We start from the raw sequence: 227185 nt of genomic DNA, 5'->3' as shown, positions 1-227185 counted from the left end.
CTTTCGGCGGCAGATCAGACGCGACCGCGGCGAGCGGCGCGCGCGGTGAGCGAGGGCGGCAGCACCCGCGTCAGCGCCACCACGAGCTTGTAGCGGAGCGACGGGACGGAAACGGCCTTGCCGCGTGCGGCATCCCGCAGGCCCTCTCGCACGACGTCCGGCGCGTTCAGCCAGCCGATCGCGGGGATTCCCTCGCGTCCTGGCTCGAGGCCCATCCGCTCATGGAAGGTAGTGTGGGTGAAGCCGGGGCACACGGCGGTGACGCTGACGCCGTCGGCCGCGTATTCGGCGTTCGCCCAGCGGCTGAAGCCGATCAGCCACTGCTTGCACGCGGAGTACGTCGAGCGGAAGATGAACCCGGCGACGGATGCCACGTTGATGATCCGTCCGCCGCGGCCGCGCATGGCGCCAAGTGCCGCGTGCATGAGCCGCATCGGCGCCTCGACGTGGATGCGAAGGTGCCGCACCTCGTCGTCGATGTCGTTCTCGGCGAAGTGCAGCGGCAGTCCGAACCCGGCGTTGTTGATGAGGAGGTCGATCGGATGACCGTGGTCGGCGATCCGGGCGACGACACGCGCCACGCCTTCTTCCGCCACGAGGTCGGCGACCATCACCTCGACCGAGATGCCGTGCGCGTCACGCAGCGCGGCGGCCAGGGCGTCGAGGGGTCCGGCCGATCGCGCGACCAGCACCAGGTCGGCGCCCCGCGCGGCGAGCTGGCGGGCGAACTCCTCGCCGAGGCCCGCGCTCGCACCCGTGATCAGCGCGGTCGGCATCAGCGCTCGTACCCGAGGAACCGGTATCGGATGCCGGTGCGGGAGGTCTGCCACTCCCCCTCGTCGACGAGCCGCCAGCCCTCCTTCGACGGAGCGTAGGCGTCGCCGGCGACGTCGAGGTCGAGCTCGGTGACCTCGAGCCGATCGGCCTCTCCGATCACCTGTGCGAAGATCTCGGCACCGCCGATGATCCACACCTTCTCGAGTCCGCGGACAGCGCCGGTCAGGTCGGCGGCGCGCCGCGCGCCATCGGCCTGCCAGTCCTGCTGTCGCGTGATGACGATGTTCTCGCGACCCGGCAGCGGGCGGAAGCGCTCCGGCAGTGAGTCCCAGGTCTTCCGCCCCATCACGACGGGAGCCGTGAGCGTGATCTCCTTGAAGTGCGCGAGATCCTCAGGCACGTGCCACGGCATCCCGCCCTCGGCGCCGATGACGCCCCCGGCGGCCTCCGCCCAGATCAGGCCCACCCAGGTCATACCGCCACCGCCGCCCGGATCGCCGGGTGATGCTGATAGTCCTCGACGACGAAGTCCGAGAATTCGTAGTCGAAGATCGACTCCGGCTTCCTCGCGAAACGCAGCGTGGGGTACGGGTACGGCTCGCGGGTGAGCTGCTCGCGCACTTGCTCGACGTGGTTGTCGTACACGTGGCAGTCGCCGCCGGTCCAGACGAAGTCGCCGGGTTCGAGTCCTGCCTGCTGCGCGATCATCATCGTCAGCAGCGCGTAGCTGGCGATGTTGAACGGCACACCGAGGAACATGTCGGCGCTGCGCTGGTAGAGCTGGCAGGAGAGCCGGCCGTCGGCGACGTAGAACTGGAACAGGGCGTGGCAGGGCGCGAGCGCCATGTCGGGGATGTCCGCGGGGTTCCAGGCCGAGACGATCAGACGTCGCGAATCGGGGGTCGCCCTGATCTGCTCGATGACCTGCGCGAGCTGATCGATGTGACCGCCGTCCGGCGTCGGCCATGACCGCCACTGCACGCCGTAGACCGGGCCGAGGTCGCCGTCCGCGTCGGCCCACTCGTCCCAGATCGTGACGCCGTTGTCCTGCAGCCACGCGACGTTGGAATCGCCGCGCAGGAACCAGAGCAGCTCATACGCGATCGACTTGAAGTGCACGCGCTTGGTGGTGATGAGCGGGAAGCCCTGTGACAGGTCGAACCGGATCTGACGGCCGAAGACGCTGGTGGTCCCCGTACCGGTGCGGTCATCCTTGTGGGTGCCGTGCTCCAGCACGTCGCGGAGCAGATCTTCGTACGGCGTGGGGACGGCTTCGCTCATGCCTGACACGATACCCGGCGCCCCGTCATGTGCGGTCATATCGGCTCCGCTCGGTGCGGCCTCGCCCTATCCTCTGAGTGTGCCCGTCTCCACCGCTCTGCTGATCGCCGGCGGAATCGTGCTGCTCGCGGTCGTTGCGGGATTCGTGCTCCGCGCGCAGGATGGCCGCCGACGCTCCGGCGGCGCGGTGCGCGTCCGACCGGCAGATGTGCCGGGCGGGGAGCTCGCAACCGCCGCGCTGGTGCAGTTCAGCACCGAGCTCTGCGCGCGGTGTCCTCAGGTGCGGCGACTTCTGGGCGACATCGCGACCGCCCGCGGCATCCCGCACGTCGAGATCGATCTCACCAACCGCAGTGATCTCGCGACCCGCTATCACGTGCTCCAGACCCCGACGACGTTCCTCGTCGACGCCTCCGGCGCCGTCCTGTCCCGGTGGGGAGGCGTGCCCGATCGGCGTTCGATCGAGGATGCCGTCGCCGCAGCCTCGACCTTCCAGGAGCAGTCATGACACCTCCCGCAGGCATCGATCCCCGCGGCCCCCGCTTCGCGGCGACCATCACCTCCGTGCTGCTGCTCGCCGCCCTCGTGCTCAGCCTCACCGGGCTGTCGACCGCGCAGGCCGACGTCGCGACATTCGGCTGGTTCGCGTATCAGCCGCTCGCCGATGCCGCCTTCGTTCCCGGCGGCGGATGGGCGATCGCTTCGGCATCGCCCGCCCAGCGCGCCCTCGACCCCGGCTTCCTGCTGCTCCTCGTGATCGCGCTGCTGTTCCTGTGGGGCGTCGCCTGGCCGCGGACTGCCCCGTGGGGCGTCGTCTTCCGCCGATTCGTGCGTCCGCGGCTGTCTGCTCCGGCCGAGCTGGAGGATCCCCGTCCGCCGCGCTTCGCGCAGGGTGTCGGTCTCGCGGTCGTGACGATCGGCCTGGTCCTGCACCTCGCCGGCGTGCCGTTGGCCCTGCCGATCGCTGCCGGGGCGGCCTTCGTCGCGGCGTTCCTGAACGCGACGTTCGCGTTCTGCCTGGGCTGCCAGATCTACCTGCTCCTGCAGCGCGCCGGCCTCATCGGCAGAGCAGCGCCTGCCTGAGCGACGGTTCCCCGCACGCACACGGGTCGATAGGCTGGCCGCACACCACGCCACGACTCTGGAGGAATCATGCCCGTCACCAGTGAAGCCACGACCACCTGGAATGGTTCTCTCATGGAGGGGTCGGGCAACGTCGCCTTCTCCTCGTCGAACCTCGGCACGTTCCCGATCAACTGGAAGGCGCGCAGCGAGGGCTCCGACACGACCACCACGCCGGAAGAGCTCATCGCCGCCGCGCACTCGTCCTGCTTCAGCATGGCTCTCTCGAACGCGCTGGCCGACAACGGCACCCCGCCGGAGCGCGTCAACACGACAGCGTCGGTGACCTTCAAGCCCGGCGTCGGCATCACCGGCAGTCACCTCAACGTGAACGCCAGCGTGCCCGGCCTCACGCCGGAGCAGTTCCAGGAGATCGCCGAGGGCGCGAAGACGGGCTGCCCGGTCTCACAGGCGCTGGCCGGAATCGACATCACCCTCGAGGCCACTCTGGCCTGACCCTTCGACAGGCTCAGGGACCGGGAGCATCCTTCGCGAGCCGGATCGCGTCACGGATGCTGGCGCGGGCGTCCTTGCGGCGCCCCGCCGCGTCCTGCACCACACCGAGCCGGTAGCGTGCCCGCCAGTCGTCCGCTGCGGCCTCGGCCTCGGCCGCATAGCGCTGCACGATCGGCTCGGCATCCGCCTTGGCGATCCGCCCGCTCGGGGTGAGTTCGGTCTCGGCGGGCGGCATCCCGCCCTCGGCATCCAGTTTCGTCCCGAGCCGCTCGGCCTGGATCCCGAACTGGACTTCGCGCAGGATCGCCCAGGCCCCGATCAGCGGGAGCACGATGAGGGCCGCCCCCATGGCGATGCCGATCGGCTCTCCGCTCGTGAGGTAGAGGAATGCCCACTGTCCGGTGAGGACGAAGTACAGGACCAGGCAGAGTCCGACGACGATCACGCCGGCGCGAGCCATCACGAGCGCGCCTTGATTCCGATGTCGATCATGTTCTCCAGACCGACGACGATCCCCTGCGCCTCGGCGGCGTACGGCACGGCGAGGCGGATGCCCGGCGCGTAGGCCTGAGCAGGCTCGACCGTGTCGTGCGTGACGGTGAGCGTCTCACCCGGGCCGGACAGGATCACGTCCTGGCGGGCGACCACACCCGGGCGGCGCAGCGAGTGCACCGGAACGCTCGCGACCTGCTGACCTCGCGCGCGCTGATCGGTGTGCGGCGCACTGACAGGGCCCTGCTCGGAACGAGCGGCGGCGACGAGCTCGGCGGTCCGCACGGCCGTGCCGCTCGGCGAATCGATCTTGGTGTCGCGGTGCGCCTCGACGATCTCCACAGAAGAGAAGAACGGGGCGGCGGCGGCGGACAGCGCCGACCCCAGCACGGAGCCCAGCGAGAAGTTCGGGATGAAGACAGCGCCGGTGCCGGCGGCCTCGACCAGAGGACGCATCAGCGCGATCCGCTCGGCGGACCAGCCGGAGGTGCCGACCAGCACGTTGATGCCGCGCTCGACGGCGGCGCGCACCACATCGACGCTCACCTGCGGCGTCGACGCGTCCACGACGAGATCCACGCCGTCCAGTTCGCTCAGTGCGCTCGAGGATGTCAGCACCCGAGTGACTTCGAAGCCTTCGAGCTCGTCGATCACCTGCCTGATGATCGTCCCGAGCTTGCCGGACCCGCCGACGAGTGCCACCTGCTTGGTCATACGACCAGTCTATTTCCGGTCAGACCGGCATCGCGTCCGGCAGGCCGGTCCGCAGCTCCATCGGCAGATGGCTGAGCTCGTTGTGGTTCACCAGAGTCCATGGCCGGCCCTGCTTCTGCGCGATGACCGTCAGGCCGCAGTGCGCCTGGTTCAGCGTCATCCAGCGCCACTCGGGAGCACCCAGCACCTCGCGCACGAACCAGGCGATCACGAAGTTGTGCGTGATGAGCACTTCGTGCACGTCGCCCTGCTTGCGGACCAGGAACTCGTTGACCGCGTCGGCCATCTGCGCGCTGCCTGCCTCGATCTCGGCATCCGTCACCGACCCGAAGAACGACTCGTACACGGCGGGCGTGTCTTCGCTGATGCCGGTGGGCACGCAGTCGAACAGCAGCGCCGACGGTTCCGGCGTCACTGAGGGGAGCCGTTCGGCGATCGCCCGCGCTGTCTCGGTCGCCCGCAGCAGCGGGGAATGCCAGATCGCGTCGAGCGGAAGCCCTGAGAGTCGATCGGCGATCAGTTCCGCCTGACGCTGCCCCCTGGGAGAGAGTGGTCCGTCGTCGACGCCGTGCTCGGCATCCTGATGTTCGCCATGTCTGACCAGATATATGTAGTGCGTCACAACCCGCTCGCTTCGTCGCCAGCCTTCACAGGGGCGATTCCACCCTACAAGGATTGCAGGCGCCGAGCGCCGATCATCGGCCGATTCAGCCGCGGGTTCGGTTCTCAGGCTCCGGCGCGGGTGAGTTCCAGGACCTGGGCGCGCGAGAGCGACACGCCGGCGCCCTGCATGAGCTCGTCGACGTGCTGGGTGGCGAAGCTGTTCACGATCGGGGCGACCACAGTGCGCTGTGCGAGCAGCCACGCCATCGCCACTGCGGCGACCGGTGCGGCGACCTCTGAGGCGACCTGGTCGAGCGCGCGGAGGATGCGGGTGCCTCGACGGTTCAGGTGACCGCGCAGCTGATCGCCGCGCACGCCGCGGGACATGAGCGCCTTGCTGCGGTGGCGGCCGGAAAGGAATCCGTGCTCGAGCGCGTGCGAGGGCGTGACCGCCAGGTTCTGGGCACCGGCGACCAGACGCAGGTCGCCCTCGAACCGGTCACGCCGGATCAGGTTGTACGGCTCGTCGAGCACTTCGATGCGGGGATAGCCGGCGGATGCGAGGATCCGCGCCTCGACGAGGCGCTCCGGCGCGAAGCCGAAGGCACCGACGGCGCCGATCTTGCCGGCGTCACGCAGCCACTCGACAGTGGCGAGTGTGTCCTCGAGGTTGGTCGCCCTGTCCAGCGTGGCATCCAGGTAGAGCACATCGATGCGCTCGACGTCCAGCCGCCTGAGCGACCCTTCGACAGCGCGAACGAGGTTGACCGAGCCGAGGCCCGGGTTGTCGGCGTGCGATCCGATCCGTGCACTGAGGATCGTGCCTTCGCGAAGTCCGCGCGATCGCAGCCACTGGCCGATGATGTGCTCGCTGCGGCCGCCGGAGAAGCCGTCTGCAGTGTGGATCGCGTTGCCGCCGAACTCGACGTATCGGTCGAGGATCGCGTGGCTGGTCTCGAGATCGACGTTCCAGCCGAACTCTGCGGCGCCCAGCATCAGCGGGAAGCTGGAGAACCCCGTCTCGCCGAGCGGGACCCGGATGTGCTCCCCCACGCCTGGGCCGACGACAGGAATCGGTGCCGACGGGTGCTCGGCCCCTTCTTGGGCGTGGGCGGGCTGATCAGCTGCTCCTGTGCTGAACAATCGCATCCTTCACCACCCCCCGCGCGCACCCTGGGTGCGTACTTCGAGGGTAAGCGACGTCCGCGAACTCGCCGACCATTGCCGGTGACGTGAAGTGAACTTCCCATAACGTTTCGATCACGGCGGGTACGACGAAGGCCCGGATCCTGCTCGTGCGGAGCAGAATCCGGGCCGACGTTGCTTGGCTTACGCCTCGGTGGTCTCCGCCTGCGCGGCCTCTTCGGCAGGAGCGTCGTCGAGCACGGGCTCGAGCGACAGCTTGCCGCGGTCGTCGATCTTCGTGATCTTCACGAGGAGCTTCTGACCGACAGAGAGGACGTCATCGACGTTCTCCACGCGCTTGCCACCGGCGAGCTTGCGCACCTCGGTGACGTGCAGCAGGCCGTCCTTGCCGGGCAGCAGCGAGATGAAGGCGCCGAACGAGGCGATCTTCACGACGGTGCCGAGGAACTGCTCGCCGACCTCAGGGTTGGTGGGGTTGGCGATCGCGTTCACCTGGGCACGGGCAGCCTCGGCCGAGGGGCCGTCGGTCGCGCCGATGTAGACGGTGCCGTCCTCCTCGATGGAGATCTGCGCGCCGGTCTCGTCCTGGATCGCGTTGATCGTCTTGCCCTTCGGGCCGATCAGCTCACCGATCTTGTCGACCGGGATCTGCACGCTGATGACGCGCGGCGCGGTGGGCGCCATCTCGTCAGGAGCGTCGATCGCCGAGTTCAGGACGTTCAGGATCGTCAGACGTGCGTCCTTGGCCTGGGTCAGCGCTCCGGCGAGCACGTCGGACGGGATGCCGTCGAGCTTCGTGTCGAGCTGGATCGCGGTGATGAACTCGCTGGTGCCTGCGACCTTGAAGTCCATGTCGCCCAGCGCGTCTTCCGCACCGAGGATGTCGGTCAGCGCCGCGTAGCGGGTCTCACCGTCGACCTGGTCGGAGACCAGGCCCATCGCGATGCCGGCGACGGCTGCGCGCAGCGGCACACCGGCGTTCAGCAGCGACAGGGTCGACGCGCAGACGGAGCCCATCGAGGTCGAGCCGTTGGAGCCGAGAGCCTCGGACACCTGACGGATCGCGTAGGGGAACTCCTCGCGGCTGGGCAGCACCGGCACGAGGGCGCGCTCGGCGAGGAAGCCGTGCCCGATCTCGCGACGCTTCGGCGAACCCACGCGGCCGGTCTCACCGGTCGAGTAGGGCGGGAAGTTGTAGTGGTGCATGTAGCGCTTGCTTGTCGTGGGCGACAGCGAGTCGATCTGCTGCTCCATCTTCAGCATGTTCAGCGTGGTGACGCCCATGATCTGGGTCTCGCCGCGCTGGAAGATCGCCGAGCCGTGCACGCGCGGGATGACCTGCACCTCTGCGTCGAGCGGACGGATGTCGGCCAGGCCGCGACCGTCCATGCGAACACCCTCGGAGAGGATGCGACCGCGGACGATGTTCTTCGTGACGGACTTGTAGGCACCGGACACCTCGCCGGCTGCGGACTCGGGCAGCGTGCCGGCCTCGACGGCCGCAGCCACCTCGGCCTTGACGCGGTCCTTGACCTCGTCGTCGGCGCTCTGACGCTCCTGCTTGTCTGCGATCTGGTAGACCTTCTCGAGGTCGGCCGTCGCGGAGGCTGCGATGAAGTCGTACGTGGCCTGCTCGTACGCGGGGAAGACCGGGTAGACGCCCGGCTCCTTCGACGAGTGCGCAGCCATCTCGGCCTGCGCCTCGACGAGCTGCTTCAGGAACGGCTTGGCGGCCTCGAGGCCACCGGCGACGATGTCCTCGCTCGGCTTGACTGCGCCGCCCTTGATGAGGTTCCAGCTGTTCTCGGTGGCCTCGGCCTCGACCATCATGATCGCGACGTCTTCGGTGCCGTCGGCCTTCTTGACCACGCGGCCGGCGACCATCAGGTCGAACACGGCCTCGGAGACCTGAGCCTCGTTCGGGAACGCGACCCACTGGTCGGCGTTCTCGCCCTGGCCGGGGATGAGCGCGAGGCGCACACCGGCGATGGGGCCGGAGAACGGCAGACCCGAGATCTGCGTCGACGCGGATGCCGCGTTGATCGCCAGAGCGTCGTAGTACTCGCCGGGAGCGATCGAGAGGACCGTGATGACGATCTGGACCTCGTTGCGCAGGCCGTCGACGAACGACGGGCGCAGCGGACGGTCGATCAGACGGCAGACCAGGATCGCCTCGGTCGAGGGACGACCCTCACGACGGAAGAACGATCCGGGGATCTTTCCTGCTGCGTACGAACGCTCTTCGACGTCGACGGTCAGCGGGAAGAAGTCGAAGCCTTCGCGCGGGTGCTTGCCTGCGCTGGTCGCGGAGAGGATCATCGTCTCTCCGTCGAGGTAGGCCGCAACCGAACCCTGCGCCTGCTGAGCGAGGCGACCGGTTTCGAAGCGGACAGTGCGGGTGCCGAAGCGGCCGTTGTCGAGAACGGCCTCGGCGGCAGTGATTTCAGGACCTTCCAAGAGGTCTCTCCTTCTTTGTTTAGACTCGTCCGTCCGTGTGACGACCGAGATCATACGTACCCGTGCGCATTCGCGCACGCGGACTGCGCACAGCAATCCAGTTTCAGCTTATCAGCGCGGGCGTGCACTTCCGCGGTCTCAGCCGACTTCGACACCGCGCATGCTGGACGAGCGGCCGATGTAGACGTAGCCATCGTGCTTGGCGACTCGGCCGTCGCCTGCGACTCGACCGCGCATCCGACGCCACACCCAGGGAAGGGCGTGCTCGCGCCACCAGCGGGCCTTGGTGGTGGCATCCACATCGTGCAGCACCTGATCGAGCGCGCCGAGCGTCTCAGCGTGCGGTACTCCGAGCAGCTCGCCGGCACGGTACGCGAGGAAGCGGTGCCCCCTGCTGCCGAGGTGCACGAGGTCTTCGCCCCAGTTCGGCCGCGACGCCAGCGCGGGATGCAGGTCGGTGTCGAGGAAGATCGCGCCGTGCCGCTCGGCGATACCGGCGAGATGGACGGCGAACGCCGAGAACCGAGCTGCGAACAGCCCCGCTGCCCTGCGATCGGGCAGGAACGGCGTCACCAGCAGCACGTCTGCGCCGTCATCGCGCAGTACCCGAACGACCTCCTCGACCTCCGCGGCGAGCGCGGGCACGTCTGCGTGCGACCTCACGAGATCGTTCGCGCCGATCAGGATCGACACCAGGTCGGGCCGCAGCTGCCTGGCGCGTGCGAGTTGCTCGCCGCGCACGTCCCGCACGCGACGCGACCGGACGGCGAGGTTCGCATAGTGGATGCCGCCACCAGCCGAGAGCAGCAGGGCGAGCCGGTCCGCCCAACCGCGCAGTGTCCCGTCCGGCGCGGGGTCGCAGAGCCCCTCCGTGAGCGAGTCGCCGAGGGCGACGACACGCTGCCACCGCCTGGCAGTGCCGACCTGTGAGGGTTCCGGCCGGAGCACGCGTCGGGCACGCAGTGCGCGATCCACCCGCTGAAGCTCGCGCGCCTCTTCGAAGTGGCCGAGCAGCTGATCGCAGACGGCCTGCCAACTGCGCCCCTCGACCGCAGTGCGCCCCGCCGCGCCGAACGCGCGACGCTTACGTCCGTCGCCGGCGAGATCCATGACGCGCATGCGCAGGTCCGCCAGGTCCCCTGGCCGATACAGCCAGCCGTCGACGCCCATCCGGATCAGATCCAGCGGGCCGCCGCGGCCGGTCGCCACGATCGGGACTCCGCTGGCATGCGCCTCCTGGAGCGTCTGCCCGAACGTCTCACTCTCCCCCGGATGCACGAAGACATCGAAGGATGCCATCGCCGTGGCGAGCTCGTGCCCGTCGAGGTGTCCGAGGAACACGGCATCCGGCATGAGGGCCGTCAGCCGCGGACGCGCCGGACCGTCGCCGACGACCACGAGACGGACGCCGGGAACCCCGTGCAGCACACGAAGATCCTCGACCTGCTTCTCGGCGGCGAGGCGCCCGACGTAGCCGACCACGACCTCATCCAACGAGCGACGCTGCCACTGCTCGACGCGGGCGCCGGGGTGGAAGCGCTCCGCATCGACCCCACGACCCCATCGACGGAGCCGGTCCACCCCGAGCGCACGTAGCTGCTGGGTGGACTCCGAGGACGGCGCGAGAGTGAGAGTGGCACGCCGGTGCAGGCGCAGGATGTGGTTCTGAGCGAAGTTCGTGGTGGCTGCGACGCGGTACCGCTCGGCATAGGCGGCGACGTCCGTCTGGTACGCCGCCACGGCGGGAAGGTCCAGGCGAGCGGCAGCGAGCACGCCGCGCCAGCCCAGCGCGAACGGGGATGCGAGATGCACGACGTCGGGGCAGAACCTCGACAGCGACTCCGCGATGCGGCCAGTCGTGGCCGTGCCGACGCGCACGTTGCGGTAGCCGGGAAGCGCCAGGCTCTTCACCGGCTCGATGGACGCGCCGTGCATCGAGGTCGGGATGCCGACGGCATCCGGTGCGATCACGTGAGCGTCGTGACCGGTGCGCTCGAGGTGGCGCATGATCTGCAGCACAGATCCGGTGACGCCGTTCATGTGCGGCAGGAAGGACTCGGTCACGATCGCGACTCTCACGATGTCAGGATGCCCCGCGATCACGACCCCGCTGAGCCTCAACCGGCCCTGGAACCGAGAGTTCACCCGTTGCACGACTTTCCTTCACCGGCTGTCCCCGATTCGGTTTCCGTTCACCTACGGAGCACAACGTGAAGGAGTGATTCCCGACGCACTCCTCGACGCGGTCGACGGACCATGGGCTCTGGTCGTCATGACGGCCCTCGTCGTCGGCGACGCATTCTTCGTGATCGTCCCCGGCGAGATCGCCGTCACCGCACTCGGTGCCCTGTCGATCTCATCCGGCGCTCCCCCGCTGTGGGCCGTGATCGTCTGCGCCACCGCAGCAGCCGCCTCGGGCGACATGCTCTGCTATGCGATCGGTCGCTGGGCGGGCGTCGAGCGCTGGCGATGGATGCGTGCGCAGCGCGTGCGGCGGGCGCGCCGTTGGGCGCACGACCGCCTGCAGTCGGGCACGGCGGTCGTGTTGTTCACCGCACGATTCATCCCGTTCGCCCGACTCGCCGTCAACCTCGTCGCAGGCGCCACCCGCATCCCGATCCCTCGCTACACCGGCCTGGTCGTGCTCGCCGCGGCCGGCTGGGCGACCTACCAGGCCGCCGTCGGCGCCCTGTTCGCCGTGATCCTGCCGGGCGGCCCGGTGGTGGCGATCGTGGTGTCGGTGGTCGTGGCCGTCGTGATCGGAGCCGTCATCGACCTGCTGATCCGTCGACGCAGCCGGAGGCCCACGACCTTTCCGCCATCCGCCGGGCGCGACTAGGCTGACCGCATGAGCACCGAAGAAGGCGCAGCGTCCCCCTCGGACGACATGAAGCGCAAGTTCAAGGAAGCGCTCGAGAAGAAGAACGCTCACCATCGCGACGGTGAGTCGCACATGGACGGCGACTCCGCCGTTCACGCGGTGAACGCCCCGCAGACGCGGCGCGAGTTCCGACGCAAGAGCGGTTGACCGACCAGAAGGCGCCGGCCCATGCGGGCTCGGCGCCTTCGTGCTCGGTGCGTATCACTCGCCGGCGAGACCGCCCAGCAGATGACCGAAGGACCGGCCTTCACCCAGGTAGTTGGCCGGGTCGAAGGGGTCGCTCGAGGTGACGGCGTCCTTGCGAGCGACGGCCTCTGCGAGTTCGCGCGCCCCCTTCTCGACGCGCTTGCTGAGCGGAGCGACCTCGTCGCCCGTCCCGCCCCAGTCCGCGGATGCCGCGAACACGCCCGTCGAGACAGCCTCAGCGTGCAGATATGCGAACAACGGGCGGATCGCGTAGTCGATCGCCAGCGAGTGCCGTGCGGTTCCGGCGTTCGCACCGATGAGGACCGGCTTGCCGGTGAGCCCGTCGGGGTCGAGCACGTCGATGAACGACTTGAACAGCCCGGAGTAGCTCGTCGAGAAGATCGGGGTGACCGCGATCAGGGCGTCGGCCGAGTAGACGGTGTTGAGCGCCGACTCCAGCTCCGCCGGCGCGAAGCCGGTGAGCAGGTTGTTGGTGATGTCGTGTGCGAGGTCACGCAGCTCGATCACGTCGACGGTCGCCTGGATGTCCCGCTCCGCGAGCTCCTTCACGGTCTCGGCCGCCAGCTTGTCTGCCAGCATCCTGGTCGACGACGGGTTCGAGAGCCCGGCGGAGATTACGGCGATGCGTCGCTCCGACATGGTCACGCCTCCTTCCGGCCGAGGCCGAACGCGGCACCCGCGGGCGCCGGAGTGTCCTGGTACGGGGAACCGGCGGTGAGGTTGTCGCCGCGGTTCACACCGGGCCGCGCTTGGCGGGAGGGTCCGTCTCCGTATACGGCCTTGACGCGCGCGGCGTGGGTCGGAGCATCCGGAACGCTCGCCGGACGGTTCTTCGCCAGTTCGCGGCGCAGGGCGGGCACGACCTCGCCGCCGAGGATGTCGAGCTGCTCGAGCACGACCTTCAGCGGAAGCCCGGCGTGATCGATGAGGAACAGCTGACGCTGGTAGTCGCCGAAGGTGTCGCGCATCGCGGCGTAGCGGTCGATGACCTGCTGCGGCGAGCCGACCGTCAGAGGCGTCATCTCGGTGAAGTCCTCCATGCTCGGGCCGTGGCCGTAGACGGGCGCGTTGTCGAAGTACGGACGGAACTCGTTCACGGCATCCTGCGACTTGGCGCGCATGAACACCTGGCCGCCGATGCCGACGATGGCCTGCTCGGGCGTGCCGTGGCCATAGTGCGCGAAGCGCTGGCGGTACAGCTCGATCAGGCGCTGGTAGTGCTCCTTGGGCCAGAAGATGTTGTTCGCGAAGAAGCCGTCTCCGTAGTACGCGGCCTGCTCGGCGATCTCCGGGGTGCGGATCGAGCCGTGCCACACGAATGGAGCCACACCGTCCAGCGGACGCGGGGTCGAGGTGAACCCCTGCAGGGGCGTGCGGAACTTGCCCTCCCAGTCGACGACGTCCTCATCCCAGAGCTTGCGCAGCAGCGCATAGTTCTCGATCGCGAGCGGCAGGCCCTGTCGGATGTCCTGTCCGAACCACGGGTACACGGGCCCGGTGTTGCCGCGGCCGAGCATGAGGTCGGTGCGGCCGTCCGAGATGTGCTGCAACATGGCGAAGTCCTCGGCGATCTTCACCGGGTCATTCGTGGTGATGAGCGTCGTCGAGGTCGAGAGGATGATGCGCTCGGTCTGCGCGGCGATGGCGGCGAGGGTCGTGGTCGGCGACGAGGACCAGAACGGCGGGTTGTGGTGCTCGCCGACGGCGTAGACGTCGAGGCCGACCTCTTCGGCGTGCTTCGCGATCGTGATCGCGTCCTTGATCTTCTGCCGTTCGCTGGGCGTCTCACCCGTGAGGGGGTTCTGGGTGACGTCGCTGACAGTGAAGAGTCCGAACTGGATGCCTGAGGTTTCGGCCTGGTCGCTCATATTGGTGCTCCGGGTTCTCGAGGCGGATGCGGTGGCATCCGTATCTATGCAACTGAATGTATCTGGTAGAACGCCACCCGTTCAACTTTATTCCCGGACGGTAGCCTTCAATGATGAGCAGTACCCCGCAGACCCCGGCCGACGTTCTGACAGGCCCGGTCGCACGACCGCGCAGGCGGGTCCCCTTCTGGGATAACGCGCGCTACGCCTGTATCGTCCTGGTCGTCCTCGGCCACGCGATCCAGCGCCTGACTTACGACTCCGACATCGCGATGGCGCTGTACCTGTCGTTCTACGCCTTCCACATGCCGGCGTTCGCGATCATCGCCGGGTATTTCTCGAAGTCAGCCCCGCCGAACAAGAAGCAGATGGCACGGGTGATCACCGACATCCTCGTTCCGTACATCATCTTCGAGCTGCTCTGGACCCTGACGAAGTGGGCGTTCGAGGGCGAGGCGAATCCGAACCTGACACAGCCGTCCTGGACGCTGTGGTTCCTGCTCGCTCTCGGGATCTTCCGCCTGGTGCTGCCGTACCTGGCGCTGCTGCGCTGGCCGCTGCTGTGGGCGCTGCTCATCTCCGTCGGCGCGGGATACCTGCCGAACGTCGATAGCACGTTCTCGCTGTCGCGCACCCTCGGGTTCCTGCCGTTCTTCGTGCTGGGCTGGTGGGTCCGCGAGCACGATCTCGTGAACCGGCTGCGGCTGATCGACTTCCGCCCGTGGTGGCTGCGCGCCCTCGCGGTGCTCGTCTTCGCGGTCAACGGGTTCATCGCGTGGAACTGGATAGGCGTCTGGAAGAGCGTCGATCTGAACACCTGGTTCTTCTACAACGACTCCTACGCCGCCCTCGGCGCGCAGGCGTGGTGGTCCGGCGGCATCCGCCTGCTGCTCATCGTGATCGGACTGCTGCTCAGCGTCGCCTTCTTCATCCTTATCCCGCGGGGCACGCACTGGTGGACGAAGTTCGGCCAGTACACGATGTACGTCTACCTGCTGCACTCGTTCGTGCTGTACCCGTTCCGCGAATCCGGCATCCTGCGCAATGCGGAGCCGACCTGGATCTGGCTGCCGACCGTCATCCTGCTGTCGGTCGTGATCGCGCTGGCGCTGGCCACGAAGCCGGTGCGCTGGGTGTTCCGACCGCTCGTCGAGCCGCGCGCGCGGTGGTTGTTCTCGGATGCCAGGCTCACGGAGGGTCCGCGGCGCGACGACCCGACGGGGTCACGGCGCCCGCGCGAGCGCTGACCGTGCGTCAGGCGGCCGGCTGACCGATGCGGATGCTGCGCGATGCGTGCGCGACGTACCAGACCAGGACCGCCAGCAGCAGGAGCTCGGCGGCGATGTAGCCGTAGTGCAACCAGGACTCGCCCGGATCTCCCCCGGCGATGATGACGTCGCTGCGCGCAGCGAGCGCAGGTCGGATCAGGAACGACTCGACCGCCATGATCAGCCACATCGCGCCGATCAGCAGCCAGCCGCTCTTGGTCTCGCGCGGACGCGCCTGTCCGATGAGCGTGAGTGCCACCAGGATGATCCAGCCGGCGATCGACAGCGAGATGAACACGAGGCGTCCGATGCCCAGGCCGAGCGGTGTCGTGATGCCCGGTGCGAGGAACTTCAGCGGCGTCTCGATGAAACTCAGGCCGACGATCAGGCCGATCCAGACCGCGGGCAGTAACAGACGAAGCGAAATCCACAGTCGAGGCATGGTTCCAGGCTACCGACGGTAAATCTTCGAAACACTCGACTGCCGCCGTGGAATCTCGCCGTACGCTCAGGACATGGCTGATCTGAACCTCCCCGTCCTCGACCTGTCCCGGCTCGACCAGGGGCCGGAGGCCGCCGCGCAGTTCCGCGACGACCTGGCCGCTGCCGCGCACGATGTCGGCTTCTTCTACCTCGTCGGCACGGGCATCGAGCCCGAGCTGTTCCGTCGCCTGCAGCGGGCCGCGCGCGACTTCTTCGCACTGCCGGATGAGGAGAAGCTGGCCATCGAGAACGTGCACAGTCCGCACTTCCGCGGCTACACCCGCATCGGCGGCGAGCTGACGCAGGGCAAGGTCGACTGGCGGGAGCAGATCGACATCGGCCCGGAGCGCGAGCCGGTAGAGGGCGGCCCGGCATTCAACCGCCTGATCGGCCCGAACCTGTGGCCCGCCGCTCAGCCCGAGCTGCGCGAGGTGGCCGAGTCGTGGCGCGAGCACCTGACGGGCATCTCCCGGCGCCTGCTGCGCAGCTGGGCCGAGGCGCTCGGCGCAGAGTCGACGCACTTCGACGCCGATTTCGGCGACCCGGCGAGCCTGCTCAAGATCGTGCGCTACCCCGGCACGGACGCACCAGAACCACAGCAGGGCGTCGGCGCGCACAAGGACTCCGGCGTGCTCACCCTGCTGTGGGTGGAACCCGGCAAGGGCGGCCTGCAGGTCGAGCGAGACGGCGCCTGGGTGGATGCTCCACCCGTCGATGACGCGTTCATCGTGAACATCGGCGAGATGCTCGAGTACGCCACGGGCGGCTACCTCAAGGCGACCAACCACCGGGTGATCTCGCCGAAGGCGCCAGAGGACCGCATCTCGGTGCCGTTCTTCTTCGCCCCCGCGCTCGACGCGAAGCTGCCGCTGATCGAACTCCCCGAGCACCTCCGCGCCGAGGCGACCGGCGTCTCCGGAGACCCGAGTAACCCGATCCACAGCCTGTACGGAGAGAACGCCCTGAAGTCGCGGCTGCGCGCCCATCCGGACGTCTCCGAGATCCACCACGCCGACCTGCTCGCGGCGCCGACAGCCTAGACGAAGGTGAACAGCGGTTAACTTGTTCCGCTAGACGAACGGCCAGAACCTCTTATCCGACAGGGGTTGTGGCCGTTCTTTTTTGCCCATATGTTAACGAGCAATCACATTGGGCCCCGCGGGTTCTCGCGCAAGGACGCGGCATCGAAGTGGATGCCGAGGTTCGGGCTCACGATCTCGGAAACAGGTGTCTTCATGCCAGAAATGACTCGCCGTACCGTCCTCACACTGGGAGCCGCGCTCGGGTTCGCCGGTGTCGTCGCCCCCACCGCCGCGTGGTCGTGGTCGCCATCCCGCTCGATGCTCGGCACCGGCGACGGTACCGATCCGTCATGGGTGTGGGACGACGATCTCGACCGCATCATGGCGAACGTCGTCACGAGCGGTCAGGTGCCGCCGTGAACACGGCGATCGGCAACTGGGTGAACAACAACGATCCTCTGCCGGCGGGACTGCCCGCGGAGCTGACCTCGTTCCTGCAGCAGTCCACCCAGCTGCCGGCATGGGCCGACATGAACAAGCTCCGCCTCGCGGCCGACTTCAACCGTCGCCGCGATCTGTACCGAGACCATCCCGATCAGCAACATGGACATCCTCGTCACCTTCCACAGCACCGGGACCTTCGCCCACAAGAAGATGAAGGAGTGGGGCATCAAGATGTCGGCAGCTGAGGAGGATGCATTCCTGCACCACTGGCAGGTCGCGCTGCACCTGCTCGGCGTGCACGATCAGTACATCCCCGCGACGTGGGCCGATGCGCATGCGCAGTCGGACCAGGTGCTCACCCCGATCCTGTCGCCGACGATGGAGGGCAAGGAACTGGCCGAGGTGCTGCTCGGCCTCACCGCGCAGATCGACCTCGGCGTCACTCGCGGATTCCTCAACGAGTTCGTGCGCTACCAGCTCGGCCATGACATCGGCGACTGGCTGGGCCTGAAGCGCGATTACATCTCAGCCGCGACGATCAAGAACGGCTGGCCGCTGTACATCAAGTTCCGCGAGGGCTTGCTGCCGATCGCGCCGGTGTCGACGAAGCTGTTCGACAAGCTCATCAAGGGCATCGCCATGGCGTTCCTCAACAAGGGAGAATCCGGCAAGACCACGCCGATCACGATCCCGGACGGCAACCGCGCGAGCTGAGTGAGGTTTCGACGATCGGAGCCCGATGGCAGACTGCTGAGCATCGTGATCACCATCTTCACCATCGGGCACTCCGATCGTTCGATCGACGAGTTCCTGTCGCTCCTGCGAGCGGCAGAGATCGAGCGCGTCGTCGACGTGCGCCGGCTACCGGGGTCCCGTCGCAATCCTCAGTTCGACGAGGATGCTCTGCGTGATTCGCTCGAAGCCGTCGGAATCGCGTTCACGCGCATCCCTGAACTGACCGGCCGCCGTCCGGTGTCGAAGGATATCCCGTTCGAGACGAACGCGTTCTGGCAGAACCGCAGTTTTCACAACTACGCGGACCACGCGCTCTCCCCCGACTTCCGGTCGGGTCTCGATGAGCTGATCGGCCTCGGCGGAGGGCTCCGCACGACGGTGATGTGCTCAGAAGCCGTCTGGTGGCGATGCCACCGGCGGATCATCGCGGATCACCTGCTCGCACGCGGTGAAGAGGTGATCCACGTGATGGACAACGACCGCCTGACTCCGGCGGAGCTGACCGGAGGGGCCGTCGTCGACGGCGACACTGTCGTCTACCCGGGGTGAGCGGGAACGACGAAGGCCTCCCCACACCGTGGGGAGGCCTTCCAAGAAGTTTTGCGCGATTGAACGCTGGTCGTTATCGACGGAGTCCGAGGCGCTGGATCAGCGAGCGGTAGCGCTCGATGTCCACACCCTGGAGGTAGCCGAGCAGACGACGGCGCTGACCGACGAGCAGGAACAGGCCACGACGCGAGTGGTGGTCGTGCTTGTGCTCCTTGAGGTGCTCGGTGAGGTCCTTGATGCGCTGCGTCAGCATTGCGGCCTGCACCTCGGGGGATCCGGTGTCACCGGGGTGCGTCGCGTACTCTTCGATGATCGCCTTCTTGACGTCTGCTTCCAGTGCCATAGATTCGATCCCCTCTCACTCATTGCGCGGCGCCCGACGCCTGATGCGTGGGCTCTCTTTATCCGCGGCCGATCAAACGGCAACCTGTAGAGTCTACCAGCCCGCCGCGGGCGGCAGGGACACTGCACAGAGCCGATAGCCTCGACGAGTGAACAGCGCGCTGATCGATCTGCGACCCTTCCGTGCCAGCGCAGCGTTCACCCGGCTGTGGGTCGGATCCACCCTCGGCGGACTCGGCGGCCAGCTCACCCTCGTCACGATCATGCTGCACGTGTTCGAGCTCACCGGCAGCACATTCGCGGTCTCGATGGTGGCCGTAGCCGGCCTCGTCCCGATGATCTTCGCCGGTCTCTACGGCGGGATGCTGGCCGACGCGTTCGATCGCCGCATCGTCGGGCTCACCGCCGCCGTCTTCACCTTCGCGTCGACGTTGCTGCTCGCCGTTCTCACCTGGTCGCACCTGGAGACGATCTGGTGGCTCTACGTCCTCAGCGTCATCAACGCCGCCGCGAGCTCGGTGAGCCTGGCCACCCGCAGCGCCATCATCCCGCGTCTGCTCCCCCGCGAACTCCTCGCCTCGGCATCCGCACTGAACGGCATCACGATCGGCGTGATGGTCATGGTCGGCCCAGCCCTCGCCGGCGTCCTGGTGGCCACCACCGGCTACGGCTGGACCTACACGATCGACGTCATCCTGATGCTCGCGATGTTCATGGGGCTGTGGACGCTGCCGTCGCTGCGCCCGGAGGGGACGATCGTCCGCCCAGGACTGGAATCCCTCGTGGACGGCTGGCAGTTCCTCAAGCGCGCGGGCAACATCCGGATGCAGTACATCCTCGACATCATCGCCATGACGTTCGGACAGCCCGTCGCGCTGTATCCGGCGCTGGGCACCGTGCTCCTCGGCGGCGGGGCCGTGACGACCGGAGCGCTGACCGCTGCGGTCGCCGCCGGCACGTTCCTGTCGAGCCTGTTCTCCGGTCGCGTCGTGCGCTATCGCTGGCACGGTCGCGGCATCCAGCGCGCGATCCAGGCGTACGGCGCATCCATCCTCGCGTTCGGCGTCGTGCTGCTGATCGGGGTCTGGATGCCGCCGGCCAGCGAGACCGCGGTCAATCTGAGCCTCATCATCGCGGCGTGCATCGCCCTGGCCGCCTCCGGTGCCGCCGACAACATCAGCTCGATCTACCGCAGCACCATGATGCAGTCGTCCGTGCCGGACAGCATCCGGGGCCGTCTGCAGGGCATCTTCGTGATCGTCGTGACCGGCGGCCCGCGCCTCGGAGCCCTGTACGCCGGAACACTGGCGACCCTCACGGCGCTGTGGTTCCCGCCGCTGCTCGGCGGGTTCATCGTCATCGTGCTGGTGGCGCTGCTCGTGCGGCTCACGCCGCGGTTCCGCGACTACGACGCAGAGAACCCCGCGCCCTGACGGACACGGGGTTCCCCGAAGAGCGGACTCAGTCCTGCTGGAGCGAGCCCTGGAGGTCGAGCGTGATCGTGACGTCCTTGCCGACGAGCACTCCGCCGGTCTCGAGGGCGGCGTTCCAGGTCAGGCCGAACTCCTCGCGGTTGATCGTGGTGGACGCCGAAGCGCCGGCCTTGTAGTTGCCGTACGGGTCCTGGCCGAAGCCGCCGAACTCGAACTCGAAGCTGACCGGCTTGGTGACGCCGCGGATGGTCAGGTCGCCGTCGACGAAGAAGTCGCCGTCCTGGACGCGGGCCCCGGTGGAGACGAACTCCATGGTCGGGAAGGTCTCGGTGTCGAAGAAGTCTGCCGAACGGAGGTGGCCGTCGCGGCCCTCGTCCTTCGTGTCGATCGAGGTGACGTCGACCGATGCCTGCACCTGGGCCTCGAGCGGGTTCTCGGGTGCGACCAGGGTGGCGCTCTTCATACCGAACGTGCCGCGCACCTTCGAGATCATCATGTGGCGGACACTGAAGGTCACCTCGCTGTGTGCGGGGTCGAGGGTCCAGGTGCCCGAACGGTAGCCGGGGATGTCGATCGTTGTCATGCGGGGTTCTCCTCAAGTTCAGAGCGGCCGCATCTGCGGCATTCACACGGGGATAACTCGTATGCGTTCGCATATATTCCGAGATCGCCCGAAAAAATGGCAGACCCCCGTTCCTCACAGGAGCCGGGGGTCTGCCATACAGTCGATCGGATCAGCCGACGGCCACCAGATCGATGATGAAGATGAGGGTCTTCCCGGAGAGGAAGTGACCGGCGCCGGCAGGACCGTACGCCAGGTGCGGCGGGATGACGAGTTCACGACGACCGCCGACCTTCATGCCGGGGATGCCCTCCTGCCAGCCCTGGATCAGGCCGCGCAGCGGGAACTGGATGGTCTCGCCGCGGCCCCAGGAGGAGTCGAACTCCTCGCCGGAGTCGTACTCGACGCCTGCATAGTGCACGGTCACGGTGTCGCCGGGCTTCGCCTCGGCGCCGTCGCCCTCGATGATGTCTCGGATGGCGAGCTCTGCAGGAGCAGGGCCGGTAGGGGCGTCGAACTCGGGCTTTGTGCGATCAGTCATGGATCCATACAACCGGAGGCTCGAGGCTCGGTCAATGCGACACCACCAGCCCACAGCGAACACTTCGGAGGTTTCGACTCGCTGCGCTCGCTCAACCTTGCTACGACGAGGGCTCAACGCGGCTTCGCCGCATTGAGCCCTCGCGTAGCAAGACTCAGCGCCCGGTGCTGCGGCGATGCCTGCGAGTCTCCCGGGCGCTGAGTTGATCTGAAACCAGGGTGCACCCGGTCGCGCGCCATGTCAAGAGCTCGGCCCGTCAGTACGCCAGCAGCGCGGCCCTCGTGGCGCGGGTGCGGGTGAGAAGTGCACGCTCGTCGTCCGCGGCGAGCGGGTCGCGTCCGGTGATCGCGCGCTGCCGGACGGCGGCGAGGGAGGTGGCGTCGCGGATGAACTGCTTCATGAGTGGACGCCGGTCGCCCTGCAGCGTCGACGCCCACTGCATCCCGACCTTCCGTCCCGCCGGGGTCGCGAGCATCATCACCTCTTCCGGCGTGAACCAGCCGGCCGCCGAGTACTCCCCCAGCCGCTCGCGCGTGACGCGCGCCTCCTCGCGCCGCAGCGCGACGATCCCCAGGATGAAGCCGATGAACAGCGGCACCTGCAGGGTGATGTAAAGGGCGAAGAAGTCGGCGAAGATCGCCGAGCCGTTCCAGAATCCGTGCAGCAGCATGGCCGCTGCCAGTCCGACGCAGCCCGTGCCGAGCACGGCGCGCTTCGATGCGTGCCGCCGCGCCGCGAGGCCCATCGCGAATCCGGTCAGGGCCGTGAACATGGCGTGCGCGAAGGGTGAGAGCAGTCCGCGCATCACGAAGGTCGCCGTCAACTGGGTTCCGCCGCCCTCGATCACGCTGATGGCGAAGTACTGGATGTTCTCCGTGAACGCGAACCCGCCGCCGATCAGCGCTCCGTAGACGATGCCGTCCACAGGACCGTCGAAGGCGCGCCGCCCGATCAGGAAGATGACGTAGACCCCGAGCCCCTTCGCGATCTCCTCGATGATCGGGGCCTGGATCACGCTGCTGAGGACCTCGGTGCGCAGCCCGATCGCCACGGTGATCGCGAGGTCGACGAGGAGGGTGATGCCGACCGCGGCGATGGCTCCCCAGGCGATCGCGAAGGCGATCATGGTCTTGGGCTCCGGCTCCCATCGGTCGATCAGATACACCCCGAAGAAGACGATCGCCAGCGGGATCACGGCGAGGACGAGCCCGATTCCGGATGCCACTGCGCCCAGCGCGAACACGAAGTAGCCGATCAGCGCGAGCAGAACGAACCCGAGGACGCCGAACAGCCAGATCGACACCGTGCGACCGCGCCTGGCGGGAACCGGGAGCGCGGGAAGCGCCGGGCCCGGGGCGGTGACCGCCGGCGCGGGCGGTGTGTAGACGGTCGGCTGCGCCAGGGCCGATTCGTACGCCGGCGAAGCGCCCGGTCCTCCGAAAGTCATAGCCAAATCCTAGAGGTCACCACCTAAGCCGACGCGGATCCGCGACCGGTAGCGTAGAAGCATGCGTTTCGCCCATCTGCGCGGCTCCGACTCCGCCGACATCCAGCTCGCTGTCGTCGAAGGCTCCGCCGCGATCCTCGTGTCCGACCTGCTCTCGCCCGCTCCGGCAACTCTCCAGGAGGTCATCGAGGGCGGGGATGACACTCTCCGGGCGCTGCGCGCGGCACTCGCCGAGGGCACGTCCCCGCGGCATCCGATCGACGGGTTTGCGTTCGCGTCCGCGGTGCTGGACCCACCCGTCATCCTCGCCGTCGGGCTGAACTACGCCGCCCATTCCAGTGAGCTGGGCCTGAAGACCGACACCGCGCCGACCGTGTTCACCCTCTGGCCGAACTCGCTCACCGGGCACGACACGACCACCGAATGGCCGCGCACCCTCAGCGAGTCCGTCGACTACGAGGCCGAACTCGGTGTGCTCATCGGCCGGCCCGCGAAGGATGTCCCTGCCGAGCAGGCGCTCGATCACGTGTGGGGATACACCGTCGTCAACGACATCACCGCACGCGACATCCAGTTCGCCGAGGCGCAGTGGTCGCGCTGCAAGTCCTTCGACGGCTTCACCCCGACCGGCCCGTTCGCTGTCACGGCCGACGAGGTCGCCGATCCGCAGGACCTGCACATCTGGACCGTCATCGACGGGCACACCGTTCAGGATGCCAGCACCGGGCAGATGGTCCGCTCCGTGGCCACGCTCATCGCGCACCTCTCGCAGTCGATCACGCTGCAGCCCGGCACGTTGATCTCGACCGGTAGCCCCGGCGGCGCCGGATACTCGCGCGACCCGCAGATCTTCCTGCGCGATCACTCCACCGTGACGGTCGGCATCGACGGCATCGGTGAACTCACCACGCACTGCCGCATCCACGGCTGACACCCCTGGAACTTGAGTGGCCCAGGACCGATGAGGTCCTGGGCCACTCGGCATCTCGCGTACGGGACGTCAGATCTGGATCATGTCCTCCGGCGGGATCACGTTGATCGCGGAGGTCACGGCCTCGAGGCCGGAAAGACGCGCCGGCGAGAGCTGCTTGGTGACCTCTTCACGCGACATCAGCTCGGCCTCCACCACGAGGTCGGCGACGTTGCGGTTGGTCAGCAGCGCGGTCTTCGCGAGCGCCGCGGCAGCCGCGTAGCCGATGAACGGGGTCAGCGCCGTGATGACGCCGACGGATGCACCGACCATGGCGCCGAGGCGATCCTCGTTCGCGGTGATGCCGTCGACGCAGTTGACGCGCAGGGTCCACATCGCCTGCCGCATCCAGGTGATCGACTGGAAGATCGAGTGCGCGATGACCGGCTCGAAGGCGTTCAGCTGCAACTGCCCCGCCTCGACGGCCATCGTCACCGTCGTGTCGGCGCCGACGACCGAGAACGCCACCTGGTTCACGACCTCTGGGATGACCGGGTTCACCTTGCCGGGCATGATGCTCGACCCCGCCTGCTTCGCGGGCAGGTTGATCTCGCCGAGCCCCGCCTGCGGTCCTGAGGAGAGCAGACGCAGATCGTTGCAGATCTTCGACAGCTTGATGGCGTTGCGCTTGAGCGACGACGAGAACGACATGAACGCACCGGTGTCGCTGGTCGATTCGACCAGGTCGGTCGCGGTCTCGAGGTCGAGTCCGGAGATCTCGCGCAAGTGCTTGAGGACGGCGCGGGAGTAGTCGACGTGCGTGGTGATGCCGGTGCCGATCGCGGTCGCACCCATGTTGATCTCGAACATGAGCGAAGCGTTCTCGGTGAGACGCGAGTGATCCTCGCCGAGAGTGGTCGCGAAACCGTGGAACTCCTGACCGAGGGTCATCGGCACGGCATCCTGCAGCTGGGTGCGGCCGACCTTGAGCACATCGTGGAATTCGACCGCCTTGCCGAGGAACGAGCGGCGCAGCAGGTCCAGCTCGTCGAGCAGCGAGCGGAGATTCAGCGAGAGGCCGATCTTGATCGCCGTCGGGTAGACGTCGTTCGTGGACTGGCTGCGGTTCGTGTGGTCGATCGGCGACAGAAACGCGTAGTCGCCCTTCTCCCGGCCGGCCATCTCGAGCGCGACGTTGGTGATGACCTCGTTCGCGTTCATGTTCGTCGAGGTGCCTGCGCCGCCCTGGATGACGCCGACGGTGAACTGGTCGTGGAACTCGCCGTCGATGACGCGCTGCGCTGCGGCGTCGATCAGGTCGGCGCGCATCGCGTCGAGGACGCCGATCTGCTTGTTCGCGCGTGCGCTGGCCTGCTTGACCATCGCGAGCCCTCGGATCAGATCCGGATAGACCGAGATCGGACGCTTCGAGATCGGGAAGTTCGCGTCGGCGCGGGCGGTGTGGATGCCCCAATATGCGTCGGCGGGAATCTCCATGCTCCCGAGCGAGTCGGTCTCGGTGCGGGTCGATGCGGGCGCGGCAGAAGCCATGTCACTTCCTTGTGGGTGGTGGCGGATCGATGAACGGGGGATGTCTCCATCCTATGCCGCCTTCGTGACGCGCCTCCCAGGATGTGGCGATGTCAGTGCCCGACGACGATGATCAGGATGCCGGCGATCACGGCCATCGCGCAGAGCACGAAGCAGGCGTAGGCGCCCACGAGTGCGACACGCTTCTGCGCCTCGCTGAGCGGGCTCTTCCTCGCAGCCTTCGCAGCCTGCTTCGCGGCGCGTCTGGCCTGCTTCTCGGTGATCACGGTGATGGCGTCCGTGAACGCCGCCGGCGACACCACAGGCGACCTGCCGGAGCGCACCAGCAGGCGGAGTCCGACGGCGTAGAACGTGACAACGGCGGCCGCACCGATCAACGCGGCAGCGAACACCTGCAGAAAGGCCAGCCAATCGATCGTGACACTCATCGCTTCGCCTCCCGCTGCGCGGCCTCTTCGTCGGACACATCCCATTCGGCGAGTTCCGCGCGCCCGCGACGGCCGGCGCTCAGCGTCTCCCACTCTCGCGCGGCCTTCTGCGCCTCGGCAAGCTTCTGGTTGGCGCGCTCTGCGGCCTTGCGTGCCGCCTTGACCTCGGCCTCGGATCCACCGTTCTTCTTGAGCTTGCGCGCCCTGCGGCCCGCTTTCTCGGCCTCCTCGGCCTTGCGCTCAGCACGATCGAGAGCACGGAGGAGTTCGATGCGCGTCTGACGGCGCGTCGGCGGGGGCGTCTCGGGAAGCTCGACCGCGTGGCCGGACTCGGCGACGTCGCTCATCGCGTTCTCGGAGGTGACGGCGTTCTTGCGCGAGCGGAGATAGAGCCCGACGATGATGGCCAGGGCGAGGGCTGCGTCGATCGCCACGCCCCAGCCGCCGAGCCACACGACCAGGAGTGCGGCCAGCGCGCCGACGCCACCCGCGGCCGGAAGTGTCAGCAGCCAGCCGATCGCGATCCGTCCTGCTGTGCGCCACCGCACCGTGGATCCGCGGCGGCCGAGACCGGAGCCGATCACCGATCCGGAGGCCACCTGGGTGGTGGACAGCGCGAAGCCGAGCGCGCTCGAGGCGAGGATCGTGGCCGCGGTCGAGCTCTCCGCGGAGAATCCCTGGGCGGGCTTCACATCCGTGAGCCCCTTGCCGAGCGTGCGGATGATCCGCCAGCCGCCGAGATAGGTGCCCAGCGCGATCGTGACAGCACAGGCGATGATCACCCAGAGGTAGGGGTCGGCGTGATCGGAACTCTGCCACCCGATGGTGATCAGGGCGAGGGTGATGACGCCCATGGTCTTCTGAGCGTCGTTGGTGCCGTGAGCGAGGGCGACGAGGGAAGACGTGAAGATCTGTCCCCAGCGGAAGCCGTCTCGTCCGTCGGGCTTGTTGTCGTATCGCCTGGTGATCGAATACGCGAGCTTGGTCGCGACGAACGCGATGATGCCCGCCGTGAGCGGAGCGATCAGCGCCGGCAGCACGATCTTGGACAGGACCATGCCGAAGTCGATGCCGCCGAGCCCCACGCCGACGAGCGTCGCGCCGATCAGGCCGCCGAACAGCGCATGCGAGGAGCTGGAGGGCAGGCCGAGCAGCCAGGTGAGCATGTTCCAGGTGATCGCGCCGATGAGTCCGGCGAAGATCACGGACAGGAACAATTCGGCGCCGGATTCGAGGATCGCGCTCTCGTTGATGATGCCGTGGGAGACGGTCTTGGAGACCTCTGTGGAGAGGAACGCACCGATCAGGTTCAGCGCCGCCGCGAGCAGAACCGCGGTCTTGGGCTTGAGCGCACCCGTGGCGATCGGAGTCGCCATCGCGTTTGCGGTGTCGTGGAACCCGTTGGTGAAATCGAAGAAGAGCGCCAGCAGAATCACCAGCACGACAATGAGGACTGCGGTTTCCACCGTTAGCTTTCGGTTGTCTGAAGAAGGGGATGTGCCGACGTGATCGGCGTGGTGAACGAAGAGTTCACCGTGGGTTTGACTTCCGTTAACCGGCCCCGACAAATCCTCGCATCGTCCTCGGCGTCGGTCAACTCGACACGGGATAGCGTGGGATGGTGACCAACGCTCCCATCGCCGCCCGCCGTTCACACGTTCGCAGCCACCACGGCGACAGTTTCGACGACCCGTACGAGTGGCTGCGCTCCAAGGACTCCCCCGAGGTGATCGCACACCTCGAGGCGGAGAACGCCCACACCGACGAGGCGACTGCGCACCTGGAGGGCCTGCGCGAGCAGCTCTTCCAGGAGATCAAGGGGCGCGTGCAGGAGACCGACCTGTCAGTGCCGTCGCGGCGAGGCGACTGGTGGTACTACAGCCGCAGCGAGGAGGGTTCGCAGTACGGCATCCACTGCCGCGCGGCCGCGGAACCGGGCGACTGGACTCCCCCGGTCCTCGAACCGGGCGTCCCCGTGCCCGGCGAGGAGATCCTGCTGGACGGCAACGTCGAGGCCGAGGGGCACGAATTCTTCTCGCTCGGTTCATTCGATGTCTCGGATGACGCGACGAAGCTGCTCTGGGCGCCGGACTACGAGGGCGATGAGCTGTACACGATCCGGGTGCGCGACCTCATCACGGGTGAGACTCTCGCCGATGAGATCCCGCGGACCGGCGGAGGCTTCTTCACGCCCGACGGCGCCGCGATCGTCTACACGACCCGTGATGAGGCATGGCGCCCCGACACCCTGTGGCTGCACCGCCTCGGCACTGCCGTGTCCGACGACGTGAAGCTGTTCCATGAGCCGGACGAGCGGTTCTGGCTCGGCGCGGGCATCACGCGCAGCCGCCGGTACCTCGTCATCGCCGTGGGATCCAGCATCACGAGCGAGGAGTACCTGGTCGATCTGCAGGGCGACGTCACGGCCGAGCCGCAGCTGGTGTGGCCGCGCAACGAGGGCGTGGAGTACGAGATCGACCACGCCGTGGTCGACGGCGAGGATCGGTTGCTGATCCTCCACAACGACAAGGCTCTGGACTTCGAGCTGGTCTCCGTCGCGGCATCCGACCCGCAGGGTGAACGCCACGTGGTCATCGCGCACGAACCCGGTCGGCGGCTTCTCGGCGTGGACTGCTTCCGCGATTTCGGTGTTGTCGGATATCGCAGCGAGGGATTGGAGCGGGTCGGGCTGCTCGACTACCGGACGGATGCCGTCGACGAGCTGCGCTTCGATGAACCGCTGTTCTCGGCGGGCCCTGCCGGGAACCCCGAGTGGCACTCGCCGTTCCTCCGCCTGTCGTACACCTCGTTCGTGACGCCCGCCACCGTCTTCGATCTGGACCTCGCGACGCGCGAGCTCGTACTGCGCAAACAGCAGGCGGTGCTGGGCGGGTACGAGCCGTCCGAGTACGGGCAGGAGCGCCGTTGGGCGACTGCGCCTGACGGCACCAAGGTGCCGCTCTCGCTGGTGTGGAAGAAGTCCTTCGGCGATCCGGGCGCGGAGGTGCGCCCGCTGCACCTTTACGGCTACGGCTCGTATGAGCACTCGATCGACCCCGGCTTCTCCGTCGCCCGGCTGTCGGAGCTCGACCGCGGCGTGATCTTCGCGGTCGCGCACGTCCGCGGCGGCGGAGAGATGGGGCGCAACTGGTACGAGGACGGCAAGCTGCGCAACAAGCGCAACAGCTTCACCGACTTCGTCGCCTGCGCCGAGCACCTGATCGACACCGGAGTCACCGCCCCGGAGCGGATGGTCGCCGAGGGCGGCAGCGCGGGCGGACTGCTGATGGGGGCAGTCGCGAACCTCGCCCCGTCGAAGTTCGCCGGCATCCTGGCATCCGTCCCCTTCGTCGACGCGCTCACGTCGATCCTCGATCCCTCGCTGCCGCTCACGGTCATCGAATGGGATGAGTGGGGCGACCCGCTGCACGACGCCGATGTGTACGCGTACATGAAGTCGTATACGCCGTACGAGAACGTGCAGGACGGCGTCGCCTACCCGCGGATCCTCGCGATGACCTCGATCAACGACACGCGCGTGCTCTACGTCGAGCCGGCCAAGTGGGTGCAGGCGCTGCGGCACGCCGGCGCACAGGACGTGCTGCTCAAGTGCGAGATGGCCGCGGGTCACGGCGGCGTCAGTGGCCGGTACAACGCCTGGCGCGAGCGCTCCTTCGAACTGGCCTGGATGCTGGACACGCTCGGCCTCGCCTGAGCCGGCCGCCGGGCGCCGGGCGCCGGGGATAGCGTCCCGCCCGGGTGTGGATCCCGCCCCGCCGCGACGGCCGCGCCGCCGTGTCCAGCTAATTGCGGGTGCGGAAGCCCCACACCCGCAGGTTGTCAGACAGGGTCAGAATCGTGTCCGACAACCTGCGGGTGGGATGCCGGCAGACTCCTCGGACATGACTCTTTCTCCACAACAGACACAAGCAGACAGTTGTCCACCGAACGCGTGATACAGGGGTCGATCCCTCTGGTGCCTGCGCTGTGATGGCCGGATGACTCGTCCCGCGCCCTTGCCCGCATCGCTGCTCCAGACGCCGTTCGCCGTGGCCGATGCACGCGAGCTCGGCGTCTCCCCATCGCGGCTTCGCGCTGATGACCTCGAGATGCCGACCCGAGGCGTGCGCCTTCTGCGCGCACCCGCCGCTGGCGTGCCGCTCCCCGTCGACGAGACGCCCACGGCGCGCATGCAACGGCTGCGTGCAGAGCTGCTCGAGCGTGCACGGCGGTTCGCGCCTGCACTGACCGAAGACCAATTCGTCAGTCACGGCAGCGGGCTCGCGATCATCGGCGCGCCGATCCCCTACACGAGCGCGAATCGGCTCGACTTGCACGTTTCTGCACGCCGGCCGAAACCTCAGCCGGCACGCCGTGGAGTGATCGGTCACCGGCTGCAGGTGCGACCGCCTGATCGGCTTCGCGTGCACGATCTGCCGATCGAGCTTCCGGCACGCATGTGGCGGCAGGCCGCATCCACCTGGAACGTCGACGATCTCATCGCGGCTGGTGACTTCCTCATCCACCCGCGCAACGCGTTCGCGACGATCGAGGATCTGTGGAACGAGGTCGACGAGGCAGGTGATGTGCGTGGGCGGCTGAAACGTGCGCTCCCGGAGATCCGCGAGGGCGCGGAGAGCGCGCAGGAGACCGCCCTCCGTCTGGCGATCACCCGTGCCGGTCTACCGGAGCCCGAGCTCAACTGGTGTCTTTACGACCACTCCGGTCGATTCGTGGCTCGGCTCGATCTCGCGTACCCCGAGTACCGCGTCGCGTCGGAGTACGACGGGCGGCAGCATGCCGAAGCCGAGCAGTTCGCGCGCGACGCTGACCGCTGGGAGTCCATCCGAGTGCTGGACTGGCAGCTCGTGCGCATTCTGAGCCATCATCTGCGGCCTGATCCGCAGATCGCCGTCGACAAGGTGGCATCCGCGCTCATCGCCGCCGGCTGGCGTCCCGGTCGGCGTTGATCGTGTCCGGGTTGTTGTGGGTCGAGGGCCGTGGCACCCACAACAACCTGGACGCGCCGAGTGAGCATGTCCGAGAACATGCGGCTCTGGTCGGCCAGCACCCACAACAACCCGGACACGCGGAACCGGCCGGGCGCGGGCCGAGCGCGGGCCGCGCGCCTGCGGTGCGGCCGGCTCAGCCGAAGAGCGCTGCGGCCTCGTCGTAGCGGTAGCGCGGCACGGTGTTGAGCTCGCCGAGGGCCTCCTCGAACGGCACGCGCACGATGTCGGTGCCCTTCATGGCCACCATCTGTCCCCAGGCGCCGTCGACGATCGCATCCGCCGCGTGCAGTCCGAGGCGGGTGGCGAGCACCCGGTCGAAGCCCGACGGCGAACCGCCGCGCTGAATGTGGCCGAGGATCGTCGCGCGGGTCTCCACGCCGGTGATCCGCTCGATCTCAGGGGCGAGCTGATCGCCGATGCCGCCCAGTCGCGGACGGTTGAAAGCATCCAGCCCCTTGTCGCTGTACGCCTCGTCCATGCCCTTGAGCGTGAAGCCCTCCGACACGACCACGAGCGGTGCACGGCCGCGGTCGTGCGCGCTGGCGACCTGAGCGGCGATCTCGTCGATCGACATCGGCACCTCGGGGATGCAGATGACGTGCGCGCCCGCGGCCATCCCGGCGTGCAGAGCGATCCAGCCGACGTGCCGGCCCATCACCTCGGCGACCATGCAGCGCTGATGCGAGTCGCCGGTGGTGCGGAGGCGGTCCATCGCGTCGGTGGCGATGTTGACCGCGGTGTCGAAACCGAAGGAGTAGTCGGTCGCGCGCAGATCGTTGTCGATCGTCTTCGGCACGCCGAGCACCTTGATGCCGTCCTTCGCGAGACGGTCGGCCGCGGCGAGCGTGCCCTCGCCGCCGATGGCGATGATGCCGTCGATCTTGTGGCCGTACAGCGTCTTGGCGATGTTCTCGGCTCCGCCGCGCTCCCCCTCGTAGGGGTTGGTGCGGCTCGTGCCGAGGATGGTGCCGCCGACCTTCGACAGGCCCTTCACCTCGTGGCGGGTGAGGGGCATGAAGTCGCCCTCAACGACCCCGCGCCATCCATCGCGGATGCCGACAAACTCCAGGTCGTACGACGTGGTGCCCTTGAGGACGATCCCGCGGATGACCGCGTTGAGGCCGGGGCAGTCGCCGCCGCTGGTGAGGATGCCGATCTTCATGCTGATGCCTTCAGACGTTGAGGGAGAGGGACAGGCGACGCTGCCTGTTCTCGACCCTAGTGGGCAACACTGGCGGACGCCATTCGGAGCACGCGAAAACGATCGATCTTGCGCCTGCCGATCGGCGATGTCGCACTTCCTCGCCGATTCCGGAGCGCAAGCCCCGAAATCGGCGACAAGAAATGCGATTCTTACGCGCCTCCGAGCGCCTCGCGCAGCAGGTGCATGAGCGCGCCGAGCTGCACGCTCTCGCTGGCCACCTCATCGACGCTCTCGCCGTCGAGGGCCCGCGCGGCGAGACCCTGCTTCTGGTCGATGAGCTCGGCGATCTTCGTGTCGATCGTGTGCGCGGCGATGATGCGCCACGCGGTGACCGGTTCGTCCTGCCCGATGCGGTGCACGCGGTCGATCGCCTGGGTCTGCTCCGCCGCGGTCCAGCTGAGTTCGGCGAGTACGACGTTCGATGCCGCCTGCAGGTTCAGTCCGACACCCGCAGCGGTGAGCGAGCACACGGCGACGCCGACGCCCTCATCACCGTTGAAGTCGTCGATCGCCTGCTGGCGCGCGGGCGTCGTCTGATCGCCGCGGATCGAGACGTACCGGATGCCGGATGCCGCGAAGTGCGCCTCGGCCTGATCCATGACGTCGATGTGCTTGGCGAAGAACACGACCTTGCCCACGGAGCGCTGCAGCTGCGCCGCGTAGTCGGCAGCGAGCACGGCCTTGGCCTGACCGATCTTGCGCACCATCGTGAAGACGTTGTCGCCGCCGGTGCCTGCCGCACGGGACTCCTCGAGCTCACCGGTCGCCACCAGGCGCACGATGTCGTCGTCGATCTCGCCCTCGGCGAGTCCTCGATCCCCTCGCGCTTCGATGATGCGGCGGTACTTCGCAGCCAACCGCTCCCCCAGCTCGCGCTCGGCCTGACGGATGCCACGGCCGAACTCGTCATCCAGCTGCACGGGCAAGTCGGCGATGAGCTTGTCCGGCAGGTCCGCCGCGACGTCCTTCTTCTTTCGCCGGACGATGCCCATCGAGATGACGGCGTCGCGCGCCTCGCCGTAGAACGCCTTGTCGGCTGGCGTGAAGCCCGTGGCATCCAGCTTCTCCATCAGCTCGGCGCCCGGCTTGTCGCCCGTCGTCCAGCCGAGGAAGCGCCAGATCGCGTCGAAGTCCTCGACGTCGTTGATCAGCGGCGTTCCGGTGAGCGCCATCATCAGCGGGTCGCGGGTGCGCTCCCTGATGCGGGAGGCCAGCGCCAGGACGTTCTGCGAGCGCTGCGACGAGAGGTTCTTGATGAAGTGCGCCTCGTCGACGACCATGCCCTGCAGACCGATCGAACCCAGCCACGACAGGTGCCGGTCGAGGATCTCGTAGTTCACGATGAAGACGTCGGCGAATGCGTCGATGTCGGTGCCGTCACCCTGGATGACCGTCGCGCGACGCTGCGGCGTCCACCGCTCGACCTCGCGGGCCCAGTTCATCTTCACGACGTTCGGGACGACCACCAGCAGCGGGTACGCGTCCGCGATGGATGCTGCGAGGACCGACTGCGCGGTCTTGCCGAGGCCCGGCTCATCCGCGAGCAGGAAGCTGCGGTGACCCGCCCTGACCGCCTCGAGGAAGCGCGACTGGTGCACCATGACCTCGAGACCCTTGGGCGAGATGTGGTCGTACTCCGGCAGCGGCGGGAGCTCCATCGTCGCCGTCGCGCCACCGGCGCCGGTCTCGAACGCCTTGTACAGCGGCCCCATCAGCTCCCAGCCGTCGAGGCGTCGCCGAGGCGTCGTGGTGGGACGCGGCGTGAGGTCGGGTGCGAGGAACGGGTTCGCGAGCTGACGCGACTCAACGGACGGCGGGGTGACCTGCTTCTCGGCCAGCGCCGCGGGCACGACCGGCGCCTGCACCGGCGCGACGTCCGTGATGATGAGCTCGTCGGGCGCGAGCTCTGCGCCGGACTCGAGCAGCCAGTCGCGCCGCATGCGCTTGGCGACCGGGCTGGTGGCCTGGTCGGCCTCGAGCAGCTGGATCAGCGAGGTGTCGCGCGCGGCGGTCTTCGCGAGGATCGTGGCCACTCCGTCGAGCCGCTTGAGCAACTCGGCGCGCGCGGCGTCGCCGAACGCATCATCCGCCTTCACCCTGGCGCGCTCCTCGCGCACCAGGAAGGCGATGACCTGGAACTTGACCCGGTTGGTGGGGCCGAGCTTGCCACGCTGCGCCTTCGCCTCGATCTCGCGCACCTTGCGCGCGAGGATCGGGATCAGCGGGGCCTCGTCATCACGACGAGATGTCTTCTTGCGCCGCGTCGCGGCGGTTGCCGAAGTCGGCATGCTCCTCCTGAGCGTGAATACCGGATCGCCGTGGGAGACGGTCCGTGCCGTACGAGTAATCCGCGTGTGGGGTGAGCCAGGACCGTGCGGACGTCGTTCTCGCGCTCAGCGATGCGCGAAATCCGCACCAGCAACGTCGAGAACCAGACTCATTCTAGGGCATCGGTGGCCAGAAGCGCGCGGGCAGCGTCGACATCCGCCGACATCTGCTTCATCAGCGCGTCGATTCCTTCGAACGCCACCATGCCGCGCAGCCGCCGGGTGAACTCCACCGTGACGTCATGGCCGTACAGATCGAGCGTGTCCTCATCGATCACGTGCGCCTCCACCTGGCGGACGAGCACGTCGTCGAAGGTCGGGTTGGTGCCGACGGAGACGGCGGCGGGATGCCGGATGCCGGTGTCGTGGTCATCGAGCCAGCCGGCGTACACGCCGTCGGCCGGTACGAACGCGTCGACGGTCTCGGACAGGTTCGCGGTCGGGAAACCGAGCTCCCTGCCGCGCTTGTGCCCGTGCACGACCTCGCCTCGCACGTCGACGGGGCGGCCCAGCACCTGCGTCGCCGTGGCGACGTCGCCCTCTGCCAGCAGCTCGCGGATCCAGCTGGACGAGACGCGCCGCTCGGAGCCCTCGACGTACACGTCGTCGACGACGTCCACGGAGAAGCCGTACTTCGGACCCAGCTCACGCAGCAGTTCGGGTGTGCCTGCGCCGCGGTGGCCGAACCGGAAGTCCTGCCCGACCAGCACGGTCGAGACGTGCAGGGCGCCCACGAGGATCTCCTCGACGAACTGCTCGGCCGAGTGCGATGCGAGCTCCTTGTCGAAGGTCAGCACGAGGGTGGCGTCGATCCCGAGCGCGCCGAGGAGCTCGAGCTTGCGATCGGTGGAGACGACGTTCTCGGGGCAGAGCTCGGGGCGGAGCAGCGCGAGCGGGTTCCGGTCGAAAGTGACGGCGACCGAACGGGCTCCGGATGCCGCGGCATCCGCCTTCAGACGCTCGATCACCGCGCGGTGGCCGGCGTGCACGCCGTCGAACTTGCCGATGGCGACCGCGGAGCGGCCGAAGTCGGCGGGAACCTCGCCCGGGTCGCGGAAGACGATCACGCCACGGCCTCGGCGGACGGCACGGCGGCCCGGGCGGCGGGACGGTGCGTGCGGAGCCACCAGATCCCGAACACGGGCAGCACCAGCGGGATGAACAGGTACCCGCGACCGAACACCGACCACACCGAGTCGTGCTGGAACAGCTCGGGCGTCGTGAGACTCAGGGTGCCGACGATGAGGACTCCGGCCAGCTCGAACACGATCGCCACCCACGCGATCGTGTACCACCCGCGTCGGCTCGCGAAGACGAGGCCGAGGGTGGCGACGATGTAGACGACGGCGGCGAGAGCGGAGAGCGTGTAGGCAAGCGGCGCCTCGTCGAACCGGCGAACGATCTGCACGAAGCTGCGTCCGGTGGCGGCGAGGGCCATGACCGCGTAGACGATGACGAGAACGCGGCCGATGCCGGTCATCCGAGAGCGGGTTTCGGTGGTGGTCATAGCGCCTTCCATCCTAATCGCGCCCGTTGCCGCTGGATGCCGTGCGCTATGCGACCTGAATGGTCCAGATGACTTCCATGCGCCACAGCATGATGGCGACCGCGAACGCCAGAAGACCGAGGATGACCGTGCTCCACCGGCTGCGCTCCAGCAGAGCCCAGGTGACGCCGCCGATCGGCAGCAGCGCAGCCGAGACCAGATAGACCCAGAACTCGAGCAGATCGCCGGTGGGCGGGTTGCCCGCGAGCGGGGCGATGATCGCGATGACCACCTGCACGATGAGCAGCAGCTCGACGAGGGCCAGCGCGCCCACCGTGTAGTCGCTCGGGCGCCTGCCCATGAGCCCTGCGATGACGCAGAACAGGCCGACGGCGACCGCGACGACGATCTGGATGCTCGTGAACCACAGGATCATCGGGACTCCTCGGGCATGTTCATGGCGCTCTTCAGATCGCGACCGCGCTTCTCGATGATCCCCACCAGGGCGCCGTTCTGGTCGATCGCCGCTGCGATACTGCCGTCCAGGCGTGCTGCCTGCTCGATGAGCCGCTTGCCGTGGCGCAGGTCGCGCGCATCGTCCGCGGAGACGTCGAGCCGCTGCAGCACCTTCGAGGCGGCATCGCCGGGCGTGAGTGTCGGTGCGCCGTCGAGGGCGTCGATGCCGACGGCATCCGCAACGTCGAACGGGCCGACCTTGGTGCGGCGCAGCGCCGTCAGGTGTCCCCCGACTCCGAGGCTCTCCCCCAGGTCGCGAGCGAGCGCGCGGATGTAGGTGCCGGAGGAGCAGTCGACCACGACGTCGAGGTCGATCAGCCCCTGCTCGCGCCGCTCGGCGACCACGTCGAAGCGGGACACGGTGACGGCTCTGGCCTTCAGCTCGATCTCTTCTCCGGCCCGCACCCTGTCGTAGGCGCGTCGGCCGTCGACCTTGATCGCGGAGACCGAGCTCGGCACCTGCGAGATGTCGCCGGTGAGCGCGGTCACGCCCTCGGCGAGCTGCGCCGACGTGACGGCATCCACGAGGGCGGCGGCCGCTCGGGCCGTCGTCTCTCCCTCGGCATCGTCGGTCGTGGTCGCCTCTCCGAGCCGGATCGTGGCGCGGTAGGTCTTGTCGGCGCCGACGATGTAGGTGAGCAGGCGCGTGGCGCCCTCGATGCCGATCACCAGCAGCCCGGTGGCCATCGGGTCGAGCGTTCCGGCGTGCCCGACCTTGCGGGTTCCGAACGCGAGACGCGTGCGGGCGACGACGTCGTGACTGGTCAGCCCACCGGGCTTGTCCACGAGGAGGATGCCGGGTGCGACCATTCCTCCAGCCTACCGACGCGCGAGGCGCCCCTGCGTCAGCCGCACATCTCGTAGGGCGGCTCATCGAGCGTCGTGACCGTGACGGCGTTGGCCTGATCTCCGGTGTAGTACTCGAAGAAGATCGTCGTGCCGTCCCCGGGGACGCTCAGCCACGTGCCGTCGCCGATCGGCGCCTCGCCCTCGGCGGCATCCGGGTACTGTGCACGCACCTCGTCCCTGGTGGATCCGATGCCGAGGCCCTCCGTCGTCCGCGGCCCGACACCCGGTGTGACGGGATCTGCGGCGGAGGCGGATGCCAGCACGATCGGCGCATCGTCGGACTCCGTGCCGCGCACGAAGTTCATGCTGTAGCTCTGATCCTCTGCGTTCCACCAGGCCGTCCAGGAGCAGTTGTCGTCGTTCATCCAGGACTCCGGGAGTTCGGACAGGGTTGCGGTGAAATCCCCGCCTGCCTCGATCGGGCCGATACCTGTTTCTGTCACAGTCCAGGTCGACGGATCTTCCAGGTCGACAGGCGGCTCCGACGTAGGCGAAGGTGCGCTCGATGTAGGCGATGGTACGGGTTCCGTGGTCGTCGCCTCGGGTACCGGGCTCGCCGTCGCACATCCGGCTAACATCAGCGCCCCGAAAGCTGCGGCCATCATGAAGGCGGTTCGTCTGCGAGACATCTCTGACTCCTCTGCTCTCCGCGGCGCCCGGTGCCGGACGCTCCGCATAGGCTAACGAGGTGCCCGACCGTTCGACACCCCCATCGCGTCTGAGCTCAGAGCTGTCGAACTGGTACCGCGCGAACGCCCGCGATCTGCCGTGGCGGCGCAGGCAGTTCCACGACGAGTACGGCGCGTGGGGCACCCTGGTGAGCGAGTTCATGCTGCAGCAGACGCCGGTGAGCCGCGTCATCCCGCATCTCGAAGCGTGGCTGAGGCGCTGGCCGACGCCGGCGTCGATGTCACGTGCGACCCCGGCGGAGGTCGTTCAGCAGTGGGCGAATCTGGGATACCCCCGACGCGCGCTCTGGCTGCACAGGGCGGCCATCGAGATCACCGACCGTCACCGCGGTGAAGTACCGCGCGACGTCGACGCGCTGCTGGCTCTGTCGGGAATCGGGGACTACACGGCGCGCGCCGTCGCCGCGTTCGCCTACGGCGACCGGCACCCTGTCGTCGACACGAATACTCGGCGCGTTCTCGCTCGCGTGCTCGACGGCAGGTCGCAGCCGGGCCCGGCTTCGCGACGTGATCTGGTGACCATGGCGGCCCTGCTCCCCCAGGCGGATGCCGACTCCGCTGTGTTCAACGCCGCAGCGATGGAGCTCGGCGCCGTCGTGTGCACCGCGCGATCCCCGCGCTGCGAACGCTGCCCGGTCGTCGACGTCTGCGCCTGGGTCGCGGCCGGGCGCCCCGATACCGGCGATGAGCGACGGCGGCAGGCCCGCTATGAGGGCTCGGACCGTCAGGCGCGCGGCGCCGTGCTCAAGGTGCTGCGGGATGCCGCCGGCGGCGATGTGCCTGCGGACGCGGTGATCCCCGACTGGCCGGATGCCGGACAGCGCGACCGTGCGATCGACTCGCTGATCGCCGATGGCCTCGTCGAGGCCGCAGAAGGGTGCCTGCGCCTCCCCCGATGACGGTGGGATCAGAAGACCCGGCCGGTACGATGCGCCAGCACGGCCAGCTCGACGCGGTTTCGGACGCCGAGCTTGTCGAAGAGACGGCCGACGTGCACCTCGACGGTGCGCACCGAGACATCGAGTGCGGTCGCGATCTCACGGTTCTCGCCACCCGATGCCACCCGCATCGCCACTTCGATCTCTCGCTCGGTGAGCAGCGTCTCCCAGGCGACGCGGCTGGCCGCGAGCGGATCGGCGTCGCGGATGACCGCGATCGGCTCGGTCACGGGGTCGCTCTGCGCGGACAGCGCGATCGTCAGCCTGGCCAGCCGCGCCTCGACGGCGTCCTTCCAGGCGAGCGCTCCGGCGTCCTCGAACAGACGGGATGCCGCGCGCAGATGACGCCGCCCCGCCGACGCGTCTCCGCGCGACAGGCAGGTCGACCCCAGCAGCGCCTCCACGCGTGCGCGATCGAACGGAGAGGTCAAGCGCCGGCCGGTCTCGGCGATCTCATCGTGCTCACGTCGCCACGACGATTCGGGGAGCGTGCGGATGCGATGCAGGAGCAACCTGGCCCGGGTGGTCTCTGGCGGCTCGACGCGCGGTCGGCGCGCAACCGGCCCGACCTCGTCGAGTCCCGGAATACCCAGCGCGGGTTCCGGGGCGCCCCGGTCGTGCCACAGCGTCACGTCGATCGCGGCCTGTTCCGCCGCGCCGCCGAGATAGGCGCTGAGGCCGCTGTCCACGAGCCGATCGAGCCGGATGCCGCCGGGGAGCGTCGCGGCGAGCGATCGTGCCAGCGGGCCGGGTGTGCCATGGACGGCAATGTCGAGGCGCTGGACGAGGACGACACCGAGACCGGCGAACGGGATGCCGACGGGCAGTCGGACGGATGCCGTACCGAGCAGTTCGCGTGCAGCCTCGACGTCTCCGCGCCAGAATCGCAGGAGCGCTTCGACGACGGCCAGATAGGCGTCGGCCAGCGGGCTGCGCTCGAAGCCGGGGATCAGCGGATCGGTCTCGCCGGTGGGCCGTGCGTGCGCCAGGGCGAGGATGCGGAGCCCCTCGTCGATGTCACCGCGCACTGCCGCGTGCAGCGCGCGGACCATGGTTCCGGAGAACGGTCCGCCGGAGGAGGGCTCCACAGCCTCGGCCTCGCCGGTCAGCATCCAACACAGCGCGACGGCGGCATCGCGCACCGCGCCGTCCGCTCCTGCGCGTGCGTCCGCCTCGCGGAGCGCGGCCAGCCATGCGCGCATCTCGTGAGGCGCACCCCGCTCCGCACAGGCGACGGCGGCGAGGCTCGCGGTGCGTGCCCAGTCGCGCCACCTTCCGGGATCCGCGGCGCGCGGGCGGTGCTCGGCCGGGTCGATCATCGCGATCATCCCGTGCGTGTTCGTCTCGGCGACGACCGCGATGCCGAGCGCCTTCGCGTGGAGGGCGTGGTCGGCATCCGAGAGAGGACCCAGGCGTTCGGCGGCGTCCTCGAAGCACCCTGCACTCATCGCTGCGGCTCCCGCGACCGCTCGCGCCCACTCGCACGACGCGCCGTCGGCGTGCTCGGCGGCTTCCGTTGCGACGACGAACGCGTGATCCGCGTGACCGGCTTCGGACAGCGCCAGCGCCATCTCGATCAGCGGCGCAGCGACGTCGGGGATGCGCTGCAGCGCTCCGCTGGCGCGATGCCACAGGGCCGCGTCCTCGTCGCCGAGATCGCGGTGTGTTCGCTCGAGCAACTCGTGCGCGTGCGCGATCTCCAGGGCTGACGTGGTGTGCTGCAGCCAGATCGTCGCTCGACGATCGCAGAGCGTGAAGCGCCCGTGCGATACGGCGAGCAGTCCGTTCAGCCGACCGGCGAGAAGCTCGTCGGGTGCCCGGCCGGTCGCGCGCAGCAGCACCTCGACGTTGTCGGTGACGCTGAGCCCCGCCACGAGCAGCGTGAGTCTGTCGTCCGGGTCGAGCAGGAGCCCGTCGAAGCACGCCGAGATCGACGGCACGAGCGGCAGCAGCCGAGGCAGCATCCGCTGACCTGCGCGCTGCGCGGAGCTCAGCGCGCCGCAGGTCTCGCGCACCGTGACCGCATCGCCTTCAAGACGGCGCAGCAGCGAGCCGATCACGTGCGGTGCGGCGTTCAGGTCGCTCGCGAGAAGTTCGGCCGCGATCTCGGCGACGAGTTCGCCCTCCAGGGCAGGACGCGACGCGGTGAGCGGGTCCTGCCGCCAAGCGCTCGTCACAAGCCGTATCCCCCCGAATACCGCGGTCGTGGACCGCCGGCACGCCGACGGTGCCGCTCAGGGTATCAAGGCGGGCGCCCTGCGGCTACTGCTCCTCGTCCTCCGAGGCCTCGGTGCGATACGGGTCGGCGTCGCCCGCGTGCTTCGCGGACGATGCGAGCTTCGCCACCTCGGCGTCGCGCTCCTGAGCCTGGCGCAGCAGTGCGGTGATGTTGTCGGCGTTCTCGGGGAGTGCATCGGGGATGAACTCCAGAGTCGGCACGAGGCGGGTGCTGAGCTGGCGCCCCACCTCACTGCGAAGCATGCCGGTCGCGGACGCGAGAGCGGCACCGCTCGCGATGCGCTCCTCCTCGGTTCCCAGCACGGTGTAGAAGGCGGAGGCGTGCTGCAGGTCGCCGGAGACCCGGACGTCGGTGATGGTGACGAACCCGAGACGCGGATCGCGCAGCCCCTTCTCCAGGCGCTCGGCCAGGATGACGCGGATGCGATCCGCCAGACGTGCCTGTCGTTCTCCAGCCATTTCCTTCTCCTCTGTGACGAATGAGGGGCGCCCGCAGGCGCCCCTCATGATCGATCGGATCAGCCGCGAGGCTTCTCGACCATCTCGGTGGTCTCGATCTCGTCGCCGACCTGGATGTCGTTGTACTTGCCGAGGCCGATACCGGCCTCGTAGTCGGTGCGAACCTCGGTGACGTCATCCTTGAAGCGGCGCAGCGACTCAATGGCGAGGCCATCGGCGAGCACGACGCCGTCACGGATGATGCGAGCCTTGGCGTTGCGTGTGATCGTGCCGGAGCGGACGATGACACCCGCGATGTTGCCGAACTTCGAGGAGCGGAACACCTCGCGGATCTCGGCGACACCCGACTGGACCTCTTCGAACTCCGGCTTGAGCATGCCCTTGAGCGAGCTCTCGATCTCGTCGATCGCGGAGTAGATGACCGAGTAGAACCGGACGTCCACGCCCTCACGGGCAGCGGCCTCGCGGGCCTTCGGGTCGGGGCGGACGTTGAAGCCCACGATGATCGCGTTGTCGATCGTCGCCAGGTTCACGTCCGACTCGGTGACAGCACCCACACCGCGGTGGATGATGCGCAGCTGAACCGAATCGTCGACCTCGATCTTGAGCAGCGACTCCTCCAGCGCCTCGACGGCACCGGAGACGTCACCCTTGATGATGAGGTTGAGCGTCTCGACCTTGCCCTCTTCGAGCGCACGGGTGAAGTCCTCGAGCGAGATGCGCTTGCGCGCCTTGGCGAGCAGAGCGTTGCGCTGGACGGCTTCACGCTTCTCAGCGATCTGACGAGCCATGCGGTCCTCTTCGGTGACGATGAAGACATCGCCGGCACGGGGCACGGAGTTCAGACCCTGAACCTGCACCGGACGCGACGGGGCGGCGAATTCAACAGAATCGCCGTTCTCGTCGAGCATGGCGCGGACGCGGCCGAAGGCAGTGCCTGCCACGATCGAGTCGCCGACGCGCAGCGTTCCGGACTGGATGAGCACCGTGGCGACCGAACCGCGTCCCTTGTCGAGCTTCGCCTCGATGGCGACACCGCGAGCGGACTTGTTCGGGTTCGCGGTCAGGTCGAGTCCTGCATCGGCCACGAGCAGCACCGCGTCCAGAAGCTCCTGGATTCCGGTGCCCTGGCGGGCCGACACGTCGACGAACATGACGTCTCCGCCGTATTCCTCGGCGACCAGTCCGTACTCGGTGAGCTGCTGGCGCACCTTGGCCGGGTTGGCCTCCGGCTTGTCGACCTTGTTGACCGCGACCACGATCGGCACGTTCGCCGCCTGGGCGTGGTTCAGAGCCTCGACCGTCTGCGGCATGATGCCGTCATCTGCGGCGACCACGAGGATCGCGAGGTCGGTGACCTGTGCACCACGGGCACGCATGGCGGTGAACGCCTCGTGACCCGGGGTGTCGATGAACGTGATGGCGCGCTCGATCTCTTCGTGCTCGGTCCAGACCTGGTAGGCACCGATGTGCTGGGTGATGCCTCCGGCCTCACCCTCGATGACGTTGGTCTGACGGATCGCGTCGAGAAGACGGGTCTTACCGTGATCGACGTGACCCATGACGGTGACCACAGGAGGACGGATCTCGAGGTCGTCCTCGCTCTCCGCCTCCAGCTCCTTCTCGAGGTCGAGACCGAAGCCCTCGAGGAGCTCCTTGTCCTCGTCCTCGGGCGAGACCATCTGGATCTTGTAACCGAGCTCCTCGCCGAGGACCTCGAAGGTCGCCTCGTCCAGCGACTCGGTGGCCGTGGCCATCTCGCCGAGGTTGAAGAGGATCGTGACGAGGGTTCCGGGCTGAACCGTGTAGCCCGTCAGGGTCTCGATCTTGTCAGCGAAGTCCGCGATCGATGCGCCGCGGCGCATGCGGATGGTCTCCCCGTTGCCGCGGGTGACGTTGACGCCACCGACGACCGGGGCATCCCGCATCTCGAATTCCTGCCGCTTCGCCCTACGCGACTTGCGCTGCTTGGACTTGCCGCCTCCCTTTCCGAAGGCACCTGCAGTACCGCCACCGGGTCCGCGACCGCGGCCACCGCCGCCACCAGGGCGACCGGCGAAGCCGCCGCCCGGACGTGCGCCGGGGCCACCGGGGCCACCGCCGCCGGGACGACCGGGGCCACCGGAGCGCTGCTGGAACGGTGCACCGGGACGACCGCCCTGACCGCCGCGAGGGGCGCCGGGACGGGGCGAGCCGGGACGAGGTGCACCCGGACGGGGTGCGCCGGGGCGCGGTGCCTGCGGACGCGGGATGTTGCCCGGCGTCGGGCGCTGGCCCATGCCCTGCGCGGAAGCGAAGGGGTTGTTGCCGGGGCGGGGGCCTGCGGGACGCTGGCCCATGCCCTGCGCGGACGAGAACGGGTTGTTGCCGGGACGCGGTGCGCCGGGCTTCGGTGCTCCCTTGTCCGCCGAAGGGGCCTCTGCGCTCGGCGCAGGTGCGGCGGGGGCCGCCGGCGCCTCAGGCGCTGCGGGCGCCTCGGCGGCCGGCTTCTCCTCGGGGGCAGGCTTCGGGCCCGGCTTGGGGCCGGGAGTCGGTGCCTTGGGGCCGGGCTTGGCTGCGGCCGGCTTCGCGGCGGCAGGCTTCTCCTCGGTCTTAGGCTTGATAGCGCCGTCCGCCTCGATGGCGGCACGGAGCTTGCGAGCCACCGGCGGCTCGATCGTCGACGACGGGCTCTTGACGAACTCGCCGAGCTCCTTCAGCTTCGCAAGTGCGATCTTGCTGTCGACGCCGAGTTCAGCGGCGATCTCATGTACGCGTGGTTTGGCAGCCACAATTCTCCTGTCTGGGTCGGTCTGCCCAGACAGGGCAGACCACTAGTCGCGGACGGGTCTCATTTCGAGCCGTTCACTTTGTTTCCATAGCCGTTCAGCCTTTGTTCTTCGGAAAATGCTGTTCGATGGTCTGCATGTCTTCGCCCTCGGGAAACCCGATCGACTGCGACACACGTAATGCTCGTGCGAAGGCCCGGCGCCGGATGGCGTTCTCCAGGCATTCCCGCGTCGGATGCACCCACGCGCCCCTCCCCGGCATCACGGCGCGCTCATCGAAGATGAGGACATCATGGTTTGCCACCACTCTGAGAAGAGCGGATCGGGAAGCACGCATGCGACAGCCGACGCATGTTCGTACTGCATCCATCCTACACCGCGCCGCTGGGTGACAACTCCGCGACCCGGCCGTCAGTCCAGGATGCTGTCGGGCTGGATGTCGATCTTCGCCCCCGTGAGCTTGGCGGCGAGGCGGGCGTTCTGGCCCTCCTTGCCGATCGCGAGGGAGAGCTGGTAGTCCGGCACGAGGGCGCGGACAGCCTTGGTGCCGGCATCCAGCACGAATGCGCTGGTGACCTTTGCGGGCGAGAGCGCGTGCGAGACGAAGGTCGCGAGGTCGGCGTCGTGGTCGACGATGTCGATCTTCTCACCGGCGAGCTCCTCGGTGACTGCGCGCACGCGACGCCCCAGTTCACCGATGCATGCACCCTTGGCGTTGATCGACGGGTCGTTGGCCTTGACCGCGATCTTCGTGCGGTGTCCGGCCTCGCGGGCAAGCGACACGATCTCGACCAGTCCCGCGGCGATCTCGGGGACCTCGAGCGCGAACAGCTTGCGCACGAGCCCCGGGTGGGTGCGCGAGACGGTGATCTGCGGCCCCTTGAGGCCCTTAGCGACGCTGGTGACATAGACGCGCAGACGCGAGCCGTGCGTGTACTCCTCACCGGGGACCTGCTCCTCCGGAGGCAGGATCGCCTCGACGGTGCCGAGATCGACGTGGATCATCCGCGGGTTGGGGCCCTGCTGGACGACGCCGGCGACGATGTCGCCCTCCTTGCCGCGGAACTCGCCGAGCACAGCATCGTCGGCGATGTCACGCAGACGCTGGCTGATGACCTGCTTGGCCGCGAAGGCGGCGATGCGGCCGAAGTCGTCGGGCGTGGCATCCTCTTCGCCGATCACGGCGCCCTCGTCATCGGTGACGGGCTGGAGGACGGCGACGTGCCCCGTCTTGCGGTCGAGTTCGACGCGCACCCCCTGGGGCACCGCGCCATCCGCGGAGACGTGCTTGCCGTAGGCGGTCAGGATGGCCTGCTCGATGATCGCGACGAGTTCGTCGAAGGGGATCGCCTTCTCCTTCTCGATTCCGCGCAGCAGCCCGAGTTCAATGTCCATGACGGTCTCCGTATTCAGCTCTTCGCCGCGGCATCCTGCACGCGCGGCATCCGTACAACGATACCCGCTCCGCGGGACGACTGTCAGCGAGCGGAGCCGAGTTCGTTGATCGCGTCGATCAGGCGATACAGGCCGCCGACCTCGCGCTGGCCGAGTCGGAGCGCGAGCCGCGGCAGCTCGACGCGGTCCTTGTCGGCGAGTTCGACGGCGTGCGCATCCACGAGCTCGATGCGGCCCTCGGCGACGATCGAGGCGAACTCCTCGTTGAGGCGCTCGATCTCGGCGTCTGTCGGCCGGTGCTTCAGGCGCAGGATGAGGACATCGTCCACCCAGCGCAGCGAGTCGTAGTTGATCCAGAACCCGGTGATCTCGGCGACCGCCTCCTCGGCGGAGTCCGTCACGAGCACACGATCGAAGTCATCCGGCGAGATGACCCCGGCCGGGATCAGAGTGTCGACGACGAAGCGCTCCAGGCCGCGCCAGAAGGTGCCGCCTGGCTCGTCGAGCAGGACGATCGGCATGGGTTCGGCCTTGCCGGTCTGCTGCAGCGTGAGCAGCTCGAACATCTCATCGAGCGTGCCGAATCCGCCCGGCAGGCAGATGAAGCCGGTCGATTCCTTCACGAGCATGAGCTTGCGCGTGAAGAAGTACTTCATCTCGACGGAGTGCGTCTCGTCGGCGATGACAGCGCTGGGCTTCTCCTCGAAGGGCAGTCGGATCGACACCCCGAGCGCCATCTTCTCGCCCGCGCCCTCCGCCGCAGCCTGCATGATGCCGGGCCCCGCTCCGGTGACGACCATCCATCCACGCTCCGCCAGCACTTCGGCGACGGAACGAGCCTGGTCGTAGAGCGGGTCGTCCTGCCTGGTGCGAGCGGAGCCGAACACGGTCACCTTCGGCACCTCGGCGTACGGCTGGAACAGGCGGAACGCGTCCCGCATCTCAGCCAGCGCAGACGAGGCGATCTTGAGGTTCAGACGGTCGGTGCCATCCTCGCCGAGCTGGATGCCGGTGCGCAGGATCCTGCGGATCAGTGAGCGGTTCGCCACGATGCCGGCATCGGCGACCAGCTGCTCGATGTCAGTTGTCTGCTCGTCCCGCTCCGCCTCGGTCATGATCAGCGGGTCAGCTTCTCGATCGCCTCGGCCAGCGAGAGGCTGTCGCGCTCACCCGTCCGGCGGTTCCACAACTCGACCTGGCCGTCGGCGGCGCCGCGTCCGACCACGAGCACTCGCGGCACGCCGACGAGCTCGGCGTCGCCGAACTTCACGCCCGGCGAGACCTTGGGGCGGTCGTCGTAGAGCACGTCGAGCCCTGCGGCCTCGAGATCGGCCGATGCCTGCTCCGCGACGTCATAGGCGATCTGGTCGCGTCCTGCCGCGACGACGTGCACGTCGAAAGGCGAGACGGACGCCGGCCAGATGAGGCCCTTGTCGTCGTTGTTGAGCTCGGCGATGATCGCGAGGATGCGGGTGACACCGATGCCGTACGAGCCCATGGTCACGGTGACGAGCTTGCCGTTCTCGTCGAGCACCTTGAGCCCGAGCGCCTCTGCGTACTTGCGACCGAGCTGGAAGACGTGGCCGATCTCCATGCCGCGGGCGAGCGAGACGGGTCCGGAGCCGTCGGGAGCCGGGTCGCCGTCGCGGACATTGGCGATCTCGACGATGCCGTCGGCCTCGAAATCACGGCCGGCGACCACGGAGTACGCGTGCTTCTGGTCGAGGTTCGCTCCGGTGATCCAGCTGGTGCCCTCGGAGACGCGGGGGTCTACGAGGTAGCGGATGCCGGTGGCGGATTCCTCGCCGAGGACGGCGCCGGTGGGCGACCACGGGCCGATGTAGCCCTTGACCAGCAGCGGGTTGGCCTCGAAGTCCTCTGGTGTCGCGGTGGAGACCTCGGCGGGCGCGAAGGCCACCTCGGCGCGCTTGTCGTCGACCTCGCGGTCGCCGGGGATGCCGACGACGACGAGTTCGCGGGTGCCGTCGAGGTGGGTCAGCGCGAGCACGACGTTCTTCAGCGTGTCGGCGGCCGTTACGTCGCGGTCGAGCACGGCGTTCGAGTGCGCGACGAGCGTCTCGATGGTCGGCGTGTCCGGCGAGTCGAAGACGGTCGCCGCGGGGGCGTCGTCGTAGGGCAGAGCGTCGGGGATCGCGGTCGTGAAGGCCTCGACGTTGGCGGCGTAGCCGCCCTCGCTGCGCACGAACGTGTCCTCGCCGACCGGGGTCGGGTGCAGGAACTCCTCCGAGCGCGAACCGCCCATCGCCCCGGCATCCGCCTGCACGATCGCGTACTCGAGGCCCAGGCGCTGGAAGATGCGCTCGTAGGCGTCGCGCTGGGCCATGTAGCTGACATCGAGCCCTGCGTCGGATGCGTCGAACGAGTACGCGTCCTTCATCGTGAACTCACGGCCGCGGAGCAGGCCCGCGCGCGGTCGTGCCTCGTCGCGGTACTTGTCCTGGATCTGGAAGAGGGTCAGCGGCAGGTCCTTGTACGAGGAGTACAGGTCCTTCACGAGCAGCGTGAACGCCTCTTCGTGCGTCGGGGCGAGCAGGTAGTCGCCGCCCTTGCGGTCCTGCAGGCGGAACAGCAGGTCGCCGTACTCGTCCCAGCGGCCGGTCGCCTGATAGGCCTCGCGGGGCATCAGGGCCGGGAAGTGCACCTCCTGCGCACCGGCCGCGGCCATCTCCTCGCGGATGACGGTCTCGATCTTGGCCTTGACCTTGAGTCCCAGCGGCAGCCAGGCGAAGATGCCGGCGGCCTGCGGCCGGATGTACCCGGCGCGGATCAGCAGCCGGTGACTGGCTACCTCGGCACCTGCCGGGTCTTCGCGAAGCGTACGGAGGAAGAATTTCGAGAGACGTGTGACCACGCGTCAAGTCTAGGGACTCTAGTTGAGCCCGCGCGTCCCCTCGGGGATGACGCCGTCGGCGTACAGGCTCTTGGCGACATCCTGCAGTGCCGTGAGGGCGACGCGCTGCGTCATCGGGCCGTACGAGATGCGCGCAACGCCGAGCGCCTCGTACTCGGCTGCGGTGAGCGCGCCGGGGAGGCCGATGACGCTGATCTTCCCTCGTCCGATCCCCTCGACGAGCTGAGTCGTGACGTCGGCGTTCAGGATGCCGGGGACGAAGACGCAGGTGGCCCCCGCGTCGAGGAAGGCACGGCCGCGGTCGATGGCATCCTTGATGCTCTCCTCGATCGGGCGGTCGCCTGCGCGCACGAACGCGTCGGTGCGGGCGTTGAGGGCGAACGGCACGCCCTCGGCTTCACCGGCCTTGACGATCGCCTCGACGACGGCGACGGAATCCGCGAAGGGCTTGAGGCGGTCCTCGACGTTCGCGCCGACGATTCCGGCGCCGATCGCGAGGCGGGTGGTCTCCCCCGCGTCGTCGTATCCGTCGTCGAGGTCGGCGCTTACGGGGAGCTCAGTGGATGCCGCGATCCGCCCGACCATGTCGATCATGAGCTCGCGAGGGATCTGGCCGTCCGCATACCCGAAGGTGGCGGCGATGGAGTGGCCTGCGGTGGCGAGCGCGGTGGTCTCGGGAAGGGCCGCGATGGCCTTGGCTGAGACCACGTCCCAGACGTTGACGACCCGGAGGATCTCGGGAGCGTCGTGGAGCGAACGGAGAGTCTGTGCCTTCTCTGCAACGGTCATGGCTTCACGCTAAACCCTTCGCGGCCGTCCTGGGCCGGAATTAGTGTGGGGGCATGCCTCAGCGTCGATCACATGTCGCCCCGTCCGCCGCGCAGAGCGAGCTCGCCGAGGCTCTCGCCTCACTTCGGGTGTCGCTGGACGCGCCGGTGGAGTTCTCGCCGGAGGCGATCGCCGAGGCATCCGCCGTCACGCCGCCCGCGCCGGGGCTCGACCTGCGCGATGTGCCGTTCGCGACGCTGGATCCGCTGGGATCGAGGGACCTCGATCAGGCGTTCCACCTCGCCCGCAGCGGCGACGGCTTCGAGGTGCGCTACGCGATCGCCGACGTCCCCGCCTTCGTCGCCGCGGGCGGAGCGCTGGATGCCGCTGCACGGGAACGCGGCCAGACGCTCTATGCGGCGGACGGATCCATCCCGCTGCATCCGCGGGAACTGAGCGAGGGGCGCGCGTCGCTGCTGCCCGGCGAGGACCGCCCAGCACTGGTGTGGACTTTCGCGCTGTCCGCGGCGGGGGATGTGGAGGACTTCCGCCTCGAGCGGGCCCTGATCAGGTCGCGTGCGCAACTCGACTACGAGAGTGCACAGCGTGCGCTGGATGCCGGTGAGGAGTCGCCGGCGTCGCTGCTGCCGGTGATCGGGGAGCTGCGACTGGAGAAGGAGCGGGAGCGCGGAGGCGCGAGTCTGAACATGCCGGACGAGGAAGTCGTGCAGCGCGAGGACGGGACGTACGGGATCGTGCGGCGCACGCCGCTTCCGATCGAGGACTGGAACGCGCAGCTCTCCCTGATGACCGGCATGGCGGCGGCCTCGCTGATGCTGGAGGCCAAGGTGGGCGTGCTGCGGACGATGCCCGAGCCTGATGCCGCGGCCTTCGCGGCGTTCCGTCACCAGACCGAGGCACTCGGCCGGCCGTGGACCACCGGCGAGTACGGAGAGTATCTGCGCAGCCTGGATCGCGCGGACCCGCTGACGCTGCCCGTGCTGGAGGCTGCGGCATCCCTGTTCCGCGGGGCGGGGTACGTGACGTTCGACGGGACCGTGCCCGCCGATGTCGAGCAGGCGGCGATCGCGGCGCCGTACGCGCACGCCACCGCTCCCCTGCGTCGGCTCGTCGACAGGTGGGCGCTGGCGATCTGTCTGGGCGTCTCGGATGGCTCCGGCGCACCGGCGTGGGCACGCGATTCCCTCGCCGAGTTGCCGGATCTCATGCAGGCGTCGAACCAGCGCGCATCCCGGTTGAACGCGGACACGATCAACCGGGTGGAGGCCGCGCTCATGCGGCCGCTCGTCGGGTCGACCATCGAAGCGACGGTGATCGAGCTCCGCAACGGCGGCGAGCGCGCCGACGTTCAAGTATCCGATCCGGCCGTGACGGCATCCGCGCCGGTGCCGGCGGGCGTGAAGCCGGGCGAGACCGTGACGCTCCGCGTCGTCACAGCGGACATCGCGAAGGGCGAAGTGGAGTTCGCGCTGACCTGAGTCAGCTGCGACCGGATCGGTCGAGGAGCTTGCGCATGAGAAGTTCGTGTCCTGGTCCGTGGGGAAGCGGATCCCCGGTTTCGTCGACGTGCTCGAACCCGTTGCGCGCATAGGTCGCGATCGCCGTGGCGTTCTCCGGCATGACCGACAGCCATAGTTCGGGGGCTAGAGGGGCGGTCCACGCCTCTACCGCTCGGATGAGAGCATCGGCGACGCCCGCTCCACGAGCTTCCGGCGCGACCCACATCGAGATGAGCTCGATCCGCTCCCCCAGCATCCCGCCGGCCATCGCGACGGGCGTCCCGTCGAGAACGGCGATGAGGTTCAGGATGCGCGGGTTCTGGAACCTCTGACGCCAGCGCTCGTCTGGTGCTTCCTTCCAGTCTTCGTAGCGTGAGCCGAAGGCGGACGAGCGTCCTGCAGCGCGCGCAGGCGCAGCGTCCGCCACTGACGCCAGTCCGCCTCGGTGAGCGTCTTGATCACGAGCATCCGTTCACTCCGCACCGATCTCGTCGTCGTCGAGGATGCGGCGCAGGGTACTCCGACCGAGCGCACTCATCGGCGGATTGGAGTGCTGGTAGTACCAGACGAGTCCCATGGCCTGCTGGAACGCCCAGGCCGCACCTCGACGCCACTCCAGATCGTCCGGACCCAGCCCCTCCCGGAAGACGGCTCGGGCGTCGGCATCCAGAAGATGCCACCCGGCGACGAGATCCAGTGACGGGTCCGTCGGGCCGAAGCCTCCGCCGTCGAGGACTCCGGCCAGGCGGCCTTCGCGGATCAGGAGGTTGCCGGGGATGAGGTCGCCGTGGGTCATAGCCAACGCGCCCGCACCCGGGAGCAGCCGCATCCGCTCCCACAGGGCGCGGAGACGGTCGACCGGGAGCAGATCGGTGCTCTGCCTGAAGCAGGTCGCCATCCACTCGTCGGAGTCCTTGAGGTCGCCACCGCGGCCGATGCCGCCAAAGGCTCTCCCCCTGGTGTCGACGTCCCGCAGCGCTTCGACGAGCTTCACGAGATCGCCGGCGAACTCAGCGGAGTGCGACACGGAAGTGGGCGTCGCGACCGTACCGGGGATCCAGGTCTGGATCGACCACGGGAGCGGGTGGCCCATGTCCGGTGCGCCGAGGGCGACGGGCCGCGGAGCCGGGACCGGGCACGCGTCGGCGAGCTCGGCGAGCGCGACGGCCTCTCGTCGGAGCGTCTCGGCGATCGGGCCCGCCTCGCCCGTGAGCGGAAAGCGCGCCGTGTAGTCCTCACCCATGCGGAAGATAGCGTTGACCGTGCCTGCGCCGGGGACGGGACGGATCGCAAGAGAGCGCCACTCGGGGAACTGATCGTCGACCAGCCGGCGTACGGTCTGCTCGTCGATCTCCAGCTCATCGTCGTGCATCTTCACGCACACGACGCTATCGGCATCAGCGAAGCAGGATGCCGGCGCATACCGGATGGCTCTCGAGCGGATGGGCGCATCGGCCGAGGACGTGCTCTTCATCGACGACAACGAAGCGCCGGCTCGGGGCGCGGAGAGTTGTGGCATCCACGCAGTACTGCATCGCGACAACGCGACGACGATCGCGGCGATCGAGCGCTTCCTGGCGAGCTGACGTCGCGGGCCTCCCGTCACCTGCTCAGGCTGCCGGCACCGCCGTGGTCGTCATCACCAGAGTCTGCGGATCACTCATCTCCAGCACGACCGAGATCGACGCGAACGCGCTCAGCGAGCTCACGTGCGTGCCGCCGCACGGCATCACGGCATCCCCCTCGGGAAGCTCGCAGCGCCAGCGCCGCCGGTCGATGATCGTCGGACCGTCCGTCTCGATGCCGCTCGCAGCTTCCGAGGCCACCCAGCTCACCAACTGCGCGTTGATGCGCGCCTCGCGTTCCGGCAGCGTCGTCGCGAACGTCTCCGTGTCGAAGCCGGCCTTGCGCAGACTCTTCCCGAGTCGGTACTCGTCGACGCTTCCACCCTCGTGGATACGGCTCGTCTGATTCGCCCGCCCCTCGAAGTCCGGGTTCCCGAGGGCGTCGATGCCGGGATCTTTTCGCCACAGGTCGGCGACGGCGAGATCGAGCGCCAGCGACGCCAGGTGACAAGCCGTGTGACCGCGGCTGAGACCGTCGCGACGCTCCTCATCGACCTCGAGCGTGACGGCCGCGCCGGAATCGAGCCACGCTGGCGGCTCCGTGACGTCGAGCCGGTGCCCGACGTGCCACGTCCATCCCTCGGCACCTCGCTTGACCGGGATGTCCGCCCCGACGGCGAACGAACCGTCGTCGCTGACGGCGACCATGACCGCCTCGACGACCCTGGCGGACTCATCACCGGCCCGGATCAGGCCAGCATCCCCCGGCTGATCCGGCCAGGTGTGGTCGACGGGGTGGAACGGCGTCTGCTCGACCACGACGACAGCACCCTCCGGGCGCGCGTGCGCTGCCGAAACGGTGCTCTCCGCGCGGACTTCCTCAGCTGCGAACGTGACGACGGTCGCCGACATCACGCGGTGATGACCTGCGCCGTGCCGGTCGCGGCGTCCGGCCCCATCTCGTCGGCGATGCGGTTCGCCTCTTCAATGAGCGTCTGGACGATGTCGGCCTCCGGCACGGTCTTGATGACCTCGCCCTTGACGAAGATCTGGCCCTTGCCGTTTCCGGATGCCACGCCGAGGTCGGCGTCACGCGCCTCACCGGGACCGTTGACGACGCAGCCCATCACGGCCACGCGCAGCGGGACGGTCATGTCCTTCAGGCCCTCCGTCACGGAGTCGGCAAGCGTGTACACGTCGACCTGGGCGCGACCGCACGACGGGCACGACACGATCTCGAGCTTGCGCTCGCGCAGGTTCAGCGACTGCAGGATCTGGTGACCGACCTTGACCTCCTCGGCCGGCGGCGCCGACAGCGAGACGCGGATGGTGTCGCCGATGCCCTCCGACAGCAGAATGCCGAAGGCCGTGGCCGACTTGATCGTCCCCTGGAACGCCGGGCCCGCCTCGGTGACGCCGAGGTGCAGCGGCCAGTCACCCCGCTCGGCGAGTTGGCGATACGCCTTGACCATCACGATCGGGTCGTTGTGCTTGACCGAGATCTTGAAGTCGTGGAAGTCGTGCTCCTCGAACAGGGAGGCCTCCCACACGGCACTCTCGACGAGCGCCTCGGCGGTCGCCTTGCCGTACTTCGCAAGGATCCGCTTGTCGAGAGAACCGGCGTTCACGCCGATCCGGAGCGAGACGCCGGCAGCCTTCGCCGCCTCGGCGATCTTGCCGACGTTGCCGTCGAACTCGCGGATGTTCCCCGGGTTGACGCGGACCGCGCCGCAGCCGGCATCGATCGCGGTGTAGATGTAGCGGGGCTGGAAGTGGATATCGGCGATCACCGGGATCTGGCTCTTCATCGCGATGATCTTCAATGCGTCGGCGTCGTCCTGGTGCGGCACGGCCACGCGCACGATCTCGCAGCCCGAGGCGGTGAGTTCGGCGATCTGCTGAAGCGTCCCGTTGATGTCGGTCGTCTTGGTCGTCGTCATCGACTGCACGCTGACGGGAGCATTGCCACCCACCAGCACCTTGCCGACGCTGATCTGACGGGACTTGCGACGCGGGCTCAGGACTTCGGGGACGCTCGGCATCCCAAGATTGACTGCAGGCACGCTCTCAAGGTTACGCGGCCCAGATCGACAGGGGCTGGAAGCGCATTCGCGGCATGCCGCACTGTGATAGTTTCGGCCCATGCGCACAACCGCCTGGTGGCCCGCCTTCTAGGCGGTGCGTTCGCATTTCACGAATTCAGACCGCCTCCGGGGCGGTCTTTTCGTTTGCCCGAGCCGGAGCACTGCACAGGAGACATCGATGACCGATACCGCAGCCCTGCTCGCCGAGCTGGTGGAGGATGCCGACGCGTCCTTCGTCCTGATCGCACGAGACGGCGCACAGAGTGTCGAACTGCTCACCGGCCCCACCCGCGATGTCGACCTGCTCGCGGACATCCCGCTCACGATCGACGGAACACCGCGCGAGGTGTTCGCCATGGTCCCCTATCGCCAGGTGCGCGAACGCGGCTTCGCGGCCACCGACGACGGTACCCCGCTGCGCTGCCTGATCGTCGACGAGCACCGTGATTTCCCGCTCGACGACATGCTCGCCGCTCTGCCCGCCGCTCCCGTGCCGCTGGAGGATGCCGGATTCGACATCAGCGATGAGGACTACGCCGAGGTCGTCAGCCGCGTGATCGCCGAGGAGATCGGTCGTGGCGAGGGCGCCAACTTCGTGATCCGCCGCGACTACACCGCCACCGTCGACGCCGAGGAGCGCAGCACCGCCCTCGCCTGGTTCCGCGCGCTGCTCACGCACGAGCGCGGTGCCTACTGGACCTTCGCGGTCATCACCCCGGGACACATCGCGGTCGGCGCCAGCCCCGAGGCCCACGTGGTCGCCCGCGACGGCATCGTCACCATGAACCCGATCTCCGGCACCTTCCGCCACCCGGCTGGCGGCGCCACGAAGGCGACCCTGATCGACTTCCTCTCCTCCACGAAGGAGACCGAGGAGCTGTTCATGGTCGTCGACGAGGAACTCAAGATGATGAGCGCCGTCTGCTCCGACGGCGGGCGCATCACCGGCCCCCACCTCAAGCAGATGTCGCGCCTCACCCACACCGAGTACATGCTGCGCGGCCGCAGCCGCCTCGACCCGCGCGACATCCTGCGCGAGACGATGTTCGCCCCGACCGTCACCGGCTCCCCGATGCAGAACGCCTGCGCCGTGATCCGCCGCCACGAGACGACTCCGCGCGGGTACTACTCCGGCGTCGCCGCCCTCTTCACCCCGAACGGCGAGGGCGGACACGACGTCGACGCACCGATCCTCATCCGCACCGTGTATCTCGAGGACGGGCGGCTGCGCGTGCCCGTCGGCGCGACGCTCGTGCGCCACTCCGACCCGTACGGCGAGGTCAGCGAGACGCACGGCAAGGCCGCCGGCGTCCTCGGCGCGATCGGAGCGATCCCGCGCGACACCGCCGCCGCGGTCAAGGCGGACCCCGATGAGCCCTCGACGGACACTCCCCTCGCCGACGATCCGGAGGTCTCCGCCCTTCTCGCCTCGCGCAATTCCCGCCTGGCCGAGTTCTGGCTGAACCCTCAGGAGGACGGGTCGACCGGTCCGTTCGCCGGCCGCACGGCTCTGGTCGTCGACGCCGAGGACCGGTTCACCACGATGCTGGCGCACCAGCTGCGCCACCTCGGCCTCGATGCGAGGATCATGCCGTGGCACGAGGTTCAGGATGCCGCGATCGACGCGGCCGAGCTGCTCGTCGCCGGCCCAGGGCCCGGAGACCCGCGCGATGCTAGCTCGCCGCGCATCGCCCGCATGCGCGAGCTCGTCGGCCGCCGCCTGGACCAGGGCGCTCCCCTACTGGCGGTGTGCCTGAGCCACCAGATCCTGGCGGATCGGCTCGGCCTCGACCTCGCGCCGCTCGCAGCACCGCATCAGGGACTGCAGAAGACGGTGCCGGTGTTCGGCGAGGAAGCGTCGATCGGGTTCTACAACACGTTCACGGCACAGGTCTCCCCCGGCTCCGAGACGAGCGGCGTGTCCGCCGACCCTGCCACCGGAGACGTCTACGCCCTGCGCGGCGACGGCTACGCCAGTGTGCAGGGACACCTCGAGTCGATCCTGTCTCGCGACGGTATCCGCACGCTCGAGCGCCTCATCGAGCACGCCCTGCGCATCAGCTGATCACTGGAACAGGTTCACCGGGTTCACGACGTCGGCGATCATCAGCAGCGCCCCCATCGCGATCAGAAGCACCGCCACGACCACAGTCAGCGGCACGAGCCTGGTCGCGTCCACCGGTGCCGGCGGCGGACGGCGGAACAGCTTCGCCCACGCGCGTCGGATGCCGTCCCACAGCGCCACCAGGACGTGACCGCCGTCCAGCGGCAGCAGCGGGATCAGGTTGAACACGAACAGCGCGATGTTCAGCGATCCGAGCAGGCTCAGCAGCACGACGAACCGGTTCAGGATCGGAGCATCCGTCGACGCGACCTCACCGGCGAGCCGTCCGACGCCGACCACGCTGAGCGGCCCGTCCGGGTCGCGATCGGCGCCGGTGACCAGCGACGATCCGACGTCCCAGAGCTTGACGGGCAGCTGCACGATCAGCTCCGCCACGCGCGCGACGTTCTCCCCTGCCATGGTGGCGCCCGTGCCGATCGGTTGCGGCACGAAGCCCATCTGAGCCCCCATGCCGACGTAGCCGACCTCTGCGACGACCTGCTCGCCGTCGGCATCCAGCCGCGGTTGACCGCCGGCATCCGTCAGCGCCCGCTCCGCGGTGATCGGCGTGATCGACAGATGCAGGTTCTCGCCGTCACGGGCGACGACCATGTCCAGAGTCTGCCCTGGCGACGCCTGCACGATCGCGGTCGCTTCTGCGAAGTCGTCCAGCGGCGTCCCGTCGATCGAGACGAGCACGTCGCCGGGGAGCACGCCGGCCTCGGCGGCGGGCGATGCCGGATCGCCGGGCTCGCATTCGGACTGCGTCGTGCCGGCCGGGAGCACGCACTCGTTGACGCTCGCGATGGTCGTCGTGCCCTGCTGAAGCCCGATCCCCGACGCCAGCACCGTGAAGATCACGATCGCGAGGATGAGGTTCATCACGGGACCGCCGAGCATGACGATGATCCGCTTCCAGACCGGCAGCCGGTAGAACACGCGCTCCTCGGAGCCCTCTGCGATCGTCTCGTCGTTCGCCGACCTGGCGTCCTGCACGAGAGAGGCGAACAGACCGCGCACCGGCTTGCCGTCGGATGCCGGATACATCCCCGACATCGAGATGAACCCGCCGACCGGCAGCGCCTTGACGCCGTACTCGGTCTCGCCGATGCGCTTGGACCAGACCCGCGGACCGAAGCCGATCATGTACTGCCCCACCCGCACGCCGAACAGCTTCGCCGGGACGAGGTGTCCGATCTCGTGCAGCCCGATCGACAGACCGAGGCCGATCAGCATGAAGACGATGCCGACGGCATAGAGCAGGATTTCCACGAGCCAACGCTACTGCGCGCGGACTAGGAATCAGCCGCATAGGCTGGAGCGGTGACCTCCCGGCAGCTGCGACTCCTTCGTGGATTCGCCGCATCGTCGGTCGCGACCATCATCGCCGCGGTCTCGCACACCATCGGCGGCGGGCCCGCACCGCACCCGTTGCTCGTCGCCGCTCTCAGCGTCTTCCTCACACCCATCGCCGCTCTGCTCGTCGGCAGACGCCTCAGCCTGCCGAGGCTCGCGATGACTGTCCTGCTGTCGCAGAGTGTCTTCCACGTGCTCTTCGTCGCACTGAACGCCACCGCCGCGCCGGGCGCCGCTGCTGCCACGAGCGCCGGACATCAGCACGCCCTCGTGCTCGCCCCGCTCGGCGAGGGCGTCGCCCCGGATGCCGGGATGCTCGCCGCGCACGTCGTCGCCGGCATCCTCACCGTCGCCCTGCTGTGGCGCGGCGAGAGCCTGCTCCGCGCGGTCGCACGGTGGGCGCGTGCGATCCTGCACCGGCACGTGCCGCAGCCGCACACCGGCTGGCCGACGCCGGCATCCATTGCACCGACTGCACGCGTCTTCGTCTCCACGGTCCTCGTGGGCGACGTCACTCTTCGAGGCCCACCCGTTCTCTCCCGCGGCTGACCAGCCGCACACGTGTCACTTAATTCACCCATCGCGGATCCCGCGCGCAACAGTCGCGCCCGCACGCAGAGTCGACTCTGCACACGTACAGGAGAAACCATGCTGAAGACCCCTCGCGGCGCGCTCGTCGCAGCCCTGGCCGCCGGCCTCGTGCTCGCAGCCCCTGCCGCCGCCCAGGCGCATGTCGGCGTCAGCCCCGACGCCATCACCCCCGAAGGATCCGCCGTGCTCGCGTTCTCGTTCACTCACGGGTGCGAGAACTCGCCCACCACGGCGCTGCGCATCACGATGCCGGACGGCCTCACGTCTGTGTCGCCGACGATCGACGCCGCGTGGGATGTGGCCGTCGAACGCGCCGACAACGGCCTCGTGTCGGCGGTCAGCTACACCGCCACCGCGCCGATCCCGCACGACCTGCGCGGCGAGGTGACGATGGCCGTGCGCCTCGGCGAGGACGCACCTGAGACCCTCGCGTTCCCGGTCGAGCAGCAGTGCGAGACAGGAGTGAACGAGTGGGTCGAGATCGCCGAGGAGGGCGAGGACCCGCACGACCTGGACTCCCCCGCCCCGGTCGTCACCGTGGGTGACACCGCGGATGCCGTGAGCGAGACCCACGGCACTCATGCGGGCGAGATCGATGCGGCCGCATCCGCGGCGGACCCCGCACCGACCATCGGGATCGCTCTCGGCTCCGCAGGACTGCTCGCCGGTGTCGTCGCACTGGTGATCGCGATCAGGGCTGCACGCCGCAGCGCACGCTGAGATCGTCCGCCCCGTCGATTCCTGGGGCGCGCCGGGCATCTGCTCGACGCGCCCCAGGGATCGCACGTGAGATCATTGGAAGGCTATGTCGACTCAGCCCAGCCTCCCCCCTGTGCTCCGTCCGGACGCTCCGCCACAGCGGGCCCTGACGGACCTCGCCGCCCGATTCGGCACCGCCACCCGCGGTGCGATCGATGGCGTCACCCTGACCGGAATCACGCTCGCCACTGCAGACCTGCGTCCCGGCGACGTCTTCGTCGCCATCCGCGGGGTGAACCAGCATGGCGCTGCCTTCGCCGCGACAGCGGCCGAGAAGGGCGCCGTCGCGGTCGTGACGGACCAGGATGGCGCAGACATCGCGGCCGAGACCGGACTGCCGATCGTGGTCGTGGACGACCCCCGCGGCGTGCTGGGAGCACTCAGCGCCTGGGTGTACGGAACCGGGGCGGATGACGACCTGCCGCTGCTGTTCGGCACCACCGGGACGAACGGCAAGACCAGCGTCACGCACCTGCTGGAGGGCATCCTCCGCCAGCTCGGCGCAGTGACGGGACTGTCGTCCACCGCCGAGCGGCACATCGCCGGCGACGTCATCATCTCCCGCCTCACCACGCCAGAGGCCTACGAGACCCACGCGCTGCTCGCACTGATGCGGGAACGCCGGGTCGAGGCGGTGGCCGTCGAGGTCAGCGCCCAGGCGCTCTCCCGCCGCCGCGTCGACGGCATCGTCTTCGACGTCGCCGGCTTCACCAACCTCTCGCACGACCACCTCGACGATTACGCCGACATGACGGAGTACTTCGAGGCGAAGTTGCCGCTGTTCCGCCCCGATCGCTCCCGCCGCGCGGTGATCTCGCTCGACTCCGCCTTCGGCAAAGACGTCGTTGCGGCATCCGAGGTGCCCGTGGTGACCGTGGGGACTCCCGCGATCGCCGCCGACGCCGACGAGGCATCCTGCGCCGACTGGGTCGTGACGATCGACGAGGAGCGTCAGCGCGGCACACGGTTCACGATGACCGGCCCTGAGGGGCGCACCCTGACGACCGTCGTCCCCGTGATCGGCCCGCACATGGCCGCAAACGCGGCCCTGGCCATCGTCATGCTGCTCGAGGGCGGCTACGCATGGGAGCGCATCACCGAGGCCCTCACGCGGGACGGCCGCATCGACGCCTACCTGCCGGGACGGACCGAGCTCGTCTCCGGTGAGCAGGGCCCTGCGGTCTACGTCGACTTCGGGCACACTCCCGACGCCTTCGTGAAGACCCTCGCCGCCGTCCGTCGTGTCACGCCCGGACGCACGCTGATGCTGTTCGGCGCCGACGGCGACCGTGATGCCACCAAGCGCCGCGACATGGGGCGCACTGCGGTTGAGGGCAGCGACATCCTCGTCATCACCGATCACCACCCGCGATTCGAGGACCCTACGTCGATCCGCGCGACGCTGATCGCCGGAGCGCGCGAGGCACAGCCGGATGCCGAGATCCACGAGTTCTCGCCCCCGGAGACGGCGATCGTCGCCGCCGTTGGCATGGTCGAAGAGGGCGACGCGATCCTCTGGGCCGGTCCCGGTCACCAGGACTACCGCGACATCCGCGGGGTCCGCACGCCGTACTCGGCGCGGGAGCTCGCGCGTCGCGCGCTCCGGGATGCCGGATGGCCGGTGCCCGAGCCGCACTGGCCTGTGCCCTACGCCGACTGAGCCGTTCGGGATCGGGGAGGCTTCGACTCGTCGCTGCGCTCCTCGCTCACCCCGTTTCGTCTCCGGCGCTTCGCTCCTGCGCTCAACGACCCGCAAAAGGCGGTCCGCTGGACGTTCAGCGTCCACGCGGGACGTTGAGCGGAGGAGGCGAAGGCTCCGCAGACGAAACGTCCCTCGGCCACGTACAGGTGAGGCGAAACGCCTACTGCTGCGCGATGAGGCGGTCCGCCTTCGCACGGGCCCAGGCCTCGGCATCCGCCAGCGTCTCGATCGTTAGCTCATCGGGCGCCTCGTGCGCATCCACGACGCGCGCGACCGTGTCCACGATCCCGAGGAACGACAGCCGCCCCTCATGGAACGCGTCGACCGCCTGCTCATTCGCGGCGTTGAACACGGCGGGGAACGTCCGTCCAGCCCGCCCGACGCTCTTCGCCAGGGCGACCGCCGGGAACGCCTCGTCGTCGAGCGGCTCGAAGTCCCAGCTGGTCGCCTGCGTCCAGTCCAGCGGACGCCCGACACCGCCGATGCGGTGCGGCCAGTCCAGTGCGAGCGAGATCGGCAGCTTCATGTCCGGCGGCGACGCCTGAGCGATCGTCGAGCCGTCGATGAACTCGACCATCGAGTGCACGATCGACTGCGGGTGCACGACGACCTGGATGTCGTCATAGTCCACATCGAACAACAGGTGGGCCTCGATCACCTCGAGCCCCTTGTTCACGAGCGTCGCGGAGTTCGTCGTGACGACCCGCCCCATGTCCCAGGTCGGGTGCGCGAGCGCCTCGCCCGGGGTGACATCGGCCATCTCGTCTCGTGTGCGCCCCCGGAACGGGCCGCCGGATGCCGTCACGACCAGGCGGCGGATCTCATCATGCGTTCCCGACCGCAGTGCCTGTGCGAGCGCCGAGTGCTCGGAGTCGACCGGGACGATCTGTCCCTCTGCAGCCGCCGACTTGACCAGCTGGCCGCCGACGATCAGCGACTCCTTGTTCGCGAGCGCGAGCGTGCGGCCGGCCTTCAGCGCCGCGAGGGTCGACCCGAGCCCGATGGAGCCGGTGATGGCGTTGAGCACCACATCCGCATCGACGTCGCGGACCAGCTGCTCGGCCTCCTCGGCGCCCAGCGCCGTGTGCTCCACCTGGAACTGCTCCGCCTGCTCGGCCACGAGCTCCGCGTTGCGGCCGGCTGCGAGTCCGACGAGTTCGAACCTGCGAGGGTTGGCGCGGATCACCTCCAGCGCCTGGGTGCCGATGGAGCCGGTGGAGCCGAGGAGGATGATGCGACGCATGCCGCCAGCCTATTGCCCGGTGCGAAGCGTTACGCGGCAGCCGGGTGCATCGTGGCGAGGATGTCGATCACGAAGACGAGGGTCTGACCCGTGAGATCCTCGTCGTTGATCTCGCCTTCGCCATAGCCGAGAGCCGGGGGAATCACGACGAGCACCTGCGAGCCGGCCTTCTGTCCGGCGAGCGCCTCCACGAAGCCCGGGACATAGCCGTTGCCCTCGCTCGAGATCGGTGCACCATTGGCCCAGGAGGAGTCGAAGACCTCGCCGGACTCCCAGCCCACGCCGTGGTACTGGAGCAGCGTGGTGTCGCCGTCCTCGACGGCGACGCCGTCACCCTCCTTGAGCACCGAGATCTGCAGCTCGGTCGGGGCGTCGCCCTCGGGGATCTCGACGGAGGGAACGCCCTCGTCGTCGAGAGTGACCGCCGGCATGCCGTCGACGGGAGCCTGCTCCTCGCCCCACGCCGCGGTCGGGACGACATCGAGGACGTCGAGGATGTAGAACTGGGCCGCGGCGTCGTCGGTCGTCGGGAAAACGATCGACAGGCGGGAGCCGACGCTCGCGCAGCCGATGAGCTGGCCGAGCGGGGCATCCGCCGTCAGCTGTGCGGGAAGAAGCTCACCCTCGGTGTACCCGGCGTCCCCGAGACGCTCGCCGGAGTCGCCGTCGAACGCGCTGAGCGCGTAGCTGACGTAGTCACCGTCCGCGATCGGATCGCCGTCGCCCTCGCTCAGTACGCTCCGCTGTGCCTCGTCGACCTGCTGACCGAGCTCGAAGGTGGCAGTGGAAGCGGCGCCGAAGTCGCCTTCGACATCCACCTCTTCCGACGCCGTGCCGGAGTCGACCGCCGCGGAACACAGATCCGCTGCAGTGCCTTCGGCGTCATCGCCTGTCTTTCCATCGGTCCCCGAACAGCCGGCCAGCAGAAGCGTGGCGGCTGTAAGGGTGGACAGGGCGATGAGTGAGCGTGTGCGCACAGTGATACCTCGGATCTTGAGCGGGGACCAGTACATCCTCTCGCACTCGCCTTTGCTCCCGCTGAACGACGCTCATTCCACGGGCGGAATGGATCCGGGAGTAGCCTGATCTGATGACCTCTGCGCAGTCCGGCACCTCTGAGACCCCCACCGTAGAGACCTCGGACCAAGGCGCGACGCCGCGCCGCGCCGGCTTCACCTATGCGCTCGGCCGCGCCGTCATCGGACCGCTGGCACGTCTCATCTACCGGCCGCGCGTCGAGGGCCGCGACCTGGTTCCCACGGACGGCCCGGTCATCTTCGCCAGCAACCACCTGTCGTTCATCGACTCGATCGCGATCCCTGTCGCCGCACCGCGCCCGGTGCACTTCCTGGCCAAGTCCTCCTACTTCGAGGGCACCGGTCTCGGCGGTGCCGCCAAGCGGTCGTTCTTCGAAGCCATCGGAGCGATCCCGGTGCGCCGCGGTGCGGGCCAGGCGGCGCTGGACGCTCTGGACCAGCAGCGTCAGCTGCTCGAAGAGGGTCTCACCGTCGCGCTCTACCCCGAAGGGACGCGTTCGACCGACGGCCGGCTCTACAAGGGCCGCACTGGTGTCGCGTTCCTCGCGCTGCAGACCGGCGCACCCGTTGTTCCTGTGGGTCTGATCGGCACCGACAAGGTGATGCCGAAGGGCGCGAAGCTCCCGTCGATGAAGGAGCGGATCACGGTACGCTTCGGCGCGCCGATCGACGTCTCCGTGCACGGGCCGGCGACCAGCGGCAAGGCGCGTCGCCTGGCGACCGACGAGATCATGGCCGGCATCCACGCCCTCAGCGGTCAGGAACTCGCCGGCGTCTACAACGAGCCGCCAGCGCAGAGCCCGATCGACAAGATCAAGCAGGCGCTCCCCCACGAGCGGCGCTGACTCGGACGCCCCGCTGAGCGCAGCTCATCCGAGCGGTCCCTGAGCCCGTCGAAGGGTCAGCGGGACGTCACCACGGCCTCGTGGCGAACCGGGAAGTTGACCGAGTTCGCGATGAAGCACATCCGATGCGCCTCCTCGTGCGCGTGCTCGGCGCGCTCGATCATCGCAGGCTCCGCAACGACGACCTCGGGCCGCAGCAGCACGTCCGTGAAGGCTCCCCCGCTGCGCCCGTCCTCCGTCATCACGCCGGTGGCGCGATCGCGATAGGACACCACCACGACGCTGGCTGTGACGCAGGCGAGCAGATACGAGAGCAGGTGGCATTCGGACAGCGCCGCCAGGAGCATGTCCTCCGGGTTCCATCGGGTGGCATCGCCGCGGAACGGCTTGTCGGCGGATGCCAGGACATCGGGCTTGCCATCGACCGACAGCGTGACGTCCCTGGCGTACTCGCGGTAGCCGCTCGTCCCGGTGCCGAGGTCTCCCGTCCAGGTCGCGGTCAGCGCGTAGCGGTGTTCTCCCAGAGCCATGGCGCCAGTCTCGCATGCCGCAGACGGCGTCGCACGGCATCCCCGGATAGGCTGGAGCGGTGCTGGAGACTCTTACCGTCGCGGATGCCGTTGAACTCGCCGTCGTCGAACGGAGCGGATTCGTCGAATCCCGCCACGCCGGCGCCGCGATCGTGCTCTCTCCGGATGGCGAGGTCGTCCGGAGGCTCGGTAATCCCGACGCCCTGTTCCTCCCCCGTTCCAGCCTGAAGCCGCTTCAGGCCGTCGCGTGCATCACCGCGGGTGCCGATCTCGAAGGCACGCAGCTCGCACTCGCCACAGCGAGCCACGCCGGCACCGATCGGCACGCCGACGTCGTCAGAGACGTCCTCGCCGGTGGCGGCCTGACCGAGGACGCGCTCGCCTGCCCGCCCGCATGGCCGGGCGACACCGCGACACGCGACGAGCTCGTCCGCGAGCACGGCCAGCAGACCCGCATCCGCATGAACTGCTCCGGCAAGCACGCCGCGATGCTGCGCGCCTGCGTCGCGACGGGCTGGCCGACCGAGGGCTACCTCGCCCCGACCCACCCGCTGCAGGTGCACATCCGCGAGGTGGTCGAGCGGCTGACCGGCGAGAAGATCGCGCACAGCTCGGTCGACGGCTGCGGTGCCCCGGTCCACGCCATCACGCTCACCGGCCTGGCACGCGGCATCCATCGCATCGGCACGGCCTCGGAGCGCTCTCCGTTCGCGCTGCACCGCGTCGCCGGCGCCCTCGTGCGCGCCGTCAAGGAGAACCCCTGGACCATCGACGGCCCCGGCCGACCGGACACGATCGCGATCGAGAAGCTCGGCGTGTTCGCGAAGGGCGGCGCGGAGGGTGTCATGGTCATGGTCGCCCCGAACGGCGCGACCGTCGCCGTGAAGATGCTCGACGGCGCCGGACGCGCAGCGACGATCGTCGCGGCGACGCTCCTGGCGCGTGCCGGAGCCCTCAGCGACGCCGATGTGGCCGCGCTGGCCGAAGAACTTCCCCTCGCCGTCCTCGGTGGTGGGAGCGACGTCGGGATGATCCGTCCCGGCGCCGGCATCTGATGCCCTGACCCGGGGCCGCACAATCCCTCGATGGAGAGGGTGGAGAGGAAATCGCGATGAGGATCAGCGTCCCCACCGAGATCAAGAACAACGAGTACCGCGTCGCTCTGACGCCGTCGGGAGTGCACGACCTCGTCGCCGCAGGTCACGAGGTCTTCGTGCAGTCCGGCGCCGGTGTCGGGTCATCCATGCCGGATGGCGAGTACGCCGACGCGGGCGCGACGCTGCTGGATGACGCAGCCGAGGTCTGGGAGCGCGCCGAACTGCTCCTGAAGGTCAAGGAACCCATCGCCAGCGAGTACGACCATTTCCGCGACGATCTGACGCTGTTCACGTACCTGCACCTGGCCGCCGACCGGCCGCTCACCGACCGGCTCATCGCCGACGGCGTCACGGCGATCGCTTACGAGACCGTCCAGCTCCCGGGCGGCAGCCTTCCCCTGCTCGCCCCCATGAGCGAGGTCGCCGGCCGTCTCGCTCCGCTCGTCGGCGCGAACACTCTCCTGCGCTCGAACGGCGGTCTCGGGCTGCTGATGTCAGGCGTGCCCGGAACGCGCCCGGCGCGAGTGACCGTGATCGGCGGCGGCGTCGCCGGTGCGAACGCGGCTGTGATCGCCAGCGGCATGGGCGCGGATGTCACAGTGTTCGACACGAACATCCCGCGGCTGCGGATGCTCGACGATCATTTCGCCGGCCGGGTGAAGACCGCGGCATCCAACCCGCTGGACCTGCGCAGGGCGGTGCTGGACTCCGATCTCGTGATCGGTTCGGTGCTGATCCCTGGCGCGCGCGCCCCGAAGCTCGTCACTAACGAGATGGTCGCGCAGATGCGCCCGGGAAGCGTGCTCGTGGACATCGCCGTCGACCAGGGCGGATGCTTCGAGGACACCAGACCGACCACGCATGCCGATCCGACCTTCGCCGTGCACGACACGGTGTTCTACTGCGTCGCGAACATGCCGGGGGCGGTGCCCAACACCTCGACCTCTGCGCTGACGAACGCCACGCTGCCGTACGTGCGCAGGATCGCCGCACACGGCTGGCGCAGCGCGCTGGGGGCCGACGCCGCCTTCGCCGCGGGTCTGAACGTGGCCGGGGGCGCTGTGGTCAACGAGGGAGTCGCGGTCGCGCACGGCCTGGAGGCCCGACCGCTGGACACCGTGCTCTGACGCTCACGGCGCGGGCTCGACTCGCCGCGAGACGGAATCGGTGCGCCGCGAGACGGAATCGGTGCGCCGCGAGACGGAATCGGTGCGTCGCGAGGCTGGGTCGAGTTGCGGCACGACCAGGCGACGCGGCGCATGACCGTCCACGATGCTCCACACGCGACCCCTGTGCGTCTCGGCGTAGGGAGGGAGTTCGCGGCACGCGGCGAGAGTGCGCAGCTCGGTCGGGCATTCGGCGAGCACGAGCATCTCCCCCTCCGCGCGGATCCTCTGCCACAGCGCCCACTGCCGCTGCCAGCTCTCCGCGTCGCCGACGATGATCCGCCGCGCCGTCTCGACAGCGGCGGACTCGTCGCCGACCGGGATCACTTCCCGATCCGGATGCGCGGTGCGCAGCCCCTCGACGACACGTCGCACGCCGTGTGCGACGACGCCGACGACGTGCGCCTGAGGCTCCCACACCGCCGGCGCAGAGACGACGATGTCCGGCGAGCGATCGGTCCAGGCGATCTGCACCTCCCTGTCACCGACCCGCGCGCGTCCTGCCGGCCGATCGCGGAGGTAGCCGTCGCTGTCTCCTCCCGCTGCCAGGTGCTCGAGCTTCGTGGTGGTCCTCAGCAGCATCCGCACCGGCAGCGCGTCGATGACGCGGGCGAGCTGCCCCGTCACGCGTGCGGCCGTGACGACCACTGTGCTCTCCCGTGCGGTGGCCGAACGGATCAGCTTCTCGAGACGCTCCAGCACCAGCAGACCGTGCTCGGCGGGGAACTCGGACACGAGCCGATCGATGTCGTCGCACAGCACGAGACGTGGCGAGCCGCCCGATCCTTCGTCGAGATCCGCGATCACGTCCCAGGCTGCTTCCGGCTCGGACGGGATCAGCACAGCGTCGTCGCACTGCGCGGCGAGGAGCCACAGCACCGCCGAACGGCCGGAACCGCCGCCACCGACGACGGCGATCCCCCGGTCGACGCCTGCCCGCAGCGTGAACGGAATCTGCCGCTGCTGTTCGGGCTCGTCGCACAGCCCGAGAATCAGAGTTCGCTGGTCATCATGCGGGTGCGAGAGGTCTTCCAGCGGAAGGCGACGCGGCAGTGGAGGGAGCCACGGGCTTGAGGGCGCGGCAGCACCTGCCCATCGCGTACCGGCCGCGCGCAGATCGCCTGCGCCGGTGAGCGCGATCCGCGTGGCGACGGCGTCGGAGTCCTGCGGCCTGCGCACGAACGCCAGCCCGCGCGATCCCGCACCTCCGGGGAGGCTCGCGGCATCGTCCGAGCCGATCACGAGCCTGCTGTCGGCGGCTTCCGTGACACGCAGGCTCACGCGCAGCGGGCAGTTCGCCGCCAGCGCGTCGCGTATGACCCCCGCCGCTCGTTGCGTGCCGAGGATCAGATGCATTCCGAGCGCGCGCCCTCGTGCCGCGATGTCGGTGAAGACGACAGCGAGGTCGGGATGCTCCTGCAGCAGCGCCGCGAACTCGTCCACGACGATCACGAGCCGGCCGAGCCGACCGTCCGCCTCGGCGATGTTCCGCGCTCCGACGTCGGCTAGCACTGCTTCACGGCGACGGAGCTCGGCGGTCAGGCTCTCCACGCCCCGCCGTGCTCCTTCTTCGTCGAGATCGGTCACGACGGCCGCGACGTGCGGCAGATCCCGCAGCGGGTCGAAGGCCGTCCCGCCCTTGAAGTCGGCGAGCACGAACGACACGGTCTCGGGGCTGTGGGCACGCGCGATCGACGCGATCCAGGTGACGAGGAGCTCGCTCTTGCCCGAGCCCGTCATCCCGGTCACGATCGCGTGCGGCCCGTCCTCGACGAGGTCGAGCAGCAGATCCCCGTTCTCGGTACGGCCGATCGACGCGGCAAGGCCTGTGCTGCCCGGATCGGTCGCGAGATCCAGTTCGCCGAGCGCGACGGCATCCGGCAGCCGAGCCGACTCGCCCTCTCGCACCACGCTCGTCTCGGCGATCGAGACCGCCTGCGGGCGCGAGACGCACTCCACCGTGATCTCCTCGATGCCGGAGGTCGTCCGCAGGCGCGCATGCGCGGGATCCGCGATGTCGACGACCGTGGTAACGCCCTCGGGGACCTCACCGTCCTTCGCGCACAACCTGAGCTGAGCTGACGCATCGGCCGCATCGTCTTCACCGAAGGTGACTGCCAGCCGCCACGCGCCGCGGTGAGCCCGGCCGGCGTGCGGGAAGCCGCTCAACCCCAGCGCCTCGATGCCTGCTCCGCCGATCGCGAGCTGTGAGGGGGAATGGCGCAGGCACAGCTGCACGACAAGTGCGCGTGCCGTTGCCTCTACGACCGGTGCAGGTCCGCGCAGACACGCGCCCCGCCCCATCGGCACCACGAGCGGAGCGTCGGTGAGACGAGCTGCGCGCTCCCGGAACGCCCTCGTCCGATCGCTCTCCTCCCCCGTCACGCGCAGGCCGCTGCGTCGCGATCCGGAACCTATGACGATGGGCGTCGTCTCGTCGACTGGCTGCAGGTCGCGCAGCGGCGGCTCCTGAAGGTTGGCCGCGGCATCCGGGTGCACGCGTCGCAGTTCACCGCGCTCTCGTCGGTGGCGGCTGCGCAGTTCCTGCTCGGCGCGGCTCCATCCCGTGGCCTCATCCTGTGCCGCCCTGCGCCGCGTGCGTCGACGCGTACGCACTCCGTCGAGGAGCGCGGCGACGATCATCAGCGGACCGAGGGCGGCGAAGCACAGCGCGAACACCGAGCCGGTGATTAGCCACAGCACGACGCCACCGGCGATCGGCACGACGGCGGCGAGGACGGGCACGGGCTGCCGCGCCGGTTCTGCGGCGGCAACGGGGAGCGTCAGGGGATCCGGATCCATTCCCCCATTCCAGGGGAACGCGGATCAGCGGATGCCGTTGTCCACAGCTCTGCGCGCTATCGGTCGTCCTCGTCGGATGTGGAGGACGAGTCCTCTACCGTCGTGATCCTCGCCGTGTCGGCATCCGACCCGTCGTCTGTCTCGCCCGTGCGCTCCACCTGCACCACGATCAGCGTCACGTTGTCCCTGCCGCCGTTCTCGAGGGCGGCGGCCAGCATCGCGTCGACCGCTTCGGCGGGTTCTTCGTGCTCGCGAAGGAAATGTTGGATGCCGTAGTCGGTGAGCTCCTTCGTCAGTCCGTCGGAGCAGATCACGAACCGGTCGCCGTCCAGCACCTCGATGCCGAGGTAGTCGGGCGGGGTGAGCTCGCTGGCACCCACAGCGCGGGTGATGACGTTGCTGTACGGGTGCCCCTCCGCCTCCTCAGGGCTGAGGCGGCCCGAGCTGATCAGCTCCTGGACGACCGAGTGATCGGTGGTCACCTGCACCAGACGCTGTTCGCGCAGCAGGTAAACGCGGGAATCGCCGATGTTCAGCGACACCCAGCGCGGCTCATCCTCGACGATGTCGAAGAAGACGCCGGTCAGCGTGGTGCCCGTCCCCTCGTCGGTCGTGTCGGGATGCGATGCGATGTCCTCCACCGCGCGCACGAGCGCGTCTTCGATCGCCCCGGTCGTCACCTCGCCGGATTCCACGACGGACTTCAGCCGCGCGACGGTGCTCTGGCTGGCGATCTCACCACCCGCGTGACCGCCCATGCCGTCGGCGACGACGAACAGGGGGTACTCGGCGAGGAACGCGTCCTGGTTGTTGTCACGGCGCAGGCCGGTGTCGGTGACGCCTGCCCAGGTCAGCGTGATCTCATCACGGTCGGTTACGGCGACGCGGTGGGTATGCGTGGTCGTCTCAGACAAATGGGGCCTCCGTGCGGGAGGCGGCGTGTCGGGCCATACACCTACGTTATCGGAGCGCGGCACGAAAACGGCGCGGGGCCTCGATCAGATCGAGAGCCCCGCGCCGATTCGATGTCACGCAGGCGGCTGGTTGGGATTCGCCGGCGGCTGGTTCGGACCCGCGGGCGGTGCCGGCGGTGCCGGCGGTGCGGCCGGAGGCGGCGTCGTCGGCGGAGTGGTCGGCGCGCCCGGCGGAGTGGTCGGCGCAGCGGGCGGCGTACTCGGAGCCGGCGGCGGTGTCACCGGTGCGGACGGAGGCGCCGGGGGCGTTGCAGGAGCACCGGGCGCCGGCGGCTGGTAGCCGGGCGGCTGGTAACCGGGCTGCTGGTAACCCTGCGGCGGCGCGTAGCCCTGCGGGGCGCCGTAGCCGGGCGCTGCACCGGGCGCCGGTGCTGCAGAAGGCTGGACCGGGATGCCGTCCCAGACCGTGCGGTCACCGAAGAAGGCGTTCCCACCCCACGGTGCCGGCGGGATGTGCGCGTTCCAGCGCGACTTGTCGAAGGCCATGATGCCGAGCCAGACGATCGACAGGAAGATGTAGAGGACGACCCATGCGCCCTCCTTCTGCAGCTTCTGCCCGACGCGGTACGCGGCGAGCACCATCAGCGCGAACGCGGCGAATCCGAGGATCTGTCCGATAACGGGGATCCAGCTGAGCAGGATCGTGGCACCGAGCGCGTACAGGAACAGCCAGGGGCTCAGATCTCCCAGCTTCAGGAAGATCATGCTGTTGTACACCGGGACCCACGCGCGCCACTTGCCCTGGACGCCGGCCTTCTCGAAGATCTTCATCAGGAACAGCGACGTCAGCACGTAGGCGGCGATCGCCAAAATGAAGCTGAAGAGGATCACGATGCCGAGGACTGCCGCCGCACCAGTGTCGTAGTAATAAGAACTCATAAGCCCCTCCGTGGAGTCTGCGACGCATTCCGCATCGCGTGAAACACACTAGCGCGACTGTGAACGACTGCAACAGCCACACGCGGCGGGCGTCAGGACGCGACGACGAGCTCGATCACGCCGTCCTCTTCCGCACGGCGGATCAGGATCCCGCTGGACGCCGCCCAGGTCTCCAGGCCGCGCAATCCGCGTGCCCGGGGGCGGTCCTCGGCCAGTGCCCTGACGAGCTCGCCCTTGGCCTTCTTGTTGAAGTGGTTCAGTGCGCGGCCCTGCTCCGTCACCACGCGGACGTACGCCGATGGAACGGATGCCGGCACGGGCCCGAGCGCCACATACGCTTCGCTGCGCAGGTCGAGGACGAAATCCGGCTCCTCCTGCGCGATGACGGCCCTCACGGCATCCGCCCAATGCCTGCGAAGCGGCGCGACGCCGGGGAGGGACGTGCCCGCCGCGAGGCGATACGACGGGATGCCGTCGAGCGCGCCGACCGGTCCGAACGGCGCGGCATGCACCCAGACGTGCGCCCCCAGCCACCTGCGCGCCGGTGCGCTCAGCGAGGCGGCGTCCAGCGCGTCGTAGAGCACGCCGGTGTAGCGGTCGACGGCGGGCATGGTGGGCGCACTGCGCAGCACGCGATTGTGCGAGATCTCGTCGAGCTGGCGGTCGCTGAGCTTGAGGACGCGCTTCGACTCGGCGGGATCGTGCGCGAGCTGCACGAGCGCGTCGACGACCTCAGCACGCCGGGAGGCGAGGTCGGGAAGTGCCAGTGCTTCGAGCGCCAGCGGGGCGCCGGAACCGCCGGGACGCTTGGTCTCGGAGGGAGGGAGAAGGATCTTCATGGGTTCCCGTACAGGCGAGAACGCGCCCGCCCGCCACCGAGATGGTGACGGACGAGCGCGTCCGCGATGAGTTGGATCAGGCGATGAGCGCCGCGTTGCCCGCGACGATCGTCAGCTGGCTGCCCTCCATCGAGAGGAAGCCGTCCTGGGCGTTGGCGAGCACCTTGGAGCCGTCGGGCTGGGTGATGCGCACCTGACCTTCGGCAAGGATCGCGAGGATCGGCTCGTGGCCGGACATGATGCCGATCTCGCCTTCGACGGTCTTGGCGACGACGAGCGACGCCTCTCCCGTCCAGACCTCCGCGTCGGCGGAGACGAGGCTGACCTGCAATGCCATGATCAGCCGTTCTCCTTCTGGATCTGAGCCCACTTCTCCTCGACGTCGGAGATGCCGCCGACGTTGAAGAAGGCCTGCTCTGCGACGTGGTCGAAGTCGCCCTTGGCGATCGCGTCGAACGACTCGATGGTCTCCTTGAGCGGAACCGTCGAACCCTCGACACCGGTGAACTTCTTCGCCATGTAGGTGTTCTGCGAGAGGAACTGCTGGATGCGACGTGCACGCGACACGACGATCTTGTCCTCTTCGGAGAGCTCGTCGACACCGAGGATCGCGATGATCTCCTGCAGCTCCTTGTTCTTCTGAAGGATCTGCTTGACCGTCGTGGCGACGCGGTAGTGGTCCTCGCCCAAGTAGCGGGGGTCCATGATGCGCGACGTCGAGGTCAGCGGGTCGATGGCCGGGTACAGACCCTTCGACGCGATCTCACGGCTGAGCTCGGTCGTCGCGTCGAGGTGCGCGAAGGTCGTGGCAGGAGCCGGGTCGGTGTAGTCGTCGGCGGGGACGTAGATCGCCTGCAGCGAGGTGATCGAGTGACCGCGGGTCGAGGTGATGCGCTCCTGGAGGACGCCCATCTCGTCGGCGAGGTTCGGCTGGTATCCGACGGCGGAGGGCATGCGGCCCAGCAGCGTGGAGACCTCGGAACCGGCCTGCGTGAAGCGGAAGATGTTGTCGATGAACAGCAGCACGTCCTGCTTCTGCACGTCGCGGAAGTACTCCGCCATCGTCAGAGCCGACAGGGCGACGCGCAGACGCGTTCCCGGCGGCTCGTCCATCTGGCCGAAGACGAGGGCGGTCTTGTCGAAGACACCCGCTTCTTCCATCTCGGCGATCAGGTCGTTGCCCTCACGGGTGCGCTCACCGACACCGGCGAACACCGACACACCGCCGTGGTCCTGCGCGACGCGCTGGATCATCTCCTGGATGAGGACGGTCTTGCCGACGCCGGCACCGCCGAACAGGCCGATCTTTCCACCCAGCACGTACGGCGTGAGGAGGTCGATCGACTTGATGCCGGTCTCGAACATCTGGGTCTTCGACTCGAGCTGGTCGAAGTTCGGCGCGGAACGGTGGATCGGCCAGCGCTCGGTGATCTCGATCTGCTCGCCGGGCTCGGCGTTGAGCACCTCGCCGATGACGTTGAAGACCTTGCCCTTGGTGACGTCGCCGACGGGGACCGAGATGGCCTCGCCGGTGTCGCGCACCTCCTGGCCGCGGACCATGCCGTCGGTCGGCTTGAGGGAGATGGCGCGAACGAGGTCGTCGCCGAGGTGCTGTGCGACCTCGAGGGTGATCTCGGTCGACTCGTCGCCGATCGTGATCGTGGTCTTCAGGGCGTTGTAGATGTCCGGGATCGAGTCGTGCGGGAACTCGATGTCGACGACCGGGCCCGTGACGCGTGCGACGCGCCCGACGACCGCGGTCCCAGCCTCAGCTGTGGCGGTGGGGGTCATATCTTCGTCTCTTTCTTGAGGGTCTATTTGCTCGACGCGAGGGCGTCGGCGCCGCCGACGATCTCAGCGATCTGCTGCGTGATCTCCGCCTGACGCGCGTTGTTGCGCAGACGGGTGTAGTCGGTGATGAGCTTGTCGGCGTTGTCGCTGGCCGACTTCATCGCCTTCTGCGTCGCGGCCTGCTTGGCGGCCGACGACTGCAGCAGGGCGTTGAAGACGCGGCTCTGGATGTACACCGGCAGGATCGCGTCGAGCACGGTTTCTGCATCCGGTTCGAACTCGTAGAGCGGGTAGACCGCCCCGTTGGGCTCGGGGGATGCTTCGTTCTCCACGATCTCGAGCGGAAGCAGGCGCACGGTCTCGGGCGACTGCGTCATCATGCTGACGAACCGGTTGTAGACGAGGTGGAGTTCGTCCACGCCGCCGTCCTCGCCACCGCGGTTGAACGCCTCGAGCAGCGTGGCCGAGATCTCCTCCGCGGTCTTGAAGTGCGGAGTGTCCGTGTCGCCGGTCCACTCGGCGGCCGCCTTGATGCCGCGGAACTGGAAGTACCCGACGGCCTTGCGTCCCACCAAGTAGTACACCGGCTCGCTGCCCTGGGAACGGATCAGCTCACCGAGCTCCATCGCCTCGCGGAGGATCTGCGAGTTGAAGGCGCCGGCGAGACCGCGGTCGGACGAGAACACCACGACCGCGGAGCGGCGGATGGTCTCGGGCTCGCGGGTGAGCGGGTGATCGACGTTGGAGTATGTCGCGACGGCCGAGACCGCCTGCGTCACTGCCCGCGCGAAGGGCGACGACGCGCGCACGCGCGCCATCGCCTTCTGAATGCGCGAAGCCGCGATGAGCTCCATCGCCTTCGTGATCTTCTTGGTCGTCTGAGCAGAAGAGATCTTCTGCTTGTAGACCCTGAGTTGTGCGCCCATTGTTCAGTACCCGCGCGTTACGCGCGACGACCCTTGACGATCTTCTCCTGGTTGACGTCGTCCACATCCTGTGCGGCGTGCTCCTCGTTGCCGACGGCGCCGATGGACTGGCCCTTGCCGCCCTGGAACTCGAGGATGAAGGCGTCGACCTGCTTCTCGAGCTCGGCGACGACGTCATCGCTGAGGACGTTCGTCTCGCGCAGCGTGTCGAGCACCTTGGTGTTGCGACGCAGGTGGTCGAGCAGCTCGCGCTCGAAGCGCAGCACGTCTGCGACCTCGATCGTGTCGAGCTTGCCGTTCGTGCCGGCCCAGATCGAGACGACCTGGTCCTCGACCGGGTACGGCGAGTACTGCGGCTGCTTGAGCAGCTCGGTCAGACGCGCACCGCGGTCGAGCTGACGACGGGATGCCGCGTCGAGGTCGCTCGCGAACATCGCGAACGCCTCGAGCGAGCGGTACTGCGCCAGCTCGAGCTTCAACGTTCCGGAGACCTTCTTGATGCTCTTGACCTGAGCGTCACCGCCGACTCGCGAGACCGAGATACCCACGTCGACCGCAGGACGCTGGTTGGCGTTGAAGAGGTCGGACTGCAGGAAGATCTGGCCGTCGGTGATCGAGATCACGTTGGTGGGGATGTACGCCGAGACGTCGTTCGCCTTGGTCTCGATGATCGGAAGACCCGTCATCGAACCGGCACCGAGCTCGTCGGACAGCTTCGCGCAACGCTCCAGCAGGCGGGAGTGCAGGTAGAAGACGTCGCCGGGGTAAGCCTCGCGGCCCGGCGGACGACGCAGAAGGAGCGAGACGGCACGGTAGGCCTCGGCCTGCTTCGACAGGTCGTCGAAGATGATCAGGACGTGCTTGCCGCCGTACATCCAGTGCTGGCCGATGGCCGAACCCGTGTAGGGGGCGATGTACTTGAAGCCGGCCGGGTCGGAGGCGGGGGCGGCGACGATGGTGGTGTACTCCATCGCACCGGCGTCCTCGAGCGCACCCTTGACGGAGGCGATCGTGGAGCCCTTCTGGCCGATCGCGACGTAGATGCAGCGCACCTGCTTGTCGACATCGCCGGAGGCCCAGTTGTCCTTCTGGTTGATGATCGTGTCGATCGCGATGGCCGTCTTGCCGGTCTGGCGGTCGCCGATGATCAGCTGACGCTGACCGCGGCCGACGGGGATCATGGCGTCGATGGCCTTGATGCCGGTCTGCATCGGCTCGTGCACGCTCTTGCGCTGCATGACGCCGGGCGCCTGCAGCTCGAGCTCGCGACGACCCTCGGATGCGATCTCGCCGAGACCGTCGATCGGGTTGCCGAGCGGGTCGACCACGCGGCCGAGGTAGCCGTCGCCTACGGCGACCGAGAGGACCTCGCCCGTGCGACGGACTTCCTGTCCGGCTTCGATACCGGCGAAGTCGCCGAGGACGACCGTGCCGATCTCGTGCTCGTCGAGGTTCAGTGCGAGGCCCTGCGTGCCGTTGGCGAACGTCAGGAGCTCGTTCGCCATGACGCCGGGCAGGCCCTCGATGTGGGCGATGCCGTCCGCAGCGTCCACGACGGTGCCGACCTCGGTAGCTGCCGCGCCGGTGGGCTCGTACGCAGCGGCGAAGTCCTTCAGCGCGTCACGGATGACGTCGGGGCTGATCGAAAGTTCTGCCATTGTCTTCCCTTTGTATCTGGGTGCACGGTTTCCCGCGCGAAGTCGTATTAGCCCGCGAGCTTCTGTCGAAGATCGGCGAGCCGCGCGGAGATGCTGCCGTCGATAACGTCGTCGGCGACCTGCACACGCAGTCCGCCAACGACCGTGGGGTCGATCACTTCATTAATGGAGACCTGACCGTCGTAGCGTCCGGCCAGTGCGTCGCCGAGTCGGGTGCGCTGAGCAGCCGACAGCGGGGATGCCGTGTGCACCGTGGCGACGATGCGACCGCCCTGAGCCGAGACGATCTTCATCGCTCGGTTCAGCAACTGGCGCACGCGTCGTCCGCGGGGCTGACGCACCAACGAAGAGACGATGAGGAGGGTTGCGGCGCTCGCCTTGCCACCGAGGAGCTTCTCGACGAGAGCGCCCTTCGCGTCGTCGTCGCCCAGTCGGCCGCCGAGCGCGAGCTCGAGTTCCGCGTTGGCTGCGATGATGCGCAGGAACGAGAACAGCTCCCCCTCGATGTCCGACTTGGGTTCGGCGATCGCCGCTGCGCGGATGGCCAGCTCTTCGATGCCGGCGACGAGGCCTTCGGCATCCGACCAGCGCTGCGCGACGGCGATCGAGACGACCTGCCGGGTGGTGCTCGACGTGCCGGCGAACACCGACGCGACGAGCTTCTCCCGCAGGCCCTCCGGGGCGGCAGGATCGGCAAGCGCGCCGCTCAGCTGCCCGGACTCGCCCACCAGACGCGCCACGGTGAACAGCTCACCGGCCGTGTCGAGGGTGACGTCCTTCGCCTGCGCGAGGGTCGCCGTCGAGGCCGCGAGTGCCTGAGTGGTCGCGCTGCCCATTACTTGGCCGCCTTCTCTGAGGCCTCGAGGTCTGCGAGGAAGCGGTCCACGACTGCGGTGGCGCGTGCATCATCCGACAGCGTCTCGCCGACCACGCCGCCGGCGAGGTCGATTGCGAGCGTGCCGACCTCAGAGCGGAGCGCGACGAGAGTCGACTGACGCTCGGCCTCGATCTGGGTCTGCGCTGCAGAGGTGACGCGTGCGGCCTCGGTGGTCGCGGTCTCCTTGGCCTCGGCGATGATCTTCTTGCCGTCCTCACGGGCGGACTCGCGGATCTCACCGGCCTCGGCGCGTGCCTCGGCGAGCTGGCGGGTGTACTCCTCGAGAGCCGCTTCCGCCTGCTTCTGCGCCTCGTCGGCCTTGGCGATGTTGCCCTCGATCGCGGCGGACCGCTCGTCGAGCATCTTCGCCACGTTCGGGAGCGCGACCTTCCACGCTACGAGCAGGATGATGACGAAGCAGACCGCTGACCAGACGATGTCGTACATCGCCGGCAGAAGCGGGTTGTGCTCCGCCTCCTCGGCTGCGAGCGTGACAAGAGCGTTCAGCATCCTGTCTCCTTACGTGTGGTGGGAACGGATCAGTAGCCGAAGAGGAACGCCACGCCGATGCCGACGAACGCGAGGGCCTCGGTGAAGGCGATACCGATCCACATGGTGCCCTGGAGCTTGCCGGACAGCTCAGGCTGGCGGGCGATGCCCTCGATCGTCTTGCCGACGACGATACCCACACCGATGGCCGGGCCGATGGCCGCGAGGCCGTAGCCGACGTTGGCGATCGAGCCGGTGATGTCGACGTTGATCTGGGCGAGAACAGAGATGGGATCCACTGGATCTTCCTTTCATAGTTGGGGAGCCGGAGCGCCCCGCTAGCTGTGTTTAGTGTTCGTCCGCGACTGCGAGCTGGATGTAGACCGCGGTGAGGATGGTGAAGACGTACGCCTGGAGGAAGGCCACCAGGATCTCGAAGGCGGTGAAGGCGAAGCCGAATGCGAGCGTTCCCGCACCCAGCACCGTCCAGAAGCCGCCCATCGAGAAGATGAAGAACTGGGTCGCCGCGAAGAACAGCACCAGCATGAGGTGGCCGACCATCATGTTCATCAGCAGTCGCAGCGTGAGCGTGACCGGACGGACGATGAAGGTCGAGATGAACTCGAGCGGCGCGACGATGATGTACAGCGCCGGCGGAACTCCGGGCGGGAAGAGCGAGTTGCGGATGAAGCCCCAGGGGCTCTTGCGCACACCGGCGTAGATGAACGTCACGTACGAGATGACCGCGAGCAGCAGCGGCACCGCGATGATGCTGGTTCCGGCGATGTTCAGGAACGGGATCACACCGGTGATGTTGAAGAACAGCACCATGAAGAAGATCGTGGTCAGCAGCGGCAGGAACCGGTCGCCATCCTTCTTGCCGATCATGTCGTGCGCGATGTTCACGCGGACGAGATCGAAGCCCATCTCCAGCAGTGCCTGGCCGCGGCCGGGAATGAGCTTGAGCTTGCGAGTGCCGAGCCAGAGGATCAGCACGACGACGAGCGTCGCGAGGAACTGCACCAGGTGGATGCGGTGGACCGAGAGCGGGCCGATGCTGAAGAGGATCTCCGGGAAGAACTCCGCGATGGACGGTGGGTGGAATTCATCCGTTGCGAATCGGACGAGGAGGCTCGCGGCGTGAGTCAACGTTGCTCCAGCTTCTGGGCATCGATCAGGATCGACGCGAAGATTGGGTGAGGGATTCGAGCTGAATCTGAGCTTTTCGCACGACGCAAGAGCCCGTCCAGCGAATCCGGATTCAGACTATCAAGATTTTTTCGGCGTCACGAATCCTCGTGCTCCTCGGGGTTCTTCGTCGGCAGAGCGACGTCGGAGACGTGCGGAACGCGGAGGCGCGTGAAGGCCACGCCGTCGATGACGAGGCTGACCACGATGCCGGCGACGAGCGAGAGGAAGATCACTTCAGGGACGACCCAGCTCTGCCCGCGCAGGATGACGATCGCGACGATGAAGATGACGAGTTTGAGCAGCCAGCCGCCCATCACGATCCCGAAGAAGACCGTCGCGAACATCTCCTTGCCGTACCAGCGGTTGGCGACCAGCACGCTGATGGGTGTCAGCACCAGGAAGATGACGGCGAGGCCCACCCCCGCCAGTCCGCTCCACAGTCCGTCCGCCCCGGCCACGAGGTAGCCGATCCCTCCCCCGAGCACGATGAGCGCGACGGCGGCGATCCCGGTCCAGAGAAGGACGGTGCGCAGCACCGGGTTGATCGCGGGGGCGGCGGATGGTTCGGGTGTATCGCTCATCGGGTCTCCAGGGTCGGCTCGGTGGGCTCGTGGGGAGCTGGGTGGTCTGCGGGTGCGCGCGGCGCACGACGGGTGGGGAGCAGGGTGACGGTCAGGCAGGCGGCGACGCCGACGACGCCGAAGGCGACGCCGGGCAGGTACTGTCCCACCCAGTCCTCGCGCGATCCGACGTACATCAGCAGCACTGCCAGCGAGATCACCGCTGTCCACGCGTAGAAGATGAGGACGGCGTCGCGGTCGCGGTGCCCGAGGTCGAGCATGCGGTGGTGCAGATGCTTGCGGTCCGGCGCGAACGGGGAGCGCCCGGCTCGCATGCGGCGGAACACGGCGAGCCCGAAATCCAGCAACGGCAGCATCACCACCACGATCGGCAGCAGGATCGGAATGAACGCACCCAGCAGCTGGGAGCGACCGAACTCCTCCGAATCCATCGCGGCCGAGGACATCTGCCCGGTGAGGGCGATCGCCGAGGTAGCCATCAGCAGTCCCATCACGAGTGCGCCCGAGTCGCCCATGAACAGCTTCGCCGGGCTCCAGTTCAGGGGCAGGAAGCCCAGGCACGCGCCGATCGCGACGGCGGCGAGGAAGGATGCCAGGTTGAAGTAGCTGCTCGCGCCGGTGTCGCGCGTGAGGATGTAGGAGTACGCGAAGAACACACCGTTCGCGATGAGGCAGACACCGGCGACGAGCCCGTCGAGCCCGTCGATGAAGTTCACCGCGTTCATGACGACGACGATCGCGAACATCGTCACGGCGATGCTGACCCAGCTCGAGACGATCACCATCTCGCCGAGCGGGAGCGACAGGATCTGCAGGCCGCCGACCACCGTGATGATTCCCGCCGCGAGGAACTGCACTCCCAGCTTGATGAACCAGTCCAGGTCCCACAGGTCATCCATCACCCCGATCACAGCGATCAGGAACGCGGCTCCCAGCACCGCCCACATGGTCTGCGGCGGCATCCACATGATGCTGAAGAACGGATTCGCGGCCGAGACGCCGATCGCGGCGGCGATGCCGAGGAACATCGCCACTCCCCCGAGTCGCGGGGTCGGCGTCGTGTGCACGTCGCGTTCCCGGATGCCGGGATAGAGCTTGAAGCGCAGGCTGAGCTGCCAGACGGCCCACGAGCAGACGAATGTGATGGTCGCCGTGAGGATGATCGTGAAGAGGTACTGCTTCACGCCGTGCCGTCCGCCGTGCCCTCCGGCAGTTCCTGCGGCTCGAGGAGGTCGCCGAGGACGCTCTCCAGCCGTCGCCTGGTGACGGCACCCTCGCGAAGGATGCGCACGCGCGGCTCCACCGCCTCGTCGGCGCCACGACGCACAAGCGATGTCGCGTCGATGATCGTGGAGGCGATGCCGGTCTGGCTCGGCCCGCCGTCGAGATACACGGCGACGCTGTCAGCCAGCATCCCCTGTGCCATCTCGGCGGACGTCGCCGCGCTCTTGCCGGTGAGGTTGGCGCTGGACACCGCGAGCGGGCCGGTCTCCTCGAGGAGTTCCAGCGCGACGCGCTGATCCGGCATCCGCACGGCGACCGTGCCGAGTGTGTCCCCGAGATCCCAGGAGAGCGAGGGCTGCGCGGGGAGGACGATGGTCAGCCCGCCGGGCCAGAACTCATCGACCAGTCGCTGCACAGGCTCGGGGATCTCCTCGACGAGCGCTGCCAGTGCGGACTGGCCCGCGACCAGGACGGGCGGCGGCTGGTCGCGGCCGCGGCCCTTCGCGTCGAGCAGTCGCTGCACCGCCGACGGCGTGAACGCGTCGGCAGCGACGCCGTACACGGTGTCGGTGGGCATGACGATGAGCTCGCCGCGTGCGATCGCCTGACGCGCGTGGCGCATTCCGGCGAGCAGCTGCGCCTCGTCGCCGCAGTCGAAGAGTGAGGACATGACCTTGACAGTCTACGGGCACAGCCCTCGTCGAACGTGAGCCGCAGTCGCCCGAGCCTAGGGTCTGAGCGCGGTCGTCGCCCTGTCGCGCTGCGTCAGATCGCGGTGCGTCGTCGGAGCGCGCCAGCCGTCGTCGGTGAGAAGCCCGCGGATCTGCTCTCCCTGCAGCTCGCCGTGCTCGATGACGAGGAGTCCGCCCGGCCGCAGCAGACGCATCGCCCTGTCGCTGAGCACCCGGACCACGTCGAGCCCGTCGGGCCCGCCGTACAGCGCCATCGACGGGTCGTGCAGGCGCACCTCGGGATCCCTCGGGATCGCGTCGTCCGGGACGTACGGCGGATTCGAGATCACCACGGCGGCCGTGCCGTCCAGCTCGCCGAGGGTATCGGCCAGATCGCCCAGCACGAGCGTGAGATTGTCGGCGTCCGCGGTGTTGCGTGCCGCCCAGGCGTGCGCATCGGGCGAGAGTTCCACGGCGAAGACCCGAGCGTGGGGCACCTCGGTCGCCATCGCGAGCGCGATGGCACCGCTGCCGGTGCACAGGTCGATTCCGATCGGCGTGGGGTCGGCATCCGCGAGGAGCGCGTCGATCGCGAACTGCGCGACGGTCTCGGTCTCCGGTCGCGGAACGAAGACACCGGGCCCGACCGCGAGTTCCAGGTGCCGGAACGGAGCAAGTCCCGTGAGGTGCTGCAGCGGCTCGCGCGCGGCACGGCGTGCGATGAGCGCGTCGAGGGCTGCCGCATCCTGTTCGGTCAGCCGATCCCCGCGGATGAGCGCGGCCTGCACCTCGCCGCGTCGCAGCCCGCGCACGTGCCCTGCGAGCAGCTCCGCGTCGACGAGCGGATCCGGCACTCCGGCGGCCGCGAGACGCTCGGCGGCGGCGCGTACGGCGGCGGCGAGGGTCGTTTCCGGCATCCCTTCAGAGTACGTGTTCCGCGACGACCTCTTGTCACATTGGTCCCCGTCCCGCATCCGCTCGAATAGGCTGTGAAGGCACCGTTCCGCGAGTGAAAGGCCAGCCATGCCCGGTATCCACAACGACATCACCACCGCCTTCGGCAACACGCCGCTGGTTCGCCTCAACCGCGTCACGGAGGGTGTCGGGGCCACCGTTCTCGCGAAGCTCGAGTACTACAACCCGGCCTCCAGCGTGAAGGACCGCATCGGCATCGCGATGATCAACGCCGCCGAGGCCGCTGGCGAACTGAAGCCGGGCGGCACGATCGTCGAGTCCACCAGCGGCAACACCGGGATCGCTCTGGCGATGGTCGGCGCCGCGCGCGGCTACAAGGTCATCCTCACGATGCCCGCCTCCATGTCGAAGGAGCGGCGCGTGCTGCTGAAGGCGTTCGGCGCAGAAATCGTCCTCACCGACCCGACCAAGGGCATGAGCGGCGCGATCGAAGAGACCAAGAAGATCGTCGCCGAGACGCCGGGTGCCGTCTGGATCAAGCAGTTCGAGAACGCGGCCAACCCGCAGATCCACCGCGAGACGACGGCGCAGGAGATCCTGCGCGACACCGACGGCGACGTCGACATCTTCATCGCCGGCGTTGGCACCGGCGGAACCGTCACCGGCACCGGCCAGGCACTGAAGGCGGCGAAGCCCGACGTGCAGGTGATCGCCGTCGAGCCGAAGGACTCCCCCGTGCTCACCGAAGGGCACCCCGGCCCGCACAAGATCCAGGGCATCGGGCCCAACTTCGTCCCCGATGTGCTCGACCGCGACGTCCTCGACGAGGTCATCGCCGTCGACTTCGACGAGTCGCTGCGTCTGGCACGCGAACTCGCGGCGACGGAGGGCCTGCTGGTCGGCATGTCGTCCGGTGCAGCCCTCTCGGCCGCGCTGCAGGTCGCCGCACGTCCGGAGAACGACGGGAAGACGATCGTCGTCGTGATGCCCGACACCGGTGAGCGCTACATCTCCACGGCACTGTTCGAGGACCTGCGCGAGAGCTGAACCGCACATGGGACCGATCTCGCGAATGCGCGAGGACATCGCCGCCGCGCGCCTGCGCGACCCTGCCGCGCGCACCGGGCTCGAGGTCGCTGTGCTGTACCCCGGCCTGCACGCGATCTGGGCGCACCGCGCCTCGCACGCGCTGTGGCGCCGCGGGCTGCGCTTCCTCGCGCGGGCGAACTCGCAGCTGGCGCGGGCGGTGACCGGCATCGAGATCCACCCCGGGGCGAAGATCGGCCGGCGCTTCTTCATCGACCACGGCTCCGGCGTCGTGATCGGCGAGACCGCAGAGGTCGGCGACGACGTCATGCTTTACCACGGGGTCACGCTCGGCGGACGCACGCGCGATGACACCGGCAAGCGGCATCCCACCCTCGCCAACGGCGTCGTCGTCGGAGCCGGCGCGAAGATCCTGGGGCCCATCACGGTCGGGCGCAACACCGTGGTGGGCGCCAACGCGGTTGTGACGAAGGATGCGCCCGAGGACAGCATCCTCACCGGTGTGCCCGCGCGTGCGCGCAAGCGGCGCGGACACGACGACTTCAGCGACCTGCGGCTCGCGTCCGACTACTCGATCTGAGTCGTCGGCGTCAGCGGCTGCGCCGCTCCTGTGCCTTGCGCTTGAGGAAGATCATCGGCAGCAGGACCGATCCGATCGCCGTGATGATCCAGACGATCACCGAGCCGAGGATCCAGCCGACGGCATCCGTGATGCGCAGGCCCCCGATCGGGAGAAGCACGACGACGATGAGCGCGATCAGCGTGGAGAAGATCCCGATGCCGCCCAGCAGCACCGGGGCGTAGCGATCGGCGAGCTTGGCGATCCACGGGCTCAGCACGCTCTGCAGGATCGCGAAGATCACGATGCAGATCACGAAGCCCCACCACTGGTCCCACTGGATCCGGAATCCCTCGAGGACGAGGTCGGCGACGATGAGGCCGAGCCCCGCCGAAGCGAGGTACATGATGGTGCGGAACAGGAACGTGATCACGCCCCGAGCCTAGTGCGTCAGGAATCCTGTCCGACAGCGGCCAGACGGGCCTCTTCGTCGGCGGAGATGGCGCTCTCGATGAGCGGATCCAGTGCGCCGTCCATCACCTGGTCGAGGTTGTAGGCCTTGAAGCCGGTGCGGTGGTCGGCGATCCGGTTCTCCGGGAAGTTGTAGGTGCGGATCCGCTCGGAGCGGTCCATGCCGCGGATCTGCGACTTGCGGGCGTCGGATGCAGCGGCATCCCGCTCCTCCTGCTGCTTGGCGAGGATGCGCGCCCGAAGCACGCGCATGGCGGCCTCGCGGTTCTGCAGCTGGGACTTCTCGTTCTGCATCGAGACGACGATGCCGGTGGGAAGGTGGGTGATGCGCACGGCGGAGTCGGTGGTGTTCACCGACTGGCCGCCTGGTCCCGAAGAGCGGTAGACATCGATCTTCAGATCGTTCTGGCTGATCTCGACCTCGTCGGGCTCGTCGACCTCGGGGAAGACGAGTACGCCGGTGGTGGAGGTGTGGATGCGGCCCTGCGACTCGGTCGCCGGCACGCGCTGCACGCGGTGCACACCGCCCTCGTACTTCAGGTGCGCCCAGACGCCCTGGGCGGGGTCGGAGGACGATCCCTTGATCGCGATCTGGACGTCCTTGTAGCCGCCGAGGTCGGACTCGTTGCGATCGAGGAGCTCGGTCTTCCAGCCCTTGTGCGCGGCGTACTGCATGTACATGCGCAGCAGGTCGGCGGCGAACAGCGCGGATTCCGCGCCGCCTTCCCCCGCCTTGATCTCCATGATCACGTCGCGGGCGTCGTCCGGGTCGCGCGGGATCAGCAGCCGCCGAAGTCGCTCCTGCGTCTGCGCCGCGTTCTCCTCGAGTGAGGGGATCTCCTCCGCGAACGCCGCATCGTCCTTGGCGAGCTCGCGTGCGGCCTCGAGATCGTCGATTGCTGCGACCCACGCGTCATGCGCGGCGACGATGCGGCTGAGCTCGGCGTAGCGGCGATTGACGCGCTTCGCGCGGGCGGCGTCGGCGTGCACCGCCGGGTCGGAGAGTTCCTCCTGCACCCGGCGGTGTTCGTCGATCAGCGCCTGGACGGACTCGAACACGCGTCTGCTCCGGTCGGGTCAGCGGATGCTGTTCTCGTGGCTGTGGCTGGAGCCACCGGCCGCGGGAGCGGGCATCGACTTCTGCATCTGCACGAGGAACTCGACGTTGGACTGCGTCTCCTTGAGCTTGCCGAGCACGACCTCAAGGGCCTGCTGGGTGTCCAGGCCCGCGAGGGCGCGACGCAGCTTCCAGGTGATCTTGACCTCGTCCTGCGACAGCAGCATCTCTTCGCGGCGCGTGGACGACGCGTTGACGTCGACGGCCGGGAAGATGCGCTTGTCGGCGAGCGAACGCGACAGGCGCAGCTCGCTGTTACCGGTGCCCTTGAACTCCTCGAAGATGACCTCGTCCATCTTGGAACCGGTCTCGACGAGAGCCGTGGCGAGGATCGTGAGGGATCCGCCGTTCTCGATGTTGCGCGCCGCTCCGAAGAACCGCTTGGGCGGGTAGAGGGCTGCCGCGTCGACACCGCCGGTGAGCACGCGGCCCGAGGTGGGCGTCGCGATGTTGTAGGCACGGCCGAGGCGGGTGATCGAGTCGAGCAGCACGACGACGTCGCGGCCGAGCTCGACCAGGCGCTTGGCGCGCTCGATGGCGAGCTCGGCGACGGTGGTGTGGTCCTCGGCGGGGCGGTCGAAGGTCGAGGCGATGACCTCGCCCTTGACGGTGCGCTCCATGTCGGTGACCTCTTCGGGGCGCTCGTCGACGAGGACGACCATGAGGTGAACCTCGGGGTTGTTCTGCGCGATCGCATTCGCGATCTGCTGCAGGACGATCGTCTTGCCGGCCTTGGGAGGCGCGACGATGAGGCCGCGCTGGCCCTTGCCGATCGGGGCGACCAGATCGATGATGCGCTGGGTCAGCTTCTCGGGAGCGGTCTCCAGGCGCAGGCGCTCCTGCGGGTACAGCGGGGTCAGCTTGCCGAACTCGACGCGGGTGGCGGCATCGTCGACGGACAGGCCGTTGATCGAGTCGACCTTCACGAGGGCGTTGTACTTCTGGCGTCCCTGCTGCTCGCCCTCACGGGGCTGCTTGATGGCGCCGACGATCGCGTCGCCCTTGCGCAGGTTGTACTTCTTGACCTGTCCGAGCGAGACGTAGACGTCGCTGGCGCCGGCGAGGTAGCCGGTGGTGCGAACGAACGCGTAGTTGTCGAGCACGTCGAGGATGCCGGCGATGGGGATGAGAACGTCGTCCTCGCCGATCTCGGTCTCGAACTCGTCGGATGCACCGCCGCTGCTGCGGCGCTTGTTGCGCTGGCGGCCACGTCCGTTGCCGTCGTCGTCCGAGGCGTTCTGCTGGGTGTCCTGACCGTTCTGCGAGCCGTTCTGGCCGCGGCCGCGGTTGCGGCTGCGGTTGCGGCTGCGGCTGCGGCCGGAGCCCTCTTCGCCGTCGCCCGACTCGCCGTTGCCGTCAGACTCGGACTGCGACTGCTCGCCCTTGTCGGACTGCGCACCCTTCTCGGACTGCCCGCCCTTGTCGGACTTGGAGCCCTTGTCGGACTGCCCGCCCTTGTCGGATTTGGCGCCCTTCTCGGACTTCTGCGCGCCCTTCGCGTCGCCGTCGCCGGCGGCCGCGGCGTCAGCGGCGGGCTTCTCGTCGGCGAAAGTCTCGGCGGGCTTCTCGTCGGCCTGGGCCTGGTCGGCCTTCTTGGTGCGACGGCCGCGGCCGGTCGTCTTGGGTGCTGCCCCTGCAGGGGCCTCGGCGGGCGCCTCTGCCGTCTCGGATGCCGTCGCTGCGGTGTCGGTGCCCGCCGGAGCGGCTTCCGCGTCAGCCTTCTTCGCGCGGCTGCGACGCGGAGCCTTCGCCTTCGGCGCGGCCTCCTCCGCAGGTGCCGCGTCCGCGGCGGGTGCTGCGGCGGCAGCCGCTGCGTCAGGGGACGCCTCAGCGGCCTGCGCCTGCTCCGCCTTGGCAGCGGCAGTGGCAGTGGTGGCCCGACGCGGAGCGCGCTTGCGCGGCGCCGTGGTCTCGGTTGCTGCGGCTTCGGCAGCGGGTGCTTCGGCGACGGGCGCCGCCTGATCGTTCTGGGTCTCGGAGAAATTCTCCACGAGTACTCCCTTATATGTCGTGGGAAATGAGCGTTTCTCGCGCACAACGGGTGCTGCGCGCGATCGCACGGACAGACGCTTTGCGCCCGCCAGCCAGAACCTGGAAATCAGTTCTGGGGGTTGCGTGCGGATCTCGCAGAATTGCGATGGGGGCCAGATTCACGAAACTACGTGGAGCCCTCCGCTCGTTCCCTTACTGTACCACCACGCACATCGACGGCCAGCATGAGGCCCTCCCACGGGGTGTCGGTAACGGATTCGGCGAGCTCGACGGCATCCTGACGCGCACCGGGGCCGTCCGCGAGGACGAGAACGCTCGGTCCTGCACCGGAGACGACCGCGGCGAAGCCGGCGGCGCGCAGTGCCTGCACGAGCGTGTGGGTCTCCGGCATGGCCTCGGCCCGGTAGTCCTGGTGGAGCCGGTCCGCAGTCGCATCCAGCAGCAGCTCGGGGCTCTGGGTGAGCGCCGCGATCAGCAGCGCCGAACGCGAGACGTTGAAGACGGCATCCTCACGCGAGACGTGCGGCGGCTGCAGCGAACGAGCGAGCGTCGTCGACATGGTCCGCTCCGGGACCAGCACGAGCGGCGCCACACCGCGATGCACGAGCAGCTTCTTGTGCTGCGGACCGTTCTCGCCAGTCCATGCGATCGTGAGCCCGCCGAACAGCGCGGGTGCGACGTTGTCGGGGTGGCCCTCCAGCTCGGTCGCAAGGCGCAGCAGATCGGCGTCCGAGAACTCGACCTCGCCCGCGAGCAGGCCCTTCGCGGCCAGTACGCCCGCGGTGACGGCGGCACCGGACGAACCGAGCCCCCGCCCGTGGGGAACGCCGTTGCGGGCCGTGATCCGCAGTCCCGGCATCTCGCGGCCGACGTCCTTGTACACGTGGTCGATCGAGCGGACCACGAGGTTCGATTCGTCCCTGGCGATCTCGGACGCGCCCGACCCGGACACCTCGATCTCGAGGCGGTCGTCATCCAAGGCGGTGACAGTGAGCTCGTCGTAGACGCTCAGCGCGAGCCCGAGCGTGTCGAAACCGGGGCCGAGATTCGCGCTCGTGGCCGGCACCTGCACCAGGACGGTGCGCCCTTCCATCACTCGCCTTCCACGCGCAGCACGGAGACGACCCGCTCGACGACGTCGCTCGCGGCGAGCGCCTCGACGGTGTCGCTGAGTGCCTGCTCGGCCGCACGGTGCGTTCCGATGATGAGACGCGCCGTCCCGCTGCCGTCGGCCGGAGCGGACGACTCGGTCCCTGAGCCAGTCGAAGGGTCATCGACCGTCTGCACCACGGTCGCGACGGACACACCGCCCTCGGAGAGGGTGCTCGCGACGGCCGCGAGGACGCCGGGCTGGTCGTCCACTTCGAGCGTGATCTGGTAGCGGGTGATGACGTGCCCGATCGGAACGGTCGGCAGGTTCGCGCGGGTGGACTCCCCCACGCCCACACCACCGGCGATGTGGCGGCGAGCCGCGGAGACCACGTCGCCGAGCACGGCGGAAGCGGTCTGGACGCCACCGGCGCCGGCGCCGTAGAACATCAGGGATCCGGCGGCCTCGGCCTCGACGAACACGGCGTTGTTCGCGCCGTGCACGGATGCGAGCGGGTGCGTGCGCGAGACGAGGGCCGGGTACACCCGCACCGAGATCGACTCGGAGCCGTCGACCGTGATGCGCTCGCACACGGCGAGCAGCTTGATGACGAAGCCAGCGGCGCGCGCCTCTTCGATCATCGACGGCGTGATCGAGGTGATGCCCTCGCGGTGGACGGCATCGAGCGGCACCGTGGTGTGGAAGGCGAGGGATGCCAGGATCGCGGCCTTCTGCGCGGCGTCGTAGCCCTCGACATCCGCGGTGGGGTCGGCTTCCGCGTAGCCCAGACGCTGCGCGTCGGCGAGCACCTCGGCGAAGTCGGCGCCCTCTGTGTCCATGCGGTCGAGGATGTAGTTGGTCGTGCCGTTGACGATTCCCATGATGCGCACGACGCGGTCACCGGCGAGCGAGTCGCGCAGCGGGCGGATGATCGGGATCGCCCCGGCGGCTGCCGCCTCGTAGTACACCGAGGCGCCGACCTGATCGGCCGCCTCGAAGAGCTCGGTGCCGTGGGTCGCGAGCAGCGCCTTGTTGGCCGTGACGACGTCTGCGCCGGAGTTCAGGGCGAGCAGCAGGTTGCCCTTCGCCGGTTCGATGCCGCCCATCAGCTCGATGACGATGTCACTGCCGACGATGAGGCTCTCGGCGTCAGTGGTGAACAGCTCCGCAGGGAGCTCGACGTCGCGCTTGGCATCCACATCGCGCACGGCGATCCCGGCGAGTTCCAGCGATGCGCCGGCGCGGTCGGCGAGCTCGTCGCCGTGGCGCAGCAGCAGGTCGGCCACCTGCGAGCCGACGGCGCCTGCGCCGAGCAGCGCCACCCGCAGTCGTCGGTACTGATCGCTCGATCGGGGCTGGGTCATCGTGCTCCTTCGTTCTGGGTGATCCCGGCATCCCGTGCCAACAGGTCGTCGATGGTCTCGCCGCGAACGATCACGCGCGAGGTGCCACCGGAGACTGCGACGACGGCGGGACGGGGGACGTGGTTGTAGTTGCTCGCAAGCGACGCGCAATACGCGCCGGTGGCGGGAACCGCGAGCAGGTCGCCCGGGGCGACATCGGCCGGGAGGTACTCGTGGTCGACGACGATGTCACCGGACTCGCAGTGCCGTCCGACCACCCGGGCGAGCGCGGGCTCTGCCGTACTCGTGCGCGAGGCGATGCGCGCGGAGAACTGCGCGCCGTACAGGGCGGGCCTGGCGTTGTCGCTCATGCCGCCGTCGACGCTGACGTACAACCGCTCCGCGCCGGAGCCCAGTCGCACGGGTTTGGTCGTGCCGACTTCGTACAGGGTGACGCCGGCGGTGCCGACGATCGCGCGCCCCGGTTCGAAGGCCAAGATCGGCAGCGGGATGCCGCGCTGTGCGCACCCCGCGGCGACGACGTCGACGATCTCGGTGGCGAGCTGCTCGATGGGTGTCGGGTCGTCGACGCTCGTGTAGGCGATGCCGAACCCTCCGCCCAGGTTGAGGATCGGGATCTCGCCGCCTTCACGCAGTTTCTCGTGCAGCTCCAGCACGCGGGAGGCCGACTCCCTGAATCCGGCGACGCCGAAGATCTGCGAGCCGATGTGGCAGTGGATACCGACGAACTCGAGCCAGGACAGCTCTCGGATGCGGGCGACGGCGGTCTCGGCATCCGTGAAAGGCATGCCGAACTTCTGGTCCTCGTGAGCTGTGGCGAGGAAGTCGTGGGTCTCGGCGTGCACCCCGCTGTTGACGCGCACGAGCACCTTCTGCACAGTGCCGAGCCGCTCTGCGGCCGCGGCGACCCGCTCGATCTCGATCGCGCTGTCGACGATGATCGTGCCAACGCCGACAGAGACCGCGCGGTCGATCTCGCTCGGGAGCTTGTTGTTGCCGTGGAACCCGATGCGGGCAGGATCCACGCCGGCGGCGAGCGCGACTTCGAGCTCGCCGCGCGTGCAGACGTCGACGTTCAGGCCCTCCTCGGTCACCCACCGCGCGACCGCAGTGGACAGGAACGCCTTTCCGGCGTAGTACACGCGGGCGGTCGTACCGTGCTGCGCTGCGGCCGATGCGAAGGAATCGTGGAAGGCACGGGCACGGCCGCGCACCTCGTCCTCGTCGAGCACGAGCACCGGTGTGCCGTGCTCGCGCACGATCTGCGCCGCCGGCATCCCCCCGATCACGAGCGCACCCTCTTCGTCACGTGCCGCGGATGCCGGCCACACGCCGTCCGCGAGAGAGTTCACGTCTTCGGGCACGACGAGCCAGTCCGGGGCGAGCGAGTCTGCAGGGGAAAGCACACAGCACCAATCGTCGGAGGGGAGGCCTCGGCGAAGACGGGCCGCGCGAGGTTGCCCCGATTCTATGGCACCTGCCAGGCTCCCCCCGCATCACGCAAGCCCCTCCCGCAGACAGATCACGATTCATTACGGTGAGTGCCATGGAGAGCAAGACCAGCGAGACCAGCAAGGCCGACGAGCACACCAAGAAAGCGGGGGGCATCGCCGGGCTGATCAAGAAGGTGATCGCCTGGGCTCTTGCTCGCAAGCCCGTCCGCGCCTACCTGCTCTACTCGGAGCGGCACGGTCCGATGCTGGCCGACAGCGTCACCTACCGCGCGCTGTTCAGCGTGTTCGCCGGTCTCCTGCTGGGCTTCTCGCTGGCGGCGATCTGGCTCGCCGGTAATCCGGACGTGTTCAAAGCCATCCTCGACGCCATCGACGGGGCCGTCCCCGGCCTGCTGGGCGAGGACGGCGTCGTCAAGGATCCCACCAAGATAGAGGCGCCTCTCGGACTGAACATCGCCGGGATCATCTCGCTCGTCGCTCTCATCGGCGCGGCGCTCGGCGCGGTCGGGTCTCTGCGCACGGCCGTGCGCAGGATCGCGGGTGCGGTGCTGGACGACATGTTCTGGCTCTGGGTAATCCTGCGCAACATCGCTCTCGCGATCGGCATCGCCGCAGCGTTCATCGCGGCGGCCGGGGTCACGTTCATCGCGCGCATCGGCATCGGCTGGGCGGCGGGTCTCTTCGGCCTGCCGGCGGATGCACCGGCGGCGGAGTGGGGGCTCCGGGCCATATCGCTGGTGGTCGTGTTCGCGCTGGACAGCCTCCTGATCTTCGGGGTCTATCGGCTGCTGTCCGGTCAGCCCGCGTCCGCTCGTTCGGTGTGGCCCGGCGCGCTGCTCGGCGGCGCAGGGCTGCTCGTACTGCAGGAGCTGTCCAGCCTCTTCGTCGGCGGTGCCACCTCGAATCCGCTGCTGGCGTCGTTCGCCTCGCTGCTCGCCCTGCTGATCTGGCTGAACCTCAGCTCGCAGGTGATCCTCATCGCGTGCGCCTACATCGTCACGGGCACCGAGGAGGAGCAGGACCGGGTGCTCGCGCGCGGTGCGCAGACCTTCGCGCAGCGGCGGGTGCAGCGGGCCCGGCACGACGTGATGGTCGAGACTCGCGCGCTGCGGAAGGCGGAGGAAGCCGAGGCAGCGGAGCGCGAGGGCTAGAGGGCGTCCTGCGAATGGGTGAGGACGCGGTAGCGAAGGTGGGTTTCGCTCGCGAAGGCTGATGTCTCGACGCGTTCCAGCTCGATGCGCTGTCCTAGCCCTGCGAACAGCGAGATGCCCTCGCCGAGCAGGACCGGCGCGACGTCGAGGTGGAGCTCGTCGACGAGTCCGAGAAGGAGGCACTGTCGCGAGATGCTTCCTCCGAGCAGACTGACCCACTTGTCCCCCGCTGCCGCCTTGGCATCCTCGACCGCCCGTGCGATGTCGTCGACCACGAAGGTGTAGGTGACGCCGTCGCGTTCGATCGGCTCGTGCTCGGTGTGGGTCATGAGATATACCGGCACCTTCAGCATCCCGCCATAAGGGATCTCGCCGTCTTCGATGGTCTGCGTCCTGTTCGCTCCCCCGACGACAGCGCCGATGTTCTGGATGACGTTGTCGACGTGGGTGTCGTCTTCGGGAGCCGAGGGTCGGCCGAACATCCAATCCACCCCGCCGTCCGCATCCGCGATGAGTCCGTCGAGGGTCATCGTCGCGTGGACGATCACTAGAGCCATGATCTGCTCCTTCCATAGGGGTGAGCCGGTCTGCTCACCTGTAGGGAAGATATCGGCCGAGGCAGCGCTAGTTGTGATGTCCAGGCAGGTTGTTGAGTCTGCTGACGGGCGGGGCTCCGATCGCGGAGTGGTGCCTGTGATGATTGTAGAAGTGCAGCCAGCCGGGCAGCGCGTTGCGGCGTTCGTTCTCTGAGGAATAGAAGCGGGCGTAGGCCCAGCCATCGGCGAGGGTGCGGTGGAAACGCTCGATCTTCCCATTCGTCTGCGGCCGGTAGGGGCGGGTTCGCTTGTGCACGATCCCGAGTCCAATGCATGCCTCCCGCCAGGCATGGGAGCGGTAAGCGGACCCGTTGTCAGAGAGCACCCGCTCGACGGCGACGCCGCGATCGGCGAACCAGGCGACAGCGCGTTCGAGCACGCCGATAGCGGTGGCGGCCTTCTCGTCCGAACAGATCTCGGCATAGGCGACGCGGGAGTGGTCATCGATGACGGTGTGCAGAAACGCGGTGCCGATACGAGGCCGGTACTCGCGTCCGCGTTCACCAGTCCGGCGTGCCTGCGCCTGGGCATTGGCTTTGCTCTGCTGTCGACTGAGGAACTTGTGCCCTCCGCCGTCAGGGATGTTGCCGAACTTCGTGACGTCGACATGGATCAGGGATCCAGGATGGTCGTGCTCGTAGCGGCGGATCGGTTCACCGGTGACCCGATCAATGCGGCTGAGCCTGTTGATCCGGCAACGCACGAGGACGGCATGAACCGTCGACGCCGCGACGCCGAGCTCACCGCCGATCTGGACCGGCCCCAGCCGACGACGCCACCGCGCCTTCACGATCCGTTTCACCACCGCGGGCGGCGTCTTCGTCGGCATCGAGTATGGCCGACTGGAACGATCAAACATCCCCGCGGACCCTTCGGTCCGAAACCTCGCCGCCCACTTGCGCGCCGTCGGCGGCGAGGTCATGAACATCTTCGCCGCGACGGCGACCGGCCAATCGTCTTCAACGATGAGCTTGGCCAAGCGCAGACGAGCGCGCGGAGCGAGAGCAGCGTTAGCGTGGGACACGAAGGCCTCCTGTGTGCGAAAAGTGGTTCCTAGACAGCTCCACTCTCGCAACGGGAGGCCTTCACCCGTCAACAGCTCACACGCAATTCACGCAACAACGTCCCTGGACATCACAACTAGTCGCAGGTGCCGTTCTGCTGAAGACTCTCGTCGGTGGCGATCGCGCCGTCGACGTCGACGTCGATCACGGCCTCTGAGCCGTCGATCTGCAGTCCGGTCACGGTGAGCCCGGCCGGCAGCTGATCGGCGATGCAGATGCGCTGCGGCTCGGTGATCTGCGCTGCGGCCCCGCCGAAGCGCTCCGCGATCTCGGCTGCGTTCAGGCTGAGCCCGGCGACCTCGAGCTTCACTGGCGTGAGGAGCACGTCACCGGCATCCGCGCCCGGTGTCACCGTCAGCGCGACCGGAATCGGCATGCCGAAGACGTCGAAGCTGCCCGACGCCGTGACATCCGGCTCGGCGAACGTGATCTCGTCGATCGGCAGATCGGAGGCTGTGATGAGCGAAGTGAACTGCTGCTGATCGATGCGCACCGTGCCGTGGGCCTCGGTGAGGTCGCCTCCGCGCAGCGGTACTCCGGTCGCCGTGACGTCGGCGGCTCCTGTGACGCCCCCGAACGTGACGGAGTCGGTCGACAGGTGCAGCTCGTCGAGCCGTCCGCCGATCAGTTGCGGGAGCAGGATGCCGGCGGCATCCACTTGGAGCTGCTGGTCCTGGGGCAGATCGAGCTGCTCGATCACGATGCCGCGGACGACGCCGGGGAGCACGGCTCGTGCGACGAGCTCCGCAGCGACGACGAGGGCGGCGAGAACCACGACCACGATCAGGAGCACCCACGGCCAGCGGGCACGTCGCTTCGCGGGCGGCGCCGGTGCTGCCTGCTCGTCACCGCCCGGGATCACGAGCGTCGGATGCTCCGCCGACGGCTCCGGGTACGGCAGCGTGGGGTGCTCGTCGCTCATTGGTTCCTCCGTGGGGAGCGTTACATCCGCTCCGGCGCGGAGACGCCGAGCAGGTCGAGACCGTTGCGCAGCACCTGACCGGTGGCGTCGTTCAGCCATAGGCGGGTGCGGTGCACGCTCTCGATCGCGTCGTCGCCGAGCGGAGTGATGCGGCAGTTGTCGTACCAGCGGTGATAGAGGCCTGCGAGCTCCTCGAGGTAGCGGGCGACGCGGTGCGGCTCGCGCACCTCGGCCGCGAAGGCGACGATGCGCGGGAACTCCTGCAGTGCGCCGAGCAGTGCGGACTCCGTCTCGTGCGAGAGCGTCTCGGGGGCGAACTCGGTGCGGTCGACGCCGGAGTCGGCGGCGTTGCGGCTGGCGTTGTGCGTGCGCGCGTGGGCGTACTGCACGTAGAACACCGGGTTGTCGTTGGTGCGCTTCTGCAACAGTTCCGGGTCGAGGTCGAGCGGAGAATCGGCGGGCGAGCGCTCCAGGGCGTAGCGCAGGGCGTCCGTGCCGATCCATGCGCGCAGGTCGTCCATCTCGATGATGTTGCCGGCGCGCTTGCTGAGCCGCGCACCGCGGATCGAGACCAGCTGTCCGATGAGCACCTGGATGTTCTTCTCCGGGTCCTGGCCCGCTGCGCCGGCCACGGCCTTGAGCCGGTGCACGTAGCCGTGGTGATCGGCACCGAGCATGTAGATCTTGTTCTCGAAGCCGCGGTCGCCCTTGTCGAGGTAGTAGGCGGCGTCGGCGGCGAAGTAGGTGTATTCGCCGTTGGAGCGGCGGATCACGCGGTCCTTGTCGTCGCCGAAGTCGGTGGTGCGCACCCAGACGGCGCCGTCGAGGTCGAAGACGTGGCCCTGCTCGCGCAGCCGGTCGACGGCGCGGTCGATGAGGCTGGAGCCGCTGTCGTCCTTGGCGTGCAGGGTGCGCTCCGAGAACCAGACGTCGAAGGGAACGTTGAACTGGTCGAGCGAGTTCTTGATCTCCTCGAGCTGGTACGCGTAGGCGAGATCTTCGGCGACCTGCAGCTGTTCGGCATCCGGAAGGTCGAGCAGGTCGGGGCGCGCCTCGAGCACGCGGCCGGCGAGGGTCGTGATGTACTCCCCCGGGTATCCGCCTTCCGGAGTCGGCTCTCCCTTCGCGGCGGCGAGGACGGATGCCGCGAACCGCTGCATCTGGGCGCCGGCGTCGTTGATGTAGTACTCGCGGACGGCGTTGGCGCCGCTGGCGAGGAGCAGGCGGACGATCGAGTCGCCGAGCGCAGCCCAGCGGGTGTGACCGATGTGCAGCGGTCCGGTCGGATTCGCCGAGACGAACTCGACGTTCACGCTCACGCCCTGCTGCGAGTCGTTGCGGCCGTAGGCGTCGCCGGTTTCGACGATCGTCTTCGCAAGCACGCCGGCTGCTGCGGCATCCAGGCGGATGTTGATGAATCCAGGACCGGCGACCTCGGCGCTGGCCACCCCGTCGATGCCGACGAGCTCATCGGCGATCTGCTGGGCGAGTTCGCGCGGGTTCGTGCCGAGCTTCTTCGCAAGGCGCATCGCGAGGTTCGATGCCCAGTCGCCGTGGTCCCGGTTGCGTGGACGCTCCAGCGGGATGTCGGCGGCGTCGATGTCGAGCGTCTCGTCGGGTCGCAGGGAAGCCGCGATCGGCGTGACGACGGCGAGGATGGCTTCGGCGAGAGTGTCGGGGTTCATAGCCCATCAAGTCTATGGCGCGGAGGATGGGTGTTTTTCCGCGCTGAGTTGGTGTTGCGCGAACGATCGCCTACCCTCATCCCATGGGGTTGGGGAAGATGCGGCGACGCGGCCGCGTGACTGCGCTGAGCATCGTGCTCGCGATGGCTGTTTCCGGCGTGATTCTGGGCGTGTGGCGGCCGTGGGTGCCTGCCGCGATGGATGCTCCGATCCTCGCCTCGGAAGAGGTCCTGACGGTGGCTCCGACGCCGCTCGTCCTGCCCGAGCATCCGCGGGTGCTCGTCTTCGGCGACTCGTGGACGTACGGGTCCGCTGCGAGCGAGCCGACGCTGGGTTACGCGTACGTCCTGGCGGAGCTGCTGGACGGCGAGACGATCGTCGACGGCGTACGCGGCAGCGGGTACCTCAAGCCGGGGCTGGACGGGCCGGCATTCGGCGAGCGCATCGCCGCACTCGACCCGGACCTCGCTCCCGATCTCGTCATCGTCCAGGGATCCATCAACGATCGCGCTCAGGGCGCCGACGGCTACCGCGACGCGGTGACGGCCGCCTGGGATGCTCTGACGTCGAAGTATCCGGAAGCGGCGATCGTCGTGCTGGGGCCCGCCCCGCACGAGCTCCCCGTCGGCGCCGGAACCGCGCGGATCGATCAGGATCTCGCTGCTCTCGCCGGCGCTCGGGGCTGGTGGTACATCTCGGCCGTGCAGGACGAGTGGATCACGGATCTGAACTACCTCGCCGTGATCGACGTCGACCTCGGGAACAAGCATCCCTCCACCGACGGGCACCGTTATCTGGCTGAGAAGGTGGCCGCAGCGCTCGCCGACATCGAAGCGGCGCCGGTGACCGAGGCCGGCGGTGCGGAGAGCACGCCCGACCAGTGATATCGTCGTTCGGTACGCCTCCGTAGCTCAGTGGATAGAGCGCCGGTTTCCGGTACCGTAGGTCGCAGGTTCGACTCCTGTCGGGGGCACAAAGGGTTGTACGAGTAACGAGCAAGCCGCCTGGTTTCAGGCGGCTTTTCTCGTAGGTGCTCGGCGATCTCCGCTGAGAGATCAGCGCATGGGCACGGAAACGTCCGATCCGCCTTCGGCGGTGATGCGCGCGCCCATCTGCACGAGTTGCGGTTCGGGGCTGAATCCGCCTGCGAAGATCGCCTGTCCCTGCGTGAATCGTGGAGATCGATTCAGAAGCTCGGTCGGGATGAACCCGAACGCGTCGGCGAGTGCCGCGAGGTCGGTCGGGGCGTTCATCCGCATCAGGGCGACGTTGTCGCACTGCGACAATGCGTTCGGGTGCACTTTCGACGGACGCTGCGTCGAAAGCACCAGCCACAGACCGTACTTGCGCCCCTCAGCGGCGATCTGGACGATGCGTTCGGTCAGCAGACGCTCTACGGGGGTCGTGGGATCGGGAGTGCACAGATTGTGAGCCTCGTCGATCACGATGAGGCGTGGCTGGCGTGCTTCCCGGTTCTCCCACAGGTGGTCGAGCACCGCCAGGGCCGCCGCCTTCAACTCCCCCGGCTCCCGGAGCGAACCGAGGTCGAGCACGGTCGCGTCGTGGTTCTCGTCGACGACGTCGCATGCGTCGCGGCCACCCCAGGCCCACACGTCCCACTCCGTGATTCCCAGGTTCTCCAGCCGCATGACGAAACGCCGTTGATCCGGGTCCCCGTCGCGCCGTAGCCAATCGATGAGCTCGCCCCGCTGCGGCGGATCGCTCCGCATCTGCTCGCCCACGCGAAGGGATGCGTTGAAGGACTCCGGTTCCGCGACCGGGTCGAGCTGCATGATGGCCGCTCTGCTCCGCGTCGGAAGATCGACGAAACGCACCTGAAGGGGCTCGTCGCCTCCCGGTCCGAGCACGCGGATCCGTCGCTCCGCCCACCGTGCAGCATGGGTGGCGCTTGTCTCGGGTCGTGCCTCTGCCAGGCGAACGAAATCCGAGTTGGGGTCGAAGATGAGCACGGGGAGACGGGTGGCGAGCATCACCTGCTCCAGGACCACGCCCAGCGCATACGTCTTCCCGGAGCCACTCTGCCCGCACCAAAAGGTGTGTCGGTTGAACTTGCCCGGCGCGAGCCCCGCAACGGCTCCGGAATCCACCTGAGTGCCAATGATGAGCTGAGTGTCCACACCCGTACCGTACCGACAAACCGGCACCGAACGGGAGGACCCACTAGTGCACGAAGGCCTTGAGGATGACGAAGACGACTCCGAACGACGCCGTGACCAGCGCACCGCCGATGCGCCGGATCATCCCGCTCCCTCGCCGAAGAAATGCCACGTAGCCCAGGAACGCGAGGATGACCGTCCCCGACCACAGCGCGATCTCATTGGCCAGGTCGTCCGGGATCAATCGGGTCGTACCCGCCAGAAGGATCAACGCCGGTACCCCCGCAGAGCTCAACATGCCCAGAGAGTGCCGTACTGAAAGAGCGACCGCTGTCCCCACCGCGAGACGCGGCCCCGTTTCATCGCCGAGTCGAGCGACCGCTCCCGCGTATACATGTGCGGCCCAGAACACGAGCACGGTGACGCCCACCGTCAGCAGCACCACCGCAGACGTCTCGCCGTGCGCAGAAGACACGGCGATGAGCCCGCTGACCAAGATCGTGCCGTAGACCGCCGCCTCGGTGCCGAAACCGGGGCGAAGCGCCCGATGGGTGCGAAGTACCGGATGACTCTCGGATGGCGGGCTAGGACGCATAGCGCCGAGCATAGAGTGCCCAAGGCGCCGCGTATCACGCGCATTCAGTCAGTCGGCGACCTGTCGTCGCTCCAGAGGAACTCGCGCGACGACGGCGCCGGCGATGAGCGCCCCGAGGCCGCCGGCGGCCATGTCGCCGATCGTGTCGTCGTATGCCACGAAGATCTCGTCGCTGATGAAGGTGTGACCCACCCACTCCACCATCTCCCAGACAGCGCTCACAGCGAGACCGAGCGCGGGCACGATCACCATCGGTGTCCGCGCTCTGAAGCCCGCATCCACAGGAGAACTGACGACTTCCCACCTCACGAGCAAGAGATACAGCATCGCGGCGATGACACCCGTCGCCACAACGTGGATCACCAGATCCCATCCGGCAATCGCCGAGTAGAGACCGAGCACATTGCTCCACGCTGCGATGAGAAGCGTCACGCCATAGACGATGTCGAACGAGGCACGCATCCCGACGAACCTGGGCGCCAGAAGCCCGGGCAGCGCGAACGCGAGGATCCCCGCGTCTGTGGGCGAGAACCAGATCGCTGCCACGACGATGCTGAGCACGCCGATCACACGGATGGTGTCGGCCGCGATCTCGCCGATGCTCTGCGGCCGTCGCAGGAAGTTGTCGATCATCGGGATCCTCTCTCGCCTGAAAGGCGGAGCACGGCCTGTACCGGTAGATGGTCCGAAGCCCACCCGCCGCCGTACGGCCCGCCGTTGATGCCGACGGCGTCGACCTGGACGTCCTCCGACACCATGATCGCGTCTATGCGTCGCCCACCTCGGCGTGGCGCCCGGTAACGGGCATAGGTTCCCCATTCCGGCGTCAGACGTGAGGATGCCGCATTCCAGGCATCCCGGAGCGCACCTGTCTCGAGCATCGCCGCCACAGTGGCGGATTCGGGATCGCTGTTCAGATCCGCTGACACGATGGCGGGAACGCGCTCGCGCATCGCCCACCGCCGGATCTGCTCCGCGGATCGCACACGCGAGCGCGACGAGAACGGGTCGAGGTGCGTGTTGAGAACGACGAACTCCGCGCCGGTCGTCGCATCTCGGAATACGGCACGGACGACGACACGAGGCAGCCAGTTGCCCCAGGAGCTCGAGCCCGCGACGTGTGGCTTGTCGGACAGAGCGAGCTGTGTCCACTCCAGCAGCCGAAGCCGCTCGGCGTCGTACACGATCGGACACCCCTCGCCGGCACCGTCGGCACCGCGTCCGTGGCCGACGTAGCGGTAAGACGGCCCAAGCGCATCGCGCGCCACTTCCACCTGGCTCGGGAGCGCCTCCTGCGCTGCCAGCAGTGATGGTCGCTCCGACGCGAGCAGTGCACGTAGCCGAGGCGCCCTACGCGTCCATCGATCTGCGGGCCGCCACGCGAGCGCCCCCCATTCGCCGCCGGACGTTCAGGCTCATGATGTGAAGGCCCGGGCCGGCGACGTGCCCGATCATCGGAGTGACGCGCGAACTCATCGGAAGCGCCCACGCAGCCCCGACGCCGCACGAAGCATCAGGAGGCGCTGCCAGCGGATGGGCGGGAAGTCCCGCGGCCAGTGCACGAGGACTGTGGCGAACCCTCGACGGATGCGACACGCGAATCTCCGCACGTCGCCGAAAGGACGCATCGACATTCCCATCTCGGCCTTCCTCACGTAGCGGATGCGGTGAGAATCGCCGAGATGGAACGCCAGATCGAAGTCGTCGTGCAGGGTGGCATCCAGGTGCACCGCAGCGCGCACACGCTGCCAAGCCGCACGCCGGAATCCCATGTTGGAGCCGAACACGGGCAGGTGCCCGAGGGCGGCCACCCCGGCGAGGACGTAACTCCCGAGGTATGCGGCGGCGAGCGGTGTGCGCAGCATCCGCGGGCCGTCGACGAAGCGCGCACCGCCGGTGAACACTGCGACATGCGGTTCGGCGGCGAAGGCCTGGCGCATGATCTGCACCCATCCACTGCCGGGAACGCAGTCGGCATCGAGCCTGAGGACGATGTCGGTCGTGGCGCGGTCGTACCCGCACGCGCTTGCGGCAGGGATCCCCGGCGCCTCGCAGCGCACCACTGTGGCGCCCGCGTCCGCCGCCACCTGGGCCGATTCATCCTCCGAACCGTTGTCGACGACGATGACCTCATCAGGTGCCTTGGTCTGCAGGGACAGAGCGCGCAGACAGCACCCCAACGCATCGGCGTCGTCCTTCACCGGGATCACGACGGAGACGGTCAGGGAGCGCGACGGGGCCGCTGATCGCTGTTCGGTCAAGGTAGCCCCCTGAGTTGCCGGCGTTCAGCCTCCCGACGGGTTCTCGAGCGGCCTGCCCTCCTCATCGGTGGTCTCGTCTTCGATGACCTCGTCGGTGTCCTCCGGGGCGCCGCCGGATGCGGTGTCGGCTTCCTCGTCGGCTCCGGGTGTTCCGTGAGTGTTCTTCGGATCGCTCATCATCTCTCCTGTCGGTCGGTTCCCCGAACCGTACGCGCATGGATCGAAGCGGTTCAGGGGGTTGACTTGCGTCACCATGTGGCGAGGCTGCGGGTCGATCGCCGCGTATACCTCAGACGGTGCGCTTCGCCCAACCCCCTCTGACATCACGAAATGATGAAGGAGCCTGGTCGGCAACGACAGGAGGTTCTTCATGACTGACGCAAACGCACCGCAGGGCGAAGGCCAGCTCGCCCACGACGACCCCACCACCCGGCATCCGAAGGTGTCACCGCCGGAGCAGGATCAGCCAGAGCCCGGACTCGACGTCCGCGCCGAGCCGACGCCGGATATCGGCCTGGACTCGTATGTGGGTCGCGACCGACTCCAGGGCCGCCGCGCTCTTGTCACCGGTGGTGACTCCGGTATCGGCGCCGCGGTGGCCATCGCCTTCGCCAGGGAGGGTGCCGACGTGGCGATCGCCTATCTGCCCGCAGAAGAGGAGGACGCCCGTCGCGTGGTCGACGCGATCGAGCAGGCCGGGCGAACCGCGGTGGCGCTGCCGGGCGATCTGATGGACCGCCACTACCGCGCGCGCCTCGTGGATGCTGCCGCCGACGGACTCGGCGGACTCGACATCCTGGTGAACAATGCCGGAAAACAGGTCATCAGCGAGTCACTGGACGAGCTGACCGACGAGCAGATCGACGAAACCTTCCACGTCAACATCACATCCATGTTCACGCTCTCGCGGGCTGCGCTGAAGCACATGGGTCCTGGTTCGACGATCGTCAACACCACATCCATCCAGGCGTACGAACCATCGCCGAATCTGCTCGACTACGCATCCACGAAGGCGGCGATCAACAACTTCACAAAGGGCCTCGCGCAGCAGGTGGCCAGCCGTGGGATCCGCGTGAACGGTGTGGCGCCGGGACCCGTGTGGACAGTGCTCCAGGTGACGGACGGACAGCCCAAGGAGAAGCTGCCGAAGTTCGGCCAGAACACACCACTGGGACGAGCGGGGCAGCCGGTGGAGATGGCACCCGCCTATGTCTTCCTCGCGTCCGGCGAGTCGAGCTACGTGAACGGCGAGACGCTCAACGCCAACGGCGGGACCCCGACTCCCTAGAATCTCTGCGCCTATCGGGGTGCGCTCCTGAGCAGGCGCTGATCCCGGCGTAACCACGTCCGTGCCACGCCCTACGATGGAACCGAGGTTCCCGGCATCCATCTCCAGCACGAACGAGGTTCGAGACTTGCAGTACATCTCCACACGCGGCGGCACACTCGGACAGTTCAGCGATGTCCTCCTCGAGGGGCTCGCCCCCAACGGCGGCCTCGCAGTTCCCGAGGCGCTTCCCCACCTGAGTGCGGCAGAGCTCGAGCGTCTGCGTCCGCTGACCTATCCCGAGCTCGCGACCGAGATCATCGGCCTGTTCGCCACGGACATCCCGCGTGACGATCTCGCCGGGCTGACCTCGCGCGCGTACGGCGACGGCAAGTTCGCCGCTGACGAGATCGTGCCGCTGAGCGAGCTCGGCGACGACATGACGCTCGTGGGCCTGTCGGAAGGACCCACCCTCGCCTTCAAGGACATGGCGATGCAGTTCCTCGGCGAGGCTCTCGAGTACGTGCTCGAGAAGCGCGACCGCGTGCTCAACGTCCTCGGCGCCACCTCGGGCGACACAGGCTCCGCTGCCGAGCACGCCCTCCGCGGCCTCGATCGCGTCTCGGTCTTCATGCTCTCCCCGCAGGGGCGCATGAGCGCCTTCCAGCGCGCCCAGATGTACTCGCTGCAGGACGAGAACGTCCACAACATCGCGGTCGAGGGCGTCTTCGACGACTGCCAGAACCTCGTCAAGCGGCTGAACACCGACCTCGACTTCAAGCGCGCCCACAGCCTCGGCGCCGTGAACTCCATCAACTTCGGTCGCATCTCCGCCCAGATCGTCTACTACGTCTGGGCGTGGCTGCGCACGACCGACGAGGTCGACACCGACGCGCGTTCCACGTTCGAGGTCTCGTTCGCCGTGCCGTCGGGCAACTTCGGCAACATCCTCTCCGGGCACTACGCCCGCAGCATGGGCATCCCGATCCGCAAGCTCGTCCTCGCCACGAACGAGAACAACGTGCTCGACGAGTTCTTCCGCACCGGCCACTACCGCCCGCGCAGCTCCGCGAACACCCTCGCCACCTCGAGCCCCTCGATGGACGTCTCGCGCGCCTCGAACCTCGAGCGCTTCGTGTTCGATCTGCTCGGCCGCGACCCCGAGCGCACCGCCGCCGCGTGGCACGAACTCGAAGAACGCGACGAGATCGACCTGTCCGCCGAGCTGAACCGGTTCGAGGAGGAGTTCGGGCTGCTCAGCGGCACCAGCACGCACGATGACCGGCTCGCCACGATCCGCGACTTCCGCGACAGGACCGGCGTCACGATCGACCCGCACACCGCGGACGGCGCCAAGGTCGCCCGCGAGCACATCGAGACCGGCATCCCGATGCTCGTCCTCGAGACGGCCAAGCCGCAGAAGTTCGCCGATCTGATCTCCGAGGCGCTCGGAGAGACCGTCGAGCCGGATGACGACACCCGCGCGCTGCTGGCAGCGCCGCAGCGCGTGACCGACATGCCCGACGACGAGCAGCAGCTCCGCTCGTACATCTCCGAGCGCGCTCTGCACGCCTGAGCCGACATCCGATATGAACGCCAAGGTCGACTTCAAGAAGACGATCGACGCGTACCGGGCACGCAAAGGCAGATTCGACCTCGTCGAGGTGCCCGCGCTCGGCTACCTCATGATCGACGGCCACGGCGACCCGAACAGCGCCCCTGAGTTCACGACAGCCGTCGAGGCGCTCTACCCGCTCGCCTACACCCTCAAGTTCGCCAGCAAACAGGGCCTCGACCGCGACTACGCCGTCATGCCGCTCGAGGGCCTGTGGTGGGCCGATGACCACGCCTCGTTCACCACGTCGCGCGACAAGGCGCGGTGGCACTGGACCCTGATGATCATGCAGCCCGAGTGGATCGACGAGGCGATGTTCGCGGATGCCGTCGCCAAGGCATCCGCCAAGAACCCCTCGGCGCGGGTGGGCGAGGTGCGCCTCGAGACGCTCCACGAGGGGCTGTGCGCGCAGACGCTGCACGTCGGCTCGTACGACGACGAGGCGCCGGTGCTCGCGAAGATGCACGAGGAGTTCATCCCCGAGCAGGGCATGCGGCTGAGGGGCACGCACCACGAGATCTACTTCAGCGACCCGCGCAAGGGCGACCCAGCGAGGCGCCGGACCCTACTCCGTCAGCCGGTGGCGGTCAGCTGATCCCGACGGCCATGGCGGTCACCACGATCGCCACGAGCGGCAGTCCGCCCTGCATCGCCGCAGACTTCGCCATCCTCGGGTTCGACAGCACCAGCACCAGCGCCGCCGCGAGCATCATCGCCGTGCCGGTGAACACGAGCGTCAGCCCGACGGTCGCAAGTCCCGACAGCACCAGCACGATGCCGAGCAGCGTCGCGATCGCGAGGAACAGGTTGTAGAAGCCCTGGTTGAACGCGAGCGGCTTCGTGGTCTCGGCATCCGCCTCGCTGGCGACGCCGAAGATCCTGCGGGTCTCTGGTTCGGTCCACCGCAGCGACTCGAGCGCGAAGATGAACACGTGGAACGCCGCCGCAAGGGCGGCCAGCAGCAGGCCGATGATGAGCATGAGACCGATTCTGCACCCCGCCGGCAGGTCAGACCAGGAACACCGGCAGCAGCCCGGGGTTGTGCGCGTGCACGAGCACCGCGAACACGACGGCGTCGAAGAGCAGATGCACCGTCACGACGTATGCCAGCGAGTGCGTGCGCAGGAAGATGAATCCCTGCAGCAGCGCGAACGGGATCGTCAGAACCGGCCCCCACTCCCGGTACCCGAGCTCCCACAGGAACGACACGAACACGATCGCCTGCAGCACGTTCGCGACGGCATCCGGAAAGTGCCTGCGCAGCAGCGCGAACACCGTGCAGATGAAGAACAGCTCATCCCAGATGCCGACCGCGCCCACACCGACGAACAGGCGCGCGATCAGCTCGGGAGAGTCCACGACCGGCCAGTTCTGGAACACGCCGCTGGTGATGAAGTAGAACGGCAGGATCAGCCACCCGAGCACCAGCACGGCGATCAGCCATGTCCACTGCAGCCGGCCCCAGCGCTTCCCGGTGCGCCACGGGAAGCTGATCGCCCGCTCGCGGAACACGAACCGCGAGATCAGGTACGGCACGACGACGGCGCCGCCGAGCGCGAGGGTGAACCGGAGCATCGCCAGGTTGTCGAGTTCCGCGGCCAGCGGGATGACGCTGACGATCAGCAGCCCGATCGCGATGAGCGAGAGATCGCGCGTGAGCGAAGGAGCGGATGCCGTGACATCCCTGGCTGTTTCCAGACGTGCACCGGCGCGGACAACGGGCCGATCCACCGTCCGCCACCGCTCGATCAGCCAGGCCGCCCCGATCCCGGCGGCGAGGAGTACCCAGCCGAGCCACGTCCACTCGGCGACGAAGAAGGCCGGAGCGGCGAGGCAGACCAGCAGCGCAGGCGCGAGGCCGGGTGCCCAGCGGACGCCGGCAGCCGTCACGCCCGGGGCTTCCGCCGGTAGACCAGATCCCGGATCTCGCGCCCCTTGGCGATGCCCTTGCGCTCGAACGCCGTCATCACACGACCGTCGAAGCGCTCTGCCCACTCCCCCTCGAACGCGCGCTCGAACAGCGGCTCGGCGTCGAGCACCTCGCGCATCTGCAGCGCGTAGTCCTCCCAGTCCGTCGCCAGGCGCAGCAGCCCGCCGTCGGAGAGGGCACGAGCGGCAGCATCGCCGAAACCGGGCCGGATCAGCCGGCGCTTGGTGTGCCGCTTCTTGTGCCACGGGTCGGAGAAGAAGATCCACACTTCGGTCGCCGCCCCCTCGGGGAGATACGTCGACAGGACCTCCGGTGCGTTCGCCTCCACCAGACGCAGATTGCGCACGCCGGCCTTGTCGGCGTCGAGCATGGTGCGGGCGAGCCCCGCCCGGAACACCTCGACGGCGAGGAAGTCCTCGTCAGGGCGCGAGGATGCCGCCGACACGATGGCGTGCCCCTGGCCGGAGCCGATCTCGACGATCAGCGGCGCCTCACGGCCGTACTCCGCCACCGGATCCATACGCGCCTCCGGATGCACGCTGGTCCAGGCGACATCCCGCGGCACATCGAGCAGGTAGTGCGGAGCCAGCTCGGCGAAAGCGCGCTCCTGGGCCTCCGACATCCGTCCGCTCCGGCGCACGAAGGAGACCGGTTCATCGCGGAAGGTGCGGGGTTCAGGCATGCATCAAGAGTATCCGGAGCGCCCGCGCGTCAGCGGCCGGCAGGCTCGGTGACGAAGTCGATCAGCTCCTCGACCCGGCCGAGCAGTGCGGGCTCGAGGTCGCGGTAGGTGGTGACCTTGCCGAGGATGTGCTGCCACGCACGACCGGTGTCGCCCTGCTCCGTGTGCGGCCAGCCGAACGCCTTGCAGATGCCGGTCTTCCAGTCGGTGCCGCGCGGAATCTCCGGCCAGCGCTGGATGCCGAGCACCTGCGGTTTCACGCACTGCCAGACGTCGATGAACGGGTGACCGACGATCTTCAGGTGCCGGCCGTGCGGACCGCGCATGATCGCGTCCGCGATGCGGGTCTCCTTGGACCCGGGGACGAGGTGGTCGACAAGCACGCCGTACCGGCGCGCGCTGTTCGGGGGTGCGCTCTGGAGCAGTTCATCGAGCTTGTCCACGCCTTCGAGGTACTCGACGACGACGCCTTCGACGCGCAGGTCGGCACCCCAGACCTTTTCGACGAGTTCCGCGTCGTGCTTGCCCTCGACGAGGATGCGGCTGGGCAGCGCGGTACGCGCCCGCTGGTCGCCGACGGCGAAGGATCCGGATGCCGTGCGGCGGACGGCCTGCTTCACCGGGGCCGGTGCGGTCAGGCGCACGGGTTCGCCGTCGATCAGGAATCCCCCGCCGAGCGGGAACACTCGCTTTCGGCCGACACGGTCCTCGAGCTCGACGTTTCCGCCCTGCACCCGCGTGACCGCTCCGCAGTAGCCGTCCCCGGCGACCTCGACGACGAGATCGCGCTCTGCGGGCACGTCGAGAACCTTCTTGGCGCCACGGTCACGCCATCCCGCGGCGAGCACGTCGGAACCGTACATGTCGTCCATGCCTTCAAGGGTATGCGTCGGCGTTCGCTTCTCGGTGGCGACACAGACTGTTTCCCTAGAGTCGCTATCGTCTGTCACCGCCAGTGAATAGACTCGGAGCGCCAGGGCCCAACGATCCCGCGGAGGGAGTGCAATGCGAACTCGGTTGACGATCATGCTGGGGTTGATCGCAGCGATGTTCGTGTCGGGGGCGGCCGTCTCCGCCGCCGTCGCCACGCCGCCGGTGACGCTCGATTCGGGCTTCGTCACCGACGATGCGGGAGTGCTCTCCTCGGGCGAGATCGAGGCCGCGAATGCGCGACTCTCCCAATTGGCCGAGGCGGACGGCGGAGATCTCTACGTCGTGTTCGTCGACCAGTTCACGGACCCTTCCGACAGTGTCGAGTGGACCGACCGGACCGCGGTGGAGAACGGGCTCGGCACCGACCAGTACCTGGTCGCTGTGGCCGTGGATGCCGGTCAGTACGCGATCTCCGCGGACGAGAACGGACCGCTCAGCGATGGCGAGATCGATCGCGTCGTGCAGGCCATGGAGGACGAGCTGCGAGCGAGTGACTGGAGCGGGGCGGTCTTCGCCGCGGCCGGCGCCTTTCCCGGGCAGTCGACGTCCGATGGCAGTGGCTTCGTCTGGGTGATCATCCTGCTGGTGGCACTCGCCGCGCTGATCCTGATCATCGTGCTCGTCGCGCGATCGCGGAAGAAGAAGCAGACCGCGCAGGTCGCGGTTCCCGATCCGAACGATCCGTATGCAGCCATCAGCGACGAGGACCTCGAGAAGCAGGCCGGCAGTGCTCTCGTGCAGGCGGATGACGCGATCACGTCGAGCCGGCAGGAGGTCGGCTTCGCGGTCGCTCAGTACGGCGACGATTCGAGCGAAGTGTTCGTCCAGGTCGTCGAGGCCGCCCGGGCGAAGGTCGCCGAGGCGTTCTCGATGAAGCAGCAGCTCGACGACGAGATCCCCGACACGCCGCAGCAGCGACGCGCATGGCACATTCGGATCATCCAGCTGTGCGACGAGGCCGACGACCTGCTCAATGACAACATCGAGGCCTTCGAAGAGCTGCGCAAGCTCGAAGCCGAAGCGCCCAAGGCCCTGGAGCGCATAAAGGCGCGACGCACGACGGCGGAGCAGACGGTCGTCACAGCCGGCCCCGCTCTCGCGACGCTGCAGCAGACCTACGATCCGGCGGCGCTGGCCCCGGTCGCGGACAACCCCGCCCAGGCGCAACAGCGCCTCTCCCTCGCCGACACGGAGATCGCCGAGGCCGCAGCCGCCATCGCTGCGGGCCGCAACGGAGAGGCCGCGTTCTCCATCCGCACGGCGGAGGAAGCAGTGGAGCAGAGCGAGAACCTCGTCGACGCCGTCACCACCCTGGGTGCGAATCTCGTCGCCGTCGAAGGCGAGGCGCAGGCGATGATCACCGATCTCGAAGCCGACATCGCGGCTGCCGGGGCGATCGCCGATGCGCAGGGGCAGCTGGCCCCGATCGTGGCGAGGACGAGGTCCAACATCGACGCCGCGCAGACCGCCCTCCGGTCCGCCGCGCGCAACCCGCAGCAGGTGCTCGACGACCTCACCTCGGCCAACGCCGAGATCGACGCCGCGCTCGGCCAGGTCCGGCAGGCGTCGGAACAGGCACAGCGCGCGCGGAGGTTGCTCGAGCAGCGACTCACCCAGGCACAGGCGCAGATCGCCACGGCCGGCGATTTCATCACCACTCGCCGCGGAGCAGTCGGAGCCACCGCGCGCACGCGGCTCGCCGAGGCGAACTCCGCGTTTGCCGAAGCCGTCGCCGCGCAGGCCGCGGATCCGGTGCTCGCCACTGAGCGGGCGACTCGCGCCTACAGCCTCGCCTCCGAGGCGCTCTCGTACGCGCGCAGCGAGGTCGACACCTTCAACGCCGGCGGCTGGTCCGGCGGCGGCTACAACCGCGGCAGCGACCTCGGGGGTGCCATTCTCGGCGGCATCATCGGCGGACTGTTCAGCGGCGGCGGCGGAGGCGGCGGTGGCGGCGGCTGGAGCTCCGGCAGCAGCTGGCGCTCGAGCGGAAGCAGCCGCAGCAGCAGGCCCTCGAGCTTCGGCGGTGGTTCCCGCAGCAGCTCACGCGGCGGCGGCCGGTCCAGAGGGGGCCGGTTCTAGTCCGCTCACTGTTCTCACGACCTCGAAAGACTCCGTTCCAACCGAAAGGAAACACCATGGCCAAGCAGTCCATCTTCAGTCGCATCTCGACGCTGGTGAAGGCGAACATCAACTCCCTCATCGACCAGGCCGAAGACCCGCAGAAGATGATCGACCAGCTCGTCCGCGACTACACCAACAACGTCGCCGATGCCGAAGCCGCCATCGCCGAGACCATCGGCAACCTGCGGCTGCTCGAGCGCGACCACGAAGAGGATGTCCAGGCCGCGAAGGACTGGGGCAACAAGGCACTCGCCGCCAGCCGCAAGGCCGACGAGCTGCGCTCGGCGGGAAGCACCGCCGACGCGGACAAGTTCGACAACCTCGCCAAGATCGCCCTGCAGCGTCAGATCAGCGAAGAGCGCGAGGCGAAGGCAGCTGAGCCGACGATCACCTCGCAGACCGAGGTCGTCGACAAGCTCAAGAGCGGCCTGAACGGCATGAAGGAGAAGCTCGGCGAGCTCAAGGCCAAGCGCAGCGAGCTGCTCGCGCGCGCCAAGGTCGCCGAGGCTCAGACCAAGGTGCAGGATGCCGTCTCGTCGATCAACGTGCTCGACCCGACCAGCGAGCTCGGCCGCTTCGAGGACAAGGTCCGCCGCCAGGAGGCACTGGCGCAGGGCAAGGTCGAACTGGCCGCGTCCAGCCTCGACGCCCAGTTCGAGAGCCTCGACGACCTCGGCGAGCTGACCGAGGTCGAGGCGCGCCTGGCCGAGCTGAAGGCCGGCGGCTCTTCGCAGGCGCAGTCGCAGATCGAGTCCTGAGACTCCCGCGTTGATGGAGGGTGAACCCTGATGGCCCGATTCCTGGTCGTTCCCCAGTGGCAGGGCTCACCCTCCACGCGCGCGATGCTCCTCGTCGACGGCGCGTCGGCGATCGCGGGCGACCTTCCCCGCAATGCCACCACGGTGCTCGACGTCCCGCTGGAGGCCGGCGAGTCCCTCGGCACGGGCGTCCACCGTCTGAGTTCACTGCAACGCATCCGCGCGATGGTCGCGGAGGCGATGACACCGGACACCGTGATCATCGGGGGCGACTGCAGTGTGACCGTGGCAGCCCTCGACACCATCGACCGCGAGGATCTCGCCGTGGTCTGGTGCGACGCGCATCCCGACCTGCACACCGATGAGACCTCACCGTCGGGCGCGTTCTCCGGGATGGCACTGCGAGCCGTCCTGGGCGAGGGCGAACCTCAGCTGGCCCTGTCCCCCGGACTCCCTGCGGAACGCGTGATCGTCGTCGGCGCCAGAGTGCTCGACGACGCCGAGCAGGAGCCCCTGTCGCGTCTCACTCGGCTCTCGGTGGCGGATCTGGCCGAGCCCGATGTCCTCGCCGACGCCGTGGCCGCGTCGGACGCCGCTCGTGTGTGGATACACATCGACGTCGACGTTCTCGATCCGGCCGAGATCGCCGGCGTCTCGACGGCCGCGCCGTTCGGTGCGTCCGCCGCGGCGCTGGCAGCGGCGATCCGGGCACTGCGCGCGCGTGTGCCCCTCGCCGGCGCGACGATCTCCGGTTTCGCTCCCCGCACGCCGCTCGACGCCGTGGAGGATCTCGGGGCGATCCTCCGGCTCGTGGGCGCGGTCGCATGATGGCGCGATACCGTGCCACGGCGGACTGGCGACCGACGGCGGAGGCGGCCCTCGCGCGCGGCCGCCGTTTCGATCGCCGCATCCCGTCGTTCCTGCTCCGGTCTCCGATCAGCCGTGCCGGTTACGCGTGGGGAACCATAGTCGGCTGGGTGTGGGGCACGCTGTGGAGCACCGGCCCGGTCGAGCGCCGGAACGGTCTGTGGATCTTCCGCGGCATGCCGAAGTGGACGTTCAATCGCGGCGGCGTCTGCGTCGGCGGATGCTATCTCACCGGCGCGGCCGCGCCGAGCGAGGCGGTGCTGCGGCACGAGGCCGTGCACAAGGCTCAGTGGCTGCGCTACGGGTTCCTGATGCCGGTGCTGTACCTGTTCGCGGGTCGCGATCCGCTGCGCAACAGGTTCGAGATCGAAGCGGGCCTCGAGGACGGGAACTACGTGCGGTCTTAGAGGGCCGGTCCCTGAACCGGCAGCAGACCGAAGCGCTCCGGGGCGCTGATCGTGTCCGCCGGGACGCAGAGTGCGCCGGTCAAGTGCTCGACGATGTCTGCGGTGCCGAGGTAGCCGCCCAGCAGGGTGACGTGCGTCGGAAGTTCGCCGTCGCAGAGCATCTCATCGGCCCATGCGCACGTCGCACGGGAAAGCGCCGTGCCCGGCGTGCAGGAACGGCCGCTGCCCGGGGCACCCGAGCGCGCCGAGCGGGCGAGCCAGGTCACGGTCATACGTGCGGGCGCCTCGATCACTCCGATGTCGCTCGCTTCGGGAACCTCGATGAACACACGACCCGATGCGCACAGCGGGAGCGTGGCCAGGAAGGTCTCGAGCTCCAGCAGCGAGTTCTCGTCAGCCGTCACCAGGTGATGCGAACGCAGGCGCGCGGCCCGACGCTGGGCCCTGCCGCTGCGGATGTCGGTGGAGATCGTCATGATGCGTCCATCGTAACACCGATGAAGGGTTGCCTTACCTTGCTCGCTCGGAGCTCCGTGTCAACGAGTGATCAGTGTGGAGCGGAGCGTCTGCAGATCGTCGTCGCTCAGCCCGTGTGCGATCAGGTAGTCGCCGGCCGATCCCCAGCGTTCGTCGACCTCGTCGAGCAGGCTCTGCATGACCGCCGCGGGAGAGAGCGTGGCGAGCGCTACGGCGTTCTCGGCGTGCGGATGCTGCGCCCGCAGAAAGGCGGTGATCCGGCGATTTCGCTCCTGCGGCAGCAGGGACTCCGTCAGCGCGTAGTCGGCGACCACGGCATCCCTGTCCGCTTCGACGGCGGAAAGAGCGAGGGCGACCGTGACGCCGGTGCGATCCTTGCCGACCGTGCAGTGCACGAGAGTGCGTTCTTCACGGGCGATCACGCGAACGGCATCCGCGAGCCGCTCCCCGCTCTCCTCGAGCAGGTGACGGTACATCTCCTCAAGGCCCATGTCGTCGTCGAAGAACGACGCCACCGAGCCGAGGAAGAGCGGAAGGCTCGTCGTCGTCACCGACCTCACCGCAGACGGAGCCTCGGCGACCTCCTGCCCGTCGCGAAGGTCGATGATGTGTCCGACACGGTGCTCGATCTCGGCGACCCCTGCCGCGGTCGCGGCGACGAGGCTCCCGGAGCGCAGCAGCACGCCGTCTCGGATGCGTCCCCCCGCAACCGGCATCCCGCCGACGTCACGCGCGTTGAAGACGCCGCCGATCTCGAGGACCGTCACGCCGTCGCCCTGTCGCCGCGCGGAGGGACCGGGTAGCGCCCGGCGACCACGACGCGGTTGAACGCGTTGATCGACACGCATGCCCAGCTGAGCGCCGCGTACTCCTTCTCTGTGAACACACTGCCGACGCGGTTGTACACCTCGTCCGAGATTCCGCCATCGTGGATGAAGGTGAAGGCCTCGGCCAGTTCGAGGGCGGCGCGCTCGCGCTCCGAGAAGACCCCGCTCTCGCGCCATGCCGGAATCTGGGTGAGCGTGTCGATGTCGAGCCCGGCCTTCACTGCGCGGTCGAGGTGCACACGGGTGCAGTAGGCGCATCCGTTCAGCTGCGAGCAGTGGATCATCACGATCTCCTTGAGGCGATCGTCGATGCCGTTCGTGCGGCAGATCTCCCCCACCGTGCGCGAGAACTCCTCCAGCGCCTTGTAGGCGCTCGGCTCGGTCTTCGACAGGTGCACTCGCGTCTCACTCATGTCCCCCAGCTTAGGCTCAGACCCCACGGCTAGCGTGGGTGCCGATGGCGAGCTCTCAGCGCATATCGAGTCTTGACGGGGTCCGCGGATGGGCCTCGCTGGTCGTCGTGATCTACCACTGCAGCCTCATCGCGATGCCGCACCTGGACGGCGTTCTGGCCGCATGGCTCACGCAGAGTCCCAGCAAGCTCGCGTTCGCCGGCACCGAGGCTGTGCTCGTCTTCTTCGTCCTGTCCGGGTTCGTCGTCGCGCTGCCGGTGCTGCGCGACGGGTTCTCCTGGCTGCGCTACTACCCGACTCGAGTGCTGAGACTGTACGTGCCCGTGTGGGGTTCCGTGGTGCTCGCCACCGCGCTGATCGCGCTCCTGCCGCGGGATCCGACGAGGATGCCGGATGGATCATGGATGCAGAACGCCCAGGCCACGACCGTGACGTGGGGCACGTTCTTCGAGGAGGCGCTGCTGCTCCCGCAGAGCTACGACATCAACAACGTGCTGTGGTCGCTGCGGTGGGAGCTCATCTTCTCTCTCACGCTTCCGGTCTTCGTGGGGCTGGCGGTGCTGCTGCGCCGCCACGCGCTGCTCGCCGCGTCCGCGGCGTGCGCGCTGACGGTTCTCGGCCGCATCGTGGATGTGGAGGCCCTGGTGTACCTGCCGGTCTTCCTGCTCGGCACGCTGATGGCCGTCCGCCTAGACGACCTGCTCGCGTGGTTGCAGCGCCCCCGAAGCCGCGCGTTCTGGCCGTGGCTGACCGCCCTGGCGCTCGCCCTGATGATCGCCAGCTGGCTCGCACGGCCTGTCGCCGCTCCTGGAACCGTGTTCGGCCGCACGCTCTGGGGACTCGCCGGCGTCGGTGCCGCGCTCGTCATCATCGCCGCCATGGGCTGGCCGCTGCTGCGGAGCCTGCTGGAAGGGCGTGTCTCGCAGTGGCTCGGGCGCACGTCGTACAGCCTCTATCTGGTGCACGTCCCGGTCCTGGGTACCCTCGCCTATCTCTGGGGCAGCGACCGATGGGCGCTGGTGGCAGCGGTCGGCACACCCCTCAGCCTGCTCCTCGCCGCCGCATTCCACAGATTCCTGGAGGCACCGTCGCATCGCCTCGCGCGTTTCGCCGGCACCGTGGCATCCGAGCGGCTGCCGCTCACGCGTCCGAGTGGTCGTATCCGCCGCTCAGACGCGTGATGCGGCGCTTCGCCCTGCCTGCGGCCCGGCGAGACCGCGTGATGAAGGATCCCGAAGCGGATGCGGCGTGCTTCCGTTCGTACGCCTTCTCCATCTCGCGCGCCCAGGCACGGGTCACCGCCTCGTCGCCGAACCGGGATGCCGTCGCCTGCGCACGTCGCCGCATGGCGGCGACATCGTCGTCGGACATGCGCTGCAGCTCGACGATGCGCTGTGCCAGTGCGTCGACGTCGCCGGCAGTCACGAGGAAGCCGTTCCTGCCGTCCACGATCACGTCGGATGGGCCGTAGGGGATGTCGTAGGCGATCGGGATGCAACCCGCGGCCATCGCTTCCACGAGCGCGAGCGGGAGCCCCTCCGCCTTCGACGTGAGCAGCATGAAGTCCGCCGTCGCGAAAGCGGCTCGAGCTGCGGGGTCATGACCACGCAGCCGCACGCGGTCCTGCGCGCCCAGAGACCGGATCGTCTTCTCCAGCAGCGGGCGACGCTCTCCCTCGCCGAACACGTCCAGCGTCGCCGTCACGGACGCCGACGCCCTGTTCACCGCCTTCACTGCGTGCGAGACGCGCTTGCGCGCGATCAACGACGCGAGCATGATGCCGCTGCCGCGGACGCGGTCGCCGACGGGGCCGCCTTCGCCGATCACGGGATTGAAGCCGTTCGGTATGACGGCGAGATGCGCCTGAGGGCCGAGATCGCGCATCAGATCGTCGCGCTGGCCCTCGGTGAGCACGACCACGGAGTCGAAGTCGCCCAGATTCTCGAGCACGTCGCGCCGTGACGAGCTGAGCGCCCTTCCGTCCGCGGTGCGGTGCGATCCGTGCAGCACGTGCATCGTCACGACGTTGCGCCGCCGGTAAGTGCGGGCGAATCGCGCGGCGGTCTTCGAATCGACGATGAGGAAGCTCTCCTCCTGGCCGATCACCTCATCGAGCCAGTACCGGTAGACGCCCCAGACACTGCCCCAGCCGCGCACCGGAGACCCTGCCCCGTCGTAGAGGACGACGCTGCGCTCGCGCGTCTCGGGGTCGCGCCGATCGCTGACCAGCAGACTGCCATCCGCGCGGAACCGGTCTACGGCGAGGATGCGATCGTCTTCGGATGCCCTCCGCTCCCTGAGGAGCACGACGGCACCGCGCCGGTGATCGCGGACGTCCGCGTCCGGGACGATCGGGCTGTGGACGTGCGCCGGCGGTTCGTCGGCCGCCGTCACCTCATGCGCGCGCAGCCACTCCCAGATGTTGATGATCCGGATGCCGTCGATGAGTTCCCCGCTCGCGCGGAGTCGCCGCTCGAGATCCGGGTAGTCCAGCCGGTCGTCGAGAGTGAGCACGTCAACGGGATGGTGCGCCAGACGGACGAAGGCCCTGGAGCGGTGCATGAGCGCTCCCGTCATCCCGCCGAACGAGTCGGGAATGCTCCAGCTCAGCGCGAACTGCTTGCCCGGACGGAAGCGCGGGGAGAGAATCGACTGCCGCATGGAGCACGACAGTAACAACGTCCGCTGTGAGCGACCACAGGAGCGCGAAATACAGAATGCATCGCCCGGTCGCCATCTGTTCAGCATTGTAGCAACCTGTTACGCACATTCGCTGGGCAGATTGCTCTCAAGTTTCGCGCGGCCACGCTGTTCAGAGCAGAATATGGGCGTGATGACTGAGACCAGCGAGTTCAGCTACCTTCCCGGCCAGGCGCAGGCGCTCAGTCTGCCGGTCCCCTCCGCCGAACGCCTCTCCCTCACGCTTCCCGACGGGCGGGAGTTGAGTGCGCTGCATTACGGCGACGGCGTTCCGGCGATCACCCTGCTGCATGGGGCGGGTCTCAACGCGCATACCTGGGACAACACGGCTCTGCTGCTGCAGCAGCCCGTGCTCGTGATCGACCTCGCCGGTCACGGCGACTCCAGCTGGCGCGACGATGCCGACTACACGGCGCACACGCTCGCCCCCGACGTCGCACTCGCGCTCGAGGCATGGACGTCAAAACCTCAGATCCTGGTCGGGCAGTCACTCGGCGGACTCACGGCGGCTGCCGTGGCATCCACCCATCCGGAACTCGTCCGCGAACTGATCGTCGTCGACATCACCCCGGGCATCGACACGAGCGGCGGCCCCGCTGCGCTGCGCGCCTTCTACGAGGGCCCAACGGATTTCGCGACCAGGGACGAGCTCGTCGACCGCGCGATGGCGCTGGGGTTCGGCGGTACCCGGCCCGAGACCGAGCGCGGTGTATTCCTCAATACCCGGGTGCGCACGGACGGACGCGTGGAGTGGAAGCACCACTTCGCCCACCTCGCCGCCAAAGCTCTGTCGGCGCCCACCCCGGAGTCCGGCGTCGGCTGGGCGGATCTCGCCGGTGTCTCCGCTCCGCTCACCCTGGTGCGCGCGACGCGCGGTTTCGTCAGCGAAGCCGATGCCGAGGAGCTGAAGCGCCGCGTGCCGGACGCCCGCATCGTCGCGATCGACGCCACCCACAACGTCCAGGAGACCGCTCCCGCCGAGCTCGCAGAGCTCATCCGCGCGGCTGCCGACGCCGTCGGCTGAGGAATGTGACGTCGCATTCCGTCGTTCAGTTCACTTCGCACCACCACTTCTAGGCTCTACCCGAACCGGCACACAGCATCTGCCGCCCCGAGAGGATCCCGCAACCACATGTTCCGACGAACCAGACGCCTCGCCGTCATCTCCGCGCTCGCCGCGACCGCCGTCATCCTGAGCGCCTGCACCGGGTCGGCCCCCGAGGTCGTGCAGACCTCCGGCGGCGATCCCGACCCGGACGCCACCCTCACCGTCGGACTCGTCCTCGAGCCGACTAACCTCGACATCCGCCACACGAGTGGTGCCGCGCTCGAGCAGATCCTCGTCGACAACATCTACGAGGGCCTCGTGACCCGCACGCAGGAGAACGAGATCGAGCCGCGACTCGCCTCCGACTACGAGGTCTCCGAGGACGGGCTCACCTACACCTTCACTCTCAACGAGGGCGTGACCTTCCACGACGGCGCCGCGCTGACGTCCGCAGATGTGGTGTCCTCGTACGAAGCCGTCCGCACCGACGACACCCTGCAGGGCTTCGCGGAGTTCGCCGGTGTGGCATCCGTCGAGGCGCCGGACGAGAGCACGGTCGTCATCACGCTGACCGAGCCGAACCAGAACTTCCTGTTCTCCCTCACCGGACCTGCGGGCCTCGTCTTCAAGAGCGGTGACGACACCGATCTGCAGAGTGCCGAGAATGGCACCGGCCCGTTCACGCTGCAGAACTGGAGCAAGGGCAGCACGATCACGTTCGACCGCTACGCCGACTACTGGGGCGAGCCCGCCGGCGTCGCCGAGGTCGTCTTCGAGTACATCCCCGACTTCACCGCGGGCGTGAACGCCGCCCTCGACGGAAGCCTGGACGTGCTCACCGCCGTCGATCCGAACCTCACCCCGCAGCTGGAGGATTCCGGCGAGTTCGTCCTGACGAAGGGCCGCACCACCGACAAGGCGACCCTCGCGTTCAACAACGCCAAGGCTCCGCTCGACGACGTGCGCGTGCGCGAAGCTCTCCGCCTCGGCATCGACCACGAGGCGCTCATCGAGGCCGTCGGAGCGGGTGAGCCGCTGTACGGACCGATCCCCGAACTCGACCCCGGCTACGAGGACCTCTCCGAGGTCGCGCCGTACGACCCTGCACGCGCCAAGGAACTCCTCGCGGAGGCAGGTCAGGAGGATCTCGATCTGACCCTCACGATCCCGTCGTTCTACGGCACCACGGTGCCGCAGGTGCTGGTGTCGGACTTCTCGAAGATCGGCGTCACGCTCGAGGTCGACTCGGTCGAATTCCCCACCTGGCTCGAGGACGTCTACACGAACAAGGACTACGAGCTCAGCTTCGTGCTGCACGTCGAGCCGCGCGACTTCGGCAACTTCGCCAACCCGAACTACTACTTCAACTACGACAACCCCGAGGTGCAGAGCCTGTACGCCGAGGCGCTCGCAGAGATCGACCCTGACGCCTCCGCCGACCTCCTGGCCGAGGCCGCGCGTCTGGTCTCCGAGGACCACGCGGCGGACTGGCTGTACACCGGCCAGACCATCACGGCGGTTCGTCCGATCGTCACGGGGTTCCCGCAGGACTCGATCAACTCGCGCATCAACCTCGCGGGCGTGACCGTCGCCGCTGAGTGACGCCGGGTGATCCGCTACACGCTCACACGGGGGGTCCTGCTGATCGCAGGGCTCCTCGTGTCGAGCGTGCTCATCTTCCTCACTCTCCGGGTCTTCCCCGGTGACGTCGCCCAGCTGATCGCCGGCACTCAGGCGTCACCCGCCACGGTCGAGGCGCTGCGCGAGTCCCTCGGGCTCAATCGCCCGCTGCCCGTGCAGTACGGCGAGTGGATCGGCGGCGTGCTGACCGGCGACCTCGGCACCTCGCAACTCAGCGGGGCCTCGGTCGGCGCCGAGCTCGCCGAGAAGGCGCAGGTCACGGTGCCCCTCGGCATCATGTCGCTCGTGGTCGCCCTGCTCATCGCGGTGCCCTTCGGCGTCTTTTCCGCGCTCCTGCGGGGACGGCCCGGCGGCACGGCGCTGAGCGTGACCGCACAGGCCCTCGCCGCAGTGCCGGTCATCTGGGCCGGAATGATGCTCATCGTCGTGTTCGCCGTGTGGCTGGGCTGGCTGCCCGCCCAGGGATTCCCGCGCGGCGGGTGGGATCACCCGTGGCAGGCGTTCCGCGCGCTGATACTGCCGGCGCTGACGATCGGGATCGTCGAGGGGGCCATGCTGTTGCGCTTCGTGCGCAGTGCGACGCTGCAGGCGCGCGGGCAGGACTTCGTCCGCACAGCCGCCGCGAAGGGCCTCACCCGCAACCGCGCGCTCATCCAGCACGGCATCCCGGCCGTCGGTCTGTCGATCGTGACGGTGCTGGGCCTCCAGGTCGCCGGCATCGTCGTGGGTGCGGTGATCATCGAGCAGCTGTTCACCCTGCCCGGCATCGGGCGGATGCTGGTGGCCGACGTCGGAACCCGCGATCTCGTGAAGGTGCAGAGCGAGCTGCTCGTCCTCACCGGTCTCGTGCTCGTCATCGGCTTCATCGTCGACCTCGTCCATCACTTCGTCGACCCACGACAGAGGGAGGCATGATGCCCCGCTGGCTGCGTCGCCTCTGGAGCAGCGCGACAGGACGCTTCGGTCTCATCGCGGTCGCGGTGATCGCCGTCGTCGCCATCATCGCCCAGTTCTGGACGCCGTTCGATCCGCGCGAGGCCGACGTACGGGGTCGCTGGGCAGCGCCGGGGTGGCCGCATCTGCTCGGCACCGACGGAACCGGCCGCGACATCCTCAGCCTCATCATGGCGGGCACCCGCACCACCGCCTTCGTGAGCATCGGCGCCGGCATCGTCGCCACGATCGTGGGCATCGCGCTGGCGGCGCTCGGCGCGCTTACCTTCCGCTGGATGCGCGAGACCGTCGCCGTCCTCGTCGACATCCTGATCGCGTTCCCCGTGCTCATCATCGCGATGATGATCTCCTCGGTGTGGGGCGGGTCGCTGTGGGTCGTCATCTGGGCCGTCGGCATCGGCTTCGGTGTGAACATCGCCCGCGTCACGCGCCCGGAGCTCCGTCGCGTTCAGCGAAGCGACTTCGTCCTCGCCGGGCGCGCCTCCGGGCTCACCGCTGCGCAGAACCTGGTGCGCCACCTGCTGCCCAACGTCGCTCCGGTCTTCATCGTGCAGCTGTCGTGGTCGATGGCCGTCGCGGTGCTCGCCGAGGCCGGCCTATCATACCTGGGCTTCGGCGCCTCCGTCACGGAGCCGTCGTGGGGCATCCTGCTGTCCGATCTGCAGCGGTACATCAGCATCCACCCGCTGTCGGTGATCTGGCCGGGTCTTGCCATCACGATCACGGTGCTCGCTCTCAATCTTCTCGGCGACGCGCTGCGAGAGGCGACCGACCCGACGCTGCAGCACCGTTCGGCCGAGACCCACACACCGGTGGTGGTCGCATGAGCCTCGAAGTGCAGGATCTCGTCGTCGAGGTCGACGGCCGCCGGGTCGTGGACGGAATCTCCTTCGAGGTTCCCGACGGCGCACGCCTCGGCCTGATCGGCGAGTCGGGCTCCGGCAAGTCGATCACGGCCCTCGCCGTGCTCGGCCTGCTGCCCGACGGCGCGCAGGCGCACGGCAGCATCCGCTGGGACGGCACCGAGCTGATCGGGATGCCGGACCGGGAACTCGCCCGCTTCCGCGGCGACGACATCGGCATCGTCTTCCAGGAGCCGCGCACGGCGCTCAACCCGATCCGCACGGTCGGTCGTCAGATCGCGGAGTCCATTCGCATCCACACCGGGGTGGGCAAGCGCGAAGCGCGCGCCCGCGCGATCGAAGAGGCCGCGCGCGTGCGCCTGCCCGACCCGGAGACGATCGTCGACAAGTACCCGCATCAGCTCTCGGGCGGTCAGCGGCAGCGGGTCGCGATCGCGATGGCGCTCGCCTGCCGGCCGCGGCTGCTGATCGCGGATGAGCCGACCACGGCGCTCGACGTCACCATCCAGGCCGAGATCCTCCAGCTGCTGCTCTCGCTCGTCTCGGAGCAGGGCATGTCCCTGATGTTCATCACCCACGACCTCGCCGTCCTCGCGCAGGTCGCCACGCACGGCGTGGTCCTCGAGAACGGCAGGCTCGTCGAAGCCGCGCCGGTGCCGACGCTGCTGTCCGCGCCGGCATCCCCCGTCACCCAGGGGTTGCTGCGCGACGCCACCGCGACGCTGTGGCGACCGGAAGGCGGCGGTGCATGAGCCTCATCGAGACCCACGGGCTGAGCCGGGAGTTCCCGGTGCCGAAGCACACGATGTTCGAGCGCGCCCGTACGCAGTCCGCACTGCATCCGACCGATCTGCGCATCGAGGCCGGCGAGTCGATCGGCGTCATCGGCGAGTCCGGCTCGGGCAAGTCCACTCTCGTGAGGCTCCTGCTCGGTCTGGACCGGCCGACCGCCGGCACCGTGGACGTCGACGGGAAGCGGGTGGATGCCGCGGCATCCGCCCGATCGCTGCACTGGATCCGCCGGGCGACCGGACTCGTGTTCCAGGACCCGTACGCGTCACTGGATCCACGCATGAGCGCGGGGCAGATCATCGCCGAGCCGCTGTGGGCCCTCGGGATCGACGGCGACCGGCGTGCGCGTGTGCGGGAGGTGCTGACGCAGGTCGGTCTGGATCCGGCGATGGCCGAGCGGTACCCGCACGAGTTCTCCGGCGGGCAGCGACAGCGGGTCGCGATCGCCCGTGCCATCGTGCACCGCCCGCGCATCCTGGTCGGCGACGAGCCGCTCTCCGCCCTCGACGTCACCGTGCGCGCGCAGATCCTCGAAGTCCTGCGCGGCCTGCTCGAGACGGAGGACCTCACGCTCATCCTGGTCTCGCACGACATCGGAGTGGTGCAGAACCTCTGCGACACGGTCGCGGTCATGAAGGACGGCCGCATCGTCGAGCGCGGCTCCACCGCCGATGTGCTGCTGCACCCGCAGCAGGACTACACCAGGCGACTGCTCTCCGCGATCCCCGTCATCCCCGGCGGCGACGCGGCTTCGGCTTGAGCGAGCGCTGCAGGTAGACCGTGCCGAGCGACCGGCCGAACTTGAACCCGACGCGCCCCATCCGCCCCACCTCGGCGAAACCGTGCCGCTCGTGCAAGCGGATCGACGCCTCTGCGCCGCTGTCGCTGATCACGGCCACGATCTCGCGCAGGCCGATCTGCTCGCAGGCCTCGATCAGCGCCTGCAGGAGCGCCGAGCCGAGCCCCTTTCCGCCGGCCCCGGGCCCGAGGTATATCGAGTTCTCGACCGTGTAGCGGTACGCGGATTTGCTCGCCCACGGCTGCACGAGCGCGTACCCGATGACCTGGCTCGTGGGAGTCACTGCGACGAGGAACGGCAGCTTCAGCTTCGTCAGCATCGCGAACTTCTCGCGCCAGTAGCGGTGCGTCGACGGTTTCTCGTCGAAGGTGACGACGGAATTCTCCACGTAGTGGTTGTAGATGGCCCTGACATCGGGCAGATCGCCCGCGCGCGCAGGGCGGATCGTGAACGAGAACTCGTCCGGCGCGGGCTCGGGTGCGCGCAGGTGGCGCGGCAGCCGTCGACGCTGGTCGCCGGGCTCGAACTGCATGCGTTCAGCCTATAGTTCGCGCTCGACGCGCCAGTCCACCGGTTTCGCGCCCTGCTGTTCGAGCAGCGCGTTGGCGCGGGAGAACGGCCGGGAGCCGAAGAACCCCCGTCTGGCCGACAGCGGCGAAGGGTGCGGCGAGGCGATCACAGGAGTGTCGCCGAGGAGCGGCTGCAGGTTCGCGGCATCCCTCCCCCACAGGATCGCGACGAGCGGCTGGTCGCGGGCGACGAGCGTGCGGATGGCGAGCTCCGAGACCTGCTCCCAGCCCCAGCCGCGGTGGGATGCGGGTGCGCCCGGCCTGACCGTGAGCACCCTGTTCAGCAGCAGTACACCCTGGTCGCTCCATGCCGTCAGGTCGCCGTGCGGGGCCGGCGGGATGCCGAGATCGCTGTGCAGCTCGGCGTAGATGTTGCCCAGGCTCCTCGGCAGCGGACGCACGTGGCGCTCGACCGCGAACGACAGCCCGATCGGGTGCCCGGGCGTCGGATAGGGGTCCTGGCCGGTGATGAGCACCCGCACATCGGCGAGCGGGCGCTGGAACGCGCGCAGCACGTGCGCGCCGTCCGGGAGGTACCCGGCACCGTTCTCCTGCTCCGCGCGCAACCGGTCGCCGAGGCCGCTGATGACTTCGGCCACCGGCGCGAGCGCCTCCGCCCAGCCGGGATCCAGCAGGCCCTCGTCCGCCAGCTGTGCCAATGACCGAGCCGGCACAGGCGTCAGTCCTCGAGCTCCGGCCGGACCCGCAGCGGGCCGCGGGCCAGCATGTGCTGCGCGGACTGCGCGACGGGACGCATCGTGATGAGGTCGAGGTTCACATGGCCGGGGGCATCCAGCGCGTAGCCGATGACATCCGCCACGTCGTGCGCGGTCAGTGGAGCGTCCACGCCCGCGTACACGGCGTCGGCCGCGACCTGATCGCCGCCGAGCCGGTTCAGGGTGAACTCCTCGGTGTGGACAAGCCCCGGCGCGACCTCGACGACCCGGATCGGCTCGCCGTTCAGCTCCTGACGCAGGGCCTTCACGAGCATCGACTCGGCGGCCTTCGCGGCGTTGTACCCGCCACCGCCCGCGTACGCGGTCTGAGCGGCCGTCGACGTCACGAAGACGAGGTCGCCATGGCCGTCCCCTGCCGCGGCACGCCGCAGCAGGGGCAGGATGCCGGCGACGAGGCGCTGCGTGGCCAGGACGTTCACGTCGTACATCCACTGCCAGTCCGCGGTGGAGCCGTTCTCGACCCGATCGGTGCCGCGGGCGCCTCCGGCGACCTGCACGAGGGCGTGCACGGGGCCGGCCGCATCGATCTCGGCGAGAAGTGCTGTGACGGCATCCTGGTCGGTGAGATCGCAGGCGATCGCGGACGCGCCGGTCTCATCGGCGAGCGCCTGAAGGCGGTCCGCGCGTCTGGCGACGCCCACGACGTCCCAGCCGCGGGCGCGCAGGTCGCGCACCGTCGCCTCGCCGATACCCGAACTCGCCCCAGTCACCACTGCACGTCGTGTCGCCATGCCTCCACCGTACGGCTTCCGCGCGCGATTTCCGCTCTCGCAGGTGTTACGTAACATTTCCCGGGCTTTGTCGACACACGCGGGATTCCGTACGCTCTCTGGAACGGCATCCGCCGGATCATCTCAGCACAGCCCAGGAGGCACACATGTCCGCACCCGAGACCTGGCGTTTCGAGACCAAGCAGATCCACTCCGGCGCCGCTCCCGACCCGGTGACCAAGGCCCGCGCCACGCCGATCTACCAGACCACGTCGTACGTGTTCGACAACGCCGACCACGCGGCGAACCTGTTCGCCCTTGCCGAGTTCGGCAACATCTACACGCGCATCCAGAACCCGACGCAGGACGTGCTCGAGCAGCGGCTCGCGGCGCTCGAAGGGGGCACCGGCGCCCTCGTGCTCTCCAGCGGCCAGGCGGCGTCGACGTTCGCGGTGCTGAACATCGCCAGGGCGGGCGACCACATCGTCTCGTCGAGCTCGATCTACGGCGGCACGTACAACCTGTTCAAGTACACGCTCGCCAAGCTCGGCATCGAGGTCACGTTCGTGGAGAACCAGGACGACCTCGAGGAGTGGCGTGCTGCAGTGCGCCCGAACACGAAGCTGTTCTTCGCCGAGACCATCGGGAACCCGAAGATCAACGTGCTCGACATCCGCGGCATCGCGGACATCGCGCACGACAGCGGCATCCCGCTGATCGTCGACAACACGATCGCCACGCCGTATCTGATCCGTCCGTTCGAGCACGGCGCCGACATCGTCGTGCACTCGGTGACGAAGTTCCTCGGCGGCCACGGCACCACGATCGGCGGCGCGATCATCGACGGCGGCAAGTTCGCCTGGTCGGAGAACGCCGAGAAGTTCCCCGAGCTCACCCAGCCGGACCCGTCGTACCACGGCGCCGTCTACACGGCCGCGGTCGGAGACGCGCTCGCGTACATCATCAAGGCGCGGGTGCAGCTGCTGCGCGACCTCGGTTCGTCGATCGCACCGCAGAGCGCCTGGAATCTGATCCAGGGCATCGAGACGCTGTCGCTGCGCATCGAGCGCCACGTGCAGAACGCGCAGGAGATCGCCGAATGGCTCGACAACCACTCCGACATCGCCACGGTGAACTACTCGGGTCTGCCGTCTTCGCCCTGGTACGCGAAGGCGAACGAGTACGCCCCCAAGGGTGTCGGCGCCGTGCTGTCGTTCGAGTTGAAGGGCGGAGTGGAGGCCGGTCGCGAGTTCGTCAACAGCCTGGCGCTGTTCAGCCACCTCGCCAACATCGGCGACGTGCGCTCGCTCGTCATCCACCCGGCATCCACGACGCACTCGCAGCTCACCCCGGAGCAGCAGCTGACCGCGGGCGTCACGCCGGGTCTGGTGCGGCTGTCGGTGGGTCTGGAGAACATCGACGACCTCAAGGCCGATCTTGAGCAGGCTCTCGCCGCCGCGCGTCGCGTCTCGGAGGCCGCTCGCGCCTGACCCTCGAATGTGGGGATGCCCCGGACTCTGCGGTTCGGGGCATCCGCGTTTCCGGGCATCCGCGTTTCCGGGCATCCGCGCCATCTTGTGACATCCGCGGCATCGATCGATGGCGCCTCTGTCACAAAGTGCCGAGCGAGCCCGCCACGTAACGTTGGCCGCGCTTCCCGCCTGGCAGGCGAGAATGGAGGCATGGACTGGCAGAGCACCTCGGAGGACACCGTGCCGTCGGCGCGCGTGACCGAGGCCGATGCTCGTCTGCTCCGTGCTCGCCCTCCGGTCACCGGCGCGTGGCGTGACGGCGATCCGGCCGGCGCGCGCAGGTTCGCGTCCTTCGGCGCCTTCCGCACCGAGAGCGGGCAGGAGCTGCCCAGCATCCGCATCGCCTACGAATCGTGGGGCGAGCTGAACGCCGCCCGCGACAACGCGATCCTCGTGCTGCACGCGCTCACCGGCGACAGCCACCTGCGCGGCGACGCCGGCCGCGGGCATCCGACGGCCGGCTGGTGGGAGGACATCGTCGGGCCGGGCGCCCCTCTCGACACCGACCGATGGTTCGTCATCGCGCCGAACATGCTCGGCGGATGCCAGGGCTCCACCGGTCCGGCGAGCATCGCCCCGGACGGCTATGAGTGGGCATCTCGCTTCCCGTACTTGACAGTGCGCGACCAGGTCGCCTCGCAGGTGCGCCTCGCCGACGCGCTCGGCATCGACCGCTGGGCGGGCGTCGTGGGCGGCTCCATGGGCGGGATGCACGCGCTGGAGTGGGCGATCACGCACCCGGAGCGCGTCGAGCGTCTGGCCGTCCTGTCCTCTCCGCCGGTGAACACCGCCGACCAGATCGCGCTGAACTCGGTGCAGCTGGAGGCCATCCGCATCGACCCGCGCTTCCAGGGCGGCGAGTACTACGACCAGAGCATCGGCGAGGGCCCGCACCGCGGCCTGGCGCTGGCACGGCGCATGGCGCTGCTGAACTACCGCAGCCCGATCGAGCTGAACCAGCGCTTCCAGCGCTCCTGGCAGTCCGAGGTCTCCCCGCTCGGCCGTGGCGGACGATTCGCCGTCGAGTCGTACCTCGACTTCCACGGCAACAAGTTCACCCGCCGCTTCGACGCGAACAGCTATCTCACCCTCGTCGAGGCGATGAACTCGCACGACGTCGGTCGCGATCGCGGCGGCGTCGAGACGGCGCTGCAGTCCGTCACGGCGACGACTCTCGTTCTCGGCATCGACACCGACCGACTGTTCCCGGTCGACGGGCAGCACCGCATCGCGCGCAGCATCCCGAACACGATCGACGGGGATCAGGCGGTCGTGCTGACGAGCGATTTCGGGCACGACGGCTTCCTCATCGAGACGGATGCTGTCGGCAGGCACCTGCGCCGGTTGCTCGAGGCCTGACGCTCAGTCGCGCGCGTACACCCAGGGCAGCACCGAGGTGTCGATGCGGTGTCGGCCCTCGCCGCCCTCGGGATGCTCCGCATCTCCGCCCCATACGAACACTCCGCCGCCGATGAGGTGCGTCTCGTACAGTTCGGGGACGGATGCCGCCGCCAGCGCCTCGTCGACCGATGACCGCTTCGCGAGCCAGTCCAGCGTCACCCAGGTGGGAGGGAACAGGAGCGCCTCGGCTGCGGCATGACGGCGGAACGCCTCGGACGGCGTGAGCCACTGCGCGTCGATGACCTCGTCGGGCGCAAGCCGCAGTACGTCGCCCTCCGGCGCACCGGCGAGGAAGAACCAGGTGCGCACCCGCTTGGGCGCCTCTGCCGGCGGCACCCAGCAGGACAGCACGTGCAGGCCCTGCGGCCGCAGCCCCACCTCCTCCGCGCACTCACGGGCAGCGGCACGAGCGGCGATCCGCTCCTCGCTCTCCCCCGGAACGACATCGGCGTCTTCGACGACACCGCCGGGGAACACCCATGCGCCGGCGAACGACCCACGATCGGGGCGGCGGATCAGCAGCGTTTCCAGACCATCGGCGCCCTCGCGCAGCAGCACGGCCGTTCCGCCCACGAGCATCGTCGCATCCATGCCCTCACCCTATTGCGACGGCCACCCGCTCGCTGCGGTAGGCGATCGCGGCGATCGCCAGTCCGACCAGGGCGAGCAGCGCCCCGATCCATGCAGGTGCTGTGAACCCCCAGCCGAGTGAGATCACCGTGCCGCCGAGGAAGGCGCCGAGGCTGTTGCCGATGTTCAGCGCGGAGTGGTTCAGCGCGGCGGCGATGGACTGGTTGTCCCCTGCGACGTCCATCAGTCGGGTCTGGATCGCGGGGCTCAGTACCGACGACACCAGCCCGACACCGAATGCGAGAACCGTGAGCAGGATGATCTGCGACGACAGCAGCGCCAGCAGCACGAGCACCAGGGCGAGCCCGCCCATGCCCACCAGCAGCGTGCGACGCAGGTCGCGATCCGCCATGTATCCGCCGAGCAGATTGCCGACCGTCATCCCGAGACCGACGACGACGAGCACGATCGGCACCGCCCAGTCCGGAGAACCGGCGACATCCGTGACGAGCGGGGCGACGTAGCTGTAGACGGCGAAGAAGCCGCCGAAACCGATCGCGCCGACCCCGAGCGTGAGCCAGACCTGCCCGACGCGGAACACGCCGAGCTCCGAGCGCAGCGTGCGTCCCGGTTCTCCCGGACGCTTCGGCACGAAGGCGGCGATGCACGCGGTCGCGGCGGCGAACACGAGCGTGACGACCAGGAAGGCCGTCCGCCAGCCCCACTGCTGCCCGAGAAAGGTGCCCAGCGGCACGCCGATGACGTTGGCGATCGTGAGTCCGGTGAGGATGAACGCCACACCCTGGGCGCGCTTGCCGGGGCCGAGCACGTCGGCGGCGACCAGCGCTCCGATGCCGAAGTACGCGCCGTGCGGCAGTCCCGCGAGCAGGCGCGACGCGCCCACGAGCTCGAAGGTCGGCAGGACCACGGTCAGGGCGTTGAACACGGTGAGCGCAATGGCCAGGCCGATCATGACCCGGTGCCGGGGGAATCGAGCGACCAGCCCCGCGATCGTCGGAGCGCCGATCACGACGCCGAGCGCGTACAGCGAGACGAGGACACCGGTCTGTCCTATCGCCTCTTCAGGTGATGCTGCCCAGAGTTCCGGGCGCAGGTCGCGCGCGATGTCGGGCAGGAGGCCCATGACGACGAACTCGGTCATGCCGATGCCGAAGGAGCCGATGGCGAGGGAGAGGAGCGCCATCATCGCCGCACCCCTCGACCTGGTCGAGGAGTGGTTCACCCGACAATGCTACTGGGCTTCGTCGTCTCCGATCGCCGCTTCGAGGCGGTCGATCTTGGCGTCGAGCTCGCCCGAGTAACCGGGCCTGATGTCGGCCTTGAGGACGAGCGACACCCGGGAGCCGAACGGCATCACCGCCTCAGTGGCGCGCTTCACCACTGACATCACGGTGTCCCAGTCAGGCCCCTCGATCTCGGTGAACATGCTCGTGGTGCGGTGCGGCAGTCCGGATTCACGGACCACCCTGACGGCGGCGGCGACCGCGTCGTGCACCGAGCCGTCGGTGTTTCCTGTGCCGGAGGGTGCGACGGAGAAGGCGATGAGCATGGTGTTCCTCAGTTTCTCTTGGCGGAGCGAGCGATGGGCACGCGGATCAGTGCCCGAACGGCAATGACGAGCAGCACGATCACGAGCGCGTTGCGCGCGGTCAGCAGCAGGACCGGCACGAGCTCGGCGCGCAGCAGCCCGTCGTAGGTCAGCGGGTAGACGAGGCAGGTGAGCCCGGCGAGTATGAGCACGAGAGCCGCCGGAATCCCGGCGCGCGTGCGGTCGAAGATGATCCACAGGATCACCGGTGCGATCAGCCAGGTCTGGAACTGCGGCGAGCCGACCTTGTTCGTCACGATCAGCACGGCCACGAGGGTCAGCGCGAGCGGCGGGAACAGTCGCGGGAAGGACGCGCCGCGGGCCGCTTTCACCGCGCCGAGGAGGAGCACGCCGATCGCGGCGAGTGCCATGAGCGGGGTCAGCAGCGTCGAGAGCACCTCGACTCCCGGGGCGCCGATCTGGAAGGTGAGGATCTCGAAGCTGTAATCGATGGATGCCGCGCCCGCCGCCGCCATCCACATGAACGGTGTTGCGGCGACCGCCTCGATCTGCAATCCGCGACCGGTCTGCTCGAAGATGAAGCCGAACAGGTGCCGGTCGGCGCCGAGCAGGAACAGCACGACGACGATCGCAGCACTGGTCGCGAGGAAGACGAGCAGGATCCGCATTCGCGTGCGCGCAGCGGCAATGGCCGCGACGACGAGCGCGCCCGGCCAGATCTTCACCCACGCGGCGAGCGTGAGAACGGCTGCGGCCACGGTAGGGCGTCTGACGAGCCAGCATCCACCGATCACCGCGAGCGGCACCGTCACCGCGTCGATGCGGTACATCGCGATCGGCCCGAACAGCAGCAGCGCCGCGGTCCAGAACCAGCCGGCCGAACGTCGCGCAGCGGTCCCCACACGGCCCACGAGCACGCCGAAGCCGACGGCATCCAGCGCCGTGATCAGCACGGCCCAGCCGATCAGGTACGCGCCCGTCGTGCCGACCAGGCTGTTCAGCGGCCACGCGAGCAGCTGGGTGAGGAACATCGGCAGCAGGGCGGGCTGCGGGTACACCCAGGATTCGGTGATGCCGACGATCGCTCCGCCGCTGAGCGCGGACGCGGACCACGGCTGATAGACGAGCACGACGTCGCCCATCGGCTGCGTCGGATACACCCATCCCAGCCAGGCGACGAGTACGTGCGCGGCGAGGAAAGCGGCCCACAGGCCGATGACGCGCGGCTTCACGACAGCAGATCCCCGATGGCGGCCGGGATCGCGCGTGCGAGATCGAGGGCGACGATCGGATGCCCCGGGCCGCTGTCCTGCACACCGGACGCGATCGCGGCGGCATGTGCGTGGAGCCACGCGCCGGATGCCACGACATCGGCCAGCGGAGACTCCGGGTTCGCCGCGATCAGCGCGCCCAGCATCCCGGCCAGCACGTCGCCGGTGCCGGCCGTGGCCAGCCAGGACGGCGCGTCGGCGACGCTTCTGGCAGACCCGTCGGGAGCGGCGATGATCGTCGGCGCCCCCTTGAGCAGGACGACCGCGGCGAGCGCTGCCGCCACCTCGACGGCATCCGCGGCGCGGTCTCCGCTGCCCTCGGGCGACAGGCCCATCCTCTCGCGCAGCCTCGCGAACTCGCCGGCGTGCGGGGTGACGACCAGCGGGGCCTCAGCGCGGGGGGCCAGATCGAGGGCGCCGGCGTCGACGACGACGGGTGTGCTTCCGGTGAGGATCTCGCGCAGCGCGCGCTCCTCGTCCCAGGACCGGTGCGATGGGTCCGTGCCCGAGCCGATCACCCAGGCTCCGACGCGCGTGCGTCCGATGTCCGATGCGGCCACGGTCTCCGGGCGGCGGGCGATCACGGCATCCGCTGCTCTGCCCGCGCCCACGTACCGGACGAATCCGGCGCCGGTGCGCCATGCCGCTTCGACGCCGAGCACGGCGGCTCCGGGGTAGGCATCCGATCCGGTGCGGATCGCGACCACGCCGCGCGAGTATTTGTCGTCGGATGCCGTCGGCACGCACAGCAGCGGGACGGTGTCCGCACGGGACCATTCGCGCACCTCGACCATGGGTTCAACGCTAGCGCGCCGACCGTCCGGACGGCGGTACTACGGTCGAAGGGTGAGTCTTCTCTTCTCCCCGCTCAGCCTTCGTTCCGTCACGTTCCCGAACCGCCTGTGGGTCTCGCCGATGTGCATGTACAGCGCCGTGGATGGTCTCGTGCAGGAATGGCACCACGCGCATCTGGCCCAGTTCGCCTCGGGCGGGGCGGGTCTCATCGTGGCGGAGGCCACCAGCGTCGTGTCGGAGGGACGCATCTCCCCGCGAGACACCGGCATCTGGAACGACGAGCAGCGCGACGCCTGGGCGCCGATCGTGCATGCCATCCATCACCGCGGCTCGCTCGCCGGCATCCAGCTCGCGCACGCCGGGCGCAAAGCCTCGACCTGGTGGCCGTGGGCGGATGAGCGCGGGTCAGTTGCGGAGGCGGACGGCGGATGGCAGACGGTCGCGCCGTCGGCGATCGCCTTCGAGGGTTTCGACGAGCCCGTCGCCCTGGATGCCGCGGGCATCGAGCGCGTCGTGGACGGATTCGCCGCCGCGGCACGACGAGCGCTGGACGCCGGCTTCGACGTGCTCGAGCTGCACGGTGCGCACGGCTACCTGCTGCACCAGTTCCTCTCACCGCTGTCGAATCAGCGGACCGACGAGTACGGCGGGACGCTGGCCAACCGTGCCCGCCTGCTGCTGCGCATCATCGACGAGGTGCGCGCCGTCGCGGGCGACGGTGTGCCCGTGTTCGTGCGCATCTCCGCTACCGACCACGCGGACGGCGGGTTCACCCCTGAGGAGGCGGCGCAGGTCGCCGAGTGGGCCATCGAGCACGGTGCCGACCTGATCGACGTCTCCAGCGGCGGCCTGGTGGCCCACCAGCGGATCGACGTACACCCGGGCTATCAGGTGCCGCTCGCCGCGACCGTGCGCAGGTCCGGCCGGGTGCCGGTGAGCGCCGTGGGACTGATCACCGCCGCAGAGCAGGCCGAGCAGGTGCTGTCGGAGGGGGCAGCCGACGCGATCTTCGCGGGGCGGGAGTGGCTGCGCGACCCGCACTTCGGGCTGCGCGCCGCACACGAGTTGGGTGCGGAGACGGACTGGCCGCCGCAGTATCTGCGCGCACGCTGGCGCTGATCCCGCGGCGGCCGCCGTCTACCGTCCGTGCACCCTTCTGGTGGCATCCTGAACCTCGCCGACGAGCTCTTCGAGGATGTCCTCGAGGAACAGCACGGCCGTGGTCTCGCCCTGCGTGTTGCGCACCTTCGCGAGATGGCGGCCGGCGCGTCGCATGAGAGCCAACGCGTCCTCGAGGTCGGTGTCCTCCTGCACGGGCACCATGTGGTGGATGCGCTTGGACGGGATCGGCGCGATCGTCTTCGCGGCCGCGTCCTCCCCCTCCGACGCCCGCAGGATGTCCTTCAGGTGCACGTACCCGAGCGGGGTGCTCTCCTCATCCACGATCACGTAGCGGGAGAATCCGTAGCGGGCCACCGCACGCTCGATGTCGTCCGGGGTCGTGGTCTGCGGCAGGGTGACGAGATCGCTCAGTGACACGGCGACGTCGCGCGCCTTCTTGTCCGTGAACTCGACAGCCTTTGCAACGGCACCCGACGTGTCGGTCAGTACACCCTCACGGCGCGACTGGTCGACGATCGTCGCGACCTCGTCGATCGTGAACGTGGATGCCGCCTCGTTCTTCGGCTCGACGCGGAACAGGCGCAGCACGCCGTTGGCGGCAGCGTTGAGCACCCAGATCACGGGGTGGAACACCTTGGATACCCACACCAGCGGCGGCGCGAGGATCAGTACCGCACGGTCGGGGATCGAGAACGCGAGGTTCTTCGGCACCATCTCGCCGAACACGACGTGCAGGTACGACACCAGCAGCAGCGCGACGACGAATCCGGTGATGTCGACGACCGGTTCGGCCCATCCGAGCGCGTGCATCGGCACGGCGAGGAGGTGATGGATCGCGGGCTCGGAGACGTTCAGGATCAGCAGCGAGCAGATCGTGATGCCCAGCTGAGAGGTCGCGAGCATGAGCGTCGCGTGCTCCATCGCGAACAGTGCGGTCTTGGCCGCCCTGGAGCCCTGCTCCGCCCTCGGTTCGATCTGCGAACGGCGGGCCGAGATCACGGCGAACTCGGCGCCGACGAAGAAGGCGTTCGCGACGAGCAGGATCACGAGCCAGACGATTCCCATCCAATCGCTCATCGGGTCACCTCCTCATTCGCGACGTCGACCGGCACTGGCGTGTAGCGGATGCGGTCGACGCGGCGGCCGTCCATGCGGACCACCTGCAGAACGCCGGAGTCGAGGCTGACCTCGTCGCCGGCGGCGGGCACGCGTTCGAGCACGCTCATGATGTAGCCGCCCACGGTGTCGTACACGTCTCCTTCCGGCACGCGCACCCCGGTGCGGCCCAGCAGTTCGTCGGGTCGCAGCTCGCCCGGGAAAGTGACCGAATCGCGGCCCTGGACGATGCCGGCGCGGCTGCGGTCGTGCTCGTCGGACACTTCGCCGACGATCTCCTCGACGAGGTCTTCCAGAGTGACGATGCCGGCGGTGCCGCCGTACTCGTCGACGACGACCGCGAGCTGGTAGCCCTTGGCGCGCAGCTCGGAGATCAGCACGTCCAGGTGCAGGGTCTCGGGAACGCGCAGCGGTTCGGTCGACAGCGCACCGACGGGCACCTCACTGCGACGCTCACGGGGAACGGAGACGGCGGCCTTGAGATGGACGACGCCGGTGATGTCGTCGAGGTCGTCGTCGTACACCGGGAACCGGCTGTGGCCGGTGCGACGGGCGAGCTGGATGACATCCTCGGCGGAGTCCCCCGCCGCGATCGCATGCATGCTCGGACGCGGCGTCATCACGTCGTCGGCCGACAGCCGGGAGAAGGTGAGGGTGCGATCGAGGAGCGACGCGGTGTCGGCCTCGAGCACGCCGGCGCTCGCCGACCGCCGGACGAGTGAGGAGAGCTCCTCGGCCGTCCGCGCACCGGAGAGCTCTTCCTTCGGCTCGATCCCGACAGAGCGGAGGATGCCGTTGGCGCTGCCGTTGAGCAGCAGGATCGCCGGTTTGAAGACCGTCGTGAACGCGACCTGGAACGGAACGACGAGCTTCGCCGTCTGCCGCGGCAGTGCCAGCGCGAAGTTCTTCGGCACGAGCTCGCCGAGGATCATGGAGAGCACCGTCGCGAGGGTCATCGCCACGACGGTCGCGATCGGGCTGACCGCCGCCTCGGAGATCCCCCAAGCCGTGAGCACAGGGCGCAGCAGGTTCGAGAGAGCCGGCTCCATGGTGTAACCGGTCAGCAGCGTGGTCAGCGTGATGCCGAGCTGCGCGGAAGACAGATGTGTGGAGGTGTGCTTGAGGGCGCTGATCGTCAGCGACAGCCGCGATTCGCCGCGTGCCTGTCGCGCTTCGAGCTCAGCGCGGTCGAGGTTGACGAGCGCGAACTCGCTGGCGACGAACAGGCCCGTCCCCACCGTGAGCAGGAGCCCCACGCCCAACATGACGTAATCCATCAGACGCTCCCCTCCTCGGAGTGGCAGCGCGGGCAGTGGGGCGAGGTACTACAACTGGGAGGGTCGTCCATGGTGCATCGATTCTACAGAATCGGCGGCCGGTGCTCTCTTGTTTTCGCTGTGAGTTCTGCGGCGCCGCCGCGCGGCATCCGCCGTGGTTTCAGAGTCGCGCTGTCCTTTCCTGATTCGCGCTGCTGTTCGCTGTTCACGCTGCAGAAGTTCGAGCAGCGCGAACAGATATGGGCCGCGCGAAGATGCGCACCGTTGTCACGCACGCTTCCGCGGCGGAGGAAACCGCGAGGGCAACCCGTCGGCCACGAGGATGCTGTAAAGGCGGGCGGGATCCCGCTGATCAGGAGTGCGCCACCGGGAGAGTCCGGATACCTGCCTGCGCAGCGCATCGCCCCGGTCCTTCTCTTCGAGAAGAGCCTGCTCCGGGGTGCGGCCGGCGAGGATATCGGGATCGAAGTACTTGCCGACGCCGTCGAACTCGCCGACGTGGTCCTGCTCCGGAAAGTAGAAGTCCGACCGCACCGTGCGCCCGCTGGGAAGCACGAACTCCTTCTGCAGCTCGGGTCGTGGGAACCCCAGGCGGTCAAGCAGAACCCGCGCCTCGCTCTCGCGCACGGAATCCGAGAGCTCGGTGCTGAACTCGAGCACCGCGGGGACGCGCCCGACTCCACGGCGTCGGTTGGTGTCGAAGGCGCCCAGCAATTCGTCATGCCGGGCGAGCGGACCGCCCGAGCGATGCTCCCACAGGACCTGATCGGCCGCCACCACGCCAGCTGTGAACGTCGCCTCGGATGCGAGGTCGACCACCGTCTGCGCTGGCGAGGTCACGAGATGCCCGCGCCACTCGACCAGTTCGACGCCCTCGAATCCCAGTGCACGACGACGCACAGCACCAGATGAACGCCCGCCCCCGCTCTGCGCTATGCGCACATCCACGAGATTCGGCCGTGCACCGATGCGATCGATGGTGTGAATCGCAGCCGCAGCGCTGTGCGTGAGCACGATCGGACCGCGCGCGCGATCGGCGACTTCGAGCACTCGGACCAGGTGCTGCTGAATCGGCTTCAGGTTCTTCCACGCGGTTTCGCGCACGTAGCTGCCTGCGACGACTCTCCGGTACATGCCGCTGAGCACCGACTGCCTGAGCAGGCGGTCGTTGAGCGGAACGCCATCGCGCTCGCGGCGCCGGTGCACGGTGATCGGATGCTCTGTCTGCATTGACATGTCCGAACGCTGGCACAGCGGCGAGAGCATCCGATCAGTTTCTCGTCGTTGTCGAACAACTCGACGGCATCCCGCAATGTGCAGAACGAGTCGCGGCACCCGTGAGCCTCTTCGCGCTGTCCAAAGCTGTTGACGCTGCAGAGACTTCAGCAGCGCGAACAGGAAAGAGCAGCGCGAACCAGGAAAGAGCAGCGCGAGTTGGGAAACAGCCGCAGCGAGCGCTACCAGCTCACCGGGAGCGCCTTGCCCTCTTCGTAGCCGGCGGCGGACTGGCGGCCGACGAGGGCGCGCTCGTGGAACTCCGGTACGGATGCCGCGCCGGCGTAGGTGAAGGACGAACGCACGCCGGAGGTGATCATGTCGAGCAGATCCTCGACGCCTGGGCGCAGCGGGTCCAGGTAGATCTTCGACGAGGAGATGCCCTCGGCGAACAGCTCCTTGCGAGCACGCTCATACGCGTCGAGGCGCCCGAACCTGGCCTGCACGGCCTTGGTCGATGCCATCCCCCACGACTCCTTGAAGATGCGCCCGTCGGCATCCGCCAGCAACTGCCCCGGCGCCTCGATGGTCCCGGCGAACCACGAACCGATCATGACGGATGCCGCCCCCGCCGCGAGCGCGAGCGCGACGTCGCGCGGGTACCGCACTCCCCCGTCGGCCCAGACGTGCGCGCCGACCGCGCGAGCGGCCTCGGCGGTCTCCAGCACGGCGGAGAACTGGGGTCGGCCGACGGCCGTCATCATGCGCGTGGTGCACATCGCCCCCGGGCCCACGCCGACTTTCAGGATCGTCGCCCCGGCATCGACGAGGTCTTCCACGCCGTCGGCCGTCACGATGTTGCCTGCCACGAGCGGGATGCCGAGGTTCAGCGCCGACACCGTGGCGAGAGCGCGCAGCATCCCCTCCTGGTGTCCGTGCGCGGTGTCGAGGACGAGGACGTCGACGCCTGCGCCGGCGAGCGCCCTGGCCTTGGCAGCGACGTCGCCGTTGATGCCGATGGCGGCGCCGACGGCGAGGCGTCCTTCTGCGTCGACGGCCGGCGCATAGAGCGTGGAGCGCAGCGCGCTGCGCGCGCTGAGCGTGCCGACCAGGTGCCCGTGATCGACGACCGTGACAAGCTCGGTCCCAGTCTCGGTGATCACGTCGAAGGCGGCGCGCGCATCCGCGGCATCCTCCGCCTCCAGCGACGGAGTGCCGGAGTGGACGAGGTCGCCCAGTCGCGCATCGGGAAGCGCGTTGGCCAGACGCGTGGCGGGGAGTACGCCGTGCACTGCCGACGCCTCGACCCGGCCGATGCCCTCCGCCACGACGATGCCGTGCCCGCTCATCGGGGGCAGCAGCCGGAGCGCATCCTCGACCGTCGCCGCCGGCGAGAGCACGAGCGGCGTGTCCCACGCCACCGGCTGCGCCTTCACATCGCGGATCGCGCCGTCCAGATCCTGCAGCGGCATGTCCTGCGGAAGGATGCCGAGACCGCCGCGTCGCGCGAGAACCGCAGCGAGCCGCTGGCCGGTCACCGAGTTCATGTTCGAGGCGACCAGCGGGATCGTCGCCGGCGTCCCGTCCTGCGGAGCGAGATCGACCTGAAGGCGACTCGTGACGGCCGATCGGCGGGGCACCAGGAACACGTCGGAGTACGTGAGATCCACGGCTGGCTGTTCGCTGACGAACTTCATGGTTCCACGGTAGCTTTTCGCGCCGCGGTTCGGGCGCGTCACGTCACCTTCCGGGGTGCCTGAACACGTTAGGCTAGAAGGCGGACGCGCGAACCCGGGAGCCTCCCGAACTCGCGCGCGAACAAACTTCAGCGATGAAAGAGGGCGATAACGCGTGGCCAACCAGGTAGCCGGCGTCGGGGGTTCGGACGACGGGGATTTCGGAGCCAATTCCTGGCTCGTCGACGAACTGTACGAACAGTTCAAGGCCGATCGCAACTCCGTCGACAAGGAGTGGTGGCCGATCCTCGAGAACTACACGCCGGATGCCGCACCCGCTGCGAACGCCTCCCCCGCGGCGAGCGCACCGAATGACCAGCATCCCGTCACCGCGCCCGTGCCGGTGATCGGCTCTCAGCCGGTGGCGAAGACCACGGCCAAGCCCGCCAAGCAGGCTCCGATCCCCGCCCAGGCGCCGAAGCCCGCTCCCAAGGCGAAGCCCGCCGAGGAGACCGCGGCCGACGAGGACAAGGTCACGACGCTGCGCGGCATGACCAAGACGCTCGCCGCGAACATGGATCAGTCGCTCACAGTCCCGACCGCGACGAGCGTCCGCACCATCCCGGCGAAGCTGCTGATCGACAACCGCATCGTCATCAACAACCACATGGCCCGCTCGCGCGGCGGCAAGGTCAGCTTCACGCACCTCATCGGCTGGGCGCTGATCCAGACGCTCAAGGAGTTCCCGAGCCAGAACGTCTACTACGCCGAGATCGACGGCAAGCCCTCCGTCGTCGCTCCCGCCCACGTCAACCTCGGCATCGCGATCGACCTGCCCAAGCCCGACGGCACCCGTGCCCTCATGGTGCCGAGCATCAAGCACGCCGACACCCTCACGTTCACCGAATACCTCGCCGCCTACGAGGACCTCGTCACGCGCGCCCGCGGCAACAAGCTGACCGCGGCCGACTTCGCCGGCACCACCGTGTCGCTGACGAACCCCGGCGGCATCGGCACCGTGCACTCGGTGCCGCGCCTGATGAAGGGCCAGGGCTGCATCATCGGCGCCGGCGCCCTCGAGTACCCCGCCGAGTTCCAGGGCGCGAGCCCCAAGACGCTCGCCGAGCTCGGCATCGGCAAGACCATCACCCTCACCAGCACCTACGACCACCGCGTCATCCAGGGTGCAGGCTCCGGCGAGTTCCTCAAGAAGGCGCACGAGCTGCTCATCGGCCAGCGCGACTTCTACGACGAGATCTTCGCGGCCCTGCGCATCCCCTACGCGCCGATCCGCTGGAACGCCGACATCGCGGTCGACCTCGCCGAGCGCGTCGACAAGCAGTCCCGGGTGCAGGAGCTCATCAACTCCTACCGAGTGCGCGGCCACCTCATGGCCGACATCGACCCGCTCGAGTACGTGCAGCGCTCGCACCCCGACCTCGAGATCGAGAGCCACGGCCTCACCTTCTGGGACCTGGACCGCGAGTTCGTCACCGGCGGCTTCGGCGGCAAGCGCGTCATGAAGCTGCGCGACATCCTCGGCGTGCTGCGCGATTCGTACTGCCGCACCCTTGGCATCGAGTACATGCACATCCAGGACCCAGAGCAGCGCCGGTGGTTCCAGGAGAAGGTCGAGGTCAAGTACCAGAAGCCGGGCCACGACGAGCAGCTCCGGGTGCTCCGCAAGCTCAACGAGGCCGAGGCGTTCGAGACCTTCCTGCAGACGAAGTTCGTCGGGCAGAAGCGCTTCTCCCTCGAGGGCGGCGAGTCGCTGATCCCGCTGCTCGACGAGATCCTCCAGGGTGCAGCCACCGCGGGCCTCGACGGCGCCGCGATCGGCATGGCCCACCGCGGCCGCCTCAACGTGCTCACCAACATCGCCGGCAAGACCTACGGACAGGTGTTCCGCGAGTTCGAGGGCACGCAGATGCCCGGCAACCAGCGCGGCTCAGGGGATGTGAAGTACCACCTCGGCACCGCAGGCACCTTCGTCGCCGACGACAAGTCCGAGCTGCCCGTGTACCTCGCAGCCAACCCGTCGCACCTCGAGACCGTCGACGGCGTCCTGGAGGGCATCGTCCGCGCCAAGCAGGACCGCAAGCCCATCGGCACGTTCTCCTGGCTGCCGATCCTCGTGCACGGCGACGCCGCGTTCGCAGGACAGGGTGTGGTCGTCGAGACCATGCAGATGTCCCAGCTGCGCGGCTACCGCACCGGTGGCACGGTCCACGTCGTCGTGAACAACCAGGTCGGTTTCACCACGACGCCGACGGATGCCCGCACCTCCGTATACGCGACCGACGTCGCCAAGACGATCCAGGCGCCGATCTTCCATGTGAACGGCGATGACCCCGAGTCGGTCATCCACGTCGCACAGCTCGCCTTCGAGTACCGCGAGCGCTTCCACCGCGACGTCGTGATCGATCTGGTCTGCTACCGCCGCCGCGGTCACAACGAGGGCGACGACCCGTCGATGACGCAGCCGCTGATGACCGACCTGATCCAGGCCAAGCGCTCGGTCCGCAAGCTGTACACCGAGGCGCTCGTCGGCCGCGGCGACATCACCGAGGAGGAGTACGCCCAGGCGAAGGAAGACTTCCAGAACCGTCTCGAGATCGCCTTCGCCGAGACGCATGCGGCCGAGACCGGCGCCACGCCGATCGCCCCGGACCTTCCCGCCGTCGACGAGACCGTCGGCGAACCGGATATCACCGGTATCTCCTCCGAGGTCGTCTCGCTCATCGGCGAGGCGTTCGCGAACAAGCCCGAGGGCTTCTCGGTGCACCCGAAGATCCAGCAGCTGCTGGACAAGCGCGTCGAGATGACCCGCACGGGCAACATCGACTGGGGCTTCGGCGAGCTGCTCGCATTCGGCTCGTTGCTCGTCGAGGGCACCACGGTGCGCCTGGCCGGCCAGGACTCTCGCCGCGGCACGTTCGTGCAGCGTCACGCCGTGCTGCACGATCGCGCGAACGGCCAGGAATGGCTGCCGCTGTCGAACCTGTCCGATAACCAGGGCCGCTTCTTCATCTACGACTCGCTGCTGAGCGAGTACGCCGCGATGGGCTACGAGTACGGCTACTCGGTCGAGGCTCCTGAGGCGCTGGTGCTGTGGGAGGCGCAGTTCGGCGACTTCGCCAACACCGCGCAGGCCGTGATCGACGAGTACATCTCGTCGGCCGAGCAGAAGTGGGGGCAGCACTCCAGCGTCACGCTCCTGCTCCCCCACGGCTACGAGGGACAGGGACCGGACCACTCGTCGGCCCGCATCGAGCGCTTCCTGCAGCTGTGCGCGCAGGACAACATGATCGTTGCACGGCCGTCCACTCCGGCATCGCACTTCCACCTGCTTCGCCGCCAGGCGTACGCCCGCCCGCGCAAGCCGCTCATCGTCTTCACGCCGAAGGCCATGCTGCGTCTGCGCGGCGCCACCAGCAGCGTCGAGGACTTCACTCGGGGCCGGTTCGAGCCGGCGCTGGACGACGACCGCGGGCTGACCCGGGATGCCGTCAAGCGCGTCCTCGTGCACTCCGGCAAGATCCACTGGGACCTGCGCAGCGAGCTCGACAAGAACCCGAACCCCGAGATCGCCCTCGTGCGCCTCGAGCAGCTCTACCCGACGCCGATGGACGCGTTGAAGAAGATCACGGACTCCTACCCGAACGCCGAGCTGTTCTGGGTACAGGACGAGCCTGAGAACCAGGGCGCCTGGCCGTTCCTGGCCCTCGAGTTCGACAAGGTCCGCGAGCGCGGCTTCCGCGTCGTCGCACGCGCGGCGTCCGCGTCGCCGGCGACGGGCTCGTCGAAGGTCCACGCCATCGAGCAGGCCGACCTCCTGGCGCGCGCACTCACCCTGGGCTGAGCGCCCGGGCGCCCCGTCCTCGGTGTCCGGTAGTGCTCAGTACCAGATGCCGAGGACGGGAGCCTGAGCTGCCCGGAACGCGTCGTCGATGGATGCCGCGACCTCTGCCGTGGCATCCAGCCGTCCTGCGGCGCGCAGCTGAACGGCGCTGACGCCGCCGACGTAGATCGCCGAGAGCGCGCCGATGTCGAGAACGACGTCCGCCGCGCCCGACTCCACCGGCGTGACCGCAGCCGAGCCGTCGGTGACGGTCAGGCGCCACGACCCTGCGGCGAACTCCAGTGCATCGTCCACGCGCAGCACGATGTCCAGCGGCGCGCGGTAGGTGCGCGCCGACAGCGCGGCCTGGATGTCGAGGATGCGCAGCCAGCCGTGATCGTGCACCATGACCTCGACCCCGCGGCGATCAGCGACCAGCCACGGCAGCGGGTCGTCGATGGGACGCAGGTCTGCGGTCACCCTGTCGACGAGATCGTGCTGCAGCGCGAACGCCCACAGGGCCGTCAACGCATCGGCGGTGACCGTCGACAGCAGCGAGATCGCCATCTCCGAGCGGAAGGCGCCCGGGATGTCGTTCAGCGTGTACACCATCACCCCGCGCACGTTCCCGTGCTCGTCGAGATAGCGGACGCCGCGCACCTTCGCCGCGGACGAGTTGCCCGGCGCGACGCCGGTCATCCGGCCCCAGCGCAGGTCCCACCCCGCGATCTGCCCTGCGCGCTGGGTTCGCTCGACCTCGTGCACTGCGGCGAGGGTGGATTTCAGTGCTTCCTTCTCGAGGTACTCGACGCGACCGGCGGGCGACGGCGCCGCCCACCCCGCACGTCGCGTGTCGATCGTCATCTTCGCGACGGGCACGGCGGATGCGAAGCCGTAACGGCCGTAGATCGTGGCCTCCGACACCGTGAGACCTGCGACGGGAACGCCGGCGGATGCAGCGGCCCGCAGCTCGCCCTCGAGCAGGGCACGCGCGATGCCGCGCCTGCGGTGCGTGCCGGACACCGTGACGGAGCTGATCGCCCACATGTCGACCTCGCCGCCGGGAACGGTCAGCGGGGCGACCCAGGAGTTCACGGTCGCGACTGGCCAGGTGCCGACGGCCGCACCGGCCTCGAACACCCCGACGTTGCGCCGGTCCCGTATCCCCGCACGATCGGCCGCGACGACATCGGCCGCCGGCTCCTCGCCGAGGAAGCCGCGCGCGTCCGCACGCAGGAACGCCTCGGTGTCGGCATCCGACCCTGTGTCGATGAGCCGGTAGGTCAGGTCCTGGCCTGCCAGGCGCTCGGCGGATGAGGGGTCGACGGGGGTGCGGCGTGCGTCGGTCATCGTCCCAGCCTATGGGAGCGCGCCGACGCGGGTCAGTGCGCTGCGACCTGCGCGGCCCGGAGCTTGGCGAGCACCTGGTCGCGCAGCTCCTCGGGAGCGGTCTCCTTGCATGCGCGCGCCACGACCTCGGTCAGGGTGCTGGCGACGAGCGCCTCCCCCTGGCAGGACGGGCAGTTCTCGATGTGCTCACGGATCTGCGCGTGCTCGGTCTTGCACACCTCGTTGCGGAGGTACTCCTCCAGATCCTGACGGGCCTTGTCGCAGCCACAATCGGTCATTTCTTGCTCCTCGTGGTGGCCGCGGTGATTCCCCGTTCCGCGGCGTAATCTGCCAGCAGCTCCCGCAGCATCCGCCTGCCACGGTGCAGACGGCTCATCACGGTGCCGATGGGGGTCTTCATGATGTCGGCGATCTCCTGATAGGCGAAGCCCTCGACGTCCGCCAGATAGACGGCGAGCCGGAAGTCCTCAGGAACCTGCTGCAGGGCGTCCTTCACGACGGATGCCGGCATCCGGTCGATCGCCTCGGCCTCCGCCGAGCGGCCGTGCGTGGCCGTGGTCGATTCCGCACCGCCCATCTGCCAGTCCTCGAGCTCGTCGATCGTGCCCTGGAACGGCTCCCGCTGCTTCTTGCGGTAGATGTTGATGTACGTGTTGGTCAGGATGCGGTACAGCCACGCCTTGAGGTTCGTGCCCTGCGTGAATGACGACCATGACGCGAACGCCTTGACGAACGTCTCCTGTACGAGATCGGATGCGTCGGCGGGGTTGCGCGTCATGCGCATGGCCGCCGCGTACAGCTGATCCATGAAGGGGATCGCCTGTTCCTCGAACTCGCGCTGAGCGGCGCCTGTGGCGTCTGCAGGTGTCGTGTCATCCATCATCGGCCAGTCTAGGCCGACGACGTCTTCCAACCGACGTTCCAGCGTCGCGATCATCGCCTCTCCTCCCTCAGCGTTCTCGGGGCCATTCACTAAGGTTGGAACCGATGAGCGACACGACGTATTCCCCTTCTCCTGCCACGGGCGCCTACACAGCGCCCGCAGCCGCCGGCGCTGTGCACTCGACGCTGACCATTCCGGGCTCGAAGTCACTCACCAACCGCGAGCTGATGATCGCTGCGATCGCCGACGGCCCCGGCCGTCTGATCGCTCCGCTGCACTCGGATGACTCCCGCCGCATGATCGAAGCGCTCCGCGCCCTCGGCATCGGAATCGAGGAGTCCGACGGCGACGGCGAGTTCGGTCCCGACCTCGTCGTGACGCCGGCCCCGCTGCGCGGCGACGCCACGATCGACTGCGGCCAGGCCGGCACCGTGATGCGGTTCATCGCGCCACTGGCCGGACTCGCCGCGGAGGACGTGCACCTGACCGCCGACGAGAGTGCGCTGCACCGCCCGATGGGGGCCATGATCACCGCCCTGCGCGACCTCGGCGTCGACATCGACGACGAGGGCACCTGGTCGCTGCCGTTCACGATCCGCGGTCATGGCCGCATCCGCGGCGGGCGCATCGAGATCGACGCATCGGCATCGAGTCAGTTCGTCTCCGGTCTCCTGCTGGCCGCTCCCCGGTTCGACGTCGGCCTGCACCTCGTGCACACCGGCGACCACCTGCCGAGCCTGCCGCACATCGACATGACCATCGAGTCGCTGAGCCGTCGCGGCATCCGCATCGAGCGGCCGGCGACCGGCGAGTGGCTGGTGGAGGGCGGCGTCCCCCGCGCCAAGGAGATCGCGATCGAGCCCGATCTGTCCAACGCCGCACCGTTCCTGGCCGCGGCGATGGTCACCGGCGGCGAGGTCTCGATCACGGGCTGGCCGCTGCACTCCACTCAGCCCGGCGCGCTGCTGCCCGACATCCTCCAGGCGATGGGCGCGCACGTCGGCCGGCACAGCGGCACCATGACCGTGCGCGCAGGCGACGGCATCCGCGGCCTCGACCTTGACCTGTCCGCCGCGAGCGAGCTCTCCCCCACCATCGTGGGGCTCGCCGCCTTCGCCGACGCCCCGACGACGATCCGCGGCATCGGGCACATCCGCATGCACGAGACCGACCGCATCGCCGCGCTGATCGGCAACCTCACCGCTCTCGGCGGCGAGGTCGAGGAGCTCTCCGACGGGCTGCGAGTGATCCCCCGCCCGCTGCACGGCGGGGCCTGGGCGGCGCACCACGACCACCGGATCGCGACCACGGGTGCGCTGATCGGTCTGGGTGTGCCAGGTGTCGTGATCGACGACATCGGCACGACGGCCAAGACCCTGCCCGAGTTCACCCGGCTCTGGGAGCGGATGCTGGACGGCACCGCTGCGTCGGACACCGTGGTGGGAGGCACCGGCGCGTGAGCTGGCTCGACCCGGACGACGACCTCGACGACGAGTTCGAGGAGTTCGACGAGAGCAGCATCCGGGCCCGCCCGAACCCCAAGGCGAACCGCCCCCGCACCAAGCGGCGCCCCGCGCACGAGGACGCCGAGGTCGGCAGGGTGCTCGGCGTCGACCGCGGCCGATACAGCGTGATGCTGGACGAGGGCGCGGACGACGAGCGCATCATCACCACCACGCGTGCGCGCGAGCTGCGCCGCACGCCCATCGTCACCGGCGACCAGGTCAGGGTCGTCGGCGACACCTCGGGCGCCGAGGGCACCCTCGCCAGGATCGTCGGCATCACCCCGCGCACCTCGCTGTTGCGTCGGAGCGCCGATGACACCGACCAGGTGGAACGCGTGATCGTCGCGAACGCCGATCAGATGCTCGTCGTCGTCGCGGCCGCCGATCCTGAGCCGCGCCCCCGCCTCGTCGACCGCTACCTGGTGGCGGCTCTGGATGCCGGCATCCGCCCGCTTCTCGTCGTCACCAAGACCGACCTCGCCGACCCGGCTCCCTTCCTGGCGCACTTCGACGGACTCGACCTGCAGGTGTTCACCAGCGCGCAGGACGAGATGCCCACCGACGAGATCGGCGACGCACTCGTCGGACACTCGACCGTGTTCGTGGGGCACTCCGGCGTCGGCAAGTCGACCCTCGTCAACGAGCTCGTCCCCTCCGCGGGACGGGCGACCGGGCACGTGAACCAGGTGACCGGACGCGGGCGCCACACCTCGTCCTCGACCGTCTCGCTCCGCTACGAGAACGCGCACGGCACCGGCTGGGTCATCGACACCCCAGGGGTGCGCTCCTTCGGCCTGGGGCATGTGGATCCGGCGAACATCCTCGCCGCATTCACAGAGCTCGCAGAGATAGCGGAGAGCTGTCCGCGCGGCTGCACGCATCTGGCCGATGCGCCGGACTGCGCGCTGATCGAGGCGGCTCAGGCCGGTGATCTCAATGCCGCCGAACTCGCGCGTCTGGATTCGCTGCAGCGTCTGCTGCAGACCTTCGCCGACAAGCAGAACTCCGCCGACAGGTAGCGGCAAGTAGGCTGGTGGGGTGACGAACCTGCGACTGGAACCCGGTACCCCCGCCCCTGATTTCTCGCTGCTCGACCAGGATGGAACGCCGGTGACGCTGGCGGATCTGCGAGGGCAGAAGACCGTGCTGTACTTCTACCCAGCGGCGATGACGCCGGGGTGCACCACGCAGGCGTGCGACTTCCGCGACAGCATCGCTTCGCTCGAGGGCGCCGGCTACCGCGTCGTCGGCGTCTCGCGCGACGAGCCGTCGAAGCTCGCGAAGTTCCGCGACCGTGATGGTCTCACCTTCCCGCTGCTCAGCGACCCCGATCACGCCGTGCACAGCGCCTACGGCGTGTGGGGCGAGAAGATGAACTACGGCAAGGTGGTCGAGGGCGTCATCCGCTCCACGTTCGTCCTCGACGAGCAGGGTGTGATCACGGTGGCGCAGTACAACGTGAAGGCCACCGGACACGTCGCCCGGCTCCGCAAGACGCTCGGCGTCGACGCCTGATCAGCTCTCGGCGGGGGCTTCGGGCTCGGTCTCGGCTCTGCCCTCGCGACGCGACGCCGCGATCAGCAGCACGAACCCGGCGAGTCCGGGCAGCCCGACCCCGAGGATGAACATCCACGGCACCGGCTGGACGCCGAAGGATGCCAGTGCGAGCGCGACGGCGAGCACCTGCAGCACCACTCCGCCGGAGCGCGCCCAGGTGTGCCCGCGGCGCGTGCCGAAGGCGAAGGCGAACAGAGCTACGGCTCCGATCAGGGTCAGGACGATCAGCGCGATGGCCGTCGGGAGCACGACCGCCTGTCCCGCTCCCAGCCCGAACAGCTCGATGACGGCGAAGAACGTCAGCGCCGCGCCCTCGATCGCGAGCACCGCGGCCGCCGCTACGGCCAGCCGGGGTGAACCCGCAATGCTGTCTGACACGCTGCCTCCTGAGAAATCAGATTTGTGGGCAGAAAAGCCTTGATTTCGTGCCCTGGCTGTAACACAATGTTAACAGTCATGTGCTCCCACAGCGGCGTGGGGCGAGCATCCGCTCGCACTACTGATGAGCGGCGTACCCGTTATCGCCGCTCGTAATGGAGCCTTCGCATCGCGAACGCTCACCGATCATCCACACCGAGGAGCCCCCATGGATTGGCGCGACAAAGCTGCCTGTTTGACCGTCGACCCCGAGCTGTTCTTCCCCGTCGGGAACACCGGCCCCGCCGTCGACCAGATCGAGAAGGCGAAGACTGTCTGCGCCACCTGCACGGTGACCGAGATCTGCCTGCAGTACGCCCTGGAGACCAGCCAGGACTCCGGCGTCTGGGGCGGCCTCTCCGAGGACGAGCGCCGCGCCCTCAAGCGCCGCGCCGCACGCGCCCGCCGCGCAAGCTGAGAGCCGGAGATCCCGAGTCGGTTGGTTTCGACTCGGCCCGCTTCGCGAGCCTCGCTCAACCATGAGTCGAATCGCGTCAGGTCCGCTTCGCGGACGAGACCCGACTCGACTCATCACCGGTTGAGCCATCGGAGCGGGATGTCGATCGACACCTCCGTGCCCTCGCCCTCGGCTCCGCGCCACTCGATGCTCCCGCCCAGCTCCCCCTGGATCAGGGTTCGGATGATCTGCGTGCCCAGGCCCTGACCGACGCGTCCCTCCGGCAGACCGTGCCCCGAGTCGCGAACCGACACATGCAGTTTGTCCTCGGTGCGCGCGGCGTCGATCGTGACGGTGCCCTCCTTGCCGGCGAGGCCGTGCTCGACAGCGTTGGTGACGACCTCGGTGAGCGCCAGCGCGAGCGGCGTGGCGTATTCGCTGGGCAGCACGCCGAACTGCCCGGTCGACTGCGTACGCGCCCTGGTGTTGGGTGCCGCTGCGACCTCGGCGACGAGCTTGAGCACCCGATGGAAGACCTCGTCGAAATCGACCTTCTGCGTGAGCCCCTGCGCGAGCGTGTCGTGCACCACGGCGATGGCGTCGACCCGTCGCATGGCCTGGGTCAGGGCATCCCGCGCTTCGTCGGAGTGCGTGCGACGCGCCTGGATGCGCAGCAGTGAGGCGACGGTCTGCAGGTTGTTCTTCACCCGGTGATGGATCTCGCGGATCGTCGCATCCTTGGTGATGAGCTCCTGCTCCTGGTGCCGCAGCTCGCTGACGTCGCGGCACAGGATGATCGCGCCGATGCGCGTGCCGTGATCCTTGAGCGGGATCGCGCGCAGCGACACGGTGACGCCGCGCGCCTCGATGTCGGTGCGCCACGGCGCGCGGCCCGTCACCACGACCGGCAGCGACTCGTCGACCTGACGGGTGGCCGGAAGGATGCGCGTGGTCACCTCGGCGAGCGACTCGCCCTCCAGCTCGTCGTCGAAGCCCATCCGGTTGAACGCCGAGAGCGCGTTGGGGCTGGCGAACGTGCTGATGCCGTCGACATCGATCCGGATGAGCCCGTCGGAGGCTCGGGGCGCACCGCGGCGCGGAGAGGTCGGTGCGGCGAGGTCCGGGAACTCGCCGGAGGAGATCATGCGGAACAGGTCGTTCGCGCACTCGTCGAACGTGATCTGCTGACGCGACGGCGTACGCACCTCACCGAGATTCGTGTGCCGGGTGACGACGCCGATCACGGGCGGGGCCTCGCCGTCCTTGCGTCTGGCACGCACGATCGGCACCGCGCGCACCCGGGTCGGGGTCTCCTCGAACCAGTCCGGGGACGACGAGTCGACGATCTCACCGGAGTCGAAGGCGCCCTGCACCTGAGTGCGCCACTGCGGACGCACCCGCTCCCCCACGATGTCGCGGTAGAAGAGTGTCGCCGCGCCGCTCGGCCGGGTGTGCGCCACCGCGACGAACGAGCCGTCCTCGGTCGCGACCCAGATCACGATGTCTGCTGAGGCGAGGTCCGCGAGCAGCTGGCCGTCGCCTGCGAGACGGTGGAGCCATTCGACGTCCTCGTCGTTCAGGCAGCCCTGGGCATGGACGAGATCACTGAGGGTTGACACCCTTCAAGACTAGTCAGCGCGCACGGCTGTCAGAGCACGGCGAACGACGTGGCGCGCCAGCGGTGGTCCAGCCCTTCCAGCCGGATCGCGACCGCCCTGGTGCGACCGGGGCCCGCCACGACGACGACCGCCTCCACGATGCCGTCAGCGGGCGTCGTCTCGTGGATCGACAGCACGTCGAACACGGGTCTCGCCGGGGCCGTGCCCCGCGCGCTGCGGGCACGGGCAGACAGGTTGGCTCGCGCGCCGAGCCTTCGGAACGCCTCTTCGCTGAACCAGCGCGCGAGCTGATCGATCTCGCGCACGCCGGCGAAGACCTCGAGCACTCCCTGAGTGAGACTTCGCAGCAGCGGCTCGGGGTTGGGCAGGTCCGATGCGGGGGTGGGCTGCGGTGCGAAATACTCTTGAAGCGTCATCATCGTCACTCTCGGTACGTGGTGCGTGCCAGTACAGCACGGGCGCACACGCGCTCGCCGGGCTGTTCGCAGAAGATGTGGATAACTCGTACGCGGCCCGCTGCGTGTCCCGTACTCTCATCCGTGTGCACTGGGATCGCCTTTTCGAGGACCTCGAGGGTCAGCTCGCCGCCGAGTGGGAGGCGGAGCGCGCGGCGCTGGATGCGGAGTCCGAGCGACTGCGCATCTCGAAACTAACCCTGCGCACCCGGCTGCTCCTGCTGCAGCAGAACGACGCGCCGGTGACCGTCAGGCTGTCGGGCGGCGAGCATCATTCCGGCCGCCTGCGTGCGGTGGGAGCGGACTGGATCGCCGCCCAGCCGGTCGAGGGCACGAGCGCGCTGATCGCGCCGATGGCGTCGGTGACGGGCGTCGAGACCCACCACGGCGCACTCCTGGACACGCTGGAGGACGTCACGGTCGCCGCGGACGGCCTTCGCGAGCGCATGACGCTGGGATTCCTGATGCGCGACTTCGCGCGGCGCCGGCTGGCCGTGCGGGTGGCCCTGACCGACGGCGACGTGCTGCACGGCACGATCGATCGCGCTGGACAGGATCATCTGGATCTCGCCGTGCACGATGCGGGCGAAGCCCGCCTCGCCGGCGCCGTGCGCGCGTTCCGGATCGTGCCGTTCACGACGCTGCGCTGGCTGCGCACCGCGGGCTCCGCGATCTCTGCGTGACTCCTAGGGATGCTGCGGGCCGCGCCCCTGCGGACCCCACACTTCCGGGAAGCTCGCCTCATCGGCCTGGCGCCACAGCGCCATCCGCCGCGCCTGCTCGGTCTGCTCGGCCAGGTAGTCGGCGATGCTCGTCTCCTCCACCCGCCAACGGGCCGGAGAGCCCAGCTTTGCGCCGCGCAGATGGCCGGACATCACCAGACTGATCACCTCGTCGACGTCGATGCTCAGCAGCTCGGCGACCTGCGCGGGCGCGAGGAAGCGAGGAGCAGACGCGGGCGAATCGGCCATGGCTCCATTCTGGCTGCGCTGCCCACCCACCCCGCACCACTCGCCCGTCCTGTGGATAACTTCCGCCTCGAGTCGGTCGATTCTGTGACGATGAGGGCATGACGACGAAACCGCGTGCCCGGCGCGCATTCTGGGGTGATATCCGGTTCCTCATCGGCATCGCCCTTGTCATCCTCTCCATCGCCGGCGTCTGGCTCATCGTGTCGTCCTCGCGCGAGACGACGCCGGTGCTGCAGGCCAACCGCACGATCACCCAGGGCGAGGCGCTGACCTCCGATGACTTCCAGGTCGTCGAGGTGAGCCTCGGCGCCGTCGCCGACGGCTACCTGGCGCCGCAGGATCTCGTCGCGGGCATGATCGCCGCACGCACGGTCGAGAGCGGCGAGCTGCTTCCGGCAGTCGCCACGGCGGATGCGCAGAGCGGCCGCACCACCAACATCGTGATCGACAGCAGCGTCGGCATCCCGGAAAAGGTCGAGAGCGGCACGCCCGTCGAGCTCTGGTACGCGCCTCGGCTCGAGGACGACGGCGAGTTCGACGTGCCGCGCATCCTCGCCGCCGACGTCGTCGTCGCCTCGATACCGGAGACCGACGGCATGCTCACGCAGCGCAGTGCGGCTGTCGAGATCGTGATCGACCGCGCCGACGTCGCCGACGTGCTCGCCGCGATCACCAGCGGTGCCGCCCTTTCGATCGTCCCGCTCGGAACCGGCTCATGACCTCGGCCCTGATAGCCCTGCCCGAGGAGCGCGGCAGTGTGCTCGGAAGCGAGCTCGAGCGCATCGGCGTCCACGTCGTCGGAGTCGTCGACGTGTCGGAGATCGCGCCCGCCCTGCTTGCAGAAGCCGACGTGCTCATTCTGCCGGCGACACGCGCCGCTCTGAGCGCAGACCTGGTGGCAGCCTGCGACCGCGCCGGGGTGCGCATCGTCACCCTCGGTGTCGGCGAGACGCGCCTGCTCAGCCGATACGGACTGCCCGAGGCGCTGCCCGAAGATGCCGACGTCTGGCGGATCGCCGACGCGCTGTCCGCGGAGACACCGCCAATCGCCGCGCGGCCGGTACCGGCACGCCGCAGGATCGTCGCAGTGTGGGGTCCGCACGGCGCACCCGGCCGCTCTACCATCGCGATCCAGTTGGCGCTGGAACTGGCTCGCACCGGGCGCCGCTGCGCCCTGATCGACGCCGACACCGTCGCCCCGTCGCTCGCCCTGCTGCTCGGCCTCGGCGACGATGCCCCCGGTATCGCCGCAGCCTGCCGACGTGCGGAGCTGGGCGGGCTGGATGCCGCCGAGCTCAGCCGCGTCGCCGTCGCCATCGAGACCAGCGCAGGCGCCGTGGACGTTCTCGCGGGCCTGAACCGTCCGTCTCGCTGGCCGGAGCTCTCCGCCGACCGGTTGAGCACGACGCTCGGCGTGTGCCGCGACTGGGCCGAGGAGACCGTGATCGATGTGTCAGCGGCCTTCGACGCCTACGAAGAGGTTTCGGACGACCTGTCCGGCCCCCGGCGTCATGCCGCCACGACCGCCGTGCTGCGCGAGGCCGATGTCATCGTCGCCGTGACCGGCGCCGACCCCCTCTCGGTCTCGCGCTTCCTCCGTGACCACGCCGAACTCCGAGGACTGGTGGGGCCGGCCGCCCGGATCGCCGTCGTCGCCAATCAGGCGCGGCCCGGTCCGCTGGGAATCGACGCGCGTGGGCAGATCAGACGCGCGCTCGAGCGCTTCGCGGGGATCACGGACGTGACCTTCCTGCCCCACGATCAGCGAGCGGCCGATGCCGCCCTGCTGCACGCGCGCCCGATGGCCGATGTCACACCGCGCTCGGCGCTGGTCGCGGCGGTGCGGCGGCTGGCCGAGCATCTCGAGCCCGCCCGGCCGCGCACCGCGGTCACTGCCGATAGTCGGCGAGGAAGTTCCCGAGCCGTTCGATGGCTTCGCCCAGCACGCGGGGTTCGGGCAACGTCACGACGCGGAAGTGATCCGGAGTGGGCCAGTTGAACCCGGTCCCCTGCACGAGCAGGATCCGCTCGGCGACCAGCAGGTCGTAGACGAACTTCTCGTCGTCGTAGATCTCGTGGACCTCGGGATCCAGACGCGGAAACGCGTACAGCGCGCCCTGAGGCTTCACGCACGATACCCCCGGGATCGACTCGAGTCCCTGCCAGGCGATGTCGCGCTGCTCGTGCAGACGCCCGGACGGCGCGATGAGCGAGTCGATCGACTGCACGCCGCCGAGTGCGGCCTGCACCGCGTGCTGCGCGGGGACGTTCGGGCACAGCCGGGTGGAGGCGAGCAGCGTGATGCCCTCGAGGAACCCCTTCGCGTGCTGCTGCGGGCCCGTGATGACCAGCCAGCCCGACCGGAATCCGGCGACGCGGTACGTCTTGGAGAGCCCGTTGAAGGTCAGGCACAGCAGATCCGGCGCGAGCGTCGCCGTTGGGATGTGCACGGCATCATCGAACAGGATGCGGTCGTAGATCTCGTCGGACAGGATCAGCAGTTCGTTCTCACGGGCGATCTGCACCATCCCCTCCAGCACCTCGCGCGAGTAGACCGCGCCGGTCGGGTTGTTGGGGTTGATGATGACGATCGCCTTGGTGCGCGGTGTGACCTTGGACCGGATGTCCTCGAGGTCGGGCTCCCAGCCGTTCTGCTCGTCGCAGAGGTAGTGCACAGGGGTGCCGTCCGCGAGGCTGGTCATCGCCGTCCACAGCGGGTAGTCGGGAGCCGGGATCAGGACTTCGTCGCCCTCGTCGAGCAGAGCCTGCATGGTCATCGTGATGAGCTCGGATACTCCGTTGCCGAGATACACGTCATCCGGACCGAAGGAGGGGAAGCCCGGGGTCTGCTCGTAGCGGCTCACGACCGCTCGGCGAGCGGAGATGATGCCCTTGCTGTCGCTGTATCCGTGCGCGGTCGGCAGCGCGGCCAGCATGTCGTGCACGATCTGGTGGGGTGCTTCGAACCCGAAGATGGCCGGATTGCCGGTGTTGAGCTTGAGGATGCTGTGACCGTCGGCCTCCAGGCGCGCCGCCTCTGCCGGAACCTTTCCACGGATCTCGTACAGGACGTTCTTGAGCTTCGACGACTGGTCGAAGTGGCGCGACTGGGTCATTGAGAAAGCCTACCGGCATTCACCGGCAGGCTTTCTCAACGTGCCTCAGCGCTTCTTCTTGCCTGCGGCCCGTCGCTGCTCGCGGTTCTGCGGGGTCTGCGCCGGAGCATCCGTGCGCTGGCCGAACGCGCCACGCGGGGCCTGCTCGCCGCTCGCGGCCTCCGCATCCGGCGCCGCCTGCTTGACCTGGCCGCGGTCGTTGCGCACCTCGACCTCGCCCGCATCGTTCGGCGCGGAGTATTCGAGCCGCTGTTCGCCGCCACCGGTGACGAGGCCCTTCGCCTCGACCTCGGTCGCCTCGGAATCGGGGGCACGACGCACCTCGACCTCGAGGTTGTAGAGGTAACCGACCGACTCCTCCTTGATCTGACTCATCATGGACTGGAACATCGCGAAGCCTTCGCGCTGATATTCGATGAGCGGGTCGCGCTGCGCCATCGCCCGAAGGCCGATGCCGTCCTTGAGGTAGTCCATCTCGTAGAGGTGGTCACGCCAGCGGCGGTCGAGGACCTGCAGCACCACGCGGCGCTCCAGCTCACGGGTGGCCGCTTCGCCGAGCGTCTCCTCGCGCTTCTCGTACGCGATCTTCGCGTCCGAGAGCAGCTCGCGGGTCAGCCCGTCGGTCGTGATGCCGCCCTTGCGGCCGCGCCCCTCGGCGACGACCTCGTCGATCGTGACGCTGACCGGGTAGAGGGTCTTCAGCTCAGTCCACAGCGCATCGAAGTCCCAGCTCTCGGTGTGACCCTCGCCGGTGTGGTCGGTGACGACGCCGGTGATGGCGTCCTCGATGAAGTGCTGCACCCGGTCCGCGATGTCGTCGCCGTGCAGGATCTGACGGCGGTCGGCGTAGATCGCCTCGCGCTGGCGGTTGAGGACGTCGTCGTACTTCAGGACGTTCTTGCGCATCTCGGCGTTGCGCGATTCGACCTGCGACTGGGCGCTGCGAATGGCGCGCGAGACCAGGCCCGACTCGATCGGCACATCATCCGGGAAGTTCGTGCGAGCCAGGATCGCCTCGGCGGCGCCGGACTGGAACAGCCTCATCAGGTCGTCAGTGAGGCTGAGGTAGAAGCGGCTCTCTCCGGGGTCGCCCTGTCGGCCCGAGCGCCCGCGCAGCTGATTGTCGATGCGCCGCGACTCATGACGCTCCGTGCCGAGCACGTACAGGCCGCCGGCTTCGGTGACCTTCGCGCTCTCCTCGGCGACGACCTCCTTCATGGCCTCGTACGCCTCGTCCCAGGCGGCCTCGTACTCCTCCGGCGTCTCGGCCGGGTCGAGCCCCTTGGACTTGAGCTCCTGCACGGCGAGGAACTCGGCGTTTCCGCCGAGCATGATGTCGGTTCCGCGGCCGGCCATGTTGGTGGCGACCGTGACGCCGCCGAGGCGGCCGGCGCGGGCGACGATCTCGGCCTCGCGCGCGTGGTTCTTCGCGTTCAGGACCTCGTGCTTGATGCCCTTCTTCGCGAGGAGTCGTGAGAGGTACTCGCTCTTCTCGACGCTCACGGTGCCGACCAGAACAGGCTGACCGGTCTCGTGGCGTGCGGCGATGTCCTCGACGACCTGCGCGAACTTCGCCGTCTCGTTCTTGTAGACGAGGTCGGGGTTGTCCTTGCGGATCATCGGCCTGTTCGTCGGGATCTGCACGACGCCGAGCTTGTACGTCGACATGAACTCGGCCGCCTCGGTCTCGGCTGTACCGGTCATGCCTGCGAGCTTGTCGTAGAGGCGGAAGTAGTTCTGCAGGGTCACCGTGGCGAGGGTCTGGTTCTCGGCCTTGACCGGAACGCCCTCCTTGGCCTCGATGGCCTGGTGGATCCCCTCGTTGTAGCGGCGTCCCACCAGGATGCGGCCGGTGTGCTCATCGACGATCATGACCTCGTCGTTCATGACGACGTAGTCGGTGTTCTTCTTGAACAGCGCGAGCGCCTTGATCGAGTTGTTCAGGAACGAGATCAGCGGCGTGTTCGCCGATTCGTACAGGTTGTCGATGCCGAGGTAGTCCTCGACCTTCTCGATGCCGGGCTCGAGCACGCCGATCGTGCGCTTCTTCTCGTCGACCTCGTAGTCCTCGCCGGCCTCGAGCGTGCGTGCGATCTTCGCGAACTCGGTGAACCAGCGGTTCGCCTCACCGGAGGACGGACCGGAGATGATCAGCGGGGTGCGCGCCTCGTCGATGAGGATCGAGTCGACCTCGTCGACGATGGCGAAGAAGTGCTCGCGCTGGACAAGGTCCTCCTTGCGCCAGGCCATGTTGTCACGCAGGTAGTCGAAGCCGAACTCGTTGTTCGTGCCGTAGGTGATGTCGGCGGCATACTGCTCGCGGCGGACCGCGGGCGTCTGACCCGACACGATGATGCCGGTGGTCATGCCGAGCGCGCGGTAGACGCGTCCCATCAGCTCGGCCTGGTAGGACGCGAGGAAGTCGTTGACGGTGATGACGTGCACGCCCTGACCGGCGATCGCGTTGAGGTAGGCGGGGAAGGTGGCCACCAGGGTCTTTCCCTCACCGGTCTTCATCTCGGCGATGTTCCCGAGGTGGAGCGCCGCGCCGCCCATCAGCTGCACGTCGTACGCACGCATGCCGAGGGTGCGCTTGGCTGCCTCACGCACCGCGGCGAACGCCTCGGGCATGAGCTGATCGAGCGTCTCACCCTTCTCGAAGCGCTCGCGCAGCTCGGTCGTCTCGTTCGCGAGCTCGTCGTCGGTGAGCTTCTCGAAGTCCTCCTCGAGCGCGTTCACGGCCTTCACGACCTGGTTCAGGCGGCGGAGGACGCGGCCTTCGCCCGCGCGCAGCAGCTTCTCAAGAGGATTCGCCACTTAAGTCATCTCCCTTTTGTGGGTCAATCCCAGCCACCCAGATCGGGCTTCGGTGCCGGGCATACCTCGCCATGTTACCGGCCGGTGACCTTTGCGTCGTCTGCGTACGAACACGCCGCAGCGGCCGGATCTGGTGCCGGCTGACCATTTCCGTGTATATATTTACTCAGCAATCATTTCAGGAGGTCGCATTGTCCGTTCGCCAGAGCCTGCTCGCCATCCTCGACCAGGGGCCCTGCTACGGCTACCAGTTGCGGGCGGAGTTCGATCGCCGCACCGGTTCCACGTGGCCACTGAACGTCGGCCAGATCTACAACACCCTCGAACGCCTCGAGCGGGACGGTCTGGTCGAGCGCGGGGAACCTGACGATCAGGGCCACGTGTACTGGCAGATCACGGATGCCGGATCCGCCGAGGTCGCGCAGTGGCTCTCCTCCCCCGTCGTCCGCACGCAGGCGACCCGCGATGAGCTGGCGATCAAGCTCGCCGTGGCCGCCACCCTTCCCGGAGTCGATGTCACGGCGGTCATCCAGGCGCAGCGACGCGCGTCGCTCTCACACCTGCAGAGCATGCAGCGCGCGAAGTACGCCGGCGGCGACCCCGAAGGTTCGGCAGAGCTCGCGTGGTCGCTGGTGGTGGACTCGATGATCTTCGCCGCCGAGGCCGAGGTGCGCTGGCTCGACCACACCGAGCAGCGGCTTGCGCCGCATCCGGATCACGCGATGGGACTCGAACTCGCGACAGAGCGCCCGAAGCGCGGGCGTCCCGCGAACCAGGAGGCGACGGCGAGATGACCGAGACGATTCTGCAGCTGGTCGGCATCACGCAGCAGTACGGACAGGGCGCGACTGCCGTCTCGGCACTGTCGGGCGTAGACCTAGAAGTCCGGCAGGGCGAGCTCGTGGCGATCATGGGCGCGTCCGGCTCGGGCAAGTCGACGCTGCTCTCGGTCGCCGGAGGCCTGGCGACGCCGACCGGCGGTGAGGTGATCATCGAAGGCTCGTACCTCAGCGAGCAGTCCCGCGCCGAGATCGCAAGGCTCCGCCGCCGATCGCTGGGGTTCGTCTTCCAGGACTTCAACCTCATCCCCACTCTCACCGCGCTCGAGAACGTGACGCTCCCGCTGGAACTCGACGGCTTCCGCGGGCGCGTGGCCCGTCGTGCGGGTAAGGACGCTCTCGCATCCGTGGGCCTGGCGGACAAGCTCGCCTCCTACCCCGACGATCTCTCCGGAGGGCAACAGCAGCGCGTCGCGATCGCCCGCGCCGTGGTGGGCGGGCGGCGCCTCATCCTCGCCGACGAGCCGACCGGTGCGCTGGACTCCGTCACCGGCGAGATGGTGCTGCGGATGCTGCGAGCGCGTGTGGACGCCGGCGCCGCGGGGATCCTCGTCACCCACGAGGCTCGGCACGCGGGGTTCGCCGATCGTGTCGTGTTCCTGCGCGACGGGCGCATCGTGGACGAGGCGAGGCATGAAAGTGCCGAAAGCCTCTTGAGCGGCACCGCGCGATGAGTTCGACACTCGAGAAGCGAGGCGGCCGGCCCGGACCGACCGCCACGCCTGCACGCACGAAGCGGAGAACCGGCACGTACCGCGCCCGGTGGCGAGTCGCCTCTCGTCTCGCACGCCGCCAAGTGCGGCGCACGGTTTCATCGAGCATCCTGATCGCTACGCTGATCGCCCTTCCCATCGCCGGGATGGCGGCATTCTCTGTCGTCGTGTGGAGCACAGTCTCGACGCCCGAGGAGTCGGTGCGCGCCGAGCTCGGTCAGATGGAGGCGTGGGTGCAGCCGGTCGGAGTGCCGGATGCTGGATTCTGGCAGTCGCCGACCGAGCCCGGGTGGAACGGTTATCCATTCCAGAACGATCAGATGACCATGCCGGAGGGCGACCCGCTGCCGGATCCCGTCACCGCGCTCCCCTCCGGAACCGAAGCGATCGCGGTGACCGAAGGCCAGGTCCGGGCGGAGACAGCGACAGGCCTGGCGTCGCTGCCGGCGTGGGACGGCGAGGTCTGGGACTCCCGGTTCCAAGGTCGATTCGATCTCGTCGACGGGCGGATACCCGCAGCCGCCGATGAGATCCTTGTCACCCCGGCCGGGCTGGAGCGTTTCGGGATCACGATCGGTGATGACATCGAGCTCGACGCGTCCAGCGCAACCTTCACCGTCGTGGGGACGATGACCGCGGTGTCCACGCCCTCGACGCAGACCGCTCTCTTCCTTCAGTCCGACACCCTGACCGGCGCGACGAAGTGGTTCCTGCCTGACGACGCCCTGAGCTGGGGAGATGTCCAGGCCCTCAACGAACAGGGGGTCGTCGCGTACTCGCGCGAGGTCGTGCTCGATCCGCCGCAGGCGACGGAGTCGGACGATTGGGTGACGTTCAGTTCAGGCGACGGCGCCGTGCAGGGCTACGTCATGATGCTGGGCGCCGCCGGGCTCTTCGCCGCATACGTCGTGGTCATGCTCGCCGGTGCCGCCTTCTCGGTCGCGGCTCGACGTCAACAGCGATCACTCGCGGTCGCCGCGAGCGTCGGAGCAACCGGCGCAGACCTCAGGCGGACCATCGTCCTGCAGGGCACGGTTCTCGGAGCCGCCGGAGGTGTGATCGGGCTCGCCCTCGGCGTCGGCCTCGCGGCGCTCGTGATGTGGCTCACCGACGACGGCTCCGGCACCCGCTACTGGGGCTTCCATGCCCCTTGGGCGGTGCTTGCCTGCATCCTGATCTTCTCGGTCCTTGTGGGAACGGCATCGGCCGCGATCCCGGCACGCTCTGTCGCGCGCTCCGACACGCTGAGCGCACTGCGAGGCGCACGACGACCGCAGACCCCACAGGCTTCGCGGCCGATCTGGGGCTCGATCATCCTCGTCGTGGGCGTGGGGCTCACGATCCTGAGCGCTCTGGCGATGGCATCGATCAATGCGATCGCCTACACGGAGCTGGCGGCCGATTCGCCTCTTCGAGTGATCCCGCCATCCGGAATCGTGATAGGCCCGATCCTCGTGCAGATCGGCATCCTGCTCTCCGGACGCTGGCTGCTCTGGCTCGCCTCGCGCGTGCTCTCGCGCATCGGACTCGCCGCGCGCCTGGCATCGCGGGATGCCGCAGCCAACGCCTCGCGCACGGTTCCCGCGTTCGCGGCGATCGGAGCGACGGTGTTCATCGCGGTCTTCGCGATCTCGCAGTCGGCGATGCAAATGGGCAACTCGAATCGGAACTGGTTCTACCAGGGCCCCGTCGGCTCGCTGTCCGTGGAGTTCTACCCGAACGGGAACGGGATCGTCATGCCAGTGAACGCCGAGCAGGCCGACGACGCGGCTGACGCCGCCCTGGAACTGGTCACGGATGCCGGCGCGACGAGCGTCGGAGTCATCCGGAGCCAGTCGGACACCGGTTACTACTCCTCGCCGCAAGACGTTCCGGCCGAGGATCACTGGATCATCGCAGTGATGCCCGAGGAGTACCTGATCGACCCGACGACGGAGATGTCGTACCGATACACCGGGCAGTGGCCGATGAATCCGATCTCAGTGGTTGAACCCGGCGCACTGTCGACGGTTCTCGGCATCGATCTCTCCCCCGCTCAGCTGAGCGCCTTCCGCTCCGGAAGCGCGCTCGTCGCCGATGAACGCTGGGTCACCGACGACACCATCGACGTCGCGTCATGGACGGCCCGCGAGTCATATGAGGGACGTGTCCCGGACAATGTCTGGCAGCGCCAGCCCGAGCAGCCTCCCGCCGCGGAACCGCAGTGGCAGCAGGCGATCGACGCGATCGTGATCGATGCGTCCGATCAGCCGCTGGCGATCGTCATCTCTCCCGAGACCGCCGACAGGCTCGGGATGGTGATCCAACCGGTCAAGGTCATGGCTGCTCTCGCGCATCCGCTCGAGATCGATGACGTCGACCGCGTCTATTCGCACGCCACGCTCCTGAGCACCTCTGACGTGGCTCTCTCGCCGTCCTATGAGCGCGGCCCGTCCGACGACATGTTCTGGATGTTCCCGATCCTCATCGGCGTTGCGGTCCTCGTCCTGGGCGCATCCGCAGTCGCGCTCGGTCTTGCACGATTCGAGCGGCGCCCCGACGACGCCACGCTCACCGCGGTGGGCGGCACCCCGGGGCTCCGCAGACGGATCGGCTTCTGGCAGGGTCTCATCATCGCCGGGTTCGGCACGATCGCCGGAGCCGCCGCCGGTGTCCTGCCCCCGATCGGCTTCGCGATCCAGTCTCGGGGCGACCTCGTCGTCTCCGACGTGCCGTGGCTTGCCCTGGCTGCCCTGGCGTTCGCCCTGCCGCTGCTCATCGCCGCAGTCTCCTGGCTCATCCCGCCACGCACGCCTGAGCTCACCCGCCGCACGGTGATCGCCTGATCCACAGCGCGCGCATGGCGTACGGAAAGTAGGATCGATCCATGGCTGGTTTCTGGGGTAAGCGCAAACGCGAGCAAGAGGCTGCACAGGCGGCGCAGGACGCCGATCTGGCCCGTCGCGCAGAGCAGGCGCTCGTCGCCGCCGACGAGCGGATCCGCACAGCGGGCGACGAGCTCGCGTTCGCCGAGGCCGAGCTCGGAATCTCGCTCACGAAGGATCTGAAGGCCGCGCTGGACTCGGTCAAGACCCACCTGCGCGAGGCCTTCCAGCTGCACCAGCTCAATCACGACGAGATCCCCGACACCGACGAGGAGCTCCGCACCCGCAACGCCCGCATCGTGCAGCTGTGCGACTGGGCAGAGGACCTTCTCGACGAGAAGACAGCCGCGCTCGCCGATTCGGTCGCCCGCGTGCGGCAGGCTCCGCAGGTCGTCGCGCAGGTGCGCAAGGATGCTGAAGCGCTGACCGCGCGGATCCCGCAGACCCGTGCGACGATCGAACGGCTCACGTCGCGGTACTCAGAGTCGGCGATGCATCAGATCACGGCATCCGCCGATGAGGCCGAGCAGCTGATCGCCTTCGCAACGCATGGCGCAGAGGTGTCCGAGCGGCGCCGAGCGGCACGCCAGAACGAGGAGGCGAACCTCGCGCTGGAGACCGCGACCGAGGCCACTCGACGCGCGAGCGCCCTGCTGGACGCCGTCGAAGACTTCGAGATCGAGGCGCTGCGCGCAGAGTCCACGCTCGCCGAGGTCGTCGCAGACTCGCGCGGAGACATCATCGCGGCACGCACCGCTCCGAAGATCCCCGCTGTGACGGCGGCCGTCACCGATCTCGAACAGGCCCTCGACGCACTCTCGCCCGCAGGAACCCGCAATGACCCGTTCGCCGAGCTCACGCAGCTCCGCACGGCCAACTCCGCCCTGGACGACGCCATTGCCAAGGCGAATTACCGGGCGCAGAACCCGCTGCCTACTGTGGCGCACGTGCAGCACTCGCTGGACGATGCGGACCGTCAGCTGGGCGTCGCCCGCGGACTCATCTCCGGGCACCGCGGCTGGATCGGCGCTGACGCACGCACGCGCTTCGCCGAAGCCGAGCGCCTGCGCATCGACATCCCCGAGATGATCGTCCCCGAAGAGACGCGGGAGCAGGCGATGGCGGCGTCCCGCCGCGTCGCTCAGCTCGCCGCAGAGGCGCTTCAACTCGCACAGCGCGACATCGACTCGGCCCGCCCGCAGCAGCAGGGTTGGGGCGGCGACGGCTGGGGCGGCGGACGCCGCGGCGGCGGCGGCAGCGACATCATGGGCGGCATCATGGGCGGCCTCGTGATCGGCAGCATCCTGGACGGCATCTTCGACTGAAGTCTGGACAGACTCACGGCAGCGAAAAGGCCCGGCACCTCAGTGCCGGGCCTTTTCGCAAGATCAGGACGCCAGGGCTGCCTCCTCGGGCGATGCCTGGGTGGTCAGTGAGATGACGCCGTAGTCCCAGCCCTTGCGGCGGTAGACGACACTCGGGTGATCCGTGCGGGCGTCGACGAACAGGAAGAAGTCGTGGCCGACGAGTTCCATCCGGTCGACCGCCTCCTCGACGGTCATCCACTCTGGGTCGAAATTCTTGGTCCGAATGACGACGGGCGAGTACTCCTCGGCCTCTTCGCTCTGGGTCGGGATGGCTCCGGTGGCGACGGCCTGGAGCACGTCGACGGATGCGGGCTGCACGTCGATGCCCTCGATGGAGCCGCTGCCCTTCTCGTAATGCGCGCCGCGCGGGTGCTGTCGGCCGTCCACGCGCTTCTCCTTGGCGCGCCGGAGCTGTTCGGCCATCTTGTCGACGGCGAGATCGAGGGCGACGAACTTGTCTCCGTCGACGGCCTCCGCGCGGACGACGGGGCCCTTGCCCACAAGGGTGAGCTCGACGGTCTCGTCCGGGACGCGACCTGCGCGGTAGGCGCGATGCGTGACCTTGATATCCAGCCGCTGCGCCCGCGAGGCGAGCTGCTGAACACGGGCGATCTTCTCTTCGACAACGGTTCGGAAGCGATCAGTGATACCCACTCCGACGCCAACGATGCTTGTTTCCATTGCTGCCTCCTTGTCCCGGTCCTCCCGGCCAAGGGCGGACCGTGGTCGCCTTGTGTCCCCCTACCGTAGCCCTCGTTTCCCCGGAAGTCACGAGTCATTCATGATGTGTTTCCCGTGACTCTGTGCGCTTCGGAGTCGCGGCGAGCGCCACCGCCCCGCACACCCGGAATCCCGCCGCCGTGAGCGCGCGGGCTCCCTCATCGAGGGTTGCGCCGGTCGTCACGACGTCGTCGAACAGCACCACGTCGCGGGTGGCCCGGGCGTGTCGCGCGCGCATGCTGCCTTCGACGTTCTGCCTGCGCTGCAGGATGTCGAGTTCCCGCTGGTCTGCGGTGCGCCGCGTCTGCGTCAGCATCCGCACCGTGGCAAGACCCGCTCTGCGCATCAGTAGTTCCGGCACCCGGTAGCCGCGGCGCCGGAACGCCGCCGTGCCCGTCGGCACCGGAACGGTGAGGGCCTCCGGGTGATCGGCGAGCACGAGAGCTGCGGCCTCGGCGAGAGCGGCACCGAGCGGACGGGCCAGCAGGGTCTCGCCGTCCTCCTTCACCCGTCGCAGGCATCGGGCGGCGACGCCTCGGAACGGCAGCGCCGCGAGCACCGGCATCCCGGCGGGGGTCTCGAGGTGCACCGGACGCGCGACGAGCTCCGCTCGGCAGTCGTCGCACAGCAGGGTTCCCGGCGCGTCGCATCCTGCGCAGCATCCGGACAGCACGAAGGCCGCGATCTCGTCCGCCAGGACCGTCCAGTCGACCATGAGCCGATCCTGGCCCTCATCGCGATGTCGCGGTGCCCCACCGGCACCATCTGTGCACGCGGGGCGGCTGTGCAGAACGAGTGCGGCTACTGACCCGCGTGCGTGCCGAGCACGAGCACGTCGGACAGCCCCATCTGCCAGGTCGTGCCGCGCTGGGCGAACAGCACGCCGTCCTCGTCGAGGATGCGTACGGCGGCACTGGTGCGGCCACCGGAGAGCGCCTGCGCGCCGGTCGGCGCCGCAGCATAGGTGCCCGGCCCGCCGACGTCCTGCGTGAGCACCAGCCGGGCCTGCGCATCGTCGACGAGCACGGCGAGAGAGTCCCCGCCGACCCAGGACATCCCGAGCACCGCCCCCTCGACCTGCGCGACCATATGCATCGGGCCGAACTCGACCGGCTCCGCCGCCTCGTCGCGCACGATCGCCGAGAGCACGATCCAGCGCTGGCTGCCGATCGTGACGACCGCCGCGGCACGCACGCCGTCGGCCGCGACGCGGAGCTGTGCGATGGAGGAGGCCTCGGGGAACGCACCGACGACGTCGACGCCGGTGACCTCGGGGCGCCACGCCTTCACAGCATGCGGCGACGCGGAGGGCACCGACCAGGTGTATCCGTAGGGATCCATTGACGGTGCGATCAGTCCGGGCCTGCCGTCGAGCTCGTCGCGCCTGCCGTCCGAGACCGTGTACACCAGGCCGGAGTCGAGTTTCACCGCCGCCCGCGCGTCGTCCGCCGCCACGTCGATGGACGTGACGCTCGGCGCGAGCGCCACGATCTCATCGCTGATCCCGTCCACGGGCACGATCTCGTCGCCGACGTACGCGCCGAACTCGTTCCCGGTCAGCACGACGGGGCTCGTCTCCTGACGCCCTGCGTCGACGACGGTGCGTCCGGCGTCGAGGTCGCGGCCGTTCACGAGGAGCCGCGCCTCGGTGACGCCTGCGGGTCGCAGTGTGGCCTCGAGCTGCGTGCGCATGCGGGACAACTGCGTGGCATCCAGCGTCGCCGCGGCGGCGGTCAGTTCCACCGTCGCCACCTTCTCGGGGCTGATCGGGACCGAGTCACTCGCGAGGGCGACGTCGCCCGGGAACGCGCTGCGCACCGCGGGCGCGAGCCATTCGCTGGGCTCTCCGCTCAACAGCGACTGCGTGAGCGTCGTCGCGATCGTCTGACGGCGCGGATACCACCTGAGGTCCGGCACCAGATGGGTCCAGCTCTGGTCGAAGTACTGCAGCGAGTACCGGCGGAAGACCTGCGGGAACGCCTCGGCATCCAGCACGATGCCGTCGGCGGCCGCCGTGATGCGCCACTCCCCGTCCTCGTTGCGCGCGACCTTGAACGCCGCGACCGAGGCGTCGCCGGGGAGCTCGGCGTAAGCGCCGTCCTCGTCGACGCGCGCCACCTGGTGATCCAGCAGCACCCGCACGTCACCGGAGACCGCGGCATCGCCCTCCTCATCCAGGTCCACGGTGAACTCGCGGGCACCGGCGCCCGAGTCGATCGTGACGCTCTCGCTCGGGCGCCACGTGGCCGCCAGCTCGGGGCTGAGGAACTCCCGCGCGATCGCCCAGCCGTTGTCCGGGGTCAGGGCGGCATCCAGGAAGCCCTCGACGATCTCGCCGGGGCTCGCTCCGGCGAGCGGCCGCGCGGCGATCTGGCTGATGTCCGGATCGAGGTCGGCCTCGTCCAGGGCGAGCCCGACGTTGACCTCGCCCGAGACGGGCAGGCTCGTGCACCCGGTGAGCACCGCCATGAACGCGGCGAGCGCGAGGACGGCGAGACTGCGGTGCCTGCGGCGGGTCATGAGTCGTCTCCGGTGGCTGTGGGAATCGAGTCGGTGAAGTACACCTCGCGCAGCTCGGTCAGCTGAATCGGCTGCGTCATCCCGTTGACGTCGGCGACGTTCTCCTGCGGCTCCAGCGGCACCGGCGACGAGCCGTCCGCGTGGTCGTGGCTGCGTGGGATGGTGAGCACGAAGTTGGTTCCCACCGCCAGCTCGGACCAGACCGCGAGCGTCCCGCCGTGCAGCTTGGCATCGCCGAGTGCGATCGAGAGTCCGAGTCCCGTGCCGCCGATGGTCCGCTGACGTGAAGGGTCCGCGCGCCAGAAGCGGTCGAAGACCCGCTCGGCGTCAGCGGGACTCATGCCGAGCCCGAAGTCGCGCACGCCGACGGCGACGGCGTACTGGTTGCTGTCGACGGTGATGACGATCGGATGCCCCTCGCCGTGCTCGATCGCGTTGCCGATGAGGTTGCGCAGCACCCTGCGCACACGGCGCGCGTCCATGTCCACCGGTGAGTAGCCTCCCGGCGCGACCAGCCGCAGCTCCGACCCTCGCCCCTCCGCCAGCGGCCGCATCTGGTCGATGATGTCCTCCGCGAGCTCTGCGAGGCTGGTCGCCTCCAGCTCGAGCTGCACGGATCCTGCGTCGTAGCGGCTGATCTCGAGAAGATCGCTGAGCAGCGTCTCGAAGCGCTGCACCTGTGTGTGCAGCAGCTCCGTGGTGCGGCTCGTGGTCGCATCGAACTGATCGCGCTGGTCGTTGAGCATGTCGGCGGCGAGCCGAATGGTGGTCAGAGGCGTCCGCAGCTCGTGCGACACATCTGACACGAAGCGCTGCTGCACGAGCGAGAGCTCGCCGAGCTCCTTGATCTGCGACTCGATGCTGTCCGCCATCGCGTTGAACGACTGCGCGAGGGTGGCCAGCTCGTCCTCGCCGTGCACCGGCAGCCGCACCTCGAGATCGCCTGCCGCGAGGCGCGCGCTGGTCTCGGATGCCTCGATGATCGGTTTCGAGACCAGGCGCAGCACGATCCAGGAGATTCCCGCGACGATCGCGATGAGTACGAAGCCGGCCGCCCACAGCGTGCTCTGCACGAACTGCAGCGTCTGCTGCGCGTCGGCGAGGTCGTAGGCGATGTACACCTGGAACGCGCCGATGCCGGGAAGGAACAGCTGCTGGCCGACGACGATGCCGGGCGCGACCGATCCGTCGCCCATGGGGATGGCGATCGACTGCCACGACTGCCGATCGGGGAAGGAGACCACGCGCTCACGGAGGCCCGCGCTGATCGCGTCCTCGCTCAGGCTCGGATCCGTGAGGAATCCGCGGACCCCGCTGCCGACGGGGATCTCGTCGATCTGGAGCGCGATGACGCGCGAGGACGAGGACGCCCGCGGGATCGTCTCCTGCACGTCGCCCCACAGCGCCCGAAGGCCGGAGGGGTTGTCGGTCACCTCGGCGGAGTCGACCCTCTTCTGCGCCTCCGCCACAGCTCGCAGCGCATCGGAGAGCACCTCATCGCGGCGGGATTCGAAGAGGTTGTTCTGGATCACGAGCGCCATGATCACGCTGGTGACGAAGATCGCGAAGGACGTCAGCAGCAGGGTGATGGTGATGGTGCGGAACCGCAGCGAGCGGCGCCAGAGCGTCGTGACCGCCTCCGGCCAGCTTCGCCAGTCGCGCCACAGCGCGGTGGTCGCACTCATCGGCTCTGGTACCTAACTGCTGACGCTGCCGGCCCGGTATCCGACGCCGCGGACCGTCATGACGATCTTCGGCGCGTCCGGGTCGAGCTCCACCTTGGCGCGTAGCCGCTGCACGTGCACGTTGACCAGTCGCGTGTCCGCCTTGTAGTGGTATCCCCACACCTGCTCGAGCAGCATCTCGCGCGAGAACACCTGCTGGGGCTTGGATGCCAGGGCGACGAGCAGCTGGAACTCGAGCGGCGTGAGCGGGATCGGCGTCGTGCCGCGCCGCACCTCGTGCGCGTCGACGTCGACCACGAGATCGCCGATGCGCAGGATCTCGCTGGTCGCCTGGGTTACGGGGCGCAGGCGGGTGCGGATGCGCGCCACGAGCTCCTTCGGGTTGAACGGCTTGACCATGTAGTCGTCCGCGCCGACCTCGAGCCCCCGGACCACGTCGGCGGTGTCGCCGCGTGCTGTGAGCATGATGATCGGGATGCCGGATTCCGCGCGGATCCGCGTGCAGATCTCGATGCCGTCCATGCCAGGGAGCATGAGATCCAGCAGCACCAGATCCGGATGCTGCGTGCGCCACTCCTCGACGGCCTTCGCACCGTCGGCGCAGAAGACGGGCTCGAAGCCCTCGGTGCGCAATACGATTCCGATCATCTCGGCGAGCGCGGTGTCATCATCGACCACGAGGATCCGTGAGGTCATCTGATCCCAGCCCCATCTTTCTACCCAGGCGCGCCGCCGTTCGGGTGAAGGCTGGACGCAGTCATGTTCAGCGTACTTCATGACAACATTTCGATCACGGTAGCGCCTTCGCGCGTTCCCGGTATGCGCCCTCGGGTATGACACGATGGTTCTGCACGTTCGGAGGGAGCTCGATGAGCGCGGGGAGTCAGATGAACACAGCATCCTGGACGCCGGCCGTCAGGCCAGGACTCATCCCGCTTCACCCGCTCACCTTCGGAGCACTGCTGGCGAAGCCCTTCGCCGCTCTCCGCCACAACCCCAAGGTGCTGTTCGGCTTCGCGATCGTCGTGCAGCTGGTCGTCGCCGTGATCACGCTCGTGGTGGTCGGAGGCGTCGCACTCTTCAGCTTCGTGCGGCTGGAGTCGCTCTCCCCGAGCAACCCCGATTTCTATCCGGTGATGTGGGGAACCATCGCGATCAACGGCCTCGTGGTCCTGGTCATGGGTTTCGTGAGCCTCGCTTTCACGGCGGTCATACAGGGCGTGGTCGCCGCAGACATCGGCCACGCCGCCCTCGGCGAGAAGCCGACGCTCGGCCGGCTGTGGCAGATCATGCGGCCCTCGTTCTGGCTTCTGGTCGGATGGAGCGTCCTGCAGGCTCTCGCGGGGATCGTGCTCGTCCTCGTGATCGGCGGCATCATCGTCCTGGGCGTGACCGCCGGTGCCGACGGCTCGGCCGGAGGCGTCGCGCTCTCGGTGGTGATCGGCATCCTCCTCGTGCTCGCCGCGATCCCGCTGTGGGTGTGGCTGAGCACCAAGCTGCTGCTGGTGCCCTCGGTGCTCGTCCTCGAGCGGGCTCGGCTCCGCACGGCGCTGGTGCGGTCGTGGCGTCTGACCCGCGGACGGTTCTGGAACACGTTCGCCGTGATCTTCCTCATCAACATCATCATGAGCGCCGCCGTCAGCATCGTGAGCTTTCCCCTTTCGCTGCTCGGCTCGCTCTTCGTTCCCGTCATCGCCCCCACCAGCGGCAACGATGCCGCCGAGATCGCCGGCATCCTCATCGCCACCGTCGCGCCGCAACTGCTGGTGTACGTGCTCCAGGCCGTCGCCATCGTCGTCCAGTGCGCCGCAGCCGTCTTCATCTACCTCGACTGCCGGATGCGGTACGAGGGACTCGACCACAGCCTGATCCGCCATCTGGAGCGCCGCGAGCTCGGCGCGACGCCGGAGCAGCTCGGCGATCCCTTCGCCGTCGATCCTGCGCGCGCCGTGAGCAGCGCCCCGCCGCCGAAGCCCGCACCGGCGTATGCCGCGCCGCCTGTGGGCTGGGGGCAGTACCCGGCTCCTGCGACACAGGCCGCTCCTCCTCCGCCGCCACCGGCATCCCCGACGTCGCCACCGGCGTCGCCGGCGTCGCCGGCCGACCAGGGTCCGTGGGCAGCGCCCGGATCCGGCGGAGCATGATCCCTCTCACGGCCGATCCCTACGCCCCGGACGGCGACGAAGCACGCCGCTGGGCCGAGGAGGAACTGCAGAATCCACGCTACGCGGACGCGAAGCCGACCTGGTTCGACTACCTCGCGGAGGATGTCGCCGAGTTCATCAACGGACTCTTCTCGCCTGACACCGGGCAGCAGGTGGGCAGCACGGCGCTCGTGATCGTCGCCGTCGTGATCGTCGCGGCACTCATCACCGTGCTGATCCTGTGGGGCCGGCCGCGCGCAGCGCGCCGTGTGAAGCGCCGCGGCGTCGATCTCCTCGGCGAGCGCGACGACCGCACCGCCGCTCAGCTCCGCGCTGAGGCCGAGCGCAGGGCTCGTGACGGCGATTGGGACACTGCCACAGTGCTCCGGTTCCGCGCACTCGCACGCGGTCTGCTCGAGCGCGACATCATCGACCCGGCCCCCGGCGCGACCGCGCAGGCGATCGCGCGCGAGGCCGCCTCGGCCCTCGCCGCCCATCACGTCGAACTGACCGCGGCGGCCGGAACCTTCGACCAGGTGCGCTATCTGCGCCACCCCGCCACCGAACAGAGCTACCGAGACCTCGCCGCGACCGACGACCTGGTCTCGACGACGCGTCCTGTCGCCGGACGCGAGCCCGCGGCGGTGACCTCGTGACGGGCACGGCGGCGACCAGCACGGCAGCGATCGGCACGGCGGTACGCGAGAAGGGGCGGCTGCGCTCCGCCCTCGGCTGGCTGGCGATCGCGGCGGCGGTGATCGTCTTCGCGCTGCTGATCGGCGCGCTGAGCTTCGGCGCACCCGATTCCCGCGGAGCCCTCGACCCGGAGAGCGCCAAGGGTTCCGGAACGCTCGCCCTCGCCGAACTGATGCGCGATCAGGGCGTCGAGATCACCGTCACGCGCACCAGGACGGACGCGATCGCCGCGATCCGCGACGACAGCACTCTGGTGATGGCCGACCCGTTCTCCCTGTCCGACGAGGCCGTAGAGGCACTGATCGAGCCGGCGGACCGCACCGTGTTCCTCTCCAGCGCCTCCCGTCTGCTGCGACTGCTCGACCTCGGCGAGAACGCCGCCCCGCCGACATCCGGCGCGTTGGACGCACGATGCGACCTGTCGGAGTTCGCGAACGTCGGCGCCGTGCAGCCCGATCGCTTCTTCTCCCCCGCCGACGGCGTCACCGGATGCTTCCAGAGCGACGGGGCCGCCGGCCTGCTGGTGGACGATCGCACAGGCGACCTCACGGCGCTGATCGAGGGCGTGCGGCTGTTCGGCAACGAGCATCTCGCCGAGAACGGCAACGCCGCACTGGGCCTCGCGCTGCTCGGTCAGACCGGTCACGTGGTCTGGTACGTGCCGTCGTTGGCCGACAGCGACCTCGAGGCGCAGTCCCCCGACACCCTCGCCACGCTCACGCCGGAGTGGGTGACCCCGGCCATCCTGCTCCTGCTGCTGGCGGGCATCGTCGCGGGCATCTCGCGCGGCCAGCGATTCGGACCGCTCGTGACAGAGACCCTGCCGGTCACGGTGCGAGCCTCCGAGACCATGCACGGCCGGGCCCGTCTCACCGCGAAGGCCGGCGACGCAGCCCATGCCGCCGCCGCTCTGCGCGACGGCTCACTGCGCCGCCTCGCCGCACGCCTGGGGCTGACAGCCCGTTCGACGGCCGCGGAGATCGCGGACGCGGCATCCGACCGGCTGCGCATCCCGCGCGGCTCGCTTCACCAGCTTCTCGACGGCCCGCTGCCGGGGACGGACGCCGAGCTCGTCGACACCGCTCGCCGACTGGCAGAACTCGAGGCGGCCGTCGACACCGCCGTCCACGTGGAAAGGAACACAGAGTGACCGACACAACCACGACCGAAACAGACGAGGCGCAGCTGCGTCAGGCCATGCACCGCGTGCGCGCCGAGGTCGACAAGGCCGTCATCGGACAGGCCGGCACCGTCACCGGGCTCCTGGTCTGCCTGCTCTCGCGCGGCCACGTGCTCCTGGAAGGCGTTCCCGGCGTCGCCAAGACTCTCGTGGTCCGGGCCTTCGCCCGCGCGCTGGGCCTGGACACCAAGCGCGTCCAGTTCACCCCCGACCTCATGCCGGGAGATGTGACCGGCTCGCTCGTGTACGACGCGCGCACCGGCGAGTTCGAGTTCCGTCAGGGACCGGTGTTCACCAACATCCTGCTCGCTGACGAGATCAACCGCACGCCCCCGAAGACCCAGGCGGCGCTGCTGGAGGCCATGGAAGAGCGTCAGGTGTCGGCCGACGGCGCCAGCCGCGACCTGCCCGATCCCTTCCTCGTCGCAGCCACGCAGAACCCGATCGAGCACGAGGGCACCTACTCGCTGCCGGAGGCGCAGCTGGACCGGTTCCTCATGAAGCTGGTCGTCGGGATGCCCGAGCGCGATGCGGAGGTCACCGTGCTGCGGCTGCACGCCGGCGGGTTCTCGCCGCGTGCGCTCACCGGCGTCGAGCCGACCGTCACGGCGGATGAGATCCGCGCCGCTCAGGATGCCGCGGCCCGCGTCGAGGTCACCGACGAGGTGCTCGGGTACGTCGTCGACCTCGCCCGCGCCACCCGCCAGTCGCCGTCCGTGCTGCTGGGCGCGAGCCCGCGCGCGTCGACCGCGCTGCTGGCCGCCGCGAAGGCCTGGGCCTGGCTGAACGGTTCATCGGCGGTCACCCCGGATCACGTGCAGACGATGCTGGTGCCGGTGTGGCGGCACCGGCTGCAGCTGCGTCCGGATGCCGAGATGGAGGGCGTGTCGGCGGATGCTGTGCTCGCCTCGGTGATCCAGCAGACGCGGGTGCCGATCTAAGTGTTCGTCTCCGGTCGCCTCGCCCTGCTCATCGGACTCGGGGTCGTCCCGGTCGTGGCTCTCGCCATGGCCGGTGTCCCGGTGTGGGTCGCGGTCGCGGGCTGGCTGGTGCTGTGCGGCATCCTGCTGGCGATCGACGTTGCGCTCGCGGCGAGCGCGCGGCAGATCACGTTGACCAGGCGGGTGCCGGCGCGTGCGCGCATGGATGAGCCGATCGACGCCTCGGTCGCCCTGCACAATCACGGTGCGCGCACGCTGCACGCGCTGGTCCGCGACGCCTGGCAGCCGACCGCGGGGGCGAGCGCCGAACGGCTGAGCATCGTGGTGCCGCCAGATGAGCGACGCCGCGTGACGATTCCTCTGCTTCCGCGGCGCCGGGGCGAGCTCGTGAGCGAGTTCGTCTTCGTCCGCTCCCGCGGTCCGCTGGGGCTCGGCGGGCGGCAGGCACGGCACGACGTGCGGGGCGCCATCCGGGTACTGCCGGCGTTCGCCTCGCGCAAGCATCTGCCCTCCCGCCTGGCCAGGCTGCGCGAGCTGGACGGCAACACCAGCATCCAGGTGCGCGGCCAGGGCACCGAGTTCGATTCCCTGCGCGAATACGTGCGGGGCGACGACGTGCGCTCGATCGACTGGCGCGCGACGGCACGCGCCGGCACCACGATGCTGCGCACCTGGCGTCCGGAGCGCGACAGGCACGTCGTCATCGTCATCGACACGGGACGGACCGCGGCCGCTCGCGTCGGCGACGGCACACGACTGGATGCCGCGCTCGAGGCGTCGTTGCTGCTGGCTGCTCTCGCGTCACGCGCCGGCGACCACGTGCACCTGCTGATGTACGACCGGGTCGTGCGGGGACGGGTGACCGGTGTCGACGGGCCGGGACTGCTGCAAGCGATCACCGATGCGATGGCGCCGGTGCACGCGCGCCTGGTCGACACGGACTGGGGCGGAGCGTTCGCCGCGATCCGCACGCTGACGACGCGCCCCTCACTGGTCGTCGTGCTCACCGCCCAGGATGCCGCGGAGTCCGCGCGCAGCTTCCTCGGCGCATTCCCGAACCCATCGCGCGCCACGACGGTGCTGGTGGGATCGGTGACCGATGACGCGGTCGGGACGCTGGCGACGAAGCGCGATTCCCGCGAGGACATCTATCTCGCCGCAGCAGCCGAGCGCACGCTGCGTGATGCGGAGAATGTGGCCGACGCCATCCGCCGCGCGGGCGGCGAGGCGATCGCCGCCGATCCGGAGAGTCTGCCGCCGAAGATCGCCGACCGATACCTCGAGCTGAAGGCGGCCGGGCGGCTGTAGATCCGATCTAGACCTGACCGATTCCTTTTTGTGAATGATTCAGAAAAAGGGTAGGCTCGATGCCATGACCACCGCCGCGCCCCCCGAAGCCACCGAGCGCCTGCGCGCCGCTGGCCTGCGCGTCACGGTGCAGCGCGTCGCGGTTCTCGAAGCCCTCGCCGTCCACCCGCACGCATCGGCGGACACCGTGTTCTCCTCCCTGCGCGAGACGCTGAGCGGCCTGGCACTGCCCACCGTCCACGGCATCCTCGGCGACCTCACGGGCGCCGGCATCGTTCGCCGGGTGAGCCTGCCCGACGCCGGCAGCGCGCTCTACGAGGTGCAGGACGAGTTCGACAACCACCACCATCTGCAGTGCGTCGAGTGCGGCCGCGTCGAAGACGTCGCCTGCGCCACCGGCGAAGCACCCTGCCTGCATCCGTCCCACGACCACGGGATGCGGATCATCGAAGCCTCTGTGACCTACCGAGCCATCTGCTCCGATTGCGAAAGGAACAAGTGAAATGACAGACAACGCTTTCACTACCACCCAGACTGGAACCCCGGTCGCCAGCGATGCACACTCGCTGACCTCCGGTCCCGACGGCATCACCGCCCTCCACGACCGCTACCTGGTCGAGAAGCTCGCCTCCTTCAACCGCGAGCGCGTGCCGGAGCGCAACCCGCACGCCAAGGGCGGCGGAGCGTTCGGTGAGTTCGTCGTCACCGAGGACGTCTCGCAGTACACCCGCGCTTCCGTCTTCCAGCCCGGCGCGAAGAGCGAGACGCTGATCCGCTTCTCCTCGGTCGCCGGCGAGCAGGGCTCCCCCGACACCTGGCGCGACGTCCGCGGCTTCTCGCTGCGCTTCTACACCACCGAGGGCAACCTCGACATCGTCGGCAACAACACCCCGACGTTCTTCCTGCGCGACGGCATGAAGTTCCCCGACTTCATCCACTCGCAGAAGCGCCTGACCGGCTCCGGCCTGCGCGACGCCGACATGCAGTGGGACTTCTGGACCCTCTCCCCCGAGTCGGCCCACCAGGTCAGCTACGTCATGGGCGACCGCGGCCTGCCGCGCTCGTGGCGTCACATGAACGGCTACGGCTCGCACACCTACCAGTGGGTCAACGAGGCCGGTGAGCGCTTCTGGGTGCAGTACCACTTCCTGACTCAGCAGGGCGTCGAGCCGATGTTCGCCGACGAGGCCGAGCGCATCGCCGGTGAGGACGCCGACTACTACCGCCGCGACCTGTACGAGGCGATCGAGCGTGGAGAGAACCCGTCCTGGGACGTCTACGTCCAGGTCATGCCCTACGAAGAGGCCAAGACCTACCGCTTCAACCCGTTCGACCTGACCAAGACCTGGTCGAAGAAGGACTACCCGCGCATCAAGGTCGGCACGTTCACGCTGAACCGCAACCCGCAGAACTTCTTCGCCGAGATCGAGCAGGCTGCCTTCTCGCCCGGCAACCAGGTTCCCGGGACCGGCATCTCGCCCGACAAGATGCTGATGGCCCGCGTGTTCTCCTACCCGGACGCGCAGCGCTACCGCATCGGCACGAACTACAACCAGCTGCCGGTCAACCAGCCGCACGCCGCCCACACGAGCAACTACATGCACGAGGGCAACATGCAGTACCACTACAACACCGCAGAGCACCGGGTCTACACCCCGAACTCGTACGGTGTCGCCGGCGGCCCGCAGGCCGACCCGCAGCGCGGTGTCGAGGCGAGCTGGGAGAACGACGGCGCACTCGTGCGCTCGGCTGCGACCCTGCACTCGGAGGACGACGACTTCGGCCAGGCTCGCACGCTGATCAACGACGTCTTCAGCGCCGAAGAGCGCCAGCGCTTCGTCGAGACCCTCACCGGTCAGTACAACGCGCTGACGGTTCCCGCCATCCAGGAGCGCTTCTTCTGGTACTGGGGCCAGGTCGACCAGCAGCTCGCGGACGACGTCCGTGCTCTGGCAGGTCTCCCCGTCGGCGAGCCGGAGCCGGTCGGAGTCGGCGACTGATCGCCTGACGAACATTCCCGCGTGGGGTCGGATGCTTCGGCATCCGACCCCACTATCATGTGCGGTGAATTCGATCGCTTCGAATCGAACCGACGAGAGGGAATCCCATGAGCGAAACGCTCGCCGAAGCCGCGGCTCCGGTCCCATCCACTGGCGCAAAACTCACCGCTGAGGCGCTCGGCACCTTCCTGCTGGTCCTCGGCGGCGTCGGCACCGCGCTGTTCGCGTCCAACCACTTCACCGACCCGGGCTCAGGCTCGGCCGTCTACGTGGCGGTCGCACTCGCGTTCGGCCTGACGGTCGTCGTGGGCGCATACGCCTTCGGCCCCGTCTCCGGCGGCCACTTCAACCCCGCCGTCACGCTCGGGGTCGCGGCCGCAGGCCGGCTCCCGTGGCGTGAGGTACCCGGCTACATCATCTCGCAGGTCGTCGGCGGCGTGGTCGCCAGCACGATCCTCGTGCTCATCGGATTGTTCGGTCCGGACGGCTGGCTCACCGGTGCTCAGGATGCCGGCTTCGCCAGCAACGGCTGGGGCGAGCACTCCCCCGGCGGCTTCGGTATGTGGGCCGCCATCATCGTCGAGATCGTCCTGACGGCGATGTTCCTGTTCGTGATCCTCGGCACGACGCACAAGCTGCGCCCCACGCCCTTCGCCGGCCTCGCGATCGGTCTCACGCTGACCCTCATCCACCTGATCAGCATCCCGGTCGACAACACGTCGGTGAATCCGGCCCGCTCGATCGCGGCGGCCGTCTACGGCGGGGTCGGCCCGCTGTCGCAGCTGTGGGTGTTCATCGTGTTCCCGATCGTCGGGGCGATGATCGCCGGCCTGGCGTACAAGACGCTGCTGGACGGTACGCAGAAGTTCTGATCAACCCGCGGTGAGCTGCGGGGTGCCGGCTTCGTACTCGAGGAGGTCCCCGCGCTCACCGCGACGGTACGCGCGACCGCCGACCAGCAGCATGTAGACGAGGAAGACCGCGAGCGCCGCACCGCCGATCCCGATCTTCACGGGCCACGGCAACGACCAGCCGGTGACGAATCCTTCGACGAGGCCTGACAGGAACAGCGCGAACACGAGTCCTATCGCGACGGTCGCCAGCGCTCTGCCCTCCTGGGCGAGCGCAGCGCCTCGGATGCGATGCCCCGGTGCGACCCACGCCCAGAACAGGTGCAGGCCGGCTGCGGCGGCGACGAAGATGCTGGTCAGCTCGAGCATCCCGTGCGGCAGGATGTAAAGCACCATGACGTCCAGGCGATCGTGCGCGGCCATCACGGCGGCGGAGACGCCGAGCCCGAAGGCGTTCTGCACGATCACGTAGACGGGCCAGATGCCCGTCACCCCGAACAGCACGCACTGCGCGGCGATCCAGGCGTTGTTGGTCCAGACCATTCCGGCGAAGACTGCCGCCGGGTTCTCGGTGTAGTACTCGGTGAAGCTCTCGTCGGCGTACTGCTGGAGGAAATCGGCGGGCCCGAGCGTCGCCACCAGCGCAGGGTCGGAGGCTATCCACGCGCCGACACCGGCCGTGATCGCGATGAACACGAGCGCGATCACCAGCGTCGTCCAGCGCAGCCGGTACAGTGCTGCAGGCAGCTGATCGGCGAAGAACCGCGCGATCTGCGTGAGGATGCTGTCGGAAGCACCCGTCAGACGCAGCCGCGCCTTCGACAGCACGGACGACACGTACGCCCCCTGCGGCGAGTCGCCCACCGAGGTCTTCAGCTCGGCGAGATCCGCGGATGCCGCGCGGTACCGCACGATCAGCTCGTCGACACCGTCGCCGTCCAGACGCGACCGGCTGAGTTCGCCGAGGCGATCCCATTCCGCGCGGCGCGCATCGGCGAGAGCATCGGCATCCACCTGATTTACTGTACTCATGTCCACGCCGATCGACACCGCCGACGAGGTGCTCTCCGGCGAAGCGGTCGCCATCGATGTGCAGCCGCTCGGGTTCTTCATGCGCGCGCTCGGCGCCCTGATCGACATGATCGTCGGGTGGGTGCTGTTCCTGCTGTTCCTGTGGCTGCGGACGTGGCTGCTGTTCGCCGGCATCGTCGACACCTCGATCGACGGCATCCTCAGCATCGCGGCGATGGTGGTGTGCTTCGTCGTCGTGCCGATCGTCGTCGAGCTCGCCCTCCGCGGACGCAGTCTCGGCAAGCTCGCCGTGGGCGGGCGGATCGTGCGCCTCGACGGCGGGGCGGCCGGGTTCCGGCATGCGTTCATCCGCGCCCTGATCGGCGTGCTGGAGATCTACATGACCTTCGGTGCGGTGGCGATGCTGTCGGGCGCCTTCACCGCGCGCTCCCAGCGACTGGGCGACCTGGTGGCGGGCACTTACAGTCAGCGGGTGCGCACCCCGAAACTCGTCCCGCTCGCCGCTGTGATGCCGCCTGCGCTGGCAGGCTGGGCGCAGATCGCGGATGTGGCGCGGATGCCGGACCGTCTCGCCCGGCGCATCTCGCAGTTCCTGCAGCACGCCGCACGCATGTCGCCGCCGGCACGGGCTCGGGTCGCGCAGGACCTGGTGGCGGAGTCCGCCGTCTACATCTCACCCCAGCCCGCGGCGCACCCCGAGCAGCTACTGATCGCGATCACCGTGCTGCGACGTCAGCGCGAGCGTCGGGCGCTGGCGATCGCGGACGCGAGAGCCGAGCGGCTCACCGGACGCCGCGTCGGCGTGTAGCCCTCAGGCCCGCAGCGCCTCGTGCCGGACGACGATCCATCCGGCGGGGACCGAGAGTCGGTCCGCGTGCTGCGCGCACAGATCATGCGCGTGCGGGTGATCCGTGCCGCCGAGCGGCCCGAGAGCCGCCATCTGATCGCCGTAATCGAACGTCAGCGTCGCCACGGCCTCGCGTGCGCAGGTCACCTTAGAGCAGAGTCTTCCGTCCATCTCTGTCAGCGTAGGCCGCAGCGCCAGCCACACCCGGATGCCGCGCGGAGCACCTAGACTTTCGTCATGCCCCGTCGCCGTACCGAACGCGCCGCTGCGCCCCGTCGTGGCGCACGACACGGCCGCCACGGGCGTCTCGGACGCAGTGAGGTCGTGCGGCCTCCCCTGCCGCCGCTGGACGGCCGCATCGATCGCTTCGACGTGACCATCGGCACGGCAGTGGAATTCCTGCGCGGCACTTGGCCGGAGCTCGAGGAAGTGCGCTTCGAGATCGGCGGGCTGCCGCAGAAGGCGGATGCCGACGGCATCCCTCGCTGGCGCATCGACCGCGACGAACGCCGCATCGTGCTGTTCCGGATTCCGATCGAGCGTCTGCTCCCGCCCGGCCACGACGACGGCATCCATCGCCGGATCGCGATCGAGAGCGCCGTCTTCCGCGCGGCGGCGGAGTACGTGGGCAAGGACCCGTGGGAGTTCGGCCCCGACGGGCCCTGACGCTTCGAACGGCTCAGCGAGCGAAGGATCAGGGGTAGACGATGATCGGCGGCTGCGCCGCGGTGCCCGGCGAGAGCGGCCAGCCGGCCAGCTCATCCGTACCGGAGAGCGTCACCGCCGCCTGGATCTGCTGATCCGTCGAGAGCGAGTACGCGGTGTCGGCCGAGACATCCGCGACTGCGTCGCCATGAGCGGGGACGAAGATCTCTTCGCCGTCGCCGCCGTCGGCGGGTGTCAGCGTCACCTTCGCGTCGGCGTCCTGCGTGTTCACGAGGTGGAGGCGGGGGCCCGGGCCGTTCGGCACCGCCACGAGGATCTCGCCGCGAATGGCCTCCGCCGCAGGAGTCCACGCGAAGTCGCTGCCTGGCCCGACCCCGGTCGTCTGCCTGACGGCACCGACGAGCGGCGCGTCCGCGTCGATCTCGATGCTGTAGACACCGGCGTCCAGCCCGTCGACGCTCACCTCCGTGGGGGTGGTCGCTTCGAGCGGCACGTTGAACTGCTGCACCTCGGCGCCGCCGGAGCGCACGGTGATGCGCGCTCTGGTCGCCTGATCGGTCGCCATCAGGCGCATGACGGTGAGTCCGGTGTCCTCGCTCTTGCTCACGACCTGGACGCCGGCGAACGACAGTTCGCTCCTGGGCGCAGGGGCGCTGTCCTGCAGGTCGATGCCGGATGGGTCGAGGGTTCGGATCAGCGACGACTGCAGGACGGCTCTGACCGGCGCACCCGCGGCCGTGATCCGGACGATAGGCTCCTGGGCGCCCGCCGCGATCGAGGCGAGCGGCACGGACAGCTGCGTGCCGGCGGGGATCAGCGTGGTCGTCGCGGTCTGGTCGATTCCGTACACGACGAGGGTCGCGGTGGCGGTGACGTCACCGGGGTTGGACAGGATGATCAGGTCGTTGGTGCCGGTCTGCACTGTGCCGCCGACGAGCCAGGACTCGGTGCGCGTCTCACGGCACGGAGCTGCGGCGAGCCCGGAGAGATCGGTCGACTCGAGGGAGATCGATTCGGCCGCCGCGATCAGCGCCGCTTCGCCGCGTTCGGCGCTGCCCACCAGACGCTGGGGACCGGGGGTGTCGGGGAGGTCGGCGGAGACGAGTTCGGAACTCTCGCGGGGCCCGCTGCTGTCCACCGTGAAGTCGGGGGTGCCGGCCGATACCTGCTGCGCCGCATTCTCGGCGTTTCGGCCCACCGCGCGGAAGTCGCCGGTGCACACCAGGGTCGTATCTCCCGGGGTCGGAGTCACGGCGACCTGCGCGGGCTCGCGTGCGATCTCCGGCCATGGCAGCGCGACGGCGGCCGAGACGCCCAGGACGCACCCCACGACGACGGCGACTCCGACCAGCAGCCGGGCTCCGGTCGCGACGACCCGGACCGCACGATTCTGAGTCATCGGTCCTTCTCCTGATCGTCGGCGTTCTCTTCGGGTGGCAGGTCAGAGGCGTTCTGCTCCGGCTCGTCGGGCTGGTCCTGTTCCGGTGGCTCGATCGCGTCGTCGTGCTCCGGGGCCTCACCGGCGTCGCCGTCTTCTTCCGGCTCTTCGTCTTCTGCCGGCTCTTCGTCTTCTGCCGGCTCTTCGTCCTCGGCCTGCTCTTCGTCCTCGGCCGGCTCTTCGTCCTCAGTCGGCTCTTCGTCCTCGCCGTGCACGATCGGATGCTCCGTGCGGGATGGGAGCACGATCGGCTCCTCCGGCGAGCGACCGACGATGCGTGACTGAGCACGCGCGGCGCGACGGGACGCCCTCGTGGGGATCGCAAGCAGAAGTGCCGCGAACAGCACGATGAGGATCACGGTCGTGACCGTGTGTCCCGTACCCGCCTGCGCGCTGGTGAGTTCCGCACGCTCGCGGGGCTCCGCATTCAGCCGCCACAGCACGCCCTTGTCGGTCTCCCCGACCTTCACGAAGCCCGCGCGCTGATCCAGCGCCGTGACGGCTTCGATGCGGAACGCGCGTGCGACGTCGGATTCGTCGCCGTCGACCTGATCCAGCAGTACGAAGTGGATGCCGAGGGCGGCGAGCTCGCTGGGCGCATCGAAGGTGCGCGCCGAGAGCAGATCGACGGCGAGTGCGCTGGCGTCGGTGCCGGGCGGCTCTGTCGCGGTGCTCTGCAGGGTGGTCTGTGCCCCGAGCGTCGCGGATGCTCCCCACACGACCTCGACCGCGAGACCGCCGTCATTCTGCGGCGTGAGGACGAGCGTGGAGATCTCGCGGTCGCCGCGCGCCTCGGCGGCGACATAGGCGGGAAGGGTGCTGTCGGGTCCGTTGGTGAGCACCGCGCGCTCGGCATGCAGTGCTGTCAGCGCGGGAACCGCGCAGACCGCGAGCGACAGTCCTGCGACGGTGACGGCCGCGACGCGCAGCCCCGGCATGGTGATCGCCGTATCGAGCGTCACGATGGCCGCGCCGACCAGTCCCACCCAGGCAAGACTGAGCCCGGTGCCGGGCCAGATCTCGACCGGCACTCCCTGTGCGAAGGTGACGATCACGCCGACGGCCATGAAGGCGGTCGCGAGACCGGTCATGGCCACGCCGAGAAGGGTGATGCCGGCGCCCCAGCGCGGCGCGACCGCCGCGGCGAGAGCGAGCAGGGCGACGGGCACGATCAGCAGCGGCGCCCACGCGGCGACAGCGGGGCCGAAGACATCGGCCCAGCCTGCGAGGTCGGCCGTCGGGAATCCGGATGCCAGCAGGAGGCGCCCCATGGCGTCGGCAGCGACCTGGGGCCCGGCCCACGGGAATCCCGGATCGGCGAAGACGGCCCAGAGGTCGCCGCGCTGGACCTGCCTCAGGATCAGCGGTGCGAAGACCGCGGCCGTCGGGACGAGCAGCCACAGCAGTCGAACGGCGCCGTGGAACCAGGCGCGCGAGAGGACGACGATCAGAGCGAGCAGCCACAGCAGCGCGATGGCGGGCGCGAGCGACGGCGCGCACGCCAGCACCGCGGCGAGGATGATGGATGCCGCCCCCGCGGCGCCCCAGGACCGGTGGGCCACGACGGCCGCGTGGAACAGCCAGGGCAGCAGCAGGTGCAGCAGCACCGCGGCCGGACGCCCCTCGATCAGGGCGGTGAGGAAGGTCGGCGCGAGGGCCCAGGCGACGCCGCCGAAGATGCGCAGGCCACCGCGGTCGGTGAGGCGCGTGGCGGCGAACCAGCCGCCCAGAACGGCGAGCGGAAGCGCCGCCAGCCAGAGCAGCACCATGGCGAACGAGGGCGCTGCCGGCCACATCGATCCGATCACGGCGATCACGCCGGCGAACGGGTCGGCGGGGCCGATCAGGTCGATGCCGAGGCCGCGCTGCCCCCAGGCGGCGTCCTCCCACAGTGCTGCGACGGTGTCGCGCAGCGGAAGCAGCGCGCCTCCGCCGATCGCGGGCCACGCGAGCAGGGACGTGAAGGCCGCAGCGCTGACGACGAGCGCGCCGAGGACGGCCCAGGCACCGCCGCCGGAGAAGAAGTTGAGCTCGCTGACCGCCCCGCCCTCGCTGCCGTGACCGTCATCGAGCCGGCGGCGCAGCTGTCCGCGAGTGATGCGCAGCGGTGCGATGCTCGCCCATGACGCTGTCCGCAAAGCGCGGATGCCGCGCCGAGACCGGGCCACCCCGCCGAACTTCACCATCTCCGCGAAGGCTGCTCCCCATTCGGGGAGGACGGCGGCAGGGCGCTTGCCGATCAGGTGCACGATCGTGCGCCACAGTGCCAGCGGCAGCAGGGTCAGCCAGTGCAGCGGGACCACCGGTGCCGGCGCGTAGGCGAGGCGGCGATGCAGTTGAGCGACACGCGTGACGTACGCCCGCTGCGCCGCGCCCTGTGGCAGCGCCGCGGGGCCGTCCGGGCTCACGGAGATGCGTGCGTTCGGGGCGAGGGCGACGCGGCCGCCGCCCAGTCGCGCGCGCACGCCCAGGTCGAGGCCTTCGTCGGCTCCTGCGAGTGCGGGGTCGGGAAGGAGGCGCTCGCGCACTTCGCCGCGGACGAGCATTCCGCGGATGTCCGCGCCGAGCGCGTCGTCGCGCCCGTCGTGCTGATTCTGGTCGAGCTCCCCCGCGACGAGGTCGACGGAACGGCCGAGCCTCGTCATGGTCACTCCGAGCGAGACGAGCTCTCTCTCGTTGTCGACGTCGACGAGCTTGGGCGCGGCGATCGCCGCGGATGGAGATCGTTCGAGTGCCCCGGCGAGCTGGGCGAGCGCGTGCGGGTGCGGCGCGGAGTCCTGCGCGAGCAGCCATACGGCCGCCCCCTCGGCGACGCGGGGCATCGCCAGCCTCACGGCCGCGGCGAACGACGTGCTGCTGCGAGCCTCGATGATGCCCTCGACGATGCGTGCGACGGCGTCGCTCTCCCTGGCGGCGGTGCCGTCCCCGCAGACGACCAGAGTGACGGCGTCGGGGCGCTGAGTCTGCAGCGTCAGCGCATCGAGTGTTCGCAGCAGTTGCGCACGAGATGAAGGGCCTGGACGCGCGACGATGATGGCATGGACTCGGGTTGGCATGGCCTGGTCAGCCTATGCTCTGGGTCCGCTCGCCGTCGTCAGCGCACTCGGCGTGGCCGGGAAGCTATGCGAGCCGTCAGCCCGCGGCCTGGCGCTTGAGCTTGCGACGCTCGCGCTCGCTGAGCCCGCCCCAGATGCCGAAACGCTCGTCGTTGTTGAGCGCGTACTCCAGGCATTCACCGCGGACATCGCACGACGAGCAGATGCGCTTGGCATCGCGGGTGGAGCCGCCCTTCTCGGGGAAGAACGCCTCAGGGTCGGTCTGAGAGCAGAGCGCATCGGTCTGCCACGCGAGCGCGGTGTCTTCGTCATGATCGGGTCGCCTGACCCCGGGAACCCCGAGATTGACCGGATCGACAAACCAGTTCTCGGGAACGTCGGAACGGTAACCCGTCATATCGTTCTCCTTGCCCTTATATTGCCCCCCGCTGGGCCGTGCATCACTAATTACACCCGTGTCATTCGATCCGGTCAAGTCGCAGATCGTAAACCCTCAAGCGGATATTGAAAGTTCACGGCGTGTCATCGGCGTGTCGCGTCAGATCGCTTTGCGCGAGCGCCATCGCGATCAGGTGAAGTGGACGCGTGGCTGGGGGTGGTCGACGAAGACCCGACCGTGCGGGCTGGTCCATTCGATACGCCCGCCGGGGAGTTGTCGGGCGCGCCACCTGTGCTTCGAGTCGACGTCGGGATGTTTGAGGGAGTGGTGCCGTCGGCACAGATGACCGAGGTTGCCGCATGCGGTCACGCCGCCCCTGCTGTATTCCTCGGTGTGGTCGAGATCGCAGCGCAAAACCGATGCCGCACACCCTGGGAACCGGCACCGCCCATCACGGGCGCGCAGATACCGGCGCATCTCGGCCGTCGGCCGGTACCGGTCGGTCGCCGTGACCATCCCGGAGCACTCGTCGATATACAACCGATCCCATCCGGGAGACAGTCCGGCGATCTCACGGATGAGATCCGCATCGACCGGGCCGCATCCGGCCAGGTCGGCCGGAGCATCCGACGCTCCGGCGAGTACCGCAGCGGGAAGCGTGACCTGCACCCGTCCCCTGATCGCCTCAGCACCGGATGCGGCGACGCTCTCGGCCGCCGCGGCGAGCAGCAGGTCGATCATGACGTCGACCCGAGCCTGATCCATCGTCCGGGGGTCATCGTGCGGGGCATCCGCCAGCGACTCGCCGTCCGCGCCGAGCCCGTCGGGCCCGAGCACGAGCTCTTCCGGGATGAGGTCCTCGTCCTCGATCGTCGCCGGGTGCTTCTCGACCTCGCCGAGTACCGGGGTGCGCTCAGAAGAGTGCGGATCCTTCGCCAACCGGGCCAGCTGACTCGCACGATCCATCGCCGCGTGCGCGAGCACCGACGAGGTGAGGATGTGTATCAGGGCCGAACCGTCGTCGAAGTCATCGATCCATGCCGCCCGGTGGTCATGCGCTGCCTTGCGCTGCTCCTCGAACTTCACATCACCATGCTTTGCCGCCAGCATCCGCGTCACCGAACGGACACGGTTCGGACTCTCCCCCGACGCATAATCGACCGCGGCGAGCTCGTAGGCGAACCGCTTCTCCTGGTCATCGATCCTGGCGCCGGCGTCCGTGATGATGCGCGCATGCGTCGGGCTGATCCGCGCATCCTGAAGCGCCTGGAACGTCACCGGGAACTCCGACACCAGCACATGCGCGTTCCACATCGCTGACTCCATGGTCCGTGACGAGATACGCCCGGCCGCGCTGTACTCGGCGGTCAGAGAACGAATCGGGATGTCACGCATGTCGTCAGCGCCGACGCGCGACTCCCGCTCATCCAGCGCCTCGCCGAACGCCGCGCACAGCAACTCGGCCTCACGCGCATGCAACCGCGCCTTCTCGGCCTGAAGTTCCAGCCACTCGGACATGCGTCGCTCAGCCCTGTCAGGCGGAGCTGAGGCTGTCAACGTTGGCATGCATCCAGTTTAGAACATATGAACGAACCTTGTCAAGAGGTGCTTCGAAGCTTTATTCGACGACTGATCCCGGCTGCGCCACGAAAGCCTCTCCCCTTCCGGAGAGGACCAGCTGCGTCTCGTCCGCCGTGGCGAAGACCGCTTTGCCGACGGGGAGCGCTCGTGCGACGGCATCCGCACCTTCGATGCTCACGTCTCCGCCTGTGCCCAGCACGATCGTCGGCCCCGCCGCGTCGATCGTGACCGGCGTCCCGTCGAGCGCGACGCGGCGCAGCGCGAAGTCGGTCACCTCGACCGGATACGACGTCACCGATCCCGAGTCCGCCGGGCGAAGCACCGGCACGGTTCCAGGGGTCGTGTCGAGCACGGACAGCAGCTCCGGCACGTCGATGTGCTTGGGCGTGAGGCCTCCGCGCAGGACGTTGTCGCTCGCGGCCATGATCTCCACGCCCAGCCCCGAGACGTAGGCATGCAGAAGTCCTGCGCGCAGGAAGATGCCCTCACCGCGGCGCAGGACGATGAAGTTCATCAGCAGAGCCACCACGACACCCGGATCCCCTGGGTTGCGCTCCGCGATCGCCCGCACGGCATCCAGCTCGGCGGCGAACTCATCCGAGGTCGCACTCGAAACCGCGGCGATGATCTCGTCGACCTCCGGCTGGGCGGTTCCCGAGAGCAGCCAGGCGATGGCGTCGCGCAGCACGTCGCCTTCGCCGCTCAGGCGCTCGCGCAGCGCCGTGACGCCGCGCGACGATCCGAGCGCTTCGATCAGCCGCAGGCTGTCGGCCACCGGTCGGAGGCCACCGAGCGCCTCGAAGCGATCGCTGAGGGCGACGATCAGCTCGGGCTTGTGATTGGCGTCCCGGTAGTTGCGGTGCGGATCGTCGCTCGCGAGTCCGGCCTCGCGAGCCCAGCCGTCGCGTGCCTGTGCGACGGTGGGGTGCACCTGGATCGAGAGCGGGTCTGCGGCGGCGAGCAGCTTCAGCAGGTACGGGAGCGTGCCGCCGGTCACGGCATCCAGCGTCGTGCCGTCCTCGACGTCGGCGGGGTCCCCGGGGTGGTCGCCGAACCAGACCTCGGCCTCCGGGGCGCCCGACGGTTCTCGCCCCTCCAATGCGGCGAGAAGAGTGGGAGATCCCCAGGCGTAGTCACGGGGGGCGTTCGACAGGCTCAGCAGCATGGGCCCAGCGTACCGATGCCCTGCGACAGCCCCTGTCCGGCATGTCCGCAGCGGGACAGGGGTATGCGGGGCTCCGCGCGGTAGCCTGATTCCGATGGCGCAGTACACGAAGCATCCCGTGGCAGCCCCGCCCACCGCGCCGGAGCGCGAGTCGACGGGGCATCTGCTGCTGCGCGGTTATGCGACCCTGGTGCTGTTCGCCGTCTTCGCGCACTCTGCCGTGTACAACCTGGTGGGGCCGTACGGCGCGGGTGCCGTGATGGTCGTCTTCCTGCTCGCGGCCCTGGGAATCGGCATCCCCCTGATCGCGAAGAACCAGCCGCAGCCGTTCGCATGGCGACGCCTGCCGTGGGCGGCGCTCGGGTACGTCGTGCTCGCGCTGGTCTCGGTGGCGTGGTCGCAGTGGCGACTGCCCACCCTGATCACCTGGACGCTCCTCGGCGCGGTGACCGTGAACGCGCTGCTGCTCGCCCACGCACTGAGCTGGCATGAGATCGTGCGCTCGCTCGCCGCGGCCTTCAAATGGATCGTCGGGCTGTCGCTCGCGCTGGAACTGCTGGTCGCCGTGGTGCTCCAGCATCCGCTGCTGCCGAACTTCGTGACACTCCCCGTAGGGGATGTCGATCCGCACTGGTACTGGGTTCGCGAGAACCTCCTCGACGGCGGCCGCATCCAGGGCATCGTCGGAAACTCGAACATGCTCGCGATCATCTGCCTGTTCGCGATCATCACGTTCGGCATCCAGATCGCGATGCGTGCGCGCTGGCGCGTCACACATGCACTCTGGACACTGCTCGCGGCGTATCTGATGTTCCGCGCGTCGTCGGCGACCGCGTACCTGTGCGCCCTCGCCGCGGCCGTCGTGCTTCTGGTGGCCATCCTCATCCGGCGCACGCGCACCCCGGGCGGGAGGACACGCATCTATGCGATCTGCGGCGGGATCGTCGCCGTGGCCATCGTCGCGCTCGTCGTCTTCAGGGAGCCGCTGTTCACCGCGCTGGGTCGCGGGGCCGATCTCACGGGCCGCACCGACCTCGTCTGGACCAAGGTGCTGGAGCGTGCCGCGCAGCATCCGATCTTCGGCAACGGCTTCTCGAGCCCCTGGATCCCGACCGATCCCGCGTTCGACCAATGGATCGTCGACCACGGGATCACGGTGTTCCACGCCCACAACATGTGGCTCGACGTGCTCATGCAGCTCGGGGTGCTCGGTGTCGTCCTGATGGCCGCCGCATACCTCAGCCTGCTGTGGCGGTCGTGGTTCTTCGCTGCTGATCGCCCGCGCTGGGATCTGCGTGCCGACCGCCCCTACTCGCCGCTGACCCTGCTGCCCGCCCTGTTCACCGTCGTCCTGCTCGTCCAGGGACTCGCCGAGTCGACGCCGATCATGCTCTGGGGCTGGATGCTGCTGGTGCTGTTCTCATTCAAGATCAAGGCCGTGCCGCTGATCGGCGTGGGGCTCAGCGAGAAAGCCCGCGTCACCGATCGCGGCCGCGAGGCTCGGCGCATCCCGTGACCACCTCCCAGGCTCGCCTCAGCCGGCTGCTCGGCTCCGTCGAGATGGCGCGCGCCTACACGCTCACCGCACTCGGCGCCACGTTCGGCTCCTTCGCGATCGAGCGGATGACGTCGGCCATGACGTTCGCGACGATCATCATGATCCTCGGCATCCTGGGCGTCGCGATCCTGTTCGTGCGACGCGAGGAACTCTCGCTGCTGCGCATCGCGCCGACGTCGCTGCTGATGTTCCTGCTGCTCGCGCTGATCAGCATCCTGTGGACGACGGACAGGGCCGATACGTTCACGGGCTGGCTCTGGCTGCTGGGCTTCGCGCTGCTGGCGATCACGATCGGACACATCCGCGACACGCTCCAGACCGTGCGGGCGATCGGCGACACGCTTCGCGTCATGCTCGCCCTGTCGCTCGGGGTCGAGATCCTGTCCGGCATCCTGCTGGACGTTCCGATCCTGTTCCTCGACGTGGAGGGGAACCTGGCGATCGGCGGTCCGATCCAGGGCCTGTTCGGCACCCGCAACATGCTCGGGTTCATCGCCGTCATCGCACTGATCACGTTCGTGATCGAGTGGCGCACGCAGTCGCTGGCCGCTCCCATCGCCATTCCCTCGATCGGGCTGGCAGGTTTCCTCGCGCTCCTGTCGGCGTCGCCGACCGTGCTCGTGCTCGCCTTCGCCGTCGGCGTCGTGACGCTGGCCCTCACCATCGTGCGCCATACACCGTCCCGGCGCCGCAACTTCGTGCAGTGGATGCTGGGAGCGCTGGTCGCCGCGGCACTCGGGGTGGCCTTCGTGTTTCGGCACCAGATCATCGCGTGGATGGGCGCGGGCTCCGACTTCTCCACCCGCGCGGACCTGTGGAACCAGATCCTCGATTTCGTGGCGGTCAAGCCGCTCCAGGGCTGGGGCTGGTTCGGGCCGTGGCAGCGCGGTGAGTACCCCTTCACGTACATCAACTATCTGCTGGACGACCGTCACGAGACGGCGCTGAACGCATACTTCGACGTGCTGCTGCAGCTCGGGATCGTCGGCCTGCTGCTGTTCCTCCTGCTGGGCGGAGTCGCGCTGGTCCGGTCGTGGCTCGTGGCGAGCGCACGGCGATCCGTGGTCTACGCGTGGACGCCGCTCGTGCTGGTGACCCTCGCGGTCGACTCGATGTTCGAGAGCTTCACGCTCGCCGGCGCCGGCTGGTTCATGCTCGTGCTGTGCGCGCTGCGCGCCGGGCAGTCGCGTTCGTGGCGGGAGAGCATCGATGCGGCCAACACCGGTGTCATCCCGACGCTGCGCGCGCAGGAGTGACCGGGGATCCACATGTGCGGCAGGTAGGCTGTCCGGGTGTCACACGTCCTTCAGAATGTCGTCTTCCCCCTCGATCGCGACCCTGATCTGCTCCCGCTGTATGCCGATCCCGAAACATGGTCGGTCATCGATGAGAAGCCGGTGCGCGTCTCGAACCGCGCTCAGCTCGGCAACATCCTCGGGCGCCATCGCGCCCGGATCGTCTCCGGTCGCCGCGTCTCACTCGGCACGTACTTCAACGCGTTCCCCGCGTCGTACTGGCAGCACTGGACCAGCGTGCGGCAGGTGCGGCTCACGGTGCGTACGACTGGGCCGGCGACGATCCTCGTGTATCGCTCCAACGGTTCTGGAGTGCGGCAGCGCGTCGACACGCGTGAGGTGACGGGCGAGGCGACCACGGCCTTCGATCTCGAGCTGACGCAGTACAGCGACGGCGGCTGGATCTGGTTCGACGTCGTCGCCGAAGACAAGCAGGCAGTGCTCGAGGGCGCCCAGTGGACGACCGAGCAGGAACCGGCCCGTACCGGCAAGGCGTCGCTCGGCATCACCACGTACAACAAGCCCGACTACTGCGTCGAGACGCTGCAGGCCTTGGCGGCATCTCCCGACGCGCTCGAGTTCGTCGACCGCATCTTCCTCGTGGATCAGGGCACGCAGCTCGTGGCCGATCAGGACGGCTATGGCGAGGTCGCCGAAGCGCTCGGTGACACGCTGCAGGTGATCCGTCAGCCCAACCTCGGCGGTTCCGGCGGGTTCGCCCGGGCGATGCACGAGACGCTTCAGCGCCCGGAGAGCGACTTCGTCCAGCTGCTGGACGACGACGTGCGACTGGAGCCGGAGTCGCTGCGTCGCTCGATCGTGTTCGGTCAGTATGCGACGTCGCCCGTCCTCGTCGGCGGTCACATGTTCGACCTGCTCGACCGGCCCAAACTGCACGGCTGGGCCGAGGTCGTGGACGAGTCGCCGTTCATGTGGCGCAATCTATATCAGGACGAGATGCCGCACGACTTCGGTGCATCGAACCTCCGTCAGTCGACACTGTTGCACATGCGCATGGATGCCGACTACAACGGCTGGTGGATGTGCCTGATCCCGCTGGATGCGATCCGCGAGGTCGGTCTCTCCCTCCCTGCCTTCATCAAGTGGGACGATGCGGAGTTCTGCCTGCGCGCCGGCGAAGCCGGCTTCCCGACGGTCTCCATGCCGGGGGTCGCACTCTGGCACGTTTCCTGGGTGAACAAGGACGACACCATCGACTGGCAGGCGTACTTCCACGCCCGCAACCGGATCGTCGCAGGGCTGCTGCACTCGAACGCACTGCGTGGCGGGCGACTGATCAGACACAGCCGTCGTGCGGACCTGAAGCACCTGATGATGATGCAGTACTACCCCGTCGAATTGCGTGCGCGGGCACTGCGCGATGTGCTGTCCGGTCCTGCTCACATGGCGAAGAACATCAGTACGGCCATGCCCGACGCACGCGCCTTGGCCGCGGTCTATCCGGAGACGGTCGTTCACCGCGACCCTTCGGCGGTGCTCCATTCGCGCTTCGGACGCCGGGTGTACAAGCAGACGTCCCGACACGAGTTCGACAGCCCGAGCGGTCTGAAGCTGCGCTGGTTCACGCTCGTGACTCTCATCGCCCACTGGGTGCACAAGCCGGATCCGGCGAACGTCGAACGGCCCGAGGTCGAGTTCGGCAAGGAGGACGCTCACTGGTGGCGCGTACCCTCGTTCGACAGCGCGCTCGTCAGCGCGGCCGACGGCTCCGGCAAGAACATCTACACGCGCGATCGCAAGAAGTATCGCCGGATGCTGCGCGACACGCTGCGACTCCACGCCGAACTGCAGCGGCGGTGGCCCGAACTGCAGCGTCGGTATCGTCAGGCGCTGCCTGAAATGGTCTCGCCCGAATCCTGGCAGAAGATCTTCGAGGAGCAGGCATGACCGCGGTGTTCGATCCGGCCTCAGCGGCGATCGTCATCGTCACGTTCAACCGTTCGCACCTGCTCTCCGGACTGCTCGCGAGCATCAGCGCGATGGATCCCAAGCCGGGCCGCGTCGTCATCATCGACAACGCATCGGCCGACGACACCACCGACGTCGTGGAGTCGTTCCGCGACGGCATCGGCACGGAGATCGTGTACCGCAGGCTCGAGACGAACACCGGCGGATCCGGCGGATTCAGCGAGGGTATGCGCACGGCATACGAGCTCGGCAGCGAGTGGATCTGGATGATGGACGACGACGTCGAGGTCATCCCCGACGGCCTCGCGAAGATGGGCAAATGGACCCCTCGCTTCAAGAGCATCCAGGGCCGACGCTACGACTACGACGGCAGCGAGTTCTACTGGCAGTACCGGATCGCCGAGCGCATGGGCATCCCGATTCCGTTCGCGCCGGCCGGATTCGACGAATCCGGCTTCAAGGAGATGAACAGCGGATGCTTCGAGGGCATGTTCATCCACCGCTCGATAGTGGCGCAGATCGGGCTGCCCGACCCTCGCTTCTTCATCTACTGGGATGACCAGATGTACGGCTGGCTCGCGTCGCGCCTCACGACGGCGGTGATCGTGAACGAGTTCGTCCTGCGCCGCACTCGCGAGATCAAGCAGTGGGACATGGGAGTGCGCCACATGAACGCGTCCAGCAACGCATACCGGTACTACATCATGCGCAATCGGGCGTTCATCAAGCACTACTACCGTGTGCATGGTGTCTACAACCCGGTGCTCTTCGGCCTCGGCACCACGGCGACGTTCTTCAAAGAACTCATCCGACTCGTGTTCGTCGAGAGAACCGTGCGGGGCACCAGTAATCTGTTCCGAGGCATCCGCGATGGCGGCAAGGCCGCCCGCGATCGTAGCTGGCGACCCATGCCGGCATTGGAGCAGTGATGAGCGACGAACAGCAGCCGCGACCCGAATGGATCTTCCCCGAGGAGAAGAAGAGCAACAAGGGGCGGATCTGGCTGATCGTCGGGCTCTCGGCGCTCGCCCTGGCGATCATCGGCGTTCTGCTGTTCTTCCTGATCCCGCGAGACGGCGAGCCCGCACCGACGACGAGTCCGAGCGCGTCCGCGACGACGACACCCACCTCCACGCCGAGCCCGACAGCGACCGCGACGTCCGCGCCGACTCCGACCACGGAGCCCGCGCCGACCCAGCCGCCGGTGCCTGACCCCGACCTCGACACATTCAGGGGGCAGGTCCAGCCGCGACTGGATGACGCCACTCGAGGCTTGCAGCTGGTCAAGGACAACATGGATCTGGGCGCGCAGATCGTCGACTCGCTGCAGAACGACGCAGCCGCGTTGTCGGACACACCGGCGCCCAGCTCGATCTCCGACGATTGGAGTGACGCGGTGTCGCAGTATGCCTCGAAGCTCGGCGAGCTCCGCGCCGCGTACGACAACGGCACGGACCTCCAAGCGCCTCTGGACGCCGCAGGTAGCGCGTTGCAGAAGGTGCGCGCCCTGGTCGGGCTCTGAGCCGCTACCTCGTGCCGGAGTCGGCGTTGTAGCGGTCCAGCACCTCGTTGATCCCGGCATCCAGCACGAGCGAGCCCTTGTTGAGATAGAGACCGCGCTTGCAGAACCGGCGCAGGTCTCGCTCGTTGTGGCTGACGAAGAACAGCGTGCGACCCTCGGCGAGCAGCTCGTCGATGCGCTGGTAGCACTTGTCGCGGAAGGCCTTGTCCCCGACGGCGAGCACCTCGTCGACGAGGAGGATCGGCTCGTTGAGCTGCGACACGACAGAGAAGGCCAGGCGCACCTTCATCCCGTTGGAGAGGTGCTTGTACGGGGTCTCCTGGAACTCTTCGAGCTCGGCGAAGGCGATCATGTCGTCGTAGCGACTGGCGACCTCCGCTTTCGACATCCCATGCAGCCCGGCCGTCAGGCGAACGTTCTCACGGACGGTGAGGTCGCCGACGAAGCCGCCGGTCAATTCGATCAGCGGTGCGACTCCCCCGTTGACGGCCACTGATCCCTCGTCCGGCAGCAGCACCCCGGCGACCAGCCGAAGCAGTGTCGACTTGCCCTGCCCGTTACGCCCGACGACTCCGATCGACTCCCCCGGCTGCACAGTGAAGGAGACGTCTCGCAGCGCCCAGAACTCGCCGGGACGGCTGCGCCTGGACGCGCCGGCGAACATGTCCTTGAAACTGCGGCGCCCTCGTCTGTTGCGCCGAAAATGGACGCCGAGTCCCTGGACTTCGATCGCTGCTTCCTGCATCACAGCTCCTTCAGAACCGGGCGCTCGAGGGCGCGGAACACCCACCAGCCCAGGGCGAAGATCATGAGACTCATGGCGACGCCGATGAGCACCGTCCACGTGTGCCATTGATCGGGGAAGAACGCCATGCGGTAGAGGGTGAAGATGCCGGCGAGCGGATTGAAGGCACCGATCGTCTCGAACGGGCCCGGCAGATCCGAGACGCTGTAGATGATCGGCGTCGCGTAGAAGAGCGCGCGCAGGATGAGACCGGTGGTGCGTTCGAGATCCGCGTACAGAGCGCACAGCGGCGCGACCAGCATCCCGAGGCCGGTGAGCAGGATCACTTGCACGACGACCGCCACGGGGAACCAGAGGATGCCCCAGCCGAAGTGCGCGCCAGGCGAGAAGATCGCGAAGAGCGCCAGCACCGGCAGGGAGAAGAGGAACTCCATGCCCTTGCTCAGCACGATGCGGTTGACCCAGATCGAGCGCGGGATGTTCGTCGACCGCACCAGGCGAGAATCCTTCTTGAACGCCTTGGTGAAGTCGGAGACCGAGGAGTTGAACCACACCCAGGGCAGCAGCGCGCTGATCAGGAAGACGATGTAGGGCTGCTCACCGATACGGTCGCGCTGGAACACCTGGGTGAAGACGAACCAGTAGATCGCGCTCATGACCAGCGGGTCGAGTACCGACCAGAGGTAGCCGAGGAAGCTCGTCGCGTAGCGGACCTTGAGGTCGCGGGCTGAGAGCAGCCACAACGAATGCAGATACCGCCGGGGCGTTCCCGGCGCCCCGACAGCAGCGTGACTCACGGTTCCGAGTCTAGGAGAGGGAGTTGTTCCACATCGACAGCGCCGAGCCGATGGCCATGTGCATGTCGAGGTACTGGTACGTGCCCAGACGCCCGCCGAAGTGGACGTCCTTCTCACCCTTCTGCAGTTCGCGATAGGCGAGCAGGCCCTCACGGTCGGCGGGGGTGTTCACCGGGTAGTACGGTTCGTCGCTCTTCTCCGCGAAGCGGGAGAACTCGCGCATGATGACCGTCTTGTCCGTCGGATAGAGGTCCTTGCGCTCGGGGTGGAAGTGCTTGAACTCATGGATGCGCGTGAACGGGATGTCCATGTCGGGGTAGTTCATGACGGGTGTGCCCTGGAAGTCGCCGATGTTCAGCACCTCCTGCTCGAAGTCGAGCGTGCGCCAGCTGAGTTCGCCCTCTGCGTAGTCGAAGTAGCGGTCGACGGGGCCGGTGTAGACGATCGGGACCTGACCGACGAGCGTCTTGCGGTTCAACGGCTGGGACTCGTCGAAGAAGTCGACGTTCAGCTTCACCTCGATGTTCGGATGCTCCGCCATCCGCTCGAGCCACGCGGTGTAGCCGTCGGTCGGCAGGCCCTCCCAGGTGTCGTTGAAGTAGCGGTTGTCGTAGTTGTAGCGAACAGGGAGGCGACTGACGATGTCACCGGACAGCTTGTGCGGGTCGGTCTGCCACTGCTTCGCCGTGTAGTCGCGGAAGAACGCCTCGAACAGCGGTCGCCCGACGAGGGCGATGCCCTTCTCCTCGAAGTTCTGCGCGGACTTGACGTCGAACTCGCCGGCCTGCTCCTTGATGAGCGCGCGCGCCTCGTCGGGCGAGTACGCCGCCTGGAAGAACTGGTTGATCGTGCCCAGGTTCACCGGCATCGGATACACGACGCTCTTGTGGTTCGTGTAGACGCGGTGGACGTAGTTCGTGAAGGTCGTGAAACGGTTGACGTACTCCCACACCGTCGGGTTCGAGGTGTGGAACAGGTGCGCACCGTAGCAGTGGACCTCGATGCCGGTCTCCGGCTCGGCCTCGCTGTAGGCGTTTCCGCCGATGTGGGGGCGGCGCTCGATGACGGTGACCTTGCGGCCGGCATCTGCGGCACGCTCGGCGATGGTGAGGCCGAAGAAACCCGAGCCTACGACGAGAAGATCCATCAGGCGGCCGTCCCGACGACGATGCGGGGCGTTCCGGCCCAGAGGGCGGCGTCGGAGGCGTTGCGCCCATCGACGAGGAGCTTCACACCGGGGAGGTCTGCCGGGGTGAGGGTCTTGTAGTCCGCGTGGTCGGTCTGCAGGATGACCAGGTCAGCGTCGCCGCCGATCTCATACGGTTCGAACCCGAGTCCGCGTAGTTCCTCGTCGGTGTAGAGCGGGTCGTGCACGACGACCTGCGCTCCACGATCCGTCAGCGCCTTCACGGTCGGGAACACACCGGAGAACGCGGTCTCCTTCACCCCGCCCCGGTACGCGGCGCCCAGGACGACTGCCTTCTGACCGGACAGGTCGCCGAGGATGCCCTCGGCCTGCGCGACCAGACGCTCGGGCATCGACGCGTTCAGCTGTCGGGCGACCCGCACGATGTCCGCATCAGGATCGGTGGAAAGGTACAGGCGCGGGTAGACCGGGATGCAGTGACCGCCGACGGCGATGCCGGGACGGTGAATGTGACTGTAGGGCTGCGAGTTGCACGCTTCGATGACCTTGTAGACATCGATGCCGTGTGAGGCGGCGAACAGACCGAACTGGTTGGCCAGACCGATGTTCACATCCCGGTAGGTCGTCTCAGCCAACTTCGCCATCTCTGACGCCTCGGTCGAGCCGAGGTCCCACACTCCATTGGGCTGGGCAAGGTCCGGACGCTCATCGAACTGCAGCACGGCCTCGTAGAACTCGCGCGCACGGCGGTTTCCCTCGTCTGAGAGCGCACCGATCAGCTTCGGGTACTTGCGCAGGTCCGCGAACACCCGACCGGTCAGGACCCGCTCCGGCGAGTATGCGAGGAAGAAATCCTCCCCCTCCTTCAGCCCGGAGCCCTCTTCCAGCATCGGCTTCCACCGGTTACGAGTCGTGCCCACCGGCAGTGTGGTCTCGTAGGACACCAGCGTGCCAGGGGTGAGGTGCTCGGACAGCGAACGCGTCGCCGCATCCATGTACTTGAAGTCCGGCTCCCACGTCTCGTCATTCACGAACACCGGGGCGACCAGCACCACGGCATCCGCACCGGGGATCGCGTCCGCGTAATCCGTGGTCGCACGAAGGCGGCGGGCCGGGATCAGCTCGGCAAGCTTCTCCTGCAGATGCGCTTCACCCGGGAATGGCTCAACGCCGGCGTTGATCGTGTCAACAGCCCGCTGATTCACATCCACACCGACCACATCATGACCGGAGTCAGCGAACTGGACGGCGAGGGGAAGCCCGATCTTTCCGAGGGCGACAACGGCAATACGCATGAAAACCAGTCTACGGGGCGAGGATCCCCCTCGACGCTCAGGTTCGCTCTCAGTCCCCAGCGGCCCGGATCAGTTCCTGGATCACGCGCTCCGCCGCGTGGCCGTCACCGTACGGTGCGGCATCGGTCTCGTTCGGGTGCGGGCGGGTCACCGCCGCGGCGATCTCCTCCGCGCTGTTGGCCAGCACGTTCCATCCCAGCTGAATCGTCTCCACCCACTCGGTCTCAGTCCGAACCGTGGTGCATGGAACGCCGAGCAGGAATGCTTCCTTCTGCAAACCGCCCGAGTCGGTGACAACACCCGCGCTCGAAAGTGCTGCGGCGATCAAGTCCGCATAGGCCAACGGCGCGCGGGCGACGAGAGAACCCTGCGTGAGTTCGATGCCGTGCGACGCCGCTTTCGCCACCACGCGCGGGTGCGCGAGGAGCACGACAGGCTTATCCAGACCCGCCAGGCCCGCCGCCACCTCTCGCAGCCGGGCAGGGTCGTCGGTGTTCTCAGCCCTATGGATCGTCGCGAGATAGTATTCCCCGCTCCCGAGGCCCAACTCCCCCAGAAGCACCGAAGGCGCGCCCGCGACCTGGTCGCGCACCTCGAAGAGCACATCGGTCATGACATCACCCACGAGCACCGTACGGGCAGCCAAGCCCTCAGTGGCGAGGTGGTCAACGGCGACCTGGGTGGGAGCGAGCAGCAGGTCCGACGCGTGGTCCGTCATGACGCGGTTGTGCTCTTCAGGCATCCGACGATTGAAGCTACGCAAGCCGGCTTCGAGATGCGCGACCGGGATGTGCATCTTTACCGCGCTCAGCGCCGCCGCGACGGTGGAGTTCGTGTCGCCGTAGACGAGAACCCAGTCCGGACGGTGCTCATCGAACACCGCGTCGAGTGCCGCAAGCATGGCACCGGTCTGGACTCCGTGGGAGCCGCTGCCGACGCCGAGGTGCACGTCGGGAGCGCCGATGCCGAGGTCCTCGAAGAAGACGTCGGAAAGCATCGGGTCGTAGTGCTGTCCGGTATGCACGATGACATGTTCCACCCCAGCGGCAAGCGCCGCCTTGTGGATAGGAGCGAGTTTGACGAACTGGGGACGGGCGCCCACGACACTGACGATCTTCACGGAACCACAGTCTATGCGGCGTGCACGCGCAGGCCTGGCCTCTAGAATGAGGGACTATGGTCAGCGCACCCGTGCACGCTACGGGCACACCCCGGTTGGATTCCCTGACCAGCCTCCGGTGGTGGGCCGCTCTCGCCGTATTCTTCTTCCACGTGCGCAACATTGTGCCGCTTCCGGGCGTCGTCGGCGAACTCGCCCGTTACGGCAACTTCGGCGTTGCATTCTTCTTCATTCTGTCCGGCTTCGTCTTGACTTGGTCCTGGCAGCCGTCCGTCGGGATCGGGACCTTCTATTGGCGCCGTTTCGCAAGGATCTACCCCCTGCATATAGTGACGCTTCTCGCGGCGATCCCGGTCTTCTACAGCTTGTCCCCCAACCCTGCGCAGAGCTGGGTCAAGCCGATGGACGTCGCGGTGCTCGTTTTGAGCCAGAACAACTTCGTCGCGCGCCGCATCAGTCGACGCGCGATCGTGAACGATGCCAGCGCTCGGGTACGAACCGGACAGGAGATCAAGTGACCGACGACCGACGACCGCACCTGCTGTACGTGGCGTGGGGGTACCCCCCATCCCGCGGAAGCGGCGTGTATCGCGCATGGGCAACGGCGAACGCATTCGCTGCGGCAGGGTGGGACGTGACCGTGCTCACCGTGCCGCGCGAGGTCTTCGAGATGTCTACTGGCGTCGATCTCACGCTCGAGGCCCGCGTCGACCCGTCGATCAGGATAGTCCGTATTCCGTTCCACTCGGGCGCCTTCACCAATGACCTCCGCGACTGGTCATGGTTGCGGGCACACGCGCCCGAGGTTTGGAACGTCCTTCAAGCCCGGAGGGAGCAACGCTCCTTTCCTGAGCGCGCCTACGGCGGTTGGCGCCCCGCGTTGGAGGAAGCGGCGGTCCGAATTCATCGTGATCATCCTGTTGATCTGACGATTGGCACTGCGAACCCCAACGTGGACTTCGTGCCCGGATACATACTGAGCACCGAATTCGGCGTACCAGCGGTCATGGACCACCGAGATGCGTGGTCGGTCGATATCTATTCGGGACGACGAACTGTCGATCCAGGTAGTCGCGCGGGCGCCTGGGAGCGCAAGCTGATCGGTGACGCGGCAGAGGTATGGTTTGTGAATCAGCCGATCAGGGATTGGTACGCGCAGCAGTATCCCGATGCCGCTGCACGCTTCCTGGTCGTCGAGAACGGCTACGACGAGGAATTGGTGTTCCCTCCGCGGTCCCGGCCGGATGGAGAAGGTCTCACCTTCGGGTACATAGGTACGATCTCAGCCGCCGTACCGATGCAGGAGCTGGTCTCGGGCTGGGCGCTTGCCAGACGGCGAAGCGCGCTGGTTCGGGCTGCTCGCATGGATCTCTACGGCTACCTCAACCATCTCGGCGTCCCCGGCGCGAATATGGTGCGCTCGATGGATGAATTCGCCGAGAACGGGATCCGCTATCTCGGGCCGGTCGGCCGCGGGGAGATCGCACGGACTTATGCAACCTTTGATGCTCTTGTGCTGACGTTTGGCGCAGGACGGTTCATCACAGGCGGCAAGGTCTACGAGTACGCGTCAACCGGACTTCCCATCATCTCGGTCCACGACCCCGAGAATGAGACCTCGCGCACCCTCGCTGAGTATCCCGGGTGGCGCGGGGTCTCGGCCATGACGGCAGAAGCGATCGCTGACGCCTTCATCGCTACCGCCGAAGACGCGCAAAAACGTTCGGAGGCCGATCAACGCGACGCGCGTGCGTTCGCTGCGCGGTACTCCCGCACAGCACAGTTGGCACCGCGGATCCAATCCTGGACTTCGCGCGTCAACACTCAACCGCGTGATGCGAGGGGAACCCGATGATTGTTGTCCTTCTCAGCCCATCCGGCTCATTCGCCGCAGCGATCGATTCTCTGCCCCTAGACGACGAGAACGACACCACCATTCTGATCACCGCATTGAAAAGTGATTTCTCACAAGACGCAACCGAGATTCTCTTGGGACAGCGGGCTCTCGGAGCGACAGGTCGGTGGATTTCAATACTCGAACGATCGGTCATCGGCCGCAATCTCCTGCGCGTCCTACCGATCGATGGCGGGTACCGATTCGCCGCTCGTGCACGCCGAAACCCGGAGTTTCGGACTGCGATCGCACGCGCGGACCTCGTCGTCGCATTGGAGCGCGATGCCGTGCTGGCGTCATGGATTGGATTGCGGCGCTGGGCACCATCGAACGCTCGCGGTGTGTTCGGGCTTGCGCCCGCCCGCGCGTTACTCACGAGCGGGCGTGGAGCGTGGTCAAGGACCTGAGCATCAGGACGCGCCCTGCGCAATGAGCCGCGCAATCACTCCGTGTTCAACCGCAACATCGGATTCCGATGAAAGGAGTTCGGCGACGTCGTCGGTTTTCTGCTTGAACCGGCGCACATCGTCGGTGGACAGCCGTCGGATCGCATCAGCAAGGTCTTCGGCCGTGTAGCCATCCGCGATCACGCCGAGGTCGTGCTCGCGGATAAGCCGATCGGTCTCGACCGACGGGCCGAAGACGAAGCCGAGCCGCCCCTGAACGAAATCGAAGAACTTGTTCGGAAGCATGAGTCGGTGATTCGGAGTATGCGGCGGCAGCAGATAGACGCCCAGATCGTAAGAATTGAGCGTCTTCGGTAGCTCAGTCGGGGAGACCGCCGGATGCAGCGCCGTGCGCGGGCTGGCCTCGATGCGCTCGTTGAGTTTGCGCCAGTACTGCTCTGCTTGGCGCGACGGGATCAGGTACAGATCGAGCGTGTAGCCGTCGCCGAGCAGGTCGACAGCATCGATGATCGCTTCGATGTTTCGTCCCGGCACCGCTCCCCCGCTGTGAACCAGGCGAATGCACTCCGGCGCCACCAGCGATGGCGACAGGTCCGGCAGATAGGCGATCGCGTTGCGTACGATCTCGGTCGGGACACCGTACTGCTCCTCATACAACGCGGCGATCGACGCGTTTACGGTCGTGGCCGCGTCGACCTCGGGAAGGTAGGTGCGGCACACCCAATTCATAAAGGGGGCGACGAGCAGACGCCACGAGAGTACGTGCGAACGTTCTGCTGGCGCCCACTCATGCAGGTCGCACCAAATACGTGGAGAACCGTGGACAAGTACTGCCAGTGGGAGCGCCCGCGCCTCGTTCGCCACGACGATGTCGAACTCGCGGGTTCCGAGCGCCGCGCGCGCGGCCTTCACCGCCGGCGCATCCAACGCGACCGACCGAAACCGGCGTAACGCGAGCTTGAGGACTCCGGGGATCGTTTGGGGAAGCGAAGGTAGCGCTCGGTCGATCTCGATGTGATCAACGGCAGCATCCGGGCGTTCGCCGTATGAGAGCGTCGTGACGTCCCCGTGGCCGGTGAGAACCTCGAGCTGGCGCAGGACACGCGCGTCCGAGCGGATATCGGAGAAGGAGATGCAGAGGATCCGCGGGCGCGGGGTGTCGGTCACAGTTCAACTCCAGGGGGATGTCGATGGGTCGGCGAAGCGGTTGAAAAAGTTTCACAGACATCAGGAACGTTATCAGCGCGTTCCGGACGACCGGTCTTGGCCGGACAAGAGGAAATCTGCCAGCACATGCGCAGAGTACTTGCCGTCGTGCACTAGGTCCACGAAGGCAACCCCAGCGTGGGCCTTCGAGACCCATTCGTGCGGATTGTCGATGATCTGGCGGATGCGGACACCGACCTCGTTGAACCGAGTCTCAACGATCGGCAGCTCGGCTCCGGTTTCGCGCTGCACCGCAGCGCGAACATCATCATGAACGTGACCGAGGACCAGCCGCCCTGCAGCCATCGCCTCGCATGCCGCCACACCGTAGTCCCCGAGACGGAACTGATCCAACACGATATCCGCCTCTCCGTAGACCGCTGGCATACGGTGAGCGGGTATACCCTCCAACCTGCGATACACGATGAGGCCCTCTGCCTCGAGCCCGGTAAGTTGTGTGTCGATCTGCGCGTCGCCTTTGAGCGGAGTACTACTCGGAACATAGGCGACGACGGGAACGCCAGCGGCGAGAGGCACTCGCGCACTGTGCCACTTCGCCGGCTCCACCACGACCGGCAACCATCGGGACCGCGGAACGTCGAGCAACCCGGGCGTGGAAACGAACACGGGAAACTGCGATTCCTCGACCATGCGTCTCGTCGCGCGAGCATTCTCCTCGAGGCGTTGTGTTGATTCAGGCGGATAAGAGCCCCTCGCTCCAAACGGCGAATCACGTTCCCACTGCGCGTGAGCACTCGGCAACCGGATATCAGATCCGTGCCACACCAGCGCAATATCGACTCCGCTCTCTGCGGTGCGCCTAGCCACCTCGAGTGGACTGTTTGCCGGATCAGTGCCGAACAGGAACCGGCCGGACTCCAGCAGCACGTGTGAAAAACCCGACTCGACTGCACGCCGCTGACGACGCTGCCACCCTGCCGCGAAGAGGTAAGCGCCCTCAGGTACGGAGACGTCGGATGGAAAGCCGAATCGAGCTGTGGCCGCGTTGGACGTGGTGAGGTTGACGGCTCGCACCCCAGAAACTCGCTCCGCCGCACGTGCCCAGAGATAGCCCTGGCCGGCAGAGTTGACGGGCTCAACGAACAGCCGGATCTCGGAGTCCGGCGCGGTGGCGACCGGCAGCGCCCCGTCCCAGCCCAGTGAGCCGGGCAGGATTCGCCCAAGCACGTGATCGGGGAACAGCCCGAGCATGGCGCGTACTGCGCGGATCGTCTTGGTGCGCAGTGTCATCGTCTCGTTGTCTTCACGCGAGGCCTGCGAGTCGTGCCTGATGAGCGAACGCGGGATTCTCCGCCACGACCTGATCGAAAGTGCCCTGCGCCGCAACCGTGCCGTCCTGCATGAAGAGGATCTGATCAGAATCGCGGATCGTGCTGAGGCGATGCGCGACCGCGATCACCGTGACGTCGCCTCGCAGATCACGGATCGCATCGGCCACGTCCGCTTCAGTCTTGGTATCGAGAGCGCTCGTAGCCTCGTCGAGCACCAGGACGAGCGGGTCGTTGTAGAGCGCGCGGGCGATCCCCAGACGCTGTCGCTGCCCACCTGACAGGCTTATCCCGCGCTCTCCCACTCGGGTCTCGAGGCCCTCGGCTCGCGTCTCGATCACGCTCCAGAGCTGGGCTCGACGCGCCGCATCCTCGACGCGTACGCGATCGAAGTCTGCCCCCCACGACAGCGCGATGTTCTGTGCGATGGTCCCATCGAAGAGGGTGACCTCCTGCGGCACGTATCCGACGTGGCTGCGCCACGCGCCGAGCACGTCCTCAAGCGGTCGACCATCGACCCGGATCGCACCGGCTGTCGGGGTAAGCAGGCCCAACAGGAGATCGACGAGCGTCGATTTGCCTGCTCCGGATGCGCCGGCGATACCCACGGTGCTTCCCAGGGGGATTCGCACCGACACCTCCTGCACGGCGGGCACGTCACTGCCGGGGAAGACGAACCCAACTCCATCGAGATCCAGAACCTTAGGCTCGCTGGGCAACGGCTCCTTGCCGAGCACCTCCCGGCCGGCGAGAAACCGCTTAGACGCCTCGATATCGGCGATCACGGTATCAACGTACGGGGCCGACGTGATGGTGCGCGTGATCACCGACTGGAAACCGGTGAGCGAAGGCACCAGACGGAATCCGGCGATTCCGAACAGTGCGACGGCAGAAATGGTTGCTGCCATGTCCCCGTTGTTCGTGAGGAACGCCGCGCCGCCAACAACGATGAAGCCGCCAATGATCGCCGCGTCGAAGATGAATCGCGGCACGGCAGAGAGGAAGCTCGAGTTAGCACGCGCCTGCGCGGTACGTGCCCTGGTCTGCCCAACAATTTCGCTGACCTCGCCCGCCTTGTCGCGGAGCGTGATCTCCTTCAGCGACGCAACCATGCCGGAGATCAGCGCTGCGACACGCAGCGAGGAATCTCGCGCTACGCGGGCGGCCTGACGAGTTTTACCGCTCAGCACGAAGTACTGCAGCATCGCGATGCCGCCGAGGTACACGATGGTGACGAGCGCGGTGAGCGGCTGTGAGACGACGATTACGACGAAGACTCCGACGGATGTCACTACGAGACCGGGGAGCGTGGTGACCGGCAGGAGGAATCCCGCGATGACACTGGCGATGCCGGTGTCTGACATCTGCACGATCTGGGCGCTGTTGCGCGAAATCCGATCCGTCCACGAGGAGCGGATGTACGCGCCGAACAGCTCCTGCCCGACCGACAGCTCGTACGACGCGAACCGACGCGTCGCAATCCACTGGAGCCACACGTTCGCAGCGGACTTTGCGACAACGACCGCGGCGAGCACGAGGATCAGCCACAGGATCTGATCCTGCGGGATCGATCCGATCAGCGGGAGGCTCGCCCCGGTACCTGCCACCGTGCTGGCGAGTGCCAGCGCGAGCAGCATCAGCGCCACGACATCGACGATCGCTAGCAGTGCCGAGACGATGCCGAAAATGATGAGGAACGTCCGCGCCGACGAGGGCAGAAACGGCAATAGTCGGCGGAGCGTCCGAGAGATGTGCAGCATGGGTCTCAGATCACGACGGAATCGCCCGCGCGGGCCGATTGGAGTGCGGCTTCGACGACGGTGAGGGTGCGTTGACCTTGTTCCATGGTGACGACGTCGGTGTCCTGTCCGAGGACGGCGTCGCGGAAGTTCTCGTGTTCGACGCGAAGGGGTTCGCGCTTCGCGAACGCGTACCGGGTGACGTCGCCTTCGGAGACGCCACGGAACGAGGAGACGGATTCCCATTCCAAGGGGATGGTGCCGTTGGCGTAGAAGGTCAGATCGCCCGTTCCGGTGTCGGCGACGAACGCCCCCTTCTCCCCCGTGACGACCGTGACACGCTCCTTCATTGGGGAGAGCCAGTTGACGATGTTGTTCACGATCACCCCGGACTTCGTCCGTCCGGTGATGGTGATCATGTCCTCGTACTCGCGTCCGGACTTGAACGCGGTCTGCGCAAACACCCGCTCATAATCGGACTGGACTACCCAGGCGGTGAGGTCCACATCGTGGGAAGCGAGGTCTTTCGCGACACCGACGTCAGCGATCCGGGCTGGGAAGGTGCCCTGCCGGCGCGTCGCGACCTGATACACCGCCCCCAACTCGCCGGCTTCGATGCGGCGGCGTGCTTCCTGTAACGCCGGGTTGAACCGTTCGATATGCCCGACCGCACCGACCAGCCCGGCAGCAGCGAACGCGTCGACCATCCGCTGCCCGGCCTCGAGCGTGTGCGCGATGGGCTTTTCGACCAGGGTGTGCACCCCGGCGGCGGCCAGCTTCAACGCGGCGTCCTCATGGAACCGGGTCGGCACCGCCACGACCGCGATGTCGATCCCCGCCCCGATCAGCGCATCAATATCGGGGAGGATCTGCAGGTCGCCGGCGACGGCGTGCGGGTCTCCGCCCGGGTCGGCGATCGCGACCAGCTCCACACCGTCCAGCTCCCGCAGCACCCGGGCGTGGTGACGGCCCATCATCCCGACACCGAGCAGTCCGGCGCGCAGCACCTCGGCCATCAGGCGCCCGCTCCCGCGACGATGTTCACGGCAGTGACGATCCGTTCCAGATCGTGCTGGGACAGCGACGGGTGCACCGGGAGCGACGCGACCTCACGGGCGGCGCGTTCGGTCTCGGGCAGATCCAGCCCCGGCGCGAAGTGAGTCAACGAGGGGAGACGGTGATTCGGGATCGGGTAATACACCCCGGCACCGACCTGATGTTCGCTCTTGAGCGCGGCGACGAACCCGTCCCGATCTTCCGGCACACGGATCGTGTACTGGTGATACACATGCACCGCTCCCTCGGCAACCGGCGGCACCACAACACCCTCCAGGTTCGCGTCCAGGAATGCCGCATTCGCCTGCCGCTGCGCGGTCCACGCGTCGACCTTCGTCAACTGCACACGCCCGATCGCGGCATGAATGTCCGTCATCCGGGCGTTGAACCCGATCACCTCGTTCTCGTACTGCCGCTCCATGCCCTGATTACGCAGCAACCGCACCCGACGGGCGATCTCTTCCGTCGCGGTGGTGACCATGCCGCCCTCACCGCTCGTCATGTTCTTCGTCGGATACAGGCTGAACATCGCGAACTCGCCGAATGAGCCGACCGGTCGACCGTCGAGGGACGCACCGTGCGCCTGCGCGGCGTCTTCGTACAGTGCCACGCCCCGCGCAGCGGCGAGGGCCTCCAGCTCCCGCATCCGCGCCGGGTGCCCATACAGGTGCACCGGCAGGATGCCCTTCGTCGACGGGGTGATCGCCGCAGCTACCGCCTCGGGATCCAGGCTGAACGTCTCCGGCTCAATATCGACGAACACCGGTGTCGCACCGGTCAACGCGACAGAGTTCCCCGTCGCGGCGAACGTGAACGACGGAACAATGACCTCATCCCCCGCCCCCACACCCGCCGCTAACAAACCCAAATGCAGCCCGGCCGTACCCGAATTCACCGCAACAGACGGACGACCCGGCACGAAATGCGCCGAGAACTCGGTCTCAAACGCCGCAACCTCCGGGCCCTGCGCCACCATCCCGCTGCGCATCACACGGTCAACCGCCTCACGCTCCTCATCACCAATGATCGGCTTAGCGGGGGCAATGAACTCACTCACACGGTCTCCTTGCTCAGAGTGCCTGCAGATTCGATGTACCGATCGCCCGTGATCGGGCAGACCCAGACGTTTGGTGTTTCATCGGGTGTCAGGGGGACGCCTGCTTCGCCGACCCACCCGATGCGCCGGGCCGGAACGCCCACGACCAACGCGTGTGCGGGGACATTCTTCACGACGACAGCGCCCGCAGCGACCGTCGCCCATGCACCGATCGTCACCGGCGCAACGCAAGTGGCACGCGCACCGATCGATGCACCTCGCTCGATCGTCACGCCGACCGGTTCCCAATCGTGGGCGCTCTTCAGCGTGCCGTCCGCGTTGATGGCGCGCGGGTAGGTGTCGTTGGTGAGCACTACGGCAGGGCCGATGAATACGCCGTCGGCGAGCTTCGCTGGTTCGTACACAAGCGCGTAGTTCTGCACTTTGCAGTTGTCGCCCATCGTGACGCCGGTACCAACGTAAGCGCCGCGTCCAACGATGCAGTTCTGCCCCATCTGCACGCCTTCACGCACCTGCGCGAGATGCCAAATTGAGGAGCCGTCGCCGATGACGGCATCGGGCGAAACATCAGCGGAATCAACGATCCGCACGCGGGAATTCTCAGTCACTGGATCGGCTTTCTGGCTCCGAGTCGAGGTCGGCGGAACCGGAGACCAGCTTAGTCGCCCACTCGCCGGTTGCCTGAGCGATCGCCGCGACCGCACGATCGGCGACGGCGTGGAGTGAGACGTGAGCGCGTGCCCAGGATGCACGTTCAGGCCGGAGCCGCATGCATGTCCCGTTGGCCTCCTCCGCCAGCAGGTCCAGCATGCCGGCGGCGACCGCGTCAACGTCGAACGTCACGGCTCGTCCAAGTCCGCCGTCGCGCACCAAGCGCGCGCCCGTAGCCGGACCGGCGAACAGCACCGGAGTGCCAACAGCGGCCGCAGCGTACGTCTTCGTCGGCCGAGCGAAGTCATAGCCGATTCCGGGCACGATGCTCACCAGCGATGCCGCTGCTCCGCGGATCCAGCGCGCCGACAGCTGCGGACTGACGACTCCGCCAAAGTCGACCCGCCCCGGCAGGATGTCCTCCGCGATTCGCCGGAGACTCGCTTCGACGACTCCTTGGCCAAAGAACTTAAGGCGGACATCAGGGTAGTCGGCCGCGATCCTGGCGAACGCGTGGATGAAGATCTCCGGCTGTTGCCACTCCGACATCGTCCCGGTGTAAATCAGGTAGCGCCCCGCGTCGGCAATCGGCTCCACGTCCGGCGAGAAGATATCTGTGTCAATGCCGTTGCCTACAGTGGCGATGCGCGCCGGATCTGCGTCGAGCACCAGTAGTCGTTCAGTCACCTCGTCCGATACCGAGATGACTGTGCGTGCGCGTCGGAGCACAGCCCGCTCGATCATACGCATAACGCTCACCACGAATCGCGGCGCACCCATCGAAATGACCCCGTCGGTCCAGACATCGGCGGCGTAGTACGCGAACGGACGGCGCCGCAATGCGCTCGCGATCCCGACGACAAGACCCGTCGTCGGCGGCGATTCCGCCACAGCGACGTCGTAGCGGGTGAAGAGCATGCGCAGAAGAAGCGGAGCGTCGAAGCTCAGGTACTGGACGTAGCCGCGCACATTGCCGCCGGAGTCGCGAAGCACTGGCCAACGTCGCACATCGACGTCCCGCTCATTCTGTCCCGCCGGCGCGTGCGCGGGTGGCACCGTGGTGAGAACCCGCACCGAGGCACCCGCTCTGGCGAGCGCACGGCCCAGCGCTCCCAGCCGGAACGATCCGGCGCTCACCTCGGGCGGATACAAGCGAGAGGCGATAAGGAGCCGGGGCGCGGTCACGGGACCTCCTCGTCGCCTTCGTCGCGAGCGGCGGCTTCCGTCACGCAGCGCTCCAACTCCACAAGACGGCGCTCATGGAACGCTGCGCGCTCGGCGAGCGTACGCAACTTCTCCTCCACGCGAGTGAGCTCTGCGCCGTACTGGAGGCTCACGAGGAACAGCAATCCGATGGCCACGAAGAACACTAGGTTCGCGGGCACCTCGACCCGCAGAAGGCGCGCAGCAGCGGTAAGAAGCTGCGGGAACACTGCGATGACGAGGGCGAGGATGCCACCGACGAACCACCAGACGGCGTGTCGCTCGCGGAGCGTGCCACGCCGCATGAGTTCGACAATGGCGATGAGCGCGAGCACCGCGGCGACAATCCCGAAGGCATACGTGACAGCGTTCACTGTGAAACTCCCTGCGCATGCTGACGCGGTCGCATCATGGCGAGCAAGAATGCTGCGATCGCGCGTGTTAGGTAGATCGCTGCTTTGACCGGCCGGTGTGACGGCTCCCCGCCCTGACGCGGCCGCATTGCGACCGGGAGCTGCAGGATCCGTAATCCCGCGCGCGCACCGATCACAAGCGCCTCGATCGTGTCACCGAGGTACTCGGCTGGATAGGTTCGAGCGAATAGCTCCACAGCGCGTGGGCCCGCAGCCTTAAACCCGCTCGTAACGTCGGTGAGCGGCGTTCGCGCTACTCGCGTGAGCACCCGGGCGAGGATCCGCATCGCCCACCGTCGTGGTCCGCGGACACCGTAGTCACCGACACCGGCAAATCGTGCTCCAATGACGATATCGGCTTCACCGAGAAGCTTGATGAGCCCGGGGATCGCTCCCGGATCGTGCTGCCCATCGGCATCCACCTGCACGACGACATCAAAGCCGTGATCGCGCGCGAATCGGAATCCAGCTCGCATCGCTCCCCCGACGCCGATGTTGAACGGCAATGTGAGCACGTCGGCCCCCGCCTCGCGCGCTCGAGATCCAGTCCGGTCCGTCGAGCCGTCATCGATTACGAGGCAGCGAGCCCCGGGGAGCGCTGAGCTGACGTCACGGACGACGTCCGCGACGGAATCCTCTTCGTTCAACGCCGGCACGACGACGAGAACGGATCGATCAACCTGGCGCATCGACTGAGATCCTACCGACCTTCGCTCAGAGGTCACCGCGCGCACGCCGTGATACGCCAGAGAGACGCGGCACCCTCGCGCGCAACCAACTCGAATCCGTCCTGCCCATCGAAGTCAGTCATTCCCGGCGCGGGGTACTTCCCCGGTCCAACGCCGCTCGGACCGAAATCCAAGACATACGCCGGGTCGCCGTACACCTCTAGAGCCTCGCAGACGGAGTCCTCCTGCCCTGCCTCGCGAAGACGTTCCGCAATCTCCGCCCACGCGTCGGATTTGGGCGGAGACCATGTACGGGGGTAAACATCGAGGCCGCTCAGAACATACCCGAATCCCGCTCCGGTCGAGGGGTTCCCAAGGACGCGCTGGTCTTCATCGACAAGGTCGGGCAACTCTTCCAGAAGTGCACGTTCGTCGGGATTAAGGTAGGCATCAGAAGCGGCGAGGTAGCGTGACTCGCGGTCGAACGTCGCCTCCAGGAACGCCGGCATGGCGACTCCACGGAAGCACACGATGACGATCATGACGACCACGGACGCACACAGCCCCGCCAACGCAACGGCGAAAGCGCGCTCCTTCCTGCCAAAACGACGTGCGAAAAAATGAATGAGGGCATCCAGTCCCAGCGCGGCAAGCGGTATTGCAGCGATCGGAGCGAGTGCGGCGATCCGATACGGATCCGCGTACCAAGCGCCCAAGATGCTCTCCCGGACAAATGCGTTCCCTACCGCGGCAACCAGCACGTACAGCAGGGAGATGCCAGCCCAAGACACGGCGAACCAGCGCAGCTCACGTCGCCGGATGGTGACAGCGAGACCGACGAGCATCAGCACGCTGATGGCGAGGGCAATCGGCATCCGCACCTGACCGTTGAGGAGCACATCGAAGAGAGCCTCGAACTTGTTCCGGAAAGGCGGCCAGTGCGATCCAGAAGTGCCTCGGGCGAGGTAGACCCAAACGAGCGTGAGAACAACCCATGCTGCTGTGACGATCATGAGTGCTCGGGCTATGCCAAGCATCTCAGCATGCTTGACTACGGCGTACGACAACCACACGACGCTCATCGCAGCCCACGGCAGGAAGGCCGCCGGCTGTGCGAGCAGGAGCGCAGCCGCCGCGACGAGCGTGAATAGGCCGAGACGCACCCACCCCTCCCAACGGGCGCTCTCACGTACCCACGACGAACCTGAAACGACCATTGCCAGAGCCGCTGGCACAAGTGCTGTCGACAGCGCGTTCGGAAACAGCACACCCCATTGGAACATCAGCAAGGGAAACGCTTGCAGAGCGCTGGCGAGGACCGCCGCATACCCAGCTACGACATCGGATCGGAACACACTGCGGGCGAGCCACGCGATCCCGAGCGGCCAGATGACGGCCCCGATCACTACGGTGAAGATGTTGGCGGCCACGGGAATGCTCACACCGGTCGCCATGACGATGAGGGCAGTCACACCGTGCCAGGCAGCGGGGTAGAAACTTCGCCCACCGATGACGGCGTTCACGTGCATTGATGAAGCGTCAGTGGTCTCGAGAATGTAGCGGACCGCGTTCATATGGAACACCGCGTCGTTGGTCTGCGAGATTCCGTCTGGGTCGCTGATATAGGAGATCAGGCGCCATCCTGCGAACAACGCTCCTAAGAAGAGCCCGAACACGAGCACCCAACGCAAGTCCGCGCTCTCGGTCGGAGCTGGTCCGAGCATCCGGCCGACGAGCCACGCGACCGCTACGAAGACCAGCATCGCGAGAACCCACGTCAACGGCGACCAAGGCAAGCCCACCTGACCGAACACCAACGCCGCGATCGCCGTCGCTGCGATGCTGAAAACTGGAGCGAAGGCGCCGAGCGCCAGTCCCCGCAGGCCTGCGCCGAAGAGCGCCAAGAGACCTGGGGCGGATACAACGAGCCCGGCTACCACCAGGGCCGGCGTCTGTGCCAGCCAGTCGACAATCACGCGTCCACCAGCGCGATTGCGCCCGCGATGTCACCGTCATAAATGAGCTCGCCCTTGTTGATCACGACTCCGCGGCTGCACAGCTCGCGGATCATGTCCATGTCGTGACTGACCACGATGAGTGTTTTCCCCTGCGCGATGAGCTCCTCGAACTTCAGCCGACATTTCTCGCGGAACGGTGCATCGCCGACCGAGAGGATCTCGTCGACGAGCAAGACATCGAGCTCGACGTGGATAGCGACGGAGAAAGCCAGCCGCATGAACATGCCGGACGAATAGTGCTTTACTTCCTGATCGATGAACGCCTCGATCTCGCTGAACGCGACGATCTCGTCATACCGTGCCTCGATCTCATGCTTCTTCATACCCAGGATCGCAGCGTTGAGGAAGACGTTCTCGCGGCCGGACAGCTCGGGATGGAACCCCGCCCCGACCTCGATGAGACCGGCGACCCGCCCTCTTGTGAGCACCTGCCCTTCGTCCGGCTCCATTACACCTGAGACGAGCTTGAGCAGTGTCGACTTCCCAGATCCGTTGAATCCGAGGATCGCCAGAGACTCTCCCTCGCCAACTACCAGATCGATGCCCTTTAGCGCCTCGAACTCGCTCGTGAGCTTGCGCCGCTTCATCCACGACACGACCGTGTCCTTCAGGGAAAAAGCGTGATTCAACGTGAATCGTTTGCGCACGCCGTCGATGATGACGCTGGGTCTGATCGCCGTCTGCTCACTCATAGGTCTTGTGCAAACCTTCCTTCCAATCGCCGGAAAACCATCTGTCCGAGCAGCAGAGTGGCGGCGGCGATGAGGAACGTCCAAAGGGTGTTCCACGCGAGCCCAGGCGGCAAGTCCATCAATTGTGCTCCTGCATAGCCGGACGCCGAGGTCATCCCCTCGGTCGCCGGGCGCCAGAACGCGTAGTGGAAAAGTTCCACGCCCTGCGTGATGGGGTTCAACAGGTATATCTCGACTAGCCATTGTGGCCAGCCGAGCGTCTCGACGACGGCATCCTGCACTTGGGTCCACGAATAGAGCACCGGCGATGCCCACGTCGCAAGCAGGAGCATCAGTTCGACGATGTTCTCCGCGTCTCGGAAGCGGACGTTGATGGCACCGAAGAACAGCCCGAGCCCAAGCGAGAAGGTCATCACGATCAGCATGCCAGCGAGAATCGCCAAAACGGAGACGATTGTCACGTGCGTGATCCACCCCAGGAGAAGGCAGACGATCAGCAGAAGTCCCACCTGAGGGAGGAAGTGGACGAACGCGACGACTACCGCCGACACGGCGAAGAGCTGACGCGGAAGGAACACCTTGCGTACGAGGGGCGCATTCCCGACTATGGACGTCGTGGCGTTCTTGAATCCTTCTGTGAAGAGGTTAATCACCACGATCCCGGAAAACAGGTAGACCGCGTAATTCGGGATGCCGCGATCGAGGTTCATGAAAAGCCCCAGTACGACCCAGAAGACCAGGAACTGGGCGGCTGGCCGCACATAGGACCATGTCCACCCCAGCACAGAGTTGCGGTAGCGGGTCGTCACACCGGTGCGCACGAGCAGGTTCAACAGATACCGCCAGCGGATCACATCGATGAGACCGCGGCTCTTGCCGGGGGTGTCGAAGTGACTGCGCGGGATGGCGGCGAATATTTCTCGGGTGTCAGTCACGGGCCCACTCATTCAGCGCGCGACAACAGACGCCGTCGCGGGATCAGTCCATTGTAGGTCAGCGATCCTGAAACCCTGGCATGCGGACCGTGTCTTCCCTCTCTCCTCACTCGACCACCCGCTCGTGGTGCCGCTCAACAAGCCATCGGGTGTATGTGCCGACCGCGTCCGGTGCCCAGATCCGAGGATCCGACACGGCGGCCATCTCCTGACCACCGACCAGCGTCTGCAGACGCGTTGCCGTCTCTTCCACCTCGGTTACTCTTGGCCCGAATGCATCGCCGATCACAGTCTCTGCGAAAGCACTTTCGCGTGGAATCACTTCGCATCCGAACGCGCGGGCTTCGAAAAGCACGGTACTCGCCTCGCCGATGACAACGGCCGTGCGTTTCAGCGACTCGTAGACATCGGGCTCGGTGTCGATTGTAATTCCCGGCGTCGAGGAGAGCCTCGGGTAGCGTCGCGCCGATTCGGCGCGTTCGCCAGGATGCGGCCGAAAGGCGATCGCCCAATCGGCGCCGACGGCGTGATGAAGGTCGACGACGAATGCATCGGTGCGCGCGGGATCGGTACGCGACGAAACCACGAGAATCTGCTTCGGACGTGTCGTCTCGGCCGAAGCAGCCTGACGCTCGAGGTGTGGCTTCCCGATCGCTGTCACACGTCCGGGGTGACGGATCGACTCGGACCAGTACTCGCCGAAAGTCAAAAGCTCGTCAGGAAGCGCGCGGCGTAGCGACGGATCCTCGAAGACTCGTCCGAAGTTGTACGCGGCGTGGGAGGGCCCGATCCAGCCGTGTTGCGGCTCCACCACGTACGCGCCGGCATCCTTCATCAATCCCAAGGATTCACCGTTGTATGTGTATGAACCGTTGTCGTAGAACACCAGACTGGGCCGCATCCGATCCAGCATCCGGTGTAGTTCATCAAGTTGAAACGGTCGGAGCTTCTCGTTGCGAAGCGCACGCTGGCCGATTGCCGCGAAAGCGTCATCCGGCTGATCGAGTCGCCTTGCGTATTCAGCAAGGAGCGAATGCACTGCTGTCTCATACCCCGGGGCGATGGTCGTGCCTCTCTCCCGCCATCGTGAGCGCGCAGTCGCAGGCTCCATGGTGAGAGTTGGTCGGAATGCGGGCCGGCCGACTGAAGACGGCAGCGGGAGAAGCTGCACCACAACCGCGTCGCTGGTCGCTTCTGCGAAGTCGTCGACGAGCCAATTGCGAGCACGTCCCTGAGTCGCGGACAGAGTGACGCCGGAAACATAAAAACACACGTCGTGGGATGTCGCGCGCCGAACCGCATCCCATCGACTGGGCAGATATCCACGGGCGACGCGTTTCGCCTCGCCCCATCGGGACCAAGTAGCAGTCGAGGCGACCGCCACGCTACCCGTCTGCTGCTGCGAGAGTGCCCACGCTATCTGCACACGAACTTGCGCCCAGAATGGAACGGTCGTGCCGGGCAATATCTCCAGCAGCGCGTCAGGAGCTTCATTCTCCAGATCAAGGATGGCGCGCACTGCGGCGGATGTGCGAGCCTCGAGATCTCTCGAGTCCTCACTCACAGGTCATCTCGCGTTCCCATCAGCCATTCGACGATGCGGAAGTCGAACTCGCTGTCCACGTCGGTGGAGCGCTCCGCAGGCATCTCGTACAGAATCGTCGACGGGAAGAAGACGACCTGGCCCTCAAGGAGCGAGTCACGTCGCCAGACGTAGATCGAACCGTTCATGTCGAAGCAGCGAGGTGCATCCTGACGTCGGAGCACAGCATCGTCAGGTTTCTTGCTGACGGCAACCGTGCCATCTGGCTGTTCTTCAACAAGGTTGAAGTAGGGATTGCGTCGAGCCTCAGCCCCCGTGATGAGAGATTCGGCATCGGACTCCTCGAACATCTCGACCGCGGTTCGGATGTCGTCCACAGTGCGCAACGGGCTGGTGGCGTCGAGATCGACGCAGACGTCGAAACTCAGACCCAGTCTCTGCTCCGTCATCCTCACCGCGTGCGCGATGGCGGGCACCTTCCCGGCAGTGTCGCTCGCCATCTCCGCGGGGCGATGCACGATTCCCGTGGCGCCGAATTCAGGGGCCAGGGCGAGAATCTCCTCGGAGTCGCTCGAGACAACGACCTCATCGAAGAGACCAGTGGCGACGGCCTGCGCGACCGAATGCCCGAACAGCGGCTTCCCCGCGACGACTCGCAGGTTCTTCCTCGGGACGCCTTTCGATCCGCCTCTCACAGTGATCGTGCAGATCCTCATCGTGTGCTCCGTTCCCACGCCAGTCTGGCGCGCTCCAGGTCCTCAGGGCGACCGACGTCTATCCATTCCTCATGGATCTCGAACGCCGTGACAAGGCGGTCGCTCTCCATCATGCGCGCAAGAAGGGTCGGCATATCGCAGTACTCGTCCTTTGCCAGCAGCGTCAGCGCCGCGGGATCGAGCACATAGATACCTGCACTGACCAGTTCACTGTGGTAGGGCTTCTCCGCGAGACCGGTCACACGATGACCTTCGCGTCGGATCACCCCGAAGGGGATCTCGAATCCATACTCCCGTGCTCCGATCGTCGCGGCGGCTTGGGAGCTCTCATGCACAGCAAGCATCCTCCGCAGGTCGACGTCCGTCAACAGATCCGAATTCATCACCACGAAGGGACGTTCGACTTCGCCCCGAAGCTGCGCCATCGCACCGGCTGTCCCGAGCGGTGTGGACTCATGCAGATAAGTGATCTCCAGGCCACGTTCGCTGCCGTCACCGAGATGCTCCTCGATGAGATGTCCGAGATGGTTCACTGACACATGAACGCGTCGGAAACCTTGATCGTGCAGACGGCTCAGGATGATGTCGATCATGGGCACGTCGCCCAGGGGCACGAGCGGTTTCGGAATGTCCTTCGTGATCGGATAGAGCCGTTGACCTCGACCCCCGGCCATCAGAACGACTGGCGTGGGTAGCGGAGTTGCGATCCGTTCCCCTTCTCCGATGACGTCGATGATATGGCCGTCATCGACGACCGCGACGACGCGGATGCCTCGCCGTGCCTTCAGGTCATCGACCGATTCCTGGCTGGCTGTCGGCAGAACCGTCGCCGGATTCGGGTTCATCACCCGTTCCACGCGATCGTCCAAACCGATCCCGCGGAGGAGGCCTCTGCGGATGTCGCCGTCACTGACCGCACCCACCAGCTTCCCCGCTGCATCCTCGACGAACACGACTTGCAGCCGGCTGCGGTCGAGCTGCGCGAGGGAGTCGCGGATGCTGGTGCTCGGGCTCACGGACAGATCAGAGTGCGCAGTCATCGTCGTCCTTCCCGCCTAGATCGGATCTGGCGTGCAGGCACACCGACGACGGTGACGTCTGCAGGCACGTCATCGATGACGACAGCGCCGGCCCCGATGACGCCCCGGGCGGCAACGGAAACGCTTTGAATCACTCGTGCGCCAAGCCCGACATGTACACCTTCGCCAAGGTGAACGGCACCGGCCAACACTGCTCCGGGAGCAATGTGGGAGTGCGCGCCCACCACTACGTCATGTTCGACGACGGCGCCCGAATTGACGATGGCGTCGTCGCCGATCGCCGCACCGGCGTTCACGATTGCGCCAGCGAATACCTGCACGCCGGCGCCCAGGGCAGCGCTGGGATCAACGAATGCCCGAGGATGGATCACTCGGGCAGCGCTGAAGCCGAGTGTGGTGACTCGATCGTAGAGTGCGCTCCGGGCCTTGGTCGATGCGGTCGACCCTAGGCCGTTCACGATCTGCACCTCGCGAGGGTTCAGTTGCATGAGCACGTCGTCATCGCCGAGATAGGGACAGTCCCGGGAAAGGTCGCCGCTCCGCGGGGCAAGATATCCTTGGACGCCGCGGCCTTGCAACGTCAGCGCTGCAAGGAGCGAGCGCGCATGCCCGCCTCCCCCGAGCAGGACCAACTCAGTCATCGATGAGCTCACCCCGGTGGTACGACCGGGACGCCGGACCGCCGACGACCTGCCAGTAATCGAACGTGGTCCGACCGGTCGCCGGTCGGAAGCACGCCACATCGGCGTCGGTGACCACCGCACCTTCCGGAATGTCGCGCACGGCGACAATGCTCCGCCGCACGACGTCGCGATTGCGTTCTTCGACCGGCTGGCACCGCTTCTCTGCAGACCCGAGCATCGCTGGGACTCGACGGAGATCGCTGACATAGGCGCGCAACCCGTCGGGATCGAGTGAGGCGGCGTGGTCAGGGCCGTCTGCGTTGACGTCGAACGTGAAGTGCTTCTCGACCACTGTCGCGCCGAGGCCCACGGCCAGGGCTGAGGCGAGTGAGCCGAGCGAATGATCGGAGTAGCCGACCCGGTGCCCGAATGTTTCGGCGATGGTCTGCATGGCACGGAGGTTCAGGTGCCCGTCAGCTGCGGGGTACTCCGTCGTGCAATGCAAGATTGTCACGTGGGCCGAGAAATCGACGAACGCATCCCTCTGATCCCACGCGTTCGCGAGCACTTCCTCCGTGAGTCGGGCGCCCGCCGGAAGCGCTTGGTGCGCCTGGGAGACGCCGGCAGCGATGAACCGCAGCGCTCGCTCGATCTCAGACATCTCCGCCATCCCGGTGGACAGAATCACCGGCAGTCCGGTGCGCCCCGCGGCCACCAATAGCGGCGCGAAGGTGAGGTCGCCCGACGCGATCTTCACGATCGGGATCCCGAGCTCGCCGACGAGGAAGTTCAGCCCTGCGACATCGAACGCTGTGGAGAGGAAACCGATGCCACGACCGTCGCAGTGTCCGCGGAGAGCCCGAAACTCAACATGCGACAGCTCAAGCTGCCGGAGTAGGTCGTGCTGAGAGCGGTTGTCGTCCTCGGACACGCGCTGGTAGTCAGCCAACGCCGCACTCTCTAGGGCAAGAGCATCTGCCGAGAATGTCTGGAACTTCACCGCGTCGGCTCCGGCTGCCGCCGCGAGGTCCACGAGTTCCTTGGCCGTGTCGAGCGAACCGTTGTGGTTGACGCCGGCCTCAGCGATGACGAACACCTGATCATTCATGGGCGGACTCCTCTTCGAGGTCGTGGAACGACTTGCGGGGCGGGCGCGGGATGACCGCATCGCGCAGTGTGGCGGCTGTGCGCGCGGCGAATCCGGGAGCGCCGAAGATACTGGTGCCGGATCGTTTCGCTGTCCAGCTGATCGCGGTGCGCACCGCGGCGGCAATCGTGTCACGCTCAGGCGTAGGGACGGTAACCGTGTCGGCCAGTGGACGGCCCTTCTGCCGATCGCCGATGAGCACCGAGGGGACGCCCAGCACGGGCGCCTCGAGCACCGTGCTGGAAGAGTTGCCGACGACGACGGCGACAGCGGACATTGCGCTCAGATAGCCGAGCTGTCCGAACGACTCCACGAAGTCCACGCGGTCCGGATGAGACGTCGTAAATGCCGCGATACGGGCGCGCACGTCCGCCGTTCCAATGTCGGAGTTCGAACCGGTTATGACGAGGTGCAGTCCTTCGACCCCCAAAAGTCCAGCCAGCAGCTCCTCGACGAGCTGCTCAGGTCGGGCGACGTCCATCGCTGCGGGGTGGAACGTCACCAGCGCCGTCGGCATCGGCAACCGGATGTCGAAACGCTGCTCCACCGCTGTCCGAGAGAGCAGTTCGAGCGAGTCCAGTGCGTCGACGATCGGTGCGCCATGGAAGTACACCCGCTCCGGGTCCTCCCCCAGTTGGATCACCCGTCGGCGATGATCGGGAGTGGATGCGAAGTGCAAGTACGACATCTTCGTGAGCGAATGGCGTAACGCGTCGTCCATCGCCCCCTCTGTGACCTCGCCGCCGTGGATGTGTGCGATCGGGATCGACAGGATGGTCGCAGCAGTGGCCGCGGCGAATGCTTCGAGCCGGTCTCCCAGGACCACAAGCACATCCGGGGAGATCTCGGCGAGCGCGCGAGCGTAGCCCGGCACAGCTCGTCCGACATCCGCCGCGACCGAGAGCCGATCATCGTCGCCAGACCAGATCGGTACGGTGGCACTGAGAGCGAACCCGTCGTTCTCGATCTCGGTACTGGTTCGTCCGAACTCGTCCACCAGATGTGTCCCCGTCGCGATCAGCCTCAGCTCGAGCGCGGGGTCAGCGTCGATCTCACGGATCAACCCACGCAGCAGACCGTAGTCCGCCCGCGTCCCGGTCAGGACTGCAACGGTCCTCATGCGGCCGCCAGCCCAGGCGTGCTCGGGATGCACACCGTGCTCTCATACAGCGCATCGGCAACAGGTGTCGCGGAGTGCGGAAGGTTCCGGTACGGCGCCTGTCGGTGTAGCAGGTTCCAGAACGGACGGCACTGAAGCCCTGCGTCATTGGTCGCCTCCAGTACGGCATTCCGCGCAACGATCCCCCCGTCGATGCGCACAGCGCATAGCCAGTAGTTGCTCGTGGTCCCCGCGGGCTCGGAGAGAAAGCGCACTCCACGCACGTCGGCGAACGCCGTGATGTAGCCGTCAGCCAAGGCTCGCTTCTTCTCAAGGAAGTCCGGGAGACGTTCCAACTGAGCGACGCCCAGTGCGGCGTTGAGATTGGGCATTCGGTAGTTGTAAGCGACTTCGTCGTGCTCGAACTCCCAGCGGTGCGGGAGCTTCGCCGTCGTCGTGAGGTGCTTGGCGTGCCAGGCGAGTTCGTCGTCTTCGGTGAGGATCATCCCGCCACCGCCCGTGGTGAGGATCTTGTTCCCATTGAAGCTCATGATCCCGAGGCGTCCGAACGTTCCGGTGTGAACGCCGTCAACACGACTGCCCAATGACTCCGCCGCGTCTTCGACCACGGGCACACCGTACTCGTCGGCGAGCGCAACGAGCTCAGCGATGCGCATCGGATGACCCAGCGCGTGCATCGGGACGATGGCTGCGATTCGACGCCCCGTCGCGGAGTCGATCGGCCCATCCGGGCCCCGGCGCGCAGCGCGCAGCACCGTCGCAACAGCGTCCACCGAGAGGCCCAATGTCTCCTCGTCGCTGTCGACGAAGTACGGCACGGCGCCGGTGTGCGCCACCGCGTTCGCGGTCGCCACGAATGACAGCGTGGGGACGATCACCTCATCGCCAGACCGCACGCCGACGAGCTCGAGGGCAACCTGCAGCGCGGACGTGCCGTTCGACACGGCGACCGCGTGCGCAGCGCCAGTGAACTCCGCAATACCCTGCTCGAAGTCCGTGACGAACATCCCGACGCTCGACACGAAAGTGGAGTCCAGACATTCGAGAACGCGCGCCTTTTCGCGCTCGCCGATGCTCGGCACGTGGAGCCCCACGAACGGGTCGTCACCGACGACCCCACGGATCAGCTGGACGATGTCTGCTTCAGTACTCATACGACGTACGCGTCGGTGCGGTATCGAGCGAGGTTCGTGGAGTCGGTGAACCACTGCGCCGTCTCGCGAAGTCCTTCGCGGAATCCGTCATCGCCGTCGTAGCGAGGTGTCCAGCCGAGGATCTCACGGGCCTTGGTGTTGTCAGAGAAAAGGCGCTCGACCTCAGAGTTCGCCGGGCGCAGACGAGCGGGGTCTTCCGTGGCGTTAGCCTCGATCCCCATCGCTTCGGTGATGAGCTCGAATGTTCGAGCGATCGATACCTCGAACCCGACGCCAAGGTTGATGACTTCGCCCACGCCCGCCGTGCTGTTGAGCGCGGCAATGAATCCGGACACCGTGTCGGGCACGTAGGTGAAGTCACGTGTGGGCGTGAGCGCGCCGAGTTGGATCTCTCGCTTGCCCGCAGCGAGCTGGCTAATGATCGTCGGGATCACGGCCCGAGCGGACTGGCGCGGCCCAAACGTGTTGAACGGGCGGACCGTCACAGTGGGAAGACCGAACGACGTGTGGAAGGAATTCACCATCTGGTCGGCGGCGATCTTCGAGGCCGAGTACGGCGATTGGCCTTGGAGCGGGTGCCCCTCGTCCATCGGTACGTATCTGGCCGTGCCGTACACCTCGCTGGTAGAGGTGTGGATGAATCGCGACACGTCGGCCGCGCGCGCCGCGTTGAGCAGGTTCACCGTGCCCTGGATGTTCGTCTGCACATATAGATCTGGCGCGGCGTACGAGTACGGGATCGCAATCAGTGCCGCGAGATGGAGTACAGCATCCCGGTCGCGGACAGCGGACATCATCAACGCAGGGTCGCGCACGTCACCCGGGAGAAACTCGATTTCCGACGCGACCTCCGGATCGATGCCATCGAGCCAACCACGCGAATCGAACGAGTTGTACAGCACCAGCGCTCGGACTTCGTGTCCGTCACGTACGAGCTGCTCCGCGAGGTGTGATCCGATGAATCCGTCAGCGCCTGTGAGCAGTACCTTCATACGTTCCAGTCTACCGGCCACGTGAGTCTCGAACCTCAAGGGAGCTCCGTCCATCCGTCTGCCCTGAGGAACGTCGGATAGAGTTACGCGCATGTTCATTGCCCATCGCGTACGGTTGAGCAACCTGGACTATCTACGGGGCGCAGCGGCCCTCGGGATCATGCTGTACCACTACACATCATGGACCTTCGGTCCTTCAGGAGCCGACACAGCCCTTGGTCGAATCGGCATCTATGGTGTCGCGGTGTTCTACGTCCTGAGCGGGCTCACGATGTTCCACGTGTATTCCGAGCGGCTCAACGACGGCGCTGGCATCCGCACATTCTTCATCCGCCGATTTTTCCGGATATTCCCGCTGCTGGTTCTCGTGACCGTCGTGACTCTCATTCTTCAGGCGAACTGGCCGGGATGGCGCGTGCTTCTCCTGAATATCAGCGGACTCTTCGGTTTCGTCGATTGGGACGGGTACATCGCGCTCGGCGCTTGGTCAATCGGTAATGAACTCGTTTTCTATGCGTTCCTGCCGCTCGTGGCACTCAGCGCGCGCAGACGCTCCTCGTTCGCCGTGTGCGTCGTCGCCTTTGTGTCACTCGGTGCATACTTCGCTTTCTTCGGGCTTGATCCGTCAAGACCGCTTTCCGAGCAGTGGGGCACCTACGTAAACCCGCTCAATCAGGCGTTCCTGTTTGTGGCGGGGTTCGCCATAGGGAAGTTGCTCCGCGACGTCGCCATACCTCGAAGAGTGCTCCTCGCGGCACTTGTCACTGTCGTCGCCCTGTTCATACTCTGGCCGACGGGACCTGAGCAGATCAGCCTCGTCACGGGACCCAATCGCATCGCCTTCTCGATGCTGTGCGTGCTTCTTTGCGCGATCGCCTACAAGATGATGGTCCCGCTTCCACCGACGTTGGACAGGCCGTTGTCTACACTTGGCGAAGCAAGCTATTCGGTTTACTTGCTGCATCCAATCCTCTTCACTCTCACCGGTTTTTTAGTCGGTGGCTCAAAGGCTCCAGTCCTCACCGCAGTTCTCGCGATCGTGCTTACGATCGTCGCGAGTGTGCTCTGCTACAGATTGTATGAGCGACCGGTGTCGAACTTGGCCAGGAGGCTTACACCAGTTCACTGAGCGTCCGTGCAACTAGCGAACGTCTGGTGGCGCCCGATGAGTGCAGATGCGAAGACAGAAGACGTCACTGCTGGCGTGTGCGGATGACTTCGGACGCGCATAGAGGGCTGGTATGCCATGACAATCGCACCGTGGACGCCCCGTCACCAGGGTACCCCGCACACGAGCCGCCGCGCGTGATCGCGCAGGACAAGGCCGCCTTGATCGGCGAACACGGGCCTGGCGATCTCGCCAACCACCTTCCGTCGCGACGCATCGCGCAGCAGGCGGTTTGATTGCGATCCAGTGGGCGTCAAGCGGTGGTGGCGCCGCGCGTCAGTGTCAGTACTAGCGGACGTGCCTGATGTGACCGAAGGATCTCAAGGGTTCCTCATTAACCAACAGGGTTCATCGCCGCCCAGCCATTGCCGATGTGCGACCGCGCCCGGAACTGTCCGCTGCCCGTCCCCGGGTACAGGTACATGAGTCCAGAAGGAAGGGTCGCGATCAGGTCTGCAGCTCCATCGCCGTTGAAATCGCCCGGGGTGAAGACGTTGCTGAACGCGCCCCACCCGTTGCCGATCTGCCTCGGTACACCCCACTTCGATCCCCCGTCGATCGGATACAGACGAAGCGTCCCGTCCGACATTCGCGCGATCACGTCTCCTCGACCGTCGCCATCGAAGTCGCCCGCATAGAACACCGGGTCGGCGGTGCCCCATCCATTCCCGACCTGTACAGGTGCGCCGATCCAGGCGCCCTTGCCACTACCGCGGTACAGGTACATCGCTCCGGCTCTGTCGACGGCGAGCGTGTCAACGATTCGGTCACCATCGAAGTCCATTCCGCCGAGCACATGGACGAAGCCACTCCAGCCGTGACCGATGCGCACGGGGGCAGCGAAGCCGCCGCCGACTGCACCCCTGTAAAGGTAGAAATTGCCTGCGGCATCGATGCGACCGAAATCCGACGTCCCGGAGCGATCGAAGTCTCCGAGTTGCACGATGGTGTCCCCGGCACCCCATCCGTTGCCGATCTTGCTTCGGCTGGTGAACCCCCCCGTGCCTGACCCTCCGTAGATGAAAGCCTCACCGTTGCTCGCCGCTGCGACGATATCCACGCCGCCCGCGCCGTTCACGTTGCCGATACCTGCCGGCGGCACCGGAGGTGCCGTGATCTTGAGACCACCGGACGACTTCGCCACCATGGTCTGCCAGCCGGAACCGACTGCGCCGACCTTGGCTAGGCCGCCGCCTCCGGTGCCCTTGTACAGTACGAGTCCGCCGTCGGCACCGTGCGCAAGGAGGTCAGCACGCCCGTCTCCGTTGAAATCTCCGGGAATGAAGATGTCTGACATAGACGACCATCCGTTGCCGATCTGGACGCTTCTCCCCCAACTCCCCTTGCCAGTGCCCGGATAGAGGTACAGCTTTCCCTTGCCGTCTCTGGCCACGATGTCGGACGTGCCATTACCGTCGAAATCGACTCCGCCGAGGATGGTGGTCATCGTCGACCACCCGACTCCGACCAGCGTCGGCGGTGCGAAGCCGCCCAAGCCGTTGCCTGCTCGCAGATGGAGCTGTCCGCTCGCCGTAAGCGAGAAGACATCTTCCACGCCGTCCTTGTTGAAGTCGCCTGCGGGAATCACATCGATGACGCCGCTCCAGTCCCCGGGCAGCGCGGTCGGCGCGCCAAGGGCGGTGCCTGCTCCGCCGGGTACCAGGCGCGGCTGTCCCTTCGCGTCGACGGCGACGAAATCCCGTCGCATGTCGCCAGTCAGGTCCCCGATACTGAAGAACCGCGAAAGCGCCCCCAGCCCGCTCGTCAGCTTCACCCGCGAAGCCCAGTTACTCTTCGCGTAGGCGTACGCCCAGACTGTCCCGCTGGTATCTGCAGCAACGACGTAGTTCGTCGAGTTGAGGTCTACCAACGGCGATACCGTGACCGCGGGAGCCGCCGGCTTCTGCGTCGACCCGAACCAGTCCGTGAAGTAGTTGTAGAAGTTGCGGTTCCCGTAGCTGGAGCAGGTGTCTCCTTCGCCGTAGTTGGCACGGAGTGCTGCAGCATTGGGCTGGTACGGCGTGTAGTAGTACAGCGCGGATGTCGCCTTGTTCGCCACGTGCACAGCGCCCGTGCCGCAGCGGTCACGGTCCGGGTGGTACTGGATCTGCCAGGTGTTCCCCGGTGCGTACCAGTTGAACCAGCGACCCTCCATGTACATCTGCATCTGACGAGCCGCACCGTAGATCTGGTGGAAGAACCCGATGTAGCCAGGGTCGCAAGGTGCCGTGTCAGGGCATCCCTGTCCGAGGGCGATGTTGTAGCGCCACGCGCTGGGCCACACGTGCGTGACAAGACCCTGCTCCTTCTGGAGCATGACGATCAGCACCTGCGGGTTGATGTCACACGACTGCGCGACACGGTAGATGATGCGCGCGGCGCTCTCATTCGCCGCGCCGGTGTATCCATCGCAGTACGCATCGGCCACACGGTTGACCGACGTGATCTTGAAGTCCTTGAGGCAGACGTAGGGCTTGCCGTCCTCGTCCTTGCCCACGACGCACTTCGACACCTTCGAGTTGAAGAAGGACTGGATCTGCGCCTCGGTCATCGTGCTCTTGTTCGTGAACACGGCGTCGCTGATGATGTTTCCGGCGTTGAAGCCGGCGAGCGACGTCTTGGCGATGCTGCTCTTCGCGGGATCGCTGAGAGAACGCGCCTGACTCGTCGACGCGCTGACGGATGCGGATGCCGTCGCCAGTTCGAACGGTGCGACAGTGCCCACCACGACAGCTGTCACTGCGATGAAGACAGCCAGGAATCGGGGCACCCGGAGCACGTTTCGGGAGCGTGCGACACGACGAGACATGTGACTAGTGTGACGGAAGTTACGCGATGATGCCACTGAGGCTCATAAAAACGCATAGGAAATCGGCGTGTCGTGATGATTAACAGGCTGCGCGCAGGCTCGACGCGCGCTAAAGATCGGCGTGCAGCGCCCAGACCCGCTCGGCCGAACTCGCCCATGAGAACGCCTTCGCCCGGTCCGCGGCCAACACACCCAGGCGCTGCGCCGCACCGCCAAGGGCTTCGGTGACCGCATCCGTCAGATCATCGATCGTCACCAGAACGCCGCCCTCGGCGATCGTGTCGCGATGCATCCCGCTGTCCACCGCCACGATCGGCGCCCCCACTGCGAGCGCTTCCATCGCCCGCCACGGCCACGCCGCAAGGGTGTTGGTGGCGACGAAGGCGGATGCTCCGGCGAGGACCGCCGCGCGGTCTTCCGCGGGGAGCACGCCGCGCACATGCGCTCGTCGCTCGGGGAGCCCTGCCGCCGCGGCGAGGTCTGCCAATTGCGGTTCGGTGCCATCGGCGGCATCCATCACC

At 67.9% G+C, this 227185-nt stretch carries 220 protein-coding genes and 1 tRNA gene (1 of these 221 only partly in view); 79 read left to right on the top strand and 142 right to left on the bottom strand.

Annotated features, from left to right (window positions below; genetic code table 11):
* Window positions 1-14 precede the first annotated feature (14 nt).
* Genes MAE01_RS01605 through MAE01_RS01595 form a run of 3 tightly spaced genes read right to left on the bottom strand, consistent with a single transcriptional unit; the run spans window position 15 to window position 2058 of the window.
* The gene (locus MAE01_RS01605) at window positions 15-776 is read right to left on the bottom strand and encodes an SDR family NAD(P)-dependent oxidoreductase (protein ID WP_147037799.1); all 762 of its coding nucleotides are present in this window, start codon (window positions 774-776) and stop codon (window positions 15-17) included.
* Entirely contained in the window at window positions 776-1252 is a 477-nt protein-coding gene (locus MAE01_RS01600; RefSeq protein WP_147037798.1) for a dihydrofolate reductase, read from the bottom strand. Before MAE01_RS01600 ends, MAE01_RS01605 begins: the two co-directional genes overlap by 1 nt.
* Window positions 1249-2058 (bottom strand): thymidylate synthase, encoded by an 810-nt coding sequence (locus tag MAE01_RS01595; protein WP_147037797.1) that lies wholly within the window; start codon window positions 2056-2058, stop codon window positions 1249-1251. Before MAE01_RS01595 ends, MAE01_RS01600 begins: the two co-directional genes overlap by 4 nt.
* Window positions 2059-2137: 79 nt before the next feature.
* Here MAE01_RS01595 and MAE01_RS01590 point away from each other — a divergent pair, with 79 nt between their 5' ends.
* From MAE01_RS01590 to MAE01_RS01580, 3 genes are all read left to right on the top strand, one after another.
* Complete coding sequence (locus MAE01_RS01590; protein ID WP_186806086.1) at window positions 2138-2566, top strand: thioredoxin family protein; 429 nt, start codon at window positions 2138-2140, stop codon at window positions 2564-2566.
* On the top strand, window positions 2563-3141 hold the full coding sequence (locus MAE01_RS01585; RefSeq protein WP_147037795.1) for a DUF4395 domain-containing protein: 579 nt from the start codon (window positions 2563-2565) through the stop codon (window positions 3139-3141). The genes MAE01_RS01590 and MAE01_RS01585 overlap by 4 nt, the downstream gene beginning before the upstream one ends.
* Window positions 3142-3210: 69 nt before the next feature.
* Window positions 3211-3636, top strand: coding sequence for an OsmC family peroxiredoxin (locus MAE01_RS01580; RefSeq protein ID WP_147037794.1), 426 nt, complete (start codon window positions 3211-3213; stop codon window positions 3634-3636).
* 13 nt (window positions 3637-3649) lie between these two features.
* Here the strand turns inward: MAE01_RS01580 and MAE01_RS01575 are convergent, their stop codons facing one another.
* The 6 genes from MAE01_RS01575 to MAE01_RS01550 form a co-directional block, all read right to left on the bottom strand.
* Window positions 3650-4096, bottom strand: a complete 447-nt coding sequence (locus tag MAE01_RS01575) for a hypothetical protein (protein ID WP_186806085.1) — start codon at window positions 4094-4096, stop codon at window positions 3650-3652.
* Window positions 4096-4842 (bottom strand): 4-hydroxy-tetrahydrodipicolinate reductase, encoded by a 747-nt coding sequence (dapB, locus tag MAE01_RS01570; RefSeq protein ID WP_147037792.1) that lies wholly within the window; start codon window positions 4840-4842, stop codon window positions 4096-4098. The genes MAE01_RS01575 and dapB overlap by 1 nt, the downstream gene beginning before the upstream one ends.
* Before the next feature lie 19 nt (window positions 4843-4861).
* Window positions 4862-5464, bottom strand: a complete 603-nt coding sequence (locus MAE01_RS01565) for a histidine phosphatase family protein (protein ID WP_147037791.1) — start codon at window positions 5462-5464, stop codon at window positions 4862-4864.
* Between the two features lie 104 nt (window positions 5465-5568).
* Window positions 5569-6594 carry an aldo/keto reductase gene (locus MAE01_RS01560; protein WP_147037790.1) on the bottom strand — a complete coding sequence of 342 codons (1026 nt, stop codon included), beginning with the start codon at window positions 6592-6594 and terminating at the stop codon, window positions 5569-5571.
* A 180-nt stretch (window positions 6595-6774) separates the two neighbouring features.
* Window positions 6775-9048, bottom strand: a complete 2274-nt coding sequence (locus MAE01_RS01555; RefSeq protein WP_147037789.1) for a polyribonucleotide nucleotidyltransferase — start codon at window positions 9046-9048, stop codon at window positions 6775-6777.
* Window positions 9049-9186: 138 nt separating this feature from the next.
* Window positions 9187-11127, bottom strand: a complete 1941-nt coding sequence (locus MAE01_RS01550) for a GDSL-type esterase/lipase family protein (RefSeq protein ID WP_147037788.1) — start codon at window positions 11125-11127, stop codon at window positions 9187-9189.
* A gap of 139 nt (window positions 11128-11266) precedes the next feature.
* Here MAE01_RS01550 and MAE01_RS01545 point away from each other — a divergent pair, with 139 nt between their 5' ends.
* Window positions 11267-11887: a DedA family protein gene (locus MAE01_RS01545; RefSeq protein WP_229718203.1), complete on the top strand. Its 621-nt coding sequence runs from the start codon at window positions 11267-11269 to the stop codon at window positions 11885-11887.
* 9 nt (window positions 11888-11896) lie between these two features.
* Complete coding sequence (locus MAE01_RS01540; protein WP_147037786.1) at window positions 11897-12076, top strand: DUF5302 domain-containing protein; 180 nt, start codon at window positions 11897-11899, stop codon at window positions 12074-12076.
* 54 nt (window positions 12077-12130) lie between these two features.
* On the opposite strand, the gene MAE01_RS01535 is transcribed toward MAE01_RS01540, so the two are convergent.
* Together MAE01_RS01535 and MAE01_RS01530 are read right to left on the bottom strand one after the other, a co-directional pair.
* On the bottom strand, window positions 12131-12775 hold the full coding sequence (locus tag MAE01_RS01535; RefSeq protein ID WP_147037785.1) for an FMN reductase: 645 nt from the start codon (window positions 12773-12775) through the stop codon (window positions 12131-12133).
* A gap of 2 nt (window positions 12776-12777) precedes the next feature.
* Window positions 12778-14004, bottom strand: a complete 1227-nt coding sequence (locus MAE01_RS01530; RefSeq protein ID WP_147037784.1) for an LLM class flavin-dependent oxidoreductase — start codon at window positions 14002-14004, stop codon at window positions 12778-12780.
* A gap of 113 nt (window positions 14005-14117) precedes the next feature.
* Between MAE01_RS01530 and MAE01_RS01525 the strand changes: the two genes are divergently transcribed.
* A complete protein-coding gene (locus MAE01_RS01525; RefSeq protein WP_147037783.1) occupies window positions 14118-15251 on the top strand; it encodes an acyltransferase family protein in 1134 nt (377 codons plus the stop codon).
* A 7-nt stretch (window positions 15252-15258) separates the two neighbouring features.
* Here MAE01_RS01525 and MAE01_RS01520 read toward each other — a convergent pair whose 3' ends face one another.
* The gene (locus MAE01_RS01520; protein ID WP_147037782.1) at window positions 15259-15714 is read right to left on the bottom strand and encodes a hypothetical protein; all 456 of its coding nucleotides are present in this window, start codon (window positions 15712-15714) and stop codon (window positions 15259-15261) included.
* A gap of 73 nt (window positions 15715-15787) precedes the next feature.
* On the opposite strand from MAE01_RS01520, the gene MAE01_RS01515 reads away from it, so the two are divergent.
* From MAE01_RS01515 to MAE01_RS01505, 5 genes are all read left to right on the top strand, one after another.
* Window positions 15788-16795, top strand: a complete 1008-nt coding sequence (locus tag MAE01_RS01515; protein WP_147037781.1) for an isopenicillin N synthase family dioxygenase — start codon at window positions 15788-15790, stop codon at window positions 16793-16795.
* A 195-nt stretch (window positions 16796-16990) separates the two neighbouring features.
* On the top strand, window positions 16991-17197 hold the full coding sequence (locus tag MAE01_RS16075) for a DUF1727 domain-containing protein (protein ID WP_222591637.1): 207 nt from the start codon (window positions 16991-16993) through the stop codon (window positions 17195-17197).
* On the top strand, window positions 17194-17466 hold the full coding sequence (locus MAE01_RS16070) for a hypothetical protein (RefSeq protein ID WP_222591636.1): 273 nt from the start codon (window positions 17194-17196) through the stop codon (window positions 17464-17466). The genes MAE01_RS16075 and MAE01_RS16070 overlap by 4 nt, the downstream gene beginning before the upstream one ends.
* Complete coding sequence (locus MAE01_RS16065) at window positions 17381-17935, top strand: oxygenase MpaB family protein (protein WP_222591635.1); 555 nt, start codon at window positions 17381-17383, stop codon at window positions 17933-17935. Before MAE01_RS16070 ends, MAE01_RS16065 begins: the two co-directional genes overlap by 86 nt.
* A gap of 45 nt (window positions 17936-17980) precedes the next feature.
* Entirely contained in the window at window positions 17981-18505 is a 525-nt protein-coding gene (locus MAE01_RS01505; protein WP_229718204.1) for a DUF488 domain-containing protein, read from the top strand.
* Between the two features lie 73 nt (window positions 18506-18578).
* Here the strand turns inward: MAE01_RS01505 and rpsO are convergent, their stop codons facing one another.
* The gene (gene rpsO, locus MAE01_RS01500; protein ID WP_147037780.1) at window positions 18579-18848 is read right to left on the bottom strand and encodes a 30S ribosomal protein S15; all 270 of its coding nucleotides are present in this window, start codon (window positions 18846-18848) and stop codon (window positions 18579-18581) included.
* A 148-nt stretch (window positions 18849-18996) separates the two neighbouring features.
* Between rpsO and MAE01_RS01495 the strand changes: the two genes are divergently transcribed.
* Window positions 18997-20280, top strand: coding sequence for an MFS transporter (locus MAE01_RS01495; protein ID WP_147037779.1), 1284 nt, complete (start codon window positions 18997-18999; stop codon window positions 20278-20280).
* Between the two features lie 28 nt (window positions 20281-20308).
* On the opposite strand, the gene MAE01_RS01490 is transcribed toward MAE01_RS01495, so the two are convergent.
* From MAE01_RS01490 to MAE01_RS01480, 3 genes are all read right to left on the bottom strand, one after another.
* The gene (locus tag MAE01_RS01490) at window positions 20309-20863 is read right to left on the bottom strand and encodes a YceI family protein (protein WP_147037778.1); all 555 of its coding nucleotides are present in this window, start codon (window positions 20861-20863) and stop codon (window positions 20309-20311) included.
* Window positions 20864-21014: 151 nt separating this feature from the next.
* Window positions 21015-21383 (bottom strand): FKBP-type peptidyl-prolyl cis-trans isomerase, encoded by a 369-nt coding sequence (locus MAE01_RS01485; RefSeq protein ID WP_147037777.1) that lies wholly within the window; start codon window positions 21381-21383, stop codon window positions 21015-21017.
* A gap of 256 nt (window positions 21384-21639) precedes the next feature.
* The gene (locus MAE01_RS01480) at window positions 21640-22830 is read right to left on the bottom strand and encodes a PrsW family intramembrane metalloprotease (RefSeq protein ID WP_147037776.1); all 1191 of its coding nucleotides are present in this window, start codon (window positions 22828-22830) and stop codon (window positions 21640-21642) included.
* Between the two features lie 61 nt (window positions 22831-22891).
* On the opposite strand from MAE01_RS01480, the gene MAE01_RS01475 reads away from it, so the two are divergent.
* Window positions 22892-23761 (top strand): fumarylacetoacetate hydrolase family protein, encoded by an 870-nt coding sequence (locus tag MAE01_RS01475; RefSeq protein ID WP_147037775.1) that lies wholly within the window; start codon window positions 22892-22894, stop codon window positions 23759-23761.
* A gap of 69 nt (window positions 23762-23830) precedes the next feature.
* On the opposite strand, the gene MAE01_RS01470 is transcribed toward MAE01_RS01475, so the two are convergent.
* The 3 genes from MAE01_RS01470 to MAE01_RS01460 all read right to left on the bottom strand — a co-directional run bounded on the left by MAE01_RS01470 (window position 23831) and on the right by MAE01_RS01460 (window position 27185).
* Complete coding sequence (locus tag MAE01_RS01470) at window positions 23831-25291, bottom strand: aspartate ammonia-lyase (protein WP_147037774.1); 1461 nt, start codon at window positions 25289-25291, stop codon at window positions 23831-23833.
* Between the two features lie 92 nt (window positions 25292-25383).
* Window positions 25384-25719 carry a peptidase gene (locus MAE01_RS01465; protein WP_147037773.1) on the bottom strand — a complete coding sequence of 112 codons (336 nt, stop codon included), beginning with the start codon at window positions 25717-25719 and terminating at the stop codon, window positions 25384-25386.
* Window positions 25716-27185 (bottom strand): inorganic phosphate transporter, encoded by a 1470-nt coding sequence (locus MAE01_RS01460; protein WP_147037772.1) that lies wholly within the window; start codon window positions 27183-27185, stop codon window positions 25716-25718. The genes MAE01_RS01465 and MAE01_RS01460 overlap by 4 nt, the downstream gene beginning before the upstream one ends.
* A gap of 152 nt (window positions 27186-27337) precedes the next feature.
* Here MAE01_RS01460 and MAE01_RS01455 point away from each other — a divergent pair, with 152 nt between their 5' ends.
* Both MAE01_RS01455 and MAE01_RS01450 read left to right on the top strand, forming a co-directional pair.
* Window positions 27338-29434, top strand: a complete 2097-nt coding sequence (locus MAE01_RS01455; RefSeq protein ID WP_147037771.1) for a S9 family peptidase — start codon at window positions 27338-27340, stop codon at window positions 29432-29434.
* Window positions 29435-29717: 283 nt separating this feature from the next.
* On the top strand, window positions 29718-30689 hold the full coding sequence (locus tag MAE01_RS01450; RefSeq protein WP_147037770.1) for a putative endonuclease domain-containing protein: 972 nt from the start codon (window positions 29718-29720) through the stop codon (window positions 30687-30689).
* 175 nt (window positions 30690-30864) lie between these two features.
* Here the strand turns inward: MAE01_RS01450 and MAE01_RS01445 are convergent, their stop codons facing one another.
* The 7 genes from MAE01_RS01445 to MAE01_RS01415 all read right to left on the bottom strand — a co-directional run bounded on the left by MAE01_RS01445 (window position 30865) and on the right by MAE01_RS01415 (window position 37478).
* Window positions 30865-31893 carry a 6-phosphofructokinase gene (locus tag MAE01_RS01445; protein WP_147037769.1) on the bottom strand — a complete coding sequence of 343 codons (1029 nt, stop codon included), beginning with the start codon at window positions 31891-31893 and terminating at the stop codon, window positions 30865-30867.
* A 191-nt stretch (window positions 31894-32084) separates the two neighbouring features.
* A complete protein-coding gene (locus MAE01_RS01440; protein ID WP_147037768.1) occupies window positions 32085-34223 on the bottom strand; it encodes a DEAD/DEAH box helicase in 2139 nt (712 codons plus the stop codon).
* 149 nt (window positions 34224-34372) lie between these two features.
* Window positions 34373-35329, bottom strand: coding sequence for a bifunctional riboflavin kinase/FAD synthetase (locus MAE01_RS01435; RefSeq protein ID WP_147037767.1), 957 nt, complete (start codon window positions 35327-35329; stop codon window positions 34373-34375).
* Window positions 35326-35769 (bottom strand): hypothetical protein, encoded by a 444-nt coding sequence (locus tag MAE01_RS01430; protein WP_147037766.1) that lies wholly within the window; start codon window positions 35767-35769, stop codon window positions 35326-35328. The genes MAE01_RS01435 and MAE01_RS01430 overlap by 4 nt, the downstream gene beginning before the upstream one ends.
* Before the next feature lie 46 nt (window positions 35770-35815).
* Window positions 35816-36184, bottom strand: a complete 369-nt coding sequence (locus MAE01_RS01425; protein WP_147037765.1) for a hypothetical protein — start codon at window positions 36182-36184, stop codon at window positions 35816-35818.
* On the bottom strand, window positions 36181-37074 hold the full coding sequence (gene truB / locus MAE01_RS01420; protein ID WP_147037764.1) for a tRNA pseudouridine(55) synthase TruB: 894 nt from the start codon (window positions 37072-37074) through the stop codon (window positions 36181-36183). The genes MAE01_RS01425 and truB overlap by 4 nt, the downstream gene beginning before the upstream one ends.
* Window positions 37075-37109: 35 nt before the next feature.
* Window positions 37110-37478 carry a hypothetical protein gene (locus MAE01_RS01415; protein WP_147037763.1) on the bottom strand — a complete coding sequence of 123 codons (369 nt, stop codon included), beginning with the start codon at window positions 37476-37478 and terminating at the stop codon, window positions 37110-37112.
* A 323-nt stretch (window positions 37479-37801) separates the two neighbouring features.
* Between MAE01_RS01415 and MAE01_RS01410 the strand changes: the two genes are divergently transcribed.
* Window positions 37802-38701, top strand: a complete 900-nt coding sequence (locus MAE01_RS01410) for an iron-sulfur binding domain-containing protein (RefSeq protein ID WP_229718206.1) — start codon at window positions 37802-37804, stop codon at window positions 38699-38701.
* Between the two features lie 8 nt (window positions 38702-38709).
* Here the strand turns inward: MAE01_RS01410 and MAE01_RS01405 are convergent, their stop codons facing one another.
* The 8 genes from MAE01_RS01405 to MAE01_RS01370 form a co-directional block, all read right to left on the bottom strand.
* Window positions 38710-40917 (bottom strand): helix-turn-helix transcriptional regulator, encoded by a 2208-nt coding sequence (locus MAE01_RS01405; RefSeq protein ID WP_147037762.1) that lies wholly within the window; start codon window positions 40915-40917, stop codon window positions 38710-38712.
* 85 nt (window positions 40918-41002) lie between these two features.
* On the bottom strand, window positions 41003-41437 hold the full coding sequence (gene rbfA / locus MAE01_RS01400; RefSeq protein WP_147037761.1) for a 30S ribosome-binding factor RbfA: 435 nt from the start codon (window positions 41435-41437) through the stop codon (window positions 41003-41005).
* Between the two features lie 59 nt (window positions 41438-41496).
* Window positions 41497-44208 (bottom strand): translation initiation factor IF-2, encoded by a 2712-nt coding sequence (infB, locus tag MAE01_RS01395; protein ID WP_147037760.1) that lies wholly within the window; start codon window positions 44206-44208, stop codon window positions 41497-41499.
* A 94-nt stretch (window positions 44209-44302) separates the two neighbouring features.
* Window positions 44303-44509, bottom strand: coding sequence for a DUF448 domain-containing protein (locus MAE01_RS01390; RefSeq protein ID WP_229718304.1), 207 nt, complete (start codon window positions 44507-44509; stop codon window positions 44303-44305).
* Window positions 44510-44616: 107 nt separating this feature from the next.
* Window positions 44617-45600: a transcription termination factor NusA gene (gene nusA, locus MAE01_RS01385; RefSeq protein WP_147037758.1), complete on the bottom strand. Its 984-nt coding sequence runs from the start codon at window positions 45598-45600 to the stop codon at window positions 44617-44619.
* A gap of 83 nt (window positions 45601-45683) precedes the next feature.
* Window positions 45684-46715, bottom strand: a complete 1032-nt coding sequence (locus MAE01_RS01380; protein WP_147037757.1) for an LOG family protein — start codon at window positions 46713-46715, stop codon at window positions 45684-45686.
* A gap of 2 nt (window positions 46716-46717) precedes the next feature.
* Window positions 46718-48472, bottom strand: a complete 1755-nt coding sequence (locus MAE01_RS01375; RefSeq protein ID WP_147037756.1) for a proline--tRNA ligase — start codon at window positions 48470-48472, stop codon at window positions 46718-46720.
* 18 nt (window positions 48473-48490) lie between these two features.
* Window positions 48491-49261, bottom strand: coding sequence for an isocitrate lyase/PEP mutase family protein (locus MAE01_RS01370; protein WP_147037755.1), 771 nt, complete (start codon window positions 49259-49261; stop codon window positions 48491-48493).
* A gap of 53 nt (window positions 49262-49314) precedes the next feature.
* Between MAE01_RS01370 and MAE01_RS01365 the strand changes: the two genes are divergently transcribed.
* Window positions 49315-50739, top strand: coding sequence for an RNB domain-containing ribonuclease (locus MAE01_RS01365; protein WP_147037754.1), 1425 nt, complete (start codon window positions 49315-49317; stop codon window positions 50737-50739).
* A 1-nt stretch (window position 50740) separates the two neighbouring features.
* Here the strand turns inward: MAE01_RS01365 and MAE01_RS01360 are convergent, their stop codons facing one another.
* Window positions 50741-51187: a GNAT family N-acetyltransferase gene (locus tag MAE01_RS01360; RefSeq protein WP_222591634.1), complete on the bottom strand. Its 447-nt coding sequence runs from the start codon at window positions 51185-51187 to the stop codon at window positions 50741-50743.
* A gap of 45 nt (window positions 51188-51232) precedes the next feature.
* Window positions 51233-52132, bottom strand: a complete 900-nt coding sequence (locus tag MAE01_RS01355; RefSeq protein WP_186806091.1) for an aminoglycoside phosphotransferase family protein — start codon at window positions 52130-52132, stop codon at window positions 51233-51235.
* On the opposite strand from MAE01_RS01355, the gene MAE01_RS01350 reads away from it, so the two are divergent.
* Window positions 52110-52346: an HAD-IA family hydrolase gene (locus tag MAE01_RS01350; protein ID WP_307723732.1), complete on the top strand. Its 237-nt coding sequence runs from the start codon at window positions 52110-52112 to the stop codon at window positions 52344-52346. The genes MAE01_RS01355 and MAE01_RS01350 overlap by 23 nt on opposite strands.
* A 24-nt stretch (window positions 52347-52370) precedes the next feature.
* Here MAE01_RS01350 and MAE01_RS01345 read toward each other — a convergent pair whose 3' ends face one another.
* Both MAE01_RS01345 and ispG read right to left on the bottom strand, forming a co-directional pair.
* Window positions 52371-53237 carry an alanyl-tRNA editing protein gene (locus MAE01_RS01345; protein ID WP_229718303.1) on the bottom strand — a complete coding sequence of 289 codons (867 nt, stop codon included), beginning with the start codon at window positions 53235-53237 and terminating at the stop codon, window positions 52371-52373.
* A complete protein-coding gene (gene ispG, locus MAE01_RS01340) occupies window positions 53237-54388 on the bottom strand; it encodes a flavodoxin-dependent (E)-4-hydroxy-3-methylbut-2-enyl-diphosphate synthase (RefSeq protein WP_186806084.1) in 1152 nt (383 codons plus the stop codon). Before ispG ends, MAE01_RS01345 begins: the two co-directional genes overlap by 1 nt.
* Window positions 54389-54587: 199 nt before the next feature.
* Here ispG and MAE01_RS01335 point away from each other — a divergent pair, with 199 nt between their 5' ends.
* Window positions 54588-56474: an anthranilate synthase family protein gene (locus tag MAE01_RS01335; protein WP_147037750.1), complete on the top strand. Its 1887-nt coding sequence runs from the start codon at window positions 54588-54590 to the stop codon at window positions 56472-56474.
* Here MAE01_RS01335 and MAE01_RS01330 read toward each other — a convergent pair whose 3' ends face one another.
* Window positions 56475-57785 carry a M50 family metallopeptidase gene (locus tag MAE01_RS01330; RefSeq protein ID WP_147037749.1) on the bottom strand — a complete coding sequence of 437 codons (1311 nt, stop codon included), beginning with the start codon at window positions 57783-57785 and terminating at the stop codon, window positions 56475-56477.
* Between the two features lie 51 nt (window positions 57786-57836).
* On the opposite strand from MAE01_RS01330, the gene MAE01_RS01325 reads away from it, so the two are divergent.
* The 3 genes from MAE01_RS01325 (at window position 57837) to MAE01_RS01315 (ending at window position 60879) form a co-directional block, all read left to right on the top strand.
* On the top strand, window positions 57837-58418 hold the full coding sequence (locus MAE01_RS01325; protein ID WP_147037748.1) for a hypothetical protein: 582 nt from the start codon (window positions 57837-57839) through the stop codon (window positions 58416-58418).
* A 99-nt stretch (window positions 58419-58517) separates the two neighbouring features.
* Window positions 58518-59180 (top strand): YcnI family protein, encoded by a 663-nt coding sequence (locus MAE01_RS01320; RefSeq protein WP_147037747.1) that lies wholly within the window; start codon window positions 58518-58520, stop codon window positions 59178-59180.
* A gap of 85 nt (window positions 59181-59265) precedes the next feature.
* Complete coding sequence (locus tag MAE01_RS01315) at window positions 59266-60879, top strand: Mur ligase family protein (protein WP_186806083.1); 1614 nt, start codon at window positions 59266-59268, stop codon at window positions 60877-60879.
* A gap of 202 nt (window positions 60880-61081) precedes the next feature.
* Here MAE01_RS01315 and dxr read toward each other — a convergent pair whose 3' ends face one another.
* Window positions 61082-62164 (bottom strand): 1-deoxy-D-xylulose-5-phosphate reductoisomerase, encoded by a 1083-nt coding sequence (gene dxr, locus MAE01_RS01310; protein WP_147037745.1) that lies wholly within the window; start codon window positions 62162-62164, stop codon window positions 61082-61084.
* Window positions 62165-62193: 29 nt separating this feature from the next.
* Entirely contained in the window at window positions 62194-63141 is a 948-nt protein-coding gene (locus MAE01_RS01305; RefSeq protein ID WP_147037744.1) for an FKBP-type peptidyl-prolyl cis-trans isomerase, read from the bottom strand.
* Between the two features lie 113 nt (window positions 63142-63254).
* On the opposite strand from MAE01_RS01305, the gene MAE01_RS01300 reads away from it, so the two are divergent.
* Window positions 63255-64046, top strand: a complete 792-nt coding sequence (locus tag MAE01_RS01300) for a lysophospholipid acyltransferase family protein (RefSeq protein WP_147037743.1) — start codon at window positions 63255-63257, stop codon at window positions 64044-64046.
* A gap of 56 nt (window positions 64047-64102) precedes the next feature.
* On the opposite strand, the gene MAE01_RS01295 is transcribed toward MAE01_RS01300, so the two are convergent.
* On the bottom strand, window positions 64103-64576 hold the full coding sequence (locus tag MAE01_RS01295) for an OsmC family protein (RefSeq protein WP_147037742.1): 474 nt from the start codon (window positions 64574-64576) through the stop codon (window positions 64103-64105).
* A 59-nt stretch (window positions 64577-64635) separates the two neighbouring features.
* On the opposite strand from MAE01_RS01295, the gene MAE01_RS01290 reads away from it, so the two are divergent.
* Window positions 64636-65631, top strand: coding sequence for an asparaginase (locus MAE01_RS01290; protein ID WP_147037741.1), 996 nt, complete (start codon window positions 64636-64638; stop codon window positions 65629-65631).
* Between the two features lie 56 nt (window positions 65632-65687).
* Window positions 65688-66800: an alanine dehydrogenase gene (gene ald / locus MAE01_RS01285; RefSeq protein WP_147037740.1), complete on the top strand. Its 1113-nt coding sequence runs from the start codon at window positions 65688-65690 to the stop codon at window positions 66798-66800.
* A gap of 3 nt (window positions 66801-66803) precedes the next feature.
* Here the strand turns inward: ald and MAE01_RS01280 are convergent, their stop codons facing one another.
* The 16 genes from MAE01_RS01280 to prmC form a co-directional block, all read right to left on the bottom strand.
* Complete coding sequence (locus MAE01_RS01280; protein ID WP_147037739.1) at window positions 66804-69641, bottom strand: FtsK/SpoIIIE domain-containing protein; 2838 nt, start codon at window positions 69639-69641, stop codon at window positions 66804-66806.
* Window positions 69642-69697: 56 nt separating this feature from the next.
* Window positions 69698-70555 carry a PP2C family protein-serine/threonine phosphatase gene (locus MAE01_RS01275; protein ID WP_147037738.1) on the bottom strand — a complete coding sequence of 286 codons (858 nt, stop codon included), beginning with the start codon at window positions 70553-70555 and terminating at the stop codon, window positions 69698-69700.
* A gap of 114 nt (window positions 70556-70669) precedes the next feature.
* Window positions 70670-71494 carry a DUF5684 domain-containing protein gene (locus MAE01_RS01270; RefSeq protein WP_186806082.1) on the bottom strand — a complete coding sequence of 275 codons (825 nt, stop codon included), beginning with the start codon at window positions 71492-71494 and terminating at the stop codon, window positions 70670-70672.
* Between the two features lie 92 nt (window positions 71495-71586).
* On the bottom strand, window positions 71587-72333 hold the full coding sequence (locus MAE01_RS01265; RefSeq protein ID WP_147037737.1) for a YaaA family protein: 747 nt from the start codon (window positions 72331-72333) through the stop codon (window positions 71587-71589).
* Window positions 72334-72409: 76 nt separating this feature from the next.
* Window positions 72410-72670, bottom strand: coding sequence for a F0F1 ATP synthase subunit epsilon (locus tag MAE01_RS01260; RefSeq protein WP_147037736.1), 261 nt, complete (start codon window positions 72668-72670; stop codon window positions 72410-72412).
* Window positions 72671-72672: 2 nt separating this feature from the next.
* Window positions 72673-74124: a F0F1 ATP synthase subunit beta gene (atpD, locus tag MAE01_RS01255; RefSeq protein WP_147037735.1), complete on the bottom strand. Its 1452-nt coding sequence runs from the start codon at window positions 74122-74124 to the stop codon at window positions 72673-72675.
* A gap of 23 nt (window positions 74125-74147) precedes the next feature.
* A complete protein-coding gene (locus MAE01_RS01250; protein ID WP_147037734.1) occupies window positions 74148-75050 on the bottom strand; it encodes a F0F1 ATP synthase subunit gamma in 903 nt (300 codons plus the stop codon).
* Window positions 75051-75067: 17 nt separating this feature from the next.
* Window positions 75068-76708 carry a F0F1 ATP synthase subunit alpha gene (gene atpA, locus MAE01_RS01245; protein WP_147037733.1) on the bottom strand — a complete coding sequence of 547 codons (1641 nt, stop codon included), beginning with the start codon at window positions 76706-76708 and terminating at the stop codon, window positions 75068-75070.
* Between the two features lie 47 nt (window positions 76709-76755).
* The gene (locus MAE01_RS01240; RefSeq protein ID WP_147037732.1) at window positions 76756-77544 is read right to left on the bottom strand and encodes a F0F1 ATP synthase subunit delta; all 789 of its coding nucleotides are present in this window, start codon (window positions 77542-77544) and stop codon (window positions 76756-76758) included.
* Entirely contained in the window at window positions 77544-78095 is a 552-nt protein-coding gene (locus tag MAE01_RS01235) for a F0F1 ATP synthase subunit B (protein WP_147037731.1), read from the bottom strand. The genes MAE01_RS01240 and MAE01_RS01235 overlap by 1 nt, the downstream gene beginning before the upstream one ends.
* Window positions 78096-78124: 29 nt before the next feature.
* Window positions 78125-78373, bottom strand: coding sequence for a F0F1 ATP synthase subunit C (atpE, locus tag MAE01_RS01230; protein ID WP_147037730.1), 249 nt, complete (start codon window positions 78371-78373; stop codon window positions 78125-78127).
* 49 nt (window positions 78374-78422) lie between these two features.
* Window positions 78423-79223: a F0F1 ATP synthase subunit A gene (gene atpB, locus MAE01_RS01225; protein WP_147037729.1), complete on the bottom strand. Its 801-nt coding sequence runs from the start codon at window positions 79221-79223 to the stop codon at window positions 78423-78425.
* Window positions 79224-79360: 137 nt separating this feature from the next.
* Complete coding sequence (locus MAE01_RS01220) at window positions 79361-79846, bottom strand: Cg1360 family ATP-synthase-associated protein (protein ID WP_147037728.1); 486 nt, start codon at window positions 79844-79846, stop codon at window positions 79361-79363.
* A complete protein-coding gene (locus MAE01_RS01215; protein WP_147037727.1) occupies window positions 79843-81030 on the bottom strand; it encodes an MraY family glycosyltransferase in 1188 nt (395 codons plus the stop codon). The genes MAE01_RS01220 and MAE01_RS01215 overlap by 4 nt, the downstream gene beginning before the upstream one ends.
* On the bottom strand, window positions 81027-81740 hold the full coding sequence (locus MAE01_RS01210) for an L-threonylcarbamoyladenylate synthase (RefSeq protein WP_147037726.1): 714 nt from the start codon (window positions 81738-81740) through the stop codon (window positions 81027-81029). The genes MAE01_RS01215 and MAE01_RS01210 overlap by 4 nt, the downstream gene beginning before the upstream one ends.
* A gap of 57 nt (window positions 81741-81797) precedes the next feature.
* Complete coding sequence (gene prmC, locus MAE01_RS01205) at window positions 81798-82658, bottom strand: peptide chain release factor N(5)-glutamine methyltransferase (RefSeq protein WP_147037725.1); 861 nt, start codon at window positions 82656-82658, stop codon at window positions 81798-81800.
* Between the two features lie 106 nt (window positions 82659-82764).
* Between prmC and cysK the strand changes: the two genes are divergently transcribed.
* Together cysK and epsC are read left to right on the top strand one after the other, a co-directional pair.
* Complete coding sequence (gene cysK / locus MAE01_RS01200) at window positions 82765-83703, top strand: cysteine synthase A (protein WP_147037724.1); 939 nt, start codon at window positions 82765-82767, stop codon at window positions 83701-83703.
* A 7-nt stretch (window positions 83704-83710) separates the two neighbouring features.
* Window positions 83711-84283: a serine O-acetyltransferase EpsC gene (epsC, locus tag MAE01_RS01195; RefSeq protein ID WP_147037723.1), complete on the top strand. Its 573-nt coding sequence runs from the start codon at window positions 83711-83713 to the stop codon at window positions 84281-84283.
* Window positions 84284-84293: 10 nt separating this feature from the next.
* Here epsC and MAE01_RS01190 read toward each other — a convergent pair whose 3' ends face one another.
* The 6 genes from MAE01_RS01190 to lysA all read right to left on the bottom strand — a co-directional run bounded on the left by MAE01_RS01190 (window position 84294) and on the right by lysA (window position 91702).
* On the bottom strand, window positions 84294-84695 hold the full coding sequence (locus MAE01_RS01190) for a phage holin family protein (RefSeq protein WP_147037722.1): 402 nt from the start codon (window positions 84693-84695) through the stop codon (window positions 84294-84296).
* A 17-nt stretch (window positions 84696-84712) separates the two neighbouring features.
* Entirely contained in the window at window positions 84713-85792 is a 1080-nt protein-coding gene (gene prfA, locus MAE01_RS01185) for a peptide chain release factor 1 (protein WP_147037721.1), read from the bottom strand.
* An 18-nt stretch (window positions 85793-85810) separates the two neighbouring features.
* Window positions 85811-87841, bottom strand: a complete 2031-nt coding sequence (gene rho / locus MAE01_RS01180; protein ID WP_147037720.1) for a transcription termination factor Rho — start codon at window positions 87839-87841, stop codon at window positions 85811-85813.
* Between the two features lie 167 nt (window positions 87842-88008).
* A complete protein-coding gene (gene thrB, locus MAE01_RS01175) occupies window positions 88009-88935 on the bottom strand; it encodes a homoserine kinase (RefSeq protein WP_147037719.1) in 927 nt (308 codons plus the stop codon).
* On the bottom strand, window positions 88935-90296 hold the full coding sequence (locus MAE01_RS01170) for a homoserine dehydrogenase (protein ID WP_147037718.1): 1362 nt from the start codon (window positions 90294-90296) through the stop codon (window positions 88935-88937). Before MAE01_RS01170 ends, thrB begins: the two co-directional genes overlap by 1 nt.
* The gene (gene lysA, locus MAE01_RS01165; protein ID WP_147037717.1) at window positions 90293-91702 is read right to left on the bottom strand and encodes a diaminopimelate decarboxylase; all 1410 of its coding nucleotides are present in this window, start codon (window positions 91700-91702) and stop codon (window positions 90293-90295) included. The genes MAE01_RS01170 and lysA overlap by 4 nt, the downstream gene beginning before the upstream one ends.
* 140 nt (window positions 91703-91842) lie before the next feature.
* Here lysA and MAE01_RS01160 point away from each other — a divergent pair, with 140 nt between their 5' ends.
* Window positions 91843-92901, top strand: a complete 1059-nt coding sequence (locus MAE01_RS01160) for a YhjD/YihY/BrkB family envelope integrity protein (protein WP_147037716.1) — start codon at window positions 91843-91845, stop codon at window positions 92899-92901.
* Here MAE01_RS01160 and MAE01_RS01155 read toward each other — a convergent pair.
* From MAE01_RS01155 to argS, 4 genes are all read right to left on the bottom strand, one after another.
* Entirely contained in the window at window positions 92898-93458 is a 561-nt protein-coding gene (locus tag MAE01_RS01155; protein ID WP_147037715.1) for a dihydrofolate reductase family protein, read from the bottom strand. The genes MAE01_RS01160 and MAE01_RS01155 overlap by 4 nt on opposite strands.
* 67 nt (window positions 93459-93525) lie before the next feature.
* A complete protein-coding gene (locus tag MAE01_RS01150; RefSeq protein ID WP_147037908.1) occupies window positions 93526-94521 on the bottom strand; it encodes an IS481 family transposase in 996 nt (331 codons plus the stop codon).
* A gap of 116 nt (window positions 94522-94637) precedes the next feature.
* Entirely contained in the window at window positions 94638-95483 is an 846-nt protein-coding gene (locus MAE01_RS01145) for an LmeA family phospholipid-binding protein (RefSeq protein WP_147037714.1), read from the bottom strand.
* 20 nt (window positions 95484-95503) lie between these two features.
* Window positions 95504-97168, bottom strand: a complete 1665-nt coding sequence (gene argS, locus MAE01_RS01140; protein ID WP_147037713.1) for an arginine--tRNA ligase — start codon at window positions 97166-97168, stop codon at window positions 95504-95506.
* An 83-nt stretch (window positions 97169-97251) separates the two neighbouring features.
* Between argS and MAE01_RS01135 the strand changes: the two genes are divergently transcribed.
* Window positions 97252-98052, top strand: a complete 801-nt coding sequence (locus MAE01_RS01135; protein WP_229718302.1) for an SGNH/GDSL hydrolase family protein — start codon at window positions 97252-97254, stop codon at window positions 98050-98052.
* 16 nt (window positions 98053-98068) lie between these two features.
* A tRNA-Arg gene (locus MAE01_RS01130) sits at window positions 98069-98141 on the top strand.
* A gap of 82 nt (window positions 98142-98223) precedes the next feature.
* On the opposite strand, the gene MAE01_RS01125 is transcribed toward MAE01_RS01130, so the two are convergent.
* The 6 genes from MAE01_RS01125 to MAE01_RS15860 all read right to left on the bottom strand — a co-directional run bounded on the left by MAE01_RS01125 (window position 98224) and on the right by MAE01_RS15860 (window position 102318).
* Entirely contained in the window at window positions 98224-99306 is a 1083-nt protein-coding gene (locus MAE01_RS01125) for an ATP-binding protein (protein WP_147037712.1), read from the bottom strand.
* Between the two features lie 43 nt (window positions 99307-99349).
* Window positions 99350-99880, bottom strand: coding sequence for a hypothetical protein (locus tag MAE01_RS01120; RefSeq protein WP_147037711.1), 531 nt, complete (start codon window positions 99878-99880; stop codon window positions 99350-99352).
* Between the two features lie 48 nt (window positions 99881-99928).
* The gene (locus MAE01_RS01115; RefSeq protein ID WP_147037710.1) at window positions 99929-100513 is read right to left on the bottom strand and encodes a DUF2238 domain-containing protein; all 585 of its coding nucleotides are present in this window, start codon (window positions 100511-100513) and stop codon (window positions 99929-99931) included.
* Window positions 100510-101211 (bottom strand): endonuclease/exonuclease/phosphatase family protein, encoded by a 702-nt coding sequence (locus MAE01_RS01110; RefSeq protein ID WP_147037709.1) that lies wholly within the window; start codon window positions 101209-101211, stop codon window positions 100510-100512. Before MAE01_RS01110 ends, MAE01_RS01115 begins: the two co-directional genes overlap by 4 nt.
* A gap of 141 nt (window positions 101212-101352) precedes the next feature.
* The gene (locus tag MAE01_RS01105; protein ID WP_147037708.1) at window positions 101353-102141 is read right to left on the bottom strand and encodes a glycosyltransferase family 2 protein; all 789 of its coding nucleotides are present in this window, start codon (window positions 102139-102141) and stop codon (window positions 101353-101355) included.
* 24 nt (window positions 102142-102165) lie between these two features.
* Window positions 102166-102318: a hypothetical protein gene (locus MAE01_RS15860; RefSeq protein WP_186806081.1), complete on the bottom strand. Its 153-nt coding sequence runs from the start codon at window positions 102316-102318 to the stop codon at window positions 102166-102168.
* Window positions 102319-102511: 193 nt separating this feature from the next.
* Between MAE01_RS15860 and MAE01_RS01100 the strand changes: the two genes are divergently transcribed.
* The 3 genes from MAE01_RS01100 (at window position 102512) to MAE01_RS01090 (ending at window position 105618) form a co-directional block, all read left to right on the top strand.
* Window positions 102512-103429, top strand: a complete 918-nt coding sequence (locus MAE01_RS01100; protein ID WP_147037707.1) for an SDR family oxidoreductase — start codon at window positions 102512-102514, stop codon at window positions 103427-103429.
* Between the two features lie 127 nt (window positions 103430-103556).
* Window positions 103557-104984, top strand: a complete 1428-nt coding sequence (thrC, locus tag MAE01_RS01095) for a threonine synthase (protein ID WP_147037706.1) — start codon at window positions 103557-103559, stop codon at window positions 104982-104984.
* 13 nt (window positions 104985-104997) lie between these two features.
* Window positions 104998-105618 (top strand): GyrI-like domain-containing protein, encoded by a 621-nt coding sequence (locus MAE01_RS01090; RefSeq protein WP_147037705.1) that lies wholly within the window; start codon window positions 104998-105000, stop codon window positions 105616-105618.
* Here the strand turns inward: MAE01_RS01090 and MAE01_RS01085 are convergent.
* Genes MAE01_RS01085 through MAE01_RS01070 form a run of 4 tightly spaced genes read right to left on the bottom strand, consistent with a single transcriptional unit; the run spans window position 105611 to window position 108507 of the window.
* Window positions 105611-106003, bottom strand: a complete 393-nt coding sequence (locus MAE01_RS01085) for a DUF1304 domain-containing protein (protein ID WP_147037704.1) — start codon at window positions 106001-106003, stop codon at window positions 105611-105613. The two genes, MAE01_RS01090 and MAE01_RS01085, sit on opposite strands and share 8 nt — an antisense overlap.
* 28 nt (window positions 106004-106031) lie before the next feature.
* Window positions 106032-106913 (bottom strand): CPBP family intramembrane glutamic endopeptidase, encoded by an 882-nt coding sequence (locus MAE01_RS01080; RefSeq protein WP_147037703.1) that lies wholly within the window; start codon window positions 106911-106913, stop codon window positions 106032-106034.
* Entirely contained in the window at window positions 106910-107635 is a 726-nt protein-coding gene (gene trmB / locus MAE01_RS01075) for a tRNA (guanosine(46)-N7)-methyltransferase TrmB (protein WP_147037702.1), read from the bottom strand. The genes MAE01_RS01080 and trmB overlap by 4 nt, the downstream gene beginning before the upstream one ends.
* Before the next feature lie 29 nt (window positions 107636-107664).
* Window positions 107665-108507, bottom strand: a complete 843-nt coding sequence (locus tag MAE01_RS01070) for a DUF3097 domain-containing protein (RefSeq protein ID WP_147037701.1) — start codon at window positions 108505-108507, stop codon at window positions 107665-107667.
* A gap of 133 nt (window positions 108508-108640) precedes the next feature.
* Here MAE01_RS01070 and MAE01_RS01065 point away from each other — a divergent pair, with 133 nt between their 5' ends.
* Genes MAE01_RS01065 through MAE01_RS01050 form a run of 4 tightly spaced genes read left to right on the top strand, consistent with a single transcriptional unit; the run spans window position 108641 to window position 112721 of the window.
* The gene (locus MAE01_RS01065) at window positions 108641-110647 is read left to right on the top strand and encodes a TPM domain-containing protein (protein WP_147037700.1); all 2007 of its coding nucleotides are present in this window, start codon (window positions 108641-108643) and stop codon (window positions 110645-110647) included.
* Window positions 110648-110703: 56 nt separating this feature from the next.
* Window positions 110704-111447, top strand: coding sequence for a PspA/IM30 family protein (locus tag MAE01_RS01060; protein WP_147037699.1), 744 nt, complete (start codon window positions 110704-110706; stop codon window positions 111445-111447).
* 30 nt (window positions 111448-111477) lie between these two features.
* On the top strand, window positions 111478-112275 hold the full coding sequence (locus MAE01_RS01055; RefSeq protein WP_147037698.1) for an arginase family protein: 798 nt from the start codon (window positions 111478-111480) through the stop codon (window positions 112273-112275).
* Window positions 112272-112721 carry a Fe-S oxidoreductase gene (locus tag MAE01_RS01050; protein WP_229718301.1) on the top strand — a complete coding sequence of 150 codons (450 nt, stop codon included), beginning with the start codon at window positions 112272-112274 and terminating at the stop codon, window positions 112719-112721. The genes MAE01_RS01055 and MAE01_RS01050 overlap by 4 nt, the downstream gene beginning before the upstream one ends.
* Here MAE01_RS01050 and MAE01_RS01045 read toward each other — a convergent pair.
* Genes MAE01_RS01045 through MAE01_RS01035 form a run of 3 tightly spaced genes read right to left on the bottom strand, consistent with a single transcriptional unit; the run spans window position 112718 to window position 114438 of the window.
* Window positions 112718-113197 carry an SIP domain-containing protein gene (locus MAE01_RS01045; protein WP_147037697.1) on the bottom strand — a complete coding sequence of 160 codons (480 nt, stop codon included), beginning with the start codon at window positions 113195-113197 and terminating at the stop codon, window positions 112718-112720. The two genes, MAE01_RS01050 and MAE01_RS01045, sit on opposite strands and share 4 nt — an antisense overlap.
* A gap of 60 nt (window positions 113198-113257) precedes the next feature.
* Complete coding sequence (locus tag MAE01_RS01040; protein WP_186806080.1) at window positions 113258-113965, bottom strand: tyrosine-protein phosphatase; 708 nt, start codon at window positions 113963-113965, stop codon at window positions 113258-113260.
* Window positions 113962-114438, bottom strand: coding sequence for a carboxymuconolactone decarboxylase family protein (locus tag MAE01_RS01035; RefSeq protein ID WP_147037695.1), 477 nt, complete (start codon window positions 114436-114438; stop codon window positions 113962-113964). The genes MAE01_RS01040 and MAE01_RS01035 overlap by 4 nt, the downstream gene beginning before the upstream one ends.
* A 44-nt stretch (window positions 114439-114482) precedes the next feature.
* On the opposite strand from MAE01_RS01035, the gene MAE01_RS01030 reads away from it, so the two are divergent.
* Window positions 114483-115619: an acyltransferase family protein gene (locus tag MAE01_RS01030; RefSeq protein ID WP_147037694.1), complete on the top strand. Its 1137-nt coding sequence runs from the start codon at window positions 114483-114485 to the stop codon at window positions 115617-115619.
* On the opposite strand, the gene MAE01_RS01025 is transcribed toward MAE01_RS01030, so the two are convergent.
* On the bottom strand, window positions 115579-117099 hold the full coding sequence (locus tag MAE01_RS01025) for a glycosyltransferase (protein ID WP_186806079.1): 1521 nt from the start codon (window positions 117097-117099) through the stop codon (window positions 115579-115581). The genes MAE01_RS01030 and MAE01_RS01025 overlap by 41 nt on opposite strands.
* A 163-nt stretch (window positions 117100-117262) precedes the next feature.
* On the opposite strand from MAE01_RS01025, the gene MAE01_RS01020 reads away from it, so the two are divergent.
* From MAE01_RS01020 to MAE01_RS00995, 6 genes are all read left to right on the top strand, one after another.
* Window positions 117263-118162: an alpha/beta fold hydrolase gene (locus MAE01_RS01020; RefSeq protein WP_147037692.1), complete on the top strand. Its 900-nt coding sequence runs from the start codon at window positions 117263-117265 to the stop codon at window positions 118160-118162.
* Window positions 118163-118270: 108 nt separating this feature from the next.
* Window positions 118271-119788, top strand: a complete 1518-nt coding sequence (locus MAE01_RS01015) for an ABC transporter substrate-binding protein (RefSeq protein WP_147037691.1) — start codon at window positions 118271-118273, stop codon at window positions 119786-119788.
* A 6-nt stretch (window positions 119789-119794) separates the two neighbouring features.
* Window positions 119795-120742 (top strand): ABC transporter permease, encoded by a 948-nt coding sequence (locus MAE01_RS01010; protein ID WP_147037690.1) that lies wholly within the window; start codon window positions 119795-119797, stop codon window positions 120740-120742.
* A complete protein-coding gene (locus tag MAE01_RS01005) occupies window positions 120739-121608 on the top strand; it encodes an ABC transporter permease (RefSeq protein WP_371861751.1) in 870 nt (289 codons plus the stop codon). The genes MAE01_RS01010 and MAE01_RS01005 overlap by 4 nt, the downstream gene beginning before the upstream one ends.
* The gene (locus MAE01_RS01000; RefSeq protein WP_147037688.1) at window positions 121605-122396 is read left to right on the top strand and encodes an ABC transporter ATP-binding protein; all 792 of its coding nucleotides are present in this window, start codon (window positions 121605-121607) and stop codon (window positions 122394-122396) included. The genes MAE01_RS01005 and MAE01_RS01000 overlap by 4 nt, the downstream gene beginning before the upstream one ends.
* Window positions 122393-123196, top strand: a complete 804-nt coding sequence (locus tag MAE01_RS00995) for an ABC transporter ATP-binding protein (RefSeq protein ID WP_147037687.1) — start codon at window positions 122393-122395, stop codon at window positions 123194-123196. The genes MAE01_RS01000 and MAE01_RS00995 overlap by 4 nt, the downstream gene beginning before the upstream one ends.
* Here the strand turns inward: MAE01_RS00995 and MAE01_RS00990 are convergent.
* Genes MAE01_RS00990 through MAE01_RS00980 form a run of 3 tightly spaced genes read right to left on the bottom strand, consistent with a single transcriptional unit; the run spans window position 123165 to window position 125272 of the window.
* Complete coding sequence (locus MAE01_RS00990) at window positions 123165-123767, bottom strand: GNAT family N-acetyltransferase (protein WP_147037686.1); 603 nt, start codon at window positions 123765-123767, stop codon at window positions 123165-123167. The two genes, MAE01_RS00995 and MAE01_RS00990, sit on opposite strands and share 32 nt — an antisense overlap.
* Window positions 123768-123776: 9 nt before the next feature.
* Window positions 123777-124478, bottom strand: coding sequence for a uracil-DNA glycosylase (locus MAE01_RS00985; protein WP_147037685.1), 702 nt, complete (start codon window positions 124476-124478; stop codon window positions 123777-123779).
* A gap of 5 nt (window positions 124479-124483) precedes the next feature.
* Window positions 124484-125272 carry an SDR family oxidoreductase gene (locus MAE01_RS00980; protein WP_186806078.1) on the bottom strand — a complete coding sequence of 263 codons (789 nt, stop codon included), beginning with the start codon at window positions 125270-125272 and terminating at the stop codon, window positions 124484-124486.
* A 146-nt stretch (window positions 125273-125418) separates the two neighbouring features.
* On the opposite strand from MAE01_RS00980, the gene MAE01_RS00975 reads away from it, so the two are divergent.
* Window positions 125419-126741 carry a bifunctional o-acetylhomoserine/o-acetylserine sulfhydrylase gene (locus tag MAE01_RS00975; RefSeq protein WP_147037684.1) on the top strand — a complete coding sequence of 441 codons (1323 nt, stop codon included), beginning with the start codon at window positions 125419-125421 and terminating at the stop codon, window positions 126739-126741.
* 192 nt (window positions 126742-126933) lie between these two features.
* Window positions 126934-128142: a homoserine O-acetyltransferase MetX gene (gene metX, locus MAE01_RS00970; RefSeq protein ID WP_147037683.1), complete on the top strand. Its 1209-nt coding sequence runs from the start codon at window positions 126934-126936 to the stop codon at window positions 128140-128142.
* Window positions 128143-128145: 3 nt separating this feature from the next.
* Here metX and MAE01_RS00965 read toward each other — a convergent pair whose 3' ends face one another.
* The 5 genes from MAE01_RS00965 to MAE01_RS00945 are packed head-to-tail and all read right to left on the bottom strand — an operon-like array spanning window position 128146 to window position 132389.
* Window positions 128146-128775 (bottom strand): NUDIX domain-containing protein, encoded by a 630-nt coding sequence (locus MAE01_RS00965; protein WP_147037682.1) that lies wholly within the window; start codon window positions 128773-128775, stop codon window positions 128146-128148.
* Between the two features lie 4 nt (window positions 128776-128779).
* A complete protein-coding gene (locus tag MAE01_RS00960; protein WP_147037904.1) occupies window positions 128780-129961 on the bottom strand; it encodes an MFS transporter in 1182 nt (393 codons plus the stop codon).
* A gap of 45 nt (window positions 129962-130006) precedes the next feature.
* Window positions 130007-130324 carry a thiamine-binding protein gene (locus tag MAE01_RS00955; protein WP_147037681.1) on the bottom strand — a complete coding sequence of 106 codons (318 nt, stop codon included), beginning with the start codon at window positions 130322-130324 and terminating at the stop codon, window positions 130007-130009.
* Window positions 130325-130332: 8 nt separating this feature from the next.
* Window positions 130333-131556: a hypothetical protein gene (locus MAE01_RS00950; RefSeq protein ID WP_229718299.1), complete on the bottom strand. Its 1224-nt coding sequence runs from the start codon at window positions 131554-131556 to the stop codon at window positions 130333-130335.
* Entirely contained in the window at window positions 131553-132389 is an 837-nt protein-coding gene (locus MAE01_RS00945; RefSeq protein ID WP_147037680.1) for an ADP-dependent NAD(P)H-hydrate dehydratase, read from the bottom strand. Before MAE01_RS00945 ends, MAE01_RS00950 begins: the two co-directional genes overlap by 4 nt.
* 52 nt (window positions 132390-132441) lie before the next feature.
* Here MAE01_RS00945 and MAE01_RS00940 point away from each other — a divergent pair, with 52 nt between their 5' ends.
* Window positions 132442-133509, top strand: coding sequence for an NADH:flavin oxidoreductase/NADH oxidase (locus MAE01_RS00940; protein ID WP_147037679.1), 1068 nt, complete (start codon window positions 132442-132444; stop codon window positions 133507-133509).
* An 18-nt stretch (window positions 133510-133527) separates the two neighbouring features.
* Here the strand turns inward: MAE01_RS00940 and MAE01_RS00935 are convergent, their stop codons facing one another.
* From MAE01_RS00935 to guaB1, 4 genes are all read right to left on the bottom strand, one after another.
* Window positions 133528-134589 (bottom strand): hemolysin family protein, encoded by a 1062-nt coding sequence (locus MAE01_RS00935; protein ID WP_147037678.1) that lies wholly within the window; start codon window positions 134587-134589, stop codon window positions 133528-133530.
* Complete coding sequence (locus MAE01_RS00930; RefSeq protein WP_147037677.1) at window positions 134586-135905, bottom strand: hemolysin family protein; 1320 nt, start codon at window positions 135903-135905, stop codon at window positions 134586-134588. Before MAE01_RS00930 ends, MAE01_RS00935 begins: the two co-directional genes overlap by 4 nt.
* 267 nt (window positions 135906-136172) lie before the next feature.
* On the bottom strand, window positions 136173-137141 hold the full coding sequence (locus MAE01_RS00925; RefSeq protein ID WP_147037676.1) for a hypothetical protein: 969 nt from the start codon (window positions 137139-137141) through the stop codon (window positions 136173-136175).
* Between the two features lie 221 nt (window positions 137142-137362).
* Window positions 137363-138817, bottom strand: coding sequence for a GMP reductase (gene guaB1 / locus MAE01_RS00920; protein ID WP_147037675.1), 1455 nt, complete (start codon window positions 138815-138817; stop codon window positions 137363-137365).
* 154 nt (window positions 138818-138971) lie between these two features.
* Here guaB1 and MAE01_RS00915 point away from each other — a divergent pair, with 154 nt between their 5' ends.
* The gene (locus MAE01_RS00915) at window positions 138972-142658 is read left to right on the top strand and encodes a multifunctional oxoglutarate decarboxylase/oxoglutarate dehydrogenase thiamine pyrophosphate-binding subunit/dihydrolipoyllysine-residue succinyltransferase subunit (protein WP_147037674.1); all 3687 of its coding nucleotides are present in this window, start codon (window positions 138972-138974) and stop codon (window positions 142656-142658) included.
* 36 nt (window positions 142659-142694) lie between these two features.
* On the opposite strand, the gene MAE01_RS00910 is transcribed toward MAE01_RS00915, so the two are convergent.
* The 3 genes from MAE01_RS00910 to MAE01_RS00900 are packed head-to-tail and all read right to left on the bottom strand — an operon-like array spanning window position 142695 to window position 144924.
* Window positions 142695-143987, bottom strand: a complete 1293-nt coding sequence (locus MAE01_RS00910) for a GNAT family N-acetyltransferase (RefSeq protein WP_147037673.1) — start codon at window positions 143985-143987, stop codon at window positions 142695-142697.
* A 32-nt stretch (window positions 143988-144019) separates the two neighbouring features.
* On the bottom strand, window positions 144020-144265 hold the full coding sequence (locus MAE01_RS00905) for a zf-HC2 domain-containing protein (protein WP_147037672.1): 246 nt from the start codon (window positions 144263-144265) through the stop codon (window positions 144020-144022).
* Complete coding sequence (locus MAE01_RS00900) at window positions 144262-144924, bottom strand: sigma-70 family RNA polymerase sigma factor (RefSeq protein ID WP_147037671.1); 663 nt, start codon at window positions 144922-144924, stop codon at window positions 144262-144264. Before MAE01_RS00900 ends, MAE01_RS00905 begins: the two co-directional genes overlap by 4 nt.
* 50 nt (window positions 144925-144974) lie before the next feature.
* Between MAE01_RS00900 and aroA the strand changes: the two genes are divergently transcribed.
* Genes aroA through bcp form a run of 3 tightly spaced genes read left to right on the top strand, consistent with a single transcriptional unit; the run spans window position 144975 to window position 147890 of the window.
* Window positions 144975-146330: a 3-phosphoshikimate 1-carboxyvinyltransferase gene (gene aroA / locus MAE01_RS00895; RefSeq protein ID WP_147037670.1), complete on the top strand. Its 1356-nt coding sequence runs from the start codon at window positions 144975-144977 to the stop codon at window positions 146328-146330.
* Window positions 146327-147394: a ribosome small subunit-dependent GTPase A gene (rsgA, locus tag MAE01_RS00890; protein ID WP_147037669.1), complete on the top strand. Its 1068-nt coding sequence runs from the start codon at window positions 146327-146329 to the stop codon at window positions 147392-147394. Before aroA ends, rsgA begins: the two co-directional genes overlap by 4 nt.
* A 19-nt stretch (window positions 147395-147413) precedes the next feature.
* Window positions 147414-147890, top strand: coding sequence for a thioredoxin-dependent thiol peroxidase (gene bcp / locus MAE01_RS00885; protein WP_147037668.1), 477 nt, complete (start codon window positions 147414-147416; stop codon window positions 147888-147890).
* Here bcp and MAE01_RS00880 read toward each other — a convergent pair whose 3' ends face one another.
* The gene (locus tag MAE01_RS00880) at window positions 147891-148310 is read right to left on the bottom strand and encodes a hypothetical protein (RefSeq protein ID WP_147037667.1); all 420 of its coding nucleotides are present in this window, start codon (window positions 148308-148310) and stop codon (window positions 147891-147893) included.
* A 208-nt stretch (window positions 148311-148518) separates the two neighbouring features.
* Between MAE01_RS00880 and MAE01_RS00875 the strand changes: the two genes are divergently transcribed.
* A complete protein-coding gene (locus MAE01_RS00875; RefSeq protein WP_017203224.1) occupies window positions 148519-148767 on the top strand; it encodes a WhiB family transcriptional regulator in 249 nt (82 codons plus the stop codon).
* Between the two features lie 113 nt (window positions 148768-148880).
* Here MAE01_RS00875 and MAE01_RS00870 read toward each other — a convergent pair whose 3' ends face one another.
* Together MAE01_RS00870 and MAE01_RS00865 are read right to left on the bottom strand one after the other, a co-directional pair.
* Window positions 148881-150365, bottom strand: coding sequence for a sensor histidine kinase (locus MAE01_RS00870; RefSeq protein ID WP_147037666.1), 1485 nt, complete (start codon window positions 150363-150365; stop codon window positions 148881-148883).
* Between the two features lie 29 nt (window positions 150366-150394).
* The gene (locus MAE01_RS00865) at window positions 150395-150781 is read right to left on the bottom strand and encodes an Rv3235 family protein (protein ID WP_147037665.1); all 387 of its coding nucleotides are present in this window, start codon (window positions 150779-150781) and stop codon (window positions 150395-150397) included.
* 125 nt (window positions 150782-150906) lie between these two features.
* On the opposite strand from MAE01_RS00865, the gene MAE01_RS00860 reads away from it, so the two are divergent.
* A complete protein-coding gene (locus tag MAE01_RS00860; RefSeq protein ID WP_147037902.1) occupies window positions 150907-151503 on the top strand; it encodes a hypothetical protein in 597 nt (198 codons plus the stop codon).
* A gap of 3 nt (window positions 151504-151506) precedes the next feature.
* Here the strand turns inward: MAE01_RS00860 and MAE01_RS00855 are convergent, their stop codons facing one another.
* The gene (locus MAE01_RS00855; RefSeq protein ID WP_147037664.1) at window positions 151507-151791 is read right to left on the bottom strand and encodes a helix-turn-helix domain-containing protein; all 285 of its coding nucleotides are present in this window, start codon (window positions 151789-151791) and stop codon (window positions 151507-151509) included.
* A gap of 98 nt (window positions 151792-151889) precedes the next feature.
* Between MAE01_RS00855 and MAE01_RS00850 the strand changes: the two genes are divergently transcribed.
* Complete coding sequence (locus MAE01_RS00850) at window positions 151890-152510, top strand: SAF domain-containing protein (RefSeq protein ID WP_147037663.1); 621 nt, start codon at window positions 151890-151892, stop codon at window positions 152508-152510.
* Window positions 152507-153790: a CpaE/TadZ family protein gene (locus tag MAE01_RS00845; RefSeq protein ID WP_147037662.1), complete on the top strand. Its 1284-nt coding sequence runs from the start codon at window positions 152507-152509 to the stop codon at window positions 153788-153790. Before MAE01_RS00850 ends, MAE01_RS00845 begins: the two co-directional genes overlap by 4 nt.
* Here the strand turns inward: MAE01_RS00845 and MAE01_RS00840 are convergent.
* Together MAE01_RS00840 and secA are read right to left on the bottom strand one after the other, a co-directional pair.
* Window positions 153681-154907: a pyridoxal phosphate-dependent aminotransferase gene (locus tag MAE01_RS00840; RefSeq protein WP_147037661.1), complete on the bottom strand. Its 1227-nt coding sequence runs from the start codon at window positions 154905-154907 to the stop codon at window positions 153681-153683. The genes MAE01_RS00845 and MAE01_RS00840 overlap by 110 nt on opposite strands.
* A 45-nt stretch (window positions 154908-154952) precedes the next feature.
* Entirely contained in the window at window positions 154953-157724 is a 2772-nt protein-coding gene (secA, locus tag MAE01_RS00835; RefSeq protein ID WP_147037660.1) for a preprotein translocase subunit SecA, read from the bottom strand.
* Window positions 157725-157915: 191 nt separating this feature from the next.
* On the opposite strand from secA, the gene MAE01_RS00830 reads away from it, so the two are divergent.
* From MAE01_RS00830 to MAE01_RS00815, 4 genes are all read left to right on the top strand, one after another.
* Window positions 157916-158518 carry a PadR family transcriptional regulator gene (locus MAE01_RS00830; RefSeq protein WP_147037659.1) on the top strand — a complete coding sequence of 201 codons (603 nt, stop codon included), beginning with the start codon at window positions 157916-157918 and terminating at the stop codon, window positions 158516-158518.
* Window positions 158515-159237 carry an ABC transporter ATP-binding protein gene (locus MAE01_RS00825; protein WP_147037658.1) on the top strand — a complete coding sequence of 241 codons (723 nt, stop codon included), beginning with the start codon at window positions 158515-158517 and terminating at the stop codon, window positions 159235-159237. The genes MAE01_RS00830 and MAE01_RS00825 overlap by 4 nt, the downstream gene beginning before the upstream one ends.
* 185 nt (window positions 159238-159422) lie before the next feature.
* Window positions 159423-162101, top strand: a complete 2679-nt coding sequence (locus MAE01_RS00820; RefSeq protein WP_229718298.1) for an FtsX-like permease family protein — start codon at window positions 159423-159425, stop codon at window positions 162099-162101.
* A 41-nt stretch (window positions 162102-162142) separates the two neighbouring features.
* Window positions 162143-163465, top strand: a complete 1323-nt coding sequence (locus MAE01_RS00815) for a coiled-coil domain-containing protein (protein WP_147037656.1) — start codon at window positions 162143-162145, stop codon at window positions 163463-163465.
* 63 nt (window positions 163466-163528) lie between these two features.
* On the opposite strand, the gene hpf is transcribed toward MAE01_RS00815, so the two are convergent.
* The 5 genes from hpf to mtrA form a co-directional block, all read right to left on the bottom strand.
* Complete coding sequence (hpf, locus tag MAE01_RS00810; protein ID WP_147037655.1) at window positions 163529-164188, bottom strand: ribosome hibernation-promoting factor, HPF/YfiA family; 660 nt, start codon at window positions 164186-164188, stop codon at window positions 163529-163531.
* A 94-nt stretch (window positions 164189-164282) separates the two neighbouring features.
* Entirely contained in the window at window positions 164283-164942 is a 660-nt protein-coding gene (locus MAE01_RS00805; RefSeq protein ID WP_147037654.1) for a ComF family protein, read from the bottom strand.
* A gap of 86 nt (window positions 164943-165028) precedes the next feature.
* A complete protein-coding gene (locus MAE01_RS00800; RefSeq protein ID WP_147037653.1) occupies window positions 165029-166747 on the bottom strand; it encodes an LpqB family beta-propeller domain-containing protein in 1719 nt (572 codons plus the stop codon).
* Complete coding sequence (mtrB, locus tag MAE01_RS00795) at window positions 166744-168432, bottom strand: MtrAB system histidine kinase MtrB (protein WP_147037652.1); 1689 nt, start codon at window positions 168430-168432, stop codon at window positions 166744-166746. The genes MAE01_RS00800 and mtrB overlap by 4 nt, the downstream gene beginning before the upstream one ends.
* Window positions 168433-168444: 12 nt before the next feature.
* Window positions 168445-169128, bottom strand: a complete 684-nt coding sequence (gene mtrA, locus MAE01_RS00790) for an MtrAB system response regulator MtrA (RefSeq protein WP_147037651.1) — start codon at window positions 169126-169128, stop codon at window positions 168445-168447.
* 191 nt (window positions 169129-169319) lie between these two features.
* Here mtrA and MAE01_RS00785 point away from each other — a divergent pair, with 191 nt between their 5' ends.
* The 8 genes from MAE01_RS00785 (at window position 169320) to aqpZ (ending at window position 177573) form a co-directional block, all read left to right on the top strand.
* Window positions 169320-170576, top strand: coding sequence for an ABC transporter ATP-binding protein (locus MAE01_RS00785; RefSeq protein WP_147037650.1), 1257 nt, complete (start codon window positions 169320-169322; stop codon window positions 170574-170576).
* Window positions 170573-171232: a DUF4129 domain-containing protein gene (locus MAE01_RS00780; RefSeq protein WP_147037649.1), complete on the top strand. Its 660-nt coding sequence runs from the start codon at window positions 170573-170575 to the stop codon at window positions 171230-171232. Before MAE01_RS00785 ends, MAE01_RS00780 begins: the two co-directional genes overlap by 4 nt.
* Window positions 171229-172422, top strand: coding sequence for a DUF4350 domain-containing protein (locus tag MAE01_RS00775; RefSeq protein WP_147037648.1), 1194 nt, complete (start codon window positions 171229-171231; stop codon window positions 172420-172422). Before MAE01_RS00780 ends, MAE01_RS00775 begins: the two co-directional genes overlap by 4 nt.
* Before the next feature lie 47 nt (window positions 172423-172469).
* Window positions 172470-173393 (top strand): AAA family ATPase, encoded by a 924-nt coding sequence (locus MAE01_RS00770; protein ID WP_147037901.1) that lies wholly within the window; start codon window positions 172470-172472, stop codon window positions 173391-173393.
* A complete protein-coding gene (locus tag MAE01_RS00765) occupies window positions 173394-174701 on the top strand; it encodes a DUF58 domain-containing protein (protein ID WP_147037647.1) in 1308 nt (435 codons plus the stop codon).
* Window positions 174702-174765: 64 nt separating this feature from the next.
* Window positions 174766-175203: a Fur family transcriptional regulator gene (locus MAE01_RS00760; RefSeq protein ID WP_147037646.1), complete on the top strand. Its 438-nt coding sequence runs from the start codon at window positions 174766-174768 to the stop codon at window positions 175201-175203.
* Window position 175204: 1 nt separating this feature from the next.
* The gene (locus tag MAE01_RS00755) at window positions 175205-176701 is read left to right on the top strand and encodes a catalase (protein ID WP_147037645.1); all 1497 of its coding nucleotides are present in this window, start codon (window positions 175205-175207) and stop codon (window positions 176699-176701) included.
* Between the two features lie 107 nt (window positions 176702-176808).
* Window positions 176809-177573: an aquaporin Z gene (gene aqpZ, locus MAE01_RS00750; RefSeq protein ID WP_147037644.1), complete on the top strand. Its 765-nt coding sequence runs from the start codon at window positions 176809-176811 to the stop codon at window positions 177571-177573.
* Here aqpZ and MAE01_RS00745 read toward each other — a convergent pair whose 3' ends face one another.
* A complete protein-coding gene (locus MAE01_RS00745; protein ID WP_147037900.1) occupies window positions 177574-178566 on the bottom strand; it encodes a stage II sporulation protein M in 993 nt (330 codons plus the stop codon).
* Window positions 178567-178582: 16 nt separating this feature from the next.
* Here MAE01_RS00745 and MAE01_RS00740 point away from each other — a divergent pair, with 16 nt between their 5' ends.
* Complete coding sequence (locus tag MAE01_RS00740) at window positions 178583-179392, top strand: RDD family protein (RefSeq protein ID WP_147037643.1); 810 nt, start codon at window positions 178583-178585, stop codon at window positions 179390-179392.
* A gap of 3 nt (window positions 179393-179395) precedes the next feature.
* Here MAE01_RS00740 and MAE01_RS00735 read toward each other — a convergent pair whose 3' ends face one another.
* A complete protein-coding gene (locus MAE01_RS00735; protein WP_147037642.1) occupies window positions 179396-179602 on the bottom strand; it encodes a DUF3499 family protein in 207 nt (68 codons plus the stop codon).
* Between the two features lie 66 nt (window positions 179603-179668).
* On the opposite strand from MAE01_RS00735, the gene MAE01_RS00730 reads away from it, so the two are divergent.
* The gene (locus tag MAE01_RS00730) at window positions 179669-180097 is read left to right on the top strand and encodes a hypothetical protein (RefSeq protein ID WP_282186633.1); all 429 of its coding nucleotides are present in this window, start codon (window positions 179669-179671) and stop codon (window positions 180095-180097) included.
* 28 nt (window positions 180098-180125) lie between these two features.
* On the opposite strand, the gene MAE01_RS00725 is transcribed toward MAE01_RS00730, so the two are convergent.
* From MAE01_RS00725 to manA, 5 genes are all read right to left on the bottom strand, one after another.
* Window positions 180126-181496 carry a DUF5719 family protein gene (locus tag MAE01_RS00725; protein WP_147037641.1) on the bottom strand — a complete coding sequence of 457 codons (1371 nt, stop codon included), beginning with the start codon at window positions 181494-181496 and terminating at the stop codon, window positions 180126-180128.
* Window positions 181493-184591: a glycosyltransferase gene (locus tag MAE01_RS00720; protein ID WP_147037640.1), complete on the bottom strand. Its 3099-nt coding sequence runs from the start codon at window positions 184589-184591 to the stop codon at window positions 181493-181495. The genes MAE01_RS00725 and MAE01_RS00720 overlap by 4 nt, the downstream gene beginning before the upstream one ends.
* Window positions 184592-184667: 76 nt before the next feature.
* Window positions 184668-184988 carry a WhiB family transcriptional regulator gene (locus MAE01_RS00715; RefSeq protein WP_147037639.1) on the bottom strand — a complete coding sequence of 107 codons (321 nt, stop codon included), beginning with the start codon at window positions 184986-184988 and terminating at the stop codon, window positions 184668-184670.
* Between the two features lie 171 nt (window positions 184989-185159).
* Window positions 185160-186488: an HNH endonuclease signature motif containing protein gene (locus MAE01_RS00710; protein ID WP_147037638.1), complete on the bottom strand. Its 1329-nt coding sequence runs from the start codon at window positions 186486-186488 to the stop codon at window positions 185160-185162.
* A gap of 100 nt (window positions 186489-186588) precedes the next feature.
* Window positions 186589-187716 carry a mannose-6-phosphate isomerase, class I gene (gene manA / locus MAE01_RS00705; protein WP_147037637.1) on the bottom strand — a complete coding sequence of 376 codons (1128 nt, stop codon included), beginning with the start codon at window positions 187714-187716 and terminating at the stop codon, window positions 186589-186591.
* Between the two features lie 94 nt (window positions 187717-187810).
* On the opposite strand from manA, the gene MAE01_RS00700 reads away from it, so the two are divergent.
* From MAE01_RS00700 to MAE01_RS00680, 5 genes are read left to right on the top strand one after another with little or no spacing between them, the layout of a single operon-like run.
* The gene (locus tag MAE01_RS00700; protein ID WP_147037636.1) at window positions 187811-189232 is read left to right on the top strand and encodes an O-antigen ligase family protein; all 1422 of its coding nucleotides are present in this window, start codon (window positions 187811-187813) and stop codon (window positions 189230-189232) included.
* Window positions 189229-190530, top strand: coding sequence for an O-antigen ligase family protein (locus MAE01_RS00695; protein WP_229718297.1), 1302 nt, complete (start codon window positions 189229-189231; stop codon window positions 190528-190530). The genes MAE01_RS00700 and MAE01_RS00695 overlap by 4 nt, the downstream gene beginning before the upstream one ends.
* 36 nt (window positions 190531-190566) lie before the next feature.
* On the top strand, window positions 190567-192477 hold the full coding sequence (locus tag MAE01_RS00690; RefSeq protein WP_147037635.1) for a glycosyltransferase: 1911 nt from the start codon (window positions 190567-190569) through the stop codon (window positions 192475-192477).
* Window positions 192474-193427, top strand: coding sequence for a glycosyltransferase (locus MAE01_RS00685; protein WP_147037634.1), 954 nt, complete (start codon window positions 192474-192476; stop codon window positions 193425-193427). The genes MAE01_RS00690 and MAE01_RS00685 overlap by 4 nt, the downstream gene beginning before the upstream one ends.
* Window positions 193427-194020 carry a flagellin family protein gene (locus tag MAE01_RS00680; RefSeq protein ID WP_229718296.1) on the top strand — a complete coding sequence of 198 codons (594 nt, stop codon included), beginning with the start codon at window positions 193427-193429 and terminating at the stop codon, window positions 194018-194020. The genes MAE01_RS00685 and MAE01_RS00680 overlap by 1 nt, the downstream gene beginning before the upstream one ends.
* 4 nt (window positions 194021-194024) lie before the next feature.
* Here the strand turns inward: MAE01_RS00680 and MAE01_RS00675 are convergent, their stop codons facing one another.
* Genes MAE01_RS00675 through wecB form a run of 5 tightly spaced genes read right to left on the bottom strand, consistent with a single transcriptional unit; the run spans window position 194025 to window position 199124 of the window.
* On the bottom strand, window positions 194025-194765 hold the full coding sequence (locus MAE01_RS00675; protein ID WP_147037632.1) for an ABC transporter ATP-binding protein: 741 nt from the start codon (window positions 194763-194765) through the stop codon (window positions 194025-194027).
* Complete coding sequence (locus MAE01_RS00670; protein WP_147037631.1) at window positions 194765-195562, bottom strand: ABC transporter permease; 798 nt, start codon at window positions 195560-195562, stop codon at window positions 194765-194767. The genes MAE01_RS00675 and MAE01_RS00670 overlap by 1 nt, the downstream gene beginning before the upstream one ends.
* 10 nt (window positions 195563-195572) lie before the next feature.
* Window positions 195573-196709 carry a UDP-galactopyranose mutase gene (gene glf, locus MAE01_RS00665; RefSeq protein ID WP_147037630.1) on the bottom strand — a complete coding sequence of 379 codons (1137 nt, stop codon included), beginning with the start codon at window positions 196707-196709 and terminating at the stop codon, window positions 195573-195575.
* Entirely contained in the window at window positions 196709-198004 is a 1296-nt protein-coding gene (locus MAE01_RS00660) for a nucleotide sugar dehydrogenase (RefSeq protein WP_147037629.1), read from the bottom strand. The genes glf and MAE01_RS00660 overlap by 1 nt, the downstream gene beginning before the upstream one ends.
* A 49-nt stretch (window positions 198005-198053) precedes the next feature.
* Window positions 198054-199124, bottom strand: coding sequence for a non-hydrolyzing UDP-N-acetylglucosamine 2-epimerase (gene wecB / locus MAE01_RS00655; protein WP_147037628.1), 1071 nt, complete (start codon window positions 199122-199124; stop codon window positions 198054-198056).
* 56 nt (window positions 199125-199180) lie between these two features.
* Here wecB and MAE01_RS00650 point away from each other — a divergent pair, with 56 nt between their 5' ends.
* The 3 genes from MAE01_RS00650 (at window position 199181) to MAE01_RS00640 (ending at window position 201425) form a co-directional block, all read left to right on the top strand.
* Entirely contained in the window at window positions 199181-199642 is a 462-nt protein-coding gene (locus MAE01_RS00650; protein ID WP_147037627.1) for an acyltransferase family protein, read from the top strand.
* Between the two features lie 116 nt (window positions 199643-199758).
* On the top strand, window positions 199759-200979 hold the full coding sequence (locus tag MAE01_RS00645) for a glycosyltransferase family protein (RefSeq protein WP_229718295.1): 1221 nt from the start codon (window positions 199759-199761) through the stop codon (window positions 200977-200979).
* Complete coding sequence (locus tag MAE01_RS00640) at window positions 200976-201425, top strand: hypothetical protein (RefSeq protein ID WP_147037625.1); 450 nt, start codon at window positions 200976-200978, stop codon at window positions 201423-201425. Before MAE01_RS00645 ends, MAE01_RS00640 begins: the two co-directional genes overlap by 4 nt.
* Window positions 201426-201428: 3 nt before the next feature.
* On the opposite strand, the gene MAE01_RS00635 is transcribed toward MAE01_RS00640, so the two are convergent.
* The 20 genes from MAE01_RS00635 to MAE01_RS00540 form a co-directional block, all read right to left on the bottom strand.
* Complete coding sequence (locus tag MAE01_RS00635; protein ID WP_147037624.1) at window positions 201429-202592, bottom strand: glycosyltransferase; 1164 nt, start codon at window positions 202590-202592, stop codon at window positions 201429-201431.
* A gap of 72 nt (window positions 202593-202664) precedes the next feature.
* A complete protein-coding gene (locus MAE01_RS00630; protein WP_147037623.1) occupies window positions 202665-203882 on the bottom strand; it encodes a hypothetical protein in 1218 nt (405 codons plus the stop codon).
* A gap of 13 nt (window positions 203883-203895) precedes the next feature.
* Window positions 203896-205680, bottom strand: coding sequence for an ABC transporter ATP-binding protein (locus MAE01_RS00625; RefSeq protein WP_147037622.1), 1785 nt, complete (start codon window positions 205678-205680; stop codon window positions 203896-203898).
* Window positions 205681-205685: 5 nt separating this feature from the next.
* The gene (locus MAE01_RS00620) at window positions 205686-206675 is read right to left on the bottom strand and encodes a Gfo/Idh/MocA family protein (protein ID WP_147037621.1); all 990 of its coding nucleotides are present in this window, start codon (window positions 206673-206675) and stop codon (window positions 205686-205688) included.
* Window positions 206675-207772 (bottom strand): DegT/DnrJ/EryC1/StrS family aminotransferase, encoded by a 1098-nt coding sequence (locus tag MAE01_RS00615; RefSeq protein WP_147037620.1) that lies wholly within the window; start codon window positions 207770-207772, stop codon window positions 206675-206677. The genes MAE01_RS00620 and MAE01_RS00615 overlap by 1 nt, the downstream gene beginning before the upstream one ends.
* Window positions 207769-208362, bottom strand: coding sequence for an acyltransferase (locus MAE01_RS00610; RefSeq protein WP_147037619.1), 594 nt, complete (start codon window positions 208360-208362; stop codon window positions 207769-207771). Before MAE01_RS00610 ends, MAE01_RS00615 begins: the two co-directional genes overlap by 4 nt.
* Window positions 208363-208372: 10 nt before the next feature.
* Window positions 208373-209608: a glycosyltransferase family 4 protein gene (locus MAE01_RS00605; protein ID WP_186806077.1), complete on the bottom strand. Its 1236-nt coding sequence runs from the start codon at window positions 209606-209608 to the stop codon at window positions 208373-208375.
* A complete protein-coding gene (locus tag MAE01_RS00600) occupies window positions 209605-210000 on the bottom strand; it encodes a DUF2304 domain-containing protein (protein ID WP_147037617.1) in 396 nt (131 codons plus the stop codon). The genes MAE01_RS00605 and MAE01_RS00600 overlap by 4 nt, the downstream gene beginning before the upstream one ends.
* Window positions 209997-210728 (bottom strand): glycosyltransferase family 2 protein, encoded by a 732-nt coding sequence (locus MAE01_RS00595; RefSeq protein ID WP_147037616.1) that lies wholly within the window; start codon window positions 210726-210728, stop codon window positions 209997-209999. The genes MAE01_RS00600 and MAE01_RS00595 overlap by 4 nt, the downstream gene beginning before the upstream one ends.
* 32 nt (window positions 210729-210760) lie before the next feature.
* On the bottom strand, window positions 210761-212683 hold the full coding sequence (locus MAE01_RS00590; protein ID WP_147037615.1) for a DUF6541 family protein: 1923 nt from the start codon (window positions 212681-212683) through the stop codon (window positions 210761-210763).
* Window positions 212680-213417, bottom strand: a complete 738-nt coding sequence (locus MAE01_RS00585) for an ABC transporter ATP-binding protein (protein WP_147037614.1) — start codon at window positions 213415-213417, stop codon at window positions 212680-212682. The genes MAE01_RS00590 and MAE01_RS00585 overlap by 4 nt, the downstream gene beginning before the upstream one ends.
* Entirely contained in the window at window positions 213414-214364 is a 951-nt protein-coding gene (locus MAE01_RS00580) for an ABC transporter permease (protein WP_147037613.1), read from the bottom strand. Before MAE01_RS00580 ends, MAE01_RS00585 begins: the two co-directional genes overlap by 4 nt.
* Before the next feature lie 94 nt (window positions 214365-214458).
* Window positions 214459-215916, bottom strand: coding sequence for a hypothetical protein (locus MAE01_RS00575; RefSeq protein ID WP_147037612.1), 1458 nt, complete (start codon window positions 215914-215916; stop codon window positions 214459-214461).
* Complete coding sequence (locus MAE01_RS00570; protein ID WP_147037611.1) at window positions 215913-216611, bottom strand: acylneuraminate cytidylyltransferase family protein; 699 nt, start codon at window positions 216609-216611, stop codon at window positions 215913-215915. Before MAE01_RS00570 ends, MAE01_RS00575 begins: the two co-directional genes overlap by 4 nt.
* Window positions 216608-217627 (bottom strand): nucleotidyltransferase family protein, encoded by a 1020-nt coding sequence (locus tag MAE01_RS00565; RefSeq protein WP_186806076.1) that lies wholly within the window; start codon window positions 217625-217627, stop codon window positions 216608-216610. The genes MAE01_RS00570 and MAE01_RS00565 overlap by 4 nt, the downstream gene beginning before the upstream one ends.
* Before the next feature lie 20 nt (window positions 217628-217647).
* The gene (locus tag MAE01_RS00560; RefSeq protein WP_186806075.1) at window positions 217648-218292 is read right to left on the bottom strand and encodes an acetyltransferase; all 645 of its coding nucleotides are present in this window, start codon (window positions 218290-218292) and stop codon (window positions 217648-217650) included.
* Window positions 218285-219382 carry an N-acetylneuraminate synthase family protein gene (locus MAE01_RS00555; protein ID WP_147037608.1) on the bottom strand — a complete coding sequence of 366 codons (1098 nt, stop codon included), beginning with the start codon at window positions 219380-219382 and terminating at the stop codon, window positions 218285-218287. The genes MAE01_RS00560 and MAE01_RS00555 overlap by 8 nt, the downstream gene beginning before the upstream one ends.
* Window positions 219375-220541 carry a UDP-N-acetylglucosamine 2-epimerase gene (neuC, locus tag MAE01_RS00550; protein WP_147037607.1) on the bottom strand — a complete coding sequence of 389 codons (1167 nt, stop codon included), beginning with the start codon at window positions 220539-220541 and terminating at the stop codon, window positions 219375-219377. The genes MAE01_RS00555 and neuC overlap by 8 nt, the downstream gene beginning before the upstream one ends.
* The gene (locus tag MAE01_RS00545) at window positions 220538-221695 is read right to left on the bottom strand and encodes a LegC family aminotransferase (protein WP_147037606.1); all 1158 of its coding nucleotides are present in this window, start codon (window positions 221693-221695) and stop codon (window positions 220538-220540) included. Before MAE01_RS00545 ends, neuC begins: the two co-directional genes overlap by 4 nt.
* Window positions 221692-222687, bottom strand: a complete 996-nt coding sequence (locus tag MAE01_RS00540) for an SDR family NAD(P)-dependent oxidoreductase (protein WP_147037605.1) — start codon at window positions 222685-222687, stop codon at window positions 221692-221694. The genes MAE01_RS00545 and MAE01_RS00540 overlap by 4 nt, the downstream gene beginning before the upstream one ends.
* A 91-nt stretch (window positions 222688-222778) precedes the next feature.
* Between MAE01_RS00540 and MAE01_RS00535 the strand changes: the two genes are divergently transcribed.
* Window positions 222779-223816 carry an acyltransferase family protein gene (locus MAE01_RS00535; protein WP_147037604.1) on the top strand — a complete coding sequence of 346 codons (1038 nt, stop codon included), beginning with the start codon at window positions 222779-222781 and terminating at the stop codon, window positions 223814-223816.
* Between the two features lie 131 nt (window positions 223817-223947).
* On the top strand, window positions 223948-224091 hold the full coding sequence (locus MAE01_RS15855; RefSeq protein WP_186806074.1) for a hypothetical protein: 144 nt from the start codon (window positions 223948-223950) through the stop codon (window positions 224089-224091).
* Window positions 224092-224189: 98 nt separating this feature from the next.
* On the opposite strand, the gene MAE01_RS00530 is transcribed toward MAE01_RS15855, so the two are convergent.
* Together MAE01_RS00530 and MAE01_RS00525 are read right to left on the bottom strand one after the other, a co-directional pair.
* Window positions 224190-226664 (bottom strand): FG-GAP repeat domain-containing protein, encoded by a 2475-nt coding sequence (locus tag MAE01_RS00530; protein WP_147037603.1) that lies wholly within the window; start codon window positions 226662-226664, stop codon window positions 224190-224192.
* Window positions 226665-226773: 109 nt separating this feature from the next.
* Window positions 226774-227185: the 3' end of a glycosyltransferase gene (locus tag MAE01_RS00525; RefSeq protein ID WP_147037602.1), read on the bottom strand. 662 nt of this gene lie beyond the right edge of the window; 412 of the gene's 1074 nt are visible here — the last part of the coding sequence; its start codon lies off the right edge, out of view; the stop codon is at window positions 226774-226776.

The organism is Microbacterium aerolatum (genome assembly GCF_007988825.1).
GTDB classification, from domain to species: domain Bacteria; phylum Actinomycetota; class Actinomycetes; order Actinomycetales; family Microbacteriaceae; genus Microbacterium; species Microbacterium aerolatum.
Note: the sequence above shows the minus strand (reverse complement) of the source record. Positions and strands in the feature narration are given on the sequence as shown.

Coding starts and splice junctions, on each gene's coding strand:
- MAE01_RS01210 (WP_147037726.1), bottom strand. CDS start 81,740: ATGTCCTCACTCTTCGACTGCGGCGACGAGGCGCAGCTGCTCGCCGGA.
- MAE01_RS00675 (WP_147037632.1), bottom strand. CDS start 194,765: ATGCAGGAAGCAGCGATCGAAGTCCAGGGACTCGGCGTCCATTTTCGG.
- MAE01_RS01540 (WP_147037786.1), top strand. CDS start 11,897: ATGAGCACCGAAGAAGGCGCAGCGTCCCCCTCGGACGACATGAAGCGC.
- MAE01_RS01115 (WP_147037710.1), bottom strand. CDS start 100,513: ATGATCGACAACTTCCTGCGACGGCCGCAGAGCATCGGCGAGATCGCG.
- MAE01_RS01595 (WP_147037797.1), bottom strand. CDS start 2,058: ATGAGCGAAGCCGTCCCCACGCCGTACGAAGATCTGCTCCGCGACGTG.
- MAE01_RS01220 (WP_147037728.1), bottom strand. CDS start 79,846: ATGAGCGATACACCCGAACCATCCGCCGCCCCCGCGATCAACCCGGTG.
- MAE01_RS00560 (WP_186806075.1), bottom strand. CDS start 218,292: ATGACTGAGTTGGTCCTGCTCGGGGGAGGCGGGCATGCGCGCTCGCTC.
- MAE01_RS00770 (WP_147037901.1), top strand. CDS start 172,470: ATGCACCGCGTGCGCGCCGAGGTCGACAAGGCCGTCATCGGACAGGCC.
- MAE01_RS01455 (WP_147037771.1), top strand. CDS start 27,338: ATGGTGACCAACGCTCCCATCGCCGCCCGCCGTTCACACGTTCGCAGC.
- MAE01_RS01515 (WP_147037781.1), top strand. CDS start 15,788: ATGGCTGATCTGAACCTCCCCGTCCTCGACCTGTCCCGGCTCGACCAG.
- MAE01_RS01600 (WP_147037798.1), bottom strand. CDS start 1,252: ATGACCTGGGTGGGCCTGATCTGGGCGGAGGCCGCCGGGGGCGTCATC.
- glf (WP_147037630.1), bottom strand. CDS start 196,709: ATGGATCTTCTCGTCGTAGGCTCGGGTTTCTTCGGCCTCACCATCGCC.
- MAE01_RS01520 (WP_147037782.1), bottom strand. CDS start 15,714: ATGCCTCGACTGTGGATTTCGCTTCGTCTGTTACTGCCCGCGGTCTGG.
- MAE01_RS01000 (WP_147037688.1), top strand. CDS start 121,605: ATGAGCCTCGAAGTGCAGGATCTCGTCGTCGAGGTCGACGGCCGCCGG.
- mtrA (WP_147037651.1), bottom strand. CDS start 169,128: ATGACCTCACGGATCCTCGTGGTCGATGATGACACCGCGCTCGCCGAG.
- MAE01_RS00805 (WP_147037654.1), bottom strand. CDS start 164,942: ATGGTCGACTGGACGGTCCTGGCGGACGAGATCGCGGCCTTCGTGCTG.
- MAE01_RS01155 (WP_147037715.1), bottom strand. CDS start 93,458: ATGGCTCTAGTGATCGTCCACGCGACGATGACCCTCGACGGACTCATC.
- cysK (WP_147037724.1), top strand. CDS start 82,765: ATGCCCGGTATCCACAACGACATCACCACCGCCTTCGGCAACACGCCG.
- thrB (WP_147037719.1), bottom strand. CDS start 88,935: ATGGAAGGGCGCACCGTCCTGGTGCAGGTGCCGGCCACGAGCGCGAAT.
- MAE01_RS01335 (WP_147037750.1), top strand. CDS start 54,588: ATGACCGATACCGCAGCCCTGCTCGCCGAGCTGGTGGAGGATGCCGAC.
- MAE01_RS01280 (WP_147037739.1), bottom strand. CDS start 69,641: ATGGATCCGGATCCCCTGACGCTCCCCGTTGCCGCCGCAGAACCGGCG.
- MAE01_RS00960 (WP_147037904.1), bottom strand. CDS start 129,961: ATGATGGCGCTCCTCTCCCTCGCCATCGGCTCCTTCGGCATCGGCATG.
- MAE01_RS00845 (WP_147037662.1), top strand. CDS start 152,507: ATGACCTCGGCCCTGATAGCCCTGCCCGAGGAGCGCGGCAGTGTGCTC.
- truB (WP_147037764.1), bottom strand. CDS start 37,074: ATGGTCGCACCCGGCATCCTCCTCGTGGACAAGCCCGGTGGGCTGACC.
- ald (WP_147037740.1), top strand. CDS start 65,688: ATGAGGATCAGCGTCCCCACCGAGATCAAGAACAACGAGTACCGCGTC.
- MAE01_RS01045 (WP_147037697.1), bottom strand. CDS start 113,197: ATGACGATCTCCACCGACATCCGCAGCGGCAGGGCCCAGCGTCGGGCC.
- MAE01_RS01170 (WP_147037718.1), bottom strand. CDS start 90,296: ATGACCCAGCCCCGATCGAGCGATCAGTACCGACGACTGCGGGTGGCG.
- MAE01_RS01470 (WP_147037774.1), bottom strand. CDS start 25,291: ATGGCTTCTGCCGCGCCCGCATCGACCCGCACCGAGACCGACTCGCTC.
- MAE01_RS01490 (WP_147037778.1), bottom strand. CDS start 20,863: ATGACAACGATCGACATCCCCGGCTACCGTTCGGGCACCTGGACCCTC.
- MAE01_RS01440 (WP_147037768.1), bottom strand. CDS start 34,223: ATGCCGACTTCGGCAACCGCCGCGACGCGGCGCAAGAAGACATCTCGT.
- MAE01_RS00725 (WP_147037641.1), bottom strand. CDS start 181,496: ATGACTCAGAATCGTGCGGTCCGGGTCGTCGCGACCGGAGCCCGGCTG.
- MAE01_RS00990 (WP_147037686.1), bottom strand. CDS start 123,767: ATGCAGTTCGAGCCCGGCGACCAGCGTCGACGGCTGCCGCGCCACCTG.
- MAE01_RS00910 (WP_147037673.1), bottom strand. CDS start 143,987: ATGACCGACGCACGCCGCACCCCCGTCGACCCCTCATCCGCCGAGCGC.
- MAE01_RS01050 (WP_229718301.1), top strand. CDS start 112,272: ATGATGGCGCGATACCGTGCCACGGCGGACTGGCGACCGACGGCGGAG.
- MAE01_RS01320 (WP_147037747.1), top strand. CDS start 58,518: ATGCTGAAGACCCCTCGCGGCGCGCTCGTCGCAGCCCTGGCCGCCGGC.
- MAE01_RS01055 (WP_147037698.1), top strand. CDS start 111,478: ATGGCCCGATTCCTGGTCGTTCCCCAGTGGCAGGGCTCACCCTCCACG.
- MAE01_RS01580 (WP_147037794.1), top strand. CDS start 3,211: ATGCCCGTCACCAGTGAAGCCACGACCACCTGGAATGGTTCTCTCATG.
- MAE01_RS00715 (WP_147037639.1), bottom strand. CDS start 184,988: ATGACGGGTTACCGTTCCGACGTTCCCGAGAACTGGTTTGTCGATCCG.
- MAE01_RS01535 (WP_147037785.1), bottom strand. CDS start 12,775: ATGTCGGAGCGACGCATCGCCGTAATCTCCGCCGGGCTCTCGAACCCG.
- MAE01_RS00545 (WP_147037606.1), bottom strand. CDS start 221,695: ATGAGTACTGAAGCAGACATCGTCCAGCTGATCCGTGGGGTCGTCGGT.
- MAE01_RS01030 (WP_147037694.1), top strand. CDS start 114,483: ATGGCGAGCTCTCAGCGCATATCGAGTCTTGACGGGGTCCGCGGATGG.
- MAE01_RS01380 (WP_147037757.1), bottom strand. CDS start 46,715: ATGACCGAGGCGGAGCGGGACGAGCAGACAACTGACATCGAGCAGCTG.
- MAE01_RS01070 (WP_147037701.1), bottom strand. CDS start 108,507: ATGGACGACATGTACGGTTCCGACGTGCTCGCCGCGGGATGGCGTGAC.
- MAE01_RS01295 (WP_147037742.1), bottom strand. CDS start 64,576: ATGGCTCTGGGAGAACACCGCTACGCGCTGACCGCGACCTGGACGGGA.
- MAE01_RS01560 (WP_147037790.1), bottom strand. CDS start 6,594: ATGCGATTGTTCAGCACAGGAGCAGCTGATCAGCCCGCCCACGCCCAA.
- MAE01_RS01480 (WP_147037776.1), bottom strand. CDS start 22,830: ATGACTTTCGGAGGACCGGGCGCTTCGCCGGCGTACGAATCGGCCCTG.
- MAE01_RS01605 (WP_147037799.1), bottom strand. CDS start 776: ATGCCGACCGCGCTGATCACGGGTGCGAGCGCGGGCCTCGGCGAGGAG.
- manA (WP_147037637.1), bottom strand. CDS start 187,716: ATGCTGCTGAGCCTGTCGAACGCCCCCCGTGACTACGCCTGGGGATCT.
- MAE01_RS00530 (WP_147037603.1), bottom strand. CDS start 226,664: ATGTCTCGTCGTGTCGCACGCTCCCGAAACGTGCTCCGGGTGCCCCGA.
- neuC (WP_147037607.1), bottom strand. CDS start 220,541: ATGAGGACCGTTGCAGTCCTGACCGGGACGCGGGCGGACTACGGTCTG.
- MAE01_RS01355 (WP_186806091.1), bottom strand. CDS start 52,132: ATGCACGACGATGAGCTGGAGATCGACGAGCAGACCGTACGCCGGCTG.
- atpA (WP_147037733.1), bottom strand. CDS start 76,708: ATGGCAGAACTTTCGATCAGCCCCGACGTCATCCGTGACGCGCTGAAG.
- MAE01_RS00640 (WP_147037625.1), top strand. CDS start 200,976: ATGATTGTTGTCCTTCTCAGCCCATCCGGCTCATTCGCCGCAGCGATC.
- MAE01_RS16075 (WP_222591637.1), top strand. CDS start 16,991: ATGCCAGAAATGACTCGCCGTACCGTCCTCACACTGGGAGCCGCGCTC.
- MAE01_RS01525 (WP_147037783.1), top strand. CDS start 14,118: ATGAGCAGTACCCCGCAGACCCCGGCCGACGTTCTGACAGGCCCGGTC.
- MAE01_RS01065 (WP_147037700.1), top strand. CDS start 108,641: ATGCGAACTCGGTTGACGATCATGCTGGGGTTGATCGCAGCGATGTTC.
- MAE01_RS01005 (WP_371861751.1), top strand. CDS start 120,739: ATGATGCCCCGCTGGCTGCGTCGCCTCTGGAGCAGCGCGACAGGACGC.
- MAE01_RS00780 (WP_147037649.1), top strand. CDS start 170,573: ATGATCCCTCTCACGGCCGATCCCTACGCCCCGGACGGCGACGAAGCA.
- MAE01_RS01465 (WP_147037773.1), bottom strand. CDS start 25,719: ATGAGTGTCACGATCGATTGGCTGGCCTTTCTGCAGGTGTTCGCTGCC.
- MAE01_RS00625 (WP_147037622.1), bottom strand. CDS start 205,680: ATGCTGCACATCTCTCGGACGCTCCGCCGACTATTGCCGTTTCTGCCC.
- MAE01_RS00685 (WP_147037634.1), top strand. CDS start 192,474: ATGACCGCGGTGTTCGATCCGGCCTCAGCGGCGATCGTCATCGTCACG.
- dapB (WP_147037792.1), bottom strand. CDS start 4,842: ATGACCAAGCAGGTGGCACTCGTCGGCGGGTCCGGCAAGCTCGGGACG.
- MAE01_RS00740 (WP_147037643.1), top strand. CDS start 178,583: ATGTCCACGCCGATCGACACCGCCGACGAGGTGCTCTCCGGCGAAGCG.
- MAE01_RS00925 (WP_147037676.1), bottom strand. CDS start 137,141: ATGTCAATGCAGACAGAGCATCCGATCACCGTGCACCGGCGCCGCGAG.
- MAE01_RS01300 (WP_147037743.1), top strand. CDS start 63,255: ATGACCTCTGCGCAGTCCGGCACCTCTGAGACCCCCACCGTAGAGACC.
- dxr (WP_147037745.1), bottom strand. CDS start 62,164: ATGCGTCGCATCATCCTCCTCGGCTCCACCGGCTCCATCGGCACCCAG.
- MAE01_RS00710 (WP_147037638.1), bottom strand. CDS start 186,488: ATGTCCGAGTGGCTGGAACTTCAGGCCGAGAAGGCGCGGTTGCATGCG.
- MAE01_RS01315 (WP_186806083.1), top strand. CDS start 59,266: ATGTCGACTCAGCCCAGCCTCCCCCCTGTGCTCCGTCCGGACGCTCCG.
- MAE01_RS00620 (WP_147037621.1), bottom strand. CDS start 206,675: ATGGCCGAGGTGCTGCGCGCCGGACTGCTCGGTGTCGGGATGATGGGC.
- MAE01_RS01015 (WP_147037691.1), top strand. CDS start 118,271: ATGTTCCGACGAACCAGACGCCTCGCCGTCATCTCCGCGCTCGCCGCG.
- MAE01_RS01035 (WP_147037695.1), bottom strand. CDS start 114,438: ATGAGTGAGACGCGAGTGCACCTGTCGAAGACCGAGCCGAGCGCCTAC.
- MAE01_RS00540 (WP_147037605.1), bottom strand. CDS start 222,687: ATGAAGGTACTGCTCACAGGCGCTGACGGATTCATCGGATCACACCTC.
- MAE01_RS00965 (WP_147037682.1), bottom strand. CDS start 128,775: ATGGATGCGACGATGCTCGTGGGCGGAACGGCCGTGCTGCTGCGCGAG.
- MAE01_RS00720 (WP_147037640.1), bottom strand. CDS start 184,591: ATGCCAACCCGAGTCCATGCCATCATCGTCGCGCGTCCAGGCCCTTCA.
- MAE01_RS00660 (WP_147037629.1), bottom strand. CDS start 198,004: ATGCGTATTGCCGTTGTCGCCCTCGGAAAGATCGGGCTTCCCCTCGCC.
- MAE01_RS00630 (WP_147037623.1), bottom strand. CDS start 203,882: ATGACACTGCGCACCAAGACGATCCGCGCAGTACGCGCCATGCTCGGG.
- MAE01_RS00555 (WP_147037608.1), bottom strand. CDS start 219,382: ATGAATGATCAGGTGTTCGTCATCGCTGAGGCCGGCGTCAACCACAAC.
- trmB (WP_147037702.1), bottom strand. CDS start 107,635: ATGCCTGAACCCCGCACCTTCCGCGATGAACCGGTCTCCTTCGTGCGC.
- MAE01_RS00905 (WP_147037672.1), bottom strand. CDS start 144,265: ATGACCGATTGTGGCTGCGACAAGGCCCGTCAGGATCTGGAGGAGTAC.
- MAE01_RS00820 (WP_229718298.1), top strand. CDS start 159,423: ATGGCGGCATTCTCTGTCGTCGTGTGGAGCACAGTCTCGACGCCCGAG.
- MAE01_RS01415 (WP_147037763.1), bottom strand. CDS start 37,478: ATGAACGACGACAACTGCTCCTGGACGGCCTGGTGGAACGCAGAGGAT.
- MAE01_RS00815 (WP_147037656.1), top strand. CDS start 162,143: ATGGCTGGTTTCTGGGGTAAGCGCAAACGCGAGCAAGAGGCTGCACAG.
- MAE01_RS01475 (WP_147037775.1), top strand. CDS start 22,892: ATGCGTTTCGCCCATCTGCGCGGCTCCGACTCCGCCGACATCCAGCTC.
- MAE01_RS00995 (WP_147037687.1), top strand. CDS start 122,393: ATGAGCCTCATCGAGACCCACGGGCTGAGCCGGGAGTTCCCGGTGCCG.
- MAE01_RS01425 (WP_147037765.1), bottom strand. CDS start 36,184: ATGATCCTGTGGTTCACGAGCATCCAGATCGTCGTCGCGGTCGCCGTC.
- MAE01_RS00935 (WP_147037678.1), bottom strand. CDS start 134,589: ATGAGCGATTGGATGGGAATCGTCTGGCTCGTGATCCTGCTCGTCGCG.
- atpD (WP_147037735.1), bottom strand. CDS start 74,124: ATGACCCCCACCGCCACAGCTGAGGCTGGGACCGCGGTCGTCGGGCGC.
- MAE01_RS01450 (WP_147037770.1), top strand. CDS start 29,718: ATGACTCGTCCCGCGCCCTTGCCCGCATCGCTGCTCCAGACGCCGTTC.
- guaB1 (WP_147037675.1), bottom strand. CDS start 138,817: ATGAAGTTCGTCAGCGAACAGCCAGCCGTGGATCTCACGTACTCCGAC.
- MAE01_RS01240 (WP_147037732.1), bottom strand. CDS start 77,544: ATGGGCAGCGCGACCACTCAGGCACTCGCGGCCTCGACGGCGACCCTC.
- MAE01_RS00930 (WP_147037677.1), bottom strand. CDS start 135,905: ATGGATTACGTCATGTTGGGCGTGGGGCTCCTGCTCACGGTGGGGACG.
- MAE01_RS00850 (WP_147037663.1), top strand. CDS start 151,890: ATGACGACGAAACCGCGTGCCCGGCGCGCATTCTGGGGTGATATCCGG.
- MAE01_RS00760 (WP_147037646.1), top strand. CDS start 174,766: ATGACCACCGCCGCGCCCCCCGAAGCCACCGAGCGCCTGCGCGCCGCT.
- MAE01_RS15860 (WP_186806081.1), bottom strand. CDS start 102,318: ATGAGCGATCCGAAGAACACTCACGGAACACCCGGAGCCGACGAGGAA.
- MAE01_RS01120 (WP_147037711.1), bottom strand. CDS start 99,880: ATGCGTCCTAGCCCGCCATCCGAGAGTCATCCGGTACTTCGCACCCAT.
- MAE01_RS00680 (WP_229718296.1), top strand. CDS start 193,427: ATGAGCGACGAACAGCAGCCGCGACCCGAATGGATCTTCCCCGAGGAG.
- MAE01_RS00865 (WP_147037665.1), bottom strand. CDS start 150,781: ATGACGCTTCAAGAGTATTTCGCACCGCAGCCCACCCCCGCATCGGAC.
- MAE01_RS01345 (WP_229718303.1), bottom strand. CDS start 53,237: ATGTCGGCGACCGTCGTCACGTTCGCAGCTGAGGAAGTCCGCGCGGAG.
- MAE01_RS00585 (WP_147037614.1), bottom strand. CDS start 213,417: ATGAGTGAGCAGACGGCGATCAGACCCAGCGTCATCATCGACGGCGTG.
- MAE01_RS00570 (WP_147037611.1), bottom strand. CDS start 216,611: ATGAGGATCTGCACGATCACTGTGAGAGGCGGATCGAAAGGCGTCCCG.
- MAE01_RS00735 (WP_147037642.1), bottom strand. CDS start 179,602: ATGGACGGAAGACTCTGCTCTAAGGTGACCTGCGCACGCGAGGCCGTG.
- MAE01_RS00700 (WP_147037636.1), top strand. CDS start 187,811: ATGGCGCAGTACACGAAGCATCCCGTGGCAGCCCCGCCCACCGCGCCG.
- MAE01_RS01250 (WP_147037734.1), bottom strand. CDS start 75,050: ATGGGCGCACAACTCAGGGTCTACAAGCAGAAGATCTCTTCTGCTCAG.
- MAE01_RS00855 (WP_147037664.1), bottom strand. CDS start 151,791: ATGGCCGATTCGCCCGCGTCTGCTCCTCGCTTCCTCGCGCCCGCGCAG.
- MAE01_RS00945 (WP_147037680.1), bottom strand. CDS start 132,389: ATGGTCGAGGTGCGCGAATGGTCCCGTGCGGACACCGTCCCGCTGCTG.
- MAE01_RS00980 (WP_186806078.1), bottom strand. CDS start 125,272: ATGGCGACACGACGTGCAGTGGTGACTGGGGCGAGTTCGGGTATCGGC.
- metX (WP_147037683.1), top strand. CDS start 126,934: ATGGACTGGCAGAGCACCTCGGAGGACACCGTGCCGTCGGCGCGCGTG.
- MAE01_RS00900 (WP_147037671.1), bottom strand. CDS start 144,924: ATGATCGCGACGCTGGAACGTCGGTTGGAAGACGTCGTCGGCCTAGAC.
- aqpZ (WP_147037644.1), top strand. CDS start 176,809: ATGAGCGAAACGCTCGCCGAAGCCGCGGCTCCGGTCCCATCCACTGGC.
- MAE01_RS00730 (WP_282186633.1), top strand. CDS start 179,669: ATGCCCCGTCGCCGTACCGAACGCGCCGCTGCGCCCCGTCGTGGCGCA.
- MAE01_RS01585 (WP_147037795.1), top strand. CDS start 2,563: ATGACACCTCCCGCAGGCATCGATCCCCGCGGCCCCCGCTTCGCGGCG.
- argS (WP_147037713.1), bottom strand. CDS start 97,168: ATGAACCCCGACACTCTCGCCGAAGCCATCCTCGCCGTCGTCACGCCG.
- MAE01_RS01085 (WP_147037704.1), bottom strand. CDS start 106,003: ATGCTCATCATCGGCCTGCTGCTGGCCGCCCTTGCGGCGGCGTTCCAC.
- MAE01_RS00535 (WP_147037604.1), top strand. CDS start 222,779: ATGTTCATTGCCCATCGCGTACGGTTGAGCAACCTGGACTATCTACGG.
- MAE01_RS00840 (WP_147037661.1), bottom strand. CDS start 154,907: ATGACCCAGTCGCGCCACTTCGACCAGTCGTCGAAGCTCAAGAACGTC.
- MAE01_RS01020 (WP_147037692.1), top strand. CDS start 117,263: ATGGGCGTGATGACTGAGACCAGCGAGTTCAGCTACCTTCCCGGCCAG.
- rpsO (WP_147037780.1), bottom strand. CDS start 18,848: ATGGCACTGGAAGCAGACGTCAAGAAGGCGATCATCGAAGAGTACGCG.
- MAE01_RS00975 (WP_147037684.1), top strand. CDS start 125,419: ATGTCCGCACCCGAGACCTGGCGTTTCGAGACCAAGCAGATCCACTCC.
- MAE01_RS01575 (WP_186806085.1), bottom strand. CDS start 4,096: ATGGCTCGCGCCGGCGTGATCGTCGTCGGACTCTGCCTGGTCCTGTAC.
- MAE01_RS01265 (WP_147037737.1), bottom strand. CDS start 72,333: ATGAAGATCCTTCTCCCTCCCTCCGAGACCAAGCGTCCCGGCGGTTCC.
- MAE01_RS01135 (WP_229718302.1), top strand. CDS start 97,252: ATGGGGTTGGGGAAGATGCGGCGACGCGGCCGCGTGACTGCGCTGAGC.
- MAE01_RS00955 (WP_147037681.1), bottom strand. CDS start 130,324: ATGCTCATCGCCTTCTCCGTCGCACCCTCCGGCACAGGAAACACCGAC.
- MAE01_RS00595 (WP_147037616.1), bottom strand. CDS start 210,728: ATGCGCCAGGTTGATCGATCCGTTCTCGTCGTCGTGCCGGCGTTGAAC.
- mtrB (WP_147037652.1), bottom strand. CDS start 168,432: ATGAGTGCGACCACCGCGCTGTGGCGCGACTGGCGAAGCTGGCCGGAG.
- MAE01_RS01485 (WP_147037777.1), bottom strand. CDS start 21,383: ATGACTGATCGCACAAAGCCCGAGTTCGACGCCCCTACCGGCCCTGCT.
- MAE01_RS01445 (WP_147037769.1), bottom strand. CDS start 31,893: ATGAAGATCGGCATCCTCACCAGCGGCGGCGACTGCCCCGGCCTCAAC.
- nusA (WP_147037758.1), bottom strand. CDS start 45,600: ATGGACATTGAACTCGGGCTGCTGCGCGGAATCGAGAAGGAGAAGGCG.
- MAE01_RS00650 (WP_147037627.1), top strand. CDS start 199,181: ATGGTCAGCGCACCCGTGCACGCTACGGGCACACCCCGGTTGGATTCC.
- rbfA (WP_147037761.1), bottom strand. CDS start 41,437: ATGGCTGGAGAACGACAGGCACGTCTGGCGGATCGCATCCGCGTCATC.
- MAE01_RS01430 (WP_147037766.1), bottom strand. CDS start 35,769: ATGACCACCACCGAAACCCGCTCTCGGATGACCGGCATCGGCCGCGTT.
- MAE01_RS01270 (WP_186806082.1), bottom strand. CDS start 71,494: ATGAGTTCTTATTACTACGACACTGGTGCGGCGGCAGTCCTCGGCATC.
- MAE01_RS01530 (WP_147037784.1), bottom strand. CDS start 14,004: ATGAGCGACCAGGCCGAAACCTCAGGCATCCAGTTCGGACTCTTCACT.
- MAE01_RS00580 (WP_147037613.1), bottom strand. CDS start 214,364: ATGAGTGGGCCCGTGACTGACACCCGAGAAATATTCGCCGCCATCCCG.
- prmC (WP_147037725.1), bottom strand. CDS start 82,658: ATGCCGGAAACGACCCTCGCCGCCGCCGTACGCGCCGCCGCCGAGCGT.
- MAE01_RS01160 (WP_147037716.1), top strand. CDS start 91,843: ATGGAGAGCAAGACCAGCGAGACCAGCAAGGCCGACGAGCACACCAAG.
- MAE01_RS00785 (WP_147037650.1), top strand. CDS start 169,320: ATGAACACAGCATCCTGGACGCCGGCCGTCAGGCCAGGACTCATCCCG.
- MAE01_RS01090 (WP_147037705.1), top strand. CDS start 104,998: ATGAACGCCAAGGTCGACTTCAAGAAGACGATCGACGCGTACCGGGCA.
- MAE01_RS01060 (WP_147037699.1), top strand. CDS start 110,704: ATGGCCAAGCAGTCCATCTTCAGTCGCATCTCGACGCTGGTGAAGGCG.
- epsC (WP_147037723.1), top strand. CDS start 83,711: ATGGGACCGATCTCGCGAATGCGCGAGGACATCGCCGCCGCGCGCCTG.
- MAE01_RS01260 (WP_147037736.1), bottom strand. CDS start 72,670: ATGGCATTGCAGGTCAGCCTCGTCTCCGCCGACGCGGAGGTCTGGACG.
- MAE01_RS00800 (WP_147037653.1), bottom strand. CDS start 166,747: ATGACCCGCCGCAGGCACCGCAGTCTCGCCGTCCTCGCGCTCGCCGCG.
- MAE01_RS01025 (WP_186806079.1), bottom strand. CDS start 117,099: ATGCGGCAGTCGATTCTCTCCCCGCGCTTCCGTCCGGGCAAGCAGTTC.
- MAE01_RS00825 (WP_147037658.1), top strand. CDS start 158,515: ATGACCGAGACGATTCTGCAGCTGGTCGGCATCACGCAGCAGTACGGA.
- aroA (WP_147037670.1), top strand. CDS start 144,975: ATGAGCGACACGACGTATTCCCCTTCTCCTGCCACGGGCGCCTACACA.
- MAE01_RS01235 (WP_147037731.1), bottom strand. CDS start 78,095: ATGCTGAACGCTCTTGTCACGCTCGCAGCCGAGGAGGCGGAGCACAAC.
- MAE01_RS01365 (WP_147037754.1), top strand. CDS start 49,315: ATGCCTCAGCGTCGATCACATGTCGCCCCGTCCGCCGCGCAGAGCGAG.
- MAE01_RS16065 (WP_222591635.1), top strand. CDS start 17,381: ATGGACATCCTCGTCACCTTCCACAGCACCGGGACCTTCGCCCACAAG.
- MAE01_RS00755 (WP_147037645.1), top strand. CDS start 175,205: ATGACAGACAACGCTTTCACTACCACCCAGACTGGAACCCCGGTCGCC.
- MAE01_RS01100 (WP_147037707.1), top strand. CDS start 102,512: ATGACTGACGCAAACGCACCGCAGGGCGAAGGCCAGCTCGCCCACGAC.
- MAE01_RS01145 (WP_147037714.1), bottom strand. CDS start 95,483: ATGAGCGACGAGCACCCCACGCTGCCGTACCCGGAGCCGTCGGCGGAG.
- MAE01_RS00875 (WP_017203224.1), top strand. CDS start 148,519: ATGGATTGGCGCGACAAAGCTGCCTGTTTGACCGTCGACCCCGAGCTG.
- MAE01_RS01370 (WP_147037755.1), bottom strand. CDS start 49,261: ATGACCGTTGCAGAGAAGGCACAGACTCTCCGTTCGCTCCACGACGCT.
- hpf (WP_147037655.1), bottom strand. CDS start 164,188: ATGGAAACAAGCATCGTTGGCGTCGGAGTGGGTATCACTGATCGCTTC.